Origin of the sequence: Vibrio sp. A8-1 (genome assembly GCF_013048685.1) — a bacterium.
GTDB classification, from domain to species: domain Bacteria; phylum Pseudomonadota; class Gammaproteobacteria; order Enterobacterales; family Vibrionaceae; genus Vibrio; species Vibrio metschnikovii.
This window is the reverse complement of record NZ_VHTC01000001.1, coordinates 1-218,164: the sequence shown is the minus strand read 5'-3', so window position 1 is coordinate 218,164 and position 218,164 is coordinate 1. Positions and strand designations below refer to the sequence as shown.

Below are 218,164 nucleotides of genomic sequence, written 5' to 3'. Positions count from 1 at the left end.
AATGTCAGTTCTGAGTGAAATCATCACGTCAGTCGTTGAGAAGAAACCGTACCCGAACGTTTTTGATCTATAAACTGCACATGCTTCTTCAGGCATGGTAAGTCAAGATACCTCGGTGAACGCTTACTAGGCTTTGGTTTGAGTAAAATCGGCCATCGGTTTCAGTACTGTACCTTGGCAACGAAATTTGGCATAACCGATGGATAATAGTGCACAAAATAATGCGGGAATAACCCAAAAGCCATGCCAAAGAAGATCAAAAAACTGGTCAAGTTCACGAATCACAATGCATAAGAAAAAACCTGCCACAAGGGTATAGAAACCACGGGCTTGTGGTAATTTGTAGGCCAGTTTTGCAAATAATAGTGCACTGATTAGAGCAAACAGTTCTTGGGTAATTTCGGTAGCTCCAATTTCTGGTACACCGTGTTGGAAAATGTTGAGATCCACATAGACCATGATGGGAGCCAGTAACGTTAAGAAAGTCAGTAATAGAGCTTCGAGAATGTGTCGTTGAACCGTCTGCCAAGCGGTAAGCTGTCTCATTGGGATATCCTAGTTATGGGGGAAATGGTTAATATATTATATGAACACTGTTTTTAATTTTAAGTTTTTACGTGACTCTTATCACGAAAATAAATTATTTTAATTTTTGTAATTATCTTGTCATTGAGGTAGATAGTGAAAACGAAACTGATTACACGTGCTGGTTATGAAAAGCTTAAGCAAGAGCATGATCATCTATGGCATGAAAAACGCCCGGAAATTACCAAGATTGTTACTTGGGCGGCCAGCCTAGGCGATCGCTCTGAAAATGCCGATTACACCTTCAATAAGCGTTTGTTGCGTCAGATCGATCGTCGGGTGCGCTATTTGCGTAAATTATTGCCAGAGTTGAAGATTGTTGATTACTCGCCACAGCAAGAGGGTAAAGTGTTTTTTGGTGCTTGGGTTGAGATTGAAAATGAAGCTGGCGAGATGAAAACCTTACGTATTGTCGGTCCAGAAGAGATTTATGGTGATGCCAAAGACTACATTTCCATTGACTCTCCGATGGCGCGCGCCTTGCTGAAAAAACAAGTCGATGAAGAAGTCACCGTAAAAACCCCAACCGGTGATAAACTCTGGTTTATTAATACCATTCGTTACGAAAAATAGTTACCCCATTGGTTCGTCAAGTTGGGGCTAGGAAAAATATGCACAAAAAAAACAGACCGACTCTGCAAGATATTGCTGATCAAGTCGGCATTACCAAAATGACCGTCTCGCGTTACATGCGCGATCCTAATTCTGTGGCGCAAGTTACCCAACAAAAAATCGCCGCGGTGGTTGAGCAGCTTGGTTATATCCATAACCGTGTACCGGCGATCATGTCTAAATCGTCCAGTCGGGCCATTGGGATCATATTGCCTTCGCTCTCTAACCAAGTGTTTGCTCATTTGGTGCAAGGCATCGAAGAGGTTACTCAGGCCGCAGGCTACGATACCTTAATTGCCCACACCGGTTATAACCCCCAAGTTGAAGAAAACAAAATTGCCGCGTTTCTTTCTTATCGGGTGGATGGCCTAATTTTAACCGAAACCAATCATACTGAGCGCAGTCGGCAAATGCTCAAATCCGCGGGGATTCCGGTGGTTGAAACGATGGAAATCCCGACTCAGCCGATTGATATGGCAGTGGGGCTGGATCACGAACAGATCTCGTATCAAGTGGTGCAGCAGATGATTGCCCGTGGTCGACAGCAGGTTATCTATCTTGGCGCTCGGTTAGACACGCGAACTCAACTGCGTCGGCAAGGTTATGAGCGAGCAATGCGTGAAGCGGGTCTTCAGCCGATGCAGGTGTCCACTGGTGAGCATTCCAGTTTTACCTTGGGCGGTATTTTGCTACAACAGGCGTTGCAACAGTACCCAGCGCTGGATGGTATTTTTTGTACTAATGATGATTTAGCGGTCGGGGCGATGATGTATTGTCATCACCATCGTATTGCGGTTCCGCAGCAGATTGCCGTAGTGGGGTACAATGCGTTGGATATCGGGCAGGCGATTATCCCTCGTCTAACCAGTGTGGAAACGCCCCGCTTGGCGATTGGTAAAAAAAGTGCCGAGCTATTGCTGGCGGCACTCTCTGGTCAAGCTGTCGAGCCGAAGGTTTATGATTTAGGCTATCGATTAACCCATGGCGAAAGCTGGTAATTGCTTGCGCTGTCTAGCGATTAACGGGTGAATAAAAAGCTCGCGCCTTGATCCGCCGAAGTCACGTGTTGGCGAGCGAGGGTGAACAGCTCTCGCCCCCAACTCTGTTGATCCTGTTCAGTCAGCGCTGGCTGCGCCACGCGTTGACTTAAATCGTCTAAACAGGTGAGCTCACCCTTGGTGGCATCCAATCTCAGTAAATCACCATCGCGCAGTAATCCTATCGCGCCACCGCGCAGTGCTTCAGGAGAGACGTGGATCGCGGCGGGGATTTTTCCTGAAGCGCCAGATAAGCGACCATCGGTCACCAATGCGATTTTAAAGCCGGCCTTTTGTACATTGCCGAGGATTGGCATCAATTTATGCAGTTCAGGCATACCATTGGCCGCTGGGCCGCTGTAACGAACCACCACAATGCAATCTTGATTCAGCTCGCCGCGTTGATAAGCCGCTTCCACGTCATGTTGTGAATTAAACACTTTAGCGGGAGCCTCAACGATATGATGAGAGGGTTTGACTGCCGAGACTTTGATCACCGCTTGGCCAAGGTTACCGCTCAGTACCTTAATCCCTCCGGTTGATTGAAATTGCTGATGCTGAGCGGCGATCACGCTGGCATCCAGCGTCTCATCGCAAGCTTGCCAACTGAGTTGCCCCTCGGTTAACACCGGGCGAGTTAATTGATCGGCAAACTGACCGAAAGCGGGCGTGACATCGGTATGCAGCAGATCTCGCTCATTGAGACGGGTGAGCAGCATCGGTACTCCTCCCGCCGCCTCAAAAGCATTAATATCAGCGCTACCATTCGGATAAATATTGGTTAATAACGGCACGATTTGCGACAAATCGCTGATGTCCTGCCAAGTTAAGAGCAGCCCAGCGGCTCGTGCAACCGCGAGCATGTGAATGGTGTGATTGGTACTGCCACCCGAAGCCAGTAAGGCGACAACGCCATTGACCAAACTTTTCTCGTTGATCACTGTACTCAGTGGTCGGTAATTCGGTGTGCCCGGAGCCATCGCTGCAATCGCGTTGGCCGCATAGGCGGTTAAGGCATGACGTAATGGATTATTCGGTGCAACAAAAGCAGACCCAGGTAGCATCAAACCCATGGCTTCAAACACCAATTGATTGGTGTTGGCGGTGCCGTAAAAGGTACACGTACCGGGGGAGTGATAAGAATGACACTCCATATCGAGCAGTGCTTCGCGGCCGACTTGCCCCGCGCTGTATTGCTGGCGAATCTCGACTTTTTGTTCATTACTGATCCCAGTGCCCATTGGGCCCGCGGGAATAAAAGCGGTCGGTAGGTGAGCATAACTGAGCGCGCCCATTAATTGTCCCGGGGCAATTTTATCGCAGATACCAAGCAGTAAAGTGCCATCAAACATATTGTGGCTAAGCGACATCGCGGTGGCTTGGGCTATCATATCTCGGGAGAACAGCGACATATCCATCCCTGGCTGACCTTGAGTCACGCCATCGCACATCGCCGGTACGCCACCGGCGACTTGCGCCGTGTGTCCACTGGTCTGTAACGCGGCTTTGATGCGCGCAGGGTAATCCAGATACACTTGATGGGCACTGAGCATGTCATTATAGGCGGTGATGATCGCAAGGTTTGATTTGGTTAAATCAAGAATATGTGATTTTTCGCTTTGACAAGAGGCCGCAATCGCATGAGCTAAGTTACCGCATGATAAACTGGCTTTGCCTTTTCCTGCGGCGAGTTGTTGAGCGGTTCTAGTTAAAAATGCGTGACGAAGTTCACGACTGCGCTGTGCAATTCGTTCGGTGACTTGCAAGAGGAGCGGCTGAGTCATGGTTATTCCTCCCGAGCTTGTAGGGCGAGGATCGCTTGATTGACCACTTCCTCAATGTCACCGTCAATACTGATGGTGAGAACATCGTGTTCTGTTTCGCTGGGGCGTTCTAAGGTAGCAAATTGGCTATCGAGCATGCTGGTTTTCATAAAGTGACCCTGCCGCGCTTGCATCCGTTCTATAATCAGTGCTTTATCACCGTCCAGAAACAGAAACGTCACCTGTTGATTGCCATCGCGAATTTGATCGCGATAGCTTTTTTTCAGAGCCGAACAGACGATGATGCCTTGCTCACTCTTATTTTCTAAGCTAAAAGCCGCGTCACGAATCCGTTCTAACCAAGGGGCGCGGTCGTGGTCATTGAGTGGCTGACCTTGGCGCATTTTTTCAATGTTGGCGCGAGGATGCAAATCATCACCATCGATAAATTTTGCTTGCAGACGTTCAGCAATGCGTGCCCCAATGGTGCTTTTTCCACAGCCACTGACACCCATCACAATAATGCTTTTACCAGTCATATCGACTCCTTAGTCCGAGATCTGAGCGAGATCCCAATTTTTAACTTTGCCTAACGAATTGGCTTTATCTTAATCTTGTTATCGGTAACATGTTACCCGTAACTTATAGATTTGTGAACCGAAACACAAACATCCCATTCTTGATAAAGGTGAACGAAATGGACCAAATAGCACATAGCCCTACCTATCTGTTGTTGCTCGCCCTTGCGGCGATCGTTGCTCTACTGTTTTTGATCATGAAGTTAAAAGTCCATGCTTTTGCTTCATTAACGTTAGTCAGTTTCGGCACCGCACTGGCCGCTGGCATTCCAGCAGGTCAAGTGGTGCCGAGCATGATGTCTGGATTCGGCGGCACGCTCGCTTCTGTTGCTTTACTGGTTGGTTTAGGAGCCATGATTGGTAAGATTTTAGAAGTGACGGGCGGGGCAAAAGTCTTAGCTGATACCCTAATCGGTCGGTTCGGAGAACAGCGTGCGCCTCTGGCCCTCGGTGTTGCCTCATTATTGTTTGGTTTTCCGATCTTTTTTGATGCCGGCTTAATCGTCATGATGCCGATTTTGTTTAGCGTCGCGAAACGCTTTGGCGGTTCAACACTCAAATACGCTTTGCCAGCGGCGGGTGCGTTTGCGGTGATGCATGCGTTTGTTCCTCCGCATCCCGGCCCAGTTGCTGCCGCTGAGTTACTTGGCGCTGATATTGGTCTGTTGTTAGTGGTGGGTTTACTGGTGGCGATCCCGACTTGGTATCTTGGCTCGTATTTGTTTGGTCTTTATTGCGGTGAAAAATTTAACTTACCGCTCTCTAAAGCCTTTTTAAATGCCGAAGTAATGTTTAAAGACAAAGCGGATTTACCGAAATTTTCTACCGTACTGTTTATTTTGGTTCTACCTGTATTGTTGATCTTCTTGGATACCGGGTTAAATACGTTAGCGGTGGCTGGTGTGCTGGACGGTCAGCAGCCTTGGATTGAATTTTTACGCATGCTAGGAAAAACGCCGATTGCGTTACTTATCACGCTATTGGTGTGTTTATTCACCTTTGCTGGTAAATATGGCATGAGTAAGCTAGAAAAATTGTGTACCGATGCGTTAGCCCCGATCTGTGCCGTTATTTTAGTCACTGGTGCAGGCGGTATGTTTGGTGGCGTATTACGTTCTAGTGGTATTGGCCAAGCCCTAGCCGATGTATTAGCCCATACTGGCATGCCAGTGATTGTCGCTGCTTTTGTGATTTCGACGTGCTTACGGGTTGCGCAAGGCTCAGCCACGGTTGCCTTAACCACCACGGCGGCGCTGATGGCACCGATTGTTGCGCAAACCACAGGTTTGTCAGAGTTAGACTTATGCTTTATCGTGATTGCTATTGCTGGTGGCGCGACGGTGCTGTCTCACTTTAATGATTCTGGTTTCTGGTTGGTCTCTCGCTTGCTGGAAATGGATGAAAAAACTACGCTCAAAACGTGGACGGTAATGGAAACGCTACTGGGTAGTATTGCGTTTATTATTGTCGCCACTCTCAGCTATCTTCTATAAGGTTTAGGTATGATGACTCTTGAACAGCGCTTGGCGCAGATAAAAATTGTTCCTGTGATTGCGATTAACCATGCTCAGCAAGCGCTGCCGCTGGCCAAAGTATTGATGGAAAATGGCCTGCCGTGCGCGGAAATCACTTTTCGTACAGAGGCGGCGCAAGAGGCTATTCGTCTGATGCGCGACGCGTATCCTGAGATGTTGATTGGCGCTGGGACGGTGCTAACCACGGCGCAAGTCGATCAAGCTCAGCAAGCGGGAGCGGATTTCATTGTTAGCCCAGGGCTCAATCCCACCACAGTGAAATATTGTCAGCAACGTGGCATCGCCATTGTGCCAGGGGTGAATAACCCCAGCTTAGTCGAGCAAGCGATGGAACTTGGTTTGCGCACGTTGAAGTTTTTCCCTGCCGAGCCTTCTGGCGGCGTCGCCATGCTCAAAGCGCTCAGCGCCGTTTATCCGGTCAAATTTATGCCAACGGGGGGCATCAGTGCGGCTAATGTGCAGCACTATTTGGATTTACCATCGGTCGTGGCTTGTGGTGGCACTTGGATGGTGCCGACAGACCTGATGGATAAAGGTGATTGGCCAGCGATTGCTAAGTTGGTACGCGAGCTGTAACGTTTTATCGGTCCTTGGCACCATGCAGAGATAACTGTCTAAGCCAACCGTGATGGTTGGCTTTCTTGATCAATCGATGCCTTATTTTATCTTTTCTAGCGATACGTAAGCGTTAAAGCTTGAAATAAGGGGCTTTTTTGGCTTCGATTATCCGTTATGATGAGTAGTCGGTCGAAAACAGGTAATAAATGCTAACAATTCTTTAAATTGCTCACCGTGCAACAGTGTTACATTTTGTTTGCCCTCATCTGTGCGGGTGTCATCTCTTTTTAGTGGGATCAGTGGACATGCAAGAAAACTATAAAATTTTAGTGGTTGATGATGATGCGCGTTTGCGTGCATTGCTCGAGCGTTACTTATCTGAACAAGGTTTCCAAGTTCGTAGCGTTGCCAATAGCGAGCAAATGGATCGGCTGTTAACCCGTGAAACTTTCCATTTGATGGTGCTCGATCTGATGCTGCCGGGCGAAGATGGCTTATCGATTTGTCGTCGTTTAAGAAATGCCAATAATCTTATTCCGATTTTAATGCTGACGGCAAAAGGCGACGAGATTGATCGCATCGTAGGTTTAGAAGTGGGGGCGGATGATTATTTGCCGAAACCCTTTAACCCTCGTGAACTGCTGGCGCGGATTAAAGCGGTATTACGTCGCCAAGTAATTGAAGCGCCCGGTGCGCCGAGTGCTGAAGATACGATTGTCGAATTTGGTGAGTTTCGTTTAAATCTGGGTACGCGAGAAATGTTTCGTGGTGATGAAGCGATGCCACTGACTTCTGGTGAGTTTGCGGTATTAAAAGCTTTAGTGACCAATGCTCGTGAGCCTTTGTCACGTGACAAATTAATGAATATGGCTCGTGGTCGAGAATACTCAGCGATGGAGCGTTCTATCGATGTGCAAATTTCTCGTTTGCGCCGTATGTTAGAGGTTGACCCAAGCAAACCGCGTTATATTCAAACGGTGTGGGGCTTAGGTTACGTCTTTGTGCCAGATGGTAAAGCCGCCAGTTAAGATTATTATCTGCAGCCAGTGTTCAAGATGTCCACTGGCTGTTATCGTTTTATCCCTCCATTATTCTCACACCTTAGGTGCACTATGCGAATCCGTAGTTCATTTACCCAAACGATTCTGCTGTTTTTTACCCTCTTGGTTGCCAGTCAAGCGTATTCCTATTTTGCGCTGATTAATTATGCGCTGATCCCAAGCTTGCAGCAGTTCAATAAAATTCTCAGCCATGAAATCAGTTTGATGTTGGATGATAGCTTTACCGATGCTGAGCCTAATTTAGATCGATCGCTACGTTTGCGGGTGTTGGAAAAGCTTGGGGTTGAGATCTTTAGTGATGATGGTCCGGCGGCGGATGAGTTTCAACGTGCGATCAGTATCGATTTGATGAGCGATAAAATGAGCGAAGAACTGGGCTCTCCGACGGAAGTACGCATGGGCGTTGGAGCAGAAAGTTATATTTTATGGATGAAAATCGAACAGTTACCTGAGCAAATCTTACGTATTCCGCTGACTGAATTACGGGAAGATGATTTTGCTCCCCTGTTTCGTAACAGTATTTTTGTCGCCGTACTGATCTTGGTTGGAGGATGGTTGTTCATTCGCTTGCAAAATCGTCCTTTGATTGCGTTAGAAAGAGCCGCTTTGGCGGTCGGACGAGGTGAGATCCCGCCGCCAATTGTAGAGAGTGGGGCCAGTGAAATTCGCGCGGTAACTCGCGCATTTAATCAAATGTCACAAGGCATTCAAGCGCTGGAAGAAGACCGAGCCTTATTGATGGCGGGAATCAGTCATGATTTGCGAACGCCACTAACGCGAATCCGCTTAGCAACCGAAATGATGTCCCCTCAAGATAGTTATCTCGCTGAAGGGATCATTAGCGATACCGAGGAGTGTAACGAGATCATCAGCCAGTTTATGGACTACTTAAAGCCGGTTGATAAACAAACTTTTCAAGCGGTCGACCTCAATGAGATTGCTGGAGACATTGCCAGTTCCGAAGGTGGTTATGAGCTGCACATTGAAACGGATTTTCAAGCCGCGATTGAGCCAGTATTTGGCAATCCTATTGCCATTAAACGGGCGGTGAGCAACTTAGTGGTGAACGCGTTACGTTATGGCAATGGCTGGGTGAAAATCAGTACTGGGGTAACGGCGGATAAACGTATGGCTTGGGTCTGTGTTGAAGACAATGGTCCAGGGATTGATCCGAGCCAAGTGCAAAAGGTCTTTGAGCCCTTTATTCGAGGCGATACTGCGCGAGGCAGTGAAGGCACTGGCCTTGGGTTGGCGATTGTAAAACGTATCGTTGGTCAGCATCATGGCGCGGTTGTTTTAAATAATCGTAGCGAAGGTGGCCTTAAAATTCAGCTCAGTTTTCCAACCAAGTAAGCCTGGCAGTCTTCAGTCAGGGATCAAGCCGGTTAGCGTATCGCCAACCGGCTTAATTATTTGAACTCGCTTATGGTTGCTCAGTGACGGTGGTTTCTGACTCTTGGCGAGTCGAGTGCTCCGGCAATAAGAGATTGAGTAGAATCGCGGTAATGCCACCTGCGGCAACACCAGAAGAGAAAATACTTTTGATGATTTCTGGCATAAATTGCAGAATTTCAGGTTTTTGCGCAATGCCTAATCCCATCGAGAAAGACAGTGCCATGATTAAAATCGCTCGGCGATCAAGCTCAACTCGTGAAATGATTCGTACCCCAGCGGCGGCAATCGTACCGAACATGACAATCGTTGCGCCACCCAGTACCGGCTCTGGAATTAACTGCACAAAGCTTGCTACACCGGGAAATAGCCCAAGTAACATCAGCATCGCCGCGATGAAATAACCGACATAACGGCTGGCAACGCCAGTTAATAATATCACCCCATTATTTTGGCTAAAGGTTGAGTTAGGGAAACTATTCAGCAGTGCGGCGAGAGCGGAGTTAATCCCATCAGCCAGTACGCCTCCTTTGATACGCTTCATATAGACTGGGCCTTTGACCGGTTCTCCTGAGACTTCCGAGGTCGCAGTGATATCGCCAATCGCTTCTAACGCCGTGATCAAAAAAATCAACACTAATGGAATGAATAAAGACCAATCAAAGCTTAGCCCATATTGCATTGGGATAGGCAGGGCGATGAGACTGTTTTGAGGGCGCTGTGTGGTATCGACCATGCCGAGTAAGTAAGCCATGATATAACCGACCAGCATAGCGATGACGATAGAGGCAACGCGAATATACGGATTGCGAGCTCGGTTAAGGATCACGATAAGCGCTAATACGGTGCCTGCTAAAGCGAGTTTATCAAGGCTACCAAAGCTACCATCACTCAGTGCGCTGTAGCCGCCTCCGATAGAGACTAAGCCGACTTGGACTAAGGTCAAACCGATTAACGTTACTACGATACCAGAAACTAAAGGGGTAATGATCCGCTGGGCAAACTGCAGCACACGTGATAGTAAAATTTCAGAAAAAGAAGCGACTAAAATGGTACCAAAAATCGCCGCCATCATAGTGGCGATATCCGCTCCGCCCGCTTTCAGCGCGAGGCCCGCGCCAATGATTGGCCCCAGAAAGTTAAAGCTGGTGCCTTGAATCGAGAGCAGTCCCGAGCCAATCGGCCCGAAGGTTCGGATCTGAATAAAAGATGAAAGACCAGAGGCAAACAGCGACATACTAATAATGGTATTGGTTTGATCGGCCGGAACCCCTAACGCTTGGCAAATGATCAATGACGGTGTGATGACGGCAACGAACATCGCCAGTAAATGCTGGATCGCGGCGAATAAAGTTTGGGGCAAAGGCGGGCGCTCATTTAATTGATAGATCAATTCAGAGGGACGCGTATCGTGTTGGTGACTCATGATGGTATCCTAAAATGACAGTCGATGACGTGCGCTGAATGGGTCGTCACCGTTGAGTTTTTATCGCCTGTGATTGCTGTTAATCAGGCTCAACTCTGAGTTGACCAAGCCGGATTCTCTGCTTGCTATAGTCCAGTGCTAGTAGAGAAATCGTCATCTTGGTGATTTTGGGCGAGGATTATAGAGCCTTAATCAGAAAAAGCAAACGTTTGCTTTTCAATGTATCAATAAGAGGTAACAGACATCATTGTACGTTCAAGTAACACGAAAACGAGAATGTGGTGAATATTATGCTTTGGCGTAGACTTCGCGCTCACCGAGCCAGCGTTCAATAATCGCATCAGCATGAGTGGGGTAGTGATCATGAATGTGCCGTGCCATTCTTTGTACTTCTGGTATCAAGCGTTGATCACGGACCAGATCGGCAATTTTGAAATCAGCTAATCCGGTTTGTTTCGTGCCCAATAATTCACCCGGACCACGAATTTCAAGATCGCGCTGAGCAATCACAAAACCATCGTTGCTTTCCCTTAATACAGCCAAACGTTTTTGCGCGGTTTTCGATAAGGGTGAACGGTACAGCAGCACACAGTGACTGGCGACAGAGCCTCGACCGACTCGGCCACGCAATTGATGCAATTGTGCTAAACCTAATCGCTCTGGATTTTCAATGATCATCAAGCTAGCGTTCGGTACATCGACGCCGACTTCAATGACGGTGGTTGCCACTAACAGGTGCAATTGATTGTCTTTAAAGGCTTGCATCACCTGCAGTTTTTCCGCGGGTTTCATGCGCCCATGGACCAAGCCAATCTTAAGTTCAGTCAACTGGCGCTGTAGTTCTTCAGCGGTATCGGCCGCAGCTTGCGCCTCCAGCACTTCAGATTCATCAATTAAAGTACAGACCCAATAAGCTTGTTTATGCTCATGCAGGCAAGCATGACGAACCCGTTCGATGATATCACTGCGCTTGGTATCCGGAATCGCCACGGTTTGGATGGGCGTTCGTCCGGGAGGCAGTTCATCAATAATTGAAGTTTCTAAATCCGCATAGGCGGTCATGGCAAGAGTACGTGGGATCGGGGTCGCAGTCATAATTAACTGGTGTGGATAAGCACCTTGTTTTACGCCTTTTTCACGTAGCTCTAAACGTTGATGTACGCCAAAGCGATGCTGTTCATCAATAATGACTAACGCAAGGTGATCAAACTCAACCTGCTCTTGAAAAAGCGCATGGGTGCCAACGACCATTTTCGCGGTGCCACTGGCAATCTGCGTTAATTCAGTTTGCCGAGCTTTGCCTTTTAGTTTACCGGCAAGCCAAGCGACTTGAATTCCTAACGGAGCAAACCAGTTGGCGAAGTTTGCCGCATGTTGTTCGGCCAGTAATTCGGTTGGGGCCATCAGCGCCACTTGATAACCGTGTTCAATGGCTCTGAGTGCGGCTAAAGCGGCGACTAACGTTTTACCGGAACCGACATCTCCTTGCACTAGGCGCATCATTGGATGGGCTTGGCTAAGATCGGTTTCAATCTCTTCTACGACTCGTGTTTGTGCTTGAGTTGGTTGAAACGGCAGCAGGGTAAGAAATTGTTTTTTGAGTTGGCCTTGAGTGATGAGAGGCAGCGCCGCGTCTTGTTGACCTTTGCTACGCACCGCGAGCATGGAGAGGTTTTGCGCTAATAACTCCTCGATGATCAGGCGAACTTGAGCGGGATGACGTCCTTCATCAAATTGGCTCAGGTCGATATCAGTAGGCGGGCGATGCAAAATATGCAGCGCTTGAGCGAGGCTGATCTGTTTATCGTACAATCCATCAGGCATCAGTTCTTGTACCGCGGCTTTATCGAGTAGCGCAAGAGCTTGTTCGGTTAAGCTGCGCAGTGTGCTTTGCCTTAGGCCTTCCGTGGTTGGATAAACAGGGGTCAGGGTTGCCTCTTCGGGTTGTGTGTCTTGTGGCTGAGTATAAAGCTGATAATCGGGATGGATGATCTCCAGTCCGTGATTTCCGGGTTTGATCTCGCCAAACGCATAAATCACCTTACCAATCGCAAAGCTATTTTTCATCGCTGCAGTAAAATTGAAAAAACGTAGCGTGAGAGATCCATTACCATCACTGATCTTTACGGTGAGCATTTTCCGCCGCCCAAAATGGGTATCAGTGGCGGTTATTTTACCTTGAACTGCTGCCCATAATCCTGGATGTAGCTTGACCATCGGATAGATGCGTGAACGGTCTTCATAACGCAGTGGAAGATGAAACAGCAGATCCTGTACATTGCTTAAGCCAACTTTAACAAGCTTTTCCGCGACTTTAGCGCCGACACCCGAGAGCGATGTTAATGGTATTGCGGAAAGAAGCTGCGACATAATATCAACCAGTTAATCAGAAATGGTACGTGTTATTCAATCATTGAGCTGTGTATTTGTACAGTTAAATTATGCGCGCTGCATCGCGTCCCACCATTTTTTATCAGCGATGATCTGCCCTTGATCGTCCAATAATGGGTATGCCAGTCCTTTACGTTTGGCGACTTTAGCCAAAACCGGATGACCGCGTTCAAACAAAATACGCTGAATTGTTGCTTGGGATAGGGCGCTTTGTTCGCGGTCATACATCCCAGCTTGCTGACGCTGGCGCTGCGCTTCATATAAGATCAGCGCACTAGCCACCGAAACATTCAAGGATTGAACCATACCCACCATGGGAATAACAATATCATGATCGGCCAATTGTAAGGCCTGTGGCGAGATGCCTGACTTTTCACTGCCGAAAATGATGGCGGTGGGTTGGGTGTAATCAATCGCTCGAAAATCGATAGCGTGCTCGGATAAATTGGTCACCAATATTTGCATGCCGGTCTCTTTTAAGTGACTGACGGCCTCTAGCGTGCTGTTGTGAGTCTGGACTTCAACCCAATTGCGCGCTCCTGCCGATGTGTGGCTTAAGGTGCGCATTTGTTCGTTTGGCCATACAGCATGAATTTGGTGTAACCCAACCGCATCGGCGGTGCGGATCACTGCAGAGACATTATTCGGTTTGTGGACTTCTTCCAAACAGACGGTTAAATCGGTTTGACGGGCTTTAAGCACATCTTGAATGCGTTGATAACGTTCTAAATTCATAAATCTATTTATGTGCTCGCGTTGTGCTGCACACCTTTTCTTAGTCAGTCTATTGCTAATAAAAAAGCCCTGATTCAGGGCTTTCTGTGCGTTAATGGGTTAGTACTTTCTACGCCGCACTTTTAAGGCGTTTGGCATCACGCGGATTTTTCGCATGATCCCCGCTAAGTGGACTCGGTCTTTGGTGCTTAACAGTACCGTCACGGTATACAAACGGCCATCGCGCTCTTCGGTAGAGAGGCCGTGAATGTTTGAACCGGTATTGGAAATAACATTGGTTAAATCGGCCAGCGCACCTTGACGATTGTGCATATCCACCGTCAGTTCAGCGATAAAGTCTTGGTCGTAATCTTTGGTCCATTCCACCGCCATGTATTTATCGGGCTCTCGTTGGTAGCCGCGTACATTTGGACAGGTTTCACGGTGTACAACCAAGCCGCGTCCCGGAGAAACATGAGCAATGATCGAATCATCAGGGATTGGATGGCAGCAATTAGCGAAGGTTAATAAAATGCCTTCTGCGCCGCGGATAGGCAATTTTTTCTTCGCCGAACCGTCAGGGTTTTCTGTTTCGTTGAGCTCATCGGCATTGCCCAGTAAGCGACGTGCGATGACGATACTCATTAGTTCACCCAAACCAATCGCGGCGAGTAAATCTTGCTCGTTAGCGATTTTAAGTTCACTTAATACATGGGCAAAATTTTCTGGGCTGATGTCGGCCAGTGAGCGCTCACCGAGGGCGTGGTTGAGCAGTCGGCGACCTAAGGTGATTGACTCTTCGCGGCGCATGGTTTTCAGCACTTGGCGAATTTTAGTTCGCGCCCGAGAGGTCACCACATAGTTGAGCCAAGCGGCGTTTGGTCTTGCGCCGGGCGCACTGATAATCTCAACGGTTTGACCATTTTTAAGTGGTTTGCTCAGCGGGTAAGGGTTGCGATCGACTCGTGAACCCACGCAAGTATTACCCACATCAGTATGAACCGCGTAAGCAAAATCGACCGCGGTAGCGCCCATCGGCAGTTCCACGATGCGCCCTTTGGGAGTAAAGACGTAGATTTCATCGGGGAAGAGATCCGATTTTACGTTTTCAATAAATTCAAACGAGTTACCCGCGCTTTGTTGTAGCTCAAGTAAACTTTGCATCCAACGCTGGGCTTTGACTTGCGCCGTGGTGCCTCCTCGTTCGCCATTAGCTTTATAAGACCAATGAGCGGCAACCCCTTTGTCGGCCATTTGATCCATATCTTCGGTGCGAATTTGCACTTCGACAGGGACGCCATGTGGGCCGACCATGGAGGTATGTAACGATTGATAGCCGTTGGCTTTAGGGACCGCGATGTAATCTTTCACTCGCCCTGGGCGTGGTTTATATAGGCTATGGACTTGGCCCAATACGCGATAACAGGTATCGGCCGAATCGACAATCACTCGAAAGGCGTAGATATCCATAATGGTGTGAAAGCGCTGTTCTTTAGTCTTCATCTTGTTATAGATGGAATAAAGATTTTTCTCTCGGCCAACCACTCGCGCTGAGAGGTTGACTTCTCGTAAGCGATCTTCAATTTCACTATGGATGCGTTGAATCATCTCTTTGCGATTACCACGAGCCGCTTTGACCACTTCTTTGAGGACCCGAAAGCGATTCGGATATAAGGCTTCAAAACCGAGCTCTTCGAGCTCGGTTTTAATATTATGGATACCTAAGCGGTGAGCGAGAGGGGCATAGATCTCTAATGTTTCACGGGCAATTCGCCGTTTTTTATCGGGACGCAACGCACCGAGCGTACGCATGTTGTGCGTACGGTCAGAGAGTTTGATCAAGATGACTCGAATGTCTTGCACCATCGCTAGCACCATTTTGCGAAAATTTTCCGCTTGGGCTTCTTTACGATCGCGAAACTTGAGTTTATCCAGTTTAGACACACCATCGACCAGTTCGGCGACAGCGCTCCCAAATTGGGCTTCTAGTTGTGCTTTAGTGGCAGAGGTATCTTCGATAACATCGTGCAGCAAGGCCGCTTGCAGTGTTTCTAAATCCAAACGCATTTCTGCTAGGATTCGAGCCACTGCAACAGGGTGGATAATATACGGTTCCCCGCTTGAGCGGGTTTGCCCTTCATGAGCATCTCTTGCCACTAGGTAAGATTGGCGCAGAGCCTCTATTTGAGGCTCTGTGAGATATTCTTGGACAACACTTTTGAGGCTATCGAATAGATACAAATTTCAGGCCCGTCAGTTGAATCCTTGCTGATACAGAATTAGCGGTTATGAACGATGCTGCTTACCGCGGCTAATTCTGCTGCTTCTTGCTCTTGTTGCTCTTGACGCTCACGATTATCAAGTACATCTTTCGTGATCAGACCTTCTTCGATTTCGCGTAGAGCGATAACCGTGGTCTTATCGTTCTCTTCCGGCACTAGAGCGTCTTTACCGCCCGTTTGAATTTGACGAGCGCGGCGAGCCGCAATCAGAACTAAGTCGAAACGGTTGCCAACTTTTTCAACAGCGTCTTGAACAGTTACGCGTGCCATGAGAACTCCAAATAGTTAACTAAAATAGGGTTGATTGTAAAGTATACAGCCTAACGCTAACAGATACTAGCGACAGGCGATGCCCAAATTACATCGTCATCCAACGCAAGTCAGCCGTGTTAGTGATGGCGACTTTCGTTGGTGGACAAGGCGGGGTTATTCCGCCAATAAAGCCGCGATCATCGATTGATATTTAGCGGCTTGTTTATCTTGCTTTAATCTTTCTGCGCGTAAGATGGCTTTAAAGTCCATCAAAGCGACATCGAAGTCGTCATTGACGATCACATAGTCGTATTCACAATAGTGAGAGATCTCAGAGCGAGCTTCGCTCATACGTTTAGCAATCACGGCTACGCTGTCTTGTCCACGTGTATTCAACCGGCGCTCCAGCTCTTCTTTGGATGGCGGTAGAATAAATACGCTTTTTGCGTGAGGCATTTGCTGGCGAATTTGTTGCGCGCCTTGCCAATCAATATCTAGGAAAACATCAATGCCTTTCTCTAGCGTATCTTCGATCCAGACTCGCGAGGTTCCGTAGTAATTCCCGAACACTTCGGCGTATTCGAGGAATTCACCTTGCTCAATCAGTGCTTCAAATTGTTCTTTTTGCACAAAGTGATAATGCACGCCATCTTGCTCTCCAGGCCGCATTCCACGAGTGGTATGTGAGACGGAAACCTTCATCGCATAGGTTGGGTTTCGTTCCAATAGTCCTGCAATTAGGCTAGATTTTCCTGCGCCACTAGGTGCAGAGACAATATACAGAGTACCTTTGCCCATTTATTCGGTTCCACGTTTGAGTTGGAAGATGAGAGAAACGCTATTTTATCATTGTAAATTAACGCTAGTTTTATCTTAAGACTAGCACTGACCCAGTGTAATGCCGTTTAGAAAGTGGCAATTTCGGTCAGAAAAATGGACGCGAAGAGTAGCATGATCCAGCGGATCGGCTCAAGTAAAAGCTGTGGCTATCTCGATAGGCTAATCTGTGTACAGAAAAATTTCTTATTGAAGATAACGATTGCTTAATAAGTAACCCTTGCGAGCTTATCCTGTTTGCGTATAATCGCCGCCCTTAATTCAGCAATTGTTGTTCGATTAAGTAACATTATTAACTGAAGCTGCGGCTTCCCTTTGGGTTCCCTCGCCCCCAAACCAAACTAAAAAGGTCCAATATGAGTCCGTTTACTCCTGCTCAGTTGCGCAAAGCGCTGGTGTATTTAGTGTTATTTCATTTGGTGATTATTGCGTCAAGTAATTACCTTGTTCAACTACCGTTCACACTGTTTGGTTTTCACACCACGTGGGGCGCGTTTACGTTTCCTTTTATCTTCCTTGCCACCGATTTAACGGTACGTATTTTTGGTGCTGGTTTAGCGCGTAGAATCATCTTTTGGGTGATGCTTCCTGCGCTTGCGGTTTCCTATTTGTTATCGGTGATTTTCTTTGAAGGCCAGTTCCAAGGTTTCACACCACTCAGTGAATTTAACTTGTTTGTTGCGCGTATTGCGGTAGCGAGTTTTATGGCTTATTTGCTGGGGCAGATCTTAGATGTGCATGTCTTTAATCGCCTAAGACAGATGAAACAATGGTGGGTAGCGCCAACCGCGTCAACCCTATTCGGTAATGCACTGGATACAGTAGCCTTTTTTGCAATTGCTTTTTACCAAAGTCCAGATCCGTTCATGGCTGAGCATTGGACTGAGATTGCTTTGGTCGATTATGGTTTGAAGCTCTTGATCAGCTTAGGTCTATTTGTTCCGATGTATGGGGTGCTACTGAATTATTTAATTAATAAATTGACCTTGGTTAAACCCGAAACGTCAGGTAAGCCGATCAAGATATGAATAATCAGCCCAGCATAATGCTGGGCTGAATTGCACTTAAAGCGACGGACCGTTTAATGTTAGCCAGTCATGCCTTACTCGAGACAGCAAAACGCTGATAATCACTAAGCTTATTTTTAACGTTGGGTTAGTTTCGCTGACACAATAAAAGCAATAATCGATCATCGGCTGCTAGCTTGTACCAACCGGCTGTTAAGTTTTCTTCTGTCGCAGGGATCTGTAAATCTTCGCTAAAATCTGCGCGGGCACCGGCCTCACAATCCACGACTTGATGTACGCGTCTGGCATGCATTCGTCGTTCAAAAAAATATAAGTCAACCAGAACTAATGCAGAGTAGCGTTGATTAACGCTGGCATTATTAATATCAGCGGCAACAAAGCGCAGTGTTTGTGGGTAAAGATAACTCCAAGGTCGCCAGCCTGAACTTTCTTGCGCTGTGCGTATCACTTCAACGCCAGCAGGTAATAGACTGCGTTGATGGCTAAACCAGGTGTATTCTGAGTAAATCTGAAAACCCAACATGCCAGCTCCGGCAAATACCGGAATAATCCAATTAGGTAGTTTTTTCAGGGTGATCGCTCTCAATAACAAGGCGATGCCTGCGGCGCCTAAACCAGCGGAAAAGGTGGCAATTAATTCCCAAAACATACGGTCATCCTACTCAAACATAGTGTCTTGCTAAAAATTCGGGCTTTCAGTTGAAAGCCCGAGTGTACAGTGGTGAGTTGATGTTAATCTTGTCACCTTGGTTGCGATTGATTAATGGTCAATCGCAACACCAGCGCCTTTTGGATAACGAACGCTTTCTACCAAGTCCTGGATTTCTTTTGGTGGTGGCGCGGTAACCGCGGATACCGCAAAGGCAACAGCAAAGTTAATCATGGCACCCACAGCACCGAATGATAGCGGTGAAATACCATAACCGAATGAGCCAAATAGCCAGTTATCCGGTGTATTGGGCAGCATATTCGTGCCCGGGATAAAGAACCAACCTAAATAAGTAAAGATATAGAGTAGAGTCACAATTAAACCTGTTAGCATACCGGCAATGGCACCAGCGCTGTTAATACGCTTAGAGAATATCCCCATCATCAATGCTGGGAATAAGGTTGCTGCTGCGATACCAAAGGCAAGGGCTACCACCTGCGCAGCAAACCCGGGCGGATTGAGCCCTAGATAGGTAGCCAGCAAGATAGCACCGGCCATGGAGATCCGAGCGGCTAACATTTCTCCTTTTTCACTGATGCGTGGATTAATAATATTTTTGATTAAGTCATGACTAATGGCTGATGAGATGGCTAGTAACAAGCCTGCGGCGGTTGATAATGCAGCGGCAATACCACCGGCGGCGATTAAGCCGATAACCCAACTTGGTAAATTGGCAATCTCAGGGTTGGCTAATACTAAGATATCATTATTTACCGTTAACTCATTGCCAGCCCAGCCGCGCTCTGCCGCTTTTTCAGCAAAAGCAGGAGTGTCGTTGTACATTTGGATTCGGCCATCATTGTTTTTATCATCCCAGCGGATTAAGCCAGTTTGCTCCCAAGTTTGAATCCAGTCAGGACGTTCTGCGTAATTAAGCGCAGGCGCACTAGGACCATCAGGATAAAGGGTGGTTAATAGGTTTAAACGTGCCATAGAGGCAACCGCTGGAGCAGTTAAATACAGTAGGGCGATAAACACTAAGGTCCAGCCAGCCGACCAACGTGCATCCGCCACTTTCGGTACCGTGAAGAAACGGATAATAACGTGTGGTAAGCCTGCCGTACCTATCATTAATGATAAGGTAAACAGTACCATATTCAGTTTATTACTGACGTCAGCGGTGTAATCTTGGAAGCCAAGTTCACTGACAATTTCGTTTAATTTCACCAGCAGTGGTAGGCCTGATTCAGTGTGAGTACTAAACATACCGAACATAGGAATCGGATTATTGGTTAGCTGTAATGAAATAAAAACCGCAGGAATGGTATAGGCAATAATTAACACTACATATTGAGCAACTTGGGTGTAAGTAATGCCTTTCATACCGCCGAATACGGCGTAAATAAATACCACAGCAGCAGCGATCCAGATCCCCGTAGAAGAGCTGACTTCTAGGAAGCGGGAGAAAGCGACACCTGCGCCGGTCATTTGACCGATAACATAGGTCACGGACATGATAATTAAACAAACAACTGCCGTGATACGAGCGCCTTTGCTGTAAAAGCGATCACCGATAAAATCAGGCACGGTAAATTTACCGAATTTACGTAGGTAGGGTGCTAACAGCATGGCTAAAAGGACATACCCTCCCGTCCAGCCCATTAAGAAAGAAGAGTTGGCATAACCACCGGCAGCCAGCAAACCCGCCATCGAGATAAATGAAGCAGCAGACATCCAGTCGGCGGCGGTTGCCATACCGTTAGTAATCGGATTAACGCCACCACCGGCGACGTAAAACTCTTTCGTTGACCCAGCGCGGGCCCAAATGGCGATACCGATGTAGAGTGCAAAAGAGGCACCAACAAACAGTAAGTTGATTGCAAATTGACTCATGAAAATTACTCCTCTACACCAAATTTTTTATCTAACTTGTTCATTTTCCATGCATAGATAAAAATGATCGCGATAAAGGTAATAATTGAACCTTGTTGTGCAAACCAGAAGCCCAGATCCGTCCCGCCAATATGAATGCCAGCGAGCATCGGGCGCAGCAAGATTGCAAATCCATAAGATACTAAGGCCCAAACGATCAGGCTAATTGTTATGTAGCGCAGGTTAGCGCTCCAGTAAGCAGCGGCGTTGTTGTCATGATCAGCCATAGTTGTGTCCCTTCTTCCCTGTAATGTTAAATTATTGTTACTCTTGAAGGTTAGCAGGCTTTATGCTGGCGATCTGTGCAACTTTAGTCGTGATGGGGGCTGTTTTATTTGCTTGATTTATAATGGTTTATTTTTGTTTTTAGCGGTTTTTTTAGTGAGTAGAGCGAAGATATTAGCCAAAGGTATAATAAGCGCTATTCGCTCAGTGAGGCGTCTTTGCTGGATCTATTTTGTCTAAATCGTCATTTGTTTACATAAAATTTTCGCTATTGTGACATAAAATAGTGCACAATATAGCCCAGAGACAATGGCTTAGGGCGATATCATTAATCGATGATAGGAGGATACGTGGACGCAGTTACCATTAATAGTTTTTTTCTGATTGGAGCATTACTGATTGCATTAAGTGTGTTGCTCAGTCCCGTATCATCCAAATTAGGCATTCCGATTTTATTGGTTTTTCTTGCGGTCGGAATGTTGGCTGGGGAAGATGGTTTAGGGGGAATTGTCTTTGATAATTACCCTTTAGCGTATTTAGTCAGTAACTTAGCGTTAGCGATCATTTTGCTCGATGGTGGGATGCGCACTCGGGTGGCGACCTTCCGTGTTGCTCTGTGGCCGTCGATCTCCTTAGCCACTTTTGGGGTGGCGATTACCACCATGCTGACAGGCTTGATGGCCATGTGGCTCTTTGACCTGAGTTTATTACAAGGGATCTTAGTCGGTGCCATTGTTGGTTCTACGGATGCGGCGGCCGTTTTCTCGTTACTTAAAGGTCGCAGCCTAAATGAACGGGTAGGGGCGACACTGGAGATTGAATCGGGCACCAACGATCCAATGGCGATATTTCTTACTGTGACTCTGATTGCTGTATTGGGTAATCAAGGCCTAGATTTAAGTGCTGGATTTTTAGCGCTGAGTTTTGTTCAGCAATTTGGTGTTGGTGCGTTGATGGGCTTGATCGGAGGTTGGCTATTGTGGAAGTTGATTAATCATACTCAACTTCCAGAGGGGCTATATTCGATTTTAACCGTCAGTGGTGGCTTAATCATTTTCGCTTTGTCCAATGCTTTAGGTGGTAGCGGTATTTTGTCGATTTACTTAGTCGGTTTACTGCTCGGTAACCGTCCAACTCGTGGTCGCCAGTCAATTTTAAACGTGTTGGATGGTATGACGTGGTTGGCTCAAATTGGCATGTTCTTGGTGCTAGGGTTATTAGTCACTCCTTCTAATTTACTGGATATTGCTTTACCAGGATTAGCTTTAGCGTTTGGGATGATCGTCTTTGCGCGTCCGTTGTCGGTGTGGATAAGCTTACTGCCCTTTAAAAGTTTTACTGCGCGTGAAAAGTGGTTTGTTTCTTGGGTTGGCTTACGCGGTGCGGTGCCGATTATTTTGGCGGTATTTCCGATGATGGCCGGATTACCAGACGCGCAGTTGTATTTTAATCTCGCATTTTTCGTGGTTATGGTCTCCCTAATCGTGCAGGGAGGCTCACTAACTCAAGCGATGAGTTTGGCTAAAGTGGAACTGCCCCCAAAACCCGAGCCGATTTATCGTACTGGTATCGAAGCTTTTCCTGCCAGTCAGTGGGAGCTGTTTGTCTATCGACTCAAAGAAGATAAATGGTGTATCGGTGAACCGCTACGTAACTTGTTTATGCCTAAAGGTACTCGAATAGTCGCAGTGTTTCGCGATCAACAACTGCTTCACCCATCTGGGAGCACAACATTACAAGAAGCAGATACGCTTTGTGTGTTAGGACAAGAGAGGGATCTTCCAGCCTTAAGCCAATTGTTTAGCGAAGCGCCAGAAAAAGCCTCGTTAGCTCGCTTTTTTGGTGATTTTTTCTTGGACATTAATACCAAGTTGGTCGATGTCGCCTTGTTGTACGGTTTAGATTTAGGTGAGCAATCGGCAAGTCTGACGTTGAAAGAGCTGGTTGCTGAGCAGTTAGGTAACAGCCCTGTATTGGGGGACTATTTTGAATGGTACGGTTTGCAGTGGGTAGTCGCGGATGTGGTCGATTGGCAAGTGACTAAAGTTGGCCTGCGGTTACCGCCAGAAGAGAGCTTAGCTGAAAATTAACTGCCTAGTTATGTGAGCCGTCGCCAACACCCCAGCGGCTTCCAGTAGCAAGGGGCTATTTTATCACTGGCTTAGTTATCTAATTGCTTCAGTAAAATGACGGCCTGGGTGCGATTCGTAACGTTGAGCTTGCGAAAAATGGCCGTCATATGCGCTTTGATGGTGGCTTCGGAGACATTGAGTTCGTAGGCAATTTGTTTGTTGAGTAAACCATCCGATAGCATACCGAGCACTTTGTATTGTTGAGGGGTGAGGGTGGCTATTTTCTCGGCTAAATCATTGCCTTGATTAGGCATATCCGCTAATCCTGCGGGGAAATAAGGTTCGCCATTGAGTACCTGATTAAGGGCGCTGATCAAGCTGCGCATATCGCTCGATTTAGGAATAAAACCAAACGCACCATGATGTTTGACTTGAGAGACTATCGCTGATTCGTCACTGGCAGAAATAACCACGATGGGCAACTCAGGGTAAAGCGCGCGCAATTGAATCAAGCCCGACATGCCATTGGCTCCGGGCATTTTCAGGTCGAGCAGCAGTAGGTCAACATCCGCTTGCTGGCTTAATAAGCTCAATAAAGCGTCTAATGAATCTGCTTCAAGCAAATGAGCCCCGCTGATCGCCATATGCACGGATTGAAACAGCGCATTACGAAACAATGGGTGATCATCAGCGATAATAATGGTGTAGGTCGAATCCATGACGTTAATTACTTTTGAACATTTAGTTACAGAAATTATTGTCTTGTTTGTTGATAGTCACAATGGCGATGAACTAAAAGTCTGAACTGTATCGCCTTTTTATTGTGCTCAATGAAAAAAGCGTCAAATGGGTAAGCACTTGACGCTGAATGATACGCTTCGTTTACGAGCTTCTTTTTTAGCCTATTAGTTGGCTGGTTTCTCAAATACCGCCACAGACCAAGCCGGAACCGATAACTTACCGTTATTGACATTGGCTCCCGCACCAATCGAGTTCGCGCCAGCGTTTTGCTGAATGCTATGCTGCTGATAGCCAGTAGCGTCAAAGTTGGCAAAGTTTGCTAAAGGTTCTGGTGAGGCGTTAATTACCACTACCAAACCTTGGCGCTCGGCATCAATCGCACCATCAAAACGCTCACCGCTATTATCCATGCTCATGACAATCACACCAGCAATTTGCTCGCTGCCTGTGTTGTGGAATTGAACTCTATCGATAATGGTTTGCCCTTTACCCAGAGTGAATAGACCAGATGAAGCGCGCAATTGAACCAGCTCATGGAAGTAATTCAACATGGCTTCTTTCTGCGCTTTATCTGGCTGAGCGTTAGTGCCTGCTCCGGTTATCACGTCTTCAATTATCTTCCAGTTCTCGCCATCTTTATCTTCACGAGGTAAGCCGATATTCCAGTTGTGAGTGTCCATGGTGAAATCGACGCGGTTATACCAATCACCAGAGTCGTAAGAGTCACGCTGCATCGATTTAGAACGCAAAATCTCACTGCCCATATGAATAAACGGCACCCCTTGACCTAATATCGCCGTCGATAAGCTCACCGCCTGCATGCGCACGCGCTCATCGCTTGTAACGGTATAGGCAATCTTGAACTGGTTATTGTCCCATAAGGTTTGATTATCATGTTTGGAAACGTAGTTCTGGATTTCCCAAGCATCTTGCGCATAGCCTGTGGGCTGGCCGTTGTAATCGAGTTCAGATCCCTTAATTAACTGGTCTTTGCTATCGGTAAATTTAAAATCTTTTAAGTTACCGGCCATACCGACCCGTACAGTATCCGCCAAATGTAGTGCGGTGGCACGGTTATCGCTTACCGCTAGATCATTGGGCAGAACATAGATGCCATTACCAAAGCCTTGGTTACTACGTAGATAATCTTGACTATCAAAGGGGCCGCCGCCACGCACAGCATCCCGTAGGCGATCCGAGAATGAACCTATCCCCGTACCGGCTAAGTTAGCTTGGCTGGCTTGCTTGAATTGGCGATCATTGGCCACTTCACCAAAGTTCCAACCTTCACCATAGAAGTAGACATCAGGGTTGACCTCTCGTGCCACTTCTAACGTATGGACAATTTGCGTAAGTGGATGATGGCCCATTAAATCCCAACGGAAGGCATCAATTTTGTATGCTTTGGTCCAGGTATAAATCGAATCATCAATTAATTTCGCAAACATCCGATTTTCTGGCGCGGTATTCGAGCAGCAGGTAGAGGTTTCTACTTGACCAGAAAACTCGTTCAAGCGCTGGTAATACCAAGGGACAATTTTATCGAGTACCGACTTATCTGAGACGCCAGCTTCATTGGTGTGGTTATAGGCAACATCCATAACCATGTTCATACCAATGTCTCGTTTCACCGCCATCACCATCTGACGGAACTCTTTAATGCGCGTTGTGCCATCAGGGTTGGTTGAGTATGAGCCTTCGGGAACGGTAAAGTGGAAAGGATCATACCCCCAGTTAAAGCTATCGACATCGCGCACAAAGCCATTGAGGCGTTGCACCACAGGGTTTTGTTTATGGTCATCGCCTTTTAACTGATGGAATACTGCCGAAATGGTCATGTTACCGCTACAATAACTACCAAAATCACGATCGTTTTTGCACCGCGGGCTGTAATTGACACAGTTTGCTAAATGGCTGATCAATATCGGCTACTTTGGTTGGGTCTTCATTAATGGTAGCAATATCAAACACAGGTAATAGGTGCAGGTGAGTAACGCCTGAGTCCACTAACGCCTTTAAATGCTTAACCGGTACGGTGTCTGGCTGAGCAAAAGCCGTATATTTACCACGGTGGGCTTTCGGTGTGCTGTCATCTAAAGCGGAGAAATCGCGCACATGGGCTTCATAAAGCACAAACTGAGCAGGGTTAGCTTGCGGATGAGGCGCTTTTAAGTCATCCCAACCGGCAGGTTTAAGGTCAGGATGATAGAGATCCACCACTTGGCTATATTGTGAGTTCATCGCCAAGCTAAGTGAATACGGGTCCGTAACTTCATAGCTTTCCACTTTATCCGTGGCTGGATGATAAACCGTTACTTGATAGCGATAAAAATCGCCATGCTTGAGGTTGGTGTCTTCTACTGACCAACTGCCGGATTTAGCATCAAATTCCATTTTTATAGGCGTTTGGGCTTTTTTATCAGCACCATAAGGGAGCAGCTTGACGGATTGAGCGGTTGGCGCCCAGAGACGGAAAGTGGTTGTATTGCCATTCGTTAGTGCGCCGTATGGCAACTTGACAGCCTCATCGGCATAGAGAGCATCTAAGGCACTGGCGGGTTGCACTTCTGTGACTTGAATTACTCCTTGATTATCACTGGCGACTAACCAGAGCTGACCTTTGACTAATTGTTTCAATTGCTCTTCGCTATAGTCAAAACTAAAACCAACAAAGTCATCTTTGAGATGTGGTTTATCTGATGTCCAATCATGGGCGGCTCTAAGCTTAGAGGTGAACTTGCTATCAAAACCAGTTACCGATTTATTGGCGGAATCAAAACTGAGCTCACCTTGCGCTGAATGATAGAGTGTTACTGAGGTTGCCTCTTTATTGCCGACTAACAAAGTCTTAGCGTCAGCAAATATAGCACTGGCACCGATGACATCCACTTGGCCTTGTGGCAAGCGTGCTAATGGTTGATAAAAGACTTTATTGGTGCCTTTAAATAGCATCCCAATCGCTCCAATCACCCCTTGTTGAGCAAACTCAAACTTTAAGTTATCGGTTTGATAATCGCCATTGCCGTTAGTATTGGCGATAAGGTTTATACAATCACCATTGTTGTTGATGGGTAAGTCCCAATAAGCGCCATAGGTTGGACTGAATCCAGAAGGGCGGAGTCCCGGCCAGCTTGTGTCTCCGGCATCGTAACTGCTGCATTCGCCGGCGTTCCAAACATGTAGTGTAAAATCGCTTTCGTCACCATCTTGGCTATTAAGGTAAATACGTAATGTATCTTGTTTTAAGTGACTTCTAGCAATTAACTCAGGGTAAACGGCAGCTACTCCTTGTTGAGTATAGACGCTGGCATTTTCCCCTAGTTGGGTTAAGTCAATTTTCGTATCAAGTTCACCCAGTGGTTTATCGTTACCAAAGTGAGGGATCATATTGATGCATTGCGAAGCATCTTGCCTGTAGGGTAGGTGCCAGTAAGCTCCGAAGGTGGCATCAATCCCATTAGGAACGAGACTATTGTTCCACTCGGTATTGCTTCCTGCATAGGCTCGACAATGGTTATCGTTCCATACGTGGAGAGTGAGCCCCTGATAAAGATCGTTATCGCTAGTTTGACTGCGTAATGTGGGGTCAGCTTTATAAAAAACGGTGACCGTTTGTGCTTCTGCGGCGATATTATCATCCGATGACGAGTTACAACCGACCAGTAAGCCGCCTGCCAAAATGGGCAGTATGGCTTTACTTAATGCCGAAAAGTTAGGTTTGTTCACGTTCTAAGTCCCTAGTTTTCTATCTAATCTATAAAAAATTAATTAAAAATTTCATAGAATTAGTGAGGTTATGAGTTCACTGGATATGCTAGGGATAAGTAACCTCTACAAAATGTGAGCTACCGCGGTAAAGATTTTTTAGAGCGATAAAAATCACCGTCTACGAACCATTATCACGTTTGGTAGGTTGAATGGCGTTCGATAAGCGCACACTTTGCAGGATAAGCAAGGGGGATGAGCTGAAGAAAATTTACAGCAATAGTCTTATTGGCCAAGGAAATGCTTGGATGTTGAAAGTTGCTCTCTGGTTATGATTATCGTAAACGGCGTGTGGTATCACAAAAAAGGGAGAGATATTTAATTAGGGAAATAAAGATGGCAGATAAATCAACGATGATTTATCTGCCAAGCCGATTAGCGTTGAAACTTTTCTAGGTGAGCAAGAAAAGGATGTTCGGCCATAAAGCCGGTAATACGCGCTTGAGGTAGTCGGTTTCCTTGTCCATCCCAGAAATCGATAGTCGGCAAACCAAGTACTTGTAGATGCTGTAAGAGTTCAAAATCTTCCGGCTCACTGCGGGTGACATCCACTTGCAGTAATACAAAGTTTTTTAGCTGCGCTTCAACGGTGGGCTGGTGAAAGGTATAACGCTCAAATTCTTTACACGCGACACACCAGTCAGCGTAAAAATCGAGCATCACCGGTTTTCCGGCTGCTTTAGCGTCGAGCAAAGCTTGATTAAGCTGCTCGACGGTTTTAATCGGTTGAAACTGAATGTTAGCTTGCTGAGCGTTGTAATGATTAGGATTCAGCCAATAACTCAGCAGTGGTTGAGCAGAGAATAATAAGCCGAGGATAGCGATGATCCCTATCAGGCTTTGTTTCCAACCTGCAAAAGGTAAGCTGTTTTTTGCATGATAGAGCCAACCGAATGCGCTTAGTCCTAACGCCGACCATAGGACCGTGCTCCATAAGCTAGGGATCATTCTCTCCAGTAGGAAAATGGGTGCGGCGAGCAGAACAAAACCAAACAAGATCTTGATGCGATTCATCCAATCCCCTGCTTTCGGCAATAACTGGTTACCGAATACGGCGACAGCGATTAAGGGAATTCCCATGCCTAAGGCCAATGCGTAGAGCGCGACGCCCCCCGTGACCAAATCACCACTTTGTGCCACGTAGAGCAAGGCTCCCGATAAAGGAGCTGTGGTGCAAGGAGAGCAGACTAAACCCGAAATTGCGCCCATCATAAACACGCCGCCAAGCCGTCCACCTTGTTGGCGTTGACTTAAGCTACTTAGCCAAGTTTGCACGCTACTTGGCAGTTGCAAACTGTATAAACCAAACATCGATAACGCTAAGGCGACAAATAAGACACTCAATGTCATCAGGACATAAGGGTGCTGCAAAGCGGCTTGAAATTGTAAACCCGCAGAAGCTACCACTAAACCCAATAAGGTGTAGGTCAACGCCATCCCTTGCACATAGACCACACTTAGCAGCAATGCGCGGCGTTGTGAGATAGCTCCGCCACCAAGTACGATACTGGTTAAAATTGGGTACATGGGTAATACGCATGGGGTAAAAGCCAAGCCAATACCGAGTAATAAAAACAGTAGCGGAGTCCAAGCACTGTGGGCTAATCGATTCGCTAAAGAATCTTGTTGTGAAGTGGCAAGGTTGGTTTCGTTAACGGTTGAGCTAGAGATAGATTCGCTGGATGCTTGGGCGATGACGGGTTCCAGATCAATAACCCGAGTTTCAGGTGGGTAACAAAAACCTGCGGCGGCGCAGCCTTGATAGCGCACGGTCAATGTAGCACCAGATTGGGCATTGTTCAGTGATACGTTTATCGACAGTGGCGTATCATAAATCATCACATCGCCAAAAAATTCATCATGATACGGCTGTGCTTGCGGCAACACGTAATCGGCCAACTGGGCGTTTTTAGCCTCAATGGTTAGGCTACTTTGATATAAATAGTACCCTGGCTTGATCTGCCAATCTAAAAATAGTTGATCAGCTTGTTGGAAAAAAGACAGCGGAAAGGCTTGATCGACCGGAGCAAAGCGCGATGCTCCGTTTAACTCAAATGAGGGATTAACGGTCAATGTGGCCAATGCCGGCGTACTGATTGCCGTACTCAGCAGCAGTAAAAGAGAAATAAATAGACGCATCATCACTACAATATCCAAAACACGATTGGCTTTACTATATAGACAACGGGTTGGAAGATACAGTGCAGCGCTGGGCTTAAGCCACCCCTAAGCGACTTTTGACAATCCGCTCACAGGCTTCGACACGATTGGCGTCGCGCGGAATCACGAGTACGGTATCATTACCGCCCACGGTACCAATGATTTCGCTGTGCGGATCGATATCAACCAAACGAGCAACTAACTGAGCGCTGCCCGGATGGGTCTTGACCACCACGACGGATTGGTTGTGAGTAATAAACTCTATTTGTGAAGCAATGGAAGATTCAACGCGTACTGGCGCGGTTTCTACCGTGATGCAATAAACTTTTTTGCCACAAGCATTACGGATTTTGACTACACCAAGCTGAGAAAGTAAGCGTGATACGGTTGATTGGCTTACGCCTTCAAACCCCAGTTCAACTAAGCGCTCGCGTAATTCATGTTGATTGGCGAAGCTTTGCTGTTGTAGCAGCCTCTTGCAGGCCGCGGTTAATGAGCGTTCATCAGCATCAATGTCAGGGATGGTTCGGTTCACGGTCGTGCCCTCGTTTAACGATTAAGCAAACATCATTCTGGAGTTGAGCATATCACTTATTGATTTACGGCTTATTGCGGCAGATCACCAAATAAAAAACTGCATTATGATGATTAGTTAGTTGTTTAAAGGGATAAACAATCAAGTAGAGAAAATCACGAGCCGGACTTCGGCTCGTGATGTGGTGAGAGGAAGATAACGGGTTATCGATCAGTCACCGAGGGTGGCTACCATCACCGCTTTAATGGTGTGCATCCGGTTTTCTGCTTCGTCAAACACAATCGAATGTTCAGATTCGATCACTTCATTGGTGACTTCAACCCCTTGTTTTAGCTCTGGGTAAGTCTGAGCCAACTCTTTGCCGACGGTGGTATCTTCACCGTGGAATGCCGGTAAACAGTGCATGAATTTGACATGCGGATTACCTGTGGCTTTAAGCATGTCCATATTGACTTGATAAGGCAGCATTAACTGGATGCGCTCGGCCCACGCTTCTTTGGCTTCGCCCATCGAGACCCAAACATCGGTGTAGAGGAAATCACAACCCATGACGCCTTCTTGCACATCTTCAGTTAGGGTGATTTTTGCTCCCGTTTCTTCAGCAATTGCGCGGCAAGTAGCAACCAGTGATTCTGTTGGCCAGAATGCTTTTGGCGCGACGAGGCGAATGTCCATGCCCATTTTCGCAGCGCCGACCATTAACGAGTTACCCATGTTATTGCGCGCATCGCCTAAATAAGCAAATTTGATTTGATGCAGTGCTTTACCACGGCCGTGTTCGAGCATGGTCATAAAGTCAGCAAGAATTTGCGTTGGGTGGAACTCATCGGTTAGGCCATTCCATACCGGAACGCCAGCGTATTGGCCGAGTTCTTCGACAATCTCTTGGCCAAAACCACGGTACTCAATCCCATCATACATCCGACCTAGTACGCGAGCGGTGTCTTTCATCGATTCTTTGTGGCCAATCTGTGAGCCAGAAGGGCCAAGGTAGGAGACTTGCGCGCCTTGATCAAAAGCCGCGACTTCAAAGGCGCAGCGAGTGCGGGTCGAGGTTTTTTCGAAAATTAAGGCAATATTTTTGCCTTTCAGGCGAGGCTGTTCATAGCCATTGTATTTGGCTTTTTTCAGCTCAATCGATAAATCTAATAGATGCTGGATCTCTCTTGGTGTGAAATCAAGCAGTTTTAGGAAGTTACGGTTACGTAAATTAAAAGCCATGATGTTATCCTCGTTTTAGGCGCTAGCATGATGTGCGCGAGCGCTGAGTATTTCGCTGATTGACGTGGTGACAACCTAGATTGGTGGGAGGTTGTCATCCAGCCTGAAACCTAGTATTTAATGGTCACGAATGATATTGGTCCCCGCTTGACCTTCTAAAATGGCTACCGCGTCTTCCAGAGCTCCAATGCCTACCAGACGGCCACCTTGTTTAATAAATTCACAGGAAGCTTGAATTTTCGGTCCCATAGACCCTTCGTCAAATTGATAAGCCGCTAATTCACTTGGCGTTGCTTGACGCAAAGCATGTTGAGTTGGGGTTCCCCAGTCGAGATAAACCGCATCGGCATCGGTTAAAATAAGCAATGCATCGGCGCCAATTTGTTTGGCGAGAAAGGCGGCTGACATGTCTTTATCGATCACCGCTTCAACGCCCACTAATTTACCTTGCTGGTACTTAACTGGAATGCCGCCACCGCCAGTACAAATCACTAAATGGCCATCGGCAATCAAGGTATTGATGGCTTGATGTTCTACAATCCCCGTTGGTAGTGGGCTTGGCACCACACGGCGGAAATACTGGCCATCAGGTTTTACTGTCCAATGGTATTTTTCTGCCAAAGCTCGCGCTTCTTCGGCTTGATAAACCGGGCCAATCGGTTTGGTTGGATTGGCAAACGCAGGGTCATTGGCATCAACGGTCATTTGAGTCAACATACAAGTCACGTTGCGTTCTGGAAGTAGGTTTTTAAACTCTTGCATCAGCATATAACCAATCATGCCTTGAGTTTCACTGCCCAATACGTCAAGTGGATACGGGTTAACTTTTTTGTACTCTAGCCCTTGTAATGCTAATAATCCGACTTGTGGGCCATTACCGTGCACCAGTACCACATTGTAGTGCTCGGCCACTTTCGCGATGGCTTGCGCGGCAATCTGAATATTGTGGCGTTGAACATCCGCTTCTAATGGCTCGCCGCGACGAAGTAAGGCATTGCCTCCTAAGGCGACGACAACAGTTTGTTTTGTCATGGTCATTTCTCTCGTTGATGGATGGAAGGAGAAATCTCCTTCCATATCACTCGCCCTAACTTAGATGTCATCACGTTCAATAGGGCAGCTCATGCAGCGAGCGCCACCACGGCCACGGCCTAATTCATCACCTGGGATAGGCAGCACGGTGATGCCTGCTTTATCGTATTTCTCATTGGTGTAAGTATTGCGCTCATAACCAATAACGACGCCTGGGCGAACCGTTAGTACGTTGTTGGCGTCGTTCCATTGCTCGCGTTCTGCTTCGAAGCTATCGCCGCCGGTGGTGATCATTTGTAACTTATCAACACCCAGTGCGCGCTCGATGGTATGAATGTAAGAGGCTTGTTGAGTGGCTTTAACTTTGCCAGAAGCATCGCCGGTTAAGCTCCAACATTTCACATCATCTGGAATCACATTTGGATAGACAGAGAAGGTATCTTCACGCATGTGAGTCATGACGGTATCGAGATGCATACAAGAGCGTTCTTGAGGTAACTCAAGGGCAATCACTTGTTTGGCTTGACCGTGTTTAAACAGTGCTGAAGCCAGTTGTTCCACCCCTTGTGGCGTAGTGCGCTCTGACATGCCGATTAACACCGCGCCGCGTCCGATGACTAAAACGTCGCCGCCTTCGATGGTAGACTTATCGTAGTTGCGTTGTTCATCACCGAAATATTTGATGAAGTCTTGGCCAGCGAAGGTTGGGTGCCAGCGATAGATTGCTCTGAGATGGTTAGTTTCACGCTGACGAGCGACTTTCGCCATCGGGTTAATGGAGACGCCACCGTATACCCAGCACGAGGTATCGCGAGTAAATAAATGGTTAGGTAGTGGTTTAATAATGAAATCATCGGCTTTATGCATCGATTGTAAGATAGACGATGATTGCATCGGGAACTGGCCGTAAGACAAGCCACCGGTTAGGATTTTAGCTAATTCAATATGCGGTAAATCATTAAGGAAGCAGCGAACATCGTTGGCAAACGTTGGTCCAAAACGATTATCTGAGATTTGCGTATGCAACAACCACTCTTTGGCTTCACTGACATCGAGGGTTTCGGCAAGCAAATTCGTTAGCAGCAAAACCTCAACACCTTGATCGCGGAGGGTTTGTGCAAAAATATCGTGCTCTTTACCTGCACGTTCAATATCTAACACATCATCAAATAATAAGTCGTGACAGTTAGAGGGGGTTAAATGAGTTAATGCACGTCGTGGACGATGAATTAAAACGCGGCGTAATTGACCTACTTCAGAACCTACGTATAACTTACTCATAATCGTATCTCTCTTATTTTGTATACCTTAATTAACTAAAGGTATAATTATTTTGTAGGGTGTATGAGGGAGATTGAAATTTATATTTAAATTCATCTCTTTGTTCTGTGTTTTATATTACCTTGTGTGGATGTTCTTTCTTGGATGTGGCTCACAGTTTACTTTTTATATTAATTTGCCATTTTAGATGAGTTATTAACAAATATTATTCATTTGATAACGTTTAAATCGGCGGTTTTTTAATGGTTTTTTATGGAATAAAATGCTTTTTATTATTGTTCATCAGCCAGTTTTCAGTCTGATAGCATTTGATTTGGAAATATTATGCAAACCATAAAAGTGTTGGGTGGTATTAGAGTGGCGAATTTATTCACTATTCGGGATTAGGTAACGGTTTTTATGGTTTTATTTTCCCTAATGTTAACAAAATAAGCGAGGAAAGATTGATCTAGAACAATTGTAAATTGCTGGTGATTTACGGGAGTCTAGAATTAATGGATTAATTTAATTCATGGTTTGATAAATAAAACTATACCCAAACGAGTTGAAATTGCAGGTAGGTGGCAAGTGAGTGAATCCCCATAAGCATAGGCAAACTATGTGATTGGGGTGAACGGACGTAGCCAACACCGCTGCAGCTTCAAATAGGAAGGGTATAATTAATCGCAAGTCAGATCGTTGTTGGCAACATGACGATAGGGGATAGTAGGAAAGCAAAAAGCCGCACCAGATAGCGTGCGGCTTTACAGAATAAGAATATTATCAAGCAATGATTTTATTGTTTTGTTATGGCTAGGATGACGTTGATTAAGCGGCGTTCACGTGAACCTTTAAAGTAACACACCAATGCTGAGCATAATCATAATCAATACACACAAAATTCCCAGTAATGGCGCGACCCATTTTATCCAGCGTACATAAGGGACGCGGGCAATGGCTAAGCCCCCCATAACCACTGCAGACGTTGGTGTAACGAGGTTAACTATCCCAGATGCAGATTGGTATGCCGTCACTACCAGATCGCGACTGACGCCGGCAAAATCGGCCAGTGGCGCCATGATTGGCATGGTTAACACGGCTAGACCAGAAGACGATGGCACTAAGAACGACAATAAAATCTCTAGCCAGTACATCACGTTAATAAACATCACTGACGATAATCCAGTCACGATATGCTCAGCTGAATTGAGTATCGTATCAGTGATCATGCCCCGGTCCATCACCACGACAATACCACGCGCAATCCCGATGATTAACGCGACGCCAAGCAAATCACGCGCACCATCAATAAAGCTAGTGGTGAATTCTTCTTCGCTCATTCTGGCTACAAGACCAATCAGAATCGTTGAACCCAAGAACATCGCCGATATTTCGGCCATCCACCAGCCCGCAACGGATACACCGTAAATCATCACGGCAAAGGAGAGGGCAAAAATGGCTAAAATAATTTTGCGAGTGGTAGTAAAAACTAAGCTTTCTCCGCTACGGTTACCTAAAAAGTGTGCTTGGTTTTCTTCATATTTATCGTAAACAATCGACTTACTTTGATCGGCGCGAACCATTTTCGCATAGCGCATCACGTACATGACACAGATGATCCAGCCGACTAATAAAATTGCAAGACGCAGGAAAATACCGTCGGTAAAAGGAATCCCCGCTGCGTTGGCGGCAATCACGGTCGCGAAGGGGTTAATGGTGGAACCTAAAGTACCAATGCCAGCCCCTAGTAATACGGTTGCCGCTGCGACTACTGGGTCAAAACGAGCTGCCATCATCACTGGCACTAATAGGGTATAGAAGGGGAGTGACTCTTCTGCCATGCCGTAGATGGTGCCTCCCGCGGCAAAGAGTGCCATCAGGATGGGGATCATTAATTCCTCTCGCCCTTGTAAGCGCGAGGTGACTCGTTCAATACCTGCGTCAATCGCTCCAGTTTTAGTCACCAAGCCAAGAAAACCGCCGATGATGAGGATAAATAACGAAACATCAATTGCCGCCGCTTCGTAAGTCGTATGATCATAAAAACCATCAATGGGAGCGAGAAGTACATCAATCACACCCTGTGGATTACCTTCGGTTGGAGCATAAGTGCCCGCAATCGGCACTTCTTTACCGAGCTCGGCATTCATGGTTCGTTCATATTGACCAGCAGGGACTATCCACGTGAGTAATGCCACAAAGGCAATCAGTAAAAATAAAATGGTATAGGCAGAGGGAAACTTTAAGTTAGCAAAAAAGCCTTTCTTATGGTCCGTTGGTAAAGTTTGGCTTGTCATAGCGTTCTCCTTACATTTAGATAATCTGGCCTAAATGTGCTTGGTGGCTAATATTCACTTTTTAATCAAACAGCATGGCTTTTATTAATCAGTGAATTAAATGAAATATATGATATTAAAATGTTGAGTGAGGTTTTTAGACGGATGCTTTAATGGGTTTTATTTTAAAGATAGTAAGTTTTATTATCTTGGCTTTGCTTCACATAATATTCTTAGATATAAAAGGCGAGAGAACGTTGATTATTTGTTTTAGGGTATTTGTTTATGAATAATGAAATAATATTCTCAAAGACTACTCTCTTTTTAGACTCATCTTGGTCAGTTGTGCCTAAACAGTAAGCTTGCGCTACAGGATTGATTATTTAGAACGTTCAGGAAGAAATATTATGCACTTTTGATAATGGGTATGAACAGTTGAATTAATCGAAGTTTGTTTGATTTATATCAAAAATAATAAGGGAGCCTGAGCTCCCTTTGATGATGGTTAGTATGAAAATTAGAGGAAAATATTCGCTAAGACTAAACCAAAACCGATACTGAAGATCATGCTCAATAAACCCGGCAGCATAAAGCTGTGGTTAAAGATGTACTTACCGATCCGCGTTGTCCCTGTGCGGTCAAAGTCAATCGACGCAATGATCGGGCCGTAGTTCGGAATAAAGAAATATCCGTTAACCGCGACGAACACCGCAATGATGATTGCAGGTGGTAAGCCTAAGGTAATCGCAACCGGTACCAATACTGCTGTGGTGGCTCCTTGGCTATTGACCATCACCGATAGTCCAAATAGGGCAAAAGCAAAGGTCCATGGCGCAACTTCAACCAGACCAGATACCGCTTCTTTCACCATATCGCCGTGACCCGCGATGAAGGTATCACCTAGCCAAGCGATACCAAAAATGGCCACGATTGCGCGCATCCCGGCATGGAATACAGAGCCTTGAGTAATGGTATTGCCGTCCGGTTTACAAATCAGGATGATCAGGGCTGCAATGGATAGCATCACGATTTCAATCGTATGTGCCATGCCCATTGGTGAGCCATCAAAGTGCGGACGCAAGCTAGGAATCGCGCCCATAAAGACCACGATAATCGCACCAAATAGGAACAGAGAAACCGATGTTTTGGCCTGTGGTGTGATTTGAATATCTTCCACTTTCATCTCTTGTTCCATTTCTGCACGGAACTCAGGGTCTTGTAGACGACGTTGATATTCTGGATCGTCTTTCAGCTCTTTACCGATTTTATTGACAAAAATACAAGCACAGGCAAGGCCAAGGAAAGTACTTGGAATGGTGACGATCAATACGTTACCCAAGGTGATCCCTTGCGGTTCTAAGAAGGCCACTAATGCCACGACGGCGGCCGCGATAGGGCTAGCCACAATCGCAAACTGTGATGCGATGACTGCCATACCAAGCGGACGCTCTGGGCGAATACCACTACGACGACTGACTTCTGCGATCACGGGTAATACCGAGTAGGCTACGTGTCCAGTTCCAGCCATCATGGTAAAAAAGTAAGTGACTAATGGGGCGATGAAAGTGATATGACGAGGATTTTTGCGCAAGATGTTACTGGCGATTTTGATTAAGTAATCTAAGCCGCCGGCGGCTTGCATGGAAGCCGCCGCTGCCACCACCGCCATGATCATCAGCATCACATCAATCGGTGGACTGGTTGGACGCATACCAAACACAAAACTGAGAATGGCAAGACCAATCCCCCCCATGACACCCAGTCCGATACCACCAATCCTTGCCCCGATTAGGATACATCCTAATACGATAAGGAACTCAATTATGAACATCTTATACTCCTAAAAGATTATGGGAAAATCCGCTTTACCGCCCAGTGTTAAGCTAACGCAAGGCTGTGAATTCATAGGTTTATCTTATTTTTTAGTATCAATGGAAGGTAGCCAACGCTTTTAATTAATTACCATGATTTAGAATAAGTTTTGGCGACTTTCCATCTGGCAAAAACCAAGAAGGCTCTGAATCAGAGCCTTCTTGTAGAGTAAATCGAATTACTCGTAACGTTTTGCCTTGTATTTAGGGTACATCAAGTTGTCGACTGAGAAAATATCGTCCAACTCTTCTTCAGTGAGCAAGCCACGCTCCAGTACGACCTCACGGACGCTTTTGCCCGTTTCGGCACAGATTTTACCAACGATGTCACCTTCATGGTGGCCGATGTAAGGGTTAAGGTAAGTGACGATGCCGATCGAGTTAAACACATAGCCTTCACAAACCTCTTTGTTGACCGTAATGCCATCGACACACTTATCACGCAGGTTAACGCACGCGTTAGAAAGCAAGGAGATAGACTCAAACATCGCTTGAGCAATCACTGGCTCCATTACGTTAAGCTGTAATTGACCCGCTTCAGCGGCATAAGTAATGGTGTTGTCATTACCGAAGACTTTAAAGCACACTTGGTTAACCACTTCAGGGATAACCGGGTTAACTTTGGCCGGCATGATCGATGAACCCGCTTGTAATTCAGGTAAGTTCAGTTCATTGAAACCCGCACGAGGGCCAGAAGAGAGCAAGCGCAAATCGTTACAGATTTTCGAAAGCTTCATTGCTAAGCGTTTCAGCGCGCCATGAGTCATTACGTAAGCACCGCAGTCGGACGTTGCTTCAATTAAGTCTTCAGCAGGTACCACTTCTAGGCCAGTGACTTCGCCTAAATATTTTATTGCTAATGCTTGATAGCCTGGAGCGGTGTTTAAACCGGTGCCGATGGCCGTCGCACCAAGGTTAACTTCTAATAATAACTTAGAGGTGTATTGCAGAGCGCGGATCTCTTCGTTCAGCGTCACGGCCCACGCATGGAACTCTTGACCAACGGTCATCGGTACGGCGTCTTGGAGCTGAGTACGCCCCATTTTGAGAATCTGTTTAAACTCAACGGCTTTAAGTTCAAAAGCGCCTTTGATGTACTCAATCGATTCAATCAGTTTGAGAATGCTGTTGTAAACGGCGATTCGGAATCCGGTTGGATACGCACAGTTGGTGGATTGACTTTTATTAACGTGATCATTGGGGTTAATAAATTGGTATTGACCTTTTTCTTTACCCATCAGTTCAAGGGCTACGTTAGCAATCACTTCATTGGTGTTCATATTGACTGAAGTGCCTGCGCCACCTTGGAAAACGTCGGAAGGGAATTGATCCATACACTTGCCGGTTTCCAAAATCAGATCACACGCTTGAATAATATAGTTAGCGACATCTTTAGGGATCACGCCTTGCTCTTTATTAGCGAGCGTGGCCGCTTTTTTGGTCATGACCATGCCACGAACAAATTCAGGGACATCTGAGATCGTAACATTAGAAATATTGAAGTTTTCTATCGCCCGCAGGGTATGGATACCATAATAAGCATCAGCAGGAACATGGCGTTCGCCGAGCAGGTCTTCTTCGATGCGGGTTGCTTGGTTCGTAATAGGGGTTTCAGATAGGGTAGCCATCACAGGATCCTTAAGATAATTGTTCTGATTAGTCACACTTAGCCATCTCTGTCTTAAGAATCCGTTCACCAGAATGGTTGGCTGGGAAAATCTGTCCTGACTTCTTCGCTAATCATACTTGACCAGTAGATAAAAAATAGGAACTGGATCACCTTTCCGGTGCATAACTCCGGAGAGGTTTAGGATCTTTAGCTAAGATCTCACGGTTTGAGTGAATTGGTTTAATAGAAAGTTAAGATATTGAAAATAAGAATTATTTTATGGAATGTTTGTTGGCCTAATCGAGAGTGGTGTTGGGTGAACCTCGTAATCGTATGATTCATCAACCATAGATGGTTAGAATAGTCTGATGGGTGATGAGAAATGACCGGCTGATGACCTAACAAGGTTGCAGTTCCGTGGCCATCACGTTAATTTGAAAAACGTTCAGTGGTGAACGAGGATTCCCATTGGCTCATCAACAAACGGCTGAGCAGTGCAGTCAGGTAAAGTCGGGCTCAGTTAAGGAGAAGCTAGGTTGCTTATTTTATTATGTTTATTTATTGCTTTGCCAATCATTGAAATTGCGGTGCTGATTCAGCTCGGTGGTTTGTTAGGCTTATGGCCAACGCTTGCTTTAATCCTATTTACAGCTTTGGTTGGGGCGATACTGGTGCGTAGTCAAGGTGTCTTGACGTTTCTGTCCGTCCAGCAGCGCCTTCAACGGGGTGAAGTGCCGGCACAGCAAATCATCGAAGGTATGTTGTTAGCTGTCGCCGGTGTTTTATTACTGACGCCTGGATTTATTACAGATGGAATAGGCATGCTCGTTTTGCTGCCTATTCCAAGGGCGCGTTTGGCTCATTACTTAATGGGCTATTTGGTTGTGAATACCATGAGTGGTCCTGACTCGTTTTCCCATCAATCATCACAATCTCGACCGAACGCCGAGGGGGAGACGTTTGATGGTGAGTATGAGTATAAAGAACAAAAGGATCATCCGCGGGACGACTCGAATCGACTCAATTGATTGATCTGTCTGGAGATTCGATTTTATTTGGTTATTTTTGAATAAAACGTTTGCTTAATGAGAAGGAAACCCTTATAGTTATCTGGCTCTATAGTTAAGAGTTATTAATGAAAATCAAAAGTAAAAGTAAATTCTTAGAATCCCATCGTAAAAGTTGTTATCCTAATATTTCCCTTACATGATTAGCTACATTAAATAATTCATGCTTCAGCACCTTGCGCATTTGCGCAGTAATCCAATGAATTCTATATAAGGGACAAATTATGTCTAACAAAGCAACTGGTACAGTAAAGTGGTTCAACGAAACTAAAGGTTTTGGTTTCCTATCTCAAGACAACGGCGGCGCGGATGTGTTTGTACACTTCAACGCAATCGCTTCTGAGGGTTTCAAAACTCTTATCGAAGGTCAAAAAGTATCATTCGTCGTTGAAAACGGCCAAAAAGGTTTACAAGCTGCTCAAGTTGTAACTCTATAATTTACTGATACTCATCAGAATATTTAAAGGTCGCCTAGGCGGCCTTTTTGCTGTCTGTCATTTTTTTTAATGGCTGTCATTGATCTTTTCATGGCTTGGTCGTGATTGTTCTCTCCTGCGTCAGTGTCTATTGTCGATCCAGTCTATGTCTAAAGCTATCTGCTCTGCTCTACTCTGCTCTGCTCTGCTCTTCGTATCGCTTGTTTGCAAAAGTGTCGGTTTGTAGTTTCTGGCTGTCGGAATCGTGAGCATACCTCACCTTTAGTATCACTTAAGGTTGAGGCGGATTGATCATCTCAGATTACGCATGGAAAACGCGTTAATATCGATCGCCTCTCCTTAAATACTCGGTGGGTAGCTTATTGAGCTCCCGAAAAACCCAATTGACGCCAAGCTTCAAAGGCAATGATGGCTACCGCATTGGATAAGTTTAGACTGCGAGCATTGGGCATCATTGGAATACGAATGCGTTGATTCATCGGTAAGCTATGGATCAGGTCGGCGGGTAAGCCGCGCGTTTCTGGGCCAAACAGTAATACGTCCCCAACTTGAAACTGTGCATCAACATGATGTCCTGTGGTTTTTGTGGTGCAGGCAAAGAGTCGAAATTCACCACGAGCCGTTAAGTAGTCGAGAAAGGCTTGATAATTTTGATGGCGAGTGACTCGGGTGAGGTCATGATAATCTAAACCGGCTCTGCGCAGTTTTTTCTCCTCAAAATCAAACCCTAAAGGTTCTATTAAATGTAAGTTCGCGCCGCAATTAGCGGATAAGCGAATAATATTCCCCGTATTAGGGGCGATTTCAGGTTCATAGAGGGCGATGTCAAACATGGTCGAACGGTTCCTTATCAATAGAGCGCATCAGTATACTGCACCGAAGCTTAGATGTTTATCTTATCGAATGGGTTTACCGTCATCGCTCATTGATCCCGTTGAATCGGTAAGGTGATTTGCACTTTTAAGCCGCCAAGATCACTTCGGCTCGCGCTAACCTGACCACTATGCTGACGAATGGCACTTTCCGTGATTGCTAACCCGAGCCCCGTTCCTCCGCTGTCTCTGTCTCTTGCGGTTGATACTCGGTAAAATGGTCGAAATATTTCATTCAGCTCGCTGTCCGGAACGCCAGGTCCATCATCTTCAACGGTGATGATGATTTGTTGTGCCACACAACGAAAGCTAACTTGAATCCGATCCTGACTATAGTTAATTGCATTGCGGACGACATTTTCTAACGCACTCATCAATAATTGTGGATTACCAGAAATGTATTGATCAGGAATCGGGTCGAGGAGCAGTTGTTTTTGCATTTGCTCGGCCTCAAACTGTGCATCATCGAGCAACGCTTCCCATAAGCTAGACAACGGCTGTATTTCGCGACTTAAATGACTATTGGTCTGCATGCGAGACAGTTCAAGCAGCTCACTGATCATACGTTCTAAACGTTGGGCTTCGGTATCGATTCTTTCTAATTCTTTACTCTCTCCTTGCTTACGGCTGGCTAAGGCATTGGCCATTCTTAGGCGAGTCAGCGGTGAGCGTAATTCATGGGAGATGTCTGATAATAAGCGCTGTTGGCCGGAGATCATCTGGTTAACCGCCTGTACCATGCGATTAAAACTACGTCCGGCTTGACGAAATTCTGTAGTGCCTTTTTCCAGTTCAGGGTCGACGATAAACTCGCCCCGAGCAACACGTTGAGCGGCGAGCGCGAGCCGCTGAGCGGGTTGACTCAATGCCCAAGCGAGCCATAGCAACAAAGGAGTGCTGACTAACATAACCGACAACAGTAGATGCAGCGGTTTATCAAATAATCTCAGTAGAAATGGTGGCGGCTGATCCCAACGCATGCCCATGAATAATAATAGATCCTGATCAGCCAATCGAATTGAGACTGGGCCAGAAATCATATAACGACCATACAAACGTTGTTGCGGTTTATCAACCGACTCAATACTGGTGGTAAAGTTTTTTAATGCCTTTAATTGAAAATTTTCATGCCGTTTCGTGGTGAGGATATTGCCCTCTTGATCGGTAACAAAAAAACGCGGCCGCGAACTATGGTGACTGCCTGATTCTAGTTCGGTAATGATCCGCGAAAGGTTATTTTGTTGGATGAAACGTTTTTCCAAAAGTTGCTGATAGTCGAGCATTCTTTGCAAGCTTTCAGATGGAAGATCGCGTGATTTACGCGGATCGAGATGTGGTAAAGATAGCACCGCAATCACCACCAGTAGCATGGTTAGCCAGAAAATGGCAAAGATACGGCCATACAGGCTATTGAATTTAGGTAAGCGCATTACTCTTCCGCCACCATTAAGTAGCCACGGCCACGTAAGGTTTTAATTCGAGGCTTGCCATCGACCCGTTCGGGTAATTTTTTGCGTAAATTCGAGACATGCATATCAATGGCTCGATCGAAAGCGGCCAGTCGTTTACCTAATACATCGAGGCTGAGCATCTCTTTGGTGAGGGTTTCCCCTGGATTTTGGGCAAAATGGCCTAATAGAGCAAACTCGGTAGTGGTTAGGTCGAGGAGTTGCCCTTGGCAATAGGCTTCTTGTTTGCCTGGGTAAACTTGTATGTCTTGACACTCAATCACATCCGACGGTTTATGTACGGATTGATGCTGTGTGCGGCGTAAAATGGCTCGAATTCTGGCGAGTAATTCACGATCACTAAATGGTTTGGGAAGGTAATCATCGGCCCCTAATTCGAGACCAATTACGCGATCAATCTCTTCGCCTTTTGCGGTTAGCATCAGTACTGGGGTTGTCCAGTTTTCACGCAGTCTCTTCAAGGTTTCCATGCCATTGAGTTTAGGCATCATGACATCCAATAGAATCAGATCAATCTCATCGTTAAGCGCCGCCAACCCCGATTGACCGTCATTGGCTTCAGAGACATCAAATCCCTCATAACTGAGGACTTCTTTAAGTAGATTGGTGAGTTCGGTGTCATCGTCAATCAGAAGAATATGTGCCATTGGTGCCTCGTTACCGATATTACTTTCCTAGTCAATGAGGATAGTTTACTGCGAAATCGGTTTGGATAATGGGCTATTAGTGACTATTTACGATTCTTTACGCTCTCTACACGCCACTTTACTCGTCAACTTGTATTGTTTGATTAAGCGCTGCTTGTGCAGCTCTCCCATCGTAACAAGCTTGGAACGCTAAGCTTGTCAACGATAACTATTGAGAGAGGAAATAATGATGAATATGACCAAGACAATGATTCTCGCTGCAGTCGCCTTACCTTTGGCTATCGGTAGTGCCAGTGTACTGGCTTATGGAAAGGGTAAGCACGCGGAGCATCAACAGCAACGATGCGGCTTACACAGCGAAAAAGGTATCGTCAGTCAACTGAACTTAACCACAGAACAGCAGAGCCAGCTAAAAGCCTTGCGCGAAGAACATCGCCAAGCCATGCAAGATCAGCGTGGTCGTGGCTCGCGTGATGAAATGAGTACCTTGCGTGAACAAGAGCGAGCGTTAGTGCTCTCTGCTGATTTTGATCGCGCCGCGGCTAACGAGCTGGCTAAACAGATGGTGGATAAACAGGTTGAACGCCGAATAAACATGCTCGAAAAACGTCATCAAATGATGAGTATTTTAACCGATGAGCAAAAGACCCAGCTACAAACTTTACAGCAAGAGTGTATGGAAAAGCATCATCGAGAGGGTGGTGAGCCACGTGGGCATAAACACGGAAGTAAAGACAAAGGCCGAGGATAAATAAAGTCAACAGCGGGTGTTACTTTACTGACTTGATGCAATTGAGATGCTGGTGTAGGGTGGTTAATTTCACTCCTTGTGTTACAAAATAACGAAGCAAGGGTAGGCCATTTTATCGCTCAGCACCACGCTATATCCTGTGCATGGGTCTATTACGTTATGGTTAAAAGTAATGAAACAAGAGTACGCTCGCTTAGTAACACTCGCTGCCTGGACCGCCACCATTGTCGCCAGTGGTCTATTAATCGTTAAAATAGCCGCATGGTGGGTGACCGGATCGGTCAGCCTACTTGCCTCAGTAGTGGATTCTTTACTCGACATTGCCGCCTCTGTGGTTAATTTAATTGTCATACGTTATGCCCTGCAACCTGCCGATCGAGAACATACCTTTGGTCATGGTAAGGCCGAATCTTTAGCAGCCTTAGCGCAAGCGATGTTTATTTCCGGTTCAGCCTGCTTCTTACTCCTCAATGGCGTTGAGCGTTTTTTCCGTCCTCACGAACTTCAATCGCCAGAATACGGGATTTATGTCAGCGTGTTTGCCTTATTGGTGACCTTTGCTTTAGTCTCGTTTCAGCGTTATGTGGTCAAAAAAACCAACAGCCAAGCAATTGCCGCCGATTCTTTGCATTACCAAACCGATTTATACATGAATGCGGCGATTATTTTGGCTCTGGGTTTGAGTTGGTTGGGTTTTAAACAAGCCGATGCGATTTTTGCTATTGGGATAGGCTTGTACATTTTATACAGTGCGATTGGCATGGCTTATCAGGCGGTGCAAACGCTGCTGGATAGAAAACTCCCTGATGACGAGCTGGCACAGATTCGGGCCGCCTGTTTGTCGGTCAATGGTGTGTTAGGGGTTCATCAATTGCGAACGCGCATGGCGGGGCCGGTAAGATTCATTCAATTGCATCTCGAATTAGATGATCATATTCCGCTGATTGAAGCCCATCGCATTTCTGATCAAGTTGAAGAAAAACTACGCCACCTATTTCCCGGTGCGGATGTGATTATTCACCAAGATCCTTACTCCGTAGTGTTTAATGTGGAACGTAAACAAAAATTATCGACGTGGTAAGGCAAAGTGCGCTCAACTTGACTATATTTCAGTCAGTTTAATTAAAAAACAGTATCCTGATATGAATCAACGAAGCGATAGGATAAAGCTGTAATACTCTTACATAAGTAATAAAGTTACAAAAAAACGCTCAAATAACAGTAGTATTCCTTATAGGGCGAGGTAACATAACGCACAATTTTGTTGCTTGTTTTGTCTGAATGAGCACAACTAAAAATGAGTTTTGAATTCTCAAAAAATCGAGGGTGAGCATGATTAAAAATATCGGTGTTTTGACAAGTGGTGGTGATGCGCCCGGCATGAACGCAGCGATTCGTGGCGTTGTTCGTACTGCATTAGGTGAAGGTTTAGGTGTCTATGGTATCTATGATGGTTATCTTGGACTCTATGAAGGGAACATTAAGCAACTGGATCGCTACAGCGTCTCTGATGTGATCAACAAAGGCGGTACCTTTTTAGGTTCAGCGCGTTTCCCTGAGTTTCGTAATGAAGAAGTGCGTTTAAAAGCGATTGAGAATTTAAAGCAGCACAATATTGATGCTTTAGTTGTGATCGGTGGTGATGGTTCTTACATGGGCGCGAAAAAGCTCACCGAAATGGGCTTCCCTTGCATTGGTTTACCAGGCACGATCGATAACGATATTGCGGGTACTGATTACACCATCGGTTATTTATCGGCGATTAATACCGTTATCGATGCGATCGACCGTTTGCGTGATACGTCTTCTTCACATCAGCGTATTTCCATTGTGGAAATCATGGGCCGTCACTGTGGTGATTTAACCCTGATGTCAGCGATTGCTGGTGGCTGTGAGTACATCATTACGCCGGAAACGGGTCTGGATATGCAGCAACTGATTTCTAATATCCAAGACGGGATCAAAAAAGGTAAAAAACACGCGATCATTGCGTTAACGGAACTGATGACCGACGCCAACCAGTTGGCAAAAGAGATTGAGAAATCAACCGGCCGTGAAACTCGTGCAACAGTACTGGGGCATATTCAACGTGGTGGTCGACCAACCGCATTTGACCGTATTTTAGCTTCACGCATGGGTAACTATGCGGTGCATATGTTGCTAGAAGGACATGGTGGTCGTTGCGTTGGTATCCAAAAAGAAGAACTGGTTCATCATGATATCATTGAAGCGATTGAAACCATGAAGCGTCCGGTGCGCCAAGATTTGTACAAAGTGGCTGAAGAGTTATTTTAAGAACGCGGGTTATTCAACCTGAGTGAAGAAAACAATCACCAATCAAAAAAGACCGCATTGCGGTCTTTTTTCTTCGTAACGTTGAATCGAGTACCATGCCTTAAAGGATCATCGGTAACACATCGCTATCTTTACGCTCTAAGTAATGGATGGATTTAATCCGTCGGATGGTTCGGCAGCGGCCACGGATCAACAGCGTCTCGGTCGTCGCGATATTACCTTGTCGGCTAATGCCTTCCAATAAATCGCCTTTGGTGATCCCCGTCGCCGAGAAAATGACATTATCACTGCGTGCCATATCATGGAGTGCCAGTACTTGGTTAGCTTGTACGCCCATTTGGGCACAGCGAGCCAACTCTTTGGCTCCCCAAATACGATTATCCTCACTATCGCCTTTGACTTGATGGCGCGCTAATAAGCGACCTTGCATATCGCCATCCAAGGCCCGAATCGCCGCGGCAGAAATCACCCCTTCAGGAGCACCCCCAATACAGTACATAGCATCAACTTCGCTATCTGGCATGCAAGTAAGAATCGATGCGGCCACATCGCCATCCGGCACCGCAAAGACCCGTACACCCAGTTGCTGCATCTCGCGTATCACGGCATCATGACGCGGCTTCGCCAGAGTCACTACCGTCAGTTGGTGTAACGCTTTATCCAGTGCGGTGGCGATGGCCTGTAAGTTATCGGCTAATGGCTTATTTAAATCGATGCAGCCTTTGGCTCCAGGACCGACGACGAGTTTTTCCATATACATGTCCGGTGCTTTGAGAAAGCTGCCTTTTTCTCCCGCTGCCAATACCGCTAATGCATTGGATTGCCCCATCGCGGTCATTCGTGTCCCTTCAATGGGATCGACAGCGATATCGACATCGTCACCACCTAAGCCGACCTGTTCCCCGATATAGAGCATCGGAGCTTGATCGATCTCTCCTTCACCAATAACAATTTCGCCATTGATTTCTGTCTTATTCAATAAAATCCGCATTACTTCTACCGCTGCGCCGTCAGCCGCGTTTTTATCACCTCGGCCAAGCCATTGGTAACCTGCCAGTGCAGCACCTTCGGTTACCCGAGAAAAAGCCATTGCTAAATCGCGTTTCATGCTTACTCCAACCACAAATTAAAGAGGATAAAAAAGTTGCGCGGATTCTAGCACATTCATAAGTAAACGTTTGCTATTTAGCGTTGCAAGCCTTGTAGTGGATCAAAACTTTGTCTTTTAAGGGCGCTTTAAGCGAGAGAAGTAAAGATAGCGTCAATTGCGTTGTTTTTTTGACCGAATAGCGAACAAGATCGAATATAGTAAGTGTTTCTCTGCGCATGGCTGAGTAGAATGGTTAAATAGAGTGAATTGAATTCATATCACGGAATAAACAAGGGTAAGTCACATGTCTTTTGAAGTACTAGAACAACTCGAAGCAAAAATTCAAACTGCGGTTGATACCATCGCCTTACTGCAAATGGAAGTGGAAGAGCTGAAAGAAGAGAAACAACAGCTCATGCAAGAAGCGGATGAATTAAAAGCCAGCCGTGCAGAGCTTGAGCAAAAAGCCCAAGAAATGGAACAAGAGCATGCAGCATGGCAAACGCGTATCCGTAGCCTGTTAGGTAAGATGGAAGAGGTTGAGTAATCTCTACCTACGCTGATTGCTAATAACGCCGAACTTTGTTCGGCGTTATTGTTATATACGTTGGTTAAGCCACTGCAATCGGGCGTACACCAAGGGTATGACAAAGCGCGTAGGTCATTTCGGCGCGGTTCAAGGTGTAGAAGTGAAAATCTTTTACCCCCTCGCGGCTCAGGACTCTAATCATATCAATAGCCTGACTCGCCCCAACTAATTGTCGAGTGACCGGATCATCATCTAATCCTGCAAACTGCTTGGCCATCCACTGCGGCACTTTAACGTGGTTTTGCGCGGCAAAGCGTGCGGCTTGTTTAAAGTTTGAAACGGGTAAAATACCGGGAATGATTTCGGCATCGATTCCGGCGGCAACGCAGCGATCTCGAAAGCGTAGATAGCTCTCAATATCAAAAAAGAACTGAGTGATGGCTCGGTTGGCTCCCGCTTCGACTTTACGTTTTAAATTGAGCAGATCGGCTTGGGCACTTTTCGCTTCTGGATGCACTTCGGGAAACGCGGCCACGGAAATATCAAAATCGTGGCGAGATTTGAGTAGAGCAACTAAGTCAGCGGCGTACATTTCCGGCTTGCCACCACCCGGTGGAATATCACCACGTAGGGCGACAATACTTTCAATGCCGTTGTGCCAGTAGTCATCGGCGATAGTGATTAATTCTTCGCGGCTGGCATCAATACAGGTCAGATGCGGTGCCGCGATCAATCCGGTTTGATCTTTGATGGCTTTAATGATCGAATGGGTTCTATCACGCTCACCAGAGTTTGCCCCGTAGGTCACGGAAACGAATTTGGGTTTGAGTTCTTTTAAGCGATGCACCGAGCTCCACAAGGTTTCTTCCATTTGCGGTGTACTCGGTGGAAAAAACTCAAACGAGACATTGATATCTGAAACTTCAGCGATGCTTTGATTTAAAGCGTCGATATGACTGGCGTGCGTGTATCCCATTTTTCTCTCCCTGTGCTAACGACCACAACGCAAACACAACATTCTTTACGTATAGACGTCCATATGTCTACAGAATGTAATGAATCGATTTTAATGTCAACATTACTAGTATGAAGGTTTTTCATGTTGATGCTGAGTAAAATTCACAGATTTAACTGAAGAGAAATTGAGCGAGGCCGAAGCGTCTCTCCCTGTTGTAAAGGAGAGACGTGTTGAATGAGGAGCAGGCAAGCAGAGGTAAGGTGTGTTAATGCTCGCTCATAACAGGCTGGCGAGTCGGTTCAGATCCGATTGAATGGCGCCAGCGGTAACTTCACGTCCAGCTCCTGGACCGCGAATGACCAGAGGGTTATCTCGGTACCATTTGCTTTCAATGGCAAAAATATTATCGCAAGGGCGCAAGTTAGCCAGTGGGTGGTCGAGTTCTACGGCCTCTACGCCAACCGAGGCTTGGCCATTTTTCTCTAAGCGAGCGACATAACGGATCACCTTATGTTCTTTTTGGGCGCGAGCTAAGCGCTCAGCAAGACTTTGATTGAGCAGGTGGCTTTGATCAAGAAAATCATCCAAAGATAAGTGACGCAGTGCCTCTGGCACCAAAGACTCGACCTTGACGTGTTGAGGTTCAATGTTCAGACCAGATTCCCTTGCCAGAATAACCAGTTTACGCATCACATCGGAACCATCGAGATCATGGCGTGGATCCGGTTCCGTCAGTCCTTGTTGCCAAGCTAACTCAACCAGTTCGCTAAATGGCGTCGAGCCGTCGTATTGTTGAAATAGCCACGACAGTGTACCCGAGAAAATTCCTGATAAAGCGGTGATATCATCGCCACTTTCACGCAGATCACGTACAGTATGATTAATGGGTAGGCCCGCTCCAACCGTAGCATTGTATAACCAATGACGGCCAATTTTACTGAAAGCGTGTTTGACTTGATGATAGTACTCACCCTCTGCCGATCCGGCGACTTTATTGGCACTGATCAAATGCAAACCATGCTGCGCCATCGCTAAATATTGCTGCGCTAAATGTTCGCTGGCCGTTACGTCTAAGACAATGGCCTCATCATAGTTACGCAGTTCACCGAGCTGTTGCAGCCAGCGCTGACCATCATTGGGTTGTGCTTCATCTTGATATCGAGCCGCAACTTGGCTTGGATTGATGCCAGCCTCATCAAACCAAAAGGTTTGGCTATCGATAATCGCGACTAATGAAAATTGCATGCCGTAGCGTTTTTCTAATTCGGTTTGCTGCTCTGCAAACAGCTTTAACCAACTGCTACCAATGTTACCTTTACCACAGAGCGCTAAGGCCACGCGTTTTTGGGCTTGAAACAGCTGCTTATGTAAGCCAATCACCCTTTCGGTTAACGTATTTTGTCTTAACACTGCCACTAAGCTGAGCTCGGATTCCGCTGTGCAGATAAACTCAACTGGGCAGGTTTTCAGTTGCTGGTAAAAACCGTGATTGTGCTGCGCGTTACGTGTTACACCTGCACCTACCGCGGCTAATAGTGAATAACCTTCTTTGAGTTTACTCTCTGTGGCGAGTGCCGAGTCCTGTAGATAACTGAATACATCACTGGCCATCTCTCGGGTATAGGCAAGACGAAGTTGATGCTGATCGGCTTGCACTTCAAATGCCAATGGCTCCAGTTGGGCCCGTTTGAGGTGTGCTAATACCGTGTGCTGTAGGCGTTGGAAATCTTGTCCGGCAGCTAACGTCAATTCAATCAGCAGCACATCCTCCAAAGAGGTGATGATTTTTGCTCCTCGCCCAGAGGCGAGAATACGCTCAATGCGTGTCGATCCCGATTCTGGCTGGTGACTGGATCGTAAATGCAGTTCCATGGTGCTGTGTACGACCGGCTGTAAAGTGCGGCTATGCAGCACGGGAGCTGCCAATCGAGCCAGTTCATTGGCTTCATCTAAGCGCAGCAGTGGCAATAAACAAGCGTCATCCACCACTCTTGGATCCGCACTATATACACCCGCGACATCACTCCAAATGGTGACTCGTTCAACGTCCGCTAAAGCGCCAATCATGGTTGCAGAATAATCGGAGCCATTACGCCCAAGCAGAACGGTTTCCATTGCGCTATTTTGTGCAATGAAGCCAGTAATGATGACGCGCTGCTGCGGGTGCTGAGCGAGAATCTCTTTGAGTAAAGGCGCGGAACGAGTGCGATCAACCTCAGGTTGTGGCCCAGTTTCGGCACGTAGGAAAGCACGTGCGTCTTGTGCAATAGCGGGTAATTGTTGCTGATTGAGTAGTGCTGCCAATAAGCGCGCCGACCATACCTCACCATGCGCCAGCACTGCGGATTGTTGGGCGTAGTTTAGTGGCGGGGTGAGTGCGGCCAGTTGTGAGCACTCTTGATTGAGCTGACTCATAAGATGGTCGGCGATATCGCCGTTCAGTAATTCCTCAATCAGTTGAGTTTGATACTGACGGATAGCTTGCAGTTGTTGATGTGCCGTTAGACTATCTTTTTCAAGGTGACTGACAAAATCAATCAATTGATTGGTGGTTTTGCCAGCGGCAGAGACCACTACCAGATCGTGCTGCTGCGAATACTGCTGTAAAATATCCACCACATTTCGGTAGCAATCACCATCGGCTAGGCTACTACCGCCAAATTTATGTAACTGCTGCTTCATTAATTTTTTTCCTGTGCTTGATGGAAGGCTTGTTCAAGGTCAGCAATCAGATCGCAAGCCGCTTCCAATCCGACAGAGAGGCGCAGCAGTTGTTGGCCGACGCCAGCTTCGGCAAGGGCAATCTCCCCCATAGCTCGATGAGTCATTGAGGCTGGGTGGCAAATTAAGCTTTCGACGCCACCTAACGATTCCGCTAGCGAAAACAGACCTAATGCACCGACAAAGTGTTTGAGTTGTTCAAAGGTGCCTGCAAATTCAAAACTGAGCATGGCACCAAAGCCACTTTGCTGTTGTTTCGCAATCTCATGGCCGGGATGGCTGACCAAGCTAGGGTGATAAATTTGCCCAACCAGAGGTTGAGTTTGTAGGTAAGCGAGTACTTGTTGTGCGCTCTCTTCGTGAACGCGCATCCGGGCTGATAAAGTTCGTAAGCCACGCAAGGTCATATAACTATCAAACGGTGTGCCGGTTGAACCAAGGCAATTTCCCCACCACGCCAACTGCTCACCGTGTTCCGCTGCTCGGCTGATGATGACCCCACCAATCACATCAGAATGCCCATTGAGATACTTGGTGGTGGAGTGAATGACAAAATCCGCCCCTAAGGCGATAGGTTGCTGATAAATAGGAGTTAAAAACGTATTGTCTACCGCAACCAATGTATTAGCTGCTTTGGCTTGTTGGCAGAGCTGCTGAATATCGACCACTCGTACTAAAGGGTTAGAAGGGGTTTCGATCAGCAGCAGTTTGGGCTTGAGCGTTAACGCCTCACTCACCGCAGTCGGATCGGATTGATCAATAAACAAGACTTTGAAATCGCCTTTTTTCGCTCGTGAGTTGAGCAGTCGATAGGTACCGCCATAACAGTCATGAGGAGCAACAATCCACTCTTGAGGAGACAAAAAGGTCGAAATCCACAGATTGATAGCTGAGGTTCCACAGTTGGTGACAATCGCCGCTTGCCCCCCTTCGAGATCCGCTAGGGTTTGCTCCAGTAAGCTACGGTTTGGGTTACCAGAGCGGGTGTAATCATAGGTAGGCACTTCACCGAAGGCAGGAAAACCAAAGTTAGTCGATAGATAGATCGGTGGTACCACCGCATGATATTGGCTGTCCGATTCTATTCCTGTGCGAACCGCAATGGTGGCGGGTTGGCGAGTGGTCATAGTGGCTTCCTTTCTGAATCTACAATAAATGGGCTAACGGCAGAGGGGATCTCATCGTCAATAGAGTCACACTTTACTGATCAAAAAAGAAGACGTCAACACATCTAGATGTCTATATGTCTTTGCTTATGGCAGTAAATCCCGCTAAAATTAGGGACTTTAATTAGTAGACTCAAATTCACACAACGAAGGTGCGCAATGGCAGACTGGAATGGCGATTATATTAGCCCCTACGCGGAGCATGGTAAAAAGAGTGAGCAGGTAAAAAAAATCACGGTATCCATTCCGTTGAAGGTACTCAAAGTGCTTACTGATGAAAGAACTCGCCGACAAATCAACAATTTACGTCACGCTACCAACAGTGAATTATTGTGTGAAGCTTTTCTGCATGCGTATACAGGTCAACCTTTACCGACCGATGAGGATTTACGTAAAGACAGGCCGGATGATATTCCAAGTGAAGCTAAAGCCTTGATGACCGCAATGGGTATTGAGTTTGAAGCGTACGATGACTGAATGATGCCCATAAAAAAACCTAGCTACGCTAGGTTTTTTTAGATCAAGGGTCGCTATAAGGTCATCATTAACGACTATTTTCTGCCATATAATTTTCTGGCATGTCGATACGGGCAACACCTGACTCGACGGCGGCTTGAGCGACCGCTTTGGCGACTCGTGGTAGTAAGCGTGGGTCCATTGGTTTTGGAATAATATAATCAGTACCATAGCTAAGCTTTTCAACCCCAGCCGCTTTGAGTACTTCACTTGGGATCGGCTCTTTGGCTAATTGACGAATTGCATCGACAGCGGCAAGTTTCATTGCATCATTAATTTCGCTGGCGCGAACGTCCAATGCACCACGGAAAATAAATGGGAAACACAGCACATTATTCACTTGGTTAGGGTAATCGCTGCGCCCAGTACCGAGGATTAAATCGTTTCTCACCTGATGAGCCAATTTAGGTTTAATTTCCGGATCGGGGTTGGAGCAAGCAAAAACAACGGGTTTATCGGCCATTAATGCTAGGGCTTCTGGTGGTAATAAATTCGGGCCAGAAACCCCAAGGAATAAATCGGCACCGGCAATTACATCTTCCAAAGTGCGCTTATCGGTATTGTTGGCAAACAATTGCTTGTATTCGTTTAAATCATCACGGCGGGTATGAATGACGCCTTGGCGATCCAGCATGTAAATTTTTTCACGCATCGCCCCGCATTTAATCAACAGTTCCATACAAGCGACCGCTGCGGCGCCCGCACCCAGACAAACAATAATACATTCATTGAGTTGTTTGCCTTGCAGTTCAATCGCGTTGAGCATTCCAGCGGCCGTCACAATCGCGGTGCCGTGTTGATCATCATGGAAGACAGGGATATCACAGCGCTCGATGAGGCGGCGTTCAATTTCAAAGCAATCTGGCGCTTTAATATCTTCTAAATTGATCCCGCCAAAGGTGTCGGCGATGTTGGCAACGGTATCGACAAACTCATCGATAGTGCGATGTTTGACTTCGATGTCGATCGAATCAAGACCAGCAAAGCGTTTAAAGAGTAGCGCTTTACCTTCCATTACCGGCTTTGATGCCATCGGACCAAGATTACCTAAACCAAGAATTGCGGTGCCATTCGAAATGACGGCAACCGTATTGCCTTTGGCGGTGTACTTGTACACGTTATCAGGTTGTTGGGCGATTTCACGTACCGGTTCTGCCACGCCTGGGCTATAGGCAAGCGCAAGGTCACTGGCTGAATCTGCCGGCTTGGTTAAGGCAATGCCAATTTTACCTGGAGTCGGTAGTGCATGGTAATCAAGAGCGCGTTGGCGAAATGCTTCTTGTGGCGAGAGGTCTTGGCGATGATCATCAGACATAGGGGGAGCTTCTCTTATAATGTTATCAACGAAACTATGATTCTAAAGGATGTCGATTGAGCTGCCTAGGTGGGATTGCGATCACAAACCATCAAATCGGTAAGATGAAGACTGATAAGACCAGCTGAGCGTCAAATAAGATAAAGCAGAGAGCAATAACATGAACACATAAAAAAAGAACGCCGGAGCGTTCTCTTTTAATAATCTTCGCGTGAAGTAAGGATTACTTCTTGCTGGATAGAGCACCGAAACGCTTGTTGAAGCGGTCAACGCGGCCACCGGTATCAACGATACGTTGCTTACCAGTGTAGAATGGGTGGCATTTGTCACATACGTCAAGGTAGATGCTTTCTTTAGCAAGCGTTGACTTAAATGTGAAAGCATTGCCGCAAGAGCAAGTTGCGCTGACTTCTTTGTATTCTGGGTGGATACCAGCTTTCATGGGATAACCTCAAATGTAGGCCGCGTCGCTATCCGGATCAATGCCGGACACCACACGTAATGTTAATGATAATATGCAGATGCTAAACCGATTTGCCAAGCATCTTTAAGGCGCGATATATTAATGAATCCACGCCATGGGATCAACTGCTTTCGGCGCTATTTTCACCACTTTTGTTGGTCGAATTTCTGGTTGTCATCCAGTAGACTGTGTTTTCTGCTCCTTTTTATTGCTAACGGATGGTTATGCGCCCCACTATTGCTCGTGTTGCTTTACCGGTTCCTCTTGATAAATCCTTCGATTATTTGATTGCTGACGGTGTGTGTCCTGTGGTTGGCGGACGGGTTTCGGTTCCGTTTGGTCGCCAAACCTTAGTGGGGATTGTCATTGCTCTCGTGTCTGAATCCGATTTTCCTTTGCATCAATTGAAATCGCTGCATGCGGTATTAGATACACAGCCGTTATGGCCAGAAACACTCTATGGGTTATTGCAGTGGTGCAGTCAATATTACCATTACCCTCTGGGAGAAACCCTAGCTAACGCGATGCCAAGTGCGTTGCGTAAAGGCAAAGTGGCGCAATTTGCGGTGACTAAGGAGTGGCGACTGACTGAGCAAGGGCGCAATCAACTACTCCAAGGCTTTGGTCGTGCCATCAAGCAGGCCAAGGTTATGCAGTTATTGCAAGCGGGGCCCGTTTCTCATCAGACCATGTTGGATGAAGCGGTATCAAGTAGCACGCTAAATACTCTGCTTGATAAGCAATGGATAGAAGTGCTTGAGCAAGCTCCGCAGATCGTACCTTGGCCTTCTGATGTTGAAGCTCGGGTTGATAAACCGAAATTAAACCCAGAGCAGGCGATTGCGATTGCGACGGTGAACAGTCAGCCGGGCTTTGGATGCTACTTGTTGCAAGGCGTCACGGGGTCAGGTAAGACCGAAGTGTACTTAAATTTGATCAAGCCTGTTTTAGAACAAGGCAAACAGGCCTTAGTGTTAGTGCCAGAAATTGGCTTGACGCCACAAACGATTCAACGTTTTCGTCAACGTTTTACCGTGCCCGTGGTCGTGATTCACTCGGGATTAAATGACACGGAGCGTCTTAATGCTTGGTTAGCAGCACGGGATAAAGCGGCGGGGATTATTATTGGTACTCGTTCGGCCTTATTGACCCCTTTTGCTGATCTCGGGATTATTATTGTTGATGAAGAACATGATACATCTTATAAGCAGCAAGATAGCTTGCGTTATCACGCGCGCGATGTTGCGGTCATGCGAGCCAATCTTGAGCAAGTGGCGATTGTCCTCGGCTCGGCAACTCCGGCTTTAGAAACGCTGCATAATGCGTTGAGTGGAAAATATTATCATCTGCAACTGACTGAGCGAGCGGGGCACGCCGTGCCCACGAAAAATCGAGTGCTGGATATTAAAGGTGAGTATTTAGAGAGCGGACTCTCTGCGCCGTTGATAGCCGAAATGCGTCGTCATTTACAGCAAGGCAATCAAGTCTTGTTGTTTCTTAATCGACGTGGTTTTTCTCCCGCCTTGATGTGCCATGAATGTGGTTGGATTGCCGATTGTCAGCGCTGTGATGCTTATTACACCTATCATCAACACAGTAACGAGGTCCGTTGTCATCATTGTGGCTCGCAACGTCCGGTTATTCAGCACTGTCAAAGTTGTGGCTCACATCAATTAGTGACCGTTGGCGTTGGGACTGAGCAACTTGAGCAGCAGCTTGCTCAGTTATTTTCTGATTATCGCACCATTCGTATTGATCGAGACAGCACTAGGCGTAAAGGCAGTTTAGAAGCCGCGTTGACCGCTATCCACAATAATCAGTATCAAATTTTGATTGGTACGCAAATGTTGGCCAAAGGGCACCATTTTCCCAATGTAACCTTAGTCGCGCTGTTGGATGTGGATGGTTCTTTGTACAGCAGTGATTTTCGTGCCCCAGAGCGCTTGGCACAGTTATTCATTCAAGTTGCTGGCCGCGCGGGAAGGGCAAGTAAGCCTGGGGAAGTGGTTTTGCAAACTCATCATCCTGAGCACAGCTTATTACAAGCGCTACTGCATAAGGGATACGATCATTTTGCTCGAACCGCTCTGGCTGAGCGGCACGTCGCTCAACTTCCGCCCTACACCTATTTAACGCTGTTTCGCGCTGAAGCGAATCAATCATCGGTGGTAGAAACCTTCTTAAGGCAAGTTCGGCAAACCTTACAAGTGCATCCGTTGTTTGATCAAGCCTGCGTGGTACTTGGGCCAACGCCAGCACCATTGGCTAAGCGAGCGGGTAAGCACCGTTGGCAACTGTTACTACAAACCCCTTCACGTAGCACGATGCAGGCGATATTAACCAGTTCAAAAACGGCTATTCAGTTGTTGCCTTTAGCCAATAAAGTGCGTTGGTCTTTGGATATTGAGCCGCAAGATTTGAGTTAAATCTCTCCCCTCACTCGCTTGATGCTTATTGAAAGTAGGGCTGACTGAGCGCTGTTTTTTAGGGGTTCTAAATAGCAGTGAGTTTTATTTGCGCAACTAAAATCACTTGCTGTGATCGATGTCATATTTGTAATGCAAAAAATGTTACTTAAGCCGTAACTTTCTCTATGGAAAGAAATAAACTAGGGGCACTATACGTTCAGTGAATCGTTTTCGTCGACCATGTTATGACTTTACGACGAAGGGAGTCGTTTTACCGACAACGTTTATTCGGCTTAGGTATTGAGAGAAAATAGAGAGGGTTAAAAATTTATGGCGACAATGAAGGACGTTGCCCAGTTGGCAGGTGTCTCTACCGCGACGGTATCTCGTGCGTTGATGAATCCTGAGAAAGTATCCACCACCACTCGTAAACGAGTGGAAGAAGCGGTACTTGAAGCTGGCTACTCCCCCAACTCTTTAGCGCGAAATCTGCGCCGTAATGAATCAAAAACCATTGTGGTGATCGTGCCCGATATTTGTGACCCTTATTACACCGAGATCATTCGTGGTATCGAAGATGTGGCGATGGAGCATGGGTATTTGGTGCTGCTGGGTGACAGTGGTCAACAAAAGAAGCGTGAAAGCTCGTTTGTGAACCTAGTCTTCACCAAGCAAGCCGACGGTATGTTATTGCTTGGTGCTGATCTGCCGTTTGATGTCAGTAAAGCGGAACAGAAAAATCTGCCACCGATGGTGATGGCCTGTGAATATGCCCCGGAGTTAGAACTGCCGACGGTACATATTGATAACCTTACCTCAGCATTTGAGGCGGTGAACTACCTCACTCAGATGGGACATAAAAAAATTGCTCAAATCAGCGGGCCAGTAGGTGCTGTGTTGTGTGAATTTCGTCAGCAAGGTTACCAGCAAGCACTGCGTAGAGCTGGATTGGTGAAAAATCCAACCTATACCGTTGTTGGTGACTTCTCTTTTGAATCCGGTGCTAAAGCGGTACGACAGTTATTAGCACTGTCTGAGCCACCAAGTGCGATTTTTTGTCATAATGACGCGATGGCGATTGGGGCAATGCAAGAGGCGAAACGCTTAGGTTTACGAGTTCCGCAAGATTTATCCGTTGTGGGGTTTGATGATATTCAGTTTGCTCAGTATTGCGATCCACCGTTAACGACGATTTGCCAGCCACGCTATGAAATTGGCCGACAAACGATGTTGATGATGCTTGAATTACTGCGAGGTCGAGATGTTCAGGCTGGATCACGGTTGTTAGAAACTCATCTGGTAGTGAGATCCAGCGCCGCGCCGCCAAGGTAAATATTGCCCTGACTGAGCGGGTTTGCAGAAGATAACCAGCGTTGCTTACATATTGACGCTGTTATCCGACGGCAAACTCCTTTACCATGGAGCTACAATTGTCAGCGTTTGAATTGAATCGTGGCTAATAAAGATTATGTAAGAAGGGGTCGTAGTCCAAAGAAGCCGACCGCAAAAACAACAACGCGCCGAAAACCTTGGCGCAGTGGATTGATCGCGTTAATCCTCCTCAGTGGGTTTGTTTATGGATTGTATTGGCTAAACCAGAAACCTGAGCCGCCCGCACCACCAGTCAAAACCGTTTCTCCGGTTAAACCTGCGACGCCACCTGCGCGAGTGATCCCGCCACCACCGACGGAAAAGTGGGACTATGTGCAGAGTCTGCCTCAGCGTGAAATTGAAGTCACCGCTAAAGAGCAGCAACTGTCGGAGATCCCGTACATCATGCAGTGTGGGGCATTTAAAACCTTGCAACAAGCGGAAGCGCGTAAGGTCGAGATTGCTTTTCAAGGGCTGAAGAGCAACATCCGCAAAACTGAAAATAGCAGTTGGTTTCGAGTGGTGTTAGGACCATATCCATTAAAACGAGATGCTGAGCGAGATCGCCACCGTTTACAACGCGCTAAAATTGAGCCTTGTGCGATATGGAAAGAATCACAATAAACAGAATTTAGGCGATTCAACCTTTCAAGATGGCTAACGAGTCACTTTCTCTCGCTCTTCTTCGTAAGAGGAGAGAAAACGGCCGCGTTGGCCTTTTTTCTGCATTCCGTTTCTCCTTACCTTGAAATCGTTTTTCCGCATCCTCATATACCTTAAACACCCTAGTGAAATAATAAAGAGGTCCTCACGTGACTACCATTGTATCTGTACGTCGTGATAATAAAGTTGTGATTGCCGGAGACGGCCAAGTCTCGCTTGGCAATACCGTAATGAAGGGTAATGCGCGCAAGGTTCGTCGTTTATACAACAATAAAGTTCTGGCCGGATTCGCTGGTGGTACCGCAGATGCCTTCACGCTATTCGAGCGTTTTGAAAGTAAGTTGCAAATGCACCAAGGTCATTTGACCAAAGCAGCGGTTGAGCTTGCGAAAGATTGGCGTAGTGATCGTGCTTTGCGTCGTTTGGAAGCGATTTTAGCGGTTGCTGATGAAACCACATCGTTGATCATTACTGGTAATGGCGATGTGGTGCAGCCAGAACACGATCTGATTGCGATTGGTTCTGGTGGTAATTATGCTCAAGCCGCAGCACTCGCGTTGTTGGAAAACACTCAATTAGACGCGCGTGAAATTGCTGAAAAAGCGTTAAATATTGCTGGCAATATTTGTGTATTTACCAACCACCATCACACCATTGAAGAACTAGAAATACCAGCCGCATTATTGCCTGAAAAGAACGCATAATCTGGTGTGAACTCTGTACTGAATGTAAGGAATTGATGATGTCTGAAATGACGCCTCGTGAAATTGTTCACGAACTAAACCGCCATATTATCGGTCAAGAGAAAGCCAAACGTGCTGTAGCGATTGCATTACGTAACCGCTGGCGCCGTATGCAACTTGAAGAAAGTTTACGGGTCGAAGTGACACCGAAAAACATTCTGATGATCGGCCCAACAGGGGTGGGTAAAACAGAAATTGCTCGCCGCTTAGCTAAGCTAGCCAATGCACCGTTTATCAAAGTAGAAGCGACGAAATTTACCGAAGTGGGTTATGTTGGTAAAGAAGTCGAAAGTATTATCCGTGATTTGACCGATGTGGCGGTTAAATTAACCCATCAACAGGCGATGGAAAAGGTTAAGTTTCGTGCTGAAGAATTGGCCGAAGAAAGGGTACTTGACGCCCTTTTGCCTCCTGCGCGCGATGCGTGGGGAGAGTCAGAAAAAACCGAGCAGTCATCGACCACTCGCCAAGTGTTTCGTAAAAAACTTCGTGAAGGCCAGTTAGACGACAAAGAGATTGAAATTAACGTTGCCGTACCACAAATGGGCGTTGAAATTATGGCGCCTCCAGGTATGGAAGAGATGACCAATCAACTGCAAGGGTTGTTTCAAAATCTCGCAGGTGATACCAAGAAAAAGCGTAAACTGAAAATCAAAGAGGCGTTAAAAGCCTTGGTTGAAGAAGAAGCGGCGAAACTGGTTAACCAAGAAGAGTTAAAAGAGCAAGCTATTTACAACGTTGAGAACAACGGCATCGTGTTTATCGATGAAGTTGATAAAATTTGTAAGCGCGGTGAAAGCTCTGGCCCTGATGTATCTCGTGAAGGGGTACAGCGTGATTTATTACCACTGATTGAAGGAAGTACCGTTTCAACTAAGCACGGTATGGTAAGAACCGATCATATTTTGTTTATCGCTTCGGGTGCCTTCCAAGTGGCTAAACCTTCGGATTTAATTCCAGAGCTGCAAGGTCGTTTACCGATTCGTGTTGAGTTAGAAGCGTTATCGAGTCATGATTTCAAACGTATTCTTACCGAACCGAAAGCGTCTTTAACTGAGCAATATATCGCATTGATGAAGACTGAACAGGTCGATATCAGCTTTACTGAAGATGGCATTAAACAAATTGCCGAAGCCGCGTGGCAAGTCAATGAAAGCACAGAAAATATTGGTGCACGACGTTTGCATACGGTGATGGAGCGTTTGATGGATGAGATCTCTTATGAAGCGACAGAGCGCCCGGGTAGTCAAATGGTCATCGATGGCGACTATGTACGTGGTCGTCTCAGTGAATTGGTGGAAGACGAGGATCTTAGCCGCTTTATCTTATAAATTACTAGCCCACCGCACTGGTGGGCTTTTTTATCGCCCTCGTTTGCGCGTATACTCAGCGCACTGTTTTGTCATTGCTATTTATTATGAATAACTCTTTACGTATTTGGGTCGATGCGGCGCGACCGAAAACTCTCCCTCTTGCCTTGGTCTCTATTCTTACGGGGAGTGTACTGGCGTTTTCTGTCGGTTCGTGGTCTTGGCCAGTCACCGGTTTAGCGTTACTGACCGCAACTTTATTGCAAATTCTCTCCAATTTAGCCAATGACTACGGTGATGCGCTGAAAGGGACGGATAACGAACAGCGTCTTGGACCGATGCGGGCGATTCAATCAGGTGCGGTTTCATTAGCCGATATGAAACAAGCGATGATCATTAACGTGCTATTAACGATCGTCTCTGGATTAGCCTTGGTTTTTTATGCGTTAGACAGTGCCCAAAGTATTGCTGCCTTTTTGGCGCTGGGCGTAGTCGCCATTCTCGCTGCGATTGCCTATACCGTTGGCAATAAACCCTATGGCTATGTGGGGTTGGGGGATTTATCCGTCTTCATCTTTTTCGGTTTACTTGGTGTCTCTGGCAGTTATTTTTTACATACAGGCCAGATCGAATGGCGGTTGTTATTGCCCTCTGTTGGTTGTGGGTTATTAGCGGTATCGGTGCTCAATATTAATAATATGCGAGATATTGAAAACGATGCCTTATGTGGTAAACGTACGGTAGTGGTACGTTTAGGGCAGCAGCGTGCCAAGGTGTATCATCTGTTGTTATTAGCCGGAGCCCTATGCGCCTTTGCCAGCTACTTATTGATTCAAGACCGCTCAGCTTGGCTTAGTGCTCCTTTTTTGTTCAGCCTGATGGTATTGATTAATCATGGGCGAGCCGTGTATCGAACTTCGCAACCGGTACAGATGGCGCCTTTGTTACCCAATGCAGTCAAATGCGCTTTAGTTACCAATGTATTGTTTATTTCGGTCGTCATCGCTCAAACAATCCTACGTTAATTTGCGTTCTGTCATTGCATTGACTTACTGACACTATATACTCGTGGGATAATGGTTCGTTAAGAGAGTAAAGCTATGGAATACAACACCTCTGCGCTGTGCGATATCTATCTCGAGCAAGTCGATGTACTAGAACCGATGTTCAGTAACTTTGGAGGCCGAGCATCCTTTGCTGGTCAAGTGACGACCATTAAATGTTTTGAAGATAATGGGTTGATTCGCGAAACTCTTGAACAAGACGGTGTCGGCCGAGTGCTGTTGATCGATGGTGGTGGTTCGTTACGTCGAGCGCTGATTGATGCCGAGCTCGCTGCGATTGCTGAAGAAAACGAGTGGGAAGGCATTGTCGTTTATGGCTGCGTTCGAGAAGTCGATGAACTGGAAGAGATGAGCGTGGGTATTCAAGCGCTGGCTTCTATTCCTGTTGGCGCGGTGTCACTGGGTATCGGTGAAATTGATGTTGCGGTGAACTTTGGTGGGGTAACCTTCCTACCTGAAGATTATCTCTACGCCGATAACACAGGGGTGATTTTATCACCTGAGCCCTTAAACGTCGATTTAGACGTTGAAGACGACGAGCTCGAAGAGATCTAACTTTCGCGCGCCGATTGGATAATTTGAAGCAGAACCGAAGTCAAAAGCTTCGGTTTTTTGTTGCCATAAAACTTGTCTTGGTATCTAGTTTGTTATCGACAGTATTCGTTGACGTAGCCGTAACGCATATAGGTAGCCAAGCAAACCGCCCATAATATTGCCTAAAGCGATGCCGATAAACAATCCGATCACACCATACCAATACGCCCCAAGCCAAGCCGCAGGTAAAGTAAAGATGAAAAGACGCATTACGCTCCATTGAAATGCTTTTAGCGGTTGATGAAGGGCGTTTAACGCCGAAACCAACATCATCACGATACCTTGAAAGCCATAACTGATAGGGACAATCAGTAAGTAGTACCACAGTAAGTCACGCACGCTTTGCTCTTGTGAAAACAATGCCGCTAGCGGAATGCTCAGTGGCACCATCATGATAAAAATCAAGAACTGAAAAACCACGGCAAAACGCAGGCCAACAAATAACCCTTCAAAGCTGCGCTGTGGATTATCGGCCCCTAAGTTTTGTGCCATGAATGGCGTTAAGGCAGAAGTGAGCGACATTAATACCAAGATTAAAATCGATTCAATACGCTGTGCGGCACCATAAGCCGCGACGGCTGCGGTGCCATGTTGGGAAAGCATGATCATTAACACGGCACCACATAATGGATTCATCGCACTCGATAGCGCCGCTGGGGTGCCAATGGTTAAAATTTGTCGCCAGTCACGATTAAGCATTTTCAAATTAGCTCGAGCAAGCAGCTTGTCACGTCGAGCCAAAATATACAGTGAGCCGATTAGCGCGCCGAGCCAAGAGCAGGCGCTGGCAATCGCTGCCCCTTGTATGCCTAATTCTGGAAAGGGGCCATAGCCAAAAATCAATAATGGATCGAGTACGCCATTGATGACTCCCGCCAATAACATGATTTTGGCGGGAGTTTTAGTGTCTCCGGTAGCGCGAATGGCGCTATTGCCCGCCATGGGGATCACCAGTAAAGGAATGGTCAGATACCAAATTTGCATATACTGGTTAATCAGGGGGAGCAGTTCAGCTTGTGCGCCGAGTAAACGAAATAGTGGGTCGATAGTAAGAACACCGATGAAGGAGGCGCACAATACCAGGACCACGGCCAATAACAAACCATGACTAGTCAGGCGCGCCGCTTGCTTGGTTTCTCCTTGACCTAATAAACGGCCAATACAGGTAGAGAGTCCAACGCCAATCCCCATGGTGATACAGTTGACGGCGAAGGTGACCGGAAAGGTGTAGCTGATGGCGGCTAGTGCTTGAGTACCGAGCAACGAAATAAAAAAGGTATCGACTAAGTTGAACAGTAAGATAGCGATCATCCCTACCGTCATTGGCAGCGTCATTTGGCGCAGTACTTGGGGGATAGGGGCGGACAACAAGCCGTGTTTATCGTGCATGGTGAATCAGCGAATAGAAAGTGCAAGAGGGGCTAGGATACTCTATATCAGGATCGGGTACTAGCGATGAACTTGGCGATAAAAATAAGGCCAGCATGGCTGGCCTTGAGATAACTTATTGATAATGATTAAGCATTTTTCATTTTAGCGGCTGCTTTCGCGATTGCAGCAAAGCTCTTCGCATCCAGTGCAGCACCGCCAACTAAAGCGCCATCAATGTCTGGTTGTGAGAAGTAAGCTTCTGCATTTTCTGCTTTCACTGAGCCACCGTATTGAATGATCACCTGCTCGGCAACGGCAGGGCTTTTCGCGGCGATGTGAGCACGAATAGAAGCATGGATACGCTGTGCGTCATCCGCTGTTGCTGCTTTACCAGTACCGATTGCCCAGATGGGTTCATAAGCGATGATCGCATCGTTTAGTGCTTCTACGCCGTAAGCATTGATCACGGCATCAATTTGGCGCGCACAAACCGCTTCGGTTTCGCCTGCTTCATTTTGTGCTTCTGATTCACCGATACAGAACACTGGTGTTAGACCGTTCTCTTTTAAGAATGCAAATTTCTTAGCGACAAATTCGTCAGATTCATGATGGTATTGACGACGCTCAGAGTGACCAATGATGATGTGAGTGGCGCCGAAGTCTTTTAACATCGCTGGAGACATATCACCGGTAAAAGCACCGCTGTTATTTAGGTCAGTATTTTGTGCACCAAGAATGATTTTGTTGCCACCTTGTTTGATTAAACGCTCAGCAAGATCGAGGTATAGCGCTGGTGGAGCGACAGCCACATCAACACCGTTTACACCTTCTAGCTCAGCATTCAGGCCATTCAGTAGCTCAGTCACCATAGTTTTGCTACCGTTAAGTTTCCAGTTACCCATCACAACAGGACGACGCATAGGAATATCTCCAATTTAATTGATAAAAAAAGAACGACTGGCAAAGAATATAACAGATAAAAGCGCATAGATCATGATTAGGGTCATGACTTTCTTGGATCCTCTTTTCTGTCTTGCCCATAGTGCGTTAAGCTGACGAGAGTGATATTAAGGGGAATCATTTTTGCTATCGTGGCAAATGAATCATCGAGAGTGATAGACAGGGAGTTTTCATGCCAAATTTAGTCTTAGAGTATTCAAATTCTGTTGAGGAACGAGTCAACATCCAAGGATTACTGGAAGATTTACATCAAGTAGCGATAGACAGTGGGTTATTTGAAACCGCCTCGATCAAATCTCGCACTTTGCGTTGTCATCATTGGTTGATTGGTGAACAGGGCGATAGTGTCGACTTTATCCATCTCAGCTTTGAATTACTCGATGGACGCAGTGGCCAACAAAAACGTGAGCTTTCTCGCCAGTTAATGGCCGTACTCGCTGAGCAAGCAAGTCAGGTTCATTCATTAACGATCAATGTGCGTGATATGGACAAAGATAGTTTTCAGAAAATTATTTATTGAGTGAGTAAGTAATGCCATTAACCCAATTGTTGTTTTCTTTCCATGGCCGGATTGGTCGCCAAACCTATTGGTTATGGAATCTCGGTTATTATTTGACCATTATTGTTTTCATGTTAACAGTGAGTCGCTGGTTGCCGAGCTTTGCGGCCTATCTTTGGCCATTATTACTGCTTGGGCTCTTATTGCCAGATTTAGCGGTAACCGCTAAGCGCTGGCATGATCGCGATAAGTCGAGTTGGTGGTTGTTATTGAATTTACCGTTGTTGGTCGGGCGAATGGGTATGCCTGTTGGGGAAACGACGATGGCAACCACTCCCAATTGGTGGGAAACCGCCCTTGCGTTACTTGCATTGGGCTGCGGAAGTTGGATTTTAGTCGAATGTGGTTTTCTTGCGGGTAAAGTGACCGATAATCGTTTTGGCAAATCCCCCCATACAACGAATTCCTAGCGCCAATCATCGTGGCGAGCTTGAAAAGGGATAATTTGTGCCGAGGTGGTTGGTTGGTTATCTCCTTCTAAAGCACCTCGAAACTTTATCATTTGTACACTTAGTTCCTGCATCAGTTTGACATTTGCATGGTGAGGATTTTTACAGCGGCTCAGTATGCGATCAATATGGTTTTGCTGGGCGCGTAATCGATCTTGCATGATAGCGGAAGCAGAATCAATCAATTCATCACAGAGCGATTGTTTCAACGAGCTAAACGCTTCAGGATTTTGCTCTGCTAGCAATACTAACTCATCAAAAGAGGGGAGAACTTGGATAGGACTGGGTGATCGAGACATTGAGTGCACCTTATCTTCTATGAGTACCATGCCATAAGGTAAATCATGGCGGATGAAGAGATGGCCCGAAAGCAAATAGCGTTGCTGAACTTGTTGGTTGGTTGAAGCTCACCACGTGTTTACTTGTTACAGGCCATGCCTCCTAATGACTTAATGATCAGTATAGATAACAGATCAAAATAATGAGAAGAGAATCACGCCATTCTCATTATTGAAACAGAAAATAGGCTACGGCGCTTAAGGATGTGCTGAGAAAGGTTGGATACGGTAAGCGCAGCGGTGCTGGCCTTCAATAATGTGCTCGCTACGTTCGATATGACACTCTGGGCCAAGTAGCTGCTTAAACACATTGAGTTCGGAGACGCAGAGAGCGGGGCAGCGTTTAGCCGCTCGACAGATAGGGCAGTGATTTTCAATCAATAAATAGCCCCATTCTGTACGTTCTAGTTCAGCCATATAGCCTTCTTGCTCACGCAATTTGACTAAGGTCTGTAATTTAGTTGCTAAATCATTACAGGCTATTAATGCTTGTTGGTAATGTTGCAGTGTATGCGCTTCTCGTTCAGCGGTGACTTTGGCTAAGCCATCTTGACCAAATAGATGCTCAACCGCGTCGATCATTTGAATCGTTAGCTCACCATGTCGGTCCGCAAACTGATCATGTCCTTTTTTGGTTAGCGACCAATGACGAGTTGGGCGACCGACTTTGACTTTGACATCATAGAAAATCAGGATCCCCTCATCTTCTAAGCTTTGTAAATGCTGTCGAGCGCCCATGGTGGTAATGTGCAGATCATTTGCCACTTGTTTTGCTGTGACAGCACCTTCTCGTTTGATGGTGTGTAAAATCCGCTCGATGGTCTTCATGGTTTTCCTCTTTAATTACTCTGTCTATTATGGATAAGCCTCTTAATAAAGCAAAGGATTTACAATCACCTGAGAATAGAATCCTCACTGAACGTCGCGCTGGATGACCGTTGAGTCTGCAATTCTTAATCCTATGGATCGTTGTTGATCGATCGTTTCCTTGGGCGTTGAATCTTTTCTCGATAAATTTGTTAACTAAATCACGTTTTTTTTATTCTTCCCCCTTGGGATTGTTGGCTTTCTCCCCCACATAACAGTCACAAGCTGAGTAATCAGCCTTTTCATTAACCTCATAGAAAATAAAATCAGGAGAGACGACCGATGAACATTCGTCCATTACACGACCGAGTTATCGTTGAACGCCAAGAAGTTGAATCTAAGTCTGCTGGTGGCATTGTTCTAACGGGCTCAGCGGCAGAAAAATCCACTCGTGGCAAAGTATTAGCTGTGGGTAAAGGCCGTATCCTTGAGAATGGTTCGGTTCAAGCGCTGGATGTAAAAGTGGGTGATACTGTTATCTTCTCTGAAGGTTACGGTACCAAAACAGAAAAGATCGATGGCAAAGAAGTGTTGATTCTATCTGAAAACGACATCATGGCGATTGTCGAGTAAGAGTAAGCATTGAGTAATTTTTGCTCTGATTCAAAAACGATTGATTAAAACAGAATTAAGAAAAGGAAATGAAACATGGCTGCTAAAGACGTTAAATTTGGTAACGATGCACGCATTAAAATGCTAGAGGGCGTTAATGTTCTCGCTGACGCGGTAAAAGTGACTCTTGGTCCTAAAGGTCGTAACGTAGTATTAGACAAATCGTTTGGTGCTCCAGTTATCACTAAAGATGGTGTGTCCGTTGCGCGTGAAATTGAACTGGAAGACAAATTCCAGAACATGGGCGCACAAATGCTAAAAGAAGTCGCTTCACAAGCCAATGATGCTTCTGGTGACGGTACGACAACCGCAACCGTATTAGCACAAGCGATCATTACTGAAGGCTTGAAAGCTGTCGCTGCGGGTATGAATCCAATGGATTTGAAACGCGGTATTGATAAAGCCGTTGTTGCTGCCGTTGAAGCGTTGAAAAACCTATCAGCACCATGTGCAGACACCAAAGCCATCGCTCAAGTGGGTACTATTTCTGCAAACTCTGATTCAAGCGTGGGTAATATCATTGCTGAAGCAATGGAAAAAGTTGGCCGTGATGGCGTTATTACGGTTGAAGAAGGTCAAGGTCTACAAGATGAGCTTGATGTTGTGGAAGGTATGCAATTTGATCGCGGTTACCTATCTCCTTACTTCATTAACAACCAAGAAGCGGGTAGCGTTGACTTAGACAACCCATTCATTCTGTTGGTTGATAAGAAAATTTCTAACATCCGTGAATTACTGCCTGCGCTTGAAGGCGTCGCCAAAGCGTCTCGTCCATTACTGATTGTTGCGGAAGATGTCGAAGGCGAAGCGTTAGCCACTCTCGTTGTTAACAATATGCGTGGTATCGTTAAAGTTGCTGCGGTTAAAGCACCTGGTTTTGGTGACCGTCGTAAATCAATGCTACAAGACATTGCTATTCTAACTGGTGGTACCGTTATCTCTGAAGAGATTGGTCTTGAACTTGAAAAAGTGACGCTGGAAGATCTTGGCCAAGCAAAACGTATTTCTATCACCAAAGAAAACACCACCATTATTGATGGTGCTGGTGAAGAAGGAGCTATCAAAGGCCGCGTAGTGCAAATTCGTCAACAAATTGAAGATGCAACATCAGATTACGACAAAGAGAAACTGCAAGAGCGCGTTGCTAAATTGGCTGGCGGTGTAGCAGTAATCAAAGTCGGCGCAACCACTGAAGTTGAAATGAAAGAGAAGAAAGACCGCGTAGAAGATGCGCTACACGCGACTCGCGCTGCGGTTGAAGAAGGTGTTGTTGCGGGTGGTGGTGTTGCACTAATTCGTGCTGCCGCTAAAGTAGCGGGCCTTGAAGGTGACAATGAAGATCAAACCGTCGGTATCCGCCTTGCGCTTCGTGCAATGGAAGCCCCTATTCGTCAAATCGTTAAAAATGCTGGCGAAGAAGATTCGGTGGTTGCTAATAATGTTCGTGCTGGTGAAGGTAACTACGGTTACAACGCTGCAACGGGTGAATATGGCGATATGATCGAGATGGGTATCTTGGATCCAACTAAAGTTACTCGTAGTGCACTACAATTCGCTGCTTCAGTTGCAGGTCTGATGATCACTACGGAAGCAATGGTGACTGAGCTACCAAAGAAAGATGGCCCAGCAATGCCTGATATGGGCGGCATGGGTGGTATGGGCGGCATGATGTGATGCGACAAGGGTCGCATTTGACCGTTCCTTGGTGTTAATCACTAAGGTGGGCAGAAATATCAGAAGATATAACTGCCCTAGCTATCACCCGAGGATGTAAAGATAGCGCTCTCCCAAGAGTTCCTCACCATTAAACCACCCGCTGGAAACAGCAGTAAGGAAACAAGTATTGAGGCAGCACCGCTGCCTCAGATTTTCACTATGATCACATACCTTTTAAAGGTGTACAACGTGAGCGGGAAACCGCAATTTAGGAAAATAAAACTTGGGACCGACATATCGGGCAATGCCCGATATGCCCTTCACTTAAAAGCACTGGCTTCTTAATAGAACTCGGTAATTTACTGTGTTTCATCACAAGAAGATGCGCTTCACGGTCAAAACGACTGAAGCTTGTGTGTTGTATTGTCTTACTTTCAGCAGCAGCCTGAACTGATAAGACCAACTTTGTAGCAAGTTGTAGCCTAGGGATAGTGCGAATCTAGTAATGGATTGGTGCGAAGCTTCCTGACAATGTACCCCCTGAAAAGGTGCAATTTCTGTGTGAGCAGAATTGTAGATATCACTAATGACAAGTGGTTGAGGGGCTAGGCTTGGTTATAGGGTTAACGTACGTGAACTGTTGATAAACAACGTCAGCCGCGTTGAGCGAAATGTCTTTGTTACGCTCTGACCAAAAGGTATGTGGACAGGTTCTTTCTTTTACATCTGGGAAGACGCTACTGTTGTGCCACCGTTGGATAGACAGAACCTAAGTAACTATTTGTACAAACACAGGAACTTGGTAAGCCCAATTATCCGCCCAAGTGGCAGGTGACTCGTAAGAGAAGCTGTTGGGTAAGTGGGTATGGGAACGATGGAAAAAGCGAATGCTTGGCTGTAATGGTCATGATAGAGGTTCAGACTTTGCTTCGACTCGAAAGAGTGCAGACTTCCATTAGGTCTTTAATCGTAAGATGGCTTGTAAAGCTGAAAGCGGGTTAATGTTATTGCGTTAACCTGAAACAATCCCCCCTAGGGTGAATGACATTTCACCCTAAGGGGGGATCTGTCTTCATTTCCCATGGGGGTAACCATGAGGAAAGCAAGATGAGTAGCACACAGTGTTTACCTGCATTCTCACACCAGAATGATGGCTGGCATGCCCTAGATTGGAAACTATGCCATCGGACAGTGAAGAAGCTACAAGTGCGGATTGCGAAAGCAACGCAAAGGAAAAATTGGCGACAAGTAAAGCAACTGCAACGAATGCTTGTGAAGTCTTTTTCTGCCAGAGCATTAGCGGTTCGAAAGGTTACTGAGAACCGTGGTAAGAAAACACCCGGTGTGGACGGAGCAATCTGGAATACACCCCAATTGAAATGGGAAGCGATACATAATCTCAGTCGTAAAGGTTACAAACCGATGCCACTAAGACGTGTTCACATTCCTAAAGCTAACGGAAAAACCCGCCCATTGGGGATACCGATCATGCGGGACAGAGCGATGCAGGCCTTGTACCTGCTAGCTTTAGAGCCCGTATCGGAAACCAGAGCGGACAGGAATAGCTATGGCTTTCGTCCTCATCGTGCTTGCGCTGATGCTATCGAACAATGTTTCGTGAATCTCAGCCGTAAGTCGAGTGCCCAATGGGTACTAGAGGGCGATATCAAAGGGTGTTTCGACCATATCAGTCATGAATGGCTTATTGCCCACGTCCCTATGGATAAAGCGATATTAAAGAAATGGCTGAAAGCCGGATTTATGGAATCCGGAAGTTGGAATCCTACTGTGGCAGGCACACCACAAGGGGGAATTATCTCTCCTGTGTTGGCCAACATGGCTTTAGATGGACTTGACGAGGTATTGGAATCTCATTTTGGGAAGAAGAACACCAAGGCGAGCTATAAGACTAAGGTCAACTATGTACGTTATGCGGATGACTTCATCATTACTGGGATCTCGCAAGAGCTGCTGGAAAATGAAGTGTTACCTATAGTTGAAGCCTTTATGGCGGAGCGTGGGTTGGCACTATCGAAGGAAAAGACGTTGATTACACATATAGAGCAAGGGTTCGATTTCCTTGGGCAAAATGTACGAAAATACAACGGTAAGATGTTAATCAAACCGTCGAAGAAAAACGTGCAGACATTGCTGAACAACATACGGGATTATCTCAATAGCAATAAAATGGCTCCAGCTCAGGCGATCATTGCCAAGCTGAATCCGATGATTCGGGGATGGTGTAACTACCATCGTTGGATTTGTGCTAGCGAGACATTTAAGTATGTGGATTACCGGATCTGGAAAATGCTTTGGAAATGGTGCCGACGCATTCATTCTAATCGCCGTAAACGCTGGATTAAGAACAAGTATTTTAAGACAGTGGGTGAAAGAAATTGGGTGTTTAGCGCACCAAAACAAAAAGGGGAAGAAGGCTACTATCGTCTGTTTTACGCAGCACGAGTGAAGATCGACAAGCATGTGAAAATTCGGGCAACAGCCAATTGTTACCTACCCGAAGACGAGCAGTATTTTGAACGTCTAAAGATGCAAAGGTTGAAGAAATCTTTGGCAGGTAACCTGAAGTTGTGGAAGATTGTTGAAAGACAAAACTTCCAGTGTGCGGTCTGTCAACAGACATTCAACTCAGAAGATGAGTGGGATATTCACCATATCATCCGACGGGTTGATGGGGGCAGCGACGACAGTTCGAACTTAATGATGTTGCATGTGAATTGTCATCGACAAATTCATGTATCTCAGTTGCCAATACCTCTTTGAAAACATCTTGGTAAAAGTTAGTTGCTGGTTTCATCCATAATGGAACTTATAAAGGCTTGAGCCGTATGCGGGGAAACTCGCACGTACGGTTCTTAGGGGGCGGTGGCGCAGTAATGCGCTGCTGCTACCCGACATGCTAGCCTAATGTGCTAATTAGTAAAAAACCGGAGTGAAAACTCCGGTTTTTTTACATTTATCGAGAGTGAAATGATGCAATTAACGGCCACGAAATCGTTGATGAACACCACGGCGTAAACTTTGAAAAGTATTTTCCACTTTATCAACACCATAGAGCACTAACAAAACCAGCAGGGTAATCACCACCGATTGTACCCAATAGCCTAAGCCGATCATTAAACCGAGTGCTGCGAGCACCCAAATTACCGCGGCAGAGGTTACGCCATGAATTTTACCGTCTTGAGTCATCATTACGCCGGCCCCTAAAAAACCCACCCCAGTAATAATTTGTCCTAGTACGCGCGCTTGATCTAAGGTATTTGGCGACAAAGACACTGCCATCGCCATAAAAAAATAGGTTCCAGAGATAATCAAAATCGAGGTTCTAATCCCAACGGGTTTGCCACGAGTTTGTCGCTCAATACCGACCAGCAATCCATTAACCGCACAACAAAACAGTGCATACCAGCTGAACGGCCCTAGATCAAGTAGGGTGTCTAAAGTGAACATGTTGTCTCCAAATGTGAGCGCGCGACAAAGGCGTCAGTATGCGTGATCTTGTTTGATTAGTTAAATCATAGACTTTATTGGTTTTGATAAAAAATGTTTATACTCTTTTTATCATCATCGACCACAATCACCGCAGTGATGACTTTTGACGGTGGTATGATGACCGATAGAGTTAGCGAATCATTCGAGGTGGAGATCTAAGGGCGTTTTGCTCGGTCGTCCACCAATTTCTCTGGTTAACTTGGGAACTAAGTAACCAGACACTTGCTCGATCAGCCCTGCGATAATCGCTCTAGCTTGCTCATCACTAACATAAAAATGCGCCGCGCCTTGCACTTTATCTAGTACATGCAAGTAATAGGGCAAAACTCCAGCATCAAATAATGCTTCACTTAATGCGACTTGTGCCGGTACTGAATCGTTGACGCCTTTTAAGAGCACGCTTTGATTGAGTAGCGTTACTTTTTCGGCCCTTAAGCGAGCCAGTTGTTGGCTCAGTTCAGCATTAATTTCATTAGCGTGATTAATATGGGTAACGAGGATAACCTGCAAACGAGTTTCGGCGCATAAGCTTACGAGTTCATCGGTAATGCGAGCGGGGATCACCACGGGTAAGCGAGAATGAATCCGTAATCGCTTAATGTGTGGGATAGCGGCAATCTGTTCGATGAGCCAGCTCAGCTCATGATCTTTTGCCATGAGTGGATCGCCACCGGAAAGGATTACTTCATTGAGCTGTCGATGTTGGGCGATGTAGTCGAGGCTTTGCTGCCACACCAATTTATTGCCTTTATTGTCTTGATAAGGGAAATGGCGTCGAAAACAGTAGCGACAATTGATCGCGCAGCCACCTTTGACGATCAGTAAGCAGCGATTACGGTATTTATGCAATAACCCCGGCGTCGAGTTATTTTGTTCTTCGAGTGGATCCGTCGAGTAGCCAGGGTGAATAATAAACTCGTCACTCAATGGTAGCACTTGGCGCAAAAGGGGATCGTGAGGATTACCTTTTTCCATCCGCTCAACAAAACTCTGGGGTACTCGCTGCGCAAAAAGCGCTCTGGCTTTAAAGCCAGATTGCCAAGGCGATGGATCGATGGCTAACTGTGTGAGTAACTGCTCGGGATCGGAGATCCCATTCGCTAGCTGTTGCAGCCAGTTTTGCTCAACAGATTGGTGTTTTCGGGTTATTATATTTGGCATTGAATTTAACTCGAAGAAGGTAAGAGGAAAAAATGGCTACTGTTAGCACGAACGAATTTAAAGGCGGTCTGAAAATTATGCTTGATAATGAGCCTTGTGTCATTCTCGAAAACGAGTATGTGAAGCCAGGTAAAGGTCAAGCATTTAACCGTGTACGTATCCGTAAATTGCTTTCTGGTAAAGTGTTAGAGAAAACCTTCAAGTCAGGTGATTCTGCCGAAGTGGCTGATGTGATCGACATCGATCTGGATTATTTGTACAGCGATGGTGAATTCTATCATTTTATGAACAACGAAACGTTTGAGCAAATTGCCGCGGATGTAAAATCAGTCGGTGATAGCGCGAAATGGTTGGTTGAAAACACCAGTTGCACTTTGACATTATGGAATGGTAACCCAATCTCGGTTACGCCACCAAACTTCGTTGAATTAGAAGTCACCGAAACCGATCCTGGCCTAAAAGGCGATACGCAAGGTACTGGTGGCAAACCTGCGACTTTAGCTACTGGCGCTGTAGTTCGCGTACCTTTATTTATCGCTATTGGTGAAGTGATTAAAGTCGATACCCGCAGTGGCGAGTATGTTGGACGCGTGAAATAAGCTTCTATCCCCTTCCTACTTGAAGCTGCTGCGGTATTGGCTACGTTTGTTCACCTCAATCACATAGTTTGCCTATGCTCATGAGGATTTACTCACTTGCCGCCTACCTGCATCTTCAACTCGTTTGGGCATATCTCATCAAATAGAGATAAAAGAGCCAGCGCAATGCGCTGGCTCTTACGTTTAGTGTCCTTCCATCAGGGGTGAGCATCGATGGAAGGTTGAATGGTTAAATCAGCTTGCGTAACTAGATCAGAAAAATAAACACAACGGCTAACACAGAAATCAGCGCCGCAAATGCGTAACAAGCAATTTTTCCCGCCAAGCCAGTGTGAAATTTCAGATCGTGCATACCATGATGTAGACGGTGCATGGCATGCCACATCGGCAAAGCAAGGGTGCCTATAATAAATAAAGCACCAATAATGCTGGTCGCGAAAGCACTGACTCGCTCATAACTCATGGCTTGCGCATCAATCATACCCAGTGGAACCATGATCCCAAGCACGAGTACCGTGACTGGAGTAATCATCGCAAACCAAGTACCACCAGCACCAAATAGGCTCCACCAGATGGGTTCGTCTGAACGTTTTGGATTGGTATTCACCACAATAAGCTCCTTACACCACAATGAGAACGATCAGTGAAATGACAGCCACTGCCGCCCACTGAGTTAAGACAATGATCTTTTTATCCAGCAACTTACCTTTAATGCGAATCGGCATGACTTGCGGCATCATGCCAAAAAAGGTGTGTGCATGAAATAAGCTCCCCGCTAGAGCAACGATGTTAATCGCTACAACCAGTGGATTCGCCATAAACGCTAACCAACTCTGCCAAGCCTCGGGACCTTTGACTAAAGATCCCAGCCCGATAGTCAAAAATAGCGTGAATAGAATGAGTGGCAGTACGGTTGCTTCGCGTACCATATAAAGACGATAGAAAGGATCATCCTTCCACCACGTACGGGTCATTTCACGAACGTAAGGTTTACGATTACTCATTCTATGCCTCCACTTTTTTAGGTGAACCGTCAGGTTTCAACATGGCAATCACGAAATCCATGGAAGACTCGATTTTGCCTTGGTTAACGGCTGCAGCCGGATCAACATGTTTTGGGCAGACTTCTGAGCAGTAGCCAACGAAAGTACAGCCCCAAGCGCCGTTATCACCGTTGATCAGTTTCATGCGCTCGGCTTTACCGTTATCTCGGCTATCCAAATTATAACGGTGCGCCAAGGTCAGTGCTGCCGGGCCGATAAACTCAGAGTTAAGTCCAAATTGAGGGCAAGCGGCATAACACAGACCACAGTTGATGCAGCCTGCAAACTGCTTATAGCGAGCCATCTGCTCTGGCGTTTGTAAGTTCGCACCATCTTCAGGGGTGCGATCATTGCCAATGATGTACGGTTTAATCGCTTCTAGTCGTTCGATAAACGGCGTCATATCGACGATTAAATCTTTCTCAATCGCGAAGTTAGCGAGCGGTTCAATCTTGACACCATTTGGATAGTCGCGCAGGAAGCTTTTACAGGCTAACTTGGGCACACCATTGACCATGATGCCGCAAGAGCCACAAATCGCCATCCGACAAGACCAGCGATAGGCGAGATCTTTATCGACATTATCTTTGATGTAACCGAGGGCATCGAGGACCGACATCGTGTCATCAAACGGTATCTCAAACGCCTGTAAATGAGGCTTTGCATCTTGCTCTGGGTCGTAACGTAAAATATCGACTTTTTGAATACGGTCTGCGGCCATTATTTTTGCTCCTCTGCGCGTTGCTCGGCGGCTTTTTCTGCGGCTGCGGCTTGATCAGCGGCTTCACCGTAGAGGCGCGCTTTAGGTTGAGACTTAGTGATTTTCACATCGCTGTAATCAATCTTTGGTGCGCTATCCGGTTGATAAAAGGCCAATGAGTGTTTCAGGAAGTTGATATCATCACGCTCAGTGCAGCCTTCATCAAGACGCTGGTGAGCACCACGCGATTCTTTACGTAGCATCGCTGAGTGTGCCATGGCTTGCGCCACCTCTAAGCCATAACCGACTTCAATCGCATACAGTAGATCGGTATTAAAGACTTTACCTTTATCTTTGATGCTGATGCGCTTATAACGCTCTTTCAGTTCAGCTAACTTATCGATGGTGGTTTGCATCAGATCTTCTTGGCGATAGATTCCACAACCCGCTTCCATGGTATGACCCATTTCGGTACGGATCGTCGCCCAGTTTTCATCGCCCTCTTGATTCATCAATGCTTGAATCCGTGCTTCAACGGCCTTGACTTGCTCGTTAATCGCCGAGTCGTTCCAGCCTTTAAAGCTTTCCGCCCGTTGCACGGCATGTTCACCAGCGACGCGGCCAAAGACAACAAATTCAGCTAATGAGTTAGAGCCTAAACGGTTGGCCCCGTGTAGACCAACGGAGGCACATTCACCCACCGCAAATAAGCCTTTAATGCGAGTTTCACACTGGCCATTGGTTTCGATACCACCCATGGTGTAATGGACCGTTGGACGAATAGGAATAGGCTCTTTCGCTGGGTCAACGTTAACGTAGGCTTTTGATAGTTCGCAAATAAACGGTAAACGTTCTTGCAGATATTCTTCACCAAGATGACGCAAATCAAGTAGGACAACATCACCTAATGGATGTTTAATGGTGTTGCCTTTTTGCTGTTCGTGCCAGAAGGCTTGTGACACTTTGTCACGTGGTCCAAGTTCCATGTATTTATTTTTCGGCTGACCGACAGGCGTTTCTGGCCCCATGCCGTAATCTTGTAAATAACGGTAACCATGTTTATTGACGATGATACCGCCTTCACCACGGCAGCCTTCGGTCATTAAAATACCGGTACCTGGTAGTCCGGTTGGGTGATACTGGACAAATTCCATATCACGCAGTGGCACACCATGACGATACGCCATCGCCATGCCATCACCCGTTACAATACCGCCGTTGGTATTGCAATGGTAGACACGCCCAGCACCGCCAGTAGCGAGCACTACCGATTTTGCTTTAATAATGACCAGTTCACCTTCTGCCATATGAATGGCAATCAGGCCTTGCACTTCACCATCAACGACTAATAAATCGACCACAAAGTATTCGTCAAAACGCTTGATTTGTGGGTATTTAATTGAAGTTTGGAAGAGAGTATGCAGCATATGAAAGCCGGTTTTGTCGGCGGCAAACCAAGTCCGTTCGACTTTCATGCCTCCAAAACGACGAACGTTGACTTCCCCATTGTCTTTACGACTCCAAGGACAACCCCATTGCTCCATTTGGATCATTTCACGGGTTGCATTAGCAACGAAATATTCGACAACATCCTGTTCACACAGCCAATCACCACCACCAACGGTATCGTTAAAGTGATTGTCTAGGCTGTCTTCTTCCTTGATAACTGCTGCGGAGCCACCTTCAGCGGCAACGGTATGGGAACGCATAGGGTAAACTTTAGAAATTAGTGCAACTTCTAAATTTGGGTTAGCTTCAGCCGCTGCAATAGCAGTACGAAGACCAGCGCCACCAGCGCCGATGACTGCGATATCTGTGGTAATCGTTTGCACAGTTATCCTCCAGTGTAGTGTATTGTGAGGCTTGGTTATCGCCTCTGATTATTATGTGGCGCGTGATGCGGCTAGAAAGATTCTTGATCCGCTCTCGCTACTCAACACTTGAACTCAAGTGCTGGCTCTAGTGTAGAAGAGCAGAGCGAAGAAAAAATTGATTCTGTTGGGTTTTTGCTTCGGTAGTGCAAGTACAAGCATACTTAATGTGCTTTGTGTGATAACGATCACGTACAGAGTGTGTGCTGTGGTTTATTTGGTTTTTTGGTTTCTCAGAGTAAAATGATGCTCTTTGTTCAATAACAGATATTTTTTATGAGTCAGCCACAGTGGATGCCGAGTGCATCAATTGCCCAATTACAGCAGCGTGCCCGTTTATTACAGAATATCCGCCAATTTTTTGCTGAGCGTGAGGTACTAGAGGTAGATACTCCAGCCATGAGTCAGGCGACGGTAACTGACATCCATCTGCAAACCTTTCAAACTCAATTTGTTGGGCCGGATTATGCCGCAGGAAAAACCTTGTATCTGATGACCAGTCCTGAATTTCATATGAAACGCTTACTGGCGGCAGGTAGTGGCTCTATTTATCAAATCAACAAAGCATTTCGTAATGAAGAAAATGGTCGTTATCATAATCCCGAGTTCACCTTACTCGAATGGTATCGAGTCGGTTTTGATCATCATGATTTGATGGATGAGGTGGATGCTTTACTGCAGATGATACTTTCTACCGATACCGCGGAGAGAATCACTTATCAAGATGCTTTTTTGCAGGTATTAAACGTTTGTCCGCTTGAGGCTAGCCTCGTCGAGCTTAAGCAGGTGGCTGCTCAATTAGGTCTCAGTGATATCGCTGAGCCTGAGCAAGATCGTGATACTTTGTTGCAATTGCTGTTCAGCATTGGGGTTGAAGCTCATATCGGGCAACATAAACCTGTGTTTGTGTACGATTTTCCGGCTTCTCAAGCCGCGTTAGCCAAGGTAAACCGAAACGATCCACGAGTTGCAGATCGCTTTGAGGTGTATTTTAAAGGTATTGAATTAGCGAATGGATTCCATGAACTAGACGATGCGGCTGAGCAGCGTAAGCGCTTTGAGCAAGACAACCAAAAAAGAATTGCTATGGGTCTTGTTGCGCAGCCGATCGATGAAAATTTGCTTGCGGCTTTGACCGCAGGATTACCAACTTGCGCGGGAGTCGCATTAGGTATTGATCGTTTGATTATGTTGGCTTTAGGTGAAGATCACATTGATAAGGTCACGGCTTTTCCTTTTCCTCGCGCTTAGCACTCGCGTCAAACTGGCAAGCCCGTTATACTCCATCACTGTTTTGAACTTCCACTGTAAGAGCACAGGATATGCAAGAGTACATTGACTTTTTTCAACAGAACATGATCCTCTCCCTCGCATGGGTAGGGGTGTTTATCGCGTTGATCTTAAATATTTATAAATCTTCCACCGCCGTCTATAAAGAGATCGGTGCCGCTCAGGTGACCCATTTAATGAACCGTGAAAATGGGGTTGTGGTTGATATTCGTACTAAAGATGAATATAAGCAGGGACATATTACTGACGCAGTTCACATTTTACCATCTGAGATCAAAGCGGGTAACTTCCCTGCTATTGAAAAACATAAAGCTGACCCCATCATAGTCGTATGTAAAACAGGCCATAACTCTCGTGAAGCCGCGACACATCTAGCCAAAGCAGGATTTGAAAATGTCAGTCTGCTTAAAAATGGTTTAGTAACGTGGAGTGAAGCGAAGTTACCTTTGGTTCGTGGCAAAAAGTAATCGTTGCTGTGTCGTTTTGAGTAATGTTGCTTGCCACAAGCTGCGCTAAATGATTCGAGTTGTGATCGTTGCCATTGATTGGCAACGCCCTCTGGATGATTTATCGGTACTCGTTTAGTCTCAAGACAGTTGACTGACCACTATTTTTGATATTAAGGATTTTAATCATGGCTGAAGCCGCACAACAAGAAGCACCACAACAAAATTTCGCAATTCAACGTATCTTCCTCAAAGACGTTTCATTTGAAGCACCAAACTCTCCGACGATGTTTCAAAAAGAGTGGAATCCAGATGTTAAATTAGATCTAGACACGCAAAGTCGTGAGTTGGGTGAGGGTGTCTATGAAGTCGTGCTTCGTTTGACAGTAACGGTAAAAAATGCTGAAGAAACGGCCTTCCTGTGTGAAGTTCAGCAAGCGGGTATTTTTACTGCAGAGCAAATGGAAGCGGGCCAACTGGCTCATTGTTTGGGTGCATTCTGCCCAAATATTCTTTTCCCTTATGCGCGTGAAACTATTTCGAGCTTAGTAGTTAAAGGTACTTTCCCGCAGTTAAACCTAGCGCCAGTCAACTTCGACGCTCTATTTATGAACTACCTACAACAGCAAGCTGCCGGTGAAACTGCGCAAGCTTAATTTGATTTAATGGCTGTCTATATTCCTTACTGCTTGACCTCGCTTAGGAATAGGTAGAAAAATGCACAGAGCCGCTCATTGAGCTAAGCGATGTGCATTTTTGTTTTTAGTCTCGATCTAATAAGCGGTTACGAGCCGTTCAGGTTACCCATTCATTCATTCGCTATTCATTAGGTAAAAAAATGACCGATTCGAAAGCACAGCATGTCAGTAGCAAACCGATAACCATGACCGTGATTGGTGCCGGTTCTTACGGTACTTCTCTGGCTATTTCGCTAGCACGTAATGGAGCAAATATTGTGCTATGGGGGCATGATCCTCAGCATATGGCTCGTTTACAGTCTGATCGTGCCAACCAAGAGTTTCTTCCCGGGATTGCCTTTCCAGACAGTTTAATTATTGAATCTGATTTGTCGAAAGCGGTGCAGGCCAGCCAAGATTTACTGGTTGTCGTTCCGAGCCATGTCTTCGGGGTAGTATTACGCAGCTTACAACCTCATCTGCGTCAAGACAGTCGTCTTTGCTGGGCAACCAAAGGCCTTGAACCTGAAACGGGACGTTTATTGCAAGACGTCGCCCTCGACATTCTCGGCAGTCGTGTGCCATTAGCGGTACTGTCTGGCCCTACCTTTGCAAAAGAGCTTGCTATGGGTATGCCAACGGCAATAGCGGTGGCTTCGCCTGATGCTCAGTTTGTTGTCGACTTGCAGGAAAAAATCCATTGCAACAAAACCTTTCGAGTGTATGCCAACCATGATTTTATCGGCATGCAACTGGGCGGTGCAGTGAAAAACGTGATTGCGATTGGTGCAGGCATGTCCGATGGGATTGGTTTTGGTGCTAATGCACGTACGGCGTTAATTACTCGAGGTTTAGCGGAGATGTCTCGTCTTGGCGCTGCCTTAGGAGCACAGCCAGAAACCTTTATGGGGATGGCAGGATTAGGCGACTTAGTATTAACGTGCACCGATAACCAGTCTCGTAATCGTCGTTTTGGTTTAGCGTTAGGTCAAGGTAAAGCGGTGGATGCTGCTCAGCAGGAGATTGGGCAAGTGGTTGAAGGTTATCGTAACACCAAGGAAGTGTCGTTATTGGCTGCACGTATGGGGGTTGAAATGCCGATTGTTGAGCAAATTTATCAGGTCTTATATCAAGGTAAAGATGCCCGTTTGGCTGCGCAAGACTTGCTCGCACGAGATAAAAAAGCTGAGCAATGATCGAGACTGCTGATGTGATCAGTAATCGATAACGGTTGAATTTCCAATACCTGATAGATACTGTGGAAGGATAGTGCTATCGCGACCCGTCTGGAGGATGAGCGTGATGAGGCTAACTCAGTGAAAGGCAAAATAAAATGAAGCAGTGCGCACAGAAAAAAGTTTGGCAAACCATCATCCAAGAAGCACGTGAACAATCGGAGCAAGAGCCGATGTTGGCGAGTTTCTATCACGCGACGATCATTAAGCATGACAGTTTATCGGCGGCATTAAGCTATATTTTAGCCAATAAACTCAATACGGCTTCTATGCCGGCCATGGCGGTGCGTGAAGTAGTAGAGGAAGCTTTGGCTGCTGATCCGACGATCAGTGAGTTTGCTGCCTGCGATATTTGTGCGACCGTGAATCGCGATCCTGCCGTATCGATGTACTCGATGCCGCTATTGTATCTCAAAGGTTATCATGCGCTACAGGGGTATCGCGTCGCCAACTGGCTTTGGAAGCAAGGGCGCATTGCACTGGCGACTTATCTACAAAATCAAATTTCAGTGGCTTGTCAGGTGGATATTCATCCTGCTGCAACCATTGGCTGTGGCATCATGCTTGACCATGCAACTGGGATTGTGATTGGTGAAACCGCCGTGGTTGAAAATGACGTCTCCATTTTACAAGATGTGACGCTAGGTGGTACTGGTAAAGAGTGTGGTGATCGTCATCCAAAAATTCGCGAAGGAGTGATGATTGGTGCGGGGGCCAAGATCCTGGGCAATATTGAAGTCGGTGAAGGCGCGAAAATTGGCTCGTGTTCAGTGGTATTGCAGCCGGTACCTCCTCATACCACCGTTGCTGGAGTGCCAGCGCGTATTGTTGGTCGTCCGAAAACAGATAAGCCCTCATTAGATATGGACCAGCAATTTAATGGTCGCTCACAAACCTTTATTGGTGGTGATGGTATTTGATCGGCTATCTACCTTAGCTACCCTGACCACTTCGAGTGGCGGTTAGGAAGGGAAGTAAACCAACAAAAAAAGAGGATGCTCAGCATCCTCTTTTTCATGTTGGGTCAATCAAGCCATCGCATTGAGTTCAGCGAGCGTCTCTTCTGCCCATTCGATCCATGCTTGACGGGTAAGTAAATTACGGCGTAAGGTCAGGCGTTCTAAACGCTGCTGTTTATCCATCATCGCAGGATTGGCATAGTATGCAGACTCGATGTCTTGATAGTGGGTAACAAGCTTACGAGATTCCTCAATTAATCCAATTAACTGGAGACGATAAGGTTCAGCAGATTGTACTGAGCACGCCATGAGCTTCGCACTGAACTCGTCTCTAACGGTTGGATGTGCCGTTGGTTGGTCAAACCATTCGCCTAAAGCTCGGCGGCCGGCTTCTGTTATTGAGTAAACTTTACGATCAGGCTTGCCATCTTGAGGCTCTAGTACACAAGTCACTAACCCTTGCTGCCCCATTTTGTTCAGTTCACGGTAAACTTGTTGATGACTTGCCTTCCAAAAATAGCCAATACTGGCTGAAAATTCCTTAGTGATATCGTATCCAGTAGCGTCACGAGTACTAAGAACGGTGAGAATAACGTGTGGTAATGACATGTCTTTAATCCAAATGGTGAGTAACTTCGTAATCGACTGAACCATCTTATGTACTTCTATCGGTACATTGGGATATGAGGTATCAGTCATGCAGCATCGAGTGCTGTCTCTGTCACCTTAAAAAGCCTTGTATCACCTAGGATTATGATGTTGTATTGATTGGACTGTGATTTGAAATAGTTATTAGGGCATCACAGGGTTTAGCATTATATCTAAATAATAAGCATAAAGTAGAATAAAAACAGTTTTTCGAATAAAAAAGTTGATAATTTTCTCAATAATCGCGGAAAGGCATAGAAAAGGCCATCTTTAGATGGCCTTTTGGTCTCTGTCTAGAGTTTTATTCTGGTTTTACTAACCTGTATTGCGCATTCCGGCTGCAATGCCAGCAATAGTGACCATTAACGCTTCCTCTAACTCGGGATCCGCCTCGGTGGATTGACGAGTCCGATACAACAACTCAGCCTGCAGCATGTTCAATGGCTCAACATAGATGTTACGCAGACGAATCGACTCATGACCCCACGGATCGCTTTGCATCAGGTTCTCATTATTTTCAACATTGAGTACCGCTTTGATGTCTTTTTGGAGCTGGTCTCGTAAGCGATCGCCTAATGGACGTAATGCTGGCTCGACCAAACGTTGGTCATAGTAACGAGAGACATCAAGGTTACATTTTGTGTATACCATCTCTAACATGCCTAATCGAGTAGAGAAGAATGGCCATTCACGACACATCTCCTCAAGCAGAGCTTGATGGCCTTTATCAACCGAGTATTGAATCGCTTCCCCAGCACCGAGCCACGCTGGGAGTACCAAACGGTTTTGACTCCATGAGAAGATCCAAGGGATCGCTCGTAGGCTCTCCACACCACCTTGCGGATTACGTTTGGCTGGGCGTGAGCCAAGCGGCAGTTTACCTAACTCAAGTTCAGGGGTTGCTTGACGGAAGTAAGGGACAAAATCCGGTTCGCCACGAACAATCGCTCGATACGCTTCACAAGAGACTTGTGAGAGGACTTCCATTAAGTCGCGCCACTCTTGCTTTGGTTCTGGTGGTGGTAATAGATTCGCTTCTAAAATAGCGCTGGCGTAAAGATGTAAGCTGTTGATCGCAACTTCGGGTAAGCCAAGTTTAAAACGGATCATTTCCCCTTGTTCGGTGACGCGCAATCCGGCTTTTAAACTCTTCGGTGGTTGTGATAACAGTGCAGCATGAGCCGGCGCACCACCACGACCAATCGAGCCACCACGACCGTGGAATAACGTCAGATCAATGCTCTCTTCTTCACACACCTTGACCAAGTCTTCCATGGCCCGATATTGAGCCCATCCGGCGGCCATTACCCCTGCATCTTTTGCGGAATCAGAATAGCCAATCATCACCATTTGTTGGTTTTGAATGAAGCCACGATAGAGATCGATAGCGAGTAGCTGTTTAATCACGCTTTCGGCATTATTGAGATCGTCGAGCGTTTCAAACAACGGGCAGACACTCATGCGGTAAGGGCAGCCAGACTCTTTTAATAATAGATGGACAGCCAAGACATCAGAGGCGGTATGAGCCATAGAAATTACATAAGCACCAAAGGCATCTTGCGGTTGGGCGGCAATGATTTTGCACGTTTCTAAGACCTCTTTGACCGATTCAGACGGCTGCCAATCTAGCGGAAGTAGCGGACGTTTAGAGCTCAGCTCATTGGTTAAAAAAGCCAGTTTGTCTTGTTCGCTCCACTGATTGTAATCGCCAATCCCTAGGTAGCGTGTCAGTTCGGATAATGCCTCAGCGTGGCGGCTACTTTCTTGACGAATATCGAGACGAACCAAATGGACGCCAAAGGCTTTGACTCGACGCAGAGCATCAAGCAGTGATCCATCGGCAATCACCCCCATGCCACATTCATGCAGTGATTGATAGCACGCGTATAATGGGTCCCATAACTGACTTTCGGTCCTTAAAGGCGCTTTAACCGCCAATTTTTGGCCATGTAACTTACTGTCGAGAATATCCAGTGTGTCTTGCAATAAGTGACGTACACCTTTGAGGACCGCGCGATAAGGTTCGTGCTCTTCTTCACCCGCTAAAGCGCGGAGTGCATCGGTACACTTAGTCATTGATAATTCGCTGATCAATTCATTAATGTCAGCTAAGTATAAATCGGCGGCTTTCCAGCGTGAGAGGAGTAAAACTTCACGTGTGACACTATGGGTCACAAAGGGGTTGCCGTCGCGATCTCCACCCATCCAAGACGAAAAATGCACGGGACGTGCGTCAATCGGTAACCCTTCACCAAGGTTAGCTTTAATATTGTCGTTTAGCTCACGTAAAAATTCTGGAACGGCTTGCCAGAGAGAGTTTTCGACCACCGCAAAGCCCCATTTCGCTTCATCGAGTGGTGTTGGACGTTGTTTACGAATGACGTCAGAGTGCCAGCCTTGAGCAATTAATTGCTCTAAACGACGTTCAGTTTTTTGACGTTCTTTAGAAGACAGATCGCTCAGCTCAAGATTCGATAAACATTGGTTAATTTTGACCAAATTATTGATCATGGTACGACGAGTAATCTCCGTCGGATGGGCGGTGAGAACTAATTCAATGTTTAAATCACGAACGGCTTGGATTGCATCGAATTGGCTGATTTTTTTATCGGCCAATTTTGCGAATAAGCTTTGCAGCTCGTTGGCTTCACCAAGATGGTCTTCGCTATGCCGAGAAATGGTATGATATTGGTCCGCGATATTGGTTAAGTTGAGAAATTGGTTAAAGGCGCGCGCGACCGGAGTCAGTTGATCATTATTGAGGTGTTTGATTTCTTCGATGAGTTTTTCTCGATCGGCTTGGTTGCCTGCTCGAGCTGATTTAGAAAGTTGTCGGATGGTTTCGACTTTTGCCAAAATAACGTCGCCGTCAGCGGCTTGGATGGTTTGCCCTAATAATCGACCCAGCATGCTCACGTTACTTTTTAGAGCGGCGTATTTTTCATTCATTATCATCCTGCCTTGTAAAAAAATTACATCCAATGTCATCTATTTAATTACACAATCTAGCGAAGTTTGTCTAGTAGAGTCAAACAAAGCATACAAAGATTTCATTTATGTCAGGCTGCATTTTGTTAGAAAAATGGTGGTAAAATAACTTATTTTGTTGAAATTTTCTTACAATTGATTGAAACCATTAGCATGCTTATGCTGGCATCATCGATATAAAACCTTGATGAGATGTTGCGCCGCTCTCGCTATCAATACCATCCAACGAGCGGCGCGGGGGAAATGGGATTACTCAGTAAAGCAGTATTTATTGATGGCTTGAGAAAGAATATTCACGGTCGGTTCGATAAAATCGAAGGATAAATATTCATCGGGTTGATGCGCTTGATCGATAGAGCCGGGACCGAGAACTAAGGTTGGACACAACTGCTGTAGAAACGGAGCTTCAGTGCAATAGTTGACCGTTTGCGAGGGTTGTCCACACAGTTCACTCACGCCAAGGATAAACGGGTGATCGTGCTGACACTCGTAACCAGGGATAGGTTCATGCAATGCTTCAATCGCAATTCGACCTGGCCATTTGTCTTGAACGTCTTTGAGTGCGCCGCGCAGTAGGTTATCGAGTCCATCTAAGCTAATTCCCGGTAAAGGCCGGACATCATAATGCAGCTCACAACAGCCACAGATACGGTTCGGACTATCGCCGCCATGAATATGGCCGAGATTGAGGGTCGGACTCGGGATCTCGAAGCCCGGGTGATGATACTCTTTAATCAGTCGGTCACGCAGTTGCATCAGGGCAAACATGACTTCGTACATAATCTCAATCGCATTAACACCCAGCGCAGGATTGGATGAATGACCAGACTGCCCTGTAACGCGAATCGCATTGGCGACGTGGCCTTTATGTCCACGAACTGGCACTAAGCTGGTCGGTTCACCAATAATGCAGTAATCGGGTTGAAAAGGTGCGTTAGCCGTAAAATGTCTGGCACCCAGCATGGTCGTCTCTTCATCACAGGTCGCTAAGACATACAGGGGTTTATTTTGCTTACTCCAATCGATATTTTTTACGGCTTGATAAATGAAAGCAAAAAATCCCTTCATATCGGCGGTGCCTAAGCCGTAGAAACGATCGTTCGCTTGAGTTAAAGCATGAGGTTCAAAATTCCAGCGACCTTGATCAAAAGGCACCGTATCACTATGCCCAGCCAAGAGTAGTCCGCCTTCTCCCGCGCCTTTTTTGGCGATTAAATTATGTTTTCCTGGCGCAACCACTTCGACTTGAGTGGTAAAGCCGAGTGCTTCAAACCATTCGGCTAATTTAGCAATCACCTCACTGTTGCCGTGATCCCATGTCGGGTCAGTGGAGCTGATGGAAGGCGTGGAAATCAGGCCCGAATAGACCTCCAAGAAACTGGGTAATTGCATATTATCTTTGCTCCTACTATTGACAGAGTATCGCTGAAAATGTAAAACACATATTAAATCACTTTTTATGAATAAAAAACCAATTAAGGCTCGTTTTTATAAATTAAAAATCAGTTTTAACTTGGCTTTCACTCCGCTTTGGGATGGGTATTAATGTTAAAAACCGCAATTATTGGTGCAAGTGGCTATACCGGTGCTGAATTAGCGCTGATGGTGGAAAAACACCCTCAACTCAAACTAGCAGGTTTATATGTTTCCGCCAACAGTCTCGATGCAGGAAAATCAATGGCTGAGCTGCATGGTAAATTAGCTGGGCTGATTGACATGGAGATTGAGCCTTTAGTTGACCCACTTGTTGTTGCGAGTCAGTGCGATGTGGTGTTTTTAGCGACGGCTCATGAAGTGAGTCACGACCTGGCACCAATTTTCCTTGCCCAAGATTGTCAGGTTTTTGATTTATCTGGTGCCTTTCGTGTGAAAAGTGAGGATTTTTATCCTAATTATTATGGTTTTGAGCACCAGCACCGTGAGTGGCTAGATAAGGCGGTGTATGGCTTAGCAGAATGGAACCGTGAAGCCATTTTGCATAGTTCACTGATTGCCGTGGCAGGATGCTATCCGACGGCGGCGCAACTGGCTATTAAACCGTTGATTAACGCAAATTTGTTGGATACTGAGCAATGGCCAGTGATTAACGCGACCAGCGGCGTGACGGGGGCAGGTCGAAAAGCGACCCTAACCAACAGTTTTTGTGAAGTTAGCCTGCAGCCTTATGGCGTATTTACTCACCGTCATCAACCAGAAATTGCTACCCATTTAGGCTGTGAGGTGATTTTCACCCCACATCTGGGCAATTTTAAACGGGGTATTTTAGCCACAATAACCATGAAGTTGGCAGCCGGTGTTACGGCGCAGCAAGTCGATGAGGCGTTTACTCAGGCTTATGCTGATCAGCCTGCGGTGAGGCTAAAATCCAGTTTGCCATCGATTAAAGATGTGGAATTTACGCCGTTTTGTGATTTGGGATGGCGAGTGCAAGGTGAGCATATCATCGTCGTTTCAGCGATCGATAACTTACTAAAAGGGGCATCGAGTCAAGCGATGCAATGTTTAAATATTCATTACGGTTTTTCTGAGCTAACGGCTTTGGTGTAAAGCACCAAGCGTAAGGGTGAAATATGACAGATACACAGCATAATCCATTGGTGATTAAATTAGGCGGCGCAGCGCTGTCTTGTTCTGACACGCTAAGCAAATTGTTTGGCGCTATCGCACTGTATCAAGCTCAAGCTCAGCGACGAATTGTCATTGTTCATGGTGGCGGCTATTTGGTCGATGAGTTGATGGCAAAATTACACCTGCCGACGGTAAAGAAAGAAGGGCTACGCGTTACCCCTTATGAACAAATTCCTTTTATTGCCGGAGCGTTAGCGGGAACGGCCAATAAAATGCTCCAAGGACAAGCCATAAAAGACGGTTTGAATGCCATCGGTTTATGTTTAGCGGATGGCGGCTTATGTCAAGTCGAGGAACTCGATCCTGAACTGGGAGCGGTGGGTAAAGCCCTGCCGGGCGATTCACAACTGTTACAAGCCATTCTTAATGCTGGCGGGCTACCGATCATCAGTTCGATTGGGCTTACTGCAAGCGGACAAATGATGAATGTCAATGCCGATCAGGCGGCGGTGGCGGTGGCCGGTGCACTGGATGCCGAGTTAGTTCTGCTCTCTGATGTGAGTGGAGTATTGGATGGCAAAGGGCACTTATTGCCGAGCTTGAACGCTCAGCAAGCCACTAGTTTGATTGCTGGTAAAGTGATCACCGATGGGATGATCGTCAAAGTCAAAGCCGCACTAGAGGCCGCCAATGATTTGGGGCGTCCGATTCAAGTCGCCACATGGCGCTATCCGGAAAAGCTGCACAAACTATTTGCTGGTGAAAGTATTGGAACCCAATTTTTACCGCAATAAATCACAATAGGCAATGAGTGGCGCATGACCACTAAACACAATCAATAGACCTTAGTGCAGACCGCTAAGCGGGTACTGGGTAATGGAGAAAGCATCAATGAGTAAAGTTCAAGTTAATAAAGTAGTAGTTGCCTATTCTGGTGGTCTAGATACTTCAGTGATTATTCCGTGGCTAAAAGAAAACTATGCCTGTGAAGTGGTTGCCTTTGTTGCAGATGTCGGCCAAGGAGAAGAAGAGTTACAAGGCATTGAAGCAAAAGCGAAAGCCTCGGGCGCTTCAGAGTGTTATGTGGTCGATTTAAAAGAACAAATGGTTGCTGAATACATCTATCCAACCTTAAAAACTGGCGCGTATTACGAAGGGAAATATCTGCTGGGCACCTCAATGGCTCGCCCAATCATCGCGAAAGCACAAGTAGAGATCGCTCGTAAAGTAGGCGCTGATGCGCTGTGCCATGGTTGTACTGGTAAAGGCAACGATCAAGTACGTTTTGAAGGTGCGTTTGCTGCCCTTGCACCAGATTTGCATGTTATTGCCCCATGGCGAGAGTGGGATATTGTCAGCCGTGAAGAGTGCCTCGACTATCTGGCTGAGCGTAATATCCCTTGCGCAGCATCGTTAACTAAAATTTACTCACGTGATGCTAATGCGTGGCACATTTCCACTGAAGGTGGTGTACTGGAGAGCACTTGGAATGCACCCAATGAGGACTGCTGGGTATGGACCGTTGATCCTGAACAAGCACCGAATGACGCTGAGTATGTCACTTTACAAGTGGAAAAGGGTCAGGTAGTTGGTGTCGACGGTGAGCTGATGACACCTTATAACGCCTTAGTTTATTTGAACGAAAAAGGGGCTAAACACGGTGTTGGTCGGATCGACATTGTTGAAAACCGTTTGGTGGGGATGAAATCTCGCGGCTGTTATGAAACTCCGGGAGGCACGATCATGATGGAAGCACTACGTGCAGTAGAGCAACTGGTGTTAGACAAGGCATCGTTTGAGTTTCGTGAAGAGCTCGGCATTAAAGCCTCACATCTGGTGTATGATGGCCGTTGGTTCACCCCACTACGTGAAGCGGTGTTTGCCGCTGCCGATCAGCTCGCTCAGCAGGTTAATGGTGAAGTGGTGATCAAGCTTTACAAAGGGCAAGCGATCGCTACTCAGAAGCGTTCTGCGAACAGTTTGTATTCAGAAGCGTTTGCTACCTTTGGGGCTGATGAAGTATATGACCAAAGTCATGCTGGTGGATTCATTCGTTTGTATTCTTTGGCGAGTCGGATTCGTGCCTTGAACGAAAATAAATAAGCCTCACTGGATTGAATGAGGCCATCGTTAGAGATTAGCTCATAAGGATCGCTCGGCGATCCTTGTTTTTAACCCGAGTACAAGATGTTTTCCTATGGCGTATGCGCCTTAGGTCAAAGGTAGGAGAAACGCAATGGCATTATGGGGCGGAAGATTTACCCAAGCAGCAGACACCCGGTTTAAACAATTTAACGACTCCCTGCGTTTTGACTACCGATTGGCTGAGCAAGATATTGTCGGCTCGATTGCTTGGTCGAAAGCGTTACGGTCAGTCAACGTACTAACAGAACAAGAGCAACAAGCATTAGAATTAGCATTAAATGAGTTGAAGCTCGCGGTAATGGAAGATCCTGGGCAGATCTTGTCATCGGATGCGGAAGATATTCACTCGTGGGTTGAACAGCAGTTAATCAGTAAAGTGGGCGATTTAGGTAAGAAACTGCACACCGGACGTTCACGTAATGATCAAGTCGCCACCGATTTAAAATTATGGTGTCGTCAGCAAGGCCAGCAATTACTGCTCGGCTTGGATAGATTGCAGAGTCAGTTGGTTTCGGTCGCCGAACAACATCAAGCGACAGTACTACCTGGTTATACGCACTTGCAACGCGCTCAACCCGTCACGTTTGCTCATTGGTGTTTGGCATATGTTGAGATGTTTGAGCGTGACTACTCACGTTTACAAGATGCGCTACAACGATTAGATACCTGTCCCCTCGGCTCTGGCGCTTTGGCTGGAACCGCTTATCCTATTGATCGTCAGCAGTTGGCCTATGATCTCGGGTTTCGCCGGGCTACACGTAATTCACTCGATTCGGTGTCGGATCGCGATCATGTGATGGAACTGATGTCGGTAGCATCGATATCAATGCTCCACTTGTCGCGTTTAGCTGAGGACATGATCTTCTATAACTCCGGTGAGTCTGGATTTATTGAATTAGCGGATACCGTAACCTCTGGCTCTTCATTAATGCCGCAGAAGAAAAATCCTGATGCTCTGGAACTGATCCGCGGTAAAACTGGTCGGGTTTATGGGTCATTAGCGGCGATGATGATGACCGTAAAAGCTTTGCCTTTGGCTTACAACAAAGACATGCAAGAAGATAAAGAAGGGCTGTTTGATGCGCTTGATACTTGGCATGATTGTATGGAAATGGCAGCCTTGTGTTTTGACGGGATCAAAGTGAAAACTGAGCGGACTTTAGAAGCGGCCAAACAAGGGTATGCTAATGCTACTGAGCTGGCCGACTATTTAGTTGCTAAAGGTATTCCGTTTCGTGAAGCACACCATATTGTTGGCGTCGCGGTAGTTGGCGCTATCGAAAAAGGCTGCGCATTGGAAGAGTTATCCTTGGCTGAGTTAAAAGCCTTTTCTCCTGTGATTGAAGATGATGTTTACGCCATTTTAACCATCGAATCATGCTTAGAAAAACGCAGTGCACTCGGTGGCGTCGCTCCGTCACAAGTGGCTTATGCGGTTGAAGAAGCCGAAAAACGTTTGGCGAAGCGGGATGCAAGTGCGGTCAAAGTACGTCCGGCACGCTTAACCGATATTGAACGTTTAGAAGGCATGGTTGCTTATTGGGCAAACATGGGCGAGAACTTACCGCGTTCACGAAGCGACATTGTACGCGATATTGGTTCGTTCGCTGTGGCTGAACATCATGGTGAGATAACGGGATGCGCCTCGCTCTACGTTTACGATTCAGGATTAGCAGAAATTCGTTCTCTTGGGGTTGAAGCGGGCTGGCAGCGTCAAGGTCAAGGGCGTGCGATTGTCCATTACTTAGTGAAAAAAGCCCAGCAAATGGCGATTAATAAAGTGTTCGTACTGACTCGTTCTCCGGAGTTCTTTATGAAACTGAACTTTATTCCAACCTCGAAAACGTTATTGCCGGAAAAGGTATTAAAAGATTGTGAGCAGTGCCCGCGGCAACACGCTTGTGATGAAGTAGCCTTAGAAGTGGATTTTGCCCAGCGGATTGTTATCCATCAACGATAAGTGTTGAGATCTTTTATGGTGAAACCAAGCAAAAGAAAAGATCAAAAAAGATCGTGTAAAGTGGAACCAACCAGAAAAAGCACAGTCTATATCTGTACCACTGCTTTTTCTTAGATCGCTCTAAGAGAGCCCTAAAACTCCTTTTCGTTTTAGGGCTTTTTTGTGGGCGAGTGATCAGTCGAGTTTTTTTGACGCTCTCGCCACGGTAATACGACAAACTTCATCCATAAATGTAAAAATAACAGACCATTAAAAGCGAAACCTGCGAAGAGAAGGGCGATGGATGCGATGGCGGTTGGCTCATTTCTAAATAACCAAAACCAGACTCCCCAGCAAGCGACAGATAGTACGGTTAACCAATCAATACAGCGTTGGCAACGACCAATTTTTTTCCAGAACCATGCTTGATCACAGTAGTGACAACTGGTGAGTTTCATGGTGACTCCTTAATGGATGAGGTGCAGCGCTTAAGTATGTTATCGCGTTAAGCGAAACACGAGAAGTATTAACCCATCAGTGTGAGATTAGTGGCAAAACATAAAAGCTTTGATAGTCATCAGCATTCAATGTTATGGTTTTTGATAGGTATATTCTTACTGCAGCAGTGACGCTATAACGAGACGCCTTTTCTGTTGCTTTCGATATGATTGATGGTTTTTATCTAGGAATAAGATGAACATTCGAGATTTTGAATACTTAGTTGCTCTTGCTGAGCACAAGCATTTTCGTAAAGCCGCTGAATCCTGCTTTGTCAGTCAGCCGACTCTTAGTGGACAAATTCGCAAGCTAGAAGATGAACTTGGTACGGTATTGTTAGAGCGTAGTAGTCGGCGGGTATTATTTACCGATTCTGGGCTACAGCTTGTTGACCAAGCCAAACGTATTCTCAGTGAAATTAAAGTTTTCAAAGATATGGCCAGTCAACAGGGAGGGGCCATGAGTGGCCCGATGCACATTGGGTTTATTCCGACGCTAGGCCCTTATTTATTGCCGAAGATTATCCCTGAGCTCAAAGCTCGATTTCCTGATTTGGAACTCTATTTACATGAAGCGCAAACGCATCAATTAGTGCGTCAGTTAGAAGAGGGCAAGCTCGATTGCTTGGTATTAGCCTCGGTTGAGGAGAGTGCCCCTTTTAAAGAGATCGATATCTACAATGAGCCGATGAGTATTGCTGTGCCTTGTTCACACGAATGGGCCAATCGTGATGAGGTGGATATGTTGGAACTGAACGGTAAAACCGTATTGGCATTAGGCGATGGTCACTGCTTACGTGACCAAGCGTTAGGTTTTTGTTTTGCTGCGGGGGCGAAAGACGATGAGCGTTTTAAAGCCACCAGTTTAGAAACCTTACGTAATATGGTCGCCGCTGGGGCTGGGATTACTTTGTTACCTCAGCTCTCGCTACCGGACGAAAAAACCAAAGATGGTGTATGTTATATCAAAGCGGTCAATCCACAGCCATCACGACAAATTGTTTTGGCTTATCGCCCCGGTTCACCGCTGCGCCAGCGCTATGAACAGCTAGCTCAGGTGATGAAAGATCGCCTACAAGCGTTAGCCACTCAATAGCCTGCCTGTTCAGTGTCTGAAAATAACACCGCCCCTAATTGGGGCGGTCAAGATTAAAATAAGCTGTCACTATCATCTAAGTAGATGCTGTGAGGGGTATCCTCTTGTACATACTCTTTCGGTTCCGTTCCTTGGACAAAGTATTCGAACATAGAACTGGAATCTAATTTATTGGTGAGTAGCCCACTGTCGCGATCAATTCTCACGCGAATGATTTTCGGTGGAATGGCTTTGGGTTGGGCCGGTACACCATCGAGAGCGATGCGCATAAATTCTACCCATCCCGGTTGGGCTGTTTTCGCTCCGGCTTCCGCGCCAGTAATATCATCATCAGTATTCGGGTTAGGGGCTGTGCTACCTAAGTTACGACTATGATCATCAAATCCGACCCAAGCCGTTGCGACCATGCCTGGTCCAAAGCCATTATACCAAGCATCTTTCGAGTCGTTAGTTGTTCCTGTTTTTCCGCCCACATCACGACGTCTTAAGGTTTGTGCGCGCCAACCGGTACCATTCCATCCCGTTCCTGCACGCCAATCACCGCCACCCCAGATATTGCTATACATCATTTCACGAACGAGGAAAGCATTCTGTTCGGAAATCACCTGTGGTGCATAATTGACCGTGGCATCTTGCTCATTGAACGGATTATCGGATGAAGATTGACAATCCTGATGACAAACCACTTTGGGGTTAGCTAAAAACTCGACATGGCCAAAACTGTCTTCCACTTTGCTGATGTAGAACGGCTCAACATAATATCCACCGTTAGCAAATACCGAATAGCCTTGAGCCATTTTGACGGGCGTTAAGCTGCCTGCGCCTAGGGCAATGGTCTCAGAGCGAGGTAATTGAGATAACTCAAAACCGAAGCGGGTCAAGAAATGGCGAGTCTCTTCCAAGCCGACTTCTCGCAGTACCCGGACTGCCATGACGTTTTTCGACTGCGCTAGACCAATCCGCAGACGAGTGGGGCCGACGTAAGTCGGGGGCGAGTTTTTAGGACGCCAAGCAATACCTTGGCTTTGATCCCATTGGTTAATCGGAGCATCATTGATTAATGAGGCTAGAGTGAGGCCTTTTTCCAAAGCCGCAGAGTAAATGAACGGCTTGATACTTGACCCCACCTGACGGACCGATTGGGTTGCACGGTTAAAATTACTGTGCACGAAGTTAAAGCCACCAACCAGTGCTAGTATCGCACCATTATCGGGATCCATAGCAACGAACGCCGTATTCGCATTAGGCACTTGGCTCAGTGTCCAGTGTTCTTGTTCATCACCTATAGCGTGCTGGCGACGAATCCACACTTGTTCACCTACCGCTAGAATATCACTGGCTTTAGTCGGTAAAGGCCCTTGACGGTCGTCAGTAATAAATCGCCTTGCCCAGTTCATGTCTTCCCATGCAATGGTTTTTAGTCCGGCATTTTTTACCCAAACCTGAGCCGATTTTTCTTCGACCTTAATCACAATCGAAGGCAGAAGATCGCCGTAAGTGGGTTCACTACGTAAGTGAGCGATCATGGTCGGGGTATCCCAAGCTGATTGCCCCGCTTTCCAGAGTACTTTTTCGGCACCACGGTAGCCGTGACGCATGTCGTAAGCGAGGAGATTATCGATAGCGGCTTGGTTTGCGGCTTGTTGTAACTTGGTGTTGACCGTCGTGTAGACATTCATCCCAGAGGTATAGGCCGCTTCTTCACCATAACGTTCGACCATCCATGCGCGCGCAATTTCTGCCACGTAAGGAGCTCGTAGCTCAATTTCTGCGCCATGGAATTTGGAGATTAATGGTTCATTACGAGCCTGATCATACTCTTGTTGCGTGATGTAGTTTTCTGCCAGCATGCGTAATAAAACGACATTGCGACGGTGAGTGGCTCGCTCCACAGAGAAAAGGGGATTCATGGTAGAAGGGGCTTTGGGTAGGCCAGCAATCATCGCTATTTCGCTTAACGTCAGATCTTTGACTTCTTTACCAAAGTAGGTTTGGGCTGCGGCACCAACACCGTAAGAACGATGACCGAGATAAATTTTATTCAGGTAAAGCTCCAAGATCTCTTCTTTACTCAAGAGCTGCTCAATATGAATGGCAATAAAGATCTCTTTAATTTTACGCATGATTTTCTTCTCATTGGATAAGAAGAAATTACGGGCCAGTTGTTGGGTAATGGTACTTGCCCCTTGAGAGGCACTCCCTGAGGCCATGACGGCCACAGCAGCACGAGTAATACCAATCGGGTCAAAGCCGTAGTGTTCGTAAAAACGTGAATCCTCGGTTGCGATCACCGCTTCGAGTAATTCTGGTGGCATTTCATCAAGGCGCAATGGAATGCGTCGTTTTTCACCAAATTGAGCAATCAGTTTACCGTCTTCACTAAACACCTGCATGGGAGTTTGTAGCCGAACGTCTTTTAATTCAGCGACATCGGGTAGATCTGGCTTTACATAAAAATAGAAGCCAAAGATTGTAGTGACTCCAAGAATAATGCAAATCAATGAAAATATGAGTAAACGCTTTATGAACTTCACCGGAGAATCCCTGTTTAGTAGAGGCTGTCTTAGTACAAACCCCTGTACTCTAGACTAAAACCTCAGCACTTAAAAATAGTGAACGGTTATTTTCTCACAAATAAGTGTGTGAGGCTGAGAATTGTCACTGGAGTTAATGGCATGAGTAAATCATTAGTTATTGGTGTCGATATCGGTCATCACAGCATCAAAGCTGTGGCTCTTAAACCAAATGGCGACAATTATTCGCTACACGGTTGCACAGAAATCGTCATTACTGACGACATTTTCGCCGATAACGACACGTTGAATTATCAGAAAATTGTAAAGAAACTCAAAGAACTAAAAAAGAGTTTACCGCTATTTAGTCGCAAGGTTGCGATTGCACTGCCTGATACGGCGGTAATTAGTAAAGTATTACAAATAGATAGCGACTTAGACCCTCGTGAAAAAGAGTTTGCTATTTATCAGGCTTTTTCTCATCAATCGCCGTTGCCGATGGAAGAACTGAGCTTAGATTTTGTTCCTTTACCGATTCAAGCGTTCGCTAAAAACCGAACAGCGACCTATCAGGTGTATGCCACCCGAAGAGAAGTCGTCGCGAGTCGATTATCGGCGATTCAACAAGCCGGACTGGAAGCAACCTTACTGGATGTGCAATTACATGGTCTGGCTCAGATTTGGCAGCAGGTGAGTCAGGCTCAACAGCGCTCGAATTGGATGTTGGTCGATGTTGGTTATACCCAAACAACGTTATGTATCGATTTTGCCGATAAAGCGCCGTTTTATAAGGATATTGCCTTAGGTACACGCTGGTTTGAATTGCCGTCTCTGGCGGAAACGATGGCGCGCAGCGATGAACGTAACCAATGGCTATTCAATCGATTATTTGTCGAACGCCTAACCCGTCAACTGCAGTTATTTACTTCCGTTCATGGTCAGCAAAGCCTAGCGGGGATCTGGTTATCTGGTGGCGGGGCGATGATGGATGGGCTAGCAGAAACCATCACCGAGCAGCTTGGATTACCCTGTGAACGGTTCGTGCCATTAGCGACTTTTGTCAACAAAATCACTCAACGTAAGCGGTTAAATGATCAGCCTAAATTCACGACGGCTGCTGGTCTTGCGTTGCGAGGAATAGCATGGTTGGAGAGTGGGCATGTTGCATAGTATCAATTTATTCCCTTGGCGAGAGGCGCAGCGTGCTGATCATAAACGGCGCTTTCTCCAGCTTATGAGTCTTGGTGTCTTAGTCGCTTTGCTCATGCAATGGGGTGCCGGCCATTACCTTGATCAGCAACAACAGTACCAACAGGCACGATTAGATTTTTTGAATCAGCATCTTCAGCAACTGGATCAGCGATTACGGGCGCTCAAAATGACCGAAGCTGAGCATCAAGCACTGCAAGCCCGGCTCAGTGTTGTTGAGTCCTTACAGCAAAAGCGCAATAAAACCACACAATTGATGAACTTGATGCCAGAGTTGATTCCTGAAGGGGTTTACGTCGACAAAATTAGTATGAAGGGGGATGCGGTCGAAGTCAGCGGGATTAGCGATAGTACCGCACGCTTAGCCACCATGTTAGATAAATTAGAAAGGTCACCACACTTATCAGCAGTAGGCATGCACTCGATTGTCGCTGGGAATCAGCGTTTTAATAAAGATTTTCAGAGTTTTAAGGTCTCTTTTCATTTTCATACTGCTCAACCAGGATTAGAGGCGTTGATTCGGCAAGGTGAACATCATGGCTAATTTTCGTGATCTGGATATCGATGAATTGCTTGAATGGCCGCTCAACGCACAACTGACGGTGATTGTGTTGGTCATGGTAGTGATTCAAGTCATCGGCTATGGCATGTATTTATCACCTAAACAAGAGGCACTCGAAGGGCTCAATCAGCAAGAGCAGAGTCTTAAATCATTAGTACGCATTAAGGCCAATAAAGTCGCGGCATTACCTCAGTTACAAACTCAATTGGATGAGCTAGCTGAGCGTTATGATTTTTTATTGCGCCAACTCCCAGCACAGCAAGAGCTGGCCAGTTTGCTTGCTTCCGTCAACGAGCTGGGATTAGAACATGGGTTAACCTTTACTCGAATTGATTGGGGAGAAAAGCAACCGCAGGCATTTTTGTATCGCTTACCATTGAATATTGAACTGACGGGAAGTTACCACAACATTGGCGATTTTTCTCAGGCGATAGCCACGCTACCAAGAATCATCAATGTTGATGATGTGGATTGGCAAAGAGTCAGTCAAGAGAGCAGTACCTTACATTTCAGAGTACGGGCTTACACCTACCAATTTAAAGCGGAGGCAGGCGATGAGAAATAGTACGTCAATCGTGACTGCGCTAGTCACTTTTGTTTCTTTGATCGGCTGTAAAGCCAATCAAGAGTCTCTGGTGGACTACTTAGCGGAAGTGGAAGCTAAGAGTCAACAAGAAGTTGCTCAGCTAACGCCAGTGATTGCGTTTCAAGCTTTTGAATATGCACAGCATGACGCACGCGAGCCTTTTGTTTTACCACGAGAAGCGATTGCCCAAAATCAACCGATCACCAATCGCCATTGCTGGCAGCCTAAGTCGAGAGGAAAAACCACTTCACTGGAGCGATATCCGCTAAATCAATTGCAATTGCGTGGTGTGATGCGCCGTGAAAGAGAGGTTTCTGCTTTGATTCAAACACCTGATGGAATGGTGGTTACTCTCCAAGCGGGTCAGTACGTCGGAGTAAATAATGGGCAAGTTATACGCGTGGCCGAGGATCATCTATTGATTAAAGAAACCTTACCAGATGGATTGGGGTGCTGGAATCAGCGTCACGTCACATTGGCTTTGAAATAAACATTTCTGTTTAGAGACTAAATTATGATTAAAGGATTACCTTCAAGTATCGCGGTAGTGCTGCGCTATCTGTGCATCACGCTATGGCTAGGTTTAGCATTGACGACGCAGGCTGCTCTAGCGAGTGATAGCAATCAGTTTAAACACATCGATTTTCGGGTAACCCCCGACAAAGCCGCGGTGATTGTGATTGAGTTAGCGTCGGCATCGAGTGTGGTTGATGTCCAGAAAACGACGCAGGGGTTGAGTATTGAATTATTAAAAACCGATGTGGCTGAGGAACAGCTTTATTTACTTGATGTTCAAGATTTCGCAACCATAGTTGAGAGTGTGGAAGTTTTTCGTCAAACACCAAGCACGTTGTTGTTGGCTAAAATACACGGTCCCTTTCATTATGATTATCAGCTCAAAGGTCGTTACGTTGAAGTGACGATCACGCCGTTAAAAGCCGAGGTTCAAAGTGCGCCAGCCAATCTACTTGAACCATCAGCCAAGCTGATTTCGATTAACTTTCAAGACATTCCGGTACGTAACGTTTTACAACTGATCGCTGATTATAATCAGTTTAACTTAGTGGTATCTGATTCAGTGGTAGGGAATTTAACCCTGCGTTTAGATGGTGTGCCATGGCAGCAAGTGTTGGACATTATTTTGCAGGTGAAAGGGTTGGATAAGCGGGTTGAGGGCAATGTGATTTTGGTAGCGCCTAAGGCGGAACTCGATTTACGTGAAAAACAACAGCTGGAAAAAGCCCGTTTAGCAGAAGAGTTGGGAGACTTGCAGTCAGCCATCATCAAAATAAGTTTCGCGAAGGCGTCAGATATCGCTGAGATGATTGGTGGGACGGGAGCGGTGAATATGCTCTCTGAACGAGGTTCAATCAGTATCGATGAACGTACCAATGCCTTATTAATTCGCGAATTGCCGGAAAATATTCATGTGATCCGAGAGATCATTTCGGCGTTAGATATCCCTGTTAAGCAGGTACAAATTGAAGCGCGAATTGTGACCGTGAATGAAGGTAATCTTGATGAACTCGGTATTCGTTGGGGCGTGAGCTCAACACGCGGTAATAATACAGTTGGTGGTTCAATAGAAGGTAACTTAACGGGTATTGGTCTCTATCAACCAGAAGATGGTAGCGAAATGATCAATAACTTCCTTAATGTCAATTTGGGAGCCACAGCAGCGAATGCTTCGAGCATCGCGTTTCAGGTGGCAAAGCTGGGTTCAGGGACACTGCTCGATCTTGAACTGTCAGCGATGCAGCGAGAATCGAAGGCGGAAATTATTTCCAGTCCACGGCTTATCACTACCAATAAAAAGCCAGCTTATATAGAGCAGGGGACAGAGATCCCCTATTTAGAATCGTCTTCCAGCGGTGCGACTACGGTGGCATTTAAGAAAGCGGTACTGAGTTTACAGGTTACCCCGCAGATTACGCCGGATAATCGTTTGGTGCTGGATTTAAGTGTTACCCAAGACCGACCTGGCGATATTGTCAAAACCGGTACCGGAGAAGCGGTAGCGATCCACACGCAACGGATTGGTACTCAAGTTTTAGTCAATAATGGCGAAACCGTGGTACTGGGCGGTATTTTCCAACACAGCATCACTAATACTGTCGATAAAGTGCCATTACTGGGTGATTTACCGTTACTCGGTGCGCTTTTTCGACGTAGCTATCAGCAAATGGGCAAAAGTGAGCTACTGATTTTTGTTACTCCAAAGGTTGTAATTCAGTAACTTAGTGTGATTATTTCCGCTAAAGCAAAATTAAAGTTGCATTAGTGGCACCTTATCTAGATAATTTCGGGTCTTATCACGAATTATCTGTGAGGAATAGGTGCCACAAGCATTCCTATCGTCGACCGCTGTCTGGCGAATCTTGTGGCGATGTCATTGAATTAACGTTGTAAATTACTGCTAAACATGGCCGAAAAACGCAATATTTTTCTTGTTGGCCCGATGGGCGCTGGCAAAAGTACAATTGGTAGACACTTGGCTCAACAACTTCATATGGAGTTTGTTGATTCCGATACTGTCATTGAAGAGCGCACTGGCGCAGATATCGCATGGGTATTTGACGTTGAAGGTGAAGAAGGCTTCCGCAAACGCGAGGAAGCGGTGATCAATGATCTTACTGAGCAACAAGGTATTGTTCTCGCCACTGGTGGTGGCTCAGTGATCAGCAAAGAAAACCGTAACCGCCTTTCTGCTCGAGGCGTGGTTGTCTACTTAGAAACCACTATTGAAAAACAATTAGCACGTACTAACCGTGACAAGAAACGCCCTTTATTACAGACGGATCATCCTCGAGAAGTGCTAGAAGCACTTGCTGATGAGCGTAATCCTTTGTATGAAGAAATTGCGGACATCACAGTACGTACCGACGATCAAAGTGCAAAAGTGGTAGCCAACCAGATCGTAAAAATGCTAGAAGAACACTAACCAGTTCTTTTATTTTGGAGTGCAAACCATGGAACGGATTACGGTCAGCCTAGGTGAGCGTAGCTACCCCATTTCAATTGGTGCCGGATTATTAAATAATCCGGCCCTTCTTCCTCTTTCCGCCCAGCAAAAAGTGGTGGTGATCACCAATCATACGGTTGCGCCACTTTATGCTGAGCGATTACTTGCCGTTCTAAACCAAATCGGCTGTTCATCGGCTCTACTGGAACTTCCAGACGGCGAACAGTACAAAAATCTCGATACCTTCAATACGGTCATGAGCTATCTCCTTGAGCATAATTACAGCCGCGATGTGGTGATTATTGCGCTTGGTGGTGGGGTGATTGGTGATCTCGTCGGATTTGCGTCAGCGTGTTATCAACGCGGTGTCGATTTTATTCAAATCCCAACCACATTATTGGCTCAAGTCGACTCTTCTGTCGGTGGAAAAACCGCGGTGAATCATCCGTTGGGTAAAAATATGATTGGGGCATTTTACCAGCCTCAAGCGGTGATTATTGATACTGACTGCCTAGCGACACTGCCCCCCCGAGAGTTTGCCGCCGGCATGGCTGAAGTGATCAAATATGGCATTATTTATGATCATGATTTCTTTGTGTGGCTTGAAAACCATCTTGAAGACTTGTATGCGTTAGAGGCGTCCGCGCTGTCTTATGCGATTGCTCGTTGCTGCCAGATAAAGGCGGAAGTCGTTGCTCAAGACGAAAAGGAATCCGGAATTCGCGCTTTATTAAATCTAGGTCATACCTTTGGCCATGCCATTGAAGCCGAGTTAGGTTATGGCTGCTGGTTGCATGGTGAAGCCGTAGCGGCAGGCACGATGATGGCCGCAGTAACGGCTAAGTTACAAGGTTTGATCTCAGAGCAGCAGCAACAGCGTATTCATGCCATACTGAAAAAAGCGCGCTTACCTGTGCACACGCCGAGCAGCATGAGTTTTGATGATTTCATTAAACATATGATGCGTGATAAAAAGGTTTTGGCGGGTGAGTTACGCTTAGTGCTCCCAACCGGTATCGGAACGTCTGAAGTGGTAAAAGGGGTTTCGCAAACGGTGATTAAGCAAGCGATAGAAGATTGTCGTAATATATAGTGGTATTCTGCCTACTTGATGTTACAGCGGTGTTGGCCAGACGTTCCCATTCAATCTAAATTAGAATGAGTCTACCTGACCGCTGTATCGTTGATCAGTCAGTTTCGGTATCAGTATCAGACATTAAGCCATTAGGATCGTCGATGAGTGTGGAACATGAACTAGAGTTAGATTCGCAAACTGAACTGTTGGAACGATTACAGTTACTGACGCGTTTTGGTTCCAACCTAGTGAATGTTTTTGGCGGTCTAGGTGCCGGAAAATCTTGGTTAGCGCAACGTTACCTTGAGTATTGGGTGGCGGATAAAAATCAATCCTTACTTTTATGTCATCCTAATCAAAGCGATGAGCAGCATCGCACCACCATTCTTAGCCAAGTGTTATCAGAGCCACTGTTTAATGCCAAAGATGCGTTGCTTGATAGTTTTTCACGTTTGATTGGCGAGCGTACGACATGCGATATTGTTGTGGTGATTGATGATGCGCATTTGTTGTCTGATACGTTACTCTCCGAGTTATGGATGTGGGTGCTTGAAGCTCAGACTAATCCTCGCTGGACCATTAATGTGGTGTTATTTGCGCAAGCTAATCGTCTTGATGCGTTATTAACTCGCTTAACTTATGGTCAAGAACATAAACCGATTGAACTCGAGATCGAGCCATTATCAGAGTATGAGGCCGACCGGTTATTTGAACAGCGAGTCATGCGTTATGTTGATCCAACACTGGAGCGTCAAGCTCGTAGCGCATATAAAAAAGTGAATTATCTTCCGGGGGAGATCATGGCGTTAGTCGATCAAAAGCGTGAGAAGCGCATCATTATTCGCTCGATCATCGGCTCACCGCTGAATATTGGCTTGCTGGTACTGTTATTGATGTTATTTATTGGTGGTGGCTACTGGTGGCTATGGTCCCAGCCGTCGCCAAATGAGACATTGCCTGTATTAACTCAACGAGCTGAGCAAACGGCGATTCCGACGTTACCGTCTCAAGAGGACAATGCTCGTTCTTATCAAAACGTCGCTGTGACGTCTTCACAACCGAACCCATCCAATGCGATGGCCGATGATGCCATTGCTTTGCCTCCCAAAGTGGTTGAAAGTTTAGAAGGGGTTGGTATCGCTGATACTGTACATCAGCGAGTGGTGATCACTTCCGATGTGGTGGATGCCTTGCTGGATAGCCGCTCGGAATCAGTTGCTGTTGAGGTTAATCGCTATCCTATCACTCAAGCGACGAATGACGATTTGCCGATAGTCGATGAATCTGCTCCGTCATCAGGACCTATTCGTTTCTCTTTCGCCAGAGAAGAGTTGATGGCGATGTCGCCGCGCAGTTATACCCTACAGCTGGCGGCGGTGAATTCTCTGCAAGAAGTCCAAAACTTTATTGACCGTTATTCACTGACAGAGACGCTATACGTCTACCCAACCGTTCGTGATGAGGTGGATTGGTATATTGTCACTTATCAAAACTATCCAACCATCCAATTAGCTCGTGATGCGGTGGCTACTTTACCACCAGCGGTACAAGCACTCGGTCCTTGGGCCAAATCACTTAGCCAAGTTCAACGTGAAATTCAACGTGCGAAATAACGCTGAGATTCAGTAGAAAATATGTTACATTCCGCACCCTTATTTTTGGTGATTGATTAGAGCAGTAGATGAAAAAGCAGCGTGCCTTTTTGAAATGGGCTGGGGGAAAGTTTGGCCTAGTCGAAGAGATTCAACGCCATCTGCCACCTGCAAGTCAGTTGGTTGAGCCTTTTGTCGGTGCGGGTTCGATTTTCCTTAATAGCGATTTTGAACATTATTTGTTGGCGGATATTAATCCGGATTTAATCAATTTATACAATTTATTAAAACATCAGCCGCAAGAGTATATTCGCGAAGCCAAGCGTTGGTTTACACCAGAAAATAATCGTAAAGAAGCCTATTTAGACGTACGTAAGCAGTTTAATGACTGCGATGACGTGATGTATCGCTCGCTGGCTTTTTTGTATATGAATCGTTTTGGCTTTAATGGCTTATGCCGTTATAACAAAAAAGGTGGGTTCAACGTCCCGTTTGGCTCGTACAAAAAACCCTATTTCCCTGAAGCCGAACTGGAGTTTTTTGCGCAGAAAGCGCAGCGTGCCACGTTTATTTGCGCGAGTTACCAACAAACTTTCCATCAAGCCATGGCATCGAGTGCTATTTACTGTGATCCTCCTTATGCGCCGTTGTCGAATACCGCGAATTTTACGGCTTATGCGGGGAATGGATTTAGCCTTGATGACCAAGCCGCTTTAGCCGATTTGGCTGAGAAAACCGCTCAAGAGCGGGGTATTCCGGTCCTTATTTCCAATCACGATACGATTTTAACTCGTCGCCTTTACCATGGTGCGCAACTGAATGTGGTTAAAGTTAAGCGCACGATCAGTCGTAATGGTGCTGGGCGGAATAAAGTCGATGAGTTATTGGCCTTATTTACACCTTAGTCAATAAAGTAATTCTCACTCTCTGAGGGAGTGAACGTCGCTTCCGGTTAGGATCTTTGCCACCCCTAGGTTAGAATACTGGGCATATTTTGTTTGCTATGTTCTATCACCGAAGAGGTCAGGTATGAAAGATTTTCTTATTGCTCCATCCATTCTCTCTGCAGATTTTGCGCGCCTTGGCGACGATGTTGATAAAGTGCTTGCCGCTGGAGCGGATGTGATTCACTTTGATGTGATGGATAATCATTACGTACCTAATCTGACCTTTGGTGCGCCAATTTGTAAAGCGCTACGTGATTATGGTATTACCGCGCCAATCGATGTGCATCTTATGGTTGAGCCGGTTGATCGAATTATTCCTGATTTTGCTAACGCTGGCGCATCAATGATCACCTTTCATGTGGAAGCCTCGAAGCATGTTGATCGCACCTTGCAACTGATCAAAGAGCATGGCTGTCAGGCTGGAGTGGTGCTGAATCCAGCCACGCCGCTCAGTCACCTCGATTACATTATGGACAAAGTCGATTTGATTCTCCTAATGTCGGTCAATCCAGGTTTTGGAGGCCAGTCCTTTATTCCGCACACGTTAGATAAGCTACGTGTGGTACGTGAGCGTATTACGCAAAGTGGTCGCTCGATTCGTTTAGAAATAGACGGGGGCGTAAAGGTCGAGAATATCCGTGAAATCGCCCAAGCTGGCGCGGATATGTTTGTTGCCGGATCGGCAATTTTTGGCGAGCCAGATTATAAAGCGGTGATTGATGCCATGCGTAGTGAACTGGCTGGCGTTGAACGTCGTAATTAATAAAATAGTTATTATTCCTTACCGCTGAGCGCCGATGACGTTAATCGGCGAGCGACTTTGATTCGTCGGTAGGGAGAGCACAAATAGGATAGAGTTTTGCAATCAATAAAATTAATCGCGTTTGATCTCGATGGCACACTGCTTGATAGTGTGCCTGATCTTGCTGTTGCTGCTGATCAAGCGGTGCGCGCTTTGGGCTATCCTGGGGTAACGGAATCTCAGGTACGTGACTATGTCGGTAATGGTGCCGATGTGTTAATCGGTCGCTGTTTAAGTCAAAGTCTCAATATCGACCCTGAGCTGAATAATGATACTCATCAACAAGCGCGTTTGTTATTTGATGAGTATTATGCGCAAACGGGCCACCAATTGAGCCACCTCTATCCGAATGTAAAGCATACCTTGGCGGAACTGCATCGCGCGGGGTTTATCTTAGCGTTGGTGACCAATAAGCCGAGTAAATTTGTGCCTGATGTTCTTGCTCAACATGGTTTAGCTGAGCTATTTAGTGATGTGATTGGTGGCGATACCTTTAGCCATAAAAAACCCGATCCTATGGCCCTTAATTGGTTGCTCGAAAAGCACCACTTGAAGGCAGAGCAAATGTTGATGGTCGGTGATTCGAAAAACGACATTTTAGCGGCCCAAAATGCGGGTTGTGCTTCATTTGGCTTAACCTATGGTTATAACCACGGTGAGCCAATTGCCAATGCCAAGCCTGATGTAGTGGCGGATGATATCGTTCAGCTTCTCGATGTTGTTATGGTTTGCGCGTAAAAATTATCACTTGCCTCTGGTAAAATACTCATCAATGAGTACACTGCTAAACTGCGCCTATTCACTGTAAGCGCAGTTTTTTATTGGTTTTATACCCTTCCTACTTGAAGCTATTGCGGTGTTGGCGACGTTCGTTCACCCCAAGCATAGAACTTATCTATGCTCGTGGGCTAGGTTCATTTGCTGCCGATTAGCCATGCTCAGTGGTGTGGGTATCGCCTTCCCTTATTTTGAATCACAAGGAAATTATACTCATGAGCAAACCCATCGTATTGAGTGGTGTTCAACCATCTGGTGAACTCAGCATTGGTAACTATTTGGGTGCTCTGCGTCAATGGCAACAGATGCAAGATGATTATGATTGTCAGTACTGTGTGGTTGATTTACATGCGATTACCGTACGTCAAGATCCAAAGGCGTTATATGAAGCGACACTCGATGCGTTATCCATCTGTCTTGCCGTTGGTGTCGATCCGCAAAAAAGCACCTTGTTTGTCCAATCTCATGTGCCTGAACATACTCAACTTGGCTGGATACTTAATTGTTATACCCAAATGGGTGAACTCAGTCGCATGACTCAGTTTAAAGACAAATCGGCTCGTTATGCCAATGATGTCAATGCCGGACTATTTGGTTATCCAGTATTGATGGCGGCCGATATCTTGCTCTATGGCGCGCATCAAGTTCCCGTGGGCAGCGATCAAAAACAGCACCTAGAACTCGCGCGTGATATCGCGACACGTTTTAACAATATTTACAGTCCGGAACAACCGATCTTCACCATTCCTGAACCGTATATTCCGCAGGTCAATGCACGAGTCATGAGCCTGCAAGATGCGACTAAGAAAATGTCAAAATCGGACGATAATCGTAAAAATGTGATTACGTTATTAGAAGATCCCAAGTCGATTATCAAGAAGATCAATAAAGCGCAAACGGATACCGAAACACCACCCCGTATCGCCTTTGATACTGAGCAAAAAGCCGGTATCTCGAATTTAATGAGCCTATATTCAGCGGCCACAGGCAAAACCTTTGCTGAGATTGAAGCGCAATACCAAGGCGTTGAAATGTACGGTCCTTTTAAAAAGGATGTTGGAGAGGCATTAGTCGCGATGCTTGCTCCGGTACAAGCGGAGTACCATCGTATTCGCGATGACAGAGCCTATCTGGACGCGGTCATGAAAGCCGGGGCCGAAAAAGCCTCCGCTCGCGCTGCTCTCACACTGAAAAACGTTCAGCAAGCGGTTGGATTTGTGCCTCGTCCATAAGCTCCCCCTTGATTCTACGACACTGAATAAGCCCAAAGCGAATGACTCACTTTGGGCTTATTTGTCTGCTAGCGACTACAAGATAAATCAACACGGTCTACACTTAGTGGGAGTAGTACAGTAAGGGGATCGCGATGAAATGGTGGTTATTGTGTGGATTGCTGATCATCAGCAATGGATTAGCTGCGAGCCCTTTACGGGTTTGTGTAGGTAATATGAATGTATGGCCACCTTTTACTTATTGGCAAGGCGCTACCGATGAAGAAAAAGCTCAATCATTAACCGGATCAGCCACGACATTGGTATTACAATCCCTTGAACACTTAAACGTGGATTATCAGCTTTTGTTTATGCCGTGGGCGAGGGTACAGCATGAGCTAGCTCAGGCGAATGGACGCTGTGATTTGACGTGGAATGCCAGCTATCGTCATGACAGAGCGGAATACAGCTACTTTTCAGTCACCCTGTATCGTATTCAACTCGGTTATTTTACTCTCGCTGATTCGAATAATCTCCTCAGTCATCATCAAGATTCTGGCGTATTGTGTGGTGTACACGGTTTTAACTATCAAGACTTTGGCCTATCTCGCGAGCCATCGCTGCGTGTAAACACCGTCCAACAAGCGTTAGATATGTTACAAAAACAGCGCTGTGATTGGTTTGTCAGTGAAATTGAACCAATTTATGGTGGCATTCAGCTTGGTCTTTATCAGCTTGAACGGCCAATTACACCTCATTTATTGGGGAGAGATAAGCAGTTTCATGTGCAAATTCGTCGTGATTTACCGGAGGCATTACTCCTACTCAATGGTATTAACCAGTATTTACTCGATGCCCAGCAAAGTGGACATGCACAAGCTGTATTTGATCGTTTTTTATTGTTCAATGCGGCGGAACATCAAGACCCTTAATGTCGATGACTCTTATTCGACTCAAGTAAAGCACTTGCCTTTCTACAACGGTGCTGCACAATATCGCCTTCTGTTTCTTCAACTGACTGGCACGGCTGATATTATGTTGCTTCTCATCGATAACTACGATTCTTTTACCTACAACTTATATCAATATTTCTGTGAATTAGGGAAAGAGGTCAAAGTCGTACGTAATGATCAGATAGACATCAAGGGGATTGAAGCCCTTAATCCGAGCCATTTAGTGATTTCCCCCGGACCTTGTACGCCGAATGAAGCGGGGATTTCTCTCCAAGCGATCACTCATTTTGCCGAGAAGCTACCGATATTAGGGGTATGCCTTGGTCATCAGGCGATCGCGCAAGTGTTTGGTGGACACGTGGTGCGCGCCAGACAAGTCATGCACGGTAAAACATCACTGATTAAGCACAATGGACGCAGTGTGTTCGTTGGCTTAAACAATCCCTTGACGGTCACCCGCTACCACTCATTAGTGGTTGCAAAGCACTCGCTACCGGCATGTTTTGAACTCACGGCATGGACAGAATTAGACGATGGTTCTGTCGATGAAATTATGGGTTATCAACATCGAACGTTACCGATTGATGCGGTGCAGTTTCATCCTGAATCGATTAAAACCGAGCAAGGGCATCAGCTACTGGCTAATTTCTTAAATCGTTAAGCCAACCATTACCGATCTTGATCACTTTTCTTAACATTTCTTTCGTCTAAATGGCGCTTGATCGTGATGTGCGATTTTATGCGCCTTTATAGTCTCTCTCCTTGGTGAATCCCTTGCCTTACAATGGCTATCTATTCTATTTTGCATGCGAAGGTAAAAAATACTTCATAAAAGACAGTCGTTAGTGCATAAATAATCAGAGACGATATCGAGTACACTGGTATTGATGTCGTGAAAAGAATATTTCGCTATTGAATTGGTTAATATTTTGTAAATACAATGCCGTATTAGTGATAATGCCATACAAAATCTTACGCTAAGGTTTTGTCGCCAAATGGCAGAGCAACTTGGCATGCGGTATAAGAAGGAATGGGTAATGACAATGGAAAAACAGATACAACGTGGTTTATTTGATGAGGTGATGGTGCCTTGTTATAACCCGATGGCGTTCATCCCAGTAAAAGGACAAGGCTCCCGAGTTTGGGATCAGCAGGGACGAGAGTACATCGATTTTGCTGGTGGTATCGCAGTCAGTTGCTTAGGACACTGCCATCCGGCCATGGTTAATGCATTAACCGAGCAAGCCAATAAATTGTGGCATTTGAGTAATGTGATGACTAATGAGCCAGCATTACAACTTGCTAATAAATTGATTGAACTGAGTTTTGCTGACAAAGTCTTTTTTGCCAACTCAGGCGCTGAAGCCAATGAAGCGGCACTGAAATTAGCTCGTCGTTATGCGGCTGACGTTTATGGTCCAGAGAAAACGGAAATCATTGCCTTTAAACAAGGCTTCCATGGCCGAACCTTCTTTACTGTCACGGTAGGTGGACAAGCGGCTTACTCTGACGGTTTTGGACCGAAACCCGGCGATATTACTCACCTGCCTTATAACGATATTGATGCTTTGCAAGCGCATATGTCGGATCGCACCTGCGCGATCATGATGGAACCCCTACAAGGCGAAGGCGGTATTATTTCGCCAACGCCAGAATTTGTTCAGGCGGTGCGTGAACTGTGCGATAAGCATAACGCGCTACTGATTTTTGATGAAGTTCAAACTGGTAATGGGCGTACGGGGCACTTTTATGCTTACCAAGGTTTAGGTGTCACGCCAGATATCTTAAGTACGGCGAAATCATTAGGTGGCGGCTTCCCGATTGGTGCGATGTTAACCACTAATAAGCTTGCCGAGCATATGAAAGTTGGTACCCACGGTTCAACGTATGGCGGTAACCCGTTAGCGTGCGCTGTTGGTCTGGCCGTCGTTGATATTGTTAGTCAACCAGAAACCTTAGCGGGTGTGAAGCAACGTGAAGCTTGGTTTCGCGAGGGATTAACCAAAATTAATGATAAGTACCATGTGTTTTCTGAAATCCGTGGTCAAGGTTTACTGCTTGGCGCGGCACTCAATGAGCAGTGGCAAGGCAGTTCTCGAGACATTTTATTAGCGGCTGGAGAGCATGGATTAATGCTGTTGGTGGCGGGACCGAACGTGATCCGTATGACGCCTTCATTATTGATCACTCAACAAGAAATCGAACAAGGATTGGCTAAACTCGAGCAAGCGATCGCAACACTCGTGTAGTCTTTCTGCTATTCACACCCACCATGGATAGCGGTGGGTGTTTGCTGTCTTCGCTAGGTCAAGCTGGCCTAGTGCTATGCATCTGGAGGGAATATTGATGCTAGTTATTCGCCCTATTGCAACGTCTGACTATCCGGCACTTCATGACTGTGCCATTGAATCGGGTCATGGCTTTACGTCACTGCCCGTTAATCAAGAATTACTCACCAATCGTATTGAACACTCAGAATACAGCTTTGCTAAACCGTCCGTAACGCAACCAGGGGATGAAGGTTATTTAATGGTCGGTGTAGACAGTGTAACCGGAGAGGTGGCTGGTACGACGGGGATCGAAGCGGCGGTTGGTTGGGATCGTCCTTTTTATTCTTATCATATTAGTACGATTGTCCATGCCTCACATAAGCTTGGGGTCAACAATGTCGTTAAATTACTCACCTTTGGTAACAACTACACCGGATGCTCAGAAATTTGCAGCTTATTTTTGCGAGAGCACTTTCGCCAAGGTTTGAATGGTCGCTTAATGTCGAAGAGTCGTTTTTTAATGATGGCGGAGCATCCAGAACGTTTCTCTAAAACCATCTTTGCTGAGATGCGAGGCGTCTCTGATGCGGATGGTAATTCTCCCTTTTGGCAGTGGCTGCAAGAGCACTTCTTTTCAATCGACTTTACCTTGGCTGACTATTTAACTGGGATCGGTAAAAAAGGTTTTATTGCCGACTTAATGCCCAAGTTGCCGATTTATATCAATTTACTCAGTCCTGAAGCCCAAGCGGTGATTGGCCAAGTGCACGAGAATACTCGTCCAGCCCTCAAGTTATTGGAAGACGAAGGATTTACTTGCCGCAATTACGTCGATATTTTTGATGCCGGCCCAGCCGTAGAATGTGATGTCCGTAATATTGAATCGGTACGTAATTCAGTGCGAGCCAGAGTTGAAGTCGCGCGTCATTCCAGCACCCAACAATATTTGATGTGTAATACCTCATTTACTCATTTTCGTGCTACCGCCGAAAAAGCGGCCTACAACCGTGAGCGAGAGACCGTGTTGATTACTCCCGAAGTGGCTCAAGCATTAAACGTTGACCAAGGGGATTGGTTGCGAATTTTGGCTCAATAGTTTAGATAAGGAAGATACAATGACTCAGTGGATAGCAGGTCAATGGATTGCTGGACAAGGCGATGCGTTGAGTTCAATCAGCCCTTACGATGACCAAGTGGTTTGGCAAGGTAATAGCGCAACGGCAGAGCAAGTTGAACAAGCGATCAGCGCGGCTCGTCAAGCATTCATCGCATGGAAAAATCGCCCGTTTGCTGAGCGTGAACAAGTGGTGTTGGCTTTTGCTGAGCAGGTCAAAGCCAACAGTGAAAAAATTGCTGAAGTGATCGCTAAAGAAACCGGCAAACCATTATGGGAAACGCGCACCGAAGCCGCGGCGATGGCTGGTAAAATTGCGATTTCTATTCGTGCTTACCATGAACGTACTGGGCAGCAGCAACGTGAGGTGGTAGGCAATACGATTGTATTGCGGCATCGTCCTCTTGGCGTAATGGCGGTATTTGGTCCATATAATTTTCCTGCCCATTTACCCAATGGCCATATTGTTCCTGCTTTACTGGCTGGTAATACCGTGGTGTTTAAACCTTCAGAGCAAACCCCATGGACTGGTGAGCTAGCGATGCAGTTATGGCAAGCGGCGGGATTACCTGATGGTGTGCTTAACCTAGTACAAGGTGCGAAAGAAACGGGTATTGCGCTCGCGCAATCAAAAAATATTGATGGCTTGCTCTTTACTGGTAGTGCGAATACAGGTCACCTCTTACATCGTCAGTTTGCCGGTCAACCCGATAAAATGTTAGCACTGGAGATGGGCGGCAATAATCCGATGGTGATTTCTGAGCACTATGGCGATATTGATGCGGCGGTATACACTATTATTCAGTCAGCATTTATTAGTGCGGGACAACGTTGTACTTGCGCTCGTCGTCTTTATTTACCTGAAGGCGAAAAAGGCGATAAGTTGCTTGATAAGTTGCTAAAAGCGACCGAGCAGCTGCGCATTGATCAGCCTTTTGCTGATCCTGCACCCTTTATGGGGCCACAGATTTCACGTGCTGCTGCTGAGTTTATTTTGACGGCACAAGCGAATTTACAAGCGTTAGGCGGAAAAAGTTTATTAACCGCGAAGGCACAACAAGCGGCGTTCGTCACACCAGGGATTATTGATGTCACTGCGATTAATGATTTACCTGATGAAGAATATTTCGGCCCATTATTGCAAGTCATTCGTTATCAAACACTGCCTCAAGCTGTAGCACTGGCTAATAATACGCGCTTTGGTTTGTCAGCAGGCTTAGTGTCGACCGACGATCAAGAGTGGCAATATTTTATTGATCATATTCGCGCCGGAATTGTTAACCGTAACCGTCAACTTACCGGAGCCAGTGGCGATGCTCCCTTTGGTGGGCCGGGTGCGTCAGGTAACTTACGCCCCAGCGCGTTTTACGCCGCGGATTACTGTGCTTACCCAATGGCGTCGATGGAAGGGCAAACGACAGAATTACCCGCGACACTATCACCAGGGGTTGTTTTGCCTTAAATCGTCAACACAGCTAAAGCGTGTCGATAATGTTTAACCCATAACGTCTCTATCGCGAGAGACGTTATCCACCCACTGACAAGGAGGCGTCATGACGCCAAGTGCGCTTTTTCAATGTTTATGGAATGACTATATTCAGCGTCTTTGCCCTGCGGCAGAAAAAGTCCATCATTTGCTCCAGGAAGACGAAGCACTGATCAATGACCACATTGCTTTACGAACTTTTAATATCGCACCACTGGGTATAGAGACTTTGGCCAAGCCGTTTCTGGCCTTAGGCTACGTTGCTTGCGGTGATTATGTGTTTGAAAGCAAAAAGCTGGTGGCGAAGCATTATGAGCACCCTGATCCTAAGCAACCTAAGGTATTTATTAGTGAATTGAAGGTCGAAGAGTGCTCAGCAGAGTTACAAGCGATAGTCGCTAAGTTAGTGGCTCAAGTCGAGACGACTCGCCTTGATGATGTCGATTTTCTTTACGCCGGCCGTCTATGGGATCTCTCGTTTGCAGATTATCAAATCTTAGCCAAAGAAAGCGAGTATGCGGCGTGGTTAGCCGCCCATGGTTATGGGGCCAATCACTTTACGGTGAGTGTTAATCAGCTCAAGGCATTTAATGAGGTCAAAGCGGTCAATGATCATCTGCGTCAGGCGGGCTTTACTATCAATGAAAATGGCGGTGAAGTGAAAGGCACACCAGAAGTATTACTAGAACAGTCCTCGACCATGGCTGATAAGGTGCCAGTCTCGTTTAACGACGGTGTTGAAGTGATCCCCGGTGGTTTTTATGAGTTCGCTAAACGTTATCCAATGGCGAACGGTCAATTGTATAGCGGCTTTGTGGCAGCTTCAGCAGATAAAATCTTTGAAAGCACCGATCTTCGTTAGTAAAAAACGGAATGGGTAGCCAACAATGAACAACAAAAAAGCTACTTTAGGTGAACTAAAGTAGCTTATTCAGGCTTTAAGCATGTTAAACCAGAGGTTAACGAGTGCCGTAGACCACGATGGTTTTACCGTGTGCTGATATCAGATTTTGCTCTTCAAGCATTTTCAGAATCCGACCAACGGTTTCACGAGAACAACCAACGATTTGACCAATTTCTTGACGAGTGATTTTGATTTGCATCCCATCAGGGTGAGTCATTGCATCGGGTTGTTTTGCTAGGTTTAGTAGAGTTTGTGCAATACGACCAGTCACATCAAGGAACGCCAAATCACCGACTTTTTGGCTGGTCACTTGTAGGCGACGAGCCATTTGCCCTGATAGACGCATCAGGATATCGGGGTTAACTTGAATCAATTGACGGAACTTCTTAAAAGAAATTTCCGCGACTTCACAAGGGGATTTAGCTCGAACCCAAGCGGTACGCTCTTGATCTTCTTCGAACAGACCAAGCTCGCCGATGAAATCACCTTGGTTAAGGTAAGAAAGAATCATCTCTTTACCTTCTTCGTCTTTAATCAGTACCGCAACAGAACCTTTAACAATGTAGTACAAGGTTTCCGCTTTTTCGCCCGCATGGATCAGCGTGCTTTTTGAAGGGTACTTATGAATATGACAATGTGAAAGGAACCACTCTAGTGTTGGGTCGGTTTGAGGTTTACCTAGAACCATAATATCTCACTTCCTCTGCAGGGTACGCTCGCTGCTGTCCGTATATTTTAGCGAAGCCTTAATGGATTAACTAGAATAAGAGGACTTCCTAATGGCTGCAAGCTATCTTGTGTTCGGTAAGGAATAGTATCCTTTTTCGAACGCGATTTCTTGATTTTAATCGTATCAAACCATGGATATTTTACGCAAAAACGTGCACATGATCACGGTATGAAAAGTAATCGTGTTAATAAGACCGTAGCCTGACCGATTATGCGAATTTCTTACTCATCAGGTCAAGATAAGGCAATCTCAACCAATTTTTCCGGATTCAATTAATTGCTGGAGTAAGGGTTGCACGATAAGTTCCATAGCAAAGCCCATTTTGCCGCCAGGAACCACAATCGTGTTGTGACGCGACATAAACGAGCCATCAATCATTGCCAGTAAATAGGGATAATCGACATTCTTTATCCCGCGTAAACGGATCACCACAAAGCTTTCATCTAAACTCGGGATGCCTTTCGCATTGAGAGGATTTGAGGTGTCGACCGTAGGCACTCGTTGAAAGTTAATGTGCGTACGCGAAAACTGAGGGGTAATGTAATTCAGATAATCGTCCATTGAGCGAACGATAGAATCCATGACGGCTTCACGAGAATGGCCGCGATCACGAGTATCGCGCACGTATTTTTGGATCCATTCCAAATTGACAATTGGAACCATGCCAATTAAAAAATCGACATGTTGCGCGACATTAATGTCACCGTCGACCACACCGCCATGTAAGCCTTCATAAAATAAGACATTGGTATCATCAGGCAGTTGCTGCCAAGGTGTGAAGGTGCCGGGCATCTGATTATAGGGGACGGCCTCGTCAAAGGTATGCAGATAACGACGGATTTGTCCTGCGCCCGTTTTGCCATATTGGCGGAAAAAATCTTGCAGAGCAGGGAAGTCATTCGCTTGCGGACCGAAGTAGCTAATATGTCGACCTTGTTCTCTTGCTTTACGAATTTCAATATCCATTTCTGGACGAGTGAAGCGGTGGAAGCTATCACCTTCCACCCAAGCGGGTTTAATGTTCATCATATTGAACATTTTACGGAAAGCTTCTGATGTGGTCGTTGTACCAGCGCCTGATGAACCGGTGACCGCAATAATGGGGTGTTTTGCTGACATGACATACCTTGTCTGTTGATCCTTGAGGGGCAAAGCCCATGACTGGTTTCACTATATCATGGAAAAAACGCAGCAGAAAACGCCGATTTTTGCCGTCAGCGTGCGGTACTTTTGATATCGATCGTTTCGTGTAACTCAGAATAGACGATCATCGCTTGCCCACTGCGCAGTTGAGCGATGACTTGATCGATTTTGTCTTGTAAGCTGATTTCACTTTCACCGTAGTCAGTGCCTTCGCGTAATACAAACTCACGAATTAAATTGTCTAGAGTGTCACTGGCGATATGTTGCCAAGGAACGATCATAAATACCTCATGATTTTATGAACTGATAATCTCTGTTTTACGATATTTTGCTGCCATATGACGCCAAATGACGCTAATTTTTATTTCTGTCGCCAATTAGCGTAGTAACTCGGCAAAGCCTGCTCAAGCCAGAACCTAGGTTGACGTAAGCTGCCAGCTAAAAAACCAACATGGCCACCGTGTTCAAATAATTGGTAGTTAATCTGTGGGTTTAAAGGACCGCGCGGGATCACTGCTTCAGTCATAAACGGATCATCGGCAGCATGAATGATCAGCGTAGGGATAGTAATCGCGCCTAATTTCATGAGTCCTGAGCATTGTTGATAGTACTCTTGCGCATCTTTAAAGCCGTGTAGCGGTGCGGTGATCAAATCATCAAATTGATAGAGCTTGCTTACTTGACGAATGGATTGCGTGGTTAAACCTAGCTCATTTTGTAGCAATGGGGCTTTTCTTAACGCATTATTTTTTAATGATGAGAGTAAATAACGGCGATAAATTTTTGAAAAGCCCTGTTCAATACGTTGCGAACACGCTGCTAAATCCAGTGGTGCGGAAATGATGGTTGCCGCATCGACAATCGGATCATCCCGATAGCACGCCAGATAGTTGACCAGCATATTACCGCCTAAAGAGACTCCAGTCGCAATGATGGTACGCTGAGGGAATTGCGCTCGTAGGTATTCAAGTACGAAACGCGCGTCTTCCGTTTCACCCGAATGGTAAGCTCGAGCTAAGCGGTTGGGTTTTCCGCTGCAGCCTCGAAAATGCATCATCACCGATAGCCAACCATGTCGAGCAAACGCATCCATTAAGCCATTAGCATAAGGGCTATAAAAACTGCCTTCTAAACCGTGAAATAAGACAAAAATGGGTTTATCGACACCGGGGAAGGCTGGTTCACTCCATGCTAAATCAAGAAAATCGTTATCTGGCGTGGTTAAGGTTTGCCAAACCGGCGTAAAGCAAGCCGCTCGACGAATTAAGCGCGGTAGTAGGGTTTGTAAATGTGGGTTGGTTAATCCCTTCGCGGCAGTAAACGGCGACATCAAAAACCTCAATTCTTTATGAGCATCATGTTGGTTTTACCGGGGTAGAGAATAGAGAGATCAAATGCTCAGCGCCAAGTTGTCGACAGTAGCGCTCAGTCAACGCTAGGTCTTTGGTCGGGGATAATCGGAATCCCTGTACGCAGGCGATCAGCTCTGCTTGTTGCTGTTTTTCTAACCGCAATTCAAACTGTAGCGCTTCACGGTACAGTGTTTCTGATAGGTGAGACTTTAGTTTACGGCGCAACTCACGAAAAGAGTGAACTAAGCTTTCTGAATGATTTAAACACGCCAATAAGCGTGGCCATTCTGAATCGTTAATACTGAGTTGTTGTTCGTCTAACCACTTGAGCAGCAAGAGTAAATTTACATTCCCCTGAAACTGGTTTTGCAGACACAAGCACGCTTCTTTCACTTCATTAACCGCATAATAGTCGAGGCTAAATTGCCATAAGCCTTCTAACGTTAATGATGAATGAGCGTGCGTTGGGATCATTACTGAGTGAATTCCTGTTCCAGTTGTTCAAGATGTTCTTGCTCGGCCATCCAATCACTTTCTACTTGCTCAAGCGCGCTTTTTGCTGACGCTTGATTAGCAATCACTTCGGTTAATTGGGCTTTATTCTCTGCGTCATACAAACTGGCCTCAGAGAGATTTAACTCGGCTTGGGCGAGAATGGCATTCAATTTATCCATTTTCTCTTCTAACTGTGTCAATTTTTTGCGAATTGGCGCGGTTTGTTTACGAAAATCAGCTTCGCGACGTTTTTGCTCTTTTTTCGCCGCAGCACTGTTGGTGCTGTCTTTGACTGGTTGAGTCGCTTGAGCTTCTTTACGGGCAATTTTCTGTTGATCGGTTAGCCATTTGTAGTAATCGGTTAAGTCGCCATCAAAAGGAGCGACTTGCTGATCATGCACTAAGTACAGCTCGTCAGTGGTCGCGCGTAATAGGTAGCGGTCATGACTGACGATAACCATTGCACCTTCAAAGCTTTGTAAGGCAAAGGTTAGTGCTTGGCGCATGTCTAAATCTAAATGGTTGGTGGGTTCGTCCAACAACAACAGATTAGGTTTTTGCCACACAATCAGCGCCAGCACCAAACGGGCTTTTTCGCCACCGGAGAAAGGGGCCACTTTTTCTAGCGCTTTTTCACCCTGAAAACCAAAACTGCCTAAATAATTGCGCAGCTCAAGTTCGGTTTTATCCGGGGCAATTTGCATCATGTGCTGCAACGGCGTTTCTTGTGGGTGTAATGTTTCCAACTGATGCTGGGCAAAGTAGCCGATTTTCACGCCTTGAGAGTAAGTGAGATCGCCACTTTGCGGTTTCAGTTCACTGGAGAGCAGTTTAATTAATGTTGATTTACCCGCGCCATTACGACCTAGCAAACCAATTCGGCTACCCGGGACTAAGTTAAGACGAATCTTTTCGAGGATCAGCCGACCGTCATATCCGGCGGCCACGTTATCCATCATTAAAATCGGATTAGGCAAGGCGGCAGGTTGACGAAACTCAAAGCTAAACGGGTTATCAAATTGCGCTGGTAAAACTTGCTCCATTTTTTCCAGTGCTTTAATTCGGCTTTGTGCTTGGCGCGCTTTTGAGGCTTTATAGCGAAAGCGATCAATGTAGCTTTGCATATGTGCCATCTGCTTTTGCTGTTTTTGATATTGCGCTTGTTGCTGCATTAGCTTTTGTGCGCGTTGCACTTCAAACGATGAGTAGTTACCGGTGTACTCATTGAGCTGTTGATTTTCAATATGAATAATCCGATTGACGATCGGGTCAAGAAAATCACGATCGTGAGAGATCAACAGTAGCGTACCAGGATAGCTCTGTAGCCAACGCTCAAGCCACATCACTGCATCTAAATCGAGGTGGTTAGTGGGCTCGTCGAGGAGCAATAAATCAGAGCGACAGATCAGCGCTTGGGCAAGGTTAAGACGCATGCGCCAGCCACCAGAAAATTGGGTTAAATTCCAACTCATTTGTTGTTGACTGAAACCTAAACCATCCAGCAGTTCGGCAGCGCGCGCTTGAATGCTGTAACCACCAATGGTTTCAATATGACCATGCAACTCGGCAACACGGGTGCCATTATCTTGCTGTTCTGCTTCACGGAGTTGTTGTTCTAAGCGACGATATTCTCGATCACCATCAATCACGTATTCTAAAGCTTGTCGCTCTAAAGCGGGCGTTTCTTGGGCAACCCAAGCCAACTCCCAGTGAGCCGGTTGATTAAATGAGCCGGCATCAATCGATAACTCCTCTTTCATTAATGCAAATAGTGTTGATTTACCACAGCCGTTTTTACCGACTAAACCGACTTTATCGCCGGGATGAATAGTGGCTGAGGTTTTATCAAGCAGCGGTTTTCCGCCACGGAGTAATTGAATGTCAGAGAAGATAATCATAAAGAGTCGTGTCTAGTTAGCCGTGTATGTCGCCGCGAATAGTAGGAGTAATCTTGATCAATGTCGATGATTATACCGATTCGTTGATGGTCTTCCTAGGCGGTTCTCTATCGTTTAGCGACATTGGCTCGTTACATGCTCGGCTATCGCTTGGTCGGCTTTAAGGCTACAATTTGTGTTACTGTTGAGCCGCTTACGATAAGGAAATCCGTTGGTTGCTCTATCGACCGTTCGCATCTATTAAAGAGAATCAAGGAATGACCAAGGATAAGGATAAAGAGAACGCATCCTCCCATCATCAAGTGGGCACCGCCGATCGACCCAAGGTATTGGTTATTTACGCTCACCCCGACCCTGATCACTCGCTGGCTAATCGTCTGCTGATTGAACGAATTATCGCTTTGCCTCATGTTGAAGTGCTTGATCTGTACGCGACCTATCCCGATTTTTTTATCGATGTGAATCAAGAGCATCAACGTTTACTGGAAGTTGATGTGATTGTCTTTCAACACCCGTTGTACATGTATTCGTGTCCTGCATTATTAAAAGAGTGGATTGATAAAGTGCTCGGTAAAGGTTTTGCCTTTGGACCAGAAAGTGCGCTGCAAGGTAAGTGTTGGCGAAGCGTGATCACGACCGGTGGGCATCGAGAGGCTTTTAGTGCTGAGGGATACAATCGTTATCCATTGAGTGCAATTCTACAACCTTTTGAATTAACCGCCGCGTTATGTCGTATGCGCTGGATTGATCCGTTAGTGATGTATTGGGCAAGGCACATCAGTGATGCTGAACGCAGGCAACATGCTGATCAGTATGTCGCTTGGCTAGAAGGGTTACGTCATGATGACTGATTGGCTGTCCAGTTCGGTGATTTTTTTGACGGCTGCCGTGGTCGCAGTACCGATTGCTCAACGTTTAGGGCTTGGGGCTATTTTGGGCTATTTACTCGCCGGGATTGTGATTGGTCCTTGGGGTTTTAAGCTTATCACTGATGTTAATGCGATTTTGAACTTTGCCGAATTTGGTGTGGTACTGCTGCTATTTTTGATTGGCTTAGAGCTAAACCCTAAGCGATTGTGGCAAATGAAAGGACCGATCCTTGGGCAAGGTGGGTCACAGATGTTAATCACCAGTAGCGTGATCGCGAGCGGTTTATGGATGTACGGTTTCTCTTGGCCAGTGAGTATCACGGTTGGGTTGATTCTTGCTCAATCATCGACGGCAATAGCGCTACGTACCATTGATGAAATGCGGTTAACCTTAAGTGATACGGGACGCACGGTATTTGCCGTGTCGCTGTTTCAAGATTTAGCGGTTATTCCAACGCTCGCTTTAGTGGCCATTTTTGCCGGCCAAACAACGGGTGACAGCTTACCATTAATGTGGATGTTGGCAGGGGTAGCAGGGCTATTAATGGCTGGGCATTTCCTATTGCAGCCTTTATTTCGGTGGGTGGTGAATAGCCAAGTGCGCGAGCTATTTACCGTAGCCTCGCTATTGTTGGTGATTGCGATTGCCTTATTGATGGAAAAGCTGGGTTTGTCGATGGCCTTAGGGGCTTTTCTGGCAGGCATGCTGCTTGCGGAAAGTGAGTTTCGTCATGAGTTAAGTACAGCCATTGAGCCTTTTAAAGGCTTATTGTTGGGGCTATTTTTTATCGCCGTGGGCATGTCGGTTAATATCGACTTACTGTGGCAGGAGTGGTGGTTGGTCAGTCTACTGGTGATCGGGCTAATCAGTGTCAAAATGGCGATCATGTATGGTTTAGCGCGTCTAGCTAAAGTGCGTTCGAAAGCACGCAGTCGCAGCGCGTTGATTTTGAGTCAAGGCGGAGAAATTGGTTTTGTCATTTTGACTGCCGCGACGGAGGGGCAATTATTCACGGCTAGTCAGTCAGCGTTGCTGGTTTTAGTGATCAGTGTCTCGATGATGACGACCCCATTATTGCTCAAACTCCAAACCTTCTATTATAGCCAGACGTTAAATAGCCCTGAAGAGGAGCCTGACAACACGATTGGCCATCAAACTCCGCAAGTGATCATCGCTGGTTTTGGCCGCTTTGGACAGATCGTTGGCCGATTAATGTACGCCAATAAGATTAAAATTACCGTATTAGAGAGTGATGCCAGCCAAATTAAACTGCTGCGTAAATATGGTTATAAGGTGTTTTATGGCGATGCGACCCACCTTGAACTGTTGCGCTCTGCGGGGGCTGCACAGGCAGAGGCGATAGTGATCTGTACCGATGAACCCGATGAAGTGATGCGGATTGTGACTTTGTGTCAACAGCACTTCCCACAATTAAAAATCTTAGCACGGGCGCGAAGTCGGGTAGAGGCCTATCAATTATTAAGCCACGGTATCGCAGGGCATTCTCGAGAGACGTTTCTTGGCGCTTTAGATTTAGGCCGCCAAGTGCTTGTGCAATTAGGCATGCACCCTTATCAGGCGAAACGAGCAGAAGCGCACTTTCGGCGGTTGGATGTCACGATGCTTAAAGAATTATTGCCGCAGCACAGTGATGATAAAAACTTAACGTTACGGACTAAAGCGGCTCGTAAAGAGCTGGAAGAGATTTTTGGACGAGAGATGGCTAATGATCGTCAAGCTCGTGATTATTGGGAAAAACGTAGGACGAAATAGTGAGCACAAAAAAACGTTTTATTGCTGGAGCCAGTTGCCCAAATTGTAAAACACAAGACACACTGCGCTGGTGGATAGAGAATAATATTGAGCTGGTTGAGTGTGTAGAATGTGATTACGCAGAGCAACGTAAACCGCAATCGGTAGAAAAAAGCCAACATGCTACTGAGCAAATGATTGGGATTTTTAAACCAGAATAATTGAGTTTCAGTGTATAATCTTCATAATATTGCTCATCTCTCTCTTAATCTGAGATGAGCAAAACAAAACCAACCTCCTTGGAGCCGTTATGAAAATTGAAAAAAACATGGTTGTGAGCATTGCCTACCAAGTAAAAATGGAAGATGGCGTGGTCGTAGACCAATCAACAGTGGAAGCCCCACTGGAGTATCTACATGGTCACAACAACCTAATCACTGGTCTTGAGCGTGAGCTAGAAGGTAAAGTTATCGGTGATAAATTTAGCGCTACTGTCGCACCAGAAGATGCTTACGGTGAACACAGTGATGCGCTAGTACAACGTGTTCCTGCGGATGTTTTCCAAGGTGTGGATGAGTTGGAAGTCGGTATGCGTTTCTTAGCTGATACCGATCAAGGTCCTATCCCTGTTGAGATCACCGAAGTCGATGGTGATGAAGTGGTGGTTGATGGTAACCACATGTTAGCCGGCCAGACCTTGACGTTTGATGTTGAAGTGATTGCGCTACGTGAAGCGACAGCTGAAGAGCTTGAGCATGGTCACATTCATCATGCTGGTGGCTGTGGTCACGACCATGGGCATGACCACGATCACGATGGTTGCTGCGGTGGCGAAGGTCATCACCATCATGGACAAGAAAAAGAAGGCTGCTGTGGTGGCGGTAGCTGCGGCTCTCATTAATCGATAGCCAAAGATAACTTATTACGATGGAAACGAGCGGCTAAGACCGATTGGTATTCGGAAATCGTGTAAGTTTGTCGATATTGAAAGCGTTAACTGTTCTGCGGTTAGCGCTTTTTTTAAAGGAACTCTACGATGAAATCTCCCTTTGCAATCGCCATTCATGGCGGAGCTGGCACTATCTTGCGTGAGCAGATGAGCGCTTCACTGCAGCAAGAAATAACCCAAACCTTAGAGGCGGCGGTGCGCGCGGGACATCAGCACTTAGAGCAAGGCGGCGATGCGCTAGATGCGGTTGTCGCTGCTGTTACTTTACTTGAAGATTCGCCGTTGTTTAATGCTGGCAAAGGCTCCGTCTTGACTCATCAAGAAATGGTTGAGATGGATGCCGCGGTGATGGATGGTCAACAACGGCGCGTTGGCGCGATTGCTGGGGTAAAACACATCAAAAATCCGGTTGTTCTGGCGAGAGATGTGCTGTTGCACAGTGAGCATGTATTTTTGATTGGGGAAGGAGCAGAAGCCTTTGCTTTTGCGCAGGGGCATACGTATACCGAACAGGACTATTTTTTTACTGAGCGACGTTATGAGCAATTATTAGCCATGAAAGCCAGTGATCAAACGGCGTTATCTGAATCGGTTTATCCAGATGATAAGAAATATGGCACCGTGGGTGCGGTTGCGCTCGATCAACAGGGTAATTTGGCGGCGGCGACCAGTACAGGTGGCATCAGCAACAAGCGCTATGGACGCGTCGGGGATTCGCCGATCATTGGCGCAGGTACGCTGGCTGAAAATGGTAATGTGGCTATCTCAGCCACTGGAGTGGGTGAATATTTTATTCGCTATCAGGTAGCGGGAGAAGTCGCCGCTCGAATGCGGTATCTGCAACAAGACCTCGTCACCGCCTGTGAGACGGTCATTCAAGGTGAACTCAAGCAAGTGGGAGGAGAGGGCGGATTGATCGCTATTGATCAACAGGGCCACATTCACTTTGCGATGAACAGTTCCGGCATGTATCGCGCGGCGATTGACTGTGATGGGGTTTGTTCGGTAAAAATTTATGCTGATGAATAAACGCGTAGATGCCTTCTGAGTGTCAGGTTGATTTTCATCAGTGTCTCACTACTGGCGACTGGCAATTGCCACGCGTTTAAAAAATAACTGCAAGTCGAAGGATTCGGTGCTAGAATCCTTTTTTAACTAGCAATCAGACTTGGAAAGATGGGAAATAACGTAGTCGTTCTAGGCACCCAGTGGGGTGACGAAGGTAAAGGCAAGATAGTTGACCTTTTAACAGAAGATGCCAAATATGTGGTTCGCTATCAAGGTGGCCATAACGCTGGACATACTCTAGTCATCGACGGTGAAAAAACCGTTCTTCACTTAATTCCGTCCGGTATTCTCCGCAACAACGTAAAATGCATCATTGGTAATGGCGTGGTTCTGTCACCCGATGCATTAATCAAAGAGATGACACCGCTTGAAGAGCGTGGCATTCCTGTTAAGGAGCGTCTGTTTATTTCTGAAGCTTGTCCTTTGATTCTTCCTTATCATATCGCTCTTGATCAAGCGCGTGAACTGGCTCGTGGCAAAAAAGCCATTGGTACCACAGGTCGCGGCATTGGTCCTGCTTATGAAGATAAAGTGGCGCGTCGTGGTCTGCGTGTTGGCGATTTGTTCAACATGGTTTCCTTTGCTGAAAAACTTAAAGAAGTCATGGAATTCCATAACTTCCAGCTAGAGCATTTTTATAAAGTAGATCCAGTGAGCTATGACGACGTCTTAGCTCAAGTCCAAGGGTACGCTGAATTGTTGACCTCTATGGTCATCGATGTGACGGATGAATTGGATGCAGCCCGCAAGCGTGGCGACAAGATCATGTTTGAAGGTGCACAAGGTACGCTGTTGGATATTGACCACGGTACTTATCCTTATGTAACGTCTTCTAACACGACCGCTGGTGGTGTAGCTGCTGGTTCAGGTTTTGGTCCTCGTCATCTAGGTTATATCTTAGGTATTGCAAAAGCCTACTGTACTCGTGTTGGTGCGGGTCCATTCCCAACAGAATTGGATGATGAAGTAGGTAACCACTTAGGTACTAAAGGTCATGAATTTGGCGCGACGACGGGTCGTAAACGTCGTTGTGGTTGGTTTGATGCGGTGGCTATGCGCCGTGCGATTCAAATCAACTCAGTCACTGGCTTTTGCTTAACTAAGTTAGATGTACTTGATGGACTGGAAGAGCTAAAAATCTGTACGGGTTATCAAATGCCGGATGGTTCTGTTGCACAGGTATCACCAATGGCAGCAGATGCTTTCGAGGCGGTGACGCCTATTTACGAAACCATGCCAGGTTGGTCAGAAAATACTTTTGGCGCGACATCAATTGAATCATTACCTCAAGCGGCGATTAATTACATTAAACGCATTGAAGAGTTAACGGGCGTGCCAATTGATATTATTTCAACGGGCCCAGACCGTAACGAAACGATCATCAAAGTACACCCATTTAACGTGTGATTTTTTGATTCGTTTGACGATTTCTCTATTTAAAAAGCTGGCGCTTCGCCAGCTTTTTTTATGCCTCATTCTTCATACTCTTAGTCTTGGTGGCAAAAAGTTGCCGCAAAGAGGCAATTTATCCTAAAGTGAATGCTAGGGCTGCCGATACAAGAATCAAGCCGAGCCCTTGCGCGCTGTCGCGCTATACTAGTATGGCTATCGGATTCAACCAAGAGTGCAAGTATGAAGCTACGTACGGTAGCCGCTTCTATATTATTCGCATTTCACTCTTCCTTCGGTCACGCCAACGTGGCGGATGTTAAAGAGCCTGTGCCGATTTATTCTGAAGCTGAGCTAATCAAACTGATTGAACAGAACCAACACTTGGAGCGACTGAAAGCCGATCGCTGCCAGTTGGTTGAGGACATTGTTGCTCGTGCAACTCGGATCAGTCTGCCTGCGTACGAGTTTTTATATGGTGATATGCTGGCGTGGGGCGTTTGCGTTGAACAAGATGTTGAGCTGGGCTTATATTATATGGAAAATGCTGCCCATCAAGGATTAGCCAGTGCCCTAGAGCAGCTTGGTCGTTATTATTCGCGAGGCACGTTAGTCCAGCAAGATAGAGAGCGAGCCATTCCGTATCTTCGTGAAGCGGCGGCGATGGGCAATCTTAATGCTCGGATTCATCTTGCTGAGCTGTTATTACGCGATCATGGTAGCCCGTTAGATTATGAAGATGCCTATCGTTGGTTATACAATTCCGTGACTGCCGATCAGCGAACTCATAATCGAATTACCTTGCTGCGACAAGGATTAGAAATGAGGATGCCAGAAAATATCATTGCTCGAGCAAAGCGCCGTGGCAGCTTCTGGTAAATAAAGCTTGTTTATCTTAGCTTTTTTCTCTATCATTCTGTCGCTTGCTGGATGATTGTCATGCAGTAAGTGATAGATATAGAATATTATTAATACTCAATCCTATCTTATTATTTCCTACTTAGCGTTTAACGCTCGCTTTACCACTTTCTCTCAACATCCTGTCATCATACACACGATTCAACTCTTCGTTATTTATTGTGACAACTTGATTCCGGTCACGTAATACACAAAGTTGTTGCGCTTCTGCCGGTTGGGATTAGCTATTAAGCTTAAGAACACAGTAGGATATACTTTATGTACCTTCCTAGAAAAGCAGGTCTGCCTATGTCTGATACTACCCATACTGATCCGTTTGCGGATCGCGAAGCCGATAACTACGATAACCCGATCCCAAGTCGTGAATATATTTTAGAATTCCTAACCAAAGCCAATGTCCCCATGAACCGTAACGATCTGTTTGCCGCCCTTGAATTATCGGGTGAGGATCATTACGAAGGTCTACGTCGCCGCCTCAGAGCGATGGAGCGAGATGGTCAATTGGTGTTTACGCGTCGTCAATGTTACGCCCTACCAGAAAAACTGGAAATGATTAAAGGCCATGTTATTGGTCATAAAGATGGCCATGGCTGGGTTCGCCCAGAGGGTGGTCTAAACAAAGAAAACGATATTTTACTGCCGCACCACCAAATGCGCACCTTGATTCATGGTGACTTTGTATTAGTGCAGCCAACTGGCACCGACAAACGAGGCCGAAAAGAAGGGCGCTTGGTTCGTATCCTTGAAGCTCGTAATGCACAAATTGTCGGGCGTTTTTTCCTTGAACAAGGTTATTCGTATGTGGTGCCGGATGACTCGCGCATCCATAAAGATATTTTAATCCCAACCGAACACCGCGAAGGCGCTCGGATGGGTAATGTGGTGGTGATTGAAGTAACCGATCGTGGCACTCGTACCCGAGGCATGATGGGTAAGGTTGTAGAAGTACTGGGTGAAAGTATGGCACCGGGTATGGAGACTCAAATCGCTATTCGCACCCATCAAATTCCCCATGAATGGCCTGATGAAGTCTTAAAGCAAGTCAGTGGACTAAAAGAAGAAGTCCCTGAAGAGGCCAAACAAGGTCGAGTCGATTTACGGCAATTGCCTTTGGTGACTATTGATGGGGAAGATGCCCGTGACTTTGATGATGCTGTGTATTGTGAAGCTAGAAAAGAGGGGGGCTGGCGTTTATGGGTAGCCATCGCCGACGTGAGCTATTATGTCCGTCCTGGCAGCGCCTTGGATAAAGAGGCGACCAATCGTGGTAACTCCGTGTATTTCCCATCGCAAGTGGTCCCCATGTTGCCGGAAGTTTTATCTAACGGTCTGTGCTCGCTCAACCCACAAGTCGATCGGTTATGCATGGTGTGTGAAATGACGATCTCTGATGGCGGCAAACTCATCGATTATCAGCATTATGAAGCGGTGATGAGTTCTCATGCTCGACTAACCTATACCAAAGTTAACGATATTTTGCAGGGTGATGAAGAACTGCGTGAGCGCTACCAAGCGGTCGTGCCTCATCTTGAACAGTTACATAACATGTATCAGGTGCTGAAAACGGCTCGTGATCAACGTGGTGCGATTGAATTTGAAACGGTAGAAACCAAATTCATCTTTAATGCCCAGCGTAAGATCGAAAGCATTGAGCCAGTGATCCGTAACGATGCTCATAAGCTGATTGAAGAGTGTATGATCCTTGCCAATATTGCCTCAGCATCGCTAGTCGAAAAAGCCAAGGAAGCCGCTCTGTTCCGAGTGCATGAGCCACCAGGTGAAGAACGTTTAATGGGCTTTAGAGACTTCTTGGGCGAACTAGGACTCGACTTGAGTGGTGGGCTTGAGCCATCGCCAACCGATTACGCCAATCTGATGAAACAAATCGGTGAGCGTGCAGATAAAGAGCTGATTCAAACCATGCTACTGCGCTCAATGAAGCAGGCTGTCTATAACGCCCATAACGCAGGTCACTTTGGTCTGGCATTAAAACGTTATGCGCACTTTACTTCTCCAATCCGCCGCTATCCAGATTTACTTTTACACCGTGCAATCAAATATTTGATAGCGAAAGAACAACATCAGACCCAAGATCGCTGGACACCAACCGGAGGCTATCACTACTCGTTTGAAGAGATGGACTTTTATGGACAACAGTGTTCAATGACCGAACGCCGTGCTGATGATGCAACACGAGAAGTGTCTGATTGGCTGAAGTGCGAGTACATGCAAGATCATGTCGGTGAAGAGCTTGATGGTGTGATTGCCAATGTGACTGGATTTGGTTTTTTTGTTCGACTCACGGAATTACATATCGATGGTTTGGTTCACATCTCCAATTTGGCTAATGACTATTATCAGTTTGACCCTATCGGTCAACGTTTGATTGGTGAGTCATTCGGTAATATTTATCGTTTAGGTGATGCGGTGAAAGTGAAAGTATTATCGGTGAATCTGGATGATCGACAAATTGACTTTGAATTAGTCGAAACAAGTCGTAAGCTACGCGGCGAAGGTAAAACGGCCAAAAAGCGGGCAGTAGAAGCGCAAGCAAAAGCCAAGAGTAAAAAAGCGGGCACGCGTGGTGGAAAAGCCGTTCCAATGGTTGAGCCAACCAAGCGTCCAGATAAATCAGAGAGCGCAGATTCAGCGAAAAGTAAACGCGCTAAGTCTGATAAAGCCAGTAAAGCGAAATCTCGTTCTAAAACGGCAAAGAGCCGGACAAAAACGAAATAGGTAAGTAATGAGTAATGAACTGATTTACGGCATTCATTCGGTCAACGCTGTGATGCAGCGTGAGCCAGCCCGTATCATTGAAGTGTATGTTTTGAAAGGTCGTCAAGATGATCGGCTACTTCCGGTATTGAATGAATTGCAGCGTTTAGGGCTATCCATTCAGGAGATGGGGCGTAAGGCACTGGATGACAAAGCTCAAGGTGCTAATCACCAAGGGTTGATAGCCAAAGTCAAACCAGCTAAAGCATTAAACGAACATGATCTAGACGCAATATTAAGTCAGCATGAACAACCGTTGCTGCTAGTACTGGATGGCGTGACCGATCCGCATAACTTAGGGGCGTGTTTGCGTAATGCAGATGCTGCTGGTGTGGCGGCGGTGATTGTCCCTAAAGATCGTTCAGCACCGATGACGGCCACGGTAAGCAAGGTCGCTTGTGGTGCTGCAGAAACCGTTCCTTTAGTGCGTGTGACCAACTTAGCGCGCACGATGCGTGCTCTACAAGAGCAAGGTGTTTGGTTTGTTGGCACAGCGGGCGAGGCGACGCATGATCTTTATCATAGCAAGCTGACTGGTCCGTTAGCGATTGTCATGGGAGCTGAAGGCGATGGTATGCGCCGTTTAACTCGTGATACTTGTGATGATCTAATCAAAATCCCAATGGCAGGTAGTGTTTCCAGTTTAAATGTCTCAGTCGCGACCGGGATTTGCTTATTTGAAGCGGTCCGTCAACGCAATAACGTTTAATGTTTATGCTGATGTCATCGTTAAGAAACCTAGGTCTACTGACCTAGGTTTCTTGTTTTTCGCCTCATTCGTTTATTTTTCCAACACCCCCTTGCAAGTCAATCTGTGATCTGTATAATGCACCCCCACTGGTTAAGCCAGTTGTGAACCAATGAGCAGCGAGGAGCAAGCTTGTGGCAACACAGGTGAGGTAACGTATACTCAGCTTATGTTCGCAGTTAATAGGATTAGCTTTAGTTAATTTAATTAGCTGACAATGTGCCCAATCGGGGTACTACGGTTTCACATAAATCAATCGACATTTACCCGCCATGGCAGGTTCGAATGGCGATATTGTTTGTGTAATTTTTACTTATTGGAGCTCTGTCTCATGCAGAACCAACGCATCCGTATCCGCCTTAAAGCTTTCGATTACAAACTAATCGATGCTTCTACAGCGGAAATCGTTGAAACAGCTAAGCGTACCGGCGCACAGGTTCGTGGTCCAATTCCACTGCCTACTCGTAAAGAGCGTTTCACTGTTCTTATCTCTCCACACGTAAACAAAGATGCACGTGACCAGTACGAAATTCGTACTCACAAGCGTCTGATCGACATCGTTGAACCAACTGACAAGACTGTTGATGCACTTATGCGTCTTGATCTTGCTGCTGGTGTTGATGTTCAAATCAGCCTAGGTTAAGGGAGATTAGAAGAATGATTGGTCTAGTCGGACGTAAAGTGGGTATGACCCGCGTATTTACTGAAGAAGGCGTTTCTATCCCAGTAACTGTTGTTGAGGTTGAAGCGAACCGTGTTTCTCAAGTGAAAACTCTTGAGACTGACGGCTATGCTGCTATTCAAGTAACAGCTGGAACTAAGAAAGCTAACCGCGTAACTAAGCCAGAAGCTGGTCACTTTGCGAAAGCAGGTGTAGAAGCTGGTCGCGGTCTTTGGGAATTCCGTTTAGAAAACGGCGAAGAGTTCGAAGTTGGTGCTGAACTGACTGTTGAACTGTTCAACGAAATTAAGAAAGTAGACGTTACTGGTACATCGAAAGGTAAAGGCTTCCAAGGTGCTGTTAAGCGCTGGAACTTCCGTACTCAAGATATGACTCACGGTAACTCTTTGTCTCACCGTGCTCCTGGTTCAATTGGCCAATGTCAAACTCCAGGTCGCGTATTTAAAGGCAAAAAAATGGCAGGTCACATGGGTGCTGAGCGTGTAACGACTCAAAACCTAGAGATCGTACGTGTTGACGCTGAGCGCAATCTGCTTCTTATTAAAGGTGCAGTCCCAGGTGCAACTGGCGCTAACGTGATCGTCAAACCAGCTATTAAAGCATAACGTCTAGGAGTAAGTAATGGAATTGATGGTTAAAGGTGCTAACGCACTAACTGTTTCCGAAACTACTTTCGGACGTGAGTTCAACGAAGCTCTTGTACATCAAGTAGTTGTTGCGTATGCAGCAGGTGCTCGTCAAGGTACTCGTGCTCAAAAGACACGTTCAGAAGTTTCTGGCGGTGGCGCTAAGCCATGGCGTCAAAAAGGTACTGGCCGTGCACGTGCTGGTACAATCCGTAGCCCAATCTGGCGTACAGGTGGTGTTACTTTTGCTGCGAAACCACAAGATCACAGCGTTAAAGTAAACAAAAAAATGTACCGCGGCGCTATGAAAAGCATTCTTTCTGAGTTAGTTCGTCAAGAGCGTTTAATCGTTGTTGATAACTTCTCGGTTGAAGCACCAAAAACGAAAGAGCTAGCGGCTAAGTTGAAAGAACTTGAGCTGAACGATGTTCTTATCGTGACTGGCGAAGTAGACGAGAATCTATTCTTAGCTGCTCGTAACCTGTACAAAGTTGACGTGCGTGATGTAACTGGTATTGATCCAGTGAGCCTAATCGCATTTGACAAGGTTCTAATGACTGCTGCTGCAGTTAAGCAAGTTGAGGAGATGCTGGCATGATCCGTGAAGAGCGTCTACTAAAAGTTCTACGTGCACCGCACATCTCTGAAAAAGCCACTATGGCTGCTGAAAAAGCGAACACGATCGTTTTCAAAGTAGCAAAAGATGCAACTAAGAAAGAGATCAAAGCAGCTGTAGAAAAGCTATTTGAAGTTGAAGTTAAGTCTGTAAATACTCTTATTCTTAAGGGTAAGACCAAACGTCAAGGTCTACGCCAAGGTCGCCGCAGCGACGTTAAAAAAGCGTATGTGACTTTGAAAGAAGGTCAAGATCTTGACTTTGTTGGCGGCGCGGAATAACAGGAGTAGTTGAATAATGGCTATTGTTAAATGTAAGCCGACTTCCCCTGGTCGTCGTCACGTTGTTAAAGTTGTTAACGCTGACCTCCACAAGGGTAAGCCATACGCACCTCTTCTAGAGAAAAACTCTAAGAATGGTGGTCGTAACAACAACGGTCGTATCACAGTACGTCATATCGGTGGTGGTCATAAACAACACTATCGTTTGATTGACTTCAAACGTACTAAAGACGGTATCCCAGCGAAAGTTGAACGTCTAGAATACGATCCAAACCGTAGCGCAAACATCGCTCTCGTATTATACGCAGATGGTGAACGTCGTTACATTATTGCACCTAAAGGCCTCCAAGCTGGTGATACTATCCAGTCTGGTGTTGATGCGCCAATCAAAGCAGGTAACACCCTGCCATTGCGCAACATCCCTGTTGGTTCAACGATTCATAACGTTGAGTTAACTCCGGGTAAAGGTGCACAGCTAGCTCGTTCTGCTGGTGCGTATGCTCAACTTGTCGCTCGCGACGGTGCATACGTTACTATCCGTCTACGTTCTGGCGAAATGCGCAAAGTACTTTCTGAAGGCCGTGCAACAATCGGTGAAGTTGGTAACTCTGAGCACATGCTACGTGAGCTTGGTAAAGCGGGTGCTTCACGCTGGCGCGGCGTACGTCCAACCGTACGTGGTGTAGTAATGAACCCTGTTGATCACCCACATGGTGGTGGTGAAGGCCGTACTTCTGGTGGTCGTCATCCTGTATCTCCATGGGGCGTACCAACGAAAGGCTACAAAACTCGTAGCAACAAACGCACTGACAAGTACATCGTACGTCGTCGTAATAAGTAATCTATTTAAAGAGGAATCGCCATGCCACGTTCTCTCAAGAAAGGTCCATTTATTGACCTACACTTGCTGAAGAAGGTAGAGAAAGCGGTGGAAAGCGGAGACAAAAAGCCTATTAAGACTTGGTCCCGTCGTTCAATGATCATTCCAACAATGATCGGTTTGACCATCGCTGTCCATAATGGTCGTCAACACGTTCCAGTTTTTGTAACTGACGAGATGATCGGTCACAAACTGGGTGAATTTGCCCCAACTCGCACTTACCGCGGCCATGCTGCGGATAAGAAAGCTAAGAAGCGTTAAGGAGTAGATGATGGAAGCATTCGCTAAACATAACTTTGCTCGCATTTCGCCTCAGAAAGCTCGCTTAGTTGCAGATCAAATTCGTGGTAAGTCAGTTGACCAAGCTCTAGAAACGTTAACGTTCAGCAACAAAAAAGCGGCTGAACTTATTAAGAAAGTTCTAGAGTCAGCAATCGCTAACGCGGAGCACAACGAAGGTGCTGACATTGACGACCTACGTGTCGCTAAAATCTTCGTAGATGAGGGCCCAACCATGAAGCGTATTATGCCTCGTGCAAAAGGTCGTGCGGATCGTATCTTGAAGCGTTCAAGCCACATCACTATTGTTGTCGCAGACCGCTAAAAGACTAGGAGAGTAAGCAATGGGTCAGAAAGTACATCCTAATGGTATTCGTCTAGGCATCGTTAAGCCTTGGAATGCTACATGGTTTGCTAATACCAAAGATTTCGCTGACAACCTAGACGGCGACTTCAAGGTACGTCAATACCTCACTAAGGAATTGGCAAAAGCGTCTCTATCACGCATCGTTATCGAGCGTCCTGCTAAGAGCATCCGTGTGACTATTCACACTGCTCGCCCAGGCGTTGTTATCGGTAAGAAAGGTGAAGACGTTGAGAAGCTACGCGCAGCAGTAGCGAAGATTGCAGGTGTACCAGCTCAGATTAATATTTCTGAGGTACGTAAACCTGAGCTAGACGGTCAGCTAGTGGCTGATAGCATCGCGTCTCAACTAGAGCGTCGTGTTATGTTCCGTCGTGCTATGAAGCGCGCGGTACAAAACGCTATGCGTCTAGGCGCTAAAGGTATCAAAGTGGAAGTAAGTGGCCGTTTAGGCGGCGCTGAAATTGCACGTTCTGAGTGGTATCGTGAAGGCCGTGTGCCTCTACACACTCTACGTGCTGACATTGATTACGCAACTTCTTCGGCTCACACTACCTATGGTGTGATTGGTGTTAAAGTCTGGATCTTCAAAGGTGAAATCCTAGGCGGTATGCCAGCTGCTAACGCAGTAGAGCCAAAGGCTGACAAGCCTAAGAAGCAGCGCAAAGGCCGTAAGTAAGGAGTCGACAGATGCTACAACCTAAACGTACCAAGTTCCGTAAGGTTCATACAGGTCGTAACCGTGGTCTAGCAAAAGGTACTGAAGTAAGCTTCGGCACCTTTGGTTTGAAAGCTGTAGGCCGTGGTCGTCTAACTGCTCGTCAAATCGAAGCGGCACGTCGTGCTATGACACGTCACATTAAGCGTCAAGGTAAAATCTGGATCCGTGTTTTCCCAGACAAACCAATCACAGAAAAACCACTTGAAGTTCGTCAAGGTAAGGGTAAAGGTAACGTTGAGTACTGGGTAGCCCAAATCCAACCTGGCAAGGTGATGTACGAAGTTGATGGTGTACCTGAAGAATTGGCTCGTGAAGCGTTCCGCCTAGCGGCACGTAAACTGCCATTCAAGACTACATTTGTAACTAAGCAGGTGATGTGATGAAAGCACAAGATCTACGCGAGAAAAACGTTGAAGAGCTTAATGCAGAGCTACTAGGTTTATTGAAAGAGCAGTTCAACTTGCGCATGCAAGCGGCGACTGGTCAACTTCAGCAAACTCATACTCTGAAAGCTGTCCGTCGTGATATCGCACGTGTGAAAACTGTTTTGACTGAGAAGGCAGGCGCATAATGAGCGATAAAATTCGTACCCAACAAGGTCGTGTTATCAGTGACAAGATGGACAAATCTATCGTTGTTGCTATCGAACGTTTCGTGAAGCACCCAATTTACGGTAAATTCGTTCGTCGCACGACTAAAGTACACGCACATGATGAAAACAACGAGTGTGGCGCAGGCGATACCGTTGAAATCCGTGAGTGTCGTCCATTGTCTAAGACTAAGTCTTGGACTTTGGTAAAAGTAGTAGAAAAAGCGAAAATTTAATTGAGCTTTTAATGCGAATACAGCGGCCCCGATTATTTTTGGGGCCGCTTGTTTTTTGACTACCCAATCACAAAAAAGGGTGGTACAATTCGCGTCCCTTTAAAGAGGCAGCCCGACCCGAGATGGGTCTAGTTTTTTTAATATTTAGCGGAGCACTAACATGATCCAAATGCAAAGTATGCTGGACGCAGCTGATAACTCAGGCGCTCGCAGCGTAATGTGTATTAAGGTTCTGGGTGGCTCTCACCGTCGTTACGCCCATGTTGGCGACATCATCAAAGTTACTGTGAAAGAAGCAATTCCTCGCGGTAAAGTGAAAAAAGGTGATGTATTGAAGGCGGTGGTAGTTCGCACCCGTAAAGGCGTACGTCGTCCAGACGGTTCTGTCATTCGCTTCGACCGTAATGCTTGCGTATTGCTAAACAACAATACCGAGCAACCAATCGGTACACGTATCTTTGGTCCAGTGACTCGTGAGCTTCGTAACGCGAAATTCATGAAGATTGTGTCACTAGCACCTGAAGTTCTGTAAGGAGCGGCAAAAAATGGCAGCTAAAATCCGTCGTAATGACGAAGTGATCGTTCTTGCTGGGAAAGACAAAGGCAAGAAAGGTAAAGTAACTAAGGTTCTAACAACTGGTAAAGTTATCGTTGAAGGTATCAATCTAGTTAAGAAACATCAAAAGCCAGTTCCTGCGCTTGGTATCCAAGGTGGTATCGTAGAGCAAGAAGCAGCGATTGATGCATCTAACATTGCGATCTTTAATGCAGCAACCGGTAAAGCGGACCGTATCGGTTTCCGTTTCGAAGATGGTAAGAAAGTTCGTTTCTTTAAGTCTAACAACGAAATCGTTTCTAACTAATAGAGTAATTTGGAGTTCTACTATGGCGAAACTGCATGATTACTACAAGTCGTCTGTAGTCGCTGAACTGGCCAAACAGTTCGGTTACACAAGCGTCATGCAAGTCCCTAGAATTGAGAAAATCACCCTCAATATGGGCGTTGGTGAAGCAATCAACGATAAGAAACTACTAGAAAACGCAGCTTCTGATATGGCGACCATCTCTGGTCAAAAGCCACTTATCACTAAAGCTCGCAAATCTGTAGCTGGTTTCAAAATCCGTGAAGGCTACCCAATTGGTTGTAAAGTAACCTTGCGTGGCGAGCGCATGTGGGATTTCTTAGAGCGTTTGATTTTTATCGCTCTACCACGTGTACGAGATTTCCGTGGTGTTAGCGCTAAGTCTTTTGACGGACGCGGTAACTACAGCATGGGCGTTCGCGAGCAAATCATCTTTCCGGAAATCGACTACGATAAAGTCGATCGTGTACGCGGTCTTGATATCACTATCACGACGTCTGCTGGTACCGATGAGGAAGGCCGTGCTCTGCTGGCTGCCTTTAACTTCCCATTCCGTAAGTAAGGTGAAGGGTTACTGTTATGGCTAAACAATCAATGAAAGCACGTGAAGTAAAACGTGCCAAGCTAGTAGTTCAGTACGCAGAAAAGCGTGCAACACTTAAAGCTATCATCAGCGATGTAAACGCATCTGAAGAAGATCGTTGGAATGCAGTTCTTAAACTGCAATCACTTCCACGTGATTCGAGTGCATCACGTAAGCGCAACCGTTGCAACCAAACTGGTCGTCCACACGGTTTCCTACGTAAATTCGGTCTGAGCCGTATTAAAGTTCGTGAAGCTTGCATGAAAGGCGAGATTCCTGGACTTCGTAAGGCCAGCTGGTAATTGCCACTTAATCATTTGGAGTAAAGTTTATGAGCATGCAAGATCCGATTTCGGATATGCTGACCCGTATTCGTAACGGTCAGGCAGCAAACAAAGTTGCTGTTAAAATGCCTTCTTCAAAGCTTAAAGTTGCAATTGCTGCACTACTTAAAGCTGAAGGTTATATCGCAGACTTCGCTGTTGAAGGCGAAGCAAAACCTGAGCTAGAAGTTACTCTTAAGTACTTCCAAGCTAAACCAGTAATCGAGCAAATCAAGCGCGTGTCTCGTCCAGGTCTTCGTGTTTATAAGAAGAAAGACGAACTACCATCAGTGATGGGCGGTCTTGGTGTTGCTGTTGTTTCCACTTCCAAGGGTCTCATGTCAGACCGCGCTGCACGTAAAGCAGGTCTTGGCGGTGAAATCATTTGCTACGTAGCTTAATAAATAGGAGTAGAACATGTCTCGTGTTGCTAAAGCACCTGTCGCTATTCCAGCTGGCGTAGAGGTGAAACTAAACGGCCAAGAGATCACGGTTAAAGGTCCTAAAGGTGAACTATCTCGTGTAGTTCATACTGGCGTCGTGATCGCACAGGAAGAAAACAACCTAACGTTCGGTCCTCGTGAGGGAATCGCAAACGCTTGGGCTCAAGCAGGTACTGCTCGTGCTCTAGTGAACAATATGGTTGTTGGTGTTACTGAAGGCTTTACTAAGAAGCTCGTTCTTAAGGGTGTAGGTTACCGTGCTGCTATGAAAGGCAACGCTGTAGGTCTAACTCTAGGCTTCTCTCACCCAGTTGAGCACGAGTTGCCAGCGGGTGTTAAAGCCGAATGTCCAAGCCAAACTGAAATTGTCCTAACTGGTTGTGATAAGCAAGAAGTTGGTCAAGTTGCGGCTGACATTCGTTCTTACCGCGCGCCTGAGCCTTATAAAGGTAAAGGTATTCGTTACGCAGATGAAAATGTGCGTACTAAAGAAGCTAAGAAGAAGTAAGGTAACACTATGGATAAGAAAGCATCTCGCATCCGTCGTGCTACACGCGCACGTCGTAAGATTGCAGAACTGGGTGCAACTCGCCTAGTAGTACACCGTACTCCTCGTCACGTGTACGCTCAAGTGATTGCAGCTAATGGCTCTGAGGTTATCGCCGCAGCTTCTACTGTAGAAAAAGCGATCCGTGAGCAAGTGAAGAATACTGGTAACATCGATGCAGCAAAAGCAGTAGGTAAAACTGTTGCTGAGCGTGCGCTTGAAAAAGGCGTATCGTCAGTTGCGTTTGATCGTTCTGGTTTCCAATACCACGGTCGAGTAGCCGCGCTAGCAGAATCTGCTCGCGAAGCTGGTCTGAAATTCTAAGGTAGGGTTGGAAGATGGCTAAAGAACAACAAGTTCAAGCGAATGATTTGCAAGAAAAATTAATCGCAGTTAACCGTGTTTCTAAAACGGTTAAAGGTGGTCGAATCATGAGCTTCACTGCACTAACAGTTGTTGGTGACGGTAATGGTCGTGTAGGTTTCGGTTACGGCAAAGCACGTGAAGTACCTGCAGCGATTCAAAAAGCAATGGAAAAAGCGCGTCGTAACATGTTTACTATCGCACTTAACGAAGGCACTCTTCACCATCCAGTGAAAGGTCGCCACTCGGGCTCTAAAGTTTACATGCAGCCAGCTGCAGAAGGTACAGGTGTTATCGCCGGTGGTGCGATGCGTGCTGTACTTGAAGTTGCCGGCGTACATAACGTTCTATCTAAAGCATACGGTTCTACGAACCCTATCAACATCGTTCGTGCTACGATCGATGCTCTAGTAGATGTTAAGTCACCAGAAATGGTTGCAGCTAAACGTGGTCTAACTGTTGAAGCGATTTCGGAGTAAGAACACATGGCAACGATTAAAGTAACTCAAACTAAAAGCTCAATTGGTCGCCTACCAAAGCATAAAGCTACTTTGCGCGGTTTAGGTCTTCGTAAAATCAACCATACAGTAGAACTTGAAGATACACCGTGTGTACGCGGTATGATCAACAAGGTTTACTACATGGTTAAAGTTGAGGAGTAATCAGAATGCATTTGAATACTCTATCGCCGGCTGCGGGTTCTAAGCCTTCTAAGAAGCGTTTAGGTCGTGGTATCGGTTCTGGCCTTGGTAAAACTGGTGGCCGTGGTCACAAAGGTCAAAAGTCACGTTCTGGCGGCGGTGTTCGTCCAGGTTTTGAAGGCGGTCAGATGCCTCTGAAACAACGTCTACCTAAATTCGGTTTCACTTCTCGTAAGAGCCTTGTGACTGCTGAAATTCGTCTAGCTGAGCTAGCGAAAGTAACGGGTGATGTTATTGATCTAAACAGCTTGAAAGCAGCAAACCTTGTAACGAAGAATATTGAATTCGTTAAAGTTGTTCTTTCTGGCGAGATCAATAAAGCAGTGACTGTTAAAGGTCTACGCGTGACTAAAGGCGCTAAAGCTGCAATCGAAGCTGCAGGCGGTAAAATCGAGGAATAATCTCGAGGATTGAGGTACAGATGGCTAAGAAACCAGGACAAGATTTTCGTAGTGCTCAGAGCGGCTTAGGTGAGTTAAAGTCGCGCTTATTATTCGTAATTGGTGCACTTTTAGTATTCCGAGCGGGCTCTTTTGTGCCGATTCCTGGTATTGACGCTGCTGTACTTGCCGATTTGTTCGAACAGCAAAAAGGTACCATCATAGAAATGTTTAACATGTTCTCTGGTGGTGCTCTTGAGCGTGCATCTATATTAGCACTGGGCATCATGCCGTATATTTCGGCGTCAATTGTTGTCCAGTTGCTAACTGTAGTTCATCCAGCGTTAGCCGAGCTCAAAAAAGAGGGTGAAGCAGGCCGTCGTAAGATAAGCCAATATACACGCTACGGCACGCTTGTACTTGCAACATTCCAAGCGATAGGTATTGCAACAGGCCTACCAAACATGGTCAACAATCTGGTTGTTATTGACCAAACCATGTTTACCCTGATTGCGACCGTGAGTTTAGTAACCGGTACCATGTTCTTGATGTGGTTAGGTGAACAGATTACAGAGCGAGGGATTGGGAATGGTATCTCCATTCTTATATTTGCAGGTATTGTTGCTGGATTGCCATCGGCAATAGGACATACTATCGAGCAAGCGCGTCAAGGTGAACTGCATGTGCTTCTTCTGTTGTTGATTGCGGTATTAGCTTTTGCTGTTATCTACTTTGTTGTTTTCATGGAGCGTGGTCAACGTCGTATCGTTGTTAACTACGCAAAACGTCAACAAGGTCGTAAAGTTTTTGCAGCGCAAAGTACTCACTTGCCATTAAAAATCAATATGGCTGGTGTTATACCTGCAATTTTTGCATCAAGCATTATTTTGTTCCCAGGAACACTCGCTCAGTGGTTTGGTCAAAATGGTGAGAGCCAATGGTTCGGTTGGTTAACCGACGTATCATTAGCGCTTAGCCCTGGTCAACCATTGTATGTGATGCTTTATGCCGCAGCGATTATTTTCTTCTGTTTCTTTTATACGGCGTTGGTTTTCAACCCACGTGAAACAGCTGATAACCTGAAGAAGTCAGGTGCATTCGTACCCGGTATCCGCCCAGGCGAACAGACAGCAAGATACATTGATAAAGTAATGACTCGTTTAACCCTAGCCGGTGCGTTATACATTACCTTTATCTGTCTGATCCCTGAGTTCATGATGGTCGCGTGGAACGTACGTTTCTACTTCGGCGGTACATCATTACTGATTGTAGTAGTGGTTATTATGGACTTTATGGCACAGGTACAGACTCATTTGATGTCAAATCAATATGACTCTGTGTTGAAAAAGGCAAATTTAAAAGGCTATGGCCGCTAATACGGTCGCCATTTAAGTTAGATTTACGGAGTTTAGCAATGAAAGTTCGTGCTTCCGTTAAAAAAATCTGCCGTAACTGTAAAGTTATCAAGCGTAACGGTGTCGTTCGCGTGATTTGCAGTGAGCCAAAGCACAAGCAGCGCCAAGGCTAATAAGCAGAAATTTTTACTTGAAAATTAAAGGGTGGTCGAGTATATTTCTCGGCCTACCTTTTGCGTGCAAAAGAAGTAGTATCCCGCAGCGTATCCTCGACGGGCTTTGCTGCGGATAATTCTTTTATAGAAAGTACTAGGAGTGAATAGTGGCCCGTATAGCAGGCATTAACATTCCTGATCAAAAGCATGCTGTGATCGCATTAACTGCAATCTACGGCATCGGTAAAACCCGTTCAAAAGCTATCCTAGCTGACGTGGGTATTGCTGAAAGTGTTAAGATCAGTGAACTAACTGAAGAGCAGATCGATCAACTGCGTGATGGTGTAGCTAAATACACTGTAGAGGGTGATCTTCGTCGTGAAGTTTCCATGAACATCAAGCGTCTTATGGACCTTGGTTGTTACCGTGGTCTTCGTCATCGTCGCAGTCTACCACTACGTGGACAGCGTACTAAAACCAACGCTCGCACCCGCAAGGGTCCGCGTAAGCCGATCAAGAAATAATCGGGAAGGGTAGAGTACAATGGCTAAACAACCAACTCGCGCACGTAAGCGTGTACGCAAGCAAGTTGCTGATGGCGTAGCGCATATCCACGCATCTTTCAACAACACAATCGTAACCATCACTGACCGTCAAGGTAACGCATTAGCTTGGGCTACTGCTGGTGGTTCAGGTTTCCGCGGTTCTCGTAAATCAACACCGTTTGCTGCACAGGTTGCTGCTGAACGTTGTGCTGAAATGGCTAAAGAATATGGCCTAAAGAACCTAGAGGTTATGGTTAAGGGTCCAGGTCCAGGTCGTGAATCTACAGTTCGCGCACTGAATGCTGCTGGTTTCCGTATCACAAACATCGTTGATGCGACACCAATCCCTCATAACGGTTGTCGTCCACCTAAGAAACGTCGCGTTTAACGTTTCTGGGAACATTGGAGAAAGATCATGGCAAGATATTTGGGTCCTAAGCTGAAGCTTAGCCGCCGCGAAGGTACTGACTTGTTCCTTAAGTCAGGCGTTCGTGCGATTGATACCAAGTGTAAAATTGATAACGCACCAGGTGTACACGGCGCTCGTCGCGGTCGTCTATCTGAGTATGGCGTTCAGCTTCGTGAGAAGCAAAAAGTTCGTCGTATCTATGGCGTTCTAGAAAAACAATTCCGTAACTACTACAAAGAAGCTGCTCGCCTAAAAGGCAACACAGGTGAAAACTTACTTCAGCTTCTTGAAGGCCGTTTGGACAACGTAGTTTACCGTATGGGTTTTGGTGCGACTCGCGCTGAAGCTCGTCAGCTAGTTAGCCATAAAGCTATCCTAGTAAACGGTAGCGTTGTAAACGTACCTTCTTTCAATGTTGCGGCTAACGACGTTGTTGCAATCCGTGAGAAAGCGAAAAAGCAATCTCGCATTAAAGCAGCTCTAGAAGTTGCAGAACAACGCGAAAAACCAACTTGGATTGAAGTAGATGCAAGCCAGATGGAAGGTACATTCAAGCGTAAGCCTGAACGTTCAGACCTATCTGCTGACATCAACGAACAATTGATCGTCGAGCTTTACTCTAAGTAAGGTTTAAACTAAAGAGAGGACACAATGCAGGGTTCTGTAACAGAATTTCTTAAGCCACGTCTTGTTGATATCGAACAGGTCAGCACGACACACGCAAAAGTAACTCTTGAGCCATTAGAGCGTGGTTTCGGCCATACTCTTGGTAATGCACTTCGCCGAATTCTTTTATCATCTATGCCGGGTTGTGCCGTAACAGAGGTAGAAATTGAAGGCGTACTTCATGAGTACAGTACCAAAGAAGGTGTACAAGAAGATATCCTTGAGATTCTTCTTAACCTGAAAGGACTGGCTGTTCGCTTAGGCGAAAATAAAGATGAAGTGTTCATTACATTAAATAAATCAGGCTCGGGCCCTGTGGTTGCAGGTGACATCACCCATGATGGTGATGTAGAGATCGTAAACCCTGAACACGTTATTTGTCATCTCACTGATGACAACGCTGAGATCGCTATGCGTATCAAAGTAGAACGTGGACGTGGTTATGTTCCTGCTTCTGCTCGTATTCATACTGAAGAAGATGAACGTCCAATCGGTCGTTTGCTTGTCGACGCAACATTCAGCCCAGTAGACAAAATTGCCTACTCTGTTGATGCTGCTCGTGTTGAGCAACGTACAGACTTAGACAAACTCGTCATCGATATGGAAACGAACGGTACTCTAGAACCTGAGGAAGCTATCCGCCGTGCAGCAACGATTCTTGCTGAACAGTTGGATGCGTTCGTAGATCTTCGTGATGTACGCGTTCCTGAGGAGAAGGAAGAGAAGCCAGAATTCGATCCGATCCTACTGCGTCCTGTAGACGATCTTGAACTAACAGTTCGCTCTGCTAACTGTTTGAAAGCAGAAGCGATTCACTACATCGGTGATCTAGTACAGCGCACTGAGGTTGAGCTACTGAAAACGCCTAACCTTGGTAAGAAATCTCTTACTGAGATTAAAGACGTGCTTGCATCACGTGGTCTTTCTCTGGGCATGCGCCTAGAAAACTGGCCGCCAGCGTCAATCGCTGAAGATTAATCGATATTAGTTAGAAGGATTTGGTCATGCGCCATCGTAAGAGTGGTCGTCAACTCAACCGCAACAGCAGTCATCGCAAAGCGATGTTCAGCAACATGGCTAGCTCTTTAGTACGTCATGAAGTTATCAAGACTACTTTGCCAAAAGCGAAAGAGCTGCGTCGCGTCGTTGAGCCTTTGATTACACTAGCTAAGACTGACAGTGTTGCTAACCGTCGTCTTGCATTTGCACGTACTCGTGATAACGAAGTTGTTGCAAAACTATTTAACGAATTAGGTCCACGTTTTGCTGCACGTCAAGGTGGCTACACTCGTATTCTTAAGTGTGGTTTCCGTGCTGGCGATAAAGCTCCAATGGCTTACATTGAGCTTGTTGACCGCCCAGAAGTAGCTGTTGAAGCTGCTGCTGAGTAATCAGTTCGCGAATAAAAGGCCGAGCATTAGCTCGGCTTTTTTATTACCCTATCGGGGTATCTTATCTATAGCTCACGTCACACATAATCTTGTCTTCCGATCCTCTGCTTGGATTTTCTTTGTCCTTTAATATTGGACCGTTCTCTTATTGTTATTTCCAGAGACCTTGCAACGCACCAACTAAACTGCTTCCAGCCCCCTGACTTGTTAAATACTGAATAATAATTGGTGTAAATTGTCCGATCATATTGGCATCCAAACCTAATTGGTTAAAGACATAAGTAACGTCGCTGAGATTAGCCATCCTTGCTGGCGATAAACCGGTTGTCGATAAGCCTAATTGAGTGAGTTGCTCAAGGTTAGGGATTAATCCGTTAAGTTCAGTTTGATGTTGATCCGCTAATTGATTCTCGGCGAGGGCTAATAATGCTGCTATTCCACCACCAGCCTGTTGGTCTGAGATTGGAAGTTGACTTTTTACTTGGTTAATCAGTGTGGTATGTTGCTTGGTTTCCAATAAGCCACTACCAACTAATGTGGCTAGGTCTTGATTTGATTGTCCACCAATTTTGATAAAAGCCATGCTAGGTGTACTACTGAGTAGCGTTGAGATCAGTAGTGTACGGAATAAGGTTTTGTTCATGGGGGGATAGGCTCCTAAAATGCTATTGATCACTTTTTGTCGTAAATAGAGGTTATGTGTCTGAACAGTGTAGCAAACCTATGATGACTGATTCATCTCTGGCGACTAATCTCAGAAAATTCGTATAAAAAAAGCGGTGCATTGCACCGCTTAACAATAGAATAGCGTATTAATGATGATTAAAGAATATCGAGCAATTCTACTTCAAACACGAGTGCGGCAAAGGGTGGAATTGCTGCGCCAGCGCCACGTTCACCGTATGCGAGATCATGTGGAATATACAGTTTCCACTTTGAGCCTACAGGCATCAATTGTAGGGCTTCGACCCAGCCTTTAATCACGCCAGTCACAGGGAACTCTGCAGGTTGACCACGAGAAACTGAACTATCAAAAACGGTACCATCCGTCAGCTCACCATGATAATGGACACGGACAGATTTATCAGACGTCGGAATTTCACCAGAACCTTGAGTGATCACTTCATACTGTAAGCCTGAGTCAAGCACGGTAACTTCTGAGCGTAGAGCATTATCTTTAAGGAACGTTTCACCTTCTGCAGCAGCGACTTTAGCGGCCGCTTGCATTGCTTCTTCAGCACGCATATGCATCGCTTGTAAGGCTTGGTTAATTTCGTCGATTTCAATTGCCGGCATATCACCGACAAGCGCTGTCGCGATACCAGCAGCAATGGCATCCACATTTAGCCCTTCAAGGCCGCTGCCCGCTAGTTGTTGGCCCATTTGTAGACCAATGCCGTAGCTGGCTTTTTGTTCTACGGTTTCAAATTTTACGTCAGACATACACGTCACTCTTTGTCACAAAAAGAAAGCCCACAGAATACCAGCTTCAGCGCTATGATGAAATGCTTGACGAAGATTCATGTTATAAAGGTGCCAAGGTGTGATTCAGATCGAGACTTCAAGCTTTAATCTTCAAGATTGTGTCAACCTTTGGTTGAAGCAGGGTCATGCTCTATACTCTTAGCGCATGAGTTTTTATACTGTACCAAGTCAATGAAGGGCGGATAAAAATGAATCGTCGACACAGACAAAAGCAACAGCCCCATTCTCTGGGGAAAATTAAACAACAATGGTTGCATCAGTGGGCGGCTATTGATTGGCGATCTTATGCTAAGCGGCTGGCTCAGTATCCTATCTGGTTACGTCTTAAGCTTCTTTGGGGGCAACTGTCTGTTTATCATCAACGCGGCTTAATGGTTTTGATTCCGGTTGTGATCTTGTTGTTATTTTTCCCTTCCTCACCGAAACAGGATGCTCCAACTCGTACTCCCGCACCAGCCAGTACTCGAGTCTCGATTGCTCTTAATACCCAAGGTTTAAGTGAACAAAGCGTCGAGCAACCTACAGCGGTGACTATCTCTGCTACCCCTCAGGAAAAGGTATGGCAAGAATATATTATTAAGCAAGGGGATACTTTGTCACAGGTGTTTAGAAGCAACAACTTGCCCTTAGCTGATCTTAATGCGTTAGTGAGAATTGAAGGTAGTGATAAGCCCTTGAGTCAAATACAGCAAGGGCAACGGCTCCGTTTTAAGTTAGCCGCAGATGGGCAACTGGATATTTTACAGTTAGAACGTAATAATCAGTCAGTGATGTTTTTCCGATTATCGGATGGCGGTTTTGGGCGCAGTCAATAATCGAGAGTGATAAACACGCTACTTAACCAGCTTCATATCGATGTGAGGAATACCATCTTCTAAGTAGACAGCAGAGGTTGGTTGGAAACCATAGCTCTGATAAAAATTCTCTAGATAATGCTGTGCACCGATTTCTATGTCCTTATCTGGCCATTGATGTTGGCACTCGACCAATGCTTGATCTAGCAATTGACGTCCAAGGCCGTTTCCCCTTGCTTGTTGTTGGGTGGCGACTCTGCCAATACTTGCAGAAGGGTAGCTGATTCCCGGAGCGAGTAGTCTTGCATAAGCAATCAAGGATTGATCTTGATAGCCTAACAAATGCCATACGTCAGACTGAATATCTTTATCATCGAGTTCCGGATAAGCGCAGGCTTGTTCGACGACAAACACATCCACTCGCAGTTTGAGTAATTCATACAATTGTTGAGTGGTTAAACCCGTAAAGGGAAGGCATTGCCAAGTGATCATCGTGAGCTTCCTTTGAAAATGAAAACTTGACTCTAGCAAGCTTAACAACAGGATTCATTAACAAAGGTTAATATTGATGAAGAATTTCACCGCTATCCCCTTTCTACTTGAAGCTGCGGGGTGTTGGCTACGTTCGTTCACCCCAATCATAGAGTCTTTCTATGTTCATGGAGATGAACTCACTTGCCGCCCATCTGCAACTCCACGTTGTTTGGGTATAGATCATTAAAGATTCACTAGCCACACGAGGTTAAATAACGATAATAGACGTTTAATTTCGTCTAACCAAAGGACGCCCCTTGAGTAATTGTGCATTTTCGACCGTACCACTAAAACCTGAACTACTTTCTAACCTTGAGACGTTGGGATACACCCAAATGACTCCCATTCAGGCATTAAGTTTACCGACCATTTTAGCGGGCAGGGACGTTATCGGCCAAGGAAAGACAGGCTCAGGGAAAACGGCCGCTTTTGGATTAGGCGTTTTATCCAATCTTGATGTCAAACGCTTTCGCGTGCAAGCGCTAGTGCTCTGTCCTACTCGTGAGTTAGCCGATCAAGTGGCGACTGAAATCCGTACGTTAGGTCGCGCTATCCATAATATTAAAATTCTCACCTTGTGCGGTGGTATGCCGATGGGGCCGCAAATCGGTTCATTAGAGCATGGCGCGCATATTCTGGTTGGCACACCAGGACGTATTTTGGATCATCTTGAAAAAGGACGGATTGATCTTTCCGAGCTGAACACTTTAGTACTCGATGAAGCAGATCGAATGTTGGAGATGGGCTTTCAAGATGCATTAGATGCGATTATTGCTCAAGCGCCAACAGTCAGACAAACCTTACTATTCAGTGCCACTTTTCCTGCACAAATCAAGCAGGTGGCTGAGCGGATCATGCGTAATCCGGAAATGGTTAAAGTTGAATCTACCCATAGCTCAACCACAATTAAACAATACTTTTATAAACTTGAAGGTGCGGAGGCGCGAGATAAAGCGTTAGCCCAGTTGTTATTGCATCATCAACCAGAATCAGCGGTGGTATTTTGTAATACCAAAAAGGAAGTCACTCATGTTGCCGAGCAGTTAAAGCATAAAGGGTTCAGTGTGATTGAGCTACACGGTGATTTAGAGCAGCGCGATCGTGACCAAGCCTTGGTGCAGTTTGCCAATAAAAGTATCTCGATTTTGGTCGCTACCGATGTGGCCGCTCGTGGACTGGATGTCGATAACTTAGATGCCGTGTTTAACTTTGAGTTGTCCCGCGATCCTGAAGTGCATGTGCATCGTATTGGTCGTACGGGGCGCGCTGGTAGTCAAGGATTAGCGATCAGTTTCTTTAGCGACAATGAGATGCATCGCGTGGCGATGATTGATGAATACATGGATATGCCGATTGAGCCAGCTCAATTGCCAGACATGAGTGGACAGAATGCCGCGCCTTATCAAGCGAATATGGTGACGATCCAGATCGATGGTGGTAAAAAACAAAAAGTTCGTCCAGGTGATATTTTAGGCGCTTTAACCAGTGATGATGGGATCGATGGCCAGTTCGTCGGTAAGATTAATGTTTTGCCGATGCGCGCTTATGTTGCCGTGCATAAGTCGGTGGCTAAACGAGCGTTGCAGAAAATGGAAACCGGGAAAATGAAAGGCCGCCAATTTCGCGCTCGTTTATTGAAATAAAGCCGCCCTGCGGTGTTGCGACAAGGCCAGCGTTTAATCGCTGGCTTTTGCGTTTATGCGGGCTTTAATTCGACTTAAGCTGATGGGAGTGATCCCTAAGTAGGCGGCAATCTGACCATTGGTCAACTGTTTTTTAAGGGCTGAAAAATGGTCATTAAAAAGTTGATAACGTTCTTCGGGGCTATAAAGCAGCATAAAGCGTTCTTTATTTTCTTTATGCATCAACTGAGTTTCCAGTAGTTTGAGGTAGAGAGAGTGACGAGTTGCGCGCCAAGAATGTAAGATGTGGATCGGCAATTCAATTAAACGCACCGGGGTTAACGTTTCTAATAAATAGGGAGAAGCTTGATGCTTGATGAGACTTTCAAAACCAATTACCCAGTCTTGAGCCCAATAAAATTCTTTACTGAACGACTTACCTTGCTCGGTTAGATAGCAAGCATGACACACGCCCTCTAACACGAAATAGATCTGTTGGGGGATGTCGCCTTGGTGAATTAAAATATGTCGCGTCGGTAGTTCAAGTGGTTGGCTGCATGAAATTAATTGATTGATCTCATGTGGTTCAAATCCATCACTTGAGAGTTGTTGTTCAAACTCAACATACATATCAGGCTGTCCAATTGAAATAAGAAATTGATATCGCCATATTACCTGAAATTGTAGCGGTATTGGTTAGCTTCGTTCGCTCAATGACATCGTTATTGATACTGATAGAGATAGCTTTATTTAGCGTCGACTGGCAATGTCATGTTGTGTGGTGAGACGAGACGAACTTGAAGGTCAGTTAACATCATCAAAACCCATGAACCTCATTATTCGGTTCATGGGTAAGCGATAAAAAACTTATTGGGTGAGATCAATCCGGTAAATAGCAAAGCCGAGTGGATCGCGAGCGACTTTTTGCATGGGGTACTGGCCTTTGGCCTCAATAAATTGTGCCGCCTTGTCGCTAGGCGAGGTTTCAAAACGCACATCTAAGCGAGCATTGGTTTTGATAGGCGCAAATGACCAATTGTTATCAGCACTAGGGGTAACGTGGCCTTTTTCTGCGCTGATGCGCGAAATATAGCTTGCTACCACGGTGCGGTTTTCATCCGGTGAATCAAAGGCAACAAACTCACTGCCCGTACCAGCAAATTTATTACTGTAGGCGCGATAGTTATTGGTAGCAACCAAAAAGGTTTGCTTAAGATCCAGCGGTTGACCTTGATAAGTTAAACCGACAATACGCTCAGCCTCTTTATTGATTAGCTTACAATCACCGTCGTATTTTGCCGGTTGAGTGATATCAATTTGATAATTGACCCCATCGATGACATCAAAATTATAAGTACGGAAACCCTGCCAATTAATCAGACTTTGTGGCTCTGCACTGTGTGGGTCAATCTGATTAAATTGACCAGCACTGCACTCTAACCACTCTTTGACCTCTTTACCGGTCATTTTCAGCGCCACCAGTGTGTTAGGGTAGAGATAAAGATCCGCCGCGTTACGGAAGGTCAGTTGTCCAGCTTCGACTTCAGTGAAGCCATTAGGATCATCTTTGCGACCCCCGACTTTAAAAGGGGCAGCTGCTGATAAAACGGGTAATCCAGCCAGATTAGCATCGCCTTGAATAAAGCGCTCGATATAATCTTTTTGGGCTAAGTTGACGATTTGTATGGTTGGGTCATCTTGCACTAGAGCTAAAAAGCTGTACATCACATCATCGGCTTTACCGATGGGTTGATTGACAAACTCTCGTGTTGCTTGATGGTCATTAGCTAAGGCTTTGACGATATTCTTATCTGCCGACACCAGTGCTTGTTGCGTTTTACGATCGAAAATTGGCCGTGCTTCTGCACGTCCATTGACCACTTGCCATTGGCCATGTTCATTTTTTAAGGTTAAATCCATCACGCCGACATGGCTACCCCAACGACCGGGCATCACAGCAGGAATGCCATTGATAGTACCTTGATTAATATCAGCACCTGGTAAGTTGGCATAGTCTGCACTTGGGAATACCGCGTGTGAGTGTCCAAAGGCGATTGCATCAATACCTTTGACTTGGGTGAGATAATAAACCGAGTTTTCCGCCCCAGCTTGATAAGGATCGGTCGAGATCCCTGAATGAGGAATCGCGATGATCACCTCGGCGCCTTGCTGTTTCATTTGTGGAATGAGCGTTTCTGCGGTTTGCTTAATGTCTTTAGCAAACACTTTGCCTTCAAGATTTTTCTTATCCCAGACCATGATCTGCGGAGGGACAAAGCCAATGTAACCCACCTTCACGGTTTGAGATTGACCACTTTGATCAGTAAAAGTATGGGTTTTAATCAAATAGGGTTGGAAATAGTGCTTGCCAGTGTGTTGATCAAACACATTGGCATTAATGTAAGGAAAGTCCGCTCCCTTGATCGCCTGCTGGAGAAAATCTAAACCGTAATTAAACTCGTGGTTACCAATATTGCCCACATCGTAGCCGAGTTGATTCATTGCTTTATAAGCCGGGTGAATCTCGCCTGGAGTGATGCCTTTTGCCGCCATATAGTCACCCATAGGGCTACCTTGCAGTAAATCACCGTTATCGACCAGTACCGAGTTGGTCACTTCTTGCTGAGCTTGCTTGACTAAGCTTGCCGCACGAGCCAACCCTAATTGTTTGGATGGCATATCTTTGTAGTAATCATAATCCATTAAATTGGTATGAATATCAGTAGTTTCAATAATCCTGAGTTGGAGTGTTTCCGCCATTGCTGGTCCTGCCATGCTTAAAAGACCCGTTAACACGGCGATGGATAAAGAGTGATGTACTGATGGCATAGGTAATTTCCTGTTGATTATCTGGGGTACGGTTTGAGTTACCTCATTGGCAATGGCTGCAAATGTAACAAATTGTGATGCAATGTGTCGGACTGAACATCACAAAGTGTGAGTTATTCCGGGTCTTTTACCGCTTAAAAGTCAGGTGAGTGACTGCTTATCAGCTTTTAGTATAAAAAATGAAATTTTAGAATTTCGAGTAATAACATCCACCGCTCATAATGACGTCATCAATTTGAGTTAAGGATGACAACGATGGCGGGTTTTCAACACGTTACGACCACAAAGGTCAAACAGGCAACGCTGGTGGCATTGGATGGAGGGGCAACATCGAGCCCTTATACTCGCCTGTCTCGTAGTCAATTGCGCGCCGGCGAAGTGGCGTTGATTGGTGCCGGTCCTGGCGATCCTGAACTGCTGACGGTCAAAGCGCTCAATTATCTACAACAAGCGGATGTTGTGCTCTATGACTATTTGGTCTCAGAGGACATTATGGCGCTGATCCCCAGCACAACCATTTTAGTTTGTGTGGGGAAACGGGCTGGTCATCATAGTGTTCCACAAGAAAAAACCAATCAACTGCTGGTCGATTTTGCCCAATTGGGTCATCGCGTGGTGAGGATCAAAGGCGGTGATCCTTTTATGTTTGGTCGTGGTGGTGAAGAGTTGGAAGTGTTGGCGGATGCTGGCATCGCATTTCAAGTGATCCCTGGTATTACTGCAGCAGCAGGAGCGACCGCGTACGCTGGTATTCCATTAACCCACCGTGATTATGCACAATCGGCTTTATTTATTACCGGACACTTAAAAAATGACACCATTGATGAGATGGAGTGGCCGACCTTAGCGCGCGGTCATCAAACCTTAGTCATCTATATGGGATTGATGAATGCCACGATGATCACGCAACAACTCCTCCTACATGGACGTCAAGCCTCGACGCCGATTGCGATCATCGAGCGCGGTACTCAACAAGCCCAAAAAGTCTTTCGAGGCGTTTTGCAAGATTTACCCCAATTAGCGACTCAAGCGCAATCACCGGCCTTAATTGTGATTGGTGAGGTGGTCGCGTTAGCCGATAAATTGGCTTGGTTTGGAGAGCAAACTGAGCGTCCCACTCACTACCACTATGCCTAATTGATTATTTTACTCTTGCCATTTTCTTGTTCGAGACAATGACGAGGCAGCGAAAAGGAAACCGACAGAATGGATCCACAACGTTTAACCCATTTACAGCAGCTTGAGGCGGAGAGTATTCATATTCTTCGCGAGGTGGCAGCAGAATTTGCGAACCCAGTGATGATGTACTCGATAGGTAAAGACTCCTCCGTGATGTTGCATCTGGCTCGCAAAGCATTTTATCCGGGAAAAATTCCTTTTCCTTTACTGCATGTGGATACGGATTGGAAATTTCGCGAGATGATCGAGTTTCGTGATGCGGCAGCTGAAAAGTATGGCTTTGAGCTTTTGGTACATAAAAACCCAGAAGGATTGGCGATGGGGATTAATCCTTTTGTGCATGGCTCCTCGAAACACACCGACATCATGAAAACTCAGGGGCTTAAACAAGCGCTGAACCATTATGGGTTTGATGCCGCTTTTGGTGGTGCTCGTCGTGATGAAGAAAAATCCCGAGCTAAAGAGCGAGTGTATTCGTTTCGAGATCAAAACCACACTTGGGATCCGAAAAACCAACGTCCAGAGCTATGGAAAACCTATAACGGGCAAATTAATAAAGGGGAAAGTATTCGCGTATTCCCTTTATCGAACTGGACGGAATTGGATATTTGGCAATACATCTATCTAGAAAACATCGATATTGTGCCGCTGTATCTTGCTGATGTCCGCCCGGTAGTTGAACGAAATGGCATGTTAATTATGGTCGATGATCAGCGGATGCCATTGCAACCGGGTGAAGAGGTTCAATACAAGCGAGTTCGGTTCAGAACCCTCGGCTGCTATCCCCTAACCGGAGCCGTAGAATCTGAAGCCGATACGTTGACCGGGATTATTGAAGAGATGTTGGTGGCAACGTCCAGTGAGCGACAGGGGCGGGCGATCGATCACGATCAGTCTGGATCGATGGAACTGAAAAAACGCCAGGGTTACTTCTAAGGATTTGAGGAAAGAAAATGAACAGTGCAGTGCATGCTCAACTTGCTGAGCTGGGTATTGAAGGATACCTCAGCCAACATCAACATAAATCATTATTACGCTTTCTAACCTGCGGCTCGGTTGATGATGGAAAAAGTACGTTAATTGGTCGTCTGTTGCATGATTCTAAGCAGATCTATGAAGATCAGCTCGCCGCGGTTCATTCGGACAGTCAGCGCGTGGGAACCACCGGAGAGCGGCCCGATCTTGCGCTATTGGTCGATGGCTTACAAGCCGAGCGTGAGCAAGGAATCACTATCGACGTCGCTTATCGCTATTTTTCCACTCAAAAACGCAAATTTATCATTGCCGATACCCCAGGGCATGAACAGTATACGCGTAATATGGCTACCGGGGCGTCGACCTGCGACTTAGCGATTATCTTGATTGATGCTCGTAAAGGGGTATTAGATCAAACCCGCCGACATTCGTTTATTGCCCATTTATTGGGGATCAAACACTTTATCGTCGCGATCAATAAGATGGATTTAGTGGATTATTCCCAAGCGCGATTTGAAGAAATTGCTCAGCAATACGCTGATTTTTCAAAGCATCTTGCCCAAGATATTGCTATTCAGTTGATTCCTATCTCTGCGCTAGAAGGTGACAATGTCGTCGAGAAAAGCCAATTTATGTCTTGGTATCAAGGTGAATCACTGCTCGAGCGACTAGAAAACGTGCAGATTAAGCCACCGAGTCTCAACGCAGATTTTCGTTTTCCCGTTCAGTATGTCAATCGTCCCCATTTAGATTTTCGTGGTTTTGCTGGTACGGTTGCCGCGGGCACAATTCATGTTGGTGATAAGGTCAAAGTGTTACCGTCTGGAAAAACCTCTGCGATTACGCGGATTGTTACTTTTGACGGAGACTTAAGCCATGCCAATGCTGGACAAGCGGTCACCTTGACGTTACAAGATGAGATCGATATCAGTCGTGGTGATCTGTTAGTGTTGGCCGATGCTGATGTTTCGCTAACCTCGCAACTCGTCGCGGATGTGGTATGGATGACAGAGCAGCCACTACAACTTGATCGTGAATACGACATTAAAATCGCAGGTAAGAAAACTCTGGGTCGAGTGACCAACATTGAGCATCAATACGATATTAATCAGCTAAGCACCTTCAATACTGAACAGCTACCACTGAATGGTATTGCCCGTTGTCAATGGCGCTTTACCCATCAACTGGCGGTGGATAACTATCAAGATTGTGCGGATACTGGCGGTTTTATTATTATTGATCGTTTGACTAACGTCACGGTCGGAGCGGGTTTGATTCGCGAGTCGCTGCAAGCCGTAGATTTACCAACTGCAACGGGATTGTCGGCTTTTGAGTTAGAATTTAATGCGTTGGTCCGAAAACATTTCCCTCATTGGGATGCGAAAGATCTCAGCCAGTTCAAGGGGCAATAATGCACACTATCGATAATGTCACTGAACCGACGATCGTTTGGCATGAGCATCATGTTGATAAAGCCCATCGAGCACGATTGAAACAACAGCGCCCAGCGGTATTGTGGTTCACTGGGCTATCTGGAGCTGGAAAGTCAACCATTGCGGGAGCTCTAGAACAACGCCTTGCTGAGCTTGGTTACCATACCTATTTATTGGATGGCGATAATGTGCGTCACGGATTGTGCGCAGATTTAGGTTTTTCAGAGCAAGATCGCCGGGAGAACATTCGCCGCATCGGTGAGCTTGCCAAGTTAATGGCCGATGCAGGATTGATTGTGTTAACGGCTTTTATCTCACCGCATCGTGCTGAAAGGCAACGAGTTCGAGCATTAATGCCTGAAGGTGAATTTTTGGAAGTGTTTGTGAATACTCACTTAGCGGTGTGTGAGCAGCGTGATCCAAAAGGGTTGTATAAGAAAGCACGAGCGGGTGAACTGACTCAGTTTACTGGGATTGATTCGGTGTATGAAGCGCCGCTGGAGGCAGAGATTGATTTGCCCGCTGGTGAAGAGCCGGTCGAGGCATTGGTTGAGCGCTGCATTGTGGCGTTACAGCAACGAGGGATTATTGGTTAAAGCGATACCACTCACCCTTTGATCGTGAAAGCCATTCATCCTGATGAGTGGCTTTTTTTATGTGTGCGATTTATACCGTGTGATGAATGGTACTGCTGGCGTCACTATGGACAATAAATTTTTGTCCTAACAGAGCGATCAGTTGATCATAGTAACCACTATTGGGTTTATTGCCTAATAGTCGGCAGAGTTCATTGCCGGTAGGAGTGAAGCGATAGTACAGCAAGTGCACCCCTTTGGCAGTGACGTTTAATGTGAGCTGTTTACCTTGGTAGCTTAGCGTTAGCGGCGGATCAAATTCAATTGCCCCCGATTCTAATTCTGTGGCATGCAGTAAGCCAAGTTCGATTAATACCAGTAAGCTGGAATAAGGTAATTGGTGACTACCAATATTTAATGTTGAGGTGATATTGCGTTTGCCTAAACTAAAAATACTGTTTTGTACTTTAAGACCAAACAGTAATTTTAAACTCGGATCGCTGCCGAAACTGCAACTCAAACCGGCGGCACGTTGTAAAATTTGCGCTTCTTTGGGAGTCATGTTTTGCAAAATACTCAGTGCTTTCATTGAAGTAAACCCTGGGTTGGTCACTTCACGTTTCAGAACTTGCGCCCACAGACGCTGCATTGATGAGTTATGAATATCTTGCGCCATATCGAAGAAACGGTATAGCCAGTCTTGGTCAGGGTCTCCCGCCGTTTCGTTATGACACGAGAGATGTGCAAGACGTACGATTTGCTCCAGATTTTTTTGTCGCTGCTCTTTTCTCTCTCGCTCACGTTTTAACGCTCTATCTAACGGCGTTTTTTGCGGCTTCTCATCCAGTAATAAGGCATCTAACCCATGTTGCTGAGCAATCGATGAGATACGACTCGCGCTATCTTTTAGATAACTGGATTTTTTCTCTGTATTGGAATGGGTTGTGGTTGGATGCTCAATCACAACCGAGGATTTCAGCTCAGCCATGGGTTACCAAATTTTACCATTGAATCATACTCTAAAATGTACCGTGGATTGGCTAAGGTAACCAGTGAAACTCTTGGTGATAGCGCACAAATTTGCGCTATCATAAATGATAATAACTTGTTAAAATTGTTATCAACAACTGTGGGGGCACACTGACGCAATGAAGTACGATAAAGAAAATCGCTGGTTTAAGCATATATCGACCACTTTACTGTTTTTGATCTATTTGGGGTTATTAAGTTATTTAGCCAAATACATGATGTAACGAGTAAGGTGGTCTTTGAGTTAGCAATTATTTAACAAATGGTTACATGTCATCGTAATCTTCGATCGCGGTTCCTTCAATCAGATAGGCGGTTTCCGCCAGCTCAGCACTAACCACTTCGGTTTTCAATGTTCCTATCACATACACCACATCCCATAACTGTTGAATCGGAGCCCCTTGAGGGTACTTGACGTAAATGATCTGATTCGGTGGCGGTGGGGGGACATGAATACAGGCCCCAAAATAGGGAACCAGTAAAAACTCGGTGATGGAGTTTTCGTCTCCCTCAAGAGGAATGACAAAACCTGGGATTTTTACCTGACTGCCATTGAGCTCACTGCGTACACTGCCCACTTTGATTTGTTGGGCGGGTAGATCGAGGTTGTGATCGATCATTGGCATGCCCATCGCGTTAAATTGGTTGCGCTCATTTTCTGGAATGAGATCAATCCAGTCTAATTGCAGCGGTTCACCATTGGCGTAGACGTTAAAGCTTATCGCCGTAAGTAGTGGCACCAATAAGCTCAGTAACCATTTATACATCTTATTGTTTCTCCTAGAGTCGTATCGTCATACCATCACTGAGTGATTGACGGTAAGCACGCAGTGCAGGAATAAAGCCTATCATGGTGCCAGCCACTTGCACATAGCCCAGCAGTTGCCACTCATAATGAGTCAGGGCCTGGAGTTGCAGTTGAATACCATATTGACTCGCGACGATAGGGGAAGCGACCGCAAGAACAAGATATAAGCCGATTAAACCGGTGACAATGCCTAATAAGGTTAAAACACTCGCTTCGCTGATCAGTAAGGCAAAAATGTGTTTTGGTTGTGCCCCCATCGCACGTAAAATCGACATTTCGCGACGACGTTCTTGCAGGCTAGTCAGTAAGCTACTTAGCATGCCGAGTAACCCGGCAATAACGACAAAAACCGACACCGTCATTAACGCTTGCTCTGCAACGGACATCATTCCCCACAGTTCATGCAGTGCTACACCGGGTAGAATGGCACTTAATGGTTCCGCTCGGTATTGGTTAATTTGTCTTTGTAGCGCAAAGGTCTGAATTTTTGAATGCAAACCGAGTAGCATCGCCGTGATTTGCTGCGGTTCAAATTCACGCTGCTTTAACTCTTCTTTGCTCGGGGTATTGCCTAAATTAGCCCCAGACTCCCAGCCAACATGGATAGCTTCAATGGCTTCAAGAGAGACGTGGACGGTTTTATCTACCGGCGTGCCGGTTGGCGCTAAAATACCGACGACAGTAAAAGGCAGATTATCGTGCCGACTGAAGCCGACATCGCTGATGCCATGAGCGATAATGATCTCACTGCCTAAGTGATAACCGAGTTGTTTGGCGACGTCGGCACCGAGTACAGTCTCAAATAAGCCGGAAAACTCTCTGCCTTGAGAAAAAGTAAGTGGTTGCTTACTTCCATAGCGAAAGTGTTCAAAGTAGTTATGGTTGGTGCCCATGACACGAAAACCACGGTGCGAATCGCCCAGTGAAATCGGGATAGCCCATTTTACGGCGCGATGCTGGCTAAATTCTTGATAGCTTTTCCAATCAATATTATTGGTCGCATTGCCAATCCGAAATACCGAATAAAGCAGAAGATTCACTTGTCCTGAACGCCCTCCGACAATCAGATCGGTACCTGAAATGGTATTAGCAAAACTGCTCTTTGCTTGGGTGCGAATGCGCTCAACGCCCATTAATAAAATGACGGAAATCGCTACGGTAAGAATGGTTAATAAAGCGGTAGTTTTGCGATTCAGTAAGCTTTTCCACGCTAACTTGGTGACTACGCTCATGCAACACCTCGTGCTTGATTAATAGTAGGTAAGTACACACTTCGTTCAAACAGTTTCTCTAAAGTTGGATCGTGGCTAACAAAAACCAGGGTTGTGCCGACACGATTGGCTTCATCTAATAACAGTTCGATAAAGGCACTGCGGTTATCGTAATCGAGTGCGGAAGTGGGCTCATCGGCAATCAGTAGTGGCGGATCGCCAATCAATGCCCTTGCCGCGGCGACGCGTTGTTGTTGACCGATACTTAATTCCGTCACCGGCTTATTAAGCAGTGTGTCACTGAGCTTCAGTTGAGCGAGTAACTGTTTGGCTCGCTCGCGAATATCTCCAGAGACGTTCGCGCGGCGATGAGCTGAAAATTGACAGGGTAGGATGACGTTATCAATCACTGATAAGTAAGGTAATAAGTTAAATTGTTGGAAAATATAACCAATATTGTCAGCGCGAAATTTATCTCGTTGGCGAGATTTGAGTTTAGCTAAGTCATGACCGAGTAAGTGGACATGGCCTTGAGTGGCGGTATTAATTCCGGTCAGTAAGCTTAGTAAGGTCGATTTACCACAACCACTTGGCCCCTTTACAAACAGATGTTGCTTGGCAAGCACGCTCAAAGCATCAATATGGAGGGTCGGTTGAGGATTATTTGGCCACTGAAATTGTACATCGATAAGGTCAATTACGGGAGTGGCGCTTGGCAGCGGTTGGCTGTTCATCACTTATCCTTATTTGATGGAAAATCGGGTAAGCCAGGCTTACCCGATTGGGGCGTGAACGCTTACATCGGTTGATGCATTTACAGTGACAGACGAGTTTGTTGCTTGGTCAGCTCAACGGCAGTTTGTGTACGCTCGGTGAGTAAATTGACCAGCATTTTTTCCGTGCTTGGGAATAAGGCGAACCATTCTGTGTTGATCTGAGTGAGCGCGCCAACATTTTCACATTGATAGTGATATTGCGCAGTAAATTCACCGTGTTGATGCTTGTGATCGTGATGCTTATGATGGTCATGGTCATGGTCATGCTTATGATCATGTCCGTGATCATGATGAGCATGATCGCTATGATCATGGTTATCTTTGTCGCCACTTAGGGTGTGGCTAACATGGGTTTCTTCCAATTGACATTTCGCTGCCGAGCTTAAGGTAAACAGTGATTCTGCTTGTCCTAAGATATCTAATGCGCGATTAAGTGCTTGAACTTGGGTTTCGTTGTGTGGTGCGTGCTCAAAACCCACCACATCTGCGCCCGGAGCAGTGATCTCAATCAGCAAATCCGTGCCATCTTGAGCGATGTTAAGCTCAACTTGTCCATGAACATGAGCATCGTGTTGACGAAATTCTTGATGGGCAAACGCGGCGGTTGATAATACGGCAGAAATACTTAAGGCAAGCAAAGGTTTAGTTAGCATAGTGTTGATTCCATAACATAGGGATAGTAAATATTGTGTTGGTTAATGTATTGAACGGTTCAACGTTTTGGTGGTGAACGTGCTACATAAGTAATGTAGTCGAGTACCAAACAAAATGGGCTAACGATGGCTGGTATAAAACCCTGTGCTGGCCAAATAGGGATGATCAGAGTGGCATGCTCAAGGCCGTGTTTCATTACGGAAAACAGTTGGCAATGATGATCGGTATGTTGAGTTGGATGAATGTCTAATTGATGATTTATCACGGCGATATTGAGCCACAGCACCAACAATACGGCCAGTATACTGACAGTGTTGGTCGATAGACGTAAAGGCTGTGGTTTGACCATCATCTTATACCCAATACAACAAGAAGATTGTTATAGTATAACAATCTTCTTGTCTGGCAAGCCTTAAGGTTATTTTTCTAGCTGTTGTTGAATGAGCGATAGTACGTTTTGAATAGCATCGTCATTTAAAGCTCCTTCTTGGACAAATTGCACGATACCCTGTTTATCGAGCACGATGATCGCTGATGAGCGGTTTTGTAACTGCCAACTTTGTGCCACGATACCCGCTTGGTCAAGGACAATCGACGACCAAGGGAAATCGGTTTTGCTGCTTTGAGCCGATGATTTTACAAACGAGCCCGTTCCCCATACCGCATCATTTTGATTAATGATCGTTGTAGTTTGGTATGCATCACGAGGAAACTCTGCTGCGGTGAGTGCGGCCATGAGAGGGGCGTTCATTTCCTTGGCGGCGCTTCGACCAGCAATAGCTTGAATCACTCGAACCTTACCTGGGAGTTGAGTGCTACTCCATGGTACAAACTGAGTGTCTTTACCCTCCAATATCACTTCGCCATATTTTGCGACGTCGACGGCTGGGAGTGGCTGACCGAGTACTAGATTGTGTGCTGACGCAACGAGACTATGAGTGGCGATCAATAGAGTGAGTAGTATTTTTTTTATCATGGTAAGTCCGTTTTAGTAAATAAGTGGTTTAAGTTGATGGTGTATCGGTATGCAAGGACCGCATTGTGTTCTTGAAATTGGTAATTACTGTTATTGACGTAGGGACTAAAATTATAGAGCAAGAACGCATGTTTGCCTTTTTTGATCTCTAAATAAACCCCGACCGCCTGACCAAACTCACTAAGTTTGATGTTTTTTGTCTCGCCAAACTCGGGATGTAGGGGCTGAGTAATTTGATAATTACCACTCAGATTAAGATAACCTAGCCCAATACCAATCCCCGTTTTTACTTGCCATTTCTCTGGCTGGTGGCGATTAAAATGGTAAAAAAATAATGGCATCGCATACAGCGCATAGCCAGATATTTTGGTATCAAGATTGGTTAGCTGATTGTTTTGATGAAGCGTTTGTCGATTAACTTTGACGAGATTGCCATCCAGTTGAAATTGTACGCCCAACGAGCTTTGCTCTGAAAGATAATAGCCTTTTGATAAGAGAGAGACCGTTGGAGAAAGAGCGAGCTTATTATTCATTTGTGCAATGTTTTGATCGGATTCGTCGCGCACATCAATGTTGTTGGTGGTTAATTGTAGACCCAGATTGAGCTCAATAGCGCAAATTGGGAGGCTATAGCAAAGAGTAAAAATAACGCTCGTTCTTAAATAATTGATCATAACAGAATGCTCTTTCATCATTTAATGAGCCATTAATCAGCTCGCTTCGTTGATATTGCTGAAGCGAGCGTTATATTAGTGAGCTCGATTATTACTCACAAAAAGCACACCCCTGTGCCACCAAGGCCACAATATCCTTGCGGGTTTTTAGCGAGGTATTGCTGGTGAGAACTTTCCGCAAAATAATAAGCGCCAGCAGGAGTAATTTCGGTGGTGATCTCCGTTTTATGGTGTTCGTTTAGCAAAGCTTGATATTCTGCGCGGCTTTGCTCTGCTAGCGTTTGCTGTTCATCGGTGTAAGTGTAGATCACAGAACGATATTGAGTTCCTAAATCATTGCCTTGGCGCATACCTTGGGTTGGATCGTGATTTTCCCAGAAGGCTTGCAACAGTGTTCTCAAGGGTAACACCTTAGGATCGTAGATCACTCGGACGACTTCCGCATGGCCAGTTTTACCCGTACAAACTTCTTGATAGGTTGGGTTTGGAGTAAAGCCGCCAGCATAGCCGACAGAAGTAGAAACGACACCGTCTAAACGCCAAAATAAACGTTCCGCTCCCCAAAAACAGCCCATTCCAATCAGTAATTGCTCTTGTCCCGCGCTAGGTTTGCTGCTTAGGGGGGTATGATGGATAAAATGTTTGTCTTCAAACTCGATGGGAGTAGCACGGCCTGGTAAGGCTTGATCCGCTGAAATAAGCGAAGATTTGTTGAGCATAGCAATTCCTTATTAGTCATAGTCAATGGAACGTTGAGTGAAATTCTGTGTCTCACTGATACAATTTTTATTCAACATCGGATGCGATTGATCCAGAGTATTGTTCTGGAATATCAGCATTGATGATGTGATGACGTTCGTTGTTCGTCTTACGTGCCGAGATCGCTTTATCGCCACATCTGCGTGTAATCTATTGGCGCGTGAGCGATTATCCTACAGACTTCTTATCCTATAGTCGGTATGATTTAAAGTCTATTAACCTGAATTGCGGTAAGGCGCTTAACCACTATTTAACATGAGATCACTCCAATTCTATGTACTATTCGCGACGTTATTCTTCTCCTGCACTGTGTTGGCGAAAGTCGATTTAACCATTCGAGGATTAAGCGGCGATCTAAAAGATAACGTCGATGCCTATCTGTCCTCAATATCGACCAGCGATTACTCGACCCAGTTACGTTTTCAGTCGCGTCTAGAACAAAGGATAACCGCTGCATTAAATGCGCTAGGTTATTATCACCCGACGTTTGTTTTTGAAGTCACGGAACCGGATCGAGCGATGACGGTGCATGTTTCTCCCGGAGAAGTGGTACGTTTGGCGGTGGTTGAGATCGTGATTGAGGGAGAAGCGCAGCAAGATGCGGATTTTGCTCGCGTGATTGAACGTAGTGGCTTAAAGGTTGGTGAGACACTGAATCATAGCCAATACGATAGCCTTAAATCCTCCTTGCGTAACTTAGCGCTCCAAAAGGGGTATTTCGATGGCGATTTTCAGTTAAGTCGTTTGGAAGTGGTTCCCGATCGGCATCAAGCATTTGTTCGTTTACACTTTGACAGTGGCATTCGCTATCATTTTGGCGCCACGTCGATCTCTGGGAGTCAAATTGAAGAGGTTCGTGTTCGTTCACTGCAACCGTTTAAACAAGGCGATCCTTATTTAGTCTCACAAGTTGGTCAATTTAACCTTAACCTAGCCAATACGGATTGGTTTTCATCGGTATTCGTCAAACCCGATTTGGAACAGTTAAATCCTGATCAGCGTGAATTACCTATGGTGGTTGCTTTAGCGCCCAAAGCGCGTAATCAACTAGAAACGGGTATTGGTTATTCAACCGATGTTGGCGTAAGAGGCTCATTAAAATGGAAGAAGCCGTGGTTAAATGAATATGGCCACAGTTTTGATAGTAGTCTATCGATATCGGGTCCTGAACAGAGTATTACCGCAGGGTATAAAATTCCTCTCGAAGATGTACTTCGGCAGTATTACCGTATCCAATATGGGATGAAGCATGTCGATAATCGAGATACTGAAAGTCTTGAATCTAATCTCGTGCTAGAGCGTCATTGGTTGCTCGATAGTGGCTGGCATCGAACGGTGTTTTTGCGCTATCTAATTGAAAGTTATGAGCAGGGTTTACAAGATGATGGAGCGCAATTTTTAATGCCAGGCATTACTTATACCCGTACTCGTACAAGGCTGAATCGCTCGTTATTAACTTGGGGCGATAAGCAAACCATCACCTTAGAATACGCCGATCCCTCAGTAATTTCGGAAACGCGAGCCACTCGAGTCCAAGCTGGTAGCTCTTGGGTCAGAAGCTTAGGTGAGCGTCATCGTGGTCTATTCAGAATTGACGGTAGTGCCAACTTTGCCGACGAGTTCGATAAGCTCTCCCCTTCGCTGCGTTTTTTTGCAGGTGGAGACAACAACCTACGTGGTTATGGTTATCAATCTATTTCGCCGCGGGATGCCAGTGGCTCGTTAACGGGGGCTAAATACATGGCCACCAGCTCATTAGAATATCAATATCGAATTGGTGGTAATTGGTGGGCTGCGCTGTTTGTCGATTATGGTGACGCCTTTAATGACACCCCTGATTGGAAAACAGGGACCGGATTTGGTTTGCGTTGGGTTTCACCCGTGGGGCCGCTGCGACTTGATTTTGCATGGGGATTAGATTCTGAACCCGGCGATCGATTCAAACTGCATTTTACGTTAGGGCCTGAATTATGATTAAGCGAGCGATGAAATGGACCGGTTGGTTATCCGCAAGCTTGGCTGGCATTGTCACGCTTTTGTTGCTGTTGTTTGCTGGGTTATTTTTTACCAACAGTGGCTTAAATGTCTTAGTCTGGGGTGCTCAAAAAGCGTTACCCGATTTCTCGGTTCAATCGACCCAAGGGGCTATTTTCCCCCGTTTCACTCTTTATGGCATTGAATATCAAGAGCCATCATCCGCTATTGATCTGCAGCTTGAGCAGTTAACGCTCGCGGTAAATGCGAACTGCTTACTCGAACCGATGATCTGTATTAATGAGGTGATTGTCTCGGGATTGCAGTTTAATTTTGAATCTATTGCCGATTCAACGAATGAGTCGGCAGAGGTGGCATCAGTTCCAGTGACCGCGATTTCTACACCCGTGCCAATCAAATTGGGCCGATTAACCTTGAATAATATTCAGCTTAATCTGCTTGGTAATCAGATTGACTGGCAGCACTTTACGACCAGTGGCTCACTACAAGGCGATCGATTAACGATTGATCGCACGTTATGGCGAGGCGTACGCATTGCATTGGCTGAAGAACAGACGGAGCCGTCGGCTGCGACGAGCGCTTCTTCATCCGATGCGCTGCCGATAAGCTTACCTGAGGTTATTATTCCATTGCGAATCGAGCTGAGTCGCTTTGAATTGCGCGATTTTCTCCTCGAGCAAGCATCACCGATCGCCATTAATCACTTGGTGCTACAAGCTCAAGCCTTTCAGTCTCAAATTGACGTAAAAAACATAACCCTTGATATGCCAGAGCTGGACGCCTCTCTAACGGGGCGGGCGACTTTGCGAGGTGATTATCCTCTGAATCTCACTTTTCAGTCATTGCTGAAGTTACCAGAAGCGAAGGGACAAACTTTACAATTAAAGGCCTCAGGCAGTATGGCCGATCTCGCTTTGGAGGCGCAACTTGCCGGACTGGCACAGGCCCAGTTGCAAGCGAAATTAAAACCGCTACAACCCGATATGCCTTTTGATATCAAGGTGCAGCAGCTAAAAGCCCAGTGGCCGCTGGTCGGTGAAGGCGATTATGTTGTGCAAGCCCCTTTGCTTAACGCAAAGGGGAAGCTCAATGATTATCAGCTAGCCATCGAAGCAACACTAGCAGGACTGGATCTCCCTGAGATGAGCTTGGCAGTTCAAGGACAGGGTTCATTGACCCAGATAGCCTTGCATTCACTGCTTTTGAAGACCCTAAATGGTGAGATTGAGGGCGAACTGCAAGCCAACTGGCAACCAAACATTGATTGGCAAGCCAAGCTCAACGTTAAGCAGATTAATCCCGGTTTGCAATGGCCTGAAGCACCAGGGATGATCAGCGGCCAGTTAATCACTTCTGGCAAGTTGACCGAGCAAGGCGGCTTTGAGATTGGCCTGCCATTACTGGCTATTAATGGTGATTTTCGTGGCTATCCGTTGGATATTAAAGGGCAACTCAACGCCGCCGATCCGCGAGGTCAAGGGGAGTATCGCATCTCTACCTCTGGGTTAACGTTCGCGCACGGACCGAATCTCTTGACCGCCAAAGGTCAATTAGACCAACAGTGGCAAATGGATGTGGCTTTATCGTTAAAAGATTTAGCGAAAACAGTGCCGGATCTATCGGGGCAAGTAGCAGGTCACGTAACGCTACGTGGGCAACTGACAGAGCCAGATATTCAGCTGGATTTGCGCGCAGATCAGCTGGCTTGGTTAAACGAGGCAACGATTCGCGAATTATCGTTAGTTGGCCAGTTAACACCGCTGCCCTTACCACAAGCAGATTTACATCTCTCGATGACGGATGTCCGTTACCAAGAGCAGAACATAGAATCACTGCTATTGTCGTTGAATGGTCAGCAAGAGCAACATCATTTGACGTTAGAGGTTAAATCTCCCCTTGTGTCTAGCCAACTGGCGATATCAGGACGGCTTACCGAGTCGACCGCTTGGCGTTGGGATGGCCAGCTTGAGCGTATGAATATCGAGTCCATACAAGGGCCATGGCAGTTGAGTCATGCTACGGATATCAATGTTGACCTCGACCAAGCTCGTGCGATGATAGCGCCGCACTGTTGGTTACAAGCGGATGCCTCTCTGTGTCTTGAAGAAAGCGCCAGTGTAGGGGATAGCGGTGCAGTTCAACTCGCTATCAACCATTTCCAATTCAGTCAAATTCAAGGATTACTGCCATCAGAAACCCAGATAAAGGGGGAACTGAATGGTCAGTTATCGGCTCAGTGGTCAGCACAGGCGGCACCACAAGTTAAGCTTTCCGTTACCTTACCAGCCGGCGAAGTGGAGCAAAATTTGTCACAACCGATTATTTTGGGATGGGATGCGATGCAGCTTAATGCTGAATTAGCCAATAATTCCTTACAAGCGGACTGGTCGTTGCAAGTGACAAATAATGGTCAGTTTTCTGGTCATGTACAGATCCCCGATGTCACTGCAGAAGAAAAACAGTGGCAGGCCGGACTAAAACTGACCCCCTTTCATCTTGATTTTCTACAGCCATTAGTCGGTGAGTTTAGTCAAGCGGATGCGACGATAACGGCTGATTTAAGTTTGCAAGGGGCCATGCTTCATCCTCAAGTGCTGGGTAATATTGAGTTGACGGGGTTGCAGCTCAAAGGTGATATCTCTCCGGTTGATATGGATTCGGGCCAAGTTACGCTAGACTTTTCTGGTTACCAAGCGGCGCTGCATGCACAAATTGGTACGCCCGAGGGCTTACTGAATGTCACTGGTGATGCTGATTGGCACAACATGGCTGAGTGGCGAGTGAACAGTCGAGTGTTTGCCGATTCGCTGTTGGTGGATATGCCACCGATTGTAAAAATGAAGGTGATCCCTGATTTAACCTTAACCATGCAACCAGATGTGGCACAAGTCACCGGTTCTATCCATCTTCCTTGGGGACGGATTACGGTCGAAGAGCTACCTCCGAGCGCCATCGAAGTGTCTAAAGATCAAGTCATACTGAGTAAAGATTTACAGCCTTTAAGTGAGCAGAGCCGTTTACCACTGCGCATTGAAACGGATGTTGAGATCGTAATTGGTGACGATGTTCGTCTGAGTGCTTTTGGCTTAGAAGGCGGGCTACGAGGCCGATTGAATGTCACGCAGCGCGATCGTGGGCCATTGGTGATTGGTGAAGTTAATATTTTGCAGGGTCAGTATCGATCGTTTGGTCAGGATTTACAGATCCAAGAAGGTAAAATTTTAATGAATGGCCCAGTCGATCAGCCTTTTGTGTCGATTAAAGCGATTCGTAATCCAAATAATACTCAAGATGGTGTGATTGCCGGTATCCAAGTAACAGGGTCCGCTGATGAGCCGATGATCACCATTTTCTCTGAGCCAGCGATGCCACAAGCGAATGCTTTATCTTATTTATTACGTGGACAAGATATTGATGGTGAAGCTGGCGGTAATGCGATGACCATGACGCTGATTGGGCTAAGCTTAGCGCAAAGCGGTAAAGTGGTGGGTCGAATTGGCGAGGAGTTTGGCGTACAAGATCTGCAATTGGATACTGCCGGTTCGGGGGATGATGCACAAATTACTGTGAGTGGCTATATTTTACCTGGTTTACAAGTTAAATATGGGGTGGGAATTTTCAACTCTGTCGGTCAATTTACCATTCGTTATCGTTTAATGAGGGACCTCTATTTGGAAGCGGTCTCTGGAGTCGATAGTGCGATTGATTTGCTCTATCGCTTTGAATTTAACTAAGGAGGGTTATATTGCTGTCTCTAGTGTTTGTTTATGGCACCTTACGACAAGGGCAAAGCCATCACGATTATTTAAGCGCAAGTAAGCTTTTGGGTTATTTTGAAACACCGCCAAGCTATGCGTTGCATGATCTTGGTCCGTATCCGGGATTGATTGCTGGTCAGCAATCAATCAAAGGGGAAGTGTATCAAGTCGATGAGCGCACATTGGCAAAACTTGATGTATTAGAAGATGTCCCCGTTGAATATCGACGTGAAACGATTGATACTCCTTACGGTCTGGCTTGGATATACATTTATCAAGAGGCGTCGCGGCTTGATTCTGAAATTGAATCTGGCGATTGGTGCCAACGTATTTAAGCCGTGTTTTCTCAATGAAAAAAGCCAGCAATGCTGGCTTTTTGAGCTTATTCACCCTGACTTAATCAGGGGAAAGAGCCTTATTTTTGCTGTGCACGCTCGTAAGAAGAGAGGATTTCAGCACGCGCAGAAGCGGCATCTTCCCAACCTTCTACTTTTACCCATTTACCGCTTTCTAGCTCTTTATAACGCTCGAAGAAATGCGTGATCTGAGCTTTCAGCAGTGCTGGAATATCATTCACATCTTGAATGTGGTCGTACTCTTTAGACAGCTTAGAGTGTGGAACGGCGATGACTTTGGCATCTTCACCTGACTCATCACTCATCTTCAGAACACCCACTGGACGACAACGAATCACAGAACCCGGGATTAATGGGTAGGGTGTTGGAACCAATACATCAACTGGGTCACCATCAAGAGATAGTGTGTGGTTCACATAACCGTAGTTACATGGGTAGAACATAGGCGCAGACATAAAACGGTCAACGAATACAGCACCAGAATCTTTATCTACTTCGTATTTGATTGGATCAGCGTTCGCTGGGATCTCAATCACTACATAGATATCATCTGGCAGAGATTTTCCTGCTGGCACATTATTTAAGCTCATTACGGTTTCCTTTTGGTTAGCCGGATTTTAAAAAGTGTCGCTCATTATTATGCAAACTGCACGTCGGTGCAAAACCGACGTGCAGAAAAAGGCGAAGTTTACCTGTAAAAAGCCGGATACCCAAGTAGCAGTGCTCAACTCGATGGGCTTTTAGCTCCTGCTAACTTTAAGGATCAGCGCTATGGGTTAGATTTGTTCTATAGTTGTTCGATATTGATCGACAACGCTCAGTCAGTTGAGTCCCGTTCAGATGACTATTCATCTGGGTAGGTTTCAAGGAACTGAGAGACTTTTTCAACCATCTGTTTTGAACCGACAAAAAACGGCACACGCTGGTGTAACTCGGTAGGTTTGATATCAAGGATACGTTGTCTGCCATCTGTCGCTAAGCCCCCCGCTTGCTCAATCAATAGCGCCATCGGGTTGCATTCATACAGCAAACGCAGCTTACCGTTGGGGTGACTTTGAGTGCTTGGATAAAGATAGATGCCGCCTTTGAGTAAGTTGCGGTGAAAATCGGCAACTAATGAACCAATATAACGTGAGGTGTAAGGGCGGTTATCTTCCGGTACGCTCTCTTGACAGTATTTAATGTATTTTTTAACGCCGGTTGGAAAACGAATGTAGTTACCTTCGTTGATGGAGTAAATTTTGCCCTGCTCTGGGATGCGCATATTTTCATGAGAGAGACAAAATGAACCAATCGACGGGTCGTAAGTAAAGCCATTGACGCCATTGCCGGTGGTGTACACCAACATAGTCGAGGAGCCATAAATCACATAGCCAGCGGCTACTTGTTTATGGCCGGGCTGAAGGAAATCTTCTGCGGTTGGTGGTCCGCCAACGGGAGAGATGCGGCGATAAATCGAGAAAATGGTCCCCACTGAAACGTTGACATCAATATTCGATGAGCCATCGAGCGGATCCATTAACACGACATATTTCGCATTTTGGTTGAGCTCTTTATTGAAGGCGACCGCCTCGTCTTCTTCTTCACTAGCCACACCGCAGACTTGATCGCGCGCTTCTAAAGCCGCTTTAAACTTATCGTTAGCGTAGACATCCAGTTTTTGTTGCTCTTCACCTTGAATATTATCGTTACCCGATGCGCCAGTAATATCAGCTAATCCAGCTTTATTGATTTCTCGGTTAACGATTTTAGCGGCAAGACGAATGGACGCAAGTAGAGAGGAGAGTTCACCGCTTGCATGGGGGAAGTCGTGTTGTTTTTCAACAATAAACTCACCAAGGGTGCGCATCTTCGACATGTTATTTCCTTAACACTTATTGGTTCTGGGGGAGAAAGGTAACGCGAAAGAGTAGGGTCATCAGCGTTGGTGTTCTTACTCCTTGAGAAGAAAGCAAATTTAGCTACCTTTTCAAGGTGTTTCGTTATAGCGGTGATTTTAAATCCTAGAACTTTTTACGAGTAATAAACTAACTGCCGAAGATCTCAATTTAGATGTCGACTTTCGATAAATTACATTATGGCGATTTGCGGTACTCGCTTTTATGGTATGGATCAGGATAATGGTCAGGCAGACAAACAGCACAAGTGAGATCAGGTTGATGCATATTCATATTTTAGGGATTTGTGGCACTTTTATGGGCGGATTGGCGATCCTCGCTCGTCAGTTAGGTCATCAAGTGACGGGCAGTGATGTGAATGTCTATCCACCAATGAGTACGATGTTATCATCACAAGGCATTGAAATTATTGAGGGTTTCAATCCTGATCAGCTAAACCCACGTCCTGATCTGGTGGTGATTGGTAACGCGATGAGTCGTGGCAATCCTTGTGTTGAGTATGTCTTAAACCATAATTTACGCTATACCTCTGGGCCGCAATGGTTACATGATTTCTTATTGCAAGATCGTTGGGTTCTGGCTGTGGCGGGAACGCATGGTAAAACGACCACCGCGAGCATGTTGACGTGGATTTTAGAACAGTGTGGCTATCAGCCTGGTTTTCTTGTCGGTGGCGTATTAGGGAACTTTGATCTCTCTGCCCGTTTGGGAGAAAGCATGTTTTTTGTGGTTGAAGCCGATGAATATGACAGTGCTTTTTTCGATAAGCGTTCTAAGTTTGTTCATTATCACCCACGAACCTTGATCCTGAATAACTTAGAGTTTGATCATGCGGATATTTTTGATGATCTTGAAGCGATCAAGCGTCAGTTCCATCACTTAATCCGCACTTTACCGGGTAATGGGCGAGTGTTTGCTCCGCAGCAAGACTCGGCCTTAGCCGATGTGTTGAGTCGAGGATGCTGGAGTGAACGAGAATTTATTGGTCAGCAGGGGCAATGGCAGGCTAAAAAACACAACCCGCAAGGCTCACAATTTGCGGTCTATTTTCAAGATCAGCGAGTGGGTGACGTTGAGTGGTCATTGATTGGTGATCACAATGTAAATAATGCCTTAATGGCGATTGCCGCGGCGCGTCATGTGGGAGTCACGCCAGATTTAGCCTGTCAGGCATTAGCAAGCTTTATCAATACTAAGCGCCGTTTAGAGCAAAAAGGTCAGGAAAATGGCGTTACTGTTTATGATGATTTTGCTCATCATCCGACGGCGATTGAACTAACTTTGTCTGGCTTACGTAACAAGGTCGGCAGTGAGAAGATCATTGCTGTCGTCGAACCTCGCTCTGCAACCATGAAATTAGGTGTGCACAAAGGCACGCTGGCGGCATCACTCGCGCAAGCTGATTCAGTCTATCTTTTTCAGCCTAACGAATTAGCGTGGTCGGTTGATGAGGTGGCTCAGCAATGCTCCTCACCCGCTTATGTGAGCAATAATATCGACGACTTAGTTGAGAAAATTGGCGCAGCAGCCAAACCGGGCACGCACATTTTAGTGATGAGTAATGGTGGCTTTGGCGGCATACATAACAAGTTACTTGCCACGCTTAAAAAGCGCGCTCAGTAACACTTTAGGCATTAAATAAAAAGTGACCGACATGACAACACATAACCAAGCCATTACATTAGCCTGGACCGGAGCCTCTGGCGCACCCTATGGACTGCGTCTTTTAGAATGTTTACTCGCTAGTGATCACACCGTGTATTTGCTTATCTCATCGGCCGCCAGAGTGGTATTAGCGACGGAACATGGTTTGCAATTGTCTAGTCAACCCCAAGCGGCGCAGCAGCAGTTGGTTAAGCAGTTTAATTGCGATCCGAGTAAACTGATCGTCTGTGGCAAAGAAGAGTGGTTTTCCCCCGTGGCTTCAGGCTCTGCGGCACCGAAAAAAATGGTGGTTTGTCCTTGTTCAACAGGCAGCGTTGCTGCTATCGCTCATGGTATGTCGGACAACTTGATTGAGCGCGCTGCAGATGTGGTGCTCAAAGAGCGAGGACAGTTACTGCTGGTGGTTCGCGAAACCCCGTTCTCTACCCTGCATTTAGAGAATATGCATAAATTATCGCAAATGGGCGTTACCATTATGCCGGCAGCGCCCGGTTTTTATCATCAGCCTAAATCGATCGATGATTTGGTTGATTTTATGGTAGCTCGAATTCTCGACCATCTAGGGATTGAACAGGGACTTGTGCCGCGCTGGGGTTATGATCAGCGTTAAGTAGCTTCTTTCATGTTTTAGCATTACAATCTTATTCACTCATCGGGGAGCCAACCATTCATCATCGAATGGCGCTGAGATCAAGCCATGCTTGGGACCCGCATTAGTCATCGTCTTGACCGTCAAGCGATACTGACTAAACACCTGAACCAGATAATACTGGCGTAGGAATTGAGCAGGAGATTCGACACAGACTCATGGACGCTGTCTCACTCTTTCTCAAGCCTGTGCCGCTCACCATGGAGCGCAAGCCTTGAAAAATCAATACTCTATCATCGCATTAACTAGCCTATTCTGTTCTTCCCTCGCGCTTGCCGCGCCACCCACGACAACCGATAAACCAACCTTGACGGTGTATACCTATAGTTCATTTATCGCGGATTGGGGGCCGGGTCCGGTGATTAAAAAAGCGTTTGAAGCTGAGTGCAACTGTCAACTGAACTTGGTTGGTTTGGATGACGGCGTATCGATTTTAAATCGCTTACGTCTTGAAGGTCGCCATACTAAAGCGGATGTTTTGTTGGGTTTGGATAACAACTTGATGACCGAAGCAGAACAAACAGGACTGTTAGCCCCTCATTCTGTCGATTTATCAGCACTGACTCTGCCGAATGGTTGGAGTGATGAGACCTTTATCCCTTACGATTATGGCTATTTTGCGTTTGTGTATAACCAGCAAACCTTAACTCATCCACCGCAGAGCCTGAAAGAACTGGTCGAACAGCGCGATGACTTGACGATTATTTATCAAGATCCGCGGACCTCAACTCCAGGTCAAGGGTTGCTACTATGGATGAAGTCGGTCTACGGTGATCAAGTCGCCACCGCATGGCAGCAACTGGCGAAAAAAACTGTCACGGTGACCAAAGGGTGGTCGGAAGCTTATTCAATGTTTTTAAAAGGGGAGGCCGATATGGTGCTCTCTTATACGACTTCTCCTGCTTACCATAAGATGGCTGAAAATGACCATCGTTATACCACGGCTAACTTTGCTGAAGGTCACTACATGCAGGTTGAAGTTGCGGCTAAGGTGAAAAGTAGTCCTAACCAAGCATTAGCGGCTCAATTTATGCAATTTATCGTCAGTGATGCCTTCCAATCGGCTATCCCAACCACCAACTGGATGTATCCTGTAACCAATGTAGCTTTGCCTGACGCTTTCTCTGAATTACAACAACCCAGCCAATCATTGACCTTTAGTGCCAACGAAGTAGCGGCACAGCGTCGTCATTGGATTCGTGAGTGGCAACACGCATTGACTTTTTAATCGATGATCTTATCAACGACGCCTAAATTAGGTATAGGGGTCGCAGCATTAGTTGCGGCTCTAGTTATTAGTGCATTGGCCGCTTTATTGTGGCAAGCCCCTTCTTTTGCGATTAGTCAATTATGGCATGACGCTTATTACCGTCATGTTACTTGGTTTAGTTTCTATCAAGCATTTTTTTCTACGTTACTGAGTGTGGGCTTTGCTATTCCAGTCGCTCACGCTTTAAGTCGTCGCCGCTTTAAAGGTAAAGAACTTCTCCTCAAGCTGTTTGCGATGACCTTGGTGTTACCCGTTTTAGTCGGGGTATTTGGTTTACTCGCGATTTACGGTAATCAAGGATTAGTCGCCAAGATACTTGGCTATTGGCACATCCGTCTGCCTTTTTCGATTTATGGTTTAAACGGAATTTTATTGGCTCATGTGTTTTTTAATTTACCTTACGCAAGTCGATTATTGTTGCAAAGCTTAGTGGCTATTCCACTTGAGCAGCACAAGTTATGCGCCCATTTAGGCATGAGCAGTTGGCAAAAATTTAAATGGGTTGAGTGGCCAAGACTGCGCCAACAATTACCTCATGTCGCTAGCCTAGTATTCATGCTCTGTTTTACCAGCTTTGCTACGGTTATGGCATTAGGCGGAGGACCGAAAGCCACAACGATTGAGCTAGCGATTTATCAAGCGATTAAGTTTGATTTTGATTTGGCTACGGGGGCACTGTTAGCCATTTGGCAGATGTTGTTGTGTGGATTGTTATACTTTTCGATGCAATGGTTTAGTCGTTGTTTGCCCGCAACTCAAGGGGGAAATTATCCTGTCCAAGTTTGGGGGGGGGACACTCGACTAAAACAACTCTGGGATGGAATGTGGATTGGTGTGGTGATCTTATTAGTCATTCCTCCTTTACTGATGGTGGTCTTAAGTGGTTTAAATAGCTACCTGTGGCAAGTGTTGAGTAGTCAGGAATTTTGGCTTGCTACCGCAGCCTCTTTTCAAGTGGCCAGTGTTACCGGTGCGATAGCGTTACTCGCAGGATGTGCGATTGTTATAACGAGTCGTCATTGGCGAATCAATCAACAACCTATTAAAGCCAATAGTATTGAATGGATTGGCACCATTATTCTGGTTACGCCCGGCTTAGTGATCAGTACCGGGTTATTTTTGTTGCTGCGTCAAATGGTCGATATCTTTAGCATGGCTTATTGGTTGGTGGTCGTCGTCAATAGTGTTATGGCGTTACCTTATGTGATTAAAACCTTATCGCAACCGATGCTGCATATTGCTCAGCAGTACCATTTATTGTGTGCCAGCCTTGGTTTAAGGGGGTGGCAGCGTTTGCGACTGATTGAGTGGCGAGCGCTGAAAAAGCCGTTTGCCCACGCTTTCATCATTAGTTTTTTAGTCTCCATGGGGGACCTGAGTGCGGTAGCGCTATTTGGTAGTCAGCAGTTTCGCACCCTCCCGCTGTACTTATACCAACTCATGGGTAGCTATCAGATGCAGGCTGCCGCAGTAGTGTCATTGGCTTTATTGGTCTTTAGCGTGGGTCTTTATTACGGCGTTGAACGGCTATTGCAGATTAAACAGAGAGAGTAAATCATGCTAAATATTGCAAAGCTTACTTATCAATATCAAGATGAGAGTTTCATGTTTGATTTAACGATCAAGCAAGGCAGTATCATGGCGTTGATGGGACCCAGTGGGGCAGGTAAGTCAACGTTGCTCAGTTTAATTGCCGGTTTTATCAACCCTCAAAGTGGTCAGATTGAGGTTGAGGGGCATTCTGTGCTCGGTCAACCGCCGCATCAGCGACCTTTTGCGATGTTGTTTCAAGACCACAATTTATTTCATCATCTCACCGTCTGGGAAAATATTGCACTCGGGCTAAATCCAAGTCTTAAATTAACCGATAGCCAGCGACAACAAGTGGTTGAGGCGGCACGGCAAGTCGGGCTTGAAGCGTTACTAACGCGTTTGCCTGAGCAACTCTCCGGCGGCCAAAAACAACGGGTAGCCTTGGCGCGATGTTTTGTACAAGCTCATCCTATTTGGTTGTTGGATGAACCTTTCTCGGCTCTTGATCCGTTATTACGTGAAGAAATGTTGGAATTAGTTAAATCATTAGCTAAAGCGCGATCAGTGACGGTATTGATGGTCACGCATCATCTTAACGATACTCAAACCATTGCTAGTCACTTTGCGTTTTTAGCTCAAGGTCAAGTTCAGGTAACCGGCGAGATTGAGCAGTTGCACGAGCGCAACGCTCACCCATTATTTAGCGAGTTTGTTCGAGCAGGAAGTCATCGTAGCTAATGGTCACGATGACCGGTTGATCTGCTCGTTAACCTTTGCTCCGTTTTGCCCTCAATCCCCCCGTGAGTGAAGGTTATTGAAGGCGAACGTTTTTATTCCTACGGCTGAGAAGTTTAGCTATCTTGCCCATAAAGGGTTTTGATCATTTGATAAATTTCTCGTGCCGCTTTGGGCGGCTTTTGACCTTGTTTCTCTTTACTGGCTTGACGAGCCAACTGGCGTAAACGCTGTCTATCGGCTTCAGGATAGTGCTCCATCAAAGCTTCAATCGCGCTATCACCTTGTTCAACAATTTTATCCCGCCATTGCTCTATCTTATGCAAGATAGCGGTAGTTTGAGCGTGTTTATTGCGCAATTTATCCAAAGCGATTTGAATCGGCTCCGGATCAACGTGGCGCATCATTTTACCAATGTACTGTAATTGACGGCGACGTGCCTCGTTTTTAAAGCGTTGTGCATCTTTCACCGCTTCGGCTAACTCTTCCGGTAGCGGGACTTTTTGCAAGGCAGATGGTTTTAACTCCACCAACTCTTCACCGAGTTTTTGTAAGACAATCATGTCATTTTTCAGCTCAGTCTTACTGACTAAGATGATCTCTTCTTCCTCTTCCCAAGGGGCTTTCTGGTTTTTACGCGCCATAGTCTTCACTAATTAGTTATTTATCTCTGCTATTTTAGCAAGAATCGTGGGGAGAAAGCGAAATTCTTGTTATCCTAAGACGATAAAAGCTCAATTAGTTGTGGATGAGAGATGGATATTAGACAGCAAGTGATGATCCAACGTGCCGAACTTGAAGCGGCGGTAGCTAAAGCACTCGATATGGCCTCTGCTCAAGCGGATGCCGCCGAAGTGGCAATCAGCAAAAGTACCGGGTTAAGTGTTTCCTCTCATATGTGTGAAGTGGAAAATGTTGAATTTAATAGCGATGGTGCCTTGGGGATTACCGTCTATCGAGGTCAACGTAAAGGCAGTGCATCAACCTCTGATTTGAGTGAGAAAGCCATTCATCAGACCGTATTAGCGGCTTTAGATATTGCTCACTATACCTCAGAAGATCCGTATGCTGGCCCAGCGCCCAAAGCGTTAATGGTTAAAGATATTCCAGATTTAGATTTGTTTCATCCTGATGAGCCAAACCCTGATCGCGCTGCTTCGATTGCCATTGCTGCAGAGCGTGAAGCTCTCAACTACAGCAGTAAAATCAAACAAAGCGATGGGGCGAGCTACGACAGTCATTACGGCGTCAAAGTTTATGGTAATAGCCACGGTTTATTAGCCAGTTATGCTTCGAGTCGTCACAGCATCAGTTGTAGCGTCATCGGTGAAGGCAAAAATGGCGAGATGGAGCGTGACTACAGCTATACGGTGGCACGTCATCGGGATGACTTATGGACACCCCAGCGTGTTGGTCAACAAGCGGCAGAGAAAACCATCCAACGTTTGGATGCTCGCCAACTGAAAACGGGTCAATATCCGGTGATGTTTGCTGCCGATGTCGCGACTGGCTTAATGGGCCATTTAGTGACGGCGATCAGTGGTGGCAGTCTGTATCGTAAATCCTCTTTTTTATTGGATCATTTAGGTCAGCAAATTTTGCCTAGTTGGTTCACGATTAATGAGCGTCCACACTTATTGCGCGGCCTTGCTTCGACCCCTTTCGATAGTGAAGGGGTGGCGACGATTGACCGAGAGATCATCACCGATGGTGTTCTAGCAACATACTTATTAACCAGCTACGCCGCACGGAAGATGAATATGCAGCCAACAGGCCATGCCGGTGGGATCCATAACTGGTTTATTACCTCTACAGGACAAGACTTTGATCAATTACTCAAAACAATGGGCAGTGGTTTGTTGGTTACTGAGGTGATGGGGCAAGGTGTGAATACGGTGACTGGGGATTATTCTCGCGGCGCAGCAGGATTTTGGGTGGAAGATGGCCAAATTCAGTATCCCGTTTCTGGTGTGACCATTGCTGGTAACTTAAAAACCATGTTTAAGCAATTGCTGGCGGTCGGAACTGATGTCGAAACTCGTTCACAAATTCAAACGGGTTCGATGTTGATCGAATCAATGAAAGTTGCTGGCGAATAACGCTAACGGCTAGGCCACAAAGCGCTGAATACCATCAGCGCTTTGAGTCATCCGACATTAAAACGATGTCGCTAAATCAGTAGTGTCGCTAAACCCAAAAAAACCGATAAACCGACTACATCGGTCACGGTGGTTAATGCCATACCACCAGCTAATGCGGGATCGATATTCATTTTTTTGAGTAGGATAGGAATCGTCACACCCGCGACGCCCGCAATGAATAGGTTGGCCATCATGGCGGCAGAAATAATCCCACCCAACAGCCATTCTCCTTTCCATAACACGACGATGGCACCAATGATCAGCGCCCATAATATGCCATTAAAAAAGCCGATCGCGGCCTCTTTAAGCAACAGTTCGCGTTTATTACTATCACCAATGTGGCCAAGAGCCAATCCACGGATCACCAACGCTACGGTTTGATTACCGGCTACCCCCCCCATAGAGGGGACTATGGTCATTAATACCGCAATGGCAGCCATTTGCTCCAATGTTGCTTCAAACATATTCGACACCGAAGCCGCGGTCAGTGCCGCTAAGACGTTGGCACCCAGCCAAATACTGCGCTTACGAGTTGATTTTAACACGGGGGCAAAGGTATCTTCATCGTCGTTCATACCCGCCATACTCATCATTGAGTGCTCGGCATCTTCACGAATTACATCCACCACATCATCGATGGTAATTCGACCTACTAAATGTTGGTGCTCATCGACCACTGGAGCAGAGACCCAGTTACGTCGCTCAAACAGACTAGCGACATCCGAGTCTTTGGCATCGACCTTAATCGCTTCATCGGCATCTTCCATCACTTCACTGACTTGAATGTCAGGCTGAGTGGTGATGAGGGTGGCTAAAGGTAGGTAACCAATCAGTTTGCTCTCTTCGTCAATGACGTACAGTGAGTCTGTGGCATAGGGCAGTTGGCCTTTCATCCGTAAATAACGCAGCACAACATCAACATCAACGTCACCACGAATAGTGATGACGTCAGTATTCATCAGACCGCCAGCGGTATCTTCTGGATAAGACATCGCTGTTTCGACACGTTGACGCTCGGCGGCATCCATTTGTGCCAATACTTCACGAGAGACGTCATCTGGTAAGCTACGCAGTACATAAGCTAAATCGTCACTGTGCATCCCTTCGGTTGCTTCGATGAGCATCTCTGGGGCCATCTTCGAGACTAACGCATCTTTGACGTCTTCGTTGAGCTCTTCAAGGATCTCGCCGTAATCTTCAGGGTCGGTCAATTGCCACAAAACATCACGAGCTTTGCGGGGAGAGGCTTCTAACAGGTGGGCGATATCTTCCGGTTCCATGTCCTGCAGTTGCCTGCGCACATGAACAAAGCGACCATTTTCTAGCGCTTCGGTAATTTCTTGGAGGGTGTTATGAGCTTGGTCAAATTCAATCGGTTCGGCCATGCTTCCTCCTCACGGTTATTAAGTTTTTGACAATAGACAGAATAGTAACTTAATTTACGAATCAAGTAACCTGAAGATATTGGAGCGGTCAATGTCAATGGGATTAACAACGAATTAACATTCGACGGTAGGGATAGGTGAAGAAGATTCGATAACGCTTATTCGCTCTCATCAAATTTACTTTCAATCAGTTGGCATACCGCATCCAGAGCAGTGCTGGCATCGTCACCATCGGCACAAATAGAGATTCTCTGTCCTTGAGCCGATTCGAGCATCAGTAAGCCCATCACACTGTCGGCGGTGGCTTGCTTCTCATCTTCGCCTTTAATGGTAATCACAGCTTGAAAAGATTGAGCAAGCTCGACCAGTTTAACGGCAGCTCGCGCATGTAGCCCCAGTTTATTTTGAATGAAGACTGTACGATGCTCGTGTGCCATAAGGGATTATCCTTGATGTTTCTCTAATGAATGATGGCGTATCTGGACTTGATGACCCAGTTGGGCGAAGTACTCACCGAGCTGTTGAGTGAGATACACCGAGCGATGTTTGCCGCCTGTACAGCCAATCGCAATGGTTAAATAACTGCGATTGTTTTTTTCCAGTAGCGGTAACCAATATTCAAAAAAACGTTGAATATGCAGTTTTAATTCAATGACATCGCTGTGACTTTCAAGAAACGATTTGATCGGTGCATCCAGTCCAGTGAGAGGGCGTAAATCTGGCTCCCAGTGAGGGTTGGGTAAAAAACGCACATCAAATACGTAATCCGCGTCGCTTGGTATACCATATTTAAAGCCAAAGGATTGGAAGACCATCACTAAATCACGCCGTTCACGCCCTTCGACTCGCATACGTACGGTCTCACTCAGCTCATGCAAAGATTGATTGCTGCTGTCTAGTAACAGATCCGCCTGCTCTTTTAATGGCGCTAATAGACACTTTTCCCGCTCGATGGCTTGAGCTAAGGTCGGTTTATCATCTTGTAATGATAATGGATGAATGCGGCGTGTTTCACTGTAGCGTTTGAGCAGTGTCTCTTTACTGGCGTCCAGAAAGAGTACACTGACATCATTATTTTTTTTGAGTTGGTCTAAGACATCTTCCACCAAACTCGGTTCTTTCGGTAAGTTACGGATATCAATACTCACCGCGACATTTTGTTTGCTGTCTTGCACCGATTGTATGAAGGCATCTAATAAGCTAACGGGCAGGTTATCGACACAATAGTAACCTAAGTCTTCAAGGACTCGTAAGGCGACACTTTTCCCCGCGCCAGATTGACCACTCACTACAATTAAACGCATCACAAGACCTATTGAGGTTGATTGAGCATAATATCGTATAGCTCTTGGTCGCTTTCGGCGTGTCTGAGCTGCTTAAGAATTTGCTTGTCGTTGAGGCGTTCGGCCATGCAAGATAAGGTTTTCAAGTGTTCTTTACACTGCTCTTCTGGAACCAGTAAAGCAAACAAAAGATCAACCGGTCGGTTATCAATGGCATCAAACTCAATCGGTTCAGCACACTGAATCAATACGGCGACCGCCTTTTCACTGTCAGTCATTCGGGCATGGGGAATCGCAATACCATTGCCGATGCCAGTACTGCCCATTTTTTCACGACTGAGCATGCATTCAAACAGCTCAGTGGCATTTTGACCAGTATGTTGAGCGGCGATTTCACTGATGATTTCTAATGCTCGTTTCTTGCTAGAACATTGGACTGCACTTTTGGTGCAGTCCAATGAGAGTACTTCGCTTAATTGCATGTTAATGGCTACTTAGCTTTTCTTTATGCTTGTTGAGTTGACGAGAGAGTTTATCCACTAAACTGTCGATCGCGGCGTACATATTTTCATCGTCTGCCGTCGCGTGGATTTCTCCCTGGTTTACGTGGAGCGTAGCTTCGGCGATCTGGCGAAGTTTTTCAACCCGTAAAATCACTTGAGTGGTATTGATATGCTCGAAAAAGCGCTCAAGCTTTTGAAACTTCGAATGAACATAGTCTTGCATTGCATCGGTAAGATCAATGTGGTGGCCTTGGATATTGATTTGCATAGACATTCCTTCTCTGTTGGGCCTTATAACAGGCGTTTCCGCTGACTCGAGGGCGCAATCGCCAAGGATTCACGGTATTTCGCAATGGTCCGTCTTGCTACCTGAATCCCTTGATCAGCGAGTAGGGCTGCGATTTTGCTATCACTTAATGGTTTCGCTGGGTTTTCTGCCGCCACCAATTTTTTAATCAGGGCGCGAATCGCAGTCGATGAACACTCTCCGCCATTATCGGTACTGACATGACTTGAGAAAAAGTACTTTAATTCAAAAATACCCCGTGGGGTGTGCATGTATTTCTGGGTCGTCACTCGAGAAATGGTTGATTCATGCATTTCCACGATCTGTGCCACGTCATTTAACACCATCGGTTTCATGGCTTCTTCGCCATATTCGAAGAAATCGCGTTGATGTTCAACTATGCACTTGGCAACTTTGAGCAAGGTCTCGTTTCGGCTTTCTAGGCTCTTAATTAACCACTTTGCCTCTTGCAAATTCGACCGAATGTAGTTGCTGTCAGGATTATTACCGCGGGCAAGACTAGCGTATTGCTGATTGATCTTTAATTTCGGGACGCTATCGGGATTAATGCTGACTTGCCATTTACCTCGGTCTTTATAAACCGAGACATCGGGAACGACATATTCTGCTTGTTCTTGAGAGATTCGATTACCTGGACGAGGATCTAACTGTTGAATCAGTTGTAGCGCGTCACGTAAGACCTCTTCTTTGAGTTTGCTCTCTTTAACAATCAATTTAAAGTCACGATTACCCAACAGGTCGATGTAATCAGTGAGTAGCAGTTTGGCTTCGCTTAACCAAGGTGTCTCACTCGGATAGGTTGCCAATTGCAGTAATAAGCAATCTTGCAGATTGATCGACGCGACGCCAAGGGGATCAAACTGTTGGATACGTTTGCGAACCGCTTCTACTTCATCGAGTTCGATCTCTTGTTCTGCGAAGTTTTCTAAAATCTCACTCAGCGGGACAGTGAGGTAACCGTGATCGTCGATCGCGTCGATTAACGCTCGGGCGATGGTACGATCGGTATCACTAAAAGGGGTCAGATCCAGTTGCCACAATAAATAATCTTGTAGCGTTTCGGTGGTCTCTCCTTGATAAACCGGTAAGTCATCGTCGAAGGCTAACCCCGTACTGCCACTGTTAGCGCTGTAGACATCATCCCAAGTGGCGTCCATTTCTAGTTCGGCACTGATTTCTGATTTTTCGATTAATTGTGAACTGTCTTCTGGTTCGCTCGCCTCTGCACTGGGAGCTGGGTCTTCATTGCGCGCAGAGTTGTCGTTAGCGGAGAACTCTTCAATGGTCTCTTCAACATCCAGTAGCGGGTTAGAGATCAAAGCTTCTTGGATCTCTTGTTGTAGATCCAAGGTAGAGAGTTGCAGCAAACGGATGGCTTGCTGCAACTGGGGAGTCATGGCTAACTGTTGACCAAGCTTGAGCTGTAATGAAGGTTTCATTCAGTATTAACTACCTTGTCTAGGTGATGCCTTACTTGATGTTTATCCTGCGACGTTAATGCCTATCCTACTGATCATCGATAAGTAGTCGTACTGTAATCATAGACGGAATTGTTCACCAAGATAAACCTGTTTTACTTGTTCATTATTCAGGACTTCGTGTGGTGTACCTTCGGCAATCAAACGTCCTTGACTGACAATATAGGCTTTTTCACACACGTCGAGGGTTTCTCGTACGTTATGGTCGGTGATCAGCACACCCAGTCCACGATCGCGCAAGTGCTCAATGATTTTCTTAATATCGATGACTGAAATAGGATCGACGCCAGCAAATGGCTCATCGAGTAAGATAAATTTCGGATTGGCAGCCAATGCGCGGGCAATTTCTACTCGGCGGCGTTCACCGCCTGACAGTGCCATGCCGGCACTATGACGAATATGTTGGATATGAAACTCTTCGAGAAGATCTTCAAGTTTATCTTGTCGCTCTTCATGGGTCATTTCTTCACGCGTTTGTAAGACCGCCATGATGTTATCCTCGACCGATAATTTTCGAAAAATCGAGGCTTCTTGCGGTAGATAACCAATGCCTAGTCGTGATCGGCTGTGCATCGGCAAAATGCTAATGTCTTTATCGTCGATCATGATCGAACCTTCATCGCGCGCAACCAAGCCAACAATCATATAGAATGAGGTGGTTTTACCAGCACCATTGGGGCCAAGTAAACCGACGATCTGCCCAGATTCAACTTGTAGGCTCACATCGGAGACAACTTTACGTTTTTTATAGCTTTTGGCTAAATGTTCTGCTTTGAGTATCGACATAATTAATCTTGCTGCACGGCTTGAGGTTGAAGAATGGTAGAGACGCGTTCCGATCCCTGTCCATCAGCAATCAGTTTTTGTGATGAGATCTGATAGCGAATTTGCTGACCCCGGATCTCGCTGTCATCTTGAGCTAACATCGCTTGACCAATCATCAGCAGTTCGTCGTCAGCCATTTTGTAATACAGCTGCTTTGCTTGACCGTGCAAGGTTTTTCCCTCATCGGTCAACTGAGAAAAGGTAGCAGGATTGCCATAACCTTCAATTTGTTCGATTTTGCCGTTTTCCGGATTACGAATCACGACCAGTCGTTCAGCATTGATATTAATACTGCCCTGAACCAGTTTAACATTAGAAATATAGGTCACTCGGTTGTTCTTCATATCCAACTGCAGGCTATCTGAGTTGATATGAATGGGCTGTTGGGTATCAGTAGACAGAGCCAATGTCGGTGCCGAAGCAAATAAACAAGCCAAAAGACTAAGGTGTGAAAGTTTCATATCTACCTTGTACATGGTTATAGAGAACCGCCGAATGGTCAGACAAATTACCCTTCATCGCCTGCCCGTGAGTTTCAAACTGTGGCCCGATCAACGTGACTTGGCTATCAGACCAAAAGTCACGATTATCGAGTTGAATGCTAAATTTACTGGTTGTGAGTCGTTCAAAGCCAGAATCCGCCAATAAATTATGGGCCACAACGTCATCATAAAGGATCAACACTTGCTGTTTAGTGAGAATTCCGCGTTTTGCCGTTAATTGCCACTCTTGGGTTGTTCCATCTCGATACACTTTAAGGACGGGATACTCAAACGTCGTGTTGCCACTTTCCGCATAAAAATCTAAGTGTTGTGAGATAATCTCATAATTCCGTACACCTTGTTGATTGTAGGTGACGTTGTTGAGATGTTTGCCGCTGAACATCGGCAGCTCAAAATTTGGGGTAACTTGAATCGCCGTCGATTGATCTTTATCCAGCAGATAATACCCCGACCAAGCAGCGACAAAAAATAAACAAAGATAAAGGATACGAGTCAAGCTCATATGCTCAGACCTTGATAGGTTTCCAGTTGATCTCGAGCTTGTAAAATAAGATCACAGACTTCACGTACCGCCCCATGTCCCCCTTTAATATGAGTGACATAATTGGCTTTTTGAATCAGTAAAGGGTGTCCATCAGCGACACATACTTTGAGTGCGACCTTGTCCATGACGGGCCAATCGATCAGATCATCGCCAATATAAGCGGTGTGTTCTGGGGCAATGGCCAGCTTTTGACAAATATCGTGATAAGCGCTGAGTTTATCATCTTGGCCTTGGTAAACCAGTGAAATACCTAACGCTTTCATGCGATTTTCGACTATTTTTGACTGACGACCTGTAATGATCGCAATCTGAATTCCCGCTTTCATTAGAGACTTTACGCCATAGCCATCGCGGGTATGGAAGGTTTTTAGCTCTTCCCCCTGGTTACCCATGTAGACCAACCCGTCAGAGAACACACCGTCAACATCACAAATCAGCAGTTGGATCTGCTTAGCGATGGCGAATACGTTGGCATCCACTTGACCATATAAAGTGGTGATTGGTTGAGTCATCACATCACTCCTGCTTTGAGTAGGTCGTGCATATTTAAAGCGCCAACCAACTTATGGTTATCGACCAGCATTAAGCCATTAATACGTTTCTCTTGCATTAAGTTTAGCCCTTCTACCGCGAGTAGGTGGGGGGAAGCAACGGTTGGGTTTTGCGTCATGACTTGCTCGATAGTCGCGCTATGAATATCCACTCGTTTATCGAGAATTCGGCGCAGATCGCCATCAGTGAAAATCCCCACTAAGCGATCATCGTCGCTGACGACGGCGGTCATGCCTAAGCCTTTTTGACTGATTTCTAGTAGTGCTTCTCTGATCAGTGCATTAGGCGAAACTTTAGGCAGCGCTTCTCCTTGGTGCATGATATCCGATAGCTTAAGCAGTAATTTACGGCCAAGAGCACCACCAGGATGTGATAACGCAAAATCTTCAGCGGTAAACCCCCGTGCTTGCAGAAGTGCAACGGCTAATGCATCGCCCATGACTAACGTGGCTGTGGTGCTTGATGTCGGCGCTAAACCTAGCGGACAGGCTTCTTCAGGAACAGTGATTTGTAAATGGATATCGGCCAAGTTCGCCATGGTTGAACGGGGGTTACCAGTCATACTGATGATGCGATTATTGAGCCGTTTTAATACCGGAAATAGCGCTAGAATCTCAGAAGATTCACCAGAGTTAGAAATGGCAAGCACAATATCACCGCGTTCTATCATACCAAGATCGCCATGCGAGGCTTCGCCTGGGTGTACGAAAAAAGCCGAAGTGCCTGTACTGGCTAACGTCGCGGCAATTTTTTTACCAATATGCCCAGATTTACCGATCCCCATTACGGCGACTTTACCCTGTTTATTCGCGATAATCATTTCACACGCTTGAGTAAAATCAGCATTAAAGTACTGTTCTAATTGTTGTAATCCGGCAATTTCAGTGGCCAGCACTTGCTGAGCAACACGGCGGTAATCAAAGTTTTCAGACATTCCCATTCCCTACATTAAGCAGCCATATTCATCAATAAATACCCTTGATAGGCAATGAATATGATAAACAGTACAGCACCCTCGAGACGGTTAATACTGCGTGATTTACCAAGGGCCATGATCACTAGTAATAATGAGACCGCTAACATGACCCAAAAGTCACGGCCCATAACGCTATCGCTCAGTATCGATGGGTTTAAAATCCCAGGAATACCCATTACGGCAAGAATATTAAACACATTCGAGCCGATGATATTGCCGACGGCCATATCATCTTCACCTTTTAATACTCCAGCCAGCGAGGCAGCAAGTTCTGGTAAGCTGGTTCCGACGGCAATAATCGTCAGTCCGATAACCAAATCACTCATACCAAAATACTTGGCAATGATCACTGAGTTATCAACAAGCATGCTGGCCGCAAAAGGCAGTAGTATTAGACCAATAACGACCCAGATGATGGCTTTTTTATTACTCACATCGCTTGGAATCTCTGATTCACATTCTGCCAATAAGGCATCACCATTTTGCTGCTCTTTACGACTAATGTGTAACATCGCTAAGATAAACACCGCAAAGAGAACAAACAGCAGAATACCTTCATAAAAGCCTAAATAGCTATTCCAGAGCAGAAGACCAGATAATAACGTCACGCCAACCATCAGTGGTAATTCGCGACGCAAGACCATTGAACTGATTGATAATGGTTTAATTAATGCCGTGATGCCGAGGATCAACGCAATATTGGCGATGTTCGAACCGAGTACGTTACCCACCGCGGTATCCGTTTTGCCATCTAAAGCGGCGGTAGCTGAAACCATCATTTCAGGGGCTGATGAGCCCATCGCTAAAATAGTCATCCCGATAACTAAGGGAGAAATACCGACGTTACGTGCGATGGCGGCAGCGCCAAAAACCAGCTTATCGGCACTCCAAACCAGTAGAATCAGGCCGACAATCAGTAATCCAGTGGCTTCGAGCATGGCGATTCCTAATCTCAATAAAAAATGAATGAGTAACCGCTAATTTTGACGTGTTGGTCACTAAAAGGGAAGTCGAAAATAACATTTATTGTGGCATTTTTATCAAGGGTTTTCATGCGTGATTGCGCTTAATTGAGAGAAATCGGACGCTTTACTTACACTTTGTTACCGATTTTTCCGGATAGTCAAAGGTTCGATGACGTTTTCATCACTCTTCTTATCGTCAGTGATGTAAGGTTATTAGAGCAAAATATCACTGGCCGGAGAGAGGGCTTGTCGAATGACTAATTGAACAGCGCTTTTAATTTAGGCCTAATCTGCTTATGATTGCGCATCATCTGGATGGAAAACCACAACAGCGAATCGAGAGTATGTCCGAAACTGATCTAGTGACCATCAATAAGTTAACCTTTTCCCGAGCCAATCGTCTCATCTTTGATCAGGTGAGTCTGCAGGTACCGAAAGGGAAAATCACCGCCATTATGGGGCCTTCTGGAATAGGCAAGACGACCTTGTTACGTTTGATTGGTGGTCAACTCCTGCCTGAAGCCGGTGATATTTGGTTTGATGGCGATAATATTCCCCATTTATCACGTAAACAGCTTTATCAAGCCCGTAAAAAAATGAGCATGCTTTTCCAATCAGGTGCTCTATTTACCGATCTTAATGTGTTTGATAATGTCGCCTTTCCACTTCGCGAACATACGAAATTAAACGAGGCGTTGATAAAAACACTGGTCCTTCTTAAGCTTGAAGCGGTGGGTTTACGCGGAGCTGCCCATTTAATGCCAAGCGAGCTGTCTGGTGGTATGGCACGTCGAGCCGCCTTAGCGCGAGCCATCGCGCTTGATCCGGAGCTGATCATGTACGATGAACCGTTTGTTGGCCAAGATCCTATCACCATGGGGGTTCTGGTTGAGCTGATCCGTAACTTAAATCAAGCATTAGGTTTAACGTCGGTGGTGGTGTCTCATGATGTGCCTGAAGTGATGAGTATTGCTGATTGGGTTTATTTATTGGCGGATGGCAAGGTGATTGCTTTTGGTACGCCGCAAGAACTGGAAAATAACCCAGATCCACGCGTGCAACAATTTTTACGCGGTGAAGCGGATGGGCCTGTCCCTTTTCGTTTTCCTGCGCAGTCGATAGAGAAGGACTTGTTTGATGGCCAATAATTGGGAGCAAGCAATCAGTCGCTTTGGTCGGCGCTGTTTAGGCGTTGGCGAATCTTTTGGGCGAGCGAGCTTGATGCTGTTTGGGGCTCTGGTAGGAAGACCAAGACCGATCCAACATTTACCTCTGCTGATTAAACAATTGTACAGCGTTGGCGTACAGTCTCTGGCGATTATTATCGTCTCAGGCCTGTTTATTGGCATGGTTCTCAGCTTGCAAGGTTATGTAATCCTAGTGGATTTTGGGGCTGAAACTAGCTTAGGGCAAATGGTGGCCTTGTCGTTATTGCGTGAGCTTGGCCCTGTTGTCACGGCATTGCTGTTCGCGGGACGAGCCGGTTCGGCGTTGACGGCAGAAATTGGCTTAATGAAAGCTACCGAACAAATCTCCAGTTTAGAAATGATGGCCGTGGATCCGCTTAAGCGAATCATTGCCCCACGTTTGTGGGCTGGACTGATTTCGATGCCTTTACTGGCGATGATCTTTATGGCAGTAGGTATTTGGGGTGGGCACTTAGTCGGCGTTGATTGGAAAGGTATTGATCAAGGTAGTTTTTGGTCGGTAATGCAATCGTCGGTTGAATTAGGTAGAGATATTGGTAACAGCCTGATCAAATGTGTGGTCTTTGCGATCACAGTAACTTGGATCGCGCTGTTTAACGGTTATGACGCTATTCCTACTTCAGAAGGGATTAGCCGAGCGACAACACGTACCGTGGTACACTCGTCTTTGGCGGTGTTAGCACTGGATTTTGTTCTGACCGCATTGATGTTTGGGAATTAAACATGCAGCAAACACGAAAAGTAGAATTTTGGGTAGGGAGTTTTGTGCTAGCAGGAATTTGCGCAATTCTTATTATGATTTTTCACGTAGCTGACGTGAAAGGGTTAGGTTCAAACGATACTTACTCATTAACCGCTGAGTTCGATAATATCGGCAATTTGAAAGTTCGCTCACCAGTCAAAGTGGGTGGTGTAGTCGTGGGGCGCGTATCCGATATTCAGCTAGATCGTCATCGTTTATTGCCGGTTGTGACCATGGCGATTGATAGTCGATATGATCAGTTTTCTGAAAACTCCAGTGTGAAAATACTCACTTCAGGATTAATTGGTGAGCAATACATAGGTTTAGTGCCCGGATTTGTCTTTGATGATGAGCAAATGCTCAAAGATGGTGACCATATTGAAGACACCAAATCAGCGCTGGTATTGGAAGATTTAATCGGCCAAGTGCTGTATAGCGTAGGCAGTTCAGACAGTAAAAAACAGGAGTAAATCATGTTGAAACGGTATTGGGTTTTAGTACTAGGCCTGTTTTTTTCATTGGCAATTCAAGCCGAAGTGATTGATAAAACGCAGCCTTATCAGATGATGAAACAAGTGGCAGAAAAGTCATTTGCTCGTTTAAAAGCGGAACAACCTAAGATTCGCGACAATCCTGAGTATCTTAAAGTCATTGTTGAAGAAGAGCTGATGCCTTACATCAATGAGCAGTATGCAGCGTTGAAACTACTCGGCACACATTTACAAGGGGCTAATCGTGAAGAGGTTGGCCAGTTCATTACGGCGTTTCGCGCTTATATGGTGACAAGCTATGCACAAGCCTTAACTCAATATAACGATCAGCGCGTTGAGTTTGCTCCTGAAGTTCCAGTCCCAGAAGGGCGACGGATTACTGGTGTACAGGTGGAACTGATCGATCCACCAAGACCGAATGTGAAAATTGAATTCCGTCTGCGTCAGGAGAGAAATGGAGAATGGAAAGGATTTGATATGATTGCAGAAGGGATCAGTTTGTTATCAAGTAAGCAATCTGAGTGGAGCGGTAAAATCCGTCAAGACGGGATCTTAGCGGTCGCGAAAGAGTTGCAACGCTTATCAGAGCAACCGATCCGTTTTGAGAGTGAGTCACAATGAGTGAGCAATGGCAAATGACCAATCCTGAACACGCCTTATTAAAAGGCGCGCTGGATAGAGAAACCGTTCCTAACTTGTGGCGTCATTTACAAACTTGGCAACCGACGGCTTTGCAATGCGAGATTTCTTTAGCAGAGGTACAACGTATCGATTCTGCGGGGATGGTAATGCTCATTCACTTAATAGAGCATGCAAAAACACAAAACTGTCATATAATGCTGAGTTTTGTGCCACAACAACTGCGCACATTATTTCAGTTGAGCAACATCGAAGCGATGATGACTCAACATATTCAACCATTAGCAGGGGTGAATTGTGGATAGCACACAAGTACAACAATTATTACAACAAGCGCTCAACCTTGAAGAGCTACATGTCAAAGGTGAAGGTAGCCATTATGAAGTGATCGCGATTGATGCGAGCTTCGAGACGATGAGTCGAGTGAAAAAACAGCAACTGATTTATGCTCCATTAATGGCGTACATTCAGCGTAATGATATTCACGCGGTATCAATCAAAACGTTCACCCCACAAGAGTGGGCTCGCAATAAAAAGTTGATGTCGCTGTAAGGTTTTTTAATGGAAAAATTTCGAGTTATTGGGTCAGATAAGCCGCTGCAAGGTGAAGTGACCATTTCCGGTGCAAAAAATGCTGCACTGCCTATTTTATTTGCGTCCATTTTGGCCGAAGAACCAATTGAAGTCGCTAACGTCCCTCACTTACGTGACATTAATACCACGATGGAACTGCTCAAACGCTTAGGCGCAAAAGTGGAACGTAATGGTTCGGTTCATGTTGACGCTAGCCAAATTAACCAATATTGCGCGCCATACGACCTCGTAAAAACCATGCGTGCCTCTATTTGGGCATTGGGTCCACTGGTTGCGCGCTTTGGTCAAGGCCAAGTTTCGCTACCCGGTGGTTGTGCGATTGGTGCACGTCCCGTCGATTTGCATATTCATGGCCTCGAGCAATTGGGTGCGACGATTACGTTAGAAGACGGTTATGTCAAAGCGAGCGTTGATGGGCGCTTACAAGGTGCGCATATTGTTATGGACAAAGTCAGTGTCGGTGCCACGATTACCATCATGTGTGCCGCGACATTGGCAGAAGGTAAAACGGTATTAGATAACGCTGCTCGAGAGCCGGAAATTGTTGATACTGCTGCCTTTTTAAATAAACTCGGCGCTAAAATTACCGGTGCAGGTACAGACAGTATCACTATCGAGGGTGTTGAACGTCTTGGTGGTGGTCGTCATGCTGTGGTTGCTGATCGCATTGAAACGGGCACCTTTTTAGTTGCTGCGGCAGTCTCTCATGGCAAGATCCTCTGTCGCAATACCAAAGCCAGTTTACTGGAAGCGGTACTCGCTAAATTAGAAGAAGCTGGCGCAGAAATTGAAACTGGCGATGATTGGATAAGTTTGGACATGACTGGGCGAGAGCTGAAAGCCGTGTCAATTCGCACCGCTCCCCATCCTGGTTTTCCGACCGATATGCAAGCCCAATTTACTCTCCTGAATATGATGGCCAAAGGTGGCGGTAAAATTACCGAAACCATCTTTGAAAACCGTTTTATGCACGTACCTGAATTGATGCGTATGGGAGCCAAAGCCGAAGTTGAGGGGAACACGGTGATTTGTGGTGATGTCGAATCATTGAGTGGAGCTCAAGTGATGGCAACGGATCTACGAGCTTCCGCGAGCTTAGTGATCGCGGGTTGTATTGCTAAAGGTGAAACCATCGTTGATCGGATTTATCATATCGATCGTGGCTATGAACGCATCGAAGATAAATTGTCGGCGTTAGGGGCTCATATCGAACGTGTCAGTGAGCCAAACTAACGGGCTCAAGGGTTAATGAGCCGAAATTTTAGGATTTCGGCTTTTTTATTTAAGCTCCATTGGAGAATCTGCATGATTGCTGTCTTGCGTCTTTTGGCATTAGCTCTATTTGCTGTTGTGATGTTTGTTTTTGGATGTGGCTATTGTTTGCTCAGTCCGCGCAATCCAAAACACGTTTTCACCTTTGGCCGTCTGTTTGCCAAAATGTCTCGGGTATTTGGTATTACTTTAGAGCTGCGTATTCCTGAGGATGCTTATCATCGTGGTCAGGCGATTTATATTGCTAACCATCAAAATACTTGGGATCTTTTTACCGTCTCTGCGGCGGTAACGCCTAAAGTGGTCACGGTAGGCAAAAAAAGCCTATTATGGACGCCGTTGTTTGGTCAGTTGTATTGGCTAACCGGCAATATTTTGATTGATCGCAGCAATAAGGCCAAAGCTAAAGGCACGATTGATCAAGTGGTGGATAGTATGAATAACAGTGACGTTTCGGTCTGGATGTTCCCTGAAGGAACGCGTTCCCGTGGCCGGGGGTTACTGCCTTTTAAAGCGGGTGCTTTTCATGCTGCGATAGGTGCGAAAGTGCCGATTATTCCGATAGTGTGCAGTTCTACCAATCATTTACGTTTAAATCGTTGGAATAATGGTCATGTGATTGTCGAAATGCTGCCGCCCGTTAGTACGGAAGGGTTAACTCGAGAACAAGTCCGTGAATTATCTAAGCAGTGTCACCATGATATGCAAATCAAATTGGCTGAACTTGATGCCGAAGTGGCGCGATTAGATGCTCAACCAGCTCGTGGATAATTGCCTTTTATAGAATCACTGAGCCGTTGAAGTCTCGCTAATACATCAGAGAAAAGAAAAAAGGTTGCTTATCAAGCAACCTTTTTTATCGCGAGAACGCTTATCGACGAACAGCGATCGCTTCAATTTCAATCCCAACATCTTTCGGTAAACGAGCCACCTCAACGCAAGAACGTGCAGGGTAATTGGCGACGTTGTGATCATCAAAAAATTGACCGTATACTTGATTTACGGTCGCAAAATCATTGAGATCTTTGACAAACACGGTCATTTTAACGATATCACCTACCGTTAATCCTGCCGATTCAACCACCGCTTTAACGTTATCTAAAGATTGTTTTGCTTGAGCAGCGATATCAGCAGGGACTTCTCCTGTCACTGGGTTTACAGGGATTTGGCCTGAAGTCAACACCATGTTACCTAAATCAATTCCCTGAATATAAGGACCGATTGCCGCTGGAGCCGATTCGGTATGCAGAACTTTAGTCATGCGAGTTATTCCATAATCTTGATTAAAAATGAGTTTTTAGTGTGCCTCTAAACCTAGTAGAGGTAAAGAGGCAATCGGCAGAACCTTGGCGGTTTGCACTTCGTTTATGGATGTTACGTCGTTAGTACGAATGAACTCTGTTTAGGCTTCGCGTTCGGTGACCACTTCGCGTGAAAAGACTTTCTCACAGTATTTACATTTAAGACGAATTTCATTGGCTTTCTCAAAAATGCGGAAGCTACTCTCAACGGGTTCATTGTGTGAGATACAGTTGCTGTTTGGGCAAGCAAAAACGTTATTGATCTTTTCTGGCAGCGTTAAGGCTAATTTTTTAACGACTTGATAATCTTCTATTTGGTTAACCGTTGCATGGGGGGCATAAAGTGCGAGTTTATTGGCTTGATCTTCGTTGATAAAGACATTCTCTATCTTCAGGAGATCTTTATGGCCAAGTGCAGAAGAGGGAAGATTGAGTCCGATAGTGACGCGTTGGTGAGAGTTGTGCATATCAAATAAACGCAAGACTTTGATCCCAACCTTGGCTGGGATGTGATCAATAACCGTCCCGTTTTTAATCGCTTCAACTTGCAGTTTAGTCTCTTTATTCATGTTCGGCTCCATTACAGTGACTCATTTAACACAAGGGCGAGCAGTGCTTCACGGGCATAGACCCCATTCTCGGCTTGTTGAAAGAAGTAGGCGTGCGAGGTTTTATCGACATCCGTTGTGATTTCATCAACCCGTGGCAACGGATGGAGGACTTTCATGTTTGAGCGAGCGTCTTGCAGCATCGTCGCCGTTAACACGAAGGCGGATTTAATATGCGCGTATTCTGATTCATCGAAACGTTCTTTTTGGACTCGTGTCATGTATAAAATGTCGAGTTCAGGGATCACGCTTTCCATATCGCTATGTAGGCTGTATTGCAGCCCGGCATCATCAAGTTCTTCACAAATGTAATCGGGCATTGCCAGTGCTTCTGGAGCGACAAAGAAGAAGCGGTTGTTGTCAAACTTCGCCAATGCTTGAGTTAAAGAGTGAACGGTACGGCCATATTTCAAATCACCGACAAAGGCGATGTTTAAGTTATTTAAACGGCCTTGAGTTTCAAAAATGGAGAATAAGTCGAGCAGGGTTTGTGTCGGATGTTGATTCGAACCATCACCAGCATTAATCACCGGTATGCCATTAGAAAATTCAGAAGCAAGACGAGCGGCTCCCTCTTGAGGATGACGCATAACAAATGCATCAACGTAAGAGGCTATCACCTGAACTGAATCGGCTAAGGTTTCGCCTTTTTTAGCCAGTGACGTATTACCACCATTATCAAAACCAATCACGCTGCCACCGATACGTTGTACCGCTGTTTCAAAAGAGAGTCGCGTTCGAGTTGAGGGTTCGAAAAAACAACTGGCAATAACCTTATCTTTAATCAGAGTCGGTTTCGGTTCTGCTTTTAGCTGACCTGCGGTGTGGACAATCAATTCCAGTTCTGCTCGTGATAGCTCAGAAATGGAGATGATGTGCTTTTGGTAAAGCGAATTGGTCATAATGTCTTCCCTTGCTTGGTGTTTCGGCCATAAAAAAGCCCCCCGATCTGGGAGGCTATTTATTATCAATAAAGGGTAACAACGCATTGACTAGTAAGCAAAATTGCTCACCGCAATGAAGCATAGAAACATGGTTGATATCGTTTCTGTTCACAAGCCACCCCTTAGACAAATTGCTGGGCATTATACGCCGAACTTTTCTCAAGGCAAGCGTTTGCTTAGTGAGTTTTTCGTTTACTTATTAACCATTAAATGCATGGTTATCCACCTAAGGTGGCGACCATCACGGCTTTGATGGTATGGAGTCGGTTTTCCGCTTGATCAAACACGATCGCGTGTTCGGACTCAAACACTTCTTCAGTAACCTCTAAGCCTTGCATACCATATTTTTCGGCTACTTGTTTACCAACGGTGGTTTGATCATTATGAAAGGCGGGTAAGCAGTGCATGAATTTAACGCGAGGATTCCCCGTGGCACGAATAGCCGCCATATTAACTTGATAAGGCGTCATGATCGCCACGCGTTCGTCCCACGCTTCGGGTTCTTCTCCCATTGAGACCCAAACATCGGTGTAGAGGAAATCGCAGCCTTTGACGCCTTCTGCCACATCTTCGGTCAAGGTAATACTTGCCCCTGTTTGTTGGGCAATACTTTGACAAATATCGACTAATTGACGATCTGGCCAGAAAGCTTTAGGAGCGACTAAGCGAATATCCATGCCCATTTTTGCCGCGCCGACCATGAGTGAATTACCCATGTTATTGCGCGCATCACCAAGATAAGCAAAGCGGATTTGATCTAGAGCTTTACCATGAGAAAACTCTTGCATGGTTAGGAAATCAGCCAGAATTTGCGTTGGATGAAACTCATCAGTCAGGCCATTCCATACTGGAACCCCAGCATATTGGCCAAGTTCTTCGACGATCGATTGACCATAACCGCGATATTGGATGCCATCGTACATACGGCCCAATACTCGTGCGGTATCTTTCATCGATTCTTTATGGCCAATTTGTGAGCCGGAAGGGCCAATATAGGTGACTTGAGCGCCTTGATCAAAGGCGGCAACTTCAAAAGCGCAGCGGGTACGTGTGGAGGCTTTCTCAAAAATAAGCGCGATGTTTTTGCCCAGCAAGGTTTTTTGCTCGGTGCCTGCGTATTTGGCTCGCTTTAAGTCCGCCGCTAGACTCAACAAAAATTGAATTTCTTGGGGAGTGAAGTCAAGTAATTTTAGAAAATTACGCTGACGCAAATTAAAAGCCATATCGAGTCCTTAACCATAAAAAAGAATAGGACCAGTTAAACATATAAATGCTATAAAAGTGAATAATTATTTTTTGTTGGGCGGTGAGTTATGTGAAATAACTCACCGCATTGGATTACAAGTTTTCTTCCGCAAATTCGGCTAAGCGGCTGCGGACGACACCATTGAGATGGATGTTGGCACTACCTTCGAAGTTTTTGAAACGCTCAACCATATAGGTAAGCCCTGAGGTTACTGGTGTGAGGTAGTGGGAATCAATTTGTGCCAAGTTACCTGAACAGACAATTTTGGTTCCTTCTCCACAACGAGTAATGATGGTTTTAATTTGTGATGCGGTTAAGTTTTGGCACTCATCCAATAAGACAAAGGCATTTTGTATTGAGCGGCCACGCATAAAGTTGATCGACTTAAATTGAATATTGGCTTTATCACAGATGTATTTGAGCGAGCCCTCGGTACAGTGATCGTGCTTGTGCAGCGCTTCTAAAGTATCGGTGATGGCGGCTAACCACGGCATCATTTTCTCTTCTTCACTACCCGGTAAAAAGCCAATCGACTCACCAATGTCGGGTGTGTTGCGAGTCACAATGATTTTATCGAACATTTTGCGTTCGATGGTTTGGTCTAAGGCGGCCGCCATAGCCAGTAACGTTTTACCACTACCGGCCGCGCCGGTGAGAATGACTAGATCAATCTCAGGATCGAGCAAGGCATCTAATGCCATGGCTTGATAAATGTTTTTTGGCATGATGTCCCAGACTTTGCGGTGCATGAGCCGTTCACGTCCAAGATCACGTAGGGTTATTGAGTCATCGCTGAGGGTTTCGACTCGAGCGGTGAAGTCACTTTCTTCATCCAATACATATTGATTAATGTAGGTGGGTTCGAAGGGTTTGCGATCCAATTTATGGAAAGTTTTGCCTCCCAAAGTATAACTGTCCACACTATCGACATTATCCCAAAAATTACCGGGACGGGTCTGAAAGCCTTTTGTGAGGTATTGTACATCGTCAATTAATTGGTCAGTTCGGTAATCTTCAACAAAGCGTACTCCCGCTCCCTTCGCACGTAAACGCATGTTGATGTCTTTGGTGATTAATACCACCGAACGCGGTGCGCGCTTATTTTGTAGGTGCAATACGGCATTCAAGATCCGATTGTCTCCCTCCTTGTCGGTAAACGCTTTAACCGTTTCATGCACTTCGTAATCGGCCAAAATGGCAATCGTTCCTTTATTGCCACCTGAATTTTTTAAGGGGATACCTTCAGAGATCTCATCCGGTGTTGCATCGTGGAAAATGTTTTCCAAGGCACGGATGGCAACTCGTGCGTCTCGGGCCACATCGCGTTTGCTGTCTTTAATTCTGTCGAGTTCTTCGAGGACGGTCATCGGGATGACGACGTCGTGTTCTTGGAAGGAGTAAATTGCAAGAGGTTCATGCAATAGTATGTTGGTGTCTAGGACAAACAGTTTCCGGTCAGTATCGCCCATAAGCGTCTCCTTGCTATGTGATAGCGGGTATAATGAAGGTCTGCATTCTTGTGCTTACGATCGATTCTACGCTGTCGCCAGGTTGTCGATCACTGCGGATAGAAGGCAAACTGGTATGGATACTCTCTGTTTGAACAAGCATATCGTATGCCAACAAATCTTACGTCGACGTAAGCTGATACCAGTTTGGTATCGTTTGGCAACCTGCTGGTCTTTTTCAGTATAGCAACCTATTGAATTAGCATTGCCATTAAAATGTGACACTTTGATGTCAGCCAACCACTCAAGAAAAAAAGCGTGGAATGGGCGTGACCTGTATCACGCCATCAAGTAAGATTAGCGACCTTTTTCTGCACCATAACGGTAGGACAAGTAGACTTTTTCTTGACGCCGGTGCAGTCACGGTAACGGATAATGTTTAATCCCAATAGATGAGGTAGTCTTGATGACTTTTGCTTTAGGGCAACGCTGGATAAGTGATACAGAAAGTGATTTAGGGTTGGGTACAGTGGTCGCGATGGACGCTCGTACAGTGACGTTAATGTTTGCCGCATCCGAAGAGAACCGAGTGTATGCGCGTCATGATGCGCCAGTCACACGAGTGGCTTTTAATGTCGGTGATACGGTTGATAGTCAAGAAGGTTGGTCACTCAATGTTGAACAAGTGGTGGAAGATCAGGGCGTACTCACCTATTTAGGGACTCGTGAAGATACTCAACAAGCAGGCATTGCATTGCGAGAGATTTTTCTGAGTAACCAAATCCGCTTCAATAAGCCACAAGATAAGTTGTTTGCTGGGCAAATTGATCGGATGGATAACTTTGTGTTGCGTTATCGTGCGTTGACCAATCAATACCAGCAGCATAAAAGCCCAATGCGCGGCCTATGTGGTATGCGTGCGGGGTTAATTCCTCATCAATTATACATTGCCCATGAAGTGGGTCGCCGTTATGCCCCTCGTGTCTTGTTAGCCGATGAAGTAGGTCTTGGTAAAACCATCGAAGCGGGGATGATCATTCATCAGCAAGTGTTGGCTGGACGCGCAGAGCGGATTTTAATTGTGGTGCCTGAAACATTGCAGCATCAGTGGCTGGTAGAAATGCTGCGCCGCTTTAACTTGCACTTTTCGGTATTTGATGAAGAGCGCTGTGTTGAGGCCTATGCCGAAGCGGATAATCCGTTTGAAACCCAGCAATATGTTTTATGTTCATTAGATTTCTTACGTAAAAGCCGGCAACGTTTTGAACAAGCGCTCGAAGCAGAATGGGATCTGTTAGTGGTTGATGAGGCGCACCATTTACAATGGAGCCAAGATAAACCGAGTCGTGAATATCAAGTCATCGAAGGATTAGCAGAACGCACACCCGCGGTATTATTGTTAACCGCGACACCAGAGCAATTGGGACGCGAAAGTCATTTTGCTCGTTTACGCTTGTTGGATGCGGATCGTTTTTATGACTATGACGCGTTTGTTAAAGAAGAAGAGCAATATGCGCCTGTCGCTGATGCCGTGAGTGCGCTGTTATCTGGTCTTGTATTGACTGATACCGCAAAAAATCAAATCGCGGAATTATTATCTGAGCAGGACGTCGAGCCCTTACTGCGGGTACTAGACAGTCAAGCTGACGAACAGGAAAAAGCCGCTGCCCGTGATGAGTTGATCAGCAATCTTATGGATCGCCACGGTACAGGACGCGTTCTATTTAGAAATACGCGCGCTGCGATTAAAGGCTTCCCTAAGCGGAACGTGCATTTATTGCCGATGGAGATTCCAGCGCAGTACAGTACTTCAATGCGCGTCGCGGGGATGATTGGTGGTAAGCTGAGTCCACAAGCGCGAGCGATGAAAATGCTCTATCCAGAAGAAATCTTCCAAGAGTTTGAAGGCGATGATGCGAGCTGGTGGCAGTTTGATTCACGAGTCAATTGGTTGATTGATAAGGTTAAAGCCAAACGTAGCGAAAAGATTTTAGTCATTGCATCTCGCTCAAGTACCGCGTTGCAATTAGAGCAAGCTCTTCGTGAGCGAGAAGGGATCCGCGCGACGGTGTTCCATGAAGGAATGTCGATCATTGATCGCGATAAAGCGGCGGCTTATTTTGCTCAAGAAGAGGGCGGAGCTCAGGTACTGATTTGTAGTGAAATTGGCTCTGAAGGACGTAACTTCCAGTTTGCTCACCAACTGGTTATGTTTGATCTGCCGTTTAACCCTGATTTGCTTGAGCAGCGGATTGGTCGCTTAGATCGTATTGGTCAAGAAAATGACATCGATATTTATGTACCTTATTTGCAAGGGACGTCACAAGGGATTCTGGCTCGCTGGTTTAATGAAGGATTGAATGCTTTTGCTGAAACGTGTCCAACTGGGCGTGCGGTCTACGATCAATTCTCCGAAGCTTTGATCGCAATGCTAGCCACGGCAGACAGCAGTGAATTGGAGAGCGTGATCGACGCTTCAGCTAAGCTTAATCAAACCCTAAAAAGCCAATTGGAACAAGGGCGTGACCGTTTATTGGAAATGCACTCGAATGGTGGAGAAAAAGCGTTGCAGATCGCTCAGTCGATTGCAGAAACCGATGGCGATACCAATCTGGTTTCTTTCGCATTAAGTTTGTTTGATGCCGTTGGGTTAAATCAAGATGACCGTGGTGACAATGCTTTAGTGGTTACGCCTTCTGAACATATGATGGTTTCGAGTTATCCCGGTTTGCCTTATGAAGGGGCGACGATTACTTTTGACCGTAATACAGCGCTCTCTCGTGAAGATATGCACTTTATCAGTTGGGAGCACCCGATGATTCAAGGTGGGATTGATCTTCTAATGAGTGAAGGGGTTGGCGTTTGTGCGGTATCATTGTTGAAAAATAAAGCGCTGCCAGTGGGGACGATTCTATTAGAGATGGTCTATCTGGTGGATGCTCAAGCGCCTAAGAGCAGCGGTATCAGCCGTTTCTTACCCGCAACCCCTATCCGCATTCTGATGGATGGCCGCGGCAATGATTTATCGGCGCAAGTCGATTTTGAAAGCTTTAATCGCCAGTTAAGCCCGGTGAATCGTCATTTAGCCAGTAAATTAGTCGCTTCTGTACAGGCTGAGATTCATCGCTTGATCGTTGCCAGCGATCCTGCGGTTAGCGCGAAAGTAGAGGCGATTCGTGAGCAGGCCAAGCAGGAGATGGAGCATAACTTGCACGCAGAGTTAGCGCGTTTATTGGCACTGAAAGCGGTTAACCCGAATATCCGTGATGAAGAGATCAGCGCATTAGAGCAGCAGATGAGCGCATTAAGTGGGTATATTTCTCAAGCGCAATATCAACTTGATTCACTGCGTTTGATTGTGGTTTCACATAACTAACGTTATATCTCGTACGCTTTAATGTTAAAAGGCTTTGTCAAATGACAAAGCCTTTTTTGATCCGTTCGAATCGGATGTGAAATAGAGCCCCCGCTTTTACGATTAGATTAGCCATTTCCACCAAATAAACAGCGCTAAGAAACCGAATAGATAAATCAATCCGACGATCGATAACGCTCGCGTTTTTTTACCGAGCGCTAATTCGGCTGGTAAAGGGGTCTTAGTGACTAAGATGTAATTAAGTAGGGCAAAAAATGGCGTGGTCATAAATGCCATTACCATGGCAAAGTTGAGCATCGGCATCAAGGCAAACGCCCAAAAGACAATGATGGCTAACGCCAGCGCTGAAACGATAAATAGCCATGTTTGAAACAAACGAGGCGAAGCGTGAGTTTTATGTTGCAGTAAACGCTGTGCTTCGGCAATTACACGCGAATAGCCATCAATCACGGTAATCGTGCTGCCAAAAATACAGAAAAAGGCGATAACAGCAATCAAATAGCGCGACCATTCACCAATGGTGGAAGCGTACAAACCAACCAGCTGATGAGAAAATCCAATCCCTGATTGTGCCAGCTCAACCCCTGTACCGTGTAGCACCAAACTGCCCAGGGCAAGAAACACGATAGCGAGCACGGCAGTACCAATATAGCCGACATTAAAATCAAACAGTGCTGACTGTGCAGTCACATTTTGTTGGCGGCGCTGACTTTTTAGCCACATTGAGGTTAAGCTCGAAATTTCAATCGGTGCCGGCATCCAGCCCATCGTCACGACGATAAAACCGATCGCAGCGAATGTCCAAGGTGAGGGCGTTTCGCTGACCACGGTTAATGGGGCAGGCCCAGTTGCGGCAATAAAGACTGCGGTGAGAGTCGCTAGGGTGAGCACTGCCATGATGGTTTTGGAGAGAACATCCAAAGCTTTGTAGTGCCCTGCGATCAAAATAATCAAACAAGTTACTAAAATGAAGCCGCTAAGTACGCTGGTCGCTATTTCAAATGGGATGAAGTAACCCAGTAAACTGGCACTGAATAACAGTAACGCAGCCGTATTAACTATTGCGGAGAAAATACTTAATAGAGTGAATCCCCACAGGTAGGTTTTTCCTAGTTTAGCGTAACCTTCAACGAGGCTTTCTCCGGTTCCCATGGTGTATTGAACACCAGCTTTAAAGAAAGGGTATTTGAATAAATTCACCAGTAAAATCAATGCCGCTAATTGCCAGCCATAAATTGCGCCAGCTTGAGTGGAAGCGACAAGATGGGAGCCTCCTACTGCCGCTGCGGCCATCATGATCCCCGGACCAAGTGAGCGAACTAATTGTTTTAACCTGAGTTTTTCGGTGTTTGAATAAGGGACACTGTTTTCCATTCTCGATCCTTTTTCTACCTTTGACTTGCGTTTGCGGTCACTTGGTTTTAGGCCATGATTCAGCAATCTTCAGTGCCAGAGGTATGATTGATAGTTGTGTTTGATTTATTGTTATGGTCACTATCCCCTTCCTACTTGAAGCTACAGCGGTGTTGGCTACGTTGGTTCACACCGATCGCATCGTCTGCCTATGCTCATGGGGATGAACTCACTTGCCGCCTACCTGCAACTCCAAGTGATTTGGGTATATGAATTATTGATCTTATGTCAATATATCGTATCAATATCATAGGTTAATATTCTGTCAACTTTTAGTTACGTTTTCGGTGGAGTTACTAAGCTCAAGCGATGCATAAAGTGCCGATCATCCCTCTTACTATCAATCTGCAACTTGACCCCATTTAAGTATATAATGCGGCGTTTTTTCCTGATGAGACAATAATAATGGCGATGATTGAATACCATCCCCCCACCGATCCGTGGATAGATGTGGTGTATGAAGATGAGTATATTTTGGCGGTCAATAAACCGTCAGGATTACTCTCTGTGCCCGGCAAACATATTGAGCATTATGACAGTATGTGGAGTCGTTTGGTGGCTGAGCATTCTGAAATCCAAGTCGTGCATCGTTTAGATATGTCGACGTCAGGTTTAATGCTGTTTGCTAAGAATAAATACATGGAAGCGGCGCTGAAAAAGCAGTTTCAGTATCGATTAACTCATAAAGTCTACTATGCGCGAGTATGGGGCAAACTTGAGCAGCAGCAAGGTGAAGTTGATTTACCATTAATTTGCGATTGGCCGAATCGTCCGCGACAAAAAGTCTGTTTTGAGCATGGTAAAGCATCGAAAACCTTGTATCAGGTGGTTAAGCAAGAGGAGCAGACAACGATTGTTCGTTTGTTTCCTGTCACGGGGCGTTCTCATCAGTTACGGGTACATATGTTAGCGATTGGGCATCCGATAGTCGGTGACGAGTTTTATGCTTCTCCGGAGGCATTAGCTTTTTCTGATCGATTAGCCCTGCACGCTGCAGAACTCAGTTTTTATCATCCACGCAGTCATTGGCTGCGAACCATTTTTGTACCGTGTGATTTCTATCCCGAAGCTGAGGCGGTGATCTTGGATCATTTTGATCCAGAAAGAAAACTACCGGATTATAAAACTCTACCTCGTCCTTAATGTGATTGAACGAGACGAAGTGAAGTAATCAATGTGCGATTAAAGTGATTTGAGGGAGTGGTTTATGTCATTACTTAACATGGTGTTTTTGGATCGAGCGACGATCCCTCGTCATATTGATCTTCCCGATCTGAGCGTTGCTCACCAGTGGCGAGAGTATGATTTTACGACGCCTGAGCAGGTGCTTGAGCGCATCGGTGACGCTGATATCGTGATCACTAATAAAGTGGTACTCACTCGCGAGATACTGGCTCAACTGCCGAAACTCAAGTTGGTCGCGATTTCTGCAACAGGTACGAATAATGTTGATTTACCGGCGTGTCGTGAGCTAAATATTGCGGTGTGTAATGTGCAGGGGTACGCGACTCAATCGGTCCCTGAACATGTTATTGCGATGATGTTTGCTTTAAGGCGCAATCTCTTTGGGTATCATCAAGATATTGCTGCCGGAGAGTGGCAACGCAATAAGCAGTTCTGTTTCTTTACTCATCCGATTGGTGATATTGCCGGTAGTGTGATGGGTATTATTGGTGGTGGATCGCTCGGTAAAGCAACGGCAGCCCTAGCTCAAGCATTAGGGATGCAAGTGATGTTTGCAGAACACAAAGGTGCTGAGTCTTGCCGTGAAGGGTATGTTCGTTTTGAGCAGGTATTAACGACGGCTGATGTATTAACACTGCATTGTCCTTTAACGGCAGCGACCACCCATTTAATCAGTCAGCCAGAGTTGGCGTTAATGAAACCGAATGCGCTGGTTATTAATACCGGTCGAGGGGGATTAATTGATGAAGTGGCTCTGGTGGATGCGTTAAAGCAACGTCGTATTGCTGGAGCTGGGGTGGATGTGTTTACTCAAGAGCCCGCTGACATGGGGAATCCACTGATTGCCAATATGGACTTACCGAATTTATTACTCACTCCACATGTTGCTTGGGGAAGTGATAGTGCGATTCAACGTCTGGTGACGATACTAATCGCTAATATCGAGGCATTTATTGCTGGAAAGTCGCAAAATAGGTTGGTTTAGTTACAGGTTATAAAGAGAAAGGCAGCGTTATTGCTGCCTTTCTTGTTAAGTAAAGATGATATTTATAAAGCGCTGATAGTGGCTTTTTGTTCGATTAACTTCACTAGGGTTTCTTGATAGCTATTGAGTTTGTCACGCTCGACAGCAACCACCGCTTCTGGGGCTTTAGCGACAAACCCTTGATTGCTCAGTTTGCCTTCGATGCGTTTGATCTCGCCTTCGGTTTTGGCGATTTCTTTCGCTAGACGCTCAAGTTCAGCTTGTTTATCAATCAATCCTGCCATCGGGATCATCAATTCCGATTTGCCGACCAGTGCGGTAGCACAAGCTGGCGTTACTTCATTGCTTTCGATCACTCGTACGGACTCAAGTTTGGCGAGAGAAATCAGCACAGGTTTATTGGCTTCAACGCGTGAGGCATCTTCTTCGCTAGCAACTTTTAACATTACCGATAAAGGTTTGCCCGGATTAATGTCATATTCAGCACGTAGGTTACGAATGCTGGTAATAAAGGCTTTTACCCATTCAATATCATCCAGTGCCTGTTGATTAAAGTTCTCTGGATTATATTGAGGTAGTGCTTGGAGCATGATGGTCTCGCCCTCAACCCCGTCAACCAGAGGCTTGATGCTTTGCCAGATGGTTTCGGTAATATAAGGGATCACCGGGTGAGCCAAACGCAGTGTTTTTTCGAGAACGGTAATAAGGGTGCGACGCGTACCGCGTTGCTGAGCTTCAGACCCTTTCCAAAGAATGGGTTTGGTTAGCTCTAGATACCAGTCACAGAATTGGTTCCAGATAAACTCGTATAAGGTATTTGCAGCCATATCTAATCGGAAATTATTGATATGGTTATTAAACTCTTTGGCTGCTAGCTCAAACTGGGATTCAATCCACTTGTCGGCCAGTGAGTACTCGATCTCACCAACAGTAAACCCACAGTCTTGCGCTTCGGTATTCATTAACACGTAACGGCTGGCATTCCACAACTTATTACAGAAGTTACGGTAGCCCTCTAAGCGTTTCATATCCCAGTTAATATCACGACCGGTTGAAGCCATGGCTGCTAGCGTGAAGCGCAGTGCGTCGGTTCCATAAGGTTCGATACCGCTTTCAAACGTTTTACGCGTGTTTTTCTCGATTTTAGCGGCAAGTTGAGGCTGCATCATGTTGCCACAACGTTTCTCAACTAATGACTCTAGATCAATACCATCGATCATATCGATAGGATCGAGGACATTACCTTTCGATTTTGACATTTTATCGCCATTTTCATCACGGATAAGGCCGGTGACATAAACGGTTTTAAATGGGACTTGAGGTTTGCCATGTTCATCTTTACAGAAATGCATGGTCATCATGATCATCCGTGCTACCCAGAAGAAAATAATGTCAAAGCCTGTCACCAATACATCTGATGGATGGAAGGTTTTTAGTGCATCGGTATTTTCTGGCCAGCCTTGTGTACCAAACGTCCAGAGAGCAGAGGAGAACCACGTATCTAACACATCGTTATCTTGCTTAAGCACTACGACTGGTGCAAGGTTGTGTTTAGTTCGGACTTCTTGTTCATCACGACCGACATAAACGTTGCCATCATTATCATACCAAGCCGGAATACGATGTCCCCACCATAGCTGACGAGAAATACACCAATCTTGTACGTCGCGCATCCAAGAGAAGTACATGTTTTCGTACTGCTTAGGCACAAACTGGATGTCACCGTTTTCGACGGCTTCGACGGCTGTTTTTGCTAATGGAGCTGTGCGCACATACCATTGATCGGTCAGCATCGGTTCAATTACGACACCACCACGATCACCGTACGGTACGGTCAGATCATGATCTTTGATTTCATCCAGTAAGCCCAGTTCGGTAAATTCAGCAACGATTGCTTTGCGTGCGGCAAAACGCTCCATACCGTGGTATTTTTCTGGAAGCTCACTGCTGTACACATCACTTGCTTCACCATTACTATTAAACACTTCGGAAGCATCACGAATGTTGGCATCAAAGGTGAGAATGTTGATCATCGGTAATTGATGGCGTTTACCCACTTCATAGTCATTGAAGTCATGAGCTGGAGTGATTTTTACACAACCCGTGCCTTTTTCCATATCGGCGTGCTCATCGGCAACGATAGGAATGCGGCGATTGACGATAGGGAGTAAAATTTCTTTACCGATCAATGCTTGGTAACGAGGATCTTCAGGGTTAACCGCGACACCAGTATCACCGAGCATGGTTTCAGGACGAGTGGTGGCGACGACGATATAATCTTTACCGTCCGCGGTTGTAATACCATCGGCTAACGGATAGCGGAAATGCCACATGTGGCCTTTGATATCTTTATTTTCAACTTCAAGATCGGAAATCGCGGTGTGCAGTTTTGGATCCCAGTTAACAAGACGTTTGCCACGATAGATCAAATCATCTTCATACAAACGAACAAACACTTCTTGCACGGCATTTGATAGGCCGTCGTCCATGGTAAAGCGTTCACGCTCCCAATCGACGGAAGCCCCTAGACGACGTAGCTGTTGAGTAATCGTACCGCCAGATTCAGCCTTCCACTCCCAAATCTTGTCGATAAACGCTTCACGACCATAATCATGCTTCGTTTTGCCTTCTTCTGCAGCAATTTTGCGTTCAACGACCATTTGGGTAGCGATACCGGCGTGATCCGTTCCAACTTGCCATAAGGTATTTTTACCCTTCATGCGCTCGCAACGGATCAAAGTATCCATGATGGTATCTTGGAAGGCGTGACCCATATGAAGGCTACCAGTGACGTTCGGTGGCGGGATCATAATGCTGTACGCTGGCTTTGAAGTGTCACCGTGTGGCTTAAAGTAGCCGTTCTCTTCCCAAGTCTGATAGAGAGCTTGTTCGATTGCTGTTGGGTTATATGTCTTTTCCATAGTGCTCTTAAATGGATACTGTGAATGGTTAATCTTAGTCAAACTTCATAAGTGAAGGATCTTGGTCAAGATCGCCTTAACTATAAGGTTTGACCTACGGATGCTGTAGCTCGACAGTTTGTAACTGATAGCCTGCTTGACGATAGATTTTATATCGTTCACGTGCCAGCTGCTTGGTTTTTTCTTCGCAGGGGACGAAGTCTACCACCTCTCTAAAGGCGTTCGCAAAGGTTGTATGATTATCGGCCAGATTTATTACCAATTGGCGGTTGTAGCTTGGCTTCACTCCGTGATAACCAATCTCAATCGGAGTGCCATATTTGGGACCTTCACCGATCAGGTTATGAGCGATAAACTGAGTGGGCTCAACTTGCCAAAAGCGTTCCGCTAACTGTTCTGCGTGAAGCTGGTCTTGGCAATGTACGTACACCTTGGCACCTTGCCGAGCAAAATGGTGCGCTAGGTAAACAATATAGTGCTCAAATCCTGTAATGGTCGCTTGAGGGCTATCATTAGCAATTAAATAAAAGGTTGCGGTTGCCATTGGTTACCTCACATTGATTGCAATAAAAAAGGGCCGTTTGGCCCTTTTTGAGGTTTATTCCTCGCTATCGTGGCCACTACGATTGAGGAGAAATTGCACTAACATCGAGACTGGACGTCCAGTCGAACCTTTGGCGGCTCCCGATTTCCAAGCTGTACCAGCCACATCAATATGTGCCCAATTATATTTCTTGGTAAACTTCGATAAGAAACATCCTGCGGTGATGGCACCACCTGGACGACCGCCGATATTAGCCATATCAGCAAACGGGCTCTTTAATTGTTCATGATATTCATCTGCTAGCGGTAAACGCCAAGCACGATCACTCGATTGCTCAGAGGCGTTGATCAACTCATGAGCCAGAGGGTTATGGTTCGACATAACGGCACTGATGTGATGACCAAGAGCAATGACGCAAGCTCCCGTTAAGGTTGCGACATCAATGACGCAATCGGGTTCAAAACGCTCAACATAAGTTAGCGCATCACACAGTACTAATCGCCCTTCAGCATCGGTATTCAATACTTCAACGGTTTGGCCTGACATGGTAGTAAGGATATCGCCTGGGCGATAGGCATTACTGCCAGGCATATTTTCACAACCAGCCAAAATACCCACCACATTAATGGGTAGATTCAGCTTTGCCAGTGCCTTCATGGCACCAAACACTGAAGCTGCGCCACACATGTCGTATTTCATCTCATCCATGGCTTCGCCTGGTTTGAGTGAGATACCGCCTGAATCAAAGGTTAAGCCTTTACCAACCAGCACAATCGGTTTTGCTGTTGGGTCTGCGTGTCCTTTATATTCGATCACCGACATCATGGATTCATTTTTCGAACCTCGGCCTACCGCTAAATAAGACGTCATACCGAGTTTTTCCATCTCTTCTTCACCAATGATTTTGGTGGTGATGGTCGGATAATCGTCCGCTAAACGACGGGCTTGAGAAGCCAAATAGGCTGGGTTGGCGATATTCGGTGGCATATTACCAAGATCTTTACTGGCTTTCACACCAGAAGCAATGGCTAAACCATGGTTGATGGCTCGTTCACCTAAGCTTAATTCTCGGCGAGTTGGAACATTAAATACCAGCTTACGCAGTGGGCGACGAGTTTCTGGCTTAACACTTTTAAATTGATCAAAGGTATACAAACCATCTTTGGTTGCTTCTACGGCTTGACGAACTTTCCAGTAGGTGTCGCGGCCTTTAACGTGTAACTCAGTTAAGAAGCATACTGCTTCCATTGAGCCAGTTTCGTTAAGAGTGCTAATGGTTTTTTGGATGATCTCTTTATATTGACGTTCACCCAGTTCACGCTCTTTACCACAACCTACCAGTAATACTCGTTCAGACAAGACTCCCGGAACTTGATGCAACAGCAACATCTGGCCCGGTTTTCCTTCTAGATCACCGCGACGCAATAGTGAACTGATGTAGCCATCACTGATTTTATCAAGCTGTTCTGCTACTGGAGAAAGTCGGCGTGGTTCAAAAACCCCCACCACAATGCATGCACTGCGTTGTTTTTCTGGGCTACCACTTTTAACACTGAACTCCATGCGTACTCCTACATCCTAAAGACAAATAGAACTAAATGTTAGATAATGCATTCTTACTTGATGAATCCGTTAATGGATCAACCTATAGTTTAGGTGTTCTAACAGATAGCGAAATTTTAAAAAAATAAAAGGTTCAACGGGAAATTATAGTGATTCAATCAAAAAAACAAGTTTTGCATAGGTTATTTCAGCGTGATTATTGTTAGATATTTGATCCGAGAGACATTAAAGAGCCAGTTTGCGATCTTTTTCGTGCTGTTTTTAGTGTTTTTGAGCCAAAAATTCATTCGTGTTCTCGCTGATGCTTCGGATGGTGAAATTCCTGCGCGAATGATCCTATCAATCGTCGCGTTAAATATGCCAGCGATGGGATTGCTCATGCTGCCGCTGAGCTTATACATCGGTATTCTGCTGACCTTTGGTCGCTTGTACGCAGAAAGCGAAATCACCGTAATGAACGCAACGGGTATCGGAAATAAGTTTCTGATCCGCGCCGCGCTTTACTTAGCGATCATTACCTCAAGTGCCGCGGCTTTTAATGCTTTTTGGTTATCGCCATGGAGCCAAGATAAAGAAGCTCAACTCATTGAACAGTTAGCGGCGGAAAGTAGCGTTGATTTATTACAAAAAGGTCAATTTCAGCGCTCGCCAGATGGTTCATCAGTGGTTTTTATTGATAACATCGAAAATAGAAAGTTACAGAATGTTTTTGTCGCACAGCTTGCCCCCCGTCAATCGATTTTACCTAGCGTGATGTTTTCTGATTCTGGCGAAGTCAAAGAATTGAGTGATGGCCGGCAGATGATCACTATGCATAATGGCGTTCGTTATGAAGGGGTTCCGACGCGATTAGACTATATGATCACGCGTTTTGATCAATACGAAGGTCTCATTGGTCAACGCTCGGTCAAGGCTAAAGGACGTGATTGGCAAGAGACGCCGACTTTAGCTTTGATTCGGAATCCGGATCCGCGTGCGCAAGCAGAGCTGCAATGGCGTATTTCATTGGTATTGTGTATTCCACTATTAACAATGTTGGTGGTGCCACTGTCGGCAGTCAATCCGAGACAGGGACGATTCGCCAAAATGGGCCCTGCCATTTTGATTTATTTAACCTATTTCTTAACCATCAGTGCCATGAAATCGGCTTTAGAAGATGGAACGATTCCGATTGAAATCGGTATGTGGCCCATCAACGCCGCCTTGTTATTTGCAGCGATTATTGCAAATACCTTGGATAGCGTATGGGTAAGAAAGATAAAAGACAAATTCAGACCAAAGCGCAAGGTGGCCTAATTCGTGTTTAAAATTTTAGATTGGTATATCGGGCGAACCATTATTGCAACCACAACTCTTGTACTGGTGACCTTCGTGGGCTTGTCCGGCATTATTAAATATGTTGAACAGTTAAGAAAAGTTGGCGATGGCAGCTATGATCTTTTGCAAGCCTTGTTTTTTGTGCTGTTAAGTGTGCCGCGTGATGTGGAAATGTTTTTTCCTATGGCAGCGCTACTGGGTGCGCTCATCGGTTTAGGAGCCTTAGCCGCCAGTTCAGAATTAGTGGTGATGCAAGCCTCTGGCTTTTCTAAATTAGATATCGGTTTATCGGTGCTCAAAACCGCGATTCCCTTAATGATTATTGTTACGTTACTGGGTGAATGGGGCGCTCCTCAAGCTCAAAAAATGGCGCGTGATATGCGCGCCTTCGCAACCTCTGGTGGTAATATCCTTTCCGTAAGGACAGGTGTATGGGCCAGAGACGCCAATGATTTTATCTTTGTTGCGAAGATTGATAATGAACGCCTCTATGGTCTGAATATGTGGCGTTTTGATGAGCAGAAACAGCTTCGTCATGTGGTATTTGCTGAACAGGTGGATTATTTAGGTGATAATCATTGGTTAATGAAACAAGTACAGATAACTGATTTACAAGATAATGTGGTTCTGACCAAACAATATTTAGATGTCTACCAATGGCGTACGGCCTTAGCACCCGATAAATTAGCGGTTGTGACGGTTAAACCTGAAGAGCTCGCCTTAAGTGGTCTGTATGATTATGTTCATTACTTGAAAGCCTCTGAGCAAGACGCCTCTCGTTATGAATTAGCCTTGTGGCGTAAATTGACTCAACCATTCTCGATTGGTGTGATGATGTTGATGGCATTGTCATTTATTTTTGGTCCACTGCGCAGCGTAACCATGGGAGCGAGAATTCTTTCTGGGGTGATTGCGGGTTTCACTTTTTACATTTCCAGTGAGTTTTTTGGTCCATTAAGCTTAGTTTACGGTTTCCCCCCAGCTTTTGGTGCTATTGCCCCTAGCTTGGTCTTTCTCACGATTGCCGTTATGTTATTACGTCGTAAGTTGTAGAATGAAACAAAGAAGGGGAGATAATTTATCTCCCCCTTATTCTTTTCGAGCAAGATACCTTTCTTTTTACAGCTCAACGCCGCTTGGTTATACGTTTCAACGAGATTGATTGACTACAACCACTTCTGTCTTCGCCCATATATCTTGAAAACTGCGTTTTTGTGGATCAATCAGCACCGTTAGATTCCCTAATCCTAGCCCTGCAGTTGCAAGCCGAATAAGAGCTTGTGTGGTCGTAATTAAGCTACCGTCTTGATTACGGACCAAGATCTTTGATGCTTTCATGCCTAAGGTTTGCCCATACTTGGTCCAACAATAAACAAAAAAGTAAATCCAAATGGTAGCCAAATACAAGGTATAGGCTGGACTGAAAGTGGGATGACGAGTTAAAAATTGGCTGACATTTTGATAAGGGCCATAACTTAGGACACCAATGGCGACTAAGGTTTCTAAAATAACCATTATCATACCGCCCGCGACGATCAATAAAGAAACAACAATCAATGAATCATAGAGTAGAGCGGTCAATCGGCGGAAAAATCCGGCTGACAGTAAGGTTGAAGTTTTATTCATAGTCGTCTGTGTAAAGTGCGATAAATGACCATCAGCATATCGGTAGTTTGTCGCTCTGGAAAGAGAGTTAGAAAAACAAGAGGTGTTGTGGCGAAATATTCAGCAAACGATTTGTTTTTCAATATTTTTTTATTGCGCTAGCGTCGTTCTTACGTATAATGCCGAACATCAGATGGCAATAGCCAAGATGCCGATGTGGTGAAATTGGTAGACACGACGGATTCAAAATCCGTTTCCTTCGGGAGTGGCGGTTCAAGTCCGCCCATCGGTACCATTATTTATACAACAAAGCCTCGACGAAAGTCGGGGCTTTGTTGTTTCTGAAGCAACCACATCGATATTTTCAATTTCATGCCGCTAATATGTTAACCGCAAGCACAGTTAGCGACCTCTGAGGGTGATCTTGCCCTGCGTATCTCCTACACTAGAAAAAATTCTATTTTGTTGGTCCTGATCGTGGCAAGTACAAGCATAAAAATCACCGTCGATAGATTGCAGCCAGGTTTACATATTCGCTTACCAGTTAAATGGAATGAGCATCCTTTCTTATTTAATAGTTTTAAAATTCAGTCCATTGAACAAATTCAGTTGATCAAGCACTTGGGCATACAGCATGTCTTTTTAAATCCCGCACAAAGTGATACTTCGCCTTTACCTCTCGATAGTGAGTCTCAAACAGTAGCAGAACCGACGGATCTTGATGAACAGGCGGATAAACTCTGGCAGGAGAAAGAACAGCGGATAGAGAAACTCAATCGTTATCGTCGCCAAGTATTAGAGTGTGAAAAAGAGTTCGAACGTTCTTTGGCGCGTATGCGAGCAATTATGAATAAAATTCGTAGTCGCCCGGCTGATGCTATTGATGAAGCCAGTGCCTTAGTTGAAGAGATCGTCGACAAGTTATTGAGTGATGAGAATGTTACTTTGCACTTAATGAATAGTAAAAGTGAATTTGAAGATATCTATTTCCATTCACTGAATGTTTCGGTGATCTCAATGATGATCGCTAAAGCTAAAGGGCTCACAGAGCAACAAATCAAACAAATTGCTTTTGCAGCACTATTTCATGACATTGGTAAAATAAGAGTACCGAGTGCGATTGTACGTAAAACCACTCCGCTCACTGAACCAGAGAAAAATTATCTTAAGCTACACACAAAATATGGCTTAGAAATGGTGAGTAGTTTTGAAGCTTTTCCAGAAAGCGCAAAAATTGTTATTGAGCAGCACCATGAGTTAAGCGATGGTTCTGGATACCCTAAAGGTCTTAAAGAAGCCGATATTGATGAATTAGCTCAAGTCATTTCGGTTGCGAATGCATTTGATAATCTGTGTCATCCAGCGATTGCCAGCGAGCAAAAAATTCCTTATATCGCACTTTCTTATCTATATAAAAATGCCAAGCATCTTTATAACCAGGAAAACTTAAGTATTTTAGTGAAATTTATGGGGGTATATCCACCAGGTACAGTAGTGCAATTGTCGAATCATGCTATTGGCTTGGTGATATCCGTCAATGCTAAGCAGCTATTATCGCCGAATGTATTGATTTATGATCCTTCGGTTCCTAGAACACAAGCGCCGATTATCGATCTCGCCGATAAGGAAATAAAAATCCTGAGTGCAATTTTGCCACATAAGCTTCCTGATAACATTCGTGATTACTTAAACCCAAGAGCTCGTATTTCCTATTTCTTTGACAGTGATGATTAGTTATCCACAGGAAGGTGTGGGTAATATGTTGGCTATATGATGATAAGTGGTAGGTAAATAATGGCTTGCTGGTTATTTGCGCAAACAGTGTTTTTTTCGGGAAAATTTAAAATTTACGCTTGCCAAGTTTATCGAACTCCCTATAATGCGCCCTCACTGACACGGCAGACGCCGCAAGGCTTCAGGTAGTGTTGGTTGAGGGAAAGCTTCTAAAAAAGAAAATTTGAAAAAGTGTTTGACTCTTCAAATTAACTCGCTAGAATTCACCTCCGCTTCGAAGCTCAACGAGAGATTCGCAAGCCAGCTCTTTAACA

210 protein-coding genes, 1 tRNA gene and 3 pseudogenes are annotated in these 218,164 nt (G+C 45.8%); 123 read left to right on the top strand and 91 right to left on the bottom strand.

The window, feature by feature from the left end; all coding sequences use genetic code 11:
- Positions 1–126: 126 nt before the first annotated feature.
- A complete protein-coding gene (locus FKN93_RS01070; protein WP_170904287.1) occupies positions 127–546 on the bottom strand; it encodes a hypothetical protein in 420 nt (139 codons plus the stop codon).
- Positions 547–681: 135 nt separating this feature from the next.
- Here FKN93_RS01070 and greB point away from each other — a divergent pair, with 135 nt between their 5' ends.
- Both greB and FKN93_RS01060 read left to right on the top strand, forming a co-directional pair.
- Positions 682–1,158, top strand: a complete 477-nt coding sequence (gene greB / locus FKN93_RS01065) for a transcription elongation factor GreB (protein ID WP_170904286.1) — start codon at positions 682–684, stop codon at positions 1,156–1,158.
- 38 nt (positions 1,159–1,196) lie between these two features.
- A complete protein-coding gene (locus FKN93_RS01060) occupies positions 1,197–2,195 on the top strand; it encodes a LacI family DNA-binding transcriptional regulator (protein ID WP_170904285.1) in 999 nt (332 codons plus the stop codon).
- Positions 2,196–2,215: 20 nt separating this feature from the next.
- On the opposite strand, the gene edd is transcribed toward FKN93_RS01060, so the two are convergent.
- Entirely contained in the window at positions 2,216–4,018 is a 1,803-nt protein-coding gene (gene edd, locus FKN93_RS01055; RefSeq protein ID WP_170904284.1) for a phosphogluconate dehydratase, read from the bottom strand.
- A gap of 2 nt (positions 4,019–4,020) precedes the next feature.
- On the bottom strand, positions 4,021–4,536 hold the full coding sequence (locus FKN93_RS01050; RefSeq protein WP_004394395.1) for a gluconokinase: 516 nt from the start codon (positions 4,534–4,536) through the stop codon (positions 4,021–4,023).
- Between the two features lie 158 nt (positions 4,537–4,694).
- Between FKN93_RS01050 and FKN93_RS01045 the strand changes: the two genes are divergently transcribed.
- The 4 genes from FKN93_RS01045 (at position 4,695) to envZ (ending at position 9,082) form a co-directional block, all read left to right on the top strand.
- Complete coding sequence (locus FKN93_RS01045) at positions 4,695–6,068, top strand: GntP family permease (RefSeq protein ID WP_158137468.1); 1,374 nt, start codon at positions 4,695–4,697, stop codon at positions 6,066–6,068.
- Between the two features lie 12 nt (positions 6,069–6,080).
- Positions 6,081–6,686 carry a bifunctional 4-hydroxy-2-oxoglutarate aldolase/2-dehydro-3-deoxy-phosphogluconate aldolase gene (locus tag FKN93_RS01040; RefSeq protein WP_170904288.1) on the top strand — a complete coding sequence of 202 codons (606 nt, stop codon included), beginning with the start codon at positions 6,081–6,083 and terminating at the stop codon, positions 6,684–6,686.
- A 287-nt stretch (positions 6,687–6,973) separates the two neighbouring features.
- The gene (gene ompR, locus FKN93_RS01035) at positions 6,974–7,696 is read left to right on the top strand and encodes a two-component system response regulator OmpR (RefSeq protein WP_072670575.1); all 723 of its coding nucleotides are present in this window, start codon (positions 6,974–6,976) and stop codon (positions 7,694–7,696) included.
- 84 nt (positions 7,697–7,780) lie between these two features.
- Positions 7,781–9,082 carry a two-component system sensor histidine kinase EnvZ gene (gene envZ, locus FKN93_RS01030; RefSeq protein ID WP_170904283.1) on the top strand — a complete coding sequence of 434 codons (1,302 nt, stop codon included), beginning with the start codon at positions 7,781–7,783 and terminating at the stop codon, positions 9,080–9,082.
- A gap of 70 nt (positions 9,083–9,152) precedes the next feature.
- On the opposite strand, the gene FKN93_RS01025 is transcribed toward envZ, so the two are convergent.
- The 6 genes from FKN93_RS01025 to gmk form a co-directional block, all read right to left on the bottom strand.
- Positions 9,153–10,547 (bottom strand): uracil-xanthine permease family protein, encoded by a 1,395-nt coding sequence (locus tag FKN93_RS01025; RefSeq protein WP_170904282.1) that lies wholly within the window; start codon positions 10,545–10,547, stop codon positions 9,153–9,155.
- A gap of 288 nt (positions 10,548–10,835) precedes the next feature.
- The gene (gene recG, locus FKN93_RS01020) at positions 10,836–12,917 is read right to left on the bottom strand and encodes an ATP-dependent DNA helicase RecG (protein WP_170904281.1); all 2,082 of its coding nucleotides are present in this window, start codon (positions 12,915–12,917) and stop codon (positions 10,836–10,838) included.
- A 69-nt stretch (positions 12,918–12,986) separates the two neighbouring features.
- The gene (gene trmH, locus FKN93_RS01015) at positions 12,987–13,673 is read right to left on the bottom strand and encodes a tRNA (guanosine(18)-2'-O)-methyltransferase TrmH (protein WP_004394404.1); all 687 of its coding nucleotides are present in this window, start codon (positions 13,671–13,673) and stop codon (positions 12,987–12,989) included.
- A gap of 99 nt (positions 13,674–13,772) precedes the next feature.
- A complete protein-coding gene (gene spoT, locus FKN93_RS01010) occupies positions 13,773–15,893 on the bottom strand; it encodes a bifunctional GTP diphosphokinase/guanosine-3',5'-bis pyrophosphate 3'-pyrophosphohydrolase (protein WP_115152787.1) in 2,121 nt (706 codons plus the stop codon).
- A 38-nt stretch (positions 15,894–15,931) separates the two neighbouring features.
- Entirely contained in the window at positions 15,932–16,204 is a 273-nt protein-coding gene (rpoZ, locus tag FKN93_RS01005; protein WP_004394406.1) for a DNA-directed RNA polymerase subunit omega, read from the bottom strand.
- Positions 16,205–16,360: 156 nt separating this feature from the next.
- Positions 16,361–16,984 carry a guanylate kinase gene (gene gmk / locus FKN93_RS01000; RefSeq protein WP_040903908.1) on the bottom strand — a complete coding sequence of 208 codons (624 nt, stop codon included), beginning with the start codon at positions 16,982–16,984 and terminating at the stop codon, positions 16,361–16,363.
- A gap of 395 nt (positions 16,985–17,379) precedes the next feature.
- On the opposite strand from gmk, the gene FKN93_RS00995 reads away from it, so the two are divergent.
- Positions 17,380–18,051: a 7-cyano-7-deazaguanine/7-aminomethyl-7-deazaguanine transporter gene (locus FKN93_RS00995; protein WP_004394408.1), complete on the top strand. Its 672-nt coding sequence runs from the start codon at positions 17,380–17,382 to the stop codon at positions 18,049–18,051.
- Positions 18,052–18,178: 127 nt separating this feature from the next.
- Here the strand turns inward: FKN93_RS00995 and FKN93_RS00990 are convergent, their stop codons facing one another.
- The 3 genes from FKN93_RS00990 to FKN93_RS00980 form a co-directional block, all read right to left on the bottom strand.
- Positions 18,179–18,700 (bottom strand): hypothetical protein, encoded by a 522-nt coding sequence (locus FKN93_RS00990; RefSeq protein WP_170904280.1) that lies wholly within the window; start codon positions 18,698–18,700, stop codon positions 18,179–18,181.
- Between the two features lie 111 nt (positions 18,701–18,811).
- A complete protein-coding gene (locus tag FKN93_RS00985; RefSeq protein WP_004394410.1) occupies positions 18,812–20,593 on the bottom strand; it encodes a sodium:solute symporter family protein in 1,782 nt (593 codons plus the stop codon).
- Between the two features lie 5 nt (positions 20,594–20,598).
- On the bottom strand, positions 20,599–20,859 hold the full coding sequence (locus FKN93_RS00980) for a DUF4212 domain-containing protein (RefSeq protein ID WP_154169935.1): 261 nt from the start codon (positions 20,857–20,859) through the stop codon (positions 20,599–20,601).
- 348 nt (positions 20,860–21,207) lie between these two features.
- Here FKN93_RS00980 and FKN93_RS00975 point away from each other — a divergent pair, with 348 nt between their 5' ends.
- Positions 21,208–22,947 carry a potassium/proton antiporter gene (locus tag FKN93_RS00975; RefSeq protein WP_154169937.1) on the top strand — a complete coding sequence of 580 codons (1,740 nt, stop codon included), beginning with the start codon at positions 21,208–21,210 and terminating at the stop codon, positions 22,945–22,947.
- A gap of 71 nt (positions 22,948–23,018) precedes the next feature.
- Here the strand turns inward: FKN93_RS00975 and FKN93_RS00970 are convergent, their stop codons facing one another.
- The 10 genes and pseudogenes from FKN93_RS00970 to aspA all read right to left on the bottom strand — a co-directional run bounded on the left by FKN93_RS00970 (position 23,019) and on the right by aspA (position 39,418).
- On the bottom strand, positions 23,019–23,648 hold the full coding sequence (locus FKN93_RS00970; protein ID WP_154169939.1) for a response regulator transcription factor: 630 nt from the start codon (positions 23,646–23,648) through the stop codon (positions 23,019–23,021).
- A 186-nt stretch (positions 23,649–23,834) separates the two neighbouring features.
- A pseudogene (gene pulA / locus FKN93_RS00965) lies at positions 23,835–27,396 on the bottom strand (pullulanase-type alpha-1,6-glucosidase).
- 414 nt (positions 27,397–27,810) lie between these two features.
- The gene (locus tag FKN93_RS00960; protein WP_170904279.1) at positions 27,811–29,577 is read right to left on the bottom strand and encodes a protein-disulfide reductase DsbD; all 1,767 of its coding nucleotides are present in this window, start codon (positions 29,575–29,577) and stop codon (positions 27,811–27,813) included.
- A gap of 73 nt (positions 29,578–29,650) precedes the next feature.
- The gene (locus FKN93_RS00955; RefSeq protein ID WP_004394416.1) at positions 29,651–30,130 is read right to left on the bottom strand and encodes an arginine repressor; all 480 of its coding nucleotides are present in this window, start codon (positions 30,128–30,130) and stop codon (positions 29,651–29,653) included.
- Between the two features lie 210 nt (positions 30,131–30,340).
- Positions 30,341–31,351 carry an ornithine carbamoyltransferase gene (locus tag FKN93_RS00950; RefSeq protein ID WP_170904278.1) on the bottom strand — a complete coding sequence of 337 codons (1,011 nt, stop codon included), beginning with the start codon at positions 31,349–31,351 and terminating at the stop codon, positions 30,341–30,343.
- A gap of 117 nt (positions 31,352–31,468) precedes the next feature.
- Positions 31,469–32,383 (bottom strand): carbamate kinase, encoded by a 915-nt coding sequence (gene arcC, locus FKN93_RS00945; RefSeq protein WP_158137459.1) that lies wholly within the window; start codon positions 32,381–32,383, stop codon positions 31,469–31,471.
- Positions 32,384–32,443: 60 nt separating this feature from the next.
- Entirely contained in the window at positions 32,444–33,664 is a 1,221-nt protein-coding gene (arcA, locus tag FKN93_RS00940; RefSeq protein WP_004394419.1) for an arginine deiminase, read from the bottom strand.
- Between the two features lie 830 nt (positions 33,665–34,494).
- Complete coding sequence (locus FKN93_RS00935) at positions 34,495–35,940, bottom strand: YfcC family protein (RefSeq protein WP_158144618.1); 1,446 nt, start codon at positions 35,938–35,940, stop codon at positions 34,495–34,497.
- A 496-nt stretch (positions 35,941–36,436) separates the two neighbouring features.
- Entirely contained in the window at positions 36,437–37,750 is a 1,314-nt protein-coding gene (locus tag FKN93_RS00930) for an anaerobic C4-dicarboxylate transporter (protein WP_154169948.1), read from the bottom strand.
- A 219-nt stretch (positions 37,751–37,969) separates the two neighbouring features.
- Positions 37,970–39,418 (bottom strand): aspartate ammonia-lyase, encoded by a 1,449-nt coding sequence (gene aspA, locus FKN93_RS00925; protein WP_004394423.1) that lies wholly within the window; start codon positions 39,416–39,418, stop codon positions 37,970–37,972.
- Positions 39,419–39,935: 517 nt separating this feature from the next.
- Between aspA and FKN93_RS00920 the strand changes: the two genes are divergently transcribed.
- The gene (locus tag FKN93_RS00920; RefSeq protein WP_040903914.1) at positions 39,936–40,427 is read left to right on the top strand and encodes an FxsA family protein; all 492 of its coding nucleotides are present in this window, start codon (positions 39,936–39,938) and stop codon (positions 40,425–40,427) included.
- Between the two features lie 263 nt (positions 40,428–40,690).
- Positions 40,691–40,903, top strand: coding sequence for a cold-shock protein (locus FKN93_RS00915; RefSeq protein WP_004394424.1), 213 nt, complete (start codon positions 40,691–40,693; stop codon positions 40,901–40,903).
- Between the two features lie 359 nt (positions 40,904–41,262).
- Here FKN93_RS00915 and FKN93_RS00910 read toward each other — a convergent pair whose 3' ends face one another.
- The 3 genes from FKN93_RS00910 to FKN93_RS00900 form a co-directional block, all read right to left on the bottom strand.
- Positions 41,263–41,736 (bottom strand): tRNA (cytidine(34)-2'-O)-methyltransferase, encoded by a 474-nt coding sequence (locus tag FKN93_RS00910; RefSeq protein WP_040903916.1) that lies wholly within the window; start codon positions 41,734–41,736, stop codon positions 41,263–41,265.
- An 89-nt stretch (positions 41,737–41,825) separates the two neighbouring features.
- Complete coding sequence (cpxA, locus tag FKN93_RS00905; RefSeq protein ID WP_158138985.1) at positions 41,826–43,205, bottom strand: envelope stress sensor histidine kinase CpxA; 1,380 nt, start codon at positions 43,203–43,205, stop codon at positions 41,826–41,828.
- Entirely contained in the window at positions 43,205–43,891 is a 687-nt protein-coding gene (locus FKN93_RS00900; protein ID WP_004394427.1) for a response regulator, read from the bottom strand. Before FKN93_RS00900 ends, cpxA begins: the two co-directional genes overlap by 1 nt.
- A gap of 229 nt (positions 43,892–44,120) precedes the next feature.
- Here FKN93_RS00900 and FKN93_RS00895 point away from each other — a divergent pair, with 229 nt between their 5' ends.
- The 3 genes from FKN93_RS00895 (at position 44,121) to pfkA (ending at position 46,937) form a co-directional block, all read left to right on the top strand.
- The gene (locus FKN93_RS00895) at positions 44,121–44,642 is read left to right on the top strand and encodes a CpxP family protein (protein ID WP_170904277.1); all 522 of its coding nucleotides are present in this window, start codon (positions 44,121–44,123) and stop codon (positions 44,640–44,642) included.
- A 172-nt stretch (positions 44,643–44,814) separates the two neighbouring features.
- On the top strand, positions 44,815–45,723 hold the full coding sequence (gene fieF, locus FKN93_RS00890; protein WP_154169952.1) for a CDF family cation-efflux transporter FieF: 909 nt from the start codon (positions 44,815–44,817) through the stop codon (positions 45,721–45,723).
- A gap of 251 nt (positions 45,724–45,974) precedes the next feature.
- A complete protein-coding gene (gene pfkA / locus FKN93_RS00885) occupies positions 45,975–46,937 on the top strand; it encodes a 6-phosphofructokinase (protein ID WP_004394430.1) in 963 nt (320 codons plus the stop codon).
- Between the two features lie 100 nt (positions 46,938–47,037).
- Here pfkA and glpX read toward each other — a convergent pair whose 3' ends face one another.
- The gene (gene glpX / locus FKN93_RS00880) at positions 47,038–48,045 is read right to left on the bottom strand and encodes a class II fructose-bisphosphatase (protein ID WP_158138984.1); all 1,008 of its coding nucleotides are present in this window, start codon (positions 48,043–48,045) and stop codon (positions 47,038–47,040) included.
- A gap of 286 nt (positions 48,046–48,331) precedes the next feature.
- Between glpX and zapB the strand changes: the two genes are divergently transcribed.
- Positions 48,332–48,574: a cell division protein ZapB gene (gene zapB, locus FKN93_RS00875; protein WP_154169956.1), complete on the top strand. Its 243-nt coding sequence runs from the start codon at positions 48,332–48,334 to the stop codon at positions 48,572–48,574.
- 64 nt (positions 48,575–48,638) lie between these two features.
- On the opposite strand, the gene metF is transcribed toward zapB, so the two are convergent.
- From metF to FKN93_RS00860, 3 genes are all read right to left on the bottom strand, one after another.
- Positions 48,639–49,532, bottom strand: a complete 894-nt coding sequence (gene metF, locus FKN93_RS00870) for a methylenetetrahydrofolate reductase (RefSeq protein ID WP_154169958.1) — start codon at positions 49,530–49,532, stop codon at positions 48,639–48,641.
- Between the two features lie 258 nt (positions 49,533–49,790).
- A complete protein-coding gene (locus FKN93_RS00865; RefSeq protein ID WP_158138982.1) occupies positions 49,791–52,196 on the bottom strand; it encodes a bifunctional aspartate kinase/homoserine dehydrogenase II in 2,406 nt (801 codons plus the stop codon).
- Positions 52,196–53,362 carry an O-succinylhomoserine (thiol)-lyase gene (locus FKN93_RS00860; RefSeq protein ID WP_154169960.1) on the bottom strand — a complete coding sequence of 389 codons (1,167 nt, stop codon included), beginning with the start codon at positions 53,360–53,362 and terminating at the stop codon, positions 52,196–52,198. Before FKN93_RS00860 ends, FKN93_RS00865 begins: the two co-directional genes overlap by 1 nt.
- A 198-nt stretch (positions 53,363–53,560) precedes the next feature.
- On the opposite strand from FKN93_RS00860, the gene metJ reads away from it, so the two are divergent.
- On the top strand, positions 53,561–53,878 hold the full coding sequence (gene metJ / locus FKN93_RS00855; RefSeq protein WP_040903918.1) for a met regulon transcriptional regulator MetJ: 318 nt from the start codon (positions 53,561–53,563) through the stop codon (positions 53,876–53,878).
- Between the two features lie 67 nt (positions 53,879–53,945).
- Here the strand turns inward: metJ and FKN93_RS00850 are convergent, their stop codons facing one another.
- The gene (locus FKN93_RS00850; RefSeq protein ID WP_170904276.1) at positions 53,946–55,232 is read right to left on the bottom strand and encodes a malic enzyme-like NAD(P)-binding protein; all 1,287 of its coding nucleotides are present in this window, start codon (positions 55,230–55,232) and stop codon (positions 53,946–53,948) included.
- 223 nt (positions 55,233–55,455) lie between these two features.
- Positions 55,456–55,674, bottom strand: coding sequence for a 50S ribosomal protein L31 (gene rpmE, locus FKN93_RS00845; RefSeq protein WP_004394441.1), 219 nt, complete (start codon positions 55,672–55,674; stop codon positions 55,456–55,458).
- A gap of 245 nt (positions 55,675–55,919) precedes the next feature.
- Between rpmE and priA the strand changes: the two genes are divergently transcribed.
- The 7 genes from priA (at position 55,920) to rraA (ending at position 63,809) form a co-directional block, all read left to right on the top strand.
- Complete coding sequence (gene priA / locus FKN93_RS00840; RefSeq protein ID WP_154169962.1) at positions 55,920–58,121, top strand: primosomal protein N'; 2,202 nt, start codon at positions 55,920–55,922, stop codon at positions 58,119–58,121.
- Positions 58,122–58,433: 312 nt separating this feature from the next.
- A complete protein-coding gene (gene cytR, locus FKN93_RS00835) occupies positions 58,434–59,435 on the top strand; it encodes a DNA-binding transcriptional regulator CytR (RefSeq protein ID WP_004394443.1) in 1,002 nt (333 codons plus the stop codon).
- A 120-nt stretch (positions 59,436–59,555) separates the two neighbouring features.
- Positions 59,556–60,098, top strand: a complete 543-nt coding sequence (locus FKN93_RS00830; RefSeq protein WP_040903920.1) for an SPOR domain-containing protein — start codon at positions 59,556–59,558, stop codon at positions 60,096–60,098.
- Positions 60,099–60,286: 188 nt separating this feature from the next.
- Positions 60,287–60,841, top strand: a complete 555-nt coding sequence (gene hslV, locus FKN93_RS00825; protein ID WP_004394445.1) for an ATP-dependent protease subunit HslV — start codon at positions 60,287–60,289, stop codon at positions 60,839–60,841.
- A 38-nt stretch (positions 60,842–60,879) separates the two neighbouring features.
- On the top strand, positions 60,880–62,211 hold the full coding sequence (hslU, locus tag FKN93_RS00820) for an HslU--HslV peptidase ATPase subunit (RefSeq protein WP_158145001.1): 1,332 nt from the start codon (positions 60,880–60,882) through the stop codon (positions 62,209–62,211).
- 86 nt (positions 62,212–62,297) lie between these two features.
- Positions 62,298–63,215 (top strand): 1,4-dihydroxy-2-naphthoate polyprenyltransferase, encoded by a 918-nt coding sequence (locus tag FKN93_RS00815; RefSeq protein ID WP_158138979.1) that lies wholly within the window; start codon positions 62,298–62,300, stop codon positions 63,213–63,215.
- A 75-nt stretch (positions 63,216–63,290) separates the two neighbouring features.
- Positions 63,291–63,809 carry a ribonuclease E activity regulator RraA gene (rraA, locus tag FKN93_RS00810; RefSeq protein WP_154169966.1) on the top strand — a complete coding sequence of 173 codons (519 nt, stop codon included), beginning with the start codon at positions 63,291–63,293 and terminating at the stop codon, positions 63,807–63,809.
- An 84-nt stretch (positions 63,810–63,893) separates the two neighbouring features.
- Here rraA and FKN93_RS00805 read toward each other — a convergent pair whose 3' ends face one another.
- Both FKN93_RS00805 and tpiA read right to left on the bottom strand, forming a co-directional pair.
- Positions 63,894–65,237, bottom strand: coding sequence for an MATE family efflux transporter (locus tag FKN93_RS00805; protein ID WP_158144623.1), 1,344 nt, complete (start codon positions 65,235–65,237; stop codon positions 63,894–63,896).
- A 128-nt stretch (positions 65,238–65,365) separates the two neighbouring features.
- Positions 65,366–66,139 carry a triose-phosphate isomerase gene (tpiA, locus tag FKN93_RS00800; protein WP_004394450.1) on the bottom strand — a complete coding sequence of 258 codons (774 nt, stop codon included), beginning with the start codon at positions 66,137–66,139 and terminating at the stop codon, positions 65,366–65,368.
- A gap of 212 nt (positions 66,140–66,351) precedes the next feature.
- Between tpiA and FKN93_RS00795 the strand changes: the two genes are divergently transcribed.
- Positions 66,352–66,699: a 5-carboxymethyl-2-hydroxymuconate isomerase gene (locus tag FKN93_RS00795; RefSeq protein WP_154169969.1), complete on the top strand. Its 348-nt coding sequence runs from the start codon at positions 66,352–66,354 to the stop codon at positions 66,697–66,699.
- An 11-nt stretch (positions 66,700–66,710) separates the two neighbouring features.
- Positions 66,711–67,148: a DUF805 domain-containing protein gene (locus FKN93_RS00790; protein WP_158138977.1), complete on the top strand. Its 438-nt coding sequence runs from the start codon at positions 66,711–66,713 to the stop codon at positions 67,146–67,148.
- On the opposite strand, the gene FKN93_RS00785 is transcribed toward FKN93_RS00790, so the two are convergent.
- Both FKN93_RS00785 and FKN93_RS00780 read right to left on the bottom strand, forming a co-directional pair.
- Entirely contained in the window at positions 67,145–67,486 is a 342-nt protein-coding gene (locus FKN93_RS00785) for a DUF3135 domain-containing protein (RefSeq protein WP_170904275.1), read from the bottom strand. The two genes, FKN93_RS00790 and FKN93_RS00785, sit on opposite strands and share 4 nt — an antisense overlap.
- A gap of 237 nt (positions 67,487–67,723) precedes the next feature.
- Positions 67,724–68,353: a metalloregulator ArsR/SmtB family transcription factor gene (locus FKN93_RS00780; RefSeq protein ID WP_158138975.1), complete on the bottom strand. Its 630-nt coding sequence runs from the start codon at positions 68,351–68,353 to the stop codon at positions 67,724–67,726.
- A gap of 321 nt (positions 68,354–68,674) precedes the next feature.
- On the opposite strand from FKN93_RS00780, the gene FKN93_RS00775 reads away from it, so the two are divergent.
- The 3 genes from FKN93_RS00775 to ltrA all read left to right on the top strand — a co-directional run bounded on the left by FKN93_RS00775 (position 68,675) and on the right by ltrA (position 73,441).
- The gene (locus FKN93_RS00775; RefSeq protein ID WP_004394454.1) at positions 68,675–68,965 is read left to right on the top strand and encodes a co-chaperone GroES; all 291 of its coding nucleotides are present in this window, start codon (positions 68,675–68,677) and stop codon (positions 68,963–68,965) included.
- A gap of 75 nt (positions 68,966–69,040) precedes the next feature.
- Entirely contained in the window at positions 69,041–70,678 is a 1,638-nt protein-coding gene (groL, locus tag FKN93_RS00770) for a chaperonin GroEL (protein WP_170904274.1), read from the top strand.
- Positions 70,679–71,767: 1,089 nt separating this feature from the next.
- Entirely contained in the window at positions 71,768–73,441 is a 1,674-nt protein-coding gene (gene ltrA / locus FKN93_RS00765) for a group II intron reverse transcriptase/maturase (protein WP_148533180.1), read from the top strand.
- Between the two features lie 216 nt (positions 73,442–73,657).
- On the opposite strand, the gene FKN93_RS00760 is transcribed toward ltrA, so the two are convergent.
- Complete coding sequence (locus FKN93_RS00760) at positions 73,658–74,128, bottom strand: MgtC/SapB family protein (RefSeq protein ID WP_158138973.1); 471 nt, start codon at positions 74,126–74,128, stop codon at positions 73,658–73,660.
- Positions 74,129–74,308: 180 nt separating this feature from the next.
- Positions 74,309–75,331 carry an EF-P beta-lysylation protein EpmB gene (gene epmB, locus FKN93_RS00755; RefSeq protein ID WP_158138972.1) on the bottom strand — a complete coding sequence of 341 codons (1,023 nt, stop codon included), beginning with the start codon at positions 75,329–75,331 and terminating at the stop codon, positions 74,309–74,311.
- A 32-nt stretch (positions 75,332–75,363) separates the two neighbouring features.
- On the opposite strand from epmB, the gene efp reads away from it, so the two are divergent.
- Positions 75,364–75,930, top strand: coding sequence for an elongation factor P (gene efp, locus FKN93_RS00750; RefSeq protein ID WP_004394459.1), 567 nt, complete (start codon positions 75,364–75,366; stop codon positions 75,928–75,930).
- Positions 75,931–76,177: 247 nt separating this feature from the next.
- Here the strand turns inward: efp and frdD are convergent, their stop codons facing one another.
- Genes frdD through frdA form a run of 4 tightly spaced genes read right to left on the bottom strand, consistent with a single transcriptional unit; the run spans position 76,178 to position 79,505 of the window.
- Complete coding sequence (gene frdD, locus FKN93_RS00745) at positions 76,178–76,540, bottom strand: fumarate reductase subunit FrdD (RefSeq protein WP_004394460.1); 363 nt, start codon at positions 76,538–76,540, stop codon at positions 76,178–76,180.
- A gap of 10 nt (positions 76,541–76,550) precedes the next feature.
- The gene (gene frdC, locus FKN93_RS00740; protein ID WP_004394461.1) at positions 76,551–76,934 is read right to left on the bottom strand and encodes a fumarate reductase subunit FrdC; all 384 of its coding nucleotides are present in this window, start codon (positions 76,932–76,934) and stop codon (positions 76,551–76,553) included.
- A gap of 1 nt (position 76,935) precedes the next feature.
- Complete coding sequence (locus FKN93_RS00735; RefSeq protein ID WP_004394462.1) at positions 76,936–77,694, bottom strand: succinate dehydrogenase/fumarate reductase iron-sulfur subunit; 759 nt, start codon at positions 77,692–77,694, stop codon at positions 76,936–76,938.
- Positions 77,694–79,505 (bottom strand): fumarate reductase (quinol) flavoprotein subunit, encoded by a 1,812-nt coding sequence (frdA, locus tag FKN93_RS00730; RefSeq protein WP_004394465.1) that lies wholly within the window; start codon positions 79,503–79,505, stop codon positions 77,694–77,696. The genes FKN93_RS00735 and frdA overlap by 1 nt, the downstream gene beginning before the upstream one ends.
- 315 nt (positions 79,506–79,820) lie before the next feature.
- Between frdA and epmA the strand changes: the two genes are divergently transcribed.
- From epmA to cysE, 5 genes are all read left to right on the top strand, one after another.
- Positions 79,821–80,795 carry an elongation factor P--(R)-beta-lysine ligase gene (gene epmA, locus FKN93_RS00725; RefSeq protein ID WP_004394466.1) on the top strand — a complete coding sequence of 325 codons (975 nt, stop codon included), beginning with the start codon at positions 79,821–79,823 and terminating at the stop codon, positions 80,793–80,795.
- A 71-nt stretch (positions 80,796–80,866) separates the two neighbouring features.
- Positions 80,867–81,301 (top strand): rhodanese-like domain-containing protein, encoded by a 435-nt coding sequence (locus FKN93_RS00720; RefSeq protein WP_040903935.1) that lies wholly within the window; start codon positions 80,867–80,869, stop codon positions 81,299–81,301.
- A gap of 167 nt (positions 81,302–81,468) precedes the next feature.
- On the top strand, positions 81,469–81,936 hold the full coding sequence (secB, locus tag FKN93_RS00715) for a protein-export chaperone SecB (RefSeq protein ID WP_004394468.1): 468 nt from the start codon (positions 81,469–81,471) through the stop codon (positions 81,934–81,936).
- Between the two features lie 182 nt (positions 81,937–82,118).
- Positions 82,119–83,153 (top strand): NAD(P)H-dependent glycerol-3-phosphate dehydrogenase, encoded by a 1,035-nt coding sequence (gene gpsA / locus FKN93_RS00710; protein WP_040903938.1) that lies wholly within the window; start codon positions 82,119–82,121, stop codon positions 83,151–83,153.
- Between the two features lie 137 nt (positions 83,154–83,290).
- Positions 83,291–84,112, top strand: coding sequence for a serine O-acetyltransferase (cysE, locus tag FKN93_RS00705; protein ID WP_004394470.1), 822 nt, complete (start codon positions 83,291–83,293; stop codon positions 84,110–84,112).
- Positions 84,113–84,220: 108 nt separating this feature from the next.
- On the opposite strand, the gene FKN93_RS00700 is transcribed toward cysE, so the two are convergent.
- From FKN93_RS00700 to argE, 3 genes are all read right to left on the bottom strand, one after another.
- Positions 84,221–84,760, bottom strand: coding sequence for a PadR family transcriptional regulator (locus FKN93_RS00700; protein ID WP_158139081.1), 540 nt, complete (start codon positions 84,758–84,760; stop codon positions 84,221–84,223).
- 354 nt (positions 84,761–85,114) lie between these two features.
- Complete coding sequence (gene ppc / locus FKN93_RS00695) at positions 85,115–87,748, bottom strand: phosphoenolpyruvate carboxylase (protein WP_161426185.1); 2,634 nt, start codon at positions 87,746–87,748, stop codon at positions 85,115–85,117.
- Positions 87,749–88,036: 288 nt separating this feature from the next.
- A complete protein-coding gene (gene argE, locus FKN93_RS00690; RefSeq protein WP_004394473.1) occupies positions 88,037–89,179 on the bottom strand; it encodes an acetylornithine deacetylase in 1,143 nt (380 codons plus the stop codon).
- Between the two features lie 153 nt (positions 89,180–89,332).
- On the opposite strand from argE, the gene argC reads away from it, so the two are divergent.
- From argC to argH, 4 genes are all read left to right on the top strand, one after another.
- Positions 89,333–90,334 carry an N-acetyl-gamma-glutamyl-phosphate reductase gene (argC, locus tag FKN93_RS00685; RefSeq protein ID WP_158144630.1) on the top strand — a complete coding sequence of 334 codons (1,002 nt, stop codon included), beginning with the start codon at positions 89,333–89,335 and terminating at the stop codon, positions 90,332–90,334.
- A gap of 23 nt (positions 90,335–90,357) precedes the next feature.
- Positions 90,358–91,149: an acetylglutamate kinase gene (gene argB / locus FKN93_RS00680; protein WP_154169987.1), complete on the top strand. Its 792-nt coding sequence runs from the start codon at positions 90,358–90,360 to the stop codon at positions 91,147–91,149.
- A 97-nt stretch (positions 91,150–91,246) separates the two neighbouring features.
- Positions 91,247–92,458, top strand: a complete 1,212-nt coding sequence (locus FKN93_RS00675) for an argininosuccinate synthase (protein WP_158138964.1) — start codon at positions 91,247–91,249, stop codon at positions 92,456–92,458.
- Positions 92,459–92,591: 133 nt separating this feature from the next.
- The gene (argH, locus tag FKN93_RS00670) at positions 92,592–94,460 is read left to right on the top strand and encodes an argininosuccinate lyase (RefSeq protein ID WP_170904273.1); all 1,869 of its coding nucleotides are present in this window, start codon (positions 92,592–92,594) and stop codon (positions 94,458–94,460) included.
- Positions 94,461–94,609: 149 nt separating this feature from the next.
- Here the strand turns inward: argH and FKN93_RS00665 are convergent, their stop codons facing one another.
- The gene (locus FKN93_RS00665) at positions 94,610–94,897 is read right to left on the bottom strand and encodes a DUF3624 domain-containing protein (protein ID WP_040903944.1); all 288 of its coding nucleotides are present in this window, start codon (positions 94,895–94,897) and stop codon (positions 94,610–94,612) included.
- A 235-nt stretch (positions 94,898–95,132) separates the two neighbouring features.
- Here FKN93_RS00665 and oxyR point away from each other — a divergent pair, with 235 nt between their 5' ends.
- A complete protein-coding gene (gene oxyR, locus FKN93_RS00660) occupies positions 95,133–96,032 on the top strand; it encodes a DNA-binding transcriptional regulator OxyR (protein WP_170904272.1) in 900 nt (299 codons plus the stop codon).
- A 53-nt stretch (positions 96,033–96,085) separates the two neighbouring features.
- Here the strand turns inward: oxyR and FKN93_RS00655 are convergent, their stop codons facing one another.
- Entirely contained in the window at positions 96,086–98,566 is a 2,481-nt protein-coding gene (locus FKN93_RS00655; RefSeq protein WP_170904271.1) for a PBP1A family penicillin-binding protein, read from the bottom strand.
- A gap of 141 nt (positions 98,567–98,707) precedes the next feature.
- Between FKN93_RS00655 and pilM the strand changes: the two genes are divergently transcribed.
- From pilM to FKN93_RS00565, 18 genes are all read left to right on the top strand, one after another.
- Positions 98,708–99,715, top strand: a complete 1,008-nt coding sequence (gene pilM / locus FKN93_RS00650) for a type IV pilus assembly protein PilM (protein WP_170904270.1) — start codon at positions 98,708–98,710, stop codon at positions 99,713–99,715.
- Complete coding sequence (locus tag FKN93_RS00645) at positions 99,705–100,298, top strand: PilN domain-containing protein (protein ID WP_158144634.1); 594 nt, start codon at positions 99,705–99,707, stop codon at positions 100,296–100,298. The genes pilM and FKN93_RS00645 overlap by 11 nt, the downstream gene beginning before the upstream one ends.
- A complete protein-coding gene (pilO, locus tag FKN93_RS00640) occupies positions 100,291–100,881 on the top strand; it encodes a type 4a pilus biogenesis protein PilO (RefSeq protein ID WP_154169997.1) in 591 nt (196 codons plus the stop codon). The genes FKN93_RS00645 and pilO overlap by 8 nt, the downstream gene beginning before the upstream one ends.
- The gene (locus tag FKN93_RS00635) at positions 100,871–101,392 is read left to right on the top strand and encodes a pilus assembly protein PilP (protein WP_040903953.1); all 522 of its coding nucleotides are present in this window, start codon (positions 100,871–100,873) and stop codon (positions 101,390–101,392) included. The genes pilO and FKN93_RS00635 overlap by 11 nt, the downstream gene beginning before the upstream one ends.
- A 24-nt stretch (positions 101,393–101,416) precedes the next feature.
- The gene (locus FKN93_RS00630) at positions 101,417–103,138 is read left to right on the top strand and encodes a type IV pilus secretin PilQ family protein (RefSeq protein WP_158144635.1); all 1,722 of its coding nucleotides are present in this window, start codon (positions 101,417–101,419) and stop codon (positions 103,136–103,138) included.
- Between the two features lie 186 nt (positions 103,139–103,324).
- Entirely contained in the window at positions 103,325–103,843 is a 519-nt protein-coding gene (gene aroK / locus FKN93_RS00625; protein WP_040903956.1) for a shikimate kinase AroK, read from the top strand.
- Between the two features lie 28 nt (positions 103,844–103,871).
- The gene (gene aroB, locus FKN93_RS00620) at positions 103,872–104,957 is read left to right on the top strand and encodes a 3-dehydroquinate synthase (RefSeq protein WP_004394485.1); all 1,086 of its coding nucleotides are present in this window, start codon (positions 103,872–103,874) and stop codon (positions 104,955–104,957) included.
- A 143-nt stretch (positions 104,958–105,100) separates the two neighbouring features.
- The gene (locus FKN93_RS00615; RefSeq protein WP_170904269.1) at positions 105,101–106,552 is read left to right on the top strand and encodes an AAA family ATPase; all 1,452 of its coding nucleotides are present in this window, start codon (positions 105,101–105,103) and stop codon (positions 106,550–106,552) included.
- 68 nt (positions 106,553–106,620) lie between these two features.
- Positions 106,621–107,436 carry a Dam family site-specific DNA-(adenine-N6)-methyltransferase gene (locus tag FKN93_RS00610; RefSeq protein WP_004394487.1) on the top strand — a complete coding sequence of 272 codons (816 nt, stop codon included), beginning with the start codon at positions 106,621–106,623 and terminating at the stop codon, positions 107,434–107,436.
- 124 nt (positions 107,437–107,560) lie between these two features.
- The gene (rpe, locus tag FKN93_RS00605; RefSeq protein WP_170904268.1) at positions 107,561–108,241 is read left to right on the top strand and encodes a ribulose-phosphate 3-epimerase; all 681 of its coding nucleotides are present in this window, start codon (positions 107,561–107,563) and stop codon (positions 108,239–108,241) included.
- A gap of 96 nt (positions 108,242–108,337) precedes the next feature.
- Positions 108,338–109,018 carry a phosphoglycolate phosphatase gene (locus FKN93_RS00600; protein ID WP_004394489.1) on the top strand — a complete coding sequence of 227 codons (681 nt, stop codon included), beginning with the start codon at positions 108,338–108,340 and terminating at the stop codon, positions 109,016–109,018.
- 254 nt (positions 109,019–109,272) lie between these two features.
- Complete coding sequence (gene trpS, locus FKN93_RS00595) at positions 109,273–110,289, top strand: tryptophan--tRNA ligase (RefSeq protein WP_004394490.1); 1,017 nt, start codon at positions 109,273–109,275, stop codon at positions 110,287–110,289.
- A 134-nt stretch (positions 110,290–110,423) separates the two neighbouring features.
- Positions 110,424–111,200, top strand: coding sequence for an ABC transporter substrate-binding protein (locus FKN93_RS00590; RefSeq protein ID WP_170904267.1), 777 nt, complete (start codon positions 110,424–110,426; stop codon positions 111,198–111,200).
- Positions 111,201–111,303: 103 nt separating this feature from the next.
- Positions 111,304–111,882 (top strand): aminodeoxychorismate/anthranilate synthase component II, encoded by a 579-nt coding sequence (locus FKN93_RS00585; RefSeq protein WP_158139079.1) that lies wholly within the window; start codon positions 111,304–111,306, stop codon positions 111,880–111,882.
- Positions 111,883–112,258: 376 nt separating this feature from the next.
- Positions 112,259–113,470: an aspartate aminotransferase family protein gene (locus tag FKN93_RS00580; RefSeq protein WP_170904266.1), complete on the top strand. Its 1,212-nt coding sequence runs from the start codon at positions 112,259–112,261 to the stop codon at positions 113,468–113,470.
- Positions 113,471–113,567: 97 nt separating this feature from the next.
- Entirely contained in the window at positions 113,568–114,587 is a 1,020-nt protein-coding gene (astA, locus tag FKN93_RS00575) for an arginine N-succinyltransferase (protein ID WP_040903963.1), read from the top strand.
- 19 nt (positions 114,588–114,606) lie between these two features.
- Positions 114,607–116,067, top strand: coding sequence for a succinylglutamate-semialdehyde dehydrogenase (gene astD / locus FKN93_RS00570; RefSeq protein ID WP_158144639.1), 1,461 nt, complete (start codon positions 114,607–114,609; stop codon positions 116,065–116,067).
- Between the two features lie 91 nt (positions 116,068–116,158).
- Entirely contained in the window at positions 116,159–116,953 is a 795-nt protein-coding gene (locus FKN93_RS00565) for a DUF1338 domain-containing protein (RefSeq protein WP_170904265.1), read from the top strand.
- 97 nt (positions 116,954–117,050) lie between these two features.
- Here the strand turns inward: FKN93_RS00565 and crp are convergent, their stop codons facing one another.
- The 6 genes from crp to FKN93_RS00535 all read right to left on the bottom strand — a co-directional run bounded on the left by crp (position 117,051) and on the right by FKN93_RS00535 (position 122,613).
- Positions 117,051–117,683, bottom strand: a complete 633-nt coding sequence (gene crp / locus FKN93_RS00560) for a cAMP-activated global transcriptional regulator CRP (protein ID WP_004394497.1) — start codon at positions 117,681–117,683, stop codon at positions 117,051–117,053.
- A 291-nt stretch (positions 117,684–117,974) separates the two neighbouring features.
- Positions 117,975–118,844 carry a phosphoribulokinase gene (locus FKN93_RS00555; protein ID WP_004394498.1) on the bottom strand — a complete coding sequence of 290 codons (870 nt, stop codon included), beginning with the start codon at positions 118,842–118,844 and terminating at the stop codon, positions 117,975–117,977.
- A 95-nt stretch (positions 118,845–118,939) separates the two neighbouring features.
- Positions 118,940–119,149 (bottom strand): YheU family protein, encoded by a 210-nt coding sequence (locus tag FKN93_RS00550; RefSeq protein ID WP_004394499.1) that lies wholly within the window; start codon positions 119,147–119,149, stop codon positions 118,940–118,942.
- Between the two features lie 80 nt (positions 119,150–119,229).
- A complete protein-coding gene (locus FKN93_RS00545) occupies positions 119,230–120,198 on the bottom strand; it encodes a hydrolase (protein ID WP_004394500.1) in 969 nt (322 codons plus the stop codon).
- A gap of 25 nt (positions 120,199–120,223) precedes the next feature.
- Positions 120,224–120,694, bottom strand: coding sequence for a TIGR02444 family protein (locus FKN93_RS00540; RefSeq protein WP_040903966.1), 471 nt, complete (start codon positions 120,692–120,694; stop codon positions 120,224–120,226).
- A complete protein-coding gene (locus FKN93_RS00535; RefSeq protein ID WP_115152783.1) occupies positions 120,694–122,613 on the bottom strand; it encodes an ABC transporter ATP-binding protein in 1,920 nt (639 codons plus the stop codon). The genes FKN93_RS00540 and FKN93_RS00535 overlap by 1 nt, the downstream gene beginning before the upstream one ends.
- Before the next feature lie 257 nt (positions 122,614–122,870).
- Here FKN93_RS00535 and kefG point away from each other — a divergent pair, with 257 nt between their 5' ends.
- From kefG to rplQ, 37 genes are all read left to right on the top strand, one after another.
- Positions 122,871–123,464, top strand: a complete 594-nt coding sequence (gene kefG / locus FKN93_RS00530) for a glutathione-regulated potassium-efflux system ancillary protein KefG (RefSeq protein WP_050782705.1) — start codon at positions 122,871–122,873, stop codon at positions 123,462–123,464.
- Entirely contained in the window at positions 123,454–125,256 is a 1,803-nt protein-coding gene (kefB, locus tag FKN93_RS00525) for a glutathione-regulated potassium-efflux system protein KefB (RefSeq protein WP_040903969.1), read from the top strand. The genes kefG and kefB overlap by 11 nt, the downstream gene beginning before the upstream one ends.
- Positions 125,256–125,456, top strand: coding sequence for a YheV family putative zinc ribbon protein (locus FKN93_RS00520; protein ID WP_004394504.1), 201 nt, complete (start codon positions 125,256–125,258; stop codon positions 125,454–125,456). Before kefB ends, FKN93_RS00520 begins: the two co-directional genes overlap by 1 nt.
- A gap of 89 nt (positions 125,457–125,545) precedes the next feature.
- Entirely contained in the window at positions 125,546–126,136 is a 591-nt protein-coding gene (gene slyD, locus FKN93_RS00515) for a peptidylprolyl isomerase (protein ID WP_004394505.1), read from the top strand.
- 135 nt (positions 126,137–126,271) lie between these two features.
- Positions 126,272–127,213: an isoaspartyl peptidase/L-asparaginase gene (locus tag FKN93_RS00510; protein ID WP_004394506.1), complete on the top strand. Its 942-nt coding sequence runs from the start codon at positions 126,272–126,274 to the stop codon at positions 127,211–127,213.
- A gap of 147 nt (positions 127,214–127,360) precedes the next feature.
- Positions 127,361–128,659 carry an adenylosuccinate synthase gene (locus tag FKN93_RS00505; RefSeq protein ID WP_004394507.1) on the top strand — a complete coding sequence of 433 codons (1,299 nt, stop codon included), beginning with the start codon at positions 127,361–127,363 and terminating at the stop codon, positions 128,657–128,659.
- 225 nt (positions 128,660–128,884) lie between these two features.
- Positions 128,885–129,520 carry a tetratricopeptide repeat protein gene (locus FKN93_RS00500; RefSeq protein WP_040903975.1) on the top strand — a complete coding sequence of 212 codons (636 nt, stop codon included), beginning with the start codon at positions 128,885–128,887 and terminating at the stop codon, positions 129,518–129,520.
- A 327-nt stretch (positions 129,521–129,847) separates the two neighbouring features.
- Positions 129,848–132,295 carry a ribonuclease R gene (rnr, locus tag FKN93_RS00495; protein ID WP_004394509.1) on the top strand — a complete coding sequence of 816 codons (2,448 nt, stop codon included), beginning with the start codon at positions 129,848–129,850 and terminating at the stop codon, positions 132,293–132,295.
- A gap of 7 nt (positions 132,296–132,302) precedes the next feature.
- Complete coding sequence (gene rlmB / locus FKN93_RS00490; protein WP_004394510.1) at positions 132,303–133,043, top strand: 23S rRNA (guanosine(2251)-2'-O)-methyltransferase RlmB; 741 nt, start codon at positions 132,303–132,305, stop codon at positions 133,041–133,043.
- A gap of 370 nt (positions 133,044–133,413) precedes the next feature.
- Positions 133,414–133,725, top strand: a complete 312-nt coding sequence (gene rpsJ, locus FKN93_RS00485) for a 30S ribosomal protein S10 (protein ID WP_001181007.1) — start codon at positions 133,414–133,416, stop codon at positions 133,723–133,725.
- A 14-nt stretch (positions 133,726–133,739) separates the two neighbouring features.
- On the top strand, positions 133,740–134,369 hold the full coding sequence (gene rplC, locus FKN93_RS00480; protein ID WP_004394520.1) for a 50S ribosomal protein L3: 630 nt from the start codon (positions 133,740–133,742) through the stop codon (positions 134,367–134,369).
- Between the two features lie 16 nt (positions 134,370–134,385).
- A complete protein-coding gene (rplD, locus tag FKN93_RS00475) occupies positions 134,386–134,988 on the top strand; it encodes a 50S ribosomal protein L4 (protein ID WP_004394521.1) in 603 nt (200 codons plus the stop codon).
- Entirely contained in the window at positions 134,985–135,287 is a 303-nt protein-coding gene (gene rplW / locus FKN93_RS00470) for a 50S ribosomal protein L23 (protein ID WP_004394523.1), read from the top strand. The genes rplD and rplW overlap by 4 nt, the downstream gene beginning before the upstream one ends.
- 16 nt (positions 135,288–135,303) lie before the next feature.
- On the top strand, positions 135,304–136,128 hold the full coding sequence (gene rplB, locus FKN93_RS00465) for a 50S ribosomal protein L2 (protein WP_004394524.1): 825 nt from the start codon (positions 135,304–135,306) through the stop codon (positions 136,126–136,128).
- 21 nt (positions 136,129–136,149) lie between these two features.
- Positions 136,150–136,428 (top strand): 30S ribosomal protein S19, encoded by a 279-nt coding sequence (gene rpsS / locus FKN93_RS00460; protein ID WP_004394525.1) that lies wholly within the window; start codon positions 136,150–136,152, stop codon positions 136,426–136,428.
- Positions 136,429–136,438: 10 nt separating this feature from the next.
- Complete coding sequence (gene rplV / locus FKN93_RS00455) at positions 136,439–136,771, top strand: 50S ribosomal protein L22 (RefSeq protein WP_004394526.1); 333 nt, start codon at positions 136,439–136,441, stop codon at positions 136,769–136,771.
- Positions 136,772–136,790: 19 nt separating this feature from the next.
- On the top strand, positions 136,791–137,489 hold the full coding sequence (rpsC, locus tag FKN93_RS00450; RefSeq protein WP_004394527.1) for a 30S ribosomal protein S3: 699 nt from the start codon (positions 136,791–136,793) through the stop codon (positions 137,487–137,489).
- 11 nt (positions 137,490–137,500) lie between these two features.
- Positions 137,501–137,911, top strand: coding sequence for a 50S ribosomal protein L16 (gene rplP, locus FKN93_RS00445; protein WP_004394529.1), 411 nt, complete (start codon positions 137,501–137,503; stop codon positions 137,909–137,911).
- Entirely contained in the window at positions 137,911–138,102 is a 192-nt protein-coding gene (gene rpmC / locus FKN93_RS00440; protein WP_072670434.1) for a 50S ribosomal protein L29, read from the top strand. The genes rplP and rpmC overlap by 1 nt, the downstream gene beginning before the upstream one ends.
- Positions 138,102–138,356, top strand: a complete 255-nt coding sequence (rpsQ, locus tag FKN93_RS00435) for a 30S ribosomal protein S17 (RefSeq protein WP_072670433.1) — start codon at positions 138,102–138,104, stop codon at positions 138,354–138,356. The genes rpmC and rpsQ overlap by 1 nt, the downstream gene beginning before the upstream one ends.
- Before the next feature lie 160 nt (positions 138,357–138,516).
- Entirely contained in the window at positions 138,517–138,888 is a 372-nt protein-coding gene (gene rplN / locus FKN93_RS00430) for a 50S ribosomal protein L14 (protein ID WP_004394532.1), read from the top strand.
- Positions 138,889–138,901: 13 nt separating this feature from the next.
- A complete protein-coding gene (gene rplX, locus FKN93_RS00425) occupies positions 138,902–139,219 on the top strand; it encodes a 50S ribosomal protein L24 (protein WP_004394533.1) in 318 nt (105 codons plus the stop codon).
- 22 nt (positions 139,220–139,241) lie between these two features.
- Entirely contained in the window at positions 139,242–139,781 is a 540-nt protein-coding gene (gene rplE / locus FKN93_RS00420) for a 50S ribosomal protein L5 (protein ID WP_004394534.1), read from the top strand.
- 17 nt (positions 139,782–139,798) lie between these two features.
- Positions 139,799–140,104, top strand: a complete 306-nt coding sequence (gene rpsN, locus FKN93_RS00415) for a 30S ribosomal protein S14 (protein ID WP_004394535.1) — start codon at positions 139,799–139,801, stop codon at positions 140,102–140,104.
- A 29-nt stretch (positions 140,105–140,133) separates the two neighbouring features.
- Positions 140,134–140,526, top strand: coding sequence for a 30S ribosomal protein S8 (gene rpsH / locus FKN93_RS00410; RefSeq protein WP_004394536.1), 393 nt, complete (start codon positions 140,134–140,136; stop codon positions 140,524–140,526).
- Between the two features lie 16 nt (positions 140,527–140,542).
- Positions 140,543–141,076 (top strand): 50S ribosomal protein L6, encoded by a 534-nt coding sequence (gene rplF / locus FKN93_RS00405; RefSeq protein ID WP_004394537.1) that lies wholly within the window; start codon positions 140,543–140,545, stop codon positions 141,074–141,076.
- A 9-nt stretch (positions 141,077–141,085) separates the two neighbouring features.
- Positions 141,086–141,439, top strand: a complete 354-nt coding sequence (gene rplR / locus FKN93_RS00400) for a 50S ribosomal protein L18 (protein ID WP_004394538.1) — start codon at positions 141,086–141,088, stop codon at positions 141,437–141,439.
- A gap of 14 nt (positions 141,440–141,453) precedes the next feature.
- Positions 141,454–141,957 carry a 30S ribosomal protein S5 gene (rpsE, locus tag FKN93_RS00395; protein WP_004394539.1) on the top strand — a complete coding sequence of 168 codons (504 nt, stop codon included), beginning with the start codon at positions 141,454–141,456 and terminating at the stop codon, positions 141,955–141,957.
- A gap of 6 nt (positions 141,958–141,963) precedes the next feature.
- Positions 141,964–142,140 carry a 50S ribosomal protein L30 gene (rpmD, locus tag FKN93_RS00390; protein WP_000201159.1) on the top strand — a complete coding sequence of 59 codons (177 nt, stop codon included), beginning with the start codon at positions 141,964–141,966 and terminating at the stop codon, positions 142,138–142,140.
- Positions 142,141–142,145: 5 nt separating this feature from the next.
- On the top strand, positions 142,146–142,580 hold the full coding sequence (gene rplO / locus FKN93_RS00385; protein ID WP_004394540.1) for a 50S ribosomal protein L15: 435 nt from the start codon (positions 142,146–142,148) through the stop codon (positions 142,578–142,580).
- Positions 142,581–142,600: 20 nt separating this feature from the next.
- Positions 142,601–143,935 carry a preprotein translocase subunit SecY gene (secY, locus tag FKN93_RS00380; RefSeq protein ID WP_004394541.1) on the top strand — a complete coding sequence of 445 codons (1,335 nt, stop codon included), beginning with the start codon at positions 142,601–142,603 and terminating at the stop codon, positions 143,933–143,935.
- 38 nt (positions 143,936–143,973) lie between these two features.
- Positions 143,974–144,087, top strand: coding sequence for a 50S ribosomal protein L36 (gene rpmJ / locus FKN93_RS00375; protein WP_000868186.1), 114 nt, complete (start codon positions 143,974–143,976; stop codon positions 144,085–144,087).
- 149 nt (positions 144,088–144,236) lie between these two features.
- Positions 144,237–144,593 (top strand): 30S ribosomal protein S13, encoded by a 357-nt coding sequence (gene rpsM, locus FKN93_RS00370; protein WP_004394544.1) that lies wholly within the window; start codon positions 144,237–144,239, stop codon positions 144,591–144,593.
- A 19-nt stretch (positions 144,594–144,612) separates the two neighbouring features.
- The gene (rpsK, locus tag FKN93_RS00365) at positions 144,613–145,002 is read left to right on the top strand and encodes a 30S ribosomal protein S11 (RefSeq protein ID WP_001118870.1); all 390 of its coding nucleotides are present in this window, start codon (positions 144,613–144,615) and stop codon (positions 145,000–145,002) included.
- Positions 145,003–145,029: 27 nt separating this feature from the next.
- The gene (gene rpsD, locus FKN93_RS00360) at positions 145,030–145,650 is read left to right on the top strand and encodes a 30S ribosomal protein S4 (protein ID WP_040903976.1); all 621 of its coding nucleotides are present in this window, start codon (positions 145,030–145,032) and stop codon (positions 145,648–145,650) included.
- A gap of 24 nt (positions 145,651–145,674) precedes the next feature.
- Positions 145,675–146,667, top strand: coding sequence for a DNA-directed RNA polymerase subunit alpha (gene rpoA, locus FKN93_RS00355; protein ID WP_004394549.1), 993 nt, complete (start codon positions 145,675–145,677; stop codon positions 146,665–146,667).
- Between the two features lie 26 nt (positions 146,668–146,693).
- Entirely contained in the window at positions 146,694–147,080 is a 387-nt protein-coding gene (gene rplQ / locus FKN93_RS00350; protein ID WP_001216361.1) for a 50S ribosomal protein L17, read from the top strand.
- 151 nt (positions 147,081–147,231) lie between these two features.
- Here rplQ and FKN93_RS00345 read toward each other — a convergent pair whose 3' ends face one another.
- Complete coding sequence (locus FKN93_RS00345; protein ID WP_161438394.1) at positions 147,232–147,723, bottom strand: DUF2780 domain-containing protein; 492 nt, start codon at positions 147,721–147,723, stop codon at positions 147,232–147,234.
- A 179-nt stretch (positions 147,724–147,902) separates the two neighbouring features.
- Positions 147,903–148,523 carry an FKBP-type peptidyl-prolyl cis-trans isomerase gene (locus tag FKN93_RS00340; RefSeq protein ID WP_072670429.1) on the bottom strand — a complete coding sequence of 207 codons (621 nt, stop codon included), beginning with the start codon at positions 148,521–148,523 and terminating at the stop codon, positions 147,903–147,905.
- Between the two features lie 230 nt (positions 148,524–148,753).
- Here FKN93_RS00340 and FKN93_RS00335 point away from each other — a divergent pair, with 230 nt between their 5' ends.
- Positions 148,754–149,380, top strand: coding sequence for a LysM-like peptidoglycan-binding domain-containing protein (locus tag FKN93_RS00335; protein WP_170904264.1), 627 nt, complete (start codon positions 148,754–148,756; stop codon positions 149,378–149,380).
- A gap of 18 nt (positions 149,381–149,398) precedes the next feature.
- On the opposite strand, the gene FKN93_RS00330 is transcribed toward FKN93_RS00335, so the two are convergent.
- Complete coding sequence (locus FKN93_RS00330) at positions 149,399–149,851, bottom strand: GNAT family N-acetyltransferase (RefSeq protein ID WP_040903979.1); 453 nt, start codon at positions 149,849–149,851, stop codon at positions 149,399–149,401.
- 299 nt (positions 149,852–150,150) lie between these two features.
- Between FKN93_RS00330 and dbpA the strand changes: the two genes are divergently transcribed.
- A complete protein-coding gene (dbpA, locus tag FKN93_RS00325; RefSeq protein ID WP_158144645.1) occupies positions 150,151–151,536 on the top strand; it encodes an ATP-dependent RNA helicase DbpA in 1,386 nt (461 codons plus the stop codon).
- Positions 151,537–151,569: 33 nt separating this feature from the next.
- Here dbpA and FKN93_RS00320 read toward each other — a convergent pair whose 3' ends face one another.
- Together FKN93_RS00320 and cpdB are read right to left on the bottom strand one after the other, a co-directional pair.
- Complete coding sequence (locus FKN93_RS00320; RefSeq protein WP_040903982.1) at positions 151,570–152,145, bottom strand: Crp/Fnr family transcriptional regulator; 576 nt, start codon at positions 152,143–152,145, stop codon at positions 151,570–151,572.
- Positions 152,146–152,382: 237 nt separating this feature from the next.
- Entirely contained in the window at positions 152,383–154,344 is a 1,962-nt protein-coding gene (gene cpdB / locus FKN93_RS00315; RefSeq protein WP_170904263.1) for a 2',3'-cyclic-nucleotide 2'-phosphodiesterase, read from the bottom strand.
- A gap of 351 nt (positions 154,345–154,695) precedes the next feature.
- On the opposite strand from cpdB, the pseudogene cobA reads away from it, so the two are divergent.
- The 4 genes and pseudogenes from cobA to cysC all read left to right on the top strand — a co-directional run.
- Positions 154,696–155,481: pseudogene (gene cobA / locus FKN93_RS00310) on the top strand (uroporphyrinogen-III C-methyltransferase); the annotation flags it as partial.
- A 66-nt stretch (positions 155,482–155,547) separates the two neighbouring features.
- Positions 155,548–156,459, top strand: a pseudogene (gene cysD / locus FKN93_RS00305) (sulfate adenylyltransferase subunit CysD); the annotation flags it as partial.
- A gap of 17 nt (positions 156,460–156,476) precedes the next feature.
- Positions 156,477–157,910, top strand: a complete 1,434-nt coding sequence (gene cysN, locus FKN93_RS00300) for a sulfate adenylyltransferase subunit CysN (protein WP_154170026.1) — start codon at positions 156,477–156,479, stop codon at positions 157,908–157,910.
- Entirely contained in the window at positions 157,910–158,527 is a 618-nt protein-coding gene (cysC, locus tag FKN93_RS00295) for an adenylyl-sulfate kinase (protein ID WP_154170028.1), read from the top strand. Before cysN ends, cysC begins: the two co-directional genes overlap by 1 nt.
- Positions 158,528–158,597: 70 nt before the next feature.
- Here cysC and FKN93_RS00290 read toward each other — a convergent pair whose 3' ends face one another.
- The 9 genes from FKN93_RS00290 to msrA all read right to left on the bottom strand — a co-directional run bounded on the left by FKN93_RS00290 (position 158,598) and on the right by msrA (position 165,353).
- A complete protein-coding gene (locus tag FKN93_RS00290; RefSeq protein WP_154170030.1) occupies positions 158,598–159,494 on the bottom strand; it encodes a TIGR03899 family protein in 897 nt (298 codons plus the stop codon).
- A 307-nt stretch (positions 159,495–159,801) separates the two neighbouring features.
- Complete coding sequence (locus FKN93_RS00285; protein WP_158144649.1) at positions 159,802–160,302, bottom strand: DUF3299 domain-containing protein; 501 nt, start codon at positions 160,300–160,302, stop codon at positions 159,802–159,804.
- A 13-nt stretch (positions 160,303–160,315) separates the two neighbouring features.
- Positions 160,316–161,575, bottom strand: a complete 1,260-nt coding sequence (locus tag FKN93_RS00280) for an FtsX-like permease family protein (protein ID WP_154170034.1) — start codon at positions 161,573–161,575, stop codon at positions 160,316–160,318.
- Entirely contained in the window at positions 161,572–162,288 is a 717-nt protein-coding gene (locus FKN93_RS00275) for an ABC transporter ATP-binding protein (protein ID WP_158144650.1), read from the bottom strand. The genes FKN93_RS00280 and FKN93_RS00275 overlap by 4 nt, the downstream gene beginning before the upstream one ends.
- 80 nt (positions 162,289–162,368) lie before the next feature.
- Positions 162,369–162,983 carry a DUF2796 domain-containing protein gene (locus tag FKN93_RS00270; RefSeq protein ID WP_170904262.1) on the bottom strand — a complete coding sequence of 205 codons (615 nt, stop codon included), beginning with the start codon at positions 162,981–162,983 and terminating at the stop codon, positions 162,369–162,371.
- A gap of 59 nt (positions 162,984–163,042) precedes the next feature.
- On the bottom strand, positions 163,043–163,336 hold the full coding sequence (locus FKN93_RS00265) for a DUF2607 family protein (protein ID WP_233268182.1): 294 nt from the start codon (positions 163,334–163,336) through the stop codon (positions 163,043–163,045).
- 66 nt (positions 163,337–163,402) lie between these two features.
- Entirely contained in the window at positions 163,403–163,960 is a 558-nt protein-coding gene (locus tag FKN93_RS00260) for a YtfJ family protein (RefSeq protein WP_170904261.1), read from the bottom strand.
- Complete coding sequence (locus tag FKN93_RS00255; protein WP_154170043.1) at positions 163,957–164,634, bottom strand: hypothetical protein; 678 nt, start codon at positions 164,632–164,634, stop codon at positions 163,957–163,959. Before FKN93_RS00255 ends, FKN93_RS00260 begins: the two co-directional genes overlap by 4 nt.
- A gap of 95 nt (positions 164,635–164,729) precedes the next feature.
- A complete protein-coding gene (gene msrA, locus FKN93_RS00250) occupies positions 164,730–165,353 on the bottom strand; it encodes a peptide-methionine (S)-S-oxide reductase MsrA (RefSeq protein ID WP_154170045.1) in 624 nt (207 codons plus the stop codon).
- 295 nt (positions 165,354–165,648) lie between these two features.
- On the opposite strand from msrA, the gene FKN93_RS00245 reads away from it, so the two are divergent.
- From FKN93_RS00245 to FKN93_RS00235, 3 genes are read left to right on the top strand one after another with little or no spacing between them, the layout of a single operon-like run.
- The gene (locus FKN93_RS00245; protein WP_170904260.1) at positions 165,649–167,367 is read left to right on the top strand and encodes an autotransporter assembly complex family protein; all 1,719 of its coding nucleotides are present in this window, start codon (positions 165,649–165,651) and stop codon (positions 167,365–167,367) included.
- Positions 167,364–171,122 carry a translocation/assembly module TamB domain-containing protein gene (locus tag FKN93_RS00240; protein WP_170904259.1) on the top strand — a complete coding sequence of 1,253 codons (3,759 nt, stop codon included), beginning with the start codon at positions 167,364–167,366 and terminating at the stop codon, positions 171,120–171,122. The genes FKN93_RS00245 and FKN93_RS00240 overlap by 4 nt, the downstream gene beginning before the upstream one ends.
- 11 nt (positions 171,123–171,133) lie before the next feature.
- Complete coding sequence (locus FKN93_RS00235; protein WP_154170047.1) at positions 171,134–171,481, top strand: gamma-glutamylcyclotransferase; 348 nt, start codon at positions 171,134–171,136, stop codon at positions 171,479–171,481.
- An 80-nt stretch (positions 171,482–171,561) separates the two neighbouring features.
- Here FKN93_RS00235 and ppa read toward each other — a convergent pair whose 3' ends face one another.
- Both ppa and fbp read right to left on the bottom strand, forming a co-directional pair.
- Positions 171,562–172,092: an inorganic diphosphatase gene (gene ppa / locus FKN93_RS00230; RefSeq protein WP_004394570.1), complete on the bottom strand. Its 531-nt coding sequence runs from the start codon at positions 172,090–172,092 to the stop codon at positions 171,562–171,564.
- 254 nt (positions 172,093–172,346) lie between these two features.
- Positions 172,347–173,360 carry a class 1 fructose-bisphosphatase gene (fbp, locus tag FKN93_RS00225; protein ID WP_004394571.1) on the bottom strand — a complete coding sequence of 338 codons (1,014 nt, stop codon included), beginning with the start codon at positions 173,358–173,360 and terminating at the stop codon, positions 172,347–172,349.
- A gap of 301 nt (positions 173,361–173,661) precedes the next feature.
- Between fbp and mpl the strand changes: the two genes are divergently transcribed.
- From mpl to thiQ, 5 genes are all read left to right on the top strand, one after another.
- A complete protein-coding gene (mpl, locus tag FKN93_RS00220) occupies positions 173,662–175,023 on the top strand; it encodes a UDP-N-acetylmuramate:L-alanyl-gamma-D-glutamyl-meso-diaminopimelate ligase (protein WP_170904258.1) in 1,362 nt (453 codons plus the stop codon).
- Positions 175,024–175,054: 31 nt separating this feature from the next.
- On the top strand, positions 175,055–175,675 hold the full coding sequence (locus tag FKN93_RS00215) for a flavin prenyltransferase UbiX (protein ID WP_170904257.1): 621 nt from the start codon (positions 175,055–175,057) through the stop codon (positions 175,673–175,675).
- A gap of 253 nt (positions 175,676–175,928) precedes the next feature.
- Positions 175,929–176,942: a thiamine ABC transporter substrate binding subunit gene (thiB, locus tag FKN93_RS00210; protein WP_170904256.1), complete on the top strand. Its 1,014-nt coding sequence runs from the start codon at positions 175,929–175,931 to the stop codon at positions 176,940–176,942.
- A 3-nt stretch (positions 176,943–176,945) separates the two neighbouring features.
- Positions 176,946–178,538, top strand: coding sequence for a thiamine/thiamine pyrophosphate ABC transporter permease ThiP (gene thiP / locus FKN93_RS00205; RefSeq protein WP_161438759.1), 1,593 nt, complete (start codon positions 176,946–176,948; stop codon positions 178,536–178,538).
- A gap of 3 nt (positions 178,539–178,541) precedes the next feature.
- Positions 178,542–179,255: a thiamine ABC transporter ATP-binding protein gene (gene thiQ / locus FKN93_RS00200; protein ID WP_170904255.1), complete on the top strand. Its 714-nt coding sequence runs from the start codon at positions 178,542–178,544 to the stop codon at positions 179,253–179,255.
- Positions 179,256–179,368: 113 nt separating this feature from the next.
- On the opposite strand, the gene yjgA is transcribed toward thiQ, so the two are convergent.
- A complete protein-coding gene (gene yjgA, locus FKN93_RS00195; protein WP_154170055.1) occupies positions 179,369–179,896 on the bottom strand; it encodes a ribosome biogenesis factor YjgA in 528 nt (175 codons plus the stop codon).
- Positions 179,897–180,007: 111 nt separating this feature from the next.
- On the opposite strand from yjgA, the gene pmbA reads away from it, so the two are divergent.
- Positions 180,008–181,351 (top strand): metalloprotease PmbA, encoded by a 1,344-nt coding sequence (pmbA, locus tag FKN93_RS00190; RefSeq protein WP_170904254.1) that lies wholly within the window; start codon positions 180,008–180,010, stop codon positions 181,349–181,351.
- 71 nt (positions 181,352–181,422) lie between these two features.
- On the opposite strand, the gene mgtE is transcribed toward pmbA, so the two are convergent.
- From mgtE to FKN93_RS00130, 12 genes are all read right to left on the bottom strand, one after another.
- Positions 181,423–182,778 (bottom strand): magnesium transporter, encoded by a 1,356-nt coding sequence (mgtE, locus tag FKN93_RS00185; protein WP_004394579.1) that lies wholly within the window; start codon positions 182,776–182,778, stop codon positions 181,423–181,425.
- A 158-nt stretch (positions 182,779–182,936) separates the two neighbouring features.
- Positions 182,937–183,215, bottom strand: a complete 279-nt coding sequence (locus FKN93_RS00180) for an HPr family phosphocarrier protein (protein WP_154170059.1) — start codon at positions 183,213–183,215, stop codon at positions 182,937–182,939.
- 6 nt (positions 183,216–183,221) lie between these two features.
- Positions 183,222–184,082 carry an RNase adapter RapZ gene (gene rapZ / locus FKN93_RS00175; RefSeq protein ID WP_154170061.1) on the bottom strand — a complete coding sequence of 287 codons (861 nt, stop codon included), beginning with the start codon at positions 184,080–184,082 and terminating at the stop codon, positions 183,222–183,224.
- 8 nt (positions 184,083–184,090) lie between these two features.
- The gene (gene ptsN / locus FKN93_RS00170) at positions 184,091–184,543 is read right to left on the bottom strand and encodes a PTS IIA-like nitrogen regulatory protein PtsN (protein ID WP_004394582.1); all 453 of its coding nucleotides are present in this window, start codon (positions 184,541–184,543) and stop codon (positions 184,091–184,093) included.
- Between the two features lies 1 nt (position 184,544).
- Positions 184,545–184,832, bottom strand: coding sequence for a ribosome hibernation promoting factor (hpf, locus tag FKN93_RS00165; RefSeq protein ID WP_004394583.1), 288 nt, complete (start codon positions 184,830–184,832; stop codon positions 184,545–184,547).
- 23 nt (positions 184,833–184,855) lie between these two features.
- A complete protein-coding gene (locus FKN93_RS00160; RefSeq protein WP_161438763.1) occupies positions 184,856–186,310 on the bottom strand; it encodes an RNA polymerase factor sigma-54 in 1,455 nt (484 codons plus the stop codon).
- 99 nt (positions 186,311–186,409) lie between these two features.
- On the bottom strand, positions 186,410–187,135 hold the full coding sequence (gene lptB / locus FKN93_RS00155; protein ID WP_004394585.1) for an LPS export ABC transporter ATP-binding protein: 726 nt from the start codon (positions 187,133–187,135) through the stop codon (positions 186,410–186,412).
- Positions 187,136–187,137: 2 nt separating this feature from the next.
- Positions 187,138–187,635, bottom strand: coding sequence for a lipopolysaccharide transport periplasmic protein LptA (gene lptA, locus FKN93_RS00150; RefSeq protein ID WP_040904005.1), 498 nt, complete (start codon positions 187,633–187,635; stop codon positions 187,138–187,140).
- Positions 187,616–188,179: an LPS export ABC transporter periplasmic protein LptC gene (lptC, locus tag FKN93_RS00145; protein WP_040904008.1), complete on the bottom strand. Its 564-nt coding sequence runs from the start codon at positions 188,177–188,179 to the stop codon at positions 187,616–187,618. The genes lptA and lptC overlap by 20 nt, the downstream gene beginning before the upstream one ends.
- Positions 188,176–188,733: a 3-deoxy-manno-octulosonate-8-phosphatase KdsC gene (gene kdsC, locus FKN93_RS00140; protein ID WP_158144659.1), complete on the bottom strand. Its 558-nt coding sequence runs from the start codon at positions 188,731–188,733 to the stop codon at positions 188,176–188,178. Before kdsC ends, lptC begins: the two co-directional genes overlap by 4 nt.
- A complete protein-coding gene (locus FKN93_RS00135) occupies positions 188,733–189,707 on the bottom strand; it encodes a KpsF/GutQ family sugar-phosphate isomerase (protein WP_004394588.1) in 975 nt (324 codons plus the stop codon). Before FKN93_RS00135 ends, kdsC begins: the two co-directional genes overlap by 1 nt.
- A 14-nt stretch (positions 189,708–189,721) precedes the next feature.
- On the bottom strand, positions 189,722–190,687 hold the full coding sequence (locus FKN93_RS00130) for a calcium/sodium antiporter (RefSeq protein ID WP_154170067.1): 966 nt from the start codon (positions 190,685–190,687) through the stop codon (positions 189,722–189,724).
- 371 nt (positions 190,688–191,058) lie between these two features.
- Between FKN93_RS00130 and mlaF the strand changes: the two genes are divergently transcribed.
- From mlaF to FKN93_RS00090, 8 genes are all read left to right on the top strand, one after another.
- Positions 191,059–191,862 (top strand): phospholipid ABC transporter ATP-binding protein MlaF, encoded by an 804-nt coding sequence (gene mlaF / locus FKN93_RS00125; RefSeq protein ID WP_040904029.1) that lies wholly within the window; start codon positions 191,059–191,061, stop codon positions 191,860–191,862.
- Positions 191,852–192,643, top strand: coding sequence for a lipid asymmetry maintenance ABC transporter permease subunit MlaE (gene mlaE, locus FKN93_RS00120; RefSeq protein ID WP_170904253.1), 792 nt, complete (start codon positions 191,852–191,854; stop codon positions 192,641–192,643). The genes mlaF and mlaE overlap by 11 nt, the downstream gene beginning before the upstream one ends.
- Positions 192,644–192,645: 2 nt before the next feature.
- Positions 192,646–193,134 carry an outer membrane lipid asymmetry maintenance protein MlaD gene (gene mlaD / locus FKN93_RS00115; protein WP_154170071.1) on the top strand — a complete coding sequence of 163 codons (489 nt, stop codon included), beginning with the start codon at positions 192,646–192,648 and terminating at the stop codon, positions 193,132–193,134.
- Positions 193,135–193,137: 3 nt separating this feature from the next.
- Entirely contained in the window at positions 193,138–193,776 is a 639-nt protein-coding gene (locus FKN93_RS00110) for a phospholipid-binding protein MlaC (protein WP_154170073.1), read from the top strand.
- Positions 193,773–194,099 carry a lipid asymmetry maintenance protein MlaB gene (locus FKN93_RS00105; RefSeq protein ID WP_170904252.1) on the top strand — a complete coding sequence of 109 codons (327 nt, stop codon included), beginning with the start codon at positions 193,773–193,775 and terminating at the stop codon, positions 194,097–194,099. The genes FKN93_RS00110 and FKN93_RS00105 overlap by 4 nt, the downstream gene beginning before the upstream one ends.
- Positions 194,092–194,346 carry a BolA family iron metabolism protein IbaG gene (gene ibaG, locus FKN93_RS00100; RefSeq protein WP_004394594.1) on the top strand — a complete coding sequence of 85 codons (255 nt, stop codon included), beginning with the start codon at positions 194,092–194,094 and terminating at the stop codon, positions 194,344–194,346. The genes FKN93_RS00105 and ibaG overlap by 8 nt, the downstream gene beginning before the upstream one ends.
- Positions 194,347–194,355: 9 nt before the next feature.
- Positions 194,356–195,621 carry a UDP-N-acetylglucosamine 1-carboxyvinyltransferase gene (murA, locus tag FKN93_RS00095; RefSeq protein ID WP_154170075.1) on the top strand — a complete coding sequence of 422 codons (1,266 nt, stop codon included), beginning with the start codon at positions 194,356–194,358 and terminating at the stop codon, positions 195,619–195,621.
- A gap of 72 nt (positions 195,622–195,693) precedes the next feature.
- Positions 195,694–196,431: a 1-acylglycerol-3-phosphate O-acyltransferase gene (locus FKN93_RS00090; RefSeq protein ID WP_004394596.1), complete on the top strand. Its 738-nt coding sequence runs from the start codon at positions 195,694–195,696 to the stop codon at positions 196,429–196,431.
- 100 nt (positions 196,432–196,531) lie between these two features.
- On the opposite strand, the gene FKN93_RS00085 is transcribed toward FKN93_RS00090, so the two are convergent.
- The 5 genes from FKN93_RS00085 to FKN93_RS00065 all read right to left on the bottom strand — a co-directional run bounded on the left by FKN93_RS00085 (position 196,532) and on the right by FKN93_RS00065 (position 201,228).
- Positions 196,532–196,921, bottom strand: coding sequence for a RidA family protein (locus tag FKN93_RS00085; RefSeq protein WP_004394597.1), 390 nt, complete (start codon positions 196,919–196,921; stop codon positions 196,532–196,534).
- A 141-nt stretch (positions 196,922–197,062) separates the two neighbouring features.
- Entirely contained in the window at positions 197,063–197,530 is a 468-nt protein-coding gene (gene pyrI / locus FKN93_RS00080) for an aspartate carbamoyltransferase regulatory subunit (RefSeq protein WP_158138937.1), read from the bottom strand.
- Between the two features lie 11 nt (positions 197,531–197,541).
- Positions 197,542–198,471, bottom strand: coding sequence for an aspartate carbamoyltransferase (pyrB, locus tag FKN93_RS00075; RefSeq protein ID WP_161438766.1), 930 nt, complete (start codon positions 198,469–198,471; stop codon positions 197,542–197,544).
- Between the two features lie 260 nt (positions 198,472–198,731).
- A complete protein-coding gene (gene argF / locus FKN93_RS00070) occupies positions 198,732–199,736 on the bottom strand; it encodes an ornithine carbamoyltransferase (RefSeq protein ID WP_158144662.1) in 1,005 nt (334 codons plus the stop codon).
- 115 nt (positions 199,737–199,851) lie between these two features.
- On the bottom strand, positions 199,852–201,228 hold the full coding sequence (locus FKN93_RS00065) for a PhoH family protein (RefSeq protein WP_004394601.1): 1,377 nt from the start codon (positions 201,226–201,228) through the stop codon (positions 199,852–199,854).
- Positions 201,229–201,673: 445 nt separating this feature from the next.
- Between FKN93_RS00065 and rapA the strand changes: the two genes are divergently transcribed.
- Positions 201,674–204,583: an RNA polymerase-associated protein RapA gene (rapA, locus tag FKN93_RS00060; protein WP_170904251.1), complete on the top strand. Its 2,910-nt coding sequence runs from the start codon at positions 201,674–201,676 to the stop codon at positions 204,581–204,583.
- 102 nt (positions 204,584–204,685) lie between these two features.
- Here rapA and FKN93_RS00055 read toward each other — a convergent pair whose 3' ends face one another.
- The gene (locus FKN93_RS00055; RefSeq protein WP_154170083.1) at positions 204,686–205,957 is read right to left on the bottom strand and encodes a divalent metal cation transporter; all 1,272 of its coding nucleotides are present in this window, start codon (positions 205,955–205,957) and stop codon (positions 204,686–204,688) included.
- 444 nt (positions 205,958–206,401) lie between these two features.
- Here FKN93_RS00055 and FKN93_RS00050 point away from each other — a divergent pair, with 444 nt between their 5' ends.
- Together FKN93_RS00050 and FKN93_RS00045 are read left to right on the top strand one after the other, a co-directional pair.
- Positions 206,402–207,139, top strand: a complete 738-nt coding sequence (locus tag FKN93_RS00050; protein ID WP_004394604.1) for a pseudouridine synthase — start codon at positions 206,402–206,404, stop codon at positions 207,137–207,139.
- A 64-nt stretch (positions 207,140–207,203) separates the two neighbouring features.
- Positions 207,204–208,166, top strand: a complete 963-nt coding sequence (locus tag FKN93_RS00045; protein WP_158144665.1) for a D-2-hydroxyacid dehydrogenase — start codon at positions 207,204–207,206, stop codon at positions 208,164–208,166.
- A 62-nt stretch (positions 208,167–208,228) separates the two neighbouring features.
- Here FKN93_RS00045 and FKN93_RS00040 read toward each other — a convergent pair whose 3' ends face one another.
- The 3 genes from FKN93_RS00040 to pepA form a co-directional block, all read right to left on the bottom strand.
- Complete coding sequence (locus FKN93_RS00040; RefSeq protein WP_170904250.1) at positions 208,229–211,087, bottom strand: valine--tRNA ligase; 2,859 nt, start codon at positions 211,085–211,087, stop codon at positions 208,229–208,231.
- 94 nt (positions 211,088–211,181) lie between these two features.
- Positions 211,182–211,631 carry a DNA polymerase III subunit chi gene (locus FKN93_RS00035; protein ID WP_158138932.1) on the bottom strand — a complete coding sequence of 150 codons (450 nt, stop codon included), beginning with the start codon at positions 211,629–211,631 and terminating at the stop codon, positions 211,182–211,184.
- Positions 211,632–211,685: 54 nt separating this feature from the next.
- Entirely contained in the window at positions 211,686–213,194 is a 1,509-nt protein-coding gene (gene pepA / locus FKN93_RS00030; protein WP_004394608.1) for a leucyl aminopeptidase, read from the bottom strand.
- Between the two features lie 192 nt (positions 213,195–213,386).
- On the opposite strand from pepA, the gene lptF reads away from it, so the two are divergent.
- Together lptF and lptG are read left to right on the top strand one after the other, a co-directional pair.
- A complete protein-coding gene (gene lptF, locus FKN93_RS00025) occupies positions 213,387–214,490 on the top strand; it encodes an LPS export ABC transporter permease LptF (RefSeq protein ID WP_072670376.1) in 1,104 nt (367 codons plus the stop codon).
- A 3-nt stretch (positions 214,491–214,493) separates the two neighbouring features.
- On the top strand, positions 214,494–215,564 hold the full coding sequence (gene lptG, locus FKN93_RS00020; protein WP_004394610.1) for an LPS export ABC transporter permease LptG: 1,071 nt from the start codon (positions 214,494–214,496) through the stop codon (positions 215,562–215,564).
- A 96-nt stretch (positions 215,565–215,660) separates the two neighbouring features.
- Here the strand turns inward: lptG and FKN93_RS00015 are convergent, their stop codons facing one another.
- Positions 215,661–216,137 carry an RDD family protein gene (locus FKN93_RS00015; RefSeq protein ID WP_170904249.1) on the bottom strand — a complete coding sequence of 159 codons (477 nt, stop codon included), beginning with the start codon at positions 216,135–216,137 and terminating at the stop codon, positions 215,661–215,663.
- 189 nt (positions 216,138–216,326) lie between these two features.
- On the opposite strand from FKN93_RS00015, the gene FKN93_RS00010 reads away from it, so the two are divergent.
- Both FKN93_RS00010 and FKN93_RS00005 read left to right on the top strand, forming a co-directional pair.
- Positions 216,327–216,411 (top strand) — tRNA-Leu (locus FKN93_RS00010).
- A 182-nt stretch (positions 216,412–216,593) separates the two neighbouring features.
- Positions 216,594–217,850, top strand: a complete 1,257-nt coding sequence (locus tag FKN93_RS00005) for an HD-GYP domain-containing protein (protein ID WP_004394611.1) — start codon at positions 216,594–216,596, stop codon at positions 217,848–217,850.
- Positions 217,851–218,164: the final 314 nt, after the last annotated feature.

Coding starts and splice junctions, on each gene's coding strand:
- lptC (WP_040904008.1), bottom strand. CDS start 188,179: ATGAGCTTGACTCGTATCCTTTATCTTTGTTTATTTTTTGTCGCTGCT.
- FKN93_RS00795 (WP_154169969.1), top strand. CDS start 66,352: ATGCCAAATTTAGTCTTAGAGTATTCAAATTCTGTTGAGGAACGAGTC.
- FKN93_RS01050 (WP_004394395.1), bottom strand. CDS start 4,536: ATGACTGGTAAAAGCATTATTGTGATGGGTGTCAGTGGCTGTGGAAAA.
- arcA (WP_004394419.1), bottom strand. CDS start 33,664: ATGAGTAAGTTATACGTAGGTTCTGAAGTAGGTCAATTACGCCGCGTT.
- cysE (WP_004394470.1), top strand. CDS start 83,291: ATGAAGCAGTGCGCACAGAAAAAAGTTTGGCAAACCATCATCCAAGAA.
- FKN93_RS00950 (WP_170904278.1), bottom strand. CDS start 31,351: ATGGCTTTTAATTTACGTAACCGTAACTTCCTAAAACTGCTTGATTTC.
- recG (WP_170904281.1), bottom strand. CDS start 12,917: ATGTCGCAGCTTCTTTCCGCAATACCATTAACATCGCTCTCGGGTGTC.
- FKN93_RS00045 (WP_158144665.1), top strand. CDS start 207,204: ATGTCATTACTTAACATGGTGTTTTTGGATCGAGCGACGATCCCTCGT.
- FKN93_RS00215 (WP_170904257.1), top strand. CDS start 175,055: ATGACAACACATAACCAAGCCATTACATTAGCCTGGACCGGAGCCTCT.
- FKN93_RS00590 (WP_170904267.1), top strand. CDS start 110,424: ATGAAATGGTGGTTATTGTGTGGATTGCTGATCATCAGCAATGGATTA.
- FKN93_RS00720 (WP_040903935.1), top strand. CDS start 80,867: ATGCAAGAGTACATTGACTTTTTTCAACAGAACATGATCCTCTCCCTC.
- cysN (WP_154170026.1), top strand. CDS start 156,477: ATGAACAGTGCAGTGCATGCTCAACTTGCTGAGCTGGGTATTGAAGGA.
- FKN93_RS00930 (WP_154169948.1), bottom strand. CDS start 37,750: ATGTTCATAATTGAGTTCCTTATCGTATTAGGATGTATCCTAATCGGG.
- rpsS (WP_004394525.1), top strand. CDS start 136,150: ATGCCACGTTCTCTCAAGAAAGGTCCATTTATTGACCTACACTTGCTG.
- FKN93_RS00910 (WP_040903916.1), bottom strand. CDS start 41,736: ATGTTTGACATCGCCCTCTATGAACCTGAAATCGCCCCTAATACGGGG.
- FKN93_RS00065 (WP_004394601.1), bottom strand. CDS start 201,228: ATGGGCGATACTGACCGGAAACTGTTTGTCCTAGACACCAACATACTA.
- rplB (WP_004394524.1), top strand. CDS start 135,304: ATGGCTATTGTTAAATGTAAGCCGACTTCCCCTGGTCGTCGTCACGTT.
- FKN93_RS00270 (WP_170904262.1), bottom strand. CDS start 162,983: ATGCTAACTAAACCTTTGCTTGCCTTAAGTATTTCTGCCGTATTATCA.
- rplQ (WP_001216361.1), top strand. CDS start 146,694: ATGCGCCATCGTAAGAGTGGTCGTCAACTCAACCGCAACAGCAGTCAT.
- FKN93_RS00805 (WP_158144623.1), bottom strand. CDS start 65,237: ATGCACGATAAACACGGCTTGTTGTCCGCCCCTATCCCCCAAGTACTG.
- FKN93_RS00260 (WP_170904261.1), bottom strand. CDS start 163,960: ATGATAAAAAAAATACTACTCACTCTATTGATCGCCACTCATAGTCTC.
- FKN93_RS00895 (WP_170904277.1), top strand. CDS start 44,121: ATGAATATGACCAAGACAATGATTCTCGCTGCAGTCGCCTTACCTTTG.
- FKN93_RS00135 (WP_004394588.1), bottom strand. CDS start 189,707: ATGTCTGAAAACTTTGATTACCGCCGTGTTGCTCAGCAAGTGCTGGCC.
- FKN93_RS00535 (WP_115152783.1), bottom strand. CDS start 122,613: ATGATTATCTTCTCTGACATTCAATTACTCCGTGGCGGAAAACCGCTG.
- FKN93_RS00255 (WP_154170043.1), bottom strand. CDS start 164,634: ATGATCAATTATTTAAGAACGAGCGTTATTTTTACTCTTTGCTATAGC.
- trmH (WP_004394404.1), bottom strand. CDS start 13,673: ATGAATTTAGAACGTTATCAACGCATTCAAGATGTGCTTAAAGCCCGT.
- rpmD (WP_000201159.1), top strand. CDS start 141,964: ATGGCAACGATTAAAGTAACTCAAACTAAAAGCTCAATTGGTCGCCTA.
- rplV (WP_004394526.1), top strand. CDS start 136,439: ATGGAAGCATTCGCTAAACATAACTTTGCTCGCATTTCGCCTCAGAAA.
- FKN93_RS00865 (WP_158138982.1), bottom strand. CDS start 52,196: ATGAAGCAGCAGTTACATAAATTTGGCGGTAGTAGCCTAGCCGATGGT.
- rplD (WP_004394521.1), top strand. CDS start 134,386: ATGGAATTGATGGTTAAAGGTGCTAACGCACTAACTGTTTCCGAAACT.
- FKN93_RS00290 (WP_154170030.1), bottom strand. CDS start 159,494: ATGGCTGAGCTGAAATCCTCGGTTGTGATTGAGCATCCAACCACAACC.
- FKN93_RS00815 (WP_158138979.1), top strand. CDS start 62,298: ATGAATAACTCTTTACGTATTTGGGTCGATGCGGCGCGACCGAAAACT.
- FKN93_RS00050 (WP_004394604.1), top strand. CDS start 206,402: ATGGCGATGATTGAATACCATCCCCCCACCGATCCGTGGATAGATGTG.
- yjgA (WP_154170055.1), bottom strand. CDS start 179,896: ATGGCGCGTAAAAACCAGAAAGCCCCTTGGGAAGAGGAAGAAGAGATC.
- crp (WP_004394497.1), bottom strand. CDS start 117,683: ATGGTTCTAGGTAAACCTCAAACCGACCCAACACTAGAGTGGTTCCTT.
- FKN93_RS00545 (WP_004394500.1), bottom strand. CDS start 120,198: ATGTCGCCGTTTACTGCCGCGAAGGGATTAACCAACCCACATTTACAA.
- FKN93_RS00700 (WP_158139081.1), bottom strand. CDS start 84,760: ATGTCATTACCACACGTTATTCTCACCGTTCTTAGTACTCGTGACGCT.
- FKN93_RS00540 (WP_040903966.1), bottom strand. CDS start 120,694: ATGATCCCAACGCACGCTCATTCATCATTAACGTTAGAAGGCTTATGG.
- mpl (WP_170904258.1), top strand. CDS start 173,662: ATGCATATTCATATTTTAGGGATTTGTGGCACTTTTATGGGCGGATTG.
- kefB (WP_040903969.1), top strand. CDS start 123,454: ATGATGACTGATTGGCTGTCCAGTTCGGTGATTTTTTTGACGGCTGCC.
- FKN93_RS00085 (WP_004394597.1), bottom strand. CDS start 196,921: ATGACTAAAGTTCTGCATACCGAATCGGCTCCAGCGGCAATCGGTCCT.
- FKN93_RS00285 (WP_158144649.1), bottom strand. CDS start 160,302: ATGTATAAATGGTTACTGAGCTTATTGGTGCCACTACTTACGGCGATA.
- astD (WP_158144639.1), top strand. CDS start 114,607: ATGACTCAGTGGATAGCAGGTCAATGGATTGCTGGACAAGGCGATGCG.
- frdC (WP_004394461.1), bottom strand. CDS start 76,934: ATGAGTAATCGTAAACCTTACGTTCGTGAAATGACCCGTACGTGGTGG.
- secY (WP_004394541.1), top strand. CDS start 142,601: ATGGCTAAGAAACCAGGACAAGATTTTCGTAGTGCTCAGAGCGGCTTA.
- ppc (WP_161426185.1), bottom strand. CDS start 87,748: ATGAATGAAAAATACGCCGCTCTAAAAAGTAACGTGAGCATGCTGGGT.
- FKN93_RS00335 (WP_170904264.1), top strand. CDS start 148,754: ATGAATCGTCGACACAGACAAAAGCAACAGCCCCATTCTCTGGGGAAA.
- rapA (WP_170904251.1), top strand. CDS start 201,674: ATGACTTTTGCTTTAGGGCAACGCTGGATAAGTGATACAGAAAGTGAT.
- rplR (WP_004394538.1), top strand. CDS start 141,086: ATGGATAAGAAAGCATCTCGCATCCGTCGTGCTACACGCGCACGTCGT.
- aroK (WP_040903956.1), top strand. CDS start 103,325: ATGGCCGAAAAACGCAATATTTTTCTTGTTGGCCCGATGGGCGCTGGC.
- aroB (WP_004394485.1), top strand. CDS start 103,872: ATGGAACGGATTACGGTCAGCCTAGGTGAGCGTAGCTACCCCATTTCA.
- rpsN (WP_004394535.1), top strand. CDS start 139,799: ATGGCTAAACAATCAATGAAAGCACGTGAAGTAAAACGTGCCAAGCTA.
- rraA (WP_154169966.1), top strand. CDS start 63,291: ATGGAATACAACACCTCTGCGCTGTGCGATATCTATCTCGAGCAAGTC.
- hslU (WP_158145001.1), top strand. CDS start 60,880: ATGTCTGAAATGACGCCTCGTGAAATTGTTCACGAACTAAACCGCCAT.
- FKN93_RS00340 (WP_072670429.1), bottom strand. CDS start 148,523: ATGTCTGACGTAAAATTTGAAACCGTAGAACAAAAAGCCAGCTACGGC.
- FKN93_RS00555 (WP_004394498.1), bottom strand. CDS start 118,844: ATGTCAGCAAAACACCCCATTATTGCGGTCACCGGTTCATCAGGCGCT.
- FKN93_RS00580 (WP_170904266.1), top strand. CDS start 112,259: ATGACAATGGAAAAACAGATACAACGTGGTTTATTTGATGAGGTGATG.
- mlaD (WP_154170071.1), top strand. CDS start 192,646: ATGCAGCAAACACGAAAAGTAGAATTTTGGGTAGGGAGTTTTGTGCTA.
- rpsJ (WP_001181007.1), top strand. CDS start 133,414: ATGCAGAACCAACGCATCCGTATCCGCCTTAAAGCTTTCGATTACAAA.
- ppa (WP_004394570.1), bottom strand. CDS start 172,092: ATGAGCTTAAATAATGTGCCAGCAGGAAAATCTCTGCCAGATGATATC.
- argE (WP_004394473.1), bottom strand. CDS start 89,179: ATGCAATTACCCAGTTTCTTGGAGGTCTATTCGGGCCTGATTTCCACG.
- argC (WP_158144630.1), top strand. CDS start 89,333: ATGTTAAAAACCGCAATTATTGGTGCAAGTGGCTATACCGGTGCTGAA.
- rplX (WP_004394533.1), top strand. CDS start 138,902: ATGGCAGCTAAAATCCGTCGTAATGACGAAGTGATCGTTCTTGCTGGG.
- groL (WP_170904274.1), top strand. CDS start 69,041: ATGGCTGCTAAAGACGTTAAATTTGGTAACGATGCACGCATTAAAATG.
- FKN93_RS00970 (WP_154169939.1), bottom strand. CDS start 23,648: ATGGATTCGACCTACACCATTATTATCGCTGATGATCACCCATTGTTT.
- FKN93_RS00345 (WP_161438394.1), bottom strand. CDS start 147,723: ATGAACAAAACCTTATTCCGTACACTACTGATCTCAACGCTACTCAGT.
- gpsA (WP_040903938.1), top strand. CDS start 82,119: ATGACCGATTCGAAAGCACAGCATGTCAGTAGCAAACCGATAACCATG.
- FKN93_RS00265 (WP_233268182.1), bottom strand. CDS start 163,336: ATGATGGTCAAACCACAGCCTTTACGTCTATCGACCAACACTGTCAGT.
- ltrA (WP_148533180.1), top strand. CDS start 71,768: ATGAGTAGCACACAGTGTTTACCTGCATTCTCACACCAGAATGATGGC.
- msrA (WP_154170045.1), bottom strand. CDS start 165,353: ATGCTCAACAAATCTTCGCTTATTTCAGCGGATCAAGCCTTACCAGGC.
- rplC (WP_004394520.1), top strand. CDS start 133,740: ATGATTGGTCTAGTCGGACGTAAAGTGGGTATGACCCGCGTATTTACT.
- FKN93_RS00240 (WP_170904259.1), top strand. CDS start 167,364: ATGATTAAGCGAGCGATGAAATGGACCGGTTGGTTATCCGCAAGCTTG.
- rpsC (WP_004394527.1), top strand. CDS start 136,791: ATGGGTCAGAAAGTACATCCTAATGGTATTCGTCTAGGCATCGTTAAG.
- pfkA (WP_004394430.1), top strand. CDS start 45,975: ATGATTAAAAATATCGGTGTTTTGACAAGTGGTGGTGATGCGCCCGGC.
- pepA (WP_004394608.1), bottom strand. CDS start 213,194: ATGGAGTTCAGTGTTAAAAGTGGTAGCCCAGAAAAACAACGCAGTGCA.
- FKN93_RS00550 (WP_004394499.1), bottom strand. CDS start 119,149: ATGATCGTTCCTTGGCAACATATCGCCAGTGACACTCTAGACAATTTA.
- mlaF (WP_040904029.1), top strand. CDS start 191,059: ATGTCCGAAACTGATCTAGTGACCATCAATAAGTTAACCTTTTCCCGA.
- lptA (WP_040904005.1), bottom strand. CDS start 187,635: ATGAAACTTTCACACCTTAGTCTTTTGGCTTGTTTATTTGCTTCGGCA.
- murA (WP_154170075.1), top strand. CDS start 194,356: ATGGAAAAATTTCGAGTTATTGGGTCAGATAAGCCGCTGCAAGGTGAA.
- FKN93_RS00850 (WP_170904276.1), bottom strand. CDS start 55,232: ATGTCTGATGATCATCGCCAAGACCTCTCGCCACAAGAAGCATTTCGC.
- FKN93_RS00775 (WP_004394454.1), top strand. CDS start 68,675: ATGAACATTCGTCCATTACACGACCGAGTTATCGTTGAACGCCAAGAA.
- FKN93_RS00630 (WP_158144635.1), top strand. CDS start 101,417: ATGATTAAAGGATTACCTTCAAGTATCGCGGTAGTGCTGCGCTATCTG.
- FKN93_RS00900 (WP_004394427.1), bottom strand. CDS start 43,891: ATGGCACATATTCTTCTGATTGACGATGACACCGAACTCACCAATCTA.
- epmB (WP_158138972.1), bottom strand. CDS start 75,331: ATGCCAAATATAATAACCCGAAAACACCAATCTGTTGAGCAAAACTGG.
- FKN93_RS01070 (WP_170904287.1), bottom strand. CDS start 546: ATGAGACAGCTTACCGCTTGGCAGACGGTTCAACGACACATTCTCGAA.
- cytR (WP_004394443.1), top strand. CDS start 58,434: ATGGCGACAATGAAGGACGTTGCCCAGTTGGCAGGTGTCTCTACCGCG.
- FKN93_RS01045 (WP_158137468.1), top strand. CDS start 4,695: ATGGACCAAATAGCACATAGCCCTACCTATCTGTTGTTGCTCGCCCTT.
- FKN93_RS00110 (WP_154170073.1), top strand. CDS start 193,138: ATGTTGAAACGGTATTGGGTTTTAGTACTAGGCCTGTTTTTTTCATTG.
- arcC (WP_158137459.1), bottom strand. CDS start 32,383: ATGACAAAACAAACTGTTGTCGTCGCCTTAGGAGGCAATGCCTTACTT.
- pilM (WP_170904270.1), top strand. CDS start 98,708: ATGAGTAAATCATTAGTTATTGGTGTCGATATCGGTCATCACAGCATC.
- FKN93_RS00130 (WP_154170067.1), bottom strand. CDS start 190,687: ATGCTCGAAGCCACTGGATTACTGATTGTCGGCCTGATTCTACTGGTT.
- FKN93_RS01040 (WP_170904288.1), top strand. CDS start 6,081: ATGACTCTTGAACAGCGCTTGGCGCAGATAAAAATTGTTCCTGTGATT.
- FKN93_RS00935 (WP_158144618.1), bottom strand. CDS start 35,940: ATGACAAGCCAAACTTTACCAACGGACCATAAGAAAGGCTTTTTTGCT.
- FKN93_RS00275 (WP_158144650.1), bottom strand. CDS start 162,288: ATGAACAGCCAACCGCTGCCAAGCGCCACTCCCGTAATTGACCTTATC.
- rplO (WP_004394540.1), top strand. CDS start 142,146: ATGCATTTGAATACTCTATCGCCGGCTGCGGGTTCTAAGCCTTCTAAG.
- pyrB (WP_161438766.1), bottom strand. CDS start 198,471: ATGACCAATTCGCTTTACCAAAAGCACATCATCTCCATTTCTGAGCTA.
- metF (WP_154169958.1), bottom strand. CDS start 49,532: ATGGGATACACGCACGCCAGTCATATCGACGCTTTAAATCAAAGCATC.
- pmbA (WP_170904254.1), top strand. CDS start 180,008: ATGGATATTAGACAGCAAGTGATGATCCAACGTGCCGAACTTGAAGCG.
- cysC (WP_154170028.1), top strand. CDS start 157,910: ATGCACACTATCGATAATGTCACTGAACCGACGATCGTTTGGCATGAG.
- metJ (WP_040903918.1), top strand. CDS start 53,561: ATGGCAGACTGGAATGGCGATTATATTAGCCCCTACGCGGAGCATGGT.
- argH (WP_170904273.1), top strand. CDS start 92,592: ATGGCATTATGGGGCGGAAGATTTACCCAAGCAGCAGACACCCGGTTT.
- kefG (WP_050782705.1), top strand. CDS start 122,871: ATGACCAAGGATAAGGATAAAGAGAACGCATCCTCCCATCATCAAGTG.
- ompR (WP_072670575.1), top strand. CDS start 6,974: ATGCAAGAAAACTATAAAATTTTAGTGGTTGATGATGATGCGCGTTTG.
- FKN93_RS00015 (WP_170904249.1), bottom strand. CDS start 216,137: ATGAATAAAACTTCAACCTTACTGTCAGCCGGATTTTTCCGCCGATTG.
- fieF (WP_154169952.1), top strand. CDS start 44,815: ATGAAACAAGAGTACGCTCGCTTAGTAACACTCGCTGCCTGGACCGCC.
- FKN93_RS00645 (WP_158144634.1), top strand. CDS start 99,705: ATGTTGCATAGTATCAATTTATTCCCTTGGCGAGAGGCGCAGCGTGCT.
- rpsK (WP_001118870.1), top strand. CDS start 144,613: ATGGCTAAACAACCAACTCGCGCACGTAAGCGTGTACGCAAGCAAGTT.
- FKN93_RS00090 (WP_004394596.1), top strand. CDS start 195,694: ATGATTGCTGTCTTGCGTCTTTTGGCATTAGCTCTATTTGCTGTTGTG.
- cpxA (WP_158138985.1), bottom strand. CDS start 43,205: ATGCGCTTACCTAAATTCAATAGCCTGTATGGCCGTATCTTTGCCATT.
- cpdB (WP_170904263.1), bottom strand. CDS start 154,344: ATGCCATCAGTACATCACTCTTTATCCATCGCCGTGTTAACGGGTCTT.
- rplP (WP_004394529.1), top strand. CDS start 137,501: ATGCTACAACCTAAACGTACCAAGTTCCGTAAGGTTCATACAGGTCGT.
- hpf (WP_004394583.1), bottom strand. CDS start 184,832: ATGCAAATCAATATCCAAGGCCACCACATTGATCTTACCGATGCAATG.
- FKN93_RS00665 (WP_040903944.1), bottom strand. CDS start 94,897: ATGAAACTCACCAGTTGTCACTACTGTGATCAAGCATGGTTCTGGAAA.
- gmk (WP_040903908.1), bottom strand. CDS start 16,984: ATGGGCAAAGGTACTCTGTATATTGTCTCTGCACCTAGTGGCGCAGGA.
- FKN93_RS00915 (WP_004394424.1), top strand. CDS start 40,691: ATGTCTAACAAAGCAACTGGTACAGTAAAGTGGTTCAACGAAACTAAA.
- thiP (WP_161438759.1), top strand. CDS start 176,946: ATGATCTTATCAACGACGCCTAAATTAGGTATAGGGGTCGCAGCATTA.
- rpoA (WP_004394549.1), top strand. CDS start 145,675: ATGCAGGGTTCTGTAACAGAATTTCTTAAGCCACGTCTTGTTGATATC.
- FKN93_RS00675 (WP_158138964.1), top strand. CDS start 91,247: ATGAGTAAAGTTCAAGTTAATAAAGTAGTAGTTGCCTATTCTGGTGGT.
- envZ (WP_170904283.1), top strand. CDS start 7,781: ATGCGAATCCGTAGTTCATTTACCCAAACGATTCTGCTGTTTTTTACC.
- rpoZ (WP_004394406.1), bottom strand. CDS start 16,204: ATGGCACGCGTAACTGTTCAAGACGCTGTTGAAAAAGTTGGCAACCGT.
- FKN93_RS00510 (WP_004394506.1), top strand. CDS start 126,272: ATGAAATCTCCCTTTGCAATCGCCATTCATGGCGGAGCTGGCACTATC.
- FKN93_RS00245 (WP_170904260.1), top strand. CDS start 165,649: ATGAGATCACTCCAATTCTATGTACTATTCGCGACGTTATTCTTCTCC.
- tpiA (WP_004394450.1), bottom strand. CDS start 66,139: ATGCGTCGTCCTGTTGTGATGGGTAACTGGAAACTTAACGGTAGCAAA.
- FKN93_RS01025 (WP_170904282.1), bottom strand. CDS start 10,547: ATGAGTCACCAACACGATACGCGTCCCTCTGAATTGATCTATCAATTA.
- rplW (WP_004394523.1), top strand. CDS start 134,985: ATGATCCGTGAAGAGCGTCTACTAAAAGTTCTACGTGCACCGCACATC.
- lptB (WP_004394585.1), bottom strand. CDS start 187,135: ATGTCGATACTCAAAGCAGAACATTTAGCCAAAAGCTATAAAAAACGT.
- FKN93_RS00790 (WP_158138977.1), top strand. CDS start 66,711: ATGCCATTAACCCAATTGTTGTTTTCTTTCCATGGCCGGATTGGTCGC.
- pilO (WP_154169997.1), top strand. CDS start 100,291: ATGGCTAATTTTCGTGATCTGGATATCGATGAATTGCTTGAATGGCCG.
- secB (WP_004394468.1), top strand. CDS start 81,469: ATGGCTGAAGCCGCACAACAAGAAGCACCACAACAAAATTTCGCAATT.
- glpX (WP_158138984.1), bottom strand. CDS start 48,045: ATGAAACGCGATTTAGCAATGGCTTTTTCTCGGGTAACCGAAGGTGCT.
- FKN93_RS00035 (WP_158138932.1), bottom strand. CDS start 211,631: ATGGCAACCGCAACCTTTTATTTAATTGCTAATGATAGCCCTCAAGCG.
- kdsC (WP_158144659.1), bottom strand. CDS start 188,733: ATGACTCAACCAATCACCACTTTATATGGTCAAGTGGATGCCAACGTA.
- FKN93_RS00610 (WP_004394487.1), top strand. CDS start 106,621: ATGAAAAAGCAGCGTGCCTTTTTGAAATGGGCTGGGGGAAAGTTTGGC.
- edd (WP_170904284.1), bottom strand. CDS start 4,018: ATGACTCAGCCGCTCCTCTTGCAAGTCACCGAACGAATTGCACAGCGC.
- FKN93_RS00055 (WP_154170083.1), bottom strand. CDS start 205,957: ATGGAAAACAGTGTCCCTTATTCAAACACCGAAAAACTCAGGTTAAAA.
- rpsD (WP_040903976.1), top strand. CDS start 145,030: ATGGCAAGATATTTGGGTCCTAAGCTGAAGCTTAGCCGCCGCGAAGGT.
- argB (WP_154169987.1), top strand. CDS start 90,358: ATGACAGATACACAGCATAATCCATTGGTGATTAAATTAGGCGGCGCA.
- mgtE (WP_004394579.1), bottom strand. CDS start 182,778: ATGGCCGAACCGATTGAATTTGACCAAGCTCATAACACCCTCCAAGAA.
- trpS (WP_004394490.1), top strand. CDS start 109,273: ATGAGCAAACCCATCGTATTGAGTGGTGTTCAACCATCTGGTGAACTC.
- FKN93_RS00635 (WP_040903953.1), top strand. CDS start 100,871: ATGAGAAATAGTACGTCAATCGTGACTGCGCTAGTCACTTTTGTTTCT.
- FKN93_RS00785 (WP_170904275.1), bottom strand. CDS start 67,486: ATGTCTCGATCACCCAGTCCTATCCAAGTTCTCCCCTCTTTTGATGAG.
- astA (WP_040903963.1), top strand. CDS start 113,568: ATGCTAGTTATTCGCCCTATTGCAACGTCTGACTATCCGGCACTTCAT.
- FKN93_RS00105 (WP_170904252.1), top strand. CDS start 193,773: ATGAGTGAGCAATGGCAAATGACCAATCCTGAACACGCCTTATTAAAA.
- thiQ (WP_170904255.1), top strand. CDS start 178,542: ATGCTAAATATTGCAAAGCTTACTTATCAATATCAAGATGAGAGTTTC.
- slyD (WP_004394505.1), top strand. CDS start 125,546: ATGAAAATTGAAAAAAACATGGTTGTGAGCATTGCCTACCAAGTAAAA.
- epmA (WP_004394466.1), top strand. CDS start 79,821: ATGAGTCAGCCACAGTGGATGCCGAGTGCATCAATTGCCCAATTACAG.
- zapB (WP_154169956.1), top strand. CDS start 48,332: ATGTCTTTTGAAGTACTAGAACAACTCGAAGCAAAAATTCAAACTGCG.
- FKN93_RS00280 (WP_154170034.1), bottom strand. CDS start 161,575: ATGAGCGTAGTCACCAAGTTAGCGTGGAAAAGCTTACTGAATCGCAAA.
- rpsE (WP_004394539.1), top strand. CDS start 141,454: ATGGCTAAAGAACAACAAGTTCAAGCGAATGATTTGCAAGAAAAATTA.
- rpe (WP_170904268.1), top strand. CDS start 107,561: ATGAAAGATTTTCTTATTGCTCCATCCATTCTCTCTGCAGATTTTGCG.
- ptsN (WP_004394582.1), bottom strand. CDS start 184,543: ATGCAATTAAGCGAAGTACTCTCATTGGACTGCACCAAAAGTGCAGTC.
- rplF (WP_004394537.1), top strand. CDS start 140,543: ATGTCTCGTGTTGCTAAAGCACCTGTCGCTATTCCAGCTGGCGTAGAG.
- FKN93_RS00180 (WP_154170059.1), bottom strand. CDS start 183,215: ATGGCACACGAGCATCGTACAGTCTTCATTCAAAATAAACTGGGGCTA.
- aspA (WP_004394423.1), bottom strand. CDS start 39,418: ATGGCTACCCTATCTGAAACCCCTATTACGAACCAAGCAACCCGCATC.
- FKN93_RS00500 (WP_040903975.1), top strand. CDS start 128,885: ATGAAGCTACGTACGGTAGCCGCTTCTATATTATTCGCATTTCACTCT.
- FKN93_RS00320 (WP_040903982.1), bottom strand. CDS start 152,145: ATGTATGTTGAGTTTGAACAACAACTCTCAAGTGATGGATTTGAACCA.
- FKN93_RS00995 (WP_004394408.1), top strand. CDS start 17,380: ATGAGTCCGTTTACTCCTGCTCAGTTGCGCAAAGCGCTGGTGTATTTA.
- FKN93_RS00040 (WP_170904250.1), bottom strand. CDS start 211,087: ATGGAAAAGACATATAACCCAACAGCAATCGAACAAGCTCTCTATCAG.
- fbp (WP_004394571.1), bottom strand. CDS start 173,360: ATGTCGAAGATGCGCACCCTTGGTGAGTTTATTGTTGAAAAACAACAC.
- FKN93_RS00330 (WP_040903979.1), bottom strand. CDS start 149,851: ATGATCACTTGGCAATGCCTTCCCTTTACGGGTTTAACCACTCAACAA.
- FKN93_RS00990 (WP_170904280.1), bottom strand. CDS start 18,700: ATGTTTTGGGAATTAATTGCCACCTTTTCCGCTGGTTTAGGCGCCGCA.
- FKN93_RS00505 (WP_004394507.1), top strand. CDS start 127,361: ATGGGAAATAACGTAGTCGTTCTAGGCACCCAGTGGGGTGACGAAGGT.
- rplN (WP_004394532.1), top strand. CDS start 138,517: ATGATCCAAATGCAAAGTATGCTGGACGCAGCTGATAACTCAGGCGCT.
- FKN93_RS00735 (WP_004394462.1), bottom strand. CDS start 77,694: ATGGCCGCAGACCGTATTCAAAAAGTCGATATTTTACGTTACGACCCA.
- FKN93_RS01060 (WP_170904285.1), top strand. CDS start 1,197: ATGCACAAAAAAAACAGACCGACTCTGCAAGATATTGCTGATCAAGTC.
- FKN93_RS00585 (WP_158139079.1), top strand. CDS start 111,304: ATGTTGCTTCTCATCGATAACTACGATTCTTTTACCTACAACTTATAT.
- efp (WP_004394459.1), top strand. CDS start 75,364: ATGGCTACTGTTAGCACGAACGAATTTAAAGGCGGTCTGAAAATTATG.
- FKN93_RS00980 (WP_154169935.1), bottom strand. CDS start 20,859: ATGGCTGATCATGACAACAACGCCGCTGCTTACTGGAGCGCTAACCTG.
- rpmE (WP_004394441.1), bottom strand. CDS start 55,674: ATGAAAGCTGGTATCCACCCAGAATACAAAGAAGTCAGCGCAACTTGC.
- rpmJ (WP_000868186.1), top strand. CDS start 143,974: ATGAAAGTTCGTGCTTCCGTTAAAAAAATCTGCCGTAACTGTAAAGTT.
- FKN93_RS00160 (WP_161438763.1), bottom strand. CDS start 186,310: ATGAAACCTTCATTACAGCTCAAGCTTGGTCAACAGTTAGCCATGACT.
- FKN93_RS00760 (WP_158138973.1), bottom strand. CDS start 74,128: ATGTTCACTTTAGACACCCTACTTGATCTAGGGCCGTTCAGCTGGTAT.
- pyrI (WP_158138937.1), bottom strand. CDS start 197,530: ATGAATAAAGAGACTAAACTGCAAGTTGAAGCGATTAAAAACGGGACG.
- mlaE (WP_170904253.1), top strand. CDS start 191,852: ATGGCCAATAATTGGGAGCAAGCAATCAGTCGCTTTGGTCGGCGCTGT.
- FKN93_RS00565 (WP_170904265.1), top strand. CDS start 116,159: ATGACGCCAAGTGCGCTTTTTCAATGTTTATGGAATGACTATATTCAG.
- rpsQ (WP_072670433.1), top strand. CDS start 138,102: ATGAGCGATAAAATTCGTACCCAACAAGGTCGTGTTATCAGTGACAAG.
- rplE (WP_004394534.1), top strand. CDS start 139,242: ATGGCGAAACTGCATGATTACTACAAGTCGTCTGTAGTCGCTGAACTG.
- argF (WP_158144662.1), bottom strand. CDS start 199,736: ATGGCTTTTAATTTGCGTCAGCGTAATTTTCTAAAATTACTTGACTTC.
- rpsH (WP_004394536.1), top strand. CDS start 140,134: ATGAGCATGCAAGATCCGATTTCGGATATGCTGACCCGTATTCGTAAC.
- rapZ (WP_154170061.1), bottom strand. CDS start 184,082: ATGCGTTTAATTGTAGTGAGTGGTCAATCTGGCGCGGGGAAAAGTGTC.
- FKN93_RS00780 (WP_158138975.1), bottom strand. CDS start 68,353: ATGAAGACCATCGAGCGGATTTTACACACCATCAAACGAGAAGGTGCT.
- oxyR (WP_170904272.1), top strand. CDS start 95,133: ATGAACATTCGAGATTTTGAATACTTAGTTGCTCTTGCTGAGCACAAG.
- priA (WP_154169962.1), top strand. CDS start 55,920: ATGCGCCCCACTATTGCTCGTGTTGCTTTACCGGTTCCTCTTGATAAA.
- rnr (WP_004394509.1), top strand. CDS start 129,848: ATGTCTGATACTACCCATACTGATCCGTTTGCGGATCGCGAAGCCGAT.
- FKN93_RS00960 (WP_170904279.1), bottom strand. CDS start 29,577: ATGATGCGTCTATTTATTTCTCTTTTACTGCTGCTGAGTACGGCAATC.
- rpmC (WP_072670434.1), top strand. CDS start 137,911: ATGAAAGCACAAGATCTACGCGAGAAAAACGTTGAAGAGCTTAATGCA.
- rlmB (WP_004394510.1), top strand. CDS start 132,303: ATGAGTAATGAACTGATTTACGGCATTCATTCGGTCAACGCTGTGATG.
- FKN93_RS00615 (WP_170904269.1), top strand. CDS start 105,101: ATGAGTGTGGAACATGAACTAGAGTTAGATTCGCAAACTGAACTGTTG.
- FKN93_RS00985 (WP_004394410.1), bottom strand. CDS start 20,593: ATGAGTCAATTTGCAATCAACTTACTGTTTGTTGGTGCCTCTTTTGCA.
- FKN93_RS00860 (WP_154169960.1), bottom strand. CDS start 53,362: ATGACCACTCGCCAACCCGCCACCATTGCGGTTCGCACAGGAATAGAA.